This is a genomic window from Streptomyces sp. SD31 (genome assembly GCF_052068475.1).
Lineage (GTDB): Bacteria > Actinomycetota > Actinomycetes > Streptomycetales > Streptomycetaceae > Streptomyces.
Window position 1 is genome coordinate 283,209 of sequence record NZ_JBQHCX010000002.1, and the last position, 229,184, is coordinate 512,392.

195 protein-coding genes and 5 pseudogenes (2 of these 200 cut by a window edge) are annotated in these 229,184 nt (G+C 70.4%); 114 read left to right on the forward strand and 86 right to left on the reverse strand.

The window, feature by feature from the left end:
• From orn to ACTMVF_RS05275, 3 genes are all read right to left on the reverse strand, one after another.
• A protein-coding gene (gene orn / locus ACTMVF_RS05265) for an oligoribonuclease (protein WP_441269760.1) crosses the window boundary here: on the reverse strand, window positions 1-13 show its 5' end (the start). 590 nt of this gene lie to the left of the window's left edge; the window shows 13 of its 603 coding nt (coding positions 1-13); its start codon is at window positions 11-13; the stop codon falls past the left edge of the window.
• 152 nt (window positions 14-165) lie between these two features.
• A complete protein-coding gene (locus tag ACTMVF_RS05270) occupies window positions 166-1,392 on the reverse strand; it encodes a GlxA family transcriptional regulator (protein ID WP_441269761.1) in 1,227 nt (408 codons plus the stop codon).
• A gap of 395 nt (window positions 1,393-1,787) precedes the next feature.
• Window positions 1,788-2,087 (reverse strand): hypothetical protein, encoded by a 300-nt coding sequence (locus ACTMVF_RS05275; protein ID WP_302000522.1) that lies wholly within the window; start codon window positions 2,085-2,087, stop codon window positions 1,788-1,790.
• 347 nt (window positions 2,088-2,434) lie between these two features.
• On the opposite strand from ACTMVF_RS05275, the gene ACTMVF_RS05280 reads away from it, so the two are divergent.
• The gene (locus ACTMVF_RS05280; protein ID WP_302000523.1) at window positions 2,435-2,962 is read left to right on the forward strand and encodes a universal stress protein; all 528 of its coding nucleotides are present in this window, start codon (window positions 2,435-2,437) and stop codon (window positions 2,960-2,962) included.
• Between the two features lie 151 nt (window positions 2,963-3,113).
• Window positions 3,114-3,680, forward strand: a complete 567-nt coding sequence (locus tag ACTMVF_RS05285) for a GPR1/FUN34/YaaH family transporter (RefSeq protein ID WP_441269762.1) — start codon at window positions 3,114-3,116, stop codon at window positions 3,678-3,680.
• Between the two features lie 147 nt (window positions 3,681-3,827).
• Here ACTMVF_RS05285 and glmS read toward each other — a convergent pair whose 3' ends face one another.
• Window positions 3,828-5,645 (reverse strand): glutamine--fructose-6-phosphate transaminase (isomerizing), encoded by a 1,818-nt coding sequence (glmS, locus tag ACTMVF_RS05290; RefSeq protein ID WP_441269763.1) that lies wholly within the window; start codon window positions 5,643-5,645, stop codon window positions 3,828-3,830.
• Between the two features lie 12 nt (window positions 5,646-5,657).
• Window positions 5,658-5,915 (reverse strand): hypothetical protein, encoded by a 258-nt coding sequence (locus ACTMVF_RS05295; RefSeq protein WP_062703128.1) that lies wholly within the window; start codon window positions 5,913-5,915, stop codon window positions 5,658-5,660.
• A 196-nt stretch (window positions 5,916-6,111) separates the two neighbouring features.
• Here ACTMVF_RS05295 and ACTMVF_RS05300 point away from each other — a divergent pair, with 196 nt between their 5' ends.
• On the forward strand, window positions 6,112-7,677 hold the full coding sequence (locus tag ACTMVF_RS05300; RefSeq protein ID WP_441269764.1) for a fibronectin type III domain-containing protein: 1,566 nt from the start codon (window positions 6,112-6,114) through the stop codon (window positions 7,675-7,677).
• A gap of 11 nt (window positions 7,678-7,688) precedes the next feature.
• Here the strand turns inward: ACTMVF_RS05300 and ACTMVF_RS05305 are convergent, their stop codons facing one another.
• Window positions 7,689-8,573 carry a DUF4429 domain-containing protein gene (locus ACTMVF_RS05305; protein WP_441269765.1) on the reverse strand — a complete coding sequence of 295 codons (885 nt, stop codon included), beginning with the start codon at window positions 8,571-8,573 and terminating at the stop codon, window positions 7,689-7,691.
• Window positions 8,574-8,665: 92 nt separating this feature from the next.
• Here ACTMVF_RS05305 and ACTMVF_RS05310 point away from each other — a divergent pair, with 92 nt between their 5' ends.
• Complete coding sequence (locus ACTMVF_RS05310) at window positions 8,666-10,222, forward strand: beta-N-acetylhexosaminidase (RefSeq protein ID WP_441269766.1); 1,557 nt, start codon at window positions 8,666-8,668, stop codon at window positions 10,220-10,222.
• 137 nt (window positions 10,223-10,359) lie between these two features.
• On the opposite strand, the gene ACTMVF_RS05315 is transcribed toward ACTMVF_RS05310, so the two are convergent.
• The 10 genes from ACTMVF_RS05315 to ACTMVF_RS05360 form a co-directional block, all read right to left on the reverse strand.
• Window positions 10,360-12,132 carry an IucA/IucC family protein gene (locus ACTMVF_RS05315; protein WP_441269767.1) on the reverse strand — a complete coding sequence of 591 codons (1,773 nt, stop codon included), beginning with the start codon at window positions 12,130-12,132 and terminating at the stop codon, window positions 10,360-10,362.
• Window positions 12,129-12,677, reverse strand: coding sequence for a GNAT family N-acetyltransferase (locus ACTMVF_RS05320; protein ID WP_441269768.1), 549 nt, complete (start codon window positions 12,675-12,677; stop codon window positions 12,129-12,131). The genes ACTMVF_RS05315 and ACTMVF_RS05320 overlap by 4 nt, the downstream gene beginning before the upstream one ends.
• A complete protein-coding gene (locus ACTMVF_RS05325) occupies window positions 12,674-13,957 on the reverse strand; it encodes a lysine N(6)-hydroxylase/L-ornithine N(5)-oxygenase family protein (protein WP_441269769.1) in 1,284 nt (427 codons plus the stop codon). The genes ACTMVF_RS05320 and ACTMVF_RS05325 overlap by 4 nt, the downstream gene beginning before the upstream one ends.
• A complete protein-coding gene (gene desA / locus ACTMVF_RS05330) occupies window positions 13,941-15,383 on the reverse strand; it encodes a lysine decarboxylase DesA (RefSeq protein ID WP_441269770.1) in 1,443 nt (480 codons plus the stop codon). Before desA ends, ACTMVF_RS05325 begins: the two co-directional genes overlap by 17 nt.
• A 175-nt stretch (window positions 15,384-15,558) precedes the next feature.
• Window positions 15,559-16,392, reverse strand: a complete 834-nt coding sequence (locus ACTMVF_RS05335) for a siderophore-interacting protein (RefSeq protein WP_441269771.1) — start codon at window positions 16,390-16,392, stop codon at window positions 15,559-15,561.
• A gap of 108 nt (window positions 16,393-16,500) precedes the next feature.
• Entirely contained in the window at window positions 16,501-17,547 is a 1,047-nt protein-coding gene (locus tag ACTMVF_RS05340) for an ABC transporter substrate-binding protein (RefSeq protein WP_441269772.1), read from the reverse strand.
• 267 nt (window positions 17,548-17,814) lie between these two features.
• Complete coding sequence (locus ACTMVF_RS05345; RefSeq protein WP_441269773.1) at window positions 17,815-18,975, reverse strand: acyl-CoA dehydrogenase family protein; 1,161 nt, start codon at window positions 18,973-18,975, stop codon at window positions 17,815-17,817.
• 6 nt (window positions 18,976-18,981) lie between these two features.
• Window positions 18,982-19,923, reverse strand: a complete 942-nt coding sequence (locus ACTMVF_RS05350; protein ID WP_441269774.1) for a hydroxymethylglutaryl-CoA lyase — start codon at window positions 19,921-19,923, stop codon at window positions 18,982-18,984.
• Window positions 19,920-21,863: an acetyl-CoA carboxylase biotin carboxylase subunit gene (locus tag ACTMVF_RS05355; RefSeq protein WP_441270135.1), complete on the reverse strand. Its 1,944-nt coding sequence runs from the start codon at window positions 21,861-21,863 to the stop codon at window positions 19,920-19,922. Before ACTMVF_RS05355 ends, ACTMVF_RS05350 begins: the two co-directional genes overlap by 4 nt.
• 26 nt (window positions 21,864-21,889) lie before the next feature.
• Window positions 21,890-23,506: a carboxyl transferase domain-containing protein gene (locus ACTMVF_RS05360; protein ID WP_441269775.1), complete on the reverse strand. Its 1,617-nt coding sequence runs from the start codon at window positions 23,504-23,506 to the stop codon at window positions 21,890-21,892.
• Window positions 23,507-23,602: 96 nt separating this feature from the next.
• Between ACTMVF_RS05360 and ACTMVF_RS05365 the strand changes: the two genes are divergently transcribed.
• From ACTMVF_RS05365 to tesB, 4 genes are all read left to right on the forward strand, one after another.
• Window positions 23,603-24,199: an SACE_7040 family transcriptional regulator gene (locus ACTMVF_RS05365; protein WP_441269776.1), complete on the forward strand. Its 597-nt coding sequence runs from the start codon at window positions 23,603-23,605 to the stop codon at window positions 24,197-24,199.
• Between the two features lie 385 nt (window positions 24,200-24,584).
• Window positions 24,585-25,205 (forward strand): DedA family protein, encoded by a 621-nt coding sequence (locus ACTMVF_RS05370; RefSeq protein WP_441270136.1) that lies wholly within the window; start codon window positions 24,585-24,587, stop codon window positions 25,203-25,205.
• 112 nt (window positions 25,206-25,317) lie between these two features.
• Complete coding sequence (locus tag ACTMVF_RS05375) at window positions 25,318-26,475, forward strand: acyl-CoA dehydrogenase family protein (RefSeq protein ID WP_441269777.1); 1,158 nt, start codon at window positions 25,318-25,320, stop codon at window positions 26,473-26,475.
• Window positions 26,476-26,525: 50 nt separating this feature from the next.
• Window positions 26,526-27,401 (forward strand): acyl-CoA thioesterase II, encoded by an 876-nt coding sequence (tesB, locus tag ACTMVF_RS05380; RefSeq protein ID WP_441269778.1) that lies wholly within the window; start codon window positions 26,526-26,528, stop codon window positions 27,399-27,401.
• A gap of 69 nt (window positions 27,402-27,470) precedes the next feature.
• Here the strand turns inward: tesB and ACTMVF_RS05385 are convergent, their stop codons facing one another.
• Together ACTMVF_RS05385 and ACTMVF_RS05390 are read right to left on the reverse strand one after the other, a co-directional pair.
• Window positions 27,471-28,262 (reverse strand): phosphatase, encoded by a 792-nt coding sequence (locus ACTMVF_RS05385; RefSeq protein ID WP_441269779.1) that lies wholly within the window; start codon window positions 28,260-28,262, stop codon window positions 27,471-27,473.
• A gap of 74 nt (window positions 28,263-28,336) precedes the next feature.
• Window positions 28,337-29,806 carry a PucR family transcriptional regulator ligand-binding domain-containing protein gene (locus tag ACTMVF_RS05390; RefSeq protein ID WP_441269780.1) on the reverse strand — a complete coding sequence of 490 codons (1,470 nt, stop codon included), beginning with the start codon at window positions 29,804-29,806 and terminating at the stop codon, window positions 28,337-28,339.
• Between the two features lie 177 nt (window positions 29,807-29,983).
• On the opposite strand from ACTMVF_RS05390, the gene speB reads away from it, so the two are divergent.
• Together speB and ACTMVF_RS05400 are read left to right on the forward strand one after the other, a co-directional pair.
• On the forward strand, window positions 29,984-30,964 hold the full coding sequence (speB, locus tag ACTMVF_RS05395) for an agmatinase (RefSeq protein WP_441269781.1): 981 nt from the start codon (window positions 29,984-29,986) through the stop codon (window positions 30,962-30,964).
• Window positions 30,961-32,697, forward strand: a complete 1,737-nt coding sequence (locus ACTMVF_RS05400; protein WP_441269782.1) for a thiamine pyrophosphate-binding protein — start codon at window positions 30,961-30,963, stop codon at window positions 32,695-32,697. The genes speB and ACTMVF_RS05400 overlap by 4 nt, the downstream gene beginning before the upstream one ends.
• Window positions 32,698-32,701: 4 nt before the next feature.
• On the opposite strand, the gene ACTMVF_RS05405 is transcribed toward ACTMVF_RS05400, so the two are convergent.
• The 3 genes from ACTMVF_RS05405 to ACTMVF_RS05415 form a co-directional block, all read right to left on the reverse strand.
• Window positions 32,702-32,935, reverse strand: coding sequence for a hypothetical protein (locus ACTMVF_RS05405; RefSeq protein ID WP_441269783.1), 234 nt, complete (start codon window positions 32,933-32,935; stop codon window positions 32,702-32,704).
• Window positions 32,936-33,070: 135 nt separating this feature from the next.
• Window positions 33,071-33,871 (reverse strand): endonuclease I family protein, encoded by an 801-nt coding sequence (locus ACTMVF_RS05410; protein WP_441269784.1) that lies wholly within the window; start codon window positions 33,869-33,871, stop codon window positions 33,071-33,073.
• A gap of 411 nt (window positions 33,872-34,282) precedes the next feature.
• On the reverse strand, window positions 34,283-34,774 hold the full coding sequence (locus tag ACTMVF_RS05415) for a nucleotidyltransferase domain-containing protein (RefSeq protein ID WP_441270137.1): 492 nt from the start codon (window positions 34,772-34,774) through the stop codon (window positions 34,283-34,285).
• Between the two features lie 61 nt (window positions 34,775-34,835).
• Between ACTMVF_RS05415 and ACTMVF_RS05420 the strand changes: the two genes are divergently transcribed.
• The 4 genes from ACTMVF_RS05420 to ACTMVF_RS05435 all read left to right on the forward strand — a co-directional run bounded on the left by ACTMVF_RS05420 (window position 34,836) and on the right by ACTMVF_RS05435 (window position 41,111).
• Window positions 34,836-35,717, forward strand: a complete 882-nt coding sequence (locus ACTMVF_RS05420) for a serine hydrolase (protein ID WP_441269785.1) — start codon at window positions 34,836-34,838, stop codon at window positions 35,715-35,717.
• 53 nt (window positions 35,718-35,770) lie between these two features.
• Window positions 35,771-36,805: an esterase-like activity of phytase family protein gene (locus ACTMVF_RS05425; protein WP_441269786.1), complete on the forward strand. Its 1,035-nt coding sequence runs from the start codon at window positions 35,771-35,773 to the stop codon at window positions 36,803-36,805.
• Between the two features lie 88 nt (window positions 36,806-36,893).
• Window positions 36,894-40,619, forward strand: coding sequence for an ABC transporter ATP-binding protein (locus ACTMVF_RS05430; protein WP_441269787.1), 3,726 nt, complete (start codon window positions 36,894-36,896; stop codon window positions 40,617-40,619).
• A 102-nt stretch (window positions 40,620-40,721) separates the two neighbouring features.
• A complete protein-coding gene (locus ACTMVF_RS05435; RefSeq protein WP_441269788.1) occupies window positions 40,722-41,111 on the forward strand; it encodes a hypothetical protein in 390 nt (129 codons plus the stop codon).
• Window positions 41,112-41,118: 7 nt separating this feature from the next.
• On the opposite strand, the gene ACTMVF_RS05440 is transcribed toward ACTMVF_RS05435, so the two are convergent.
• Window positions 41,119-41,766: a hypothetical protein gene (locus ACTMVF_RS05440; RefSeq protein ID WP_441269789.1), complete on the reverse strand. Its 648-nt coding sequence runs from the start codon at window positions 41,764-41,766 to the stop codon at window positions 41,119-41,121.
• A 115-nt stretch (window positions 41,767-41,881) separates the two neighbouring features.
• Window positions 41,882-43,759: a glycoside hydrolase family 3 protein gene (locus tag ACTMVF_RS05445; RefSeq protein ID WP_441269790.1), complete on the reverse strand. Its 1,878-nt coding sequence runs from the start codon at window positions 43,757-43,759 to the stop codon at window positions 41,882-41,884.
• A gap of 612 nt (window positions 43,760-44,371) precedes the next feature.
• On the opposite strand from ACTMVF_RS05445, the gene ACTMVF_RS05450 reads away from it, so the two are divergent.
• Window positions 44,372-44,953 carry an RBBP9/YdeN family alpha/beta hydrolase gene (locus ACTMVF_RS05450; protein WP_441269791.1) on the forward strand — a complete coding sequence of 194 codons (582 nt, stop codon included), beginning with the start codon at window positions 44,372-44,374 and terminating at the stop codon, window positions 44,951-44,953.
• Here ACTMVF_RS05450 and ACTMVF_RS05455 read toward each other — a convergent pair.
• From ACTMVF_RS05455 to ACTMVF_RS05465, 3 genes are all read right to left on the reverse strand, one after another.
• Complete coding sequence (locus ACTMVF_RS05455) at window positions 44,934-46,172, reverse strand: MFS transporter (protein ID WP_441269792.1); 1,239 nt, start codon at window positions 46,170-46,172, stop codon at window positions 44,934-44,936. The genes ACTMVF_RS05450 and ACTMVF_RS05455 overlap by 20 nt on opposite strands.
• 97 nt (window positions 46,173-46,269) lie before the next feature.
• On the reverse strand, window positions 46,270-47,070 hold the full coding sequence (locus tag ACTMVF_RS05460) for a sugar phosphate isomerase/epimerase family protein (protein WP_441269793.1): 801 nt from the start codon (window positions 47,068-47,070) through the stop codon (window positions 46,270-46,272).
• A gap of 33 nt (window positions 47,071-47,103) precedes the next feature.
• Window positions 47,104-48,036 carry a bifunctional helix-turn-helix transcriptional regulator/GNAT family N-acetyltransferase gene (locus ACTMVF_RS05465; protein ID WP_441269794.1) on the reverse strand — a complete coding sequence of 311 codons (933 nt, stop codon included), beginning with the start codon at window positions 48,034-48,036 and terminating at the stop codon, window positions 47,104-47,106.
• Between the two features lie 303 nt (window positions 48,037-48,339).
• On the opposite strand from ACTMVF_RS05465, the gene ACTMVF_RS05470 reads away from it, so the two are divergent.
• A complete protein-coding gene (locus ACTMVF_RS05470) occupies window positions 48,340-49,080 on the forward strand; it encodes a class I SAM-dependent methyltransferase (RefSeq protein ID WP_441269795.1) in 741 nt (246 codons plus the stop codon).
• Between the two features lie 64 nt (window positions 49,081-49,144).
• On the opposite strand, the gene ACTMVF_RS05475 is transcribed toward ACTMVF_RS05470, so the two are convergent.
• From ACTMVF_RS05475 to ACTMVF_RS05485, 3 genes are read right to left on the reverse strand one after another with little or no spacing between them, the layout of a single operon-like run.
• Window positions 49,145-49,942 (reverse strand): sugar phosphate isomerase/epimerase family protein, encoded by a 798-nt coding sequence (locus tag ACTMVF_RS05475; protein WP_441270138.1) that lies wholly within the window; start codon window positions 49,940-49,942, stop codon window positions 49,145-49,147.
• Between the two features lie 32 nt (window positions 49,943-49,974).
• A complete protein-coding gene (locus ACTMVF_RS05480; RefSeq protein ID WP_441269796.1) occupies window positions 49,975-51,129 on the reverse strand; it encodes a dihydrodipicolinate synthase family protein in 1,155 nt (384 codons plus the stop codon).
• Window positions 51,126-52,283 (reverse strand): Gfo/Idh/MocA family protein, encoded by a 1,158-nt coding sequence (locus ACTMVF_RS05485; protein WP_441269797.1) that lies wholly within the window; start codon window positions 52,281-52,283, stop codon window positions 51,126-51,128. The genes ACTMVF_RS05480 and ACTMVF_RS05485 overlap by 4 nt, the downstream gene beginning before the upstream one ends.
• A 344-nt stretch (window positions 52,284-52,627) precedes the next feature.
• Between ACTMVF_RS05485 and ACTMVF_RS05490 the strand changes: the two genes are divergently transcribed.
• Window positions 52,628-53,674 (forward strand): LacI family DNA-binding transcriptional regulator, encoded by a 1,047-nt coding sequence (locus tag ACTMVF_RS05490; RefSeq protein WP_441270139.1) that lies wholly within the window; start codon window positions 52,628-52,630, stop codon window positions 53,672-53,674.
• 107 nt (window positions 53,675-53,781) lie between these two features.
• On the opposite strand, the gene ACTMVF_RS05495 is transcribed toward ACTMVF_RS05490, so the two are convergent.
• A complete protein-coding gene (locus tag ACTMVF_RS05495; protein WP_441269798.1) occupies window positions 53,782-54,648 on the reverse strand; it encodes a maleylpyruvate isomerase family mycothiol-dependent enzyme in 867 nt (288 codons plus the stop codon).
• Between the two features lie 142 nt (window positions 54,649-54,790).
• Between ACTMVF_RS05495 and ACTMVF_RS05500 the strand changes: the two genes are divergently transcribed.
• On the forward strand, window positions 54,791-55,117 hold the full coding sequence (locus ACTMVF_RS05500; protein ID WP_441269799.1) for a hypothetical protein: 327 nt from the start codon (window positions 54,791-54,793) through the stop codon (window positions 55,115-55,117).
• A 286-nt stretch (window positions 55,118-55,403) separates the two neighbouring features.
• Here ACTMVF_RS05500 and ACTMVF_RS05505 read toward each other — a convergent pair whose 3' ends face one another.
• Both ACTMVF_RS05505 and ACTMVF_RS05510 read right to left on the reverse strand, forming a co-directional pair.
• On the reverse strand, window positions 55,404-55,628 hold the full coding sequence (locus tag ACTMVF_RS05505) for a DUF397 domain-containing protein (protein WP_441269800.1): 225 nt from the start codon (window positions 55,626-55,628) through the stop codon (window positions 55,404-55,406).
• Window positions 55,615-56,438 (reverse strand): annotated as a pseudogene (locus ACTMVF_RS05510) (helix-turn-helix domain-containing protein). Before ACTMVF_RS05510 ends, ACTMVF_RS05505 begins: the two are co-directional and overlap by 14 nt.
• A gap of 129 nt (window positions 56,439-56,567) precedes the next feature.
• On the opposite strand from ACTMVF_RS05510, the gene ACTMVF_RS05515 reads away from it, so the two are divergent.
• Window positions 56,568-56,738: a hypothetical protein gene (locus ACTMVF_RS05515; RefSeq protein ID WP_441269801.1), complete on the forward strand. Its 171-nt coding sequence runs from the start codon at window positions 56,568-56,570 to the stop codon at window positions 56,736-56,738.
• On the forward strand, window positions 56,735-57,067 hold the full coding sequence (locus ACTMVF_RS05520; protein ID WP_441269802.1) for a hypothetical protein: 333 nt from the start codon (window positions 56,735-56,737) through the stop codon (window positions 57,065-57,067). The genes ACTMVF_RS05515 and ACTMVF_RS05520 overlap by 4 nt, the downstream gene beginning before the upstream one ends.
• A 1-nt stretch (window position 57,068) precedes the next feature.
• Here the strand turns inward: ACTMVF_RS05520 and ACTMVF_RS05525 are convergent, their stop codons facing one another.
• Window positions 57,069-57,689, reverse strand: a complete 621-nt coding sequence (locus tag ACTMVF_RS05525) for a DinB family protein (protein ID WP_441269803.1) — start codon at window positions 57,687-57,689, stop codon at window positions 57,069-57,071.
• A gap of 168 nt (window positions 57,690-57,857) precedes the next feature.
• Between ACTMVF_RS05525 and ACTMVF_RS05530 the strand changes: the two genes are divergently transcribed.
• Both ACTMVF_RS05530 and ACTMVF_RS05535 read left to right on the forward strand, forming a co-directional pair.
• Window positions 57,858-58,568: a hypothetical protein gene (locus ACTMVF_RS05530; protein ID WP_441269804.1), complete on the forward strand. Its 711-nt coding sequence runs from the start codon at window positions 57,858-57,860 to the stop codon at window positions 58,566-58,568.
• 146 nt (window positions 58,569-58,714) lie between these two features.
• On the forward strand, window positions 58,715-59,311 hold the full coding sequence (locus ACTMVF_RS05535) for a dihydrofolate reductase family protein (RefSeq protein ID WP_441269805.1): 597 nt from the start codon (window positions 58,715-58,717) through the stop codon (window positions 59,309-59,311).
• 131 nt (window positions 59,312-59,442) lie between these two features.
• Here the strand turns inward: ACTMVF_RS05535 and ACTMVF_RS05540 are convergent, their stop codons facing one another.
• The 6 genes from ACTMVF_RS05540 to ACTMVF_RS05565 form a co-directional block, all read right to left on the reverse strand.
• The gene (locus tag ACTMVF_RS05540; protein WP_441269806.1) at window positions 59,443-59,829 is read right to left on the reverse strand and encodes a DUF937 domain-containing protein; all 387 of its coding nucleotides are present in this window, start codon (window positions 59,827-59,829) and stop codon (window positions 59,443-59,445) included.
• Window positions 59,830-60,084: 255 nt separating this feature from the next.
• A complete protein-coding gene (rbsD, locus tag ACTMVF_RS05545; protein ID WP_441269807.1) occupies window positions 60,085-60,474 on the reverse strand; it encodes a D-ribose pyranase in 390 nt (129 codons plus the stop codon).
• A complete protein-coding gene (locus ACTMVF_RS05550) occupies window positions 60,471-61,469 on the reverse strand; it encodes a ribokinase (protein WP_441269808.1) in 999 nt (332 codons plus the stop codon). The genes rbsD and ACTMVF_RS05550 overlap by 4 nt, the downstream gene beginning before the upstream one ends.
• Before the next feature lie 88 nt (window positions 61,470-61,557).
• Entirely contained in the window at window positions 61,558-63,504 is a 1,947-nt protein-coding gene (locus tag ACTMVF_RS05555) for an ABC transporter permease/substrate-binding protein (protein WP_441269809.1), read from the reverse strand.
• Window positions 63,494-65,047, reverse strand: a complete 1,554-nt coding sequence (locus ACTMVF_RS05560; protein WP_441269810.1) for a sugar ABC transporter ATP-binding protein — start codon at window positions 65,045-65,047, stop codon at window positions 63,494-63,496. Before ACTMVF_RS05560 ends, ACTMVF_RS05555 begins: the two co-directional genes overlap by 11 nt.
• Complete coding sequence (locus ACTMVF_RS05565) at window positions 65,044-66,081, reverse strand: LacI family DNA-binding transcriptional regulator (protein WP_441269811.1); 1,038 nt, start codon at window positions 66,079-66,081, stop codon at window positions 65,044-65,046. The genes ACTMVF_RS05560 and ACTMVF_RS05565 overlap by 4 nt, the downstream gene beginning before the upstream one ends.
• A 238-nt stretch (window positions 66,082-66,319) precedes the next feature.
• Here ACTMVF_RS05565 and ACTMVF_RS05570 point away from each other — a divergent pair, with 238 nt between their 5' ends.
• The 3 genes from ACTMVF_RS05570 to ACTMVF_RS05580 all read left to right on the forward strand — a co-directional run bounded on the left by ACTMVF_RS05570 (window position 66,320) and on the right by ACTMVF_RS05580 (window position 70,535).
• Window positions 66,320-66,685, forward strand: a complete 366-nt coding sequence (locus ACTMVF_RS05570) for a hypothetical protein (RefSeq protein WP_441269812.1) — start codon at window positions 66,320-66,322, stop codon at window positions 66,683-66,685.
• 30 nt (window positions 66,686-66,715) lie between these two features.
• Window positions 66,716-68,980 carry an SF1B family DNA helicase RecD2 gene (gene recD2, locus ACTMVF_RS05575; RefSeq protein WP_441269813.1) on the forward strand — a complete coding sequence of 755 codons (2,265 nt, stop codon included), beginning with the start codon at window positions 66,716-66,718 and terminating at the stop codon, window positions 68,978-68,980.
• A 265-nt stretch (window positions 68,981-69,245) separates the two neighbouring features.
• Window positions 69,246-70,535 carry a citrate synthase gene (locus ACTMVF_RS05580; RefSeq protein ID WP_302000583.1) on the forward strand — a complete coding sequence of 430 codons (1,290 nt, stop codon included), beginning with the start codon at window positions 69,246-69,248 and terminating at the stop codon, window positions 70,533-70,535.
• A 682-nt stretch (window positions 70,536-71,217) separates the two neighbouring features.
• Here ACTMVF_RS05580 and ACTMVF_RS05585 read toward each other — a convergent pair.
• The 3 genes and pseudogenes from ACTMVF_RS05585 to ACTMVF_RS05595 all read right to left on the reverse strand — a co-directional run.
• On the reverse strand, window positions 71,218-73,482 hold the full coding sequence (locus ACTMVF_RS05585; protein WP_441269814.1) for a heavy metal translocating P-type ATPase: 2,265 nt from the start codon (window positions 73,480-73,482) through the stop codon (window positions 71,218-71,220).
• An 8-nt stretch (window positions 73,483-73,490) separates the two neighbouring features.
• A complete protein-coding gene (locus ACTMVF_RS05590) occupies window positions 73,491-73,733 on the reverse strand; it encodes a heavy-metal-associated domain-containing protein (protein ID WP_441269815.1) in 243 nt (80 codons plus the stop codon).
• 212 nt (window positions 73,734-73,945) lie between these two features.
• Window positions 73,946-74,125, reverse strand: a pseudogene (locus ACTMVF_RS05595) (TetR/AcrR family transcriptional regulator); the annotation flags it as partial.
• Window positions 74,126-74,207: 82 nt separating this feature from the next.
• Between ACTMVF_RS05595 and ACTMVF_RS05600 the strand changes: the two are divergent.
• On the forward strand, window positions 74,208-75,251 hold the full coding sequence (locus ACTMVF_RS05600; protein WP_441269816.1) for a zinc-dependent alcohol dehydrogenase family protein: 1,044 nt from the start codon (window positions 74,208-74,210) through the stop codon (window positions 75,249-75,251).
• A 7-nt stretch (window positions 75,252-75,258) separates the two neighbouring features.
• Here the strand turns inward: ACTMVF_RS05600 and ACTMVF_RS05605 are convergent, their stop codons facing one another.
• The gene (locus ACTMVF_RS05605; protein ID WP_441269817.1) at window positions 75,259-75,816 is read right to left on the reverse strand and encodes a GNAT family N-acetyltransferase; all 558 of its coding nucleotides are present in this window, start codon (window positions 75,814-75,816) and stop codon (window positions 75,259-75,261) included.
• 53 nt (window positions 75,817-75,869) lie between these two features.
• Window positions 75,870-76,070 carry a helix-turn-helix transcriptional regulator gene (locus tag ACTMVF_RS05610; RefSeq protein ID WP_302000589.1) on the reverse strand — a complete coding sequence of 67 codons (201 nt, stop codon included), beginning with the start codon at window positions 76,068-76,070 and terminating at the stop codon, window positions 75,870-75,872.
• A 361-nt stretch (window positions 76,071-76,431) separates the two neighbouring features.
• Between ACTMVF_RS05610 and iolC the strand changes: the two genes are divergently transcribed.
• The 15 genes and pseudogenes from iolC (at window position 76,432) to ACTMVF_RS05685 (ending at window position 95,827) form a co-directional block, all read left to right on the forward strand.
• Window positions 76,432-77,382, forward strand: a complete 951-nt coding sequence (iolC, locus tag ACTMVF_RS05615) for a 5-dehydro-2-deoxygluconokinase (protein WP_441269818.1) — start codon at window positions 76,432-76,434, stop codon at window positions 77,380-77,382.
• Complete coding sequence (locus tag ACTMVF_RS05620) at window positions 77,379-78,260, forward strand: Cgl0159 family (beta/alpha)8-fold protein (RefSeq protein WP_441269819.1); 882 nt, start codon at window positions 77,379-77,381, stop codon at window positions 78,258-78,260. The genes iolC and ACTMVF_RS05620 overlap by 4 nt, the downstream gene beginning before the upstream one ends.
• A gap of 82 nt (window positions 78,261-78,342) precedes the next feature.
• A pseudogene (locus ACTMVF_RS05625) lies at window positions 78,343-78,474 on the forward strand (5-deoxy-glucuronate isomerase); the annotation flags it as partial.
• A 62-nt stretch (window positions 78,475-78,536) separates the two neighbouring features.
• Entirely contained in the window at window positions 78,537-80,420 is a 1,884-nt protein-coding gene (iolD, locus tag ACTMVF_RS05630; RefSeq protein WP_441269820.1) for a 3D-(3,5/4)-trihydroxycyclohexane-1,2-dione acylhydrolase (decyclizing), read from the forward strand.
• 14 nt (window positions 80,421-80,434) lie between these two features.
• A complete protein-coding gene (mmsA, locus tag ACTMVF_RS05635) occupies window positions 80,435-81,937 on the forward strand; it encodes a CoA-acylating methylmalonate-semialdehyde dehydrogenase (protein WP_441269821.1) in 1,503 nt (500 codons plus the stop codon).
• Window positions 81,938-82,138: 201 nt separating this feature from the next.
• Complete coding sequence (locus ACTMVF_RS05640) at window positions 82,139-83,536, forward strand: APC family permease (RefSeq protein WP_441269822.1); 1,398 nt, start codon at window positions 82,139-82,141, stop codon at window positions 83,534-83,536.
• A 185-nt stretch (window positions 83,537-83,721) separates the two neighbouring features.
• Window positions 83,722-86,379 carry a CocE/NonD family hydrolase gene (locus tag ACTMVF_RS05645; RefSeq protein WP_441269823.1) on the forward strand — a complete coding sequence of 886 codons (2,658 nt, stop codon included), beginning with the start codon at window positions 83,722-83,724 and terminating at the stop codon, window positions 86,377-86,379.
• Window positions 86,376-87,242 carry an ABC transporter permease gene (locus ACTMVF_RS05650; RefSeq protein WP_441269824.1) on the forward strand — a complete coding sequence of 289 codons (867 nt, stop codon included), beginning with the start codon at window positions 86,376-86,378 and terminating at the stop codon, window positions 87,240-87,242. The genes ACTMVF_RS05645 and ACTMVF_RS05650 overlap by 4 nt, the downstream gene beginning before the upstream one ends.
• Window positions 87,243-87,390: 148 nt before the next feature.
• Window positions 87,391-88,968: a YfbK domain-containing protein gene (locus ACTMVF_RS05655; RefSeq protein ID WP_441269825.1), complete on the forward strand. Its 1,578-nt coding sequence runs from the start codon at window positions 87,391-87,393 to the stop codon at window positions 88,966-88,968.
• 208 nt (window positions 88,969-89,176) lie between these two features.
• Entirely contained in the window at window positions 89,177-90,352 is a 1,176-nt protein-coding gene (locus ACTMVF_RS05660) for a DUF4190 domain-containing protein (RefSeq protein ID WP_441269826.1), read from the forward strand.
• 147 nt (window positions 90,353-90,499) lie between these two features.
• A complete protein-coding gene (locus ACTMVF_RS05665) occupies window positions 90,500-91,252 on the forward strand; it encodes a GntR family transcriptional regulator (protein ID WP_441269827.1) in 753 nt (250 codons plus the stop codon).
• A 391-nt stretch (window positions 91,253-91,643) separates the two neighbouring features.
• A complete protein-coding gene (locus ACTMVF_RS05670; RefSeq protein WP_301997134.1) occupies window positions 91,644-91,835 on the forward strand; it encodes an SPOR domain-containing protein in 192 nt (63 codons plus the stop codon).
• A 29-nt stretch (window positions 91,836-91,864) separates the two neighbouring features.
• Window positions 91,865-92,272 (forward strand): (deoxy)nucleoside triphosphate pyrophosphohydrolase, encoded by a 408-nt coding sequence (locus ACTMVF_RS05675; protein WP_441269828.1) that lies wholly within the window; start codon window positions 91,865-91,867, stop codon window positions 92,270-92,272.
• Window positions 92,273-92,467: 195 nt separating this feature from the next.
• Window positions 92,468-92,869 carry an ATP-binding protein gene (locus tag ACTMVF_RS05680; RefSeq protein WP_441269829.1) on the forward strand — a complete coding sequence of 134 codons (402 nt, stop codon included), beginning with the start codon at window positions 92,468-92,470 and terminating at the stop codon, window positions 92,867-92,869.
• Between the two features lie 258 nt (window positions 92,870-93,127).
• Window positions 93,128-95,827, forward strand: a complete 2,700-nt coding sequence (locus ACTMVF_RS05685) for a SpoIIE family protein phosphatase (RefSeq protein ID WP_441269830.1) — start codon at window positions 93,128-93,130, stop codon at window positions 95,825-95,827.
• 352 nt (window positions 95,828-96,179) lie between these two features.
• Here ACTMVF_RS05685 and ACTMVF_RS05690 read toward each other — a convergent pair whose 3' ends face one another.
• From ACTMVF_RS05690 to ACTMVF_RS05710, 5 genes are all read right to left on the reverse strand, one after another.
• A complete protein-coding gene (locus ACTMVF_RS05690) occupies window positions 96,180-97,823 on the reverse strand; it encodes a hypothetical protein (RefSeq protein WP_441269831.1) in 1,644 nt (547 codons plus the stop codon).
• Between the two features lie 205 nt (window positions 97,824-98,028).
• Window positions 98,029-98,799, reverse strand: coding sequence for a succinate dehydrogenase/fumarate reductase iron-sulfur subunit (locus ACTMVF_RS05695; protein ID WP_441269832.1), 771 nt, complete (start codon window positions 98,797-98,799; stop codon window positions 98,029-98,031).
• Complete coding sequence (locus tag ACTMVF_RS05700; protein WP_441269833.1) at window positions 98,796-100,763, reverse strand: fumarate reductase/succinate dehydrogenase flavoprotein subunit; 1,968 nt, start codon at window positions 100,761-100,763, stop codon at window positions 98,796-98,798. The genes ACTMVF_RS05695 and ACTMVF_RS05700 overlap by 4 nt, the downstream gene beginning before the upstream one ends.
• 21 nt (window positions 100,764-100,784) lie before the next feature.
• Window positions 100,785-101,606, reverse strand: a complete 822-nt coding sequence (locus ACTMVF_RS05705) for a hypothetical protein (protein WP_441269834.1) — start codon at window positions 101,604-101,606, stop codon at window positions 100,785-100,787.
• A 37-nt stretch (window positions 101,607-101,643) separates the two neighbouring features.
• Window positions 101,644-101,934, reverse strand: coding sequence for a hypothetical protein (locus ACTMVF_RS05710; RefSeq protein ID WP_441269835.1), 291 nt, complete (start codon window positions 101,932-101,934; stop codon window positions 101,644-101,646).
• Window positions 101,935-102,311: 377 nt separating this feature from the next.
• Between ACTMVF_RS05710 and ACTMVF_RS05715 the strand changes: the two genes are divergently transcribed.
• The 8 genes from ACTMVF_RS05715 (at window position 102,312) to ACTMVF_RS05750 (ending at window position 113,669) form a co-directional block, all read left to right on the forward strand.
• Entirely contained in the window at window positions 102,312-104,579 is a 2,268-nt protein-coding gene (locus ACTMVF_RS05715; protein WP_441269836.1) for an ABC transporter family substrate-binding protein, read from the forward strand.
• 186 nt (window positions 104,580-104,765) lie between these two features.
• Window positions 104,766-106,673: a translational GTPase TypA gene (gene typA / locus ACTMVF_RS05720; protein ID WP_441269837.1), complete on the forward strand. Its 1,908-nt coding sequence runs from the start codon at window positions 104,766-104,768 to the stop codon at window positions 106,671-106,673.
• Window positions 106,674-106,866: 193 nt separating this feature from the next.
• Window positions 106,867-107,838, forward strand: a complete 972-nt coding sequence (locus ACTMVF_RS05725; RefSeq protein ID WP_441269838.1) for an ABC transporter permease — start codon at window positions 106,867-106,869, stop codon at window positions 107,836-107,838.
• A gap of 74 nt (window positions 107,839-107,912) precedes the next feature.
• Window positions 107,913-109,721: an ABC transporter substrate-binding protein gene (locus tag ACTMVF_RS05730; RefSeq protein ID WP_441269839.1), complete on the forward strand. Its 1,809-nt coding sequence runs from the start codon at window positions 107,913-107,915 to the stop codon at window positions 109,719-109,721.
• A gap of 79 nt (window positions 109,722-109,800) precedes the next feature.
• A complete protein-coding gene (locus ACTMVF_RS05735) occupies window positions 109,801-110,781 on the forward strand; it encodes an ABC transporter permease (RefSeq protein WP_441269840.1) in 981 nt (326 codons plus the stop codon).
• 48 nt (window positions 110,782-110,829) lie between these two features.
• A complete protein-coding gene (locus ACTMVF_RS05740; RefSeq protein WP_441269841.1) occupies window positions 110,830-111,891 on the forward strand; it encodes an ABC transporter ATP-binding protein in 1,062 nt (353 codons plus the stop codon).
• A 36-nt stretch (window positions 111,892-111,927) separates the two neighbouring features.
• Window positions 111,928-113,055, forward strand: a complete 1,128-nt coding sequence (locus ACTMVF_RS05745) for an ABC transporter ATP-binding protein (RefSeq protein WP_441269842.1) — start codon at window positions 111,928-111,930, stop codon at window positions 113,053-113,055.
• 119 nt (window positions 113,056-113,174) lie between these two features.
• Complete coding sequence (locus ACTMVF_RS05750) at window positions 113,175-113,669, forward strand: hypothetical protein (protein WP_441269843.1); 495 nt, start codon at window positions 113,175-113,177, stop codon at window positions 113,667-113,669.
• A 12-nt stretch (window positions 113,670-113,681) separates the two neighbouring features.
• Here the strand turns inward: ACTMVF_RS05750 and ACTMVF_RS05755 are convergent, their stop codons facing one another.
• Window positions 113,682-114,419, reverse strand: a complete 738-nt coding sequence (locus ACTMVF_RS05755; RefSeq protein ID WP_441269844.1) for a class I SAM-dependent methyltransferase — start codon at window positions 114,417-114,419, stop codon at window positions 113,682-113,684.
• A gap of 32 nt (window positions 114,420-114,451) precedes the next feature.
• Between ACTMVF_RS05755 and ACTMVF_RS05760 the strand changes: the two are divergent.
• Window positions 114,452-114,817: pseudogene (locus tag ACTMVF_RS05760) on the forward strand (VOC family protein); the annotation flags it as partial.
• Between the two features lie 53 nt (window positions 114,818-114,870).
• Here the strand turns inward: ACTMVF_RS05760 and ACTMVF_RS05765 are convergent.
• The 6 genes from ACTMVF_RS05765 to ACTMVF_RS05790 form a co-directional block, all read right to left on the reverse strand.
• Window positions 114,871-115,911 carry an amidohydrolase family protein gene (locus ACTMVF_RS05765; RefSeq protein WP_441269845.1) on the reverse strand — a complete coding sequence of 347 codons (1,041 nt, stop codon included), beginning with the start codon at window positions 115,909-115,911 and terminating at the stop codon, window positions 114,871-114,873.
• A gap of 320 nt (window positions 115,912-116,231) precedes the next feature.
• Window positions 116,232-117,278 carry an ABC transporter ATP-binding protein gene (locus ACTMVF_RS05770; protein WP_441269846.1) on the reverse strand — a complete coding sequence of 349 codons (1,047 nt, stop codon included), beginning with the start codon at window positions 117,276-117,278 and terminating at the stop codon, window positions 116,232-116,234.
• A 30-nt stretch (window positions 117,279-117,308) separates the two neighbouring features.
• Window positions 117,309-118,343, reverse strand: a complete 1,035-nt coding sequence (locus ACTMVF_RS05775) for an ABC transporter ATP-binding protein (RefSeq protein ID WP_441269847.1) — start codon at window positions 118,341-118,343, stop codon at window positions 117,309-117,311.
• A gap of 50 nt (window positions 118,344-118,393) precedes the next feature.
• Entirely contained in the window at window positions 118,394-119,374 is a 981-nt protein-coding gene (locus ACTMVF_RS05780; RefSeq protein ID WP_441269848.1) for an ABC transporter permease, read from the reverse strand.
• Window positions 119,375-119,480: 106 nt separating this feature from the next.
• Window positions 119,481-121,241: an ABC transporter substrate-binding protein gene (locus ACTMVF_RS05785; protein ID WP_441269849.1), complete on the reverse strand. Its 1,761-nt coding sequence runs from the start codon at window positions 121,239-121,241 to the stop codon at window positions 119,481-119,483.
• Between the two features lie 81 nt (window positions 121,242-121,322).
• Window positions 121,323-122,351: an ABC transporter permease gene (locus tag ACTMVF_RS05790; RefSeq protein WP_441269850.1), complete on the reverse strand. Its 1,029-nt coding sequence runs from the start codon at window positions 122,349-122,351 to the stop codon at window positions 121,323-121,325.
• 526 nt (window positions 122,352-122,877) lie between these two features.
• On the opposite strand from ACTMVF_RS05790, the gene ACTMVF_RS05795 reads away from it, so the two are divergent.
• The 6 genes from ACTMVF_RS05795 to ACTMVF_RS05820 all read left to right on the forward strand — a co-directional run bounded on the left by ACTMVF_RS05795 (window position 122,878) and on the right by ACTMVF_RS05820 (window position 129,908).
• Complete coding sequence (locus ACTMVF_RS05795; RefSeq protein WP_441269851.1) at window positions 122,878-124,503, forward strand: peptide ABC transporter substrate-binding protein; 1,626 nt, start codon at window positions 122,878-122,880, stop codon at window positions 124,501-124,503.
• Between the two features lie 7 nt (window positions 124,504-124,510).
• A complete protein-coding gene (locus ACTMVF_RS05800) occupies window positions 124,511-125,434 on the forward strand; it encodes an ABC transporter permease (protein WP_441269852.1) in 924 nt (307 codons plus the stop codon).
• A complete protein-coding gene (locus tag ACTMVF_RS05805) occupies window positions 125,427-126,443 on the forward strand; it encodes an ABC transporter permease (RefSeq protein ID WP_441269853.1) in 1,017 nt (338 codons plus the stop codon). The genes ACTMVF_RS05800 and ACTMVF_RS05805 overlap by 8 nt, the downstream gene beginning before the upstream one ends.
• Window positions 126,444-127,360: 917 nt before the next feature.
• Window positions 127,361-128,344 carry an ABC transporter ATP-binding protein gene (locus ACTMVF_RS05810; RefSeq protein WP_441269854.1) on the forward strand — a complete coding sequence of 328 codons (984 nt, stop codon included), beginning with the start codon at window positions 127,361-127,363 and terminating at the stop codon, window positions 128,342-128,344.
• Window positions 128,337-129,398, forward strand: a complete 1,062-nt coding sequence (locus ACTMVF_RS05815) for an ABC transporter ATP-binding protein (protein ID WP_441269855.1) — start codon at window positions 128,337-128,339, stop codon at window positions 129,396-129,398. The genes ACTMVF_RS05810 and ACTMVF_RS05815 overlap by 8 nt, the downstream gene beginning before the upstream one ends.
• 210 nt (window positions 129,399-129,608) lie before the next feature.
• A complete protein-coding gene (locus ACTMVF_RS05820; RefSeq protein ID WP_441269856.1) occupies window positions 129,609-129,908 on the forward strand; it encodes a hypothetical protein in 300 nt (99 codons plus the stop codon).
• Between the two features lie 13 nt (window positions 129,909-129,921).
• On the opposite strand, the gene ACTMVF_RS05825 is transcribed toward ACTMVF_RS05820, so the two are convergent.
• Entirely contained in the window at window positions 129,922-132,042 is a 2,121-nt protein-coding gene (locus ACTMVF_RS05825) for a prolyl oligopeptidase family serine peptidase (protein ID WP_441269857.1), read from the reverse strand.
• Window positions 132,043-132,218: 176 nt separating this feature from the next.
• Between ACTMVF_RS05825 and ACTMVF_RS05830 the strand changes: the two genes are divergently transcribed.
• The 8 genes from ACTMVF_RS05830 (at window position 132,219) to ACTMVF_RS05865 (ending at window position 140,011) form a co-directional block, all read left to right on the forward strand.
• Entirely contained in the window at window positions 132,219-132,413 is a 195-nt protein-coding gene (locus ACTMVF_RS05830) for a hypothetical protein (RefSeq protein WP_019755516.1), read from the forward strand.
• A 76-nt stretch (window positions 132,414-132,489) separates the two neighbouring features.
• Window positions 132,490-133,392 carry an N-acetyl-1-D-myo-inositol-2-amino-2-deoxy-alpha-D-glucopyranoside deacetylase gene (mshB, locus tag ACTMVF_RS05835; RefSeq protein ID WP_441269858.1) on the forward strand — a complete coding sequence of 301 codons (903 nt, stop codon included), beginning with the start codon at window positions 132,490-132,492 and terminating at the stop codon, window positions 133,390-133,392.
• On the forward strand, window positions 133,389-133,790 hold the full coding sequence (locus tag ACTMVF_RS05840; RefSeq protein ID WP_441269859.1) for a DUF6113 family protein: 402 nt from the start codon (window positions 133,389-133,391) through the stop codon (window positions 133,788-133,790). Before mshB ends, ACTMVF_RS05840 begins: the two co-directional genes overlap by 4 nt.
• Window positions 133,791-133,985: 195 nt before the next feature.
• The gene (locus tag ACTMVF_RS05845; protein ID WP_441269860.1) at window positions 133,986-136,445 is read left to right on the forward strand and encodes a hypothetical protein; all 2,460 of its coding nucleotides are present in this window, start codon (window positions 133,986-133,988) and stop codon (window positions 136,443-136,445) included.
• Window positions 136,446-136,576: 131 nt separating this feature from the next.
• Entirely contained in the window at window positions 136,577-137,485 is a 909-nt protein-coding gene (locus ACTMVF_RS05850) for an ABC transporter ATP-binding protein (RefSeq protein WP_441269861.1), read from the forward strand.
• Entirely contained in the window at window positions 137,482-138,222 is a 741-nt protein-coding gene (locus ACTMVF_RS05855) for an ABC transporter permease (RefSeq protein ID WP_441269862.1), read from the forward strand. Before ACTMVF_RS05850 ends, ACTMVF_RS05855 begins: the two co-directional genes overlap by 4 nt.
• Complete coding sequence (locus ACTMVF_RS05860; protein WP_441269863.1) at window positions 138,219-139,400, forward strand: sensor histidine kinase; 1,182 nt, start codon at window positions 138,219-138,221, stop codon at window positions 139,398-139,400. Before ACTMVF_RS05855 ends, ACTMVF_RS05860 begins: the two co-directional genes overlap by 4 nt.
• Complete coding sequence (locus ACTMVF_RS05865) at window positions 139,397-140,011, forward strand: response regulator transcription factor (RefSeq protein WP_441269864.1); 615 nt, start codon at window positions 139,397-139,399, stop codon at window positions 140,009-140,011. Before ACTMVF_RS05860 ends, ACTMVF_RS05865 begins: the two co-directional genes overlap by 4 nt.
• Before the next feature lie 108 nt (window positions 140,012-140,119).
• Here ACTMVF_RS05865 and ACTMVF_RS05870 read toward each other — a convergent pair whose 3' ends face one another.
• The gene (locus ACTMVF_RS05870; protein WP_441269865.1) at window positions 140,120-140,971 is read right to left on the reverse strand and encodes a transglutaminase family protein; all 852 of its coding nucleotides are present in this window, start codon (window positions 140,969-140,971) and stop codon (window positions 140,120-140,122) included.
• Window positions 140,972-141,009: 38 nt separating this feature from the next.
• Window positions 141,010-142,047, reverse strand: a complete 1,038-nt coding sequence (locus tag ACTMVF_RS05875; RefSeq protein ID WP_441269866.1) for a GNAT family N-acetyltransferase — start codon at window positions 142,045-142,047, stop codon at window positions 141,010-141,012.
• Window positions 142,048-142,187: 140 nt separating this feature from the next.
• Here ACTMVF_RS05875 and fdxA point away from each other — a divergent pair, with 140 nt between their 5' ends.
• Together fdxA and ACTMVF_RS05885 are read left to right on the forward strand one after the other, a co-directional pair.
• Window positions 142,188-142,508 (forward strand): ferredoxin, encoded by a 321-nt coding sequence (fdxA, locus tag ACTMVF_RS05880; protein WP_030929316.1) that lies wholly within the window; start codon window positions 142,188-142,190, stop codon window positions 142,506-142,508.
• A gap of 159 nt (window positions 142,509-142,667) precedes the next feature.
• The gene (locus ACTMVF_RS05885; RefSeq protein ID WP_441269867.1) at window positions 142,668-143,786 is read left to right on the forward strand and encodes a bifunctional succinyldiaminopimelate transaminase/glutamate-prephenate aminotransferase; all 1,119 of its coding nucleotides are present in this window, start codon (window positions 142,668-142,670) and stop codon (window positions 143,784-143,786) included.
• 334 nt (window positions 143,787-144,120) lie between these two features.
• On the opposite strand, the gene ACTMVF_RS05890 is transcribed toward ACTMVF_RS05885, so the two are convergent.
• The gene (locus ACTMVF_RS05890; RefSeq protein ID WP_403332112.1) at window positions 144,121-144,597 is read right to left on the reverse strand and encodes an ATP-binding protein; all 477 of its coding nucleotides are present in this window, start codon (window positions 144,595-144,597) and stop codon (window positions 144,121-144,123) included.
• A 412-nt stretch (window positions 144,598-145,009) separates the two neighbouring features.
• On the reverse strand, window positions 145,010-145,987 hold the full coding sequence (locus tag ACTMVF_RS05895) for a heavy metal transporter (RefSeq protein WP_441269868.1): 978 nt from the start codon (window positions 145,985-145,987) through the stop codon (window positions 145,010-145,012).
• A gap of 85 nt (window positions 145,988-146,072) precedes the next feature.
• Here ACTMVF_RS05895 and dapE point away from each other — a divergent pair, with 85 nt between their 5' ends.
• Together dapE and ACTMVF_RS05905 are read left to right on the forward strand one after the other, a co-directional pair.
• Window positions 146,073-147,152 (forward strand): succinyl-diaminopimelate desuccinylase, encoded by a 1,080-nt coding sequence (dapE, locus tag ACTMVF_RS05900; RefSeq protein ID WP_441269869.1) that lies wholly within the window; start codon window positions 146,073-146,075, stop codon window positions 147,150-147,152.
• Window positions 147,153-147,300: 148 nt separating this feature from the next.
• Complete coding sequence (locus ACTMVF_RS05905) at window positions 147,301-148,059, forward strand: TIGR00730 family Rossman fold protein (protein WP_441269870.1); 759 nt, start codon at window positions 147,301-147,303, stop codon at window positions 148,057-148,059.
• Window positions 148,060-148,173: 114 nt separating this feature from the next.
• On the opposite strand, the gene folP is transcribed toward ACTMVF_RS05905, so the two are convergent.
• Window positions 148,174-149,034, reverse strand: coding sequence for a dihydropteroate synthase (gene folP / locus ACTMVF_RS05910; RefSeq protein WP_441269871.1), 861 nt, complete (start codon window positions 149,032-149,034; stop codon window positions 148,174-148,176).
• 145 nt (window positions 149,035-149,179) lie between these two features.
• Between folP and ACTMVF_RS05915 the strand changes: the two genes are divergently transcribed.
• Both ACTMVF_RS05915 and ACTMVF_RS05920 read left to right on the forward strand, forming a co-directional pair.
• Window positions 149,180-149,527 (forward strand): DivIVA domain-containing protein, encoded by a 348-nt coding sequence (locus tag ACTMVF_RS05915; RefSeq protein WP_441269872.1) that lies wholly within the window; start codon window positions 149,180-149,182, stop codon window positions 149,525-149,527.
• Window positions 149,527-150,114 (forward strand): DNA-3-methyladenine glycosylase I, encoded by a 588-nt coding sequence (locus ACTMVF_RS05920; protein ID WP_441269873.1) that lies wholly within the window; start codon window positions 149,527-149,529, stop codon window positions 150,112-150,114. Before ACTMVF_RS05915 ends, ACTMVF_RS05920 begins: the two co-directional genes overlap by 1 nt.
• Before the next feature lie 92 nt (window positions 150,115-150,206).
• On the opposite strand, the gene ACTMVF_RS05925 is transcribed toward ACTMVF_RS05920, so the two are convergent.
• Window positions 150,207-151,010 carry an enoyl-CoA hydratase/isomerase family protein gene (locus ACTMVF_RS05925; RefSeq protein ID WP_441269874.1) on the reverse strand — a complete coding sequence of 268 codons (804 nt, stop codon included), beginning with the start codon at window positions 151,008-151,010 and terminating at the stop codon, window positions 150,207-150,209.
• Between the two features lie 64 nt (window positions 151,011-151,074).
• Between ACTMVF_RS05925 and ACTMVF_RS05930 the strand changes: the two genes are divergently transcribed.
• Both ACTMVF_RS05930 and ACTMVF_RS05935 read left to right on the forward strand, forming a co-directional pair.
• Window positions 151,075-151,239 carry a hypothetical protein gene (locus tag ACTMVF_RS05930; protein ID WP_441269875.1) on the forward strand — a complete coding sequence of 55 codons (165 nt, stop codon included), beginning with the start codon at window positions 151,075-151,077 and terminating at the stop codon, window positions 151,237-151,239.
• 145 nt (window positions 151,240-151,384) lie between these two features.
• Window positions 151,385-151,552: a DUF3117 domain-containing protein gene (locus ACTMVF_RS05935; protein WP_003966491.1), complete on the forward strand. Its 168-nt coding sequence runs from the start codon at window positions 151,385-151,387 to the stop codon at window positions 151,550-151,552.
• A 99-nt stretch (window positions 151,553-151,651) separates the two neighbouring features.
• On the opposite strand, the gene ACTMVF_RS05940 is transcribed toward ACTMVF_RS05935, so the two are convergent.
• The gene (locus ACTMVF_RS05940) at window positions 151,652-152,350 is read right to left on the reverse strand and encodes an O-methyltransferase (protein ID WP_367669690.1); all 699 of its coding nucleotides are present in this window, start codon (window positions 152,348-152,350) and stop codon (window positions 151,652-151,654) included.
• A gap of 235 nt (window positions 152,351-152,585) precedes the next feature.
• Here ACTMVF_RS05940 and sigE point away from each other — a divergent pair, with 235 nt between their 5' ends.
• From sigE to ACTMVF_RS05965, 5 genes are all read left to right on the forward strand, one after another.
• On the forward strand, window positions 152,586-153,284 hold the full coding sequence (gene sigE / locus ACTMVF_RS05945) for an RNA polymerase sigma factor SigE (protein ID WP_128434766.1): 699 nt from the start codon (window positions 152,586-152,588) through the stop codon (window positions 153,282-153,284).
• Entirely contained in the window at window positions 153,281-154,252 is a 972-nt protein-coding gene (locus ACTMVF_RS05950) for an anti-sigma factor family protein (protein WP_441269876.1), read from the forward strand. The genes sigE and ACTMVF_RS05950 overlap by 4 nt, the downstream gene beginning before the upstream one ends.
• A gap of 362 nt (window positions 154,253-154,614) precedes the next feature.
• Window positions 154,615-156,849: a trypsin-like peptidase domain-containing protein gene (locus tag ACTMVF_RS05955; RefSeq protein ID WP_441269877.1), complete on the forward strand. Its 2,235-nt coding sequence runs from the start codon at window positions 154,615-154,617 to the stop codon at window positions 156,847-156,849.
• A gap of 215 nt (window positions 156,850-157,064) precedes the next feature.
• On the forward strand, window positions 157,065-157,526 hold the full coding sequence (locus ACTMVF_RS05960) for a sec-independent translocase (protein ID WP_441269878.1): 462 nt from the start codon (window positions 157,065-157,067) through the stop codon (window positions 157,524-157,526).
• A 238-nt stretch (window positions 157,527-157,764) separates the two neighbouring features.
• Window positions 157,765-158,433 carry a hypothetical protein gene (locus tag ACTMVF_RS05965; protein WP_441269879.1) on the forward strand — a complete coding sequence of 223 codons (669 nt, stop codon included), beginning with the start codon at window positions 157,765-157,767 and terminating at the stop codon, window positions 158,431-158,433.
• Between the two features lie 79 nt (window positions 158,434-158,512).
• On the opposite strand, the gene ACTMVF_RS05970 is transcribed toward ACTMVF_RS05965, so the two are convergent.
• The 3 genes from ACTMVF_RS05970 to ACTMVF_RS05980 are packed head-to-tail and all read right to left on the reverse strand — an operon-like array spanning window position 158,513 to window position 161,571.
• Window positions 158,513-159,646, reverse strand: a complete 1,134-nt coding sequence (locus ACTMVF_RS05970) for an Mrp/NBP35 family ATP-binding protein (RefSeq protein ID WP_441269880.1) — start codon at window positions 159,644-159,646, stop codon at window positions 158,513-158,515.
• Window positions 159,647-159,689: 43 nt separating this feature from the next.
• Window positions 159,690-160,286, reverse strand: coding sequence for a DUF1003 domain-containing protein (locus ACTMVF_RS05975; protein ID WP_441269881.1), 597 nt, complete (start codon window positions 160,284-160,286; stop codon window positions 159,690-159,692).
• A complete protein-coding gene (locus tag ACTMVF_RS05980; RefSeq protein ID WP_441269882.1) occupies window positions 160,276-161,571 on the reverse strand; it encodes a magnesium transporter MgtE N-terminal domain-containing protein in 1,296 nt (431 codons plus the stop codon). Before ACTMVF_RS05980 ends, ACTMVF_RS05975 begins: the two co-directional genes overlap by 11 nt.
• A gap of 233 nt (window positions 161,572-161,804) precedes the next feature.
• Here ACTMVF_RS05980 and ACTMVF_RS05985 point away from each other — a divergent pair, with 233 nt between their 5' ends.
• On the forward strand, window positions 161,805-162,560 hold the full coding sequence (locus tag ACTMVF_RS05985) for a hypothetical protein (protein ID WP_441269883.1): 756 nt from the start codon (window positions 161,805-161,807) through the stop codon (window positions 162,558-162,560).
• A gap of 4 nt (window positions 162,561-162,564) precedes the next feature.
• On the opposite strand, the gene ACTMVF_RS05990 is transcribed toward ACTMVF_RS05985, so the two are convergent.
• Together ACTMVF_RS05990 and ACTMVF_RS05995 are read right to left on the reverse strand one after the other, a co-directional pair.
• The gene (locus ACTMVF_RS05990; protein ID WP_441269884.1) at window positions 162,565-163,077 is read right to left on the reverse strand and encodes a hypothetical protein; all 513 of its coding nucleotides are present in this window, start codon (window positions 163,075-163,077) and stop codon (window positions 162,565-162,567) included.
• A gap of 32 nt (window positions 163,078-163,109) precedes the next feature.
• Complete coding sequence (locus ACTMVF_RS05995; RefSeq protein WP_441269885.1) at window positions 163,110-164,225, reverse strand: magnesium and cobalt transport protein CorA; 1,116 nt, start codon at window positions 164,223-164,225, stop codon at window positions 163,110-163,112.
• Window positions 164,226-164,733: 508 nt separating this feature from the next.
• Here ACTMVF_RS05995 and ACTMVF_RS06000 point away from each other — a divergent pair.
• Window positions 164,734-165,318, forward strand: a complete 585-nt coding sequence (locus ACTMVF_RS06000; RefSeq protein ID WP_441269886.1) for a suppressor of fused domain protein — start codon at window positions 164,734-164,736, stop codon at window positions 165,316-165,318.
• A 41-nt stretch (window positions 165,319-165,359) separates the two neighbouring features.
• Here the strand turns inward: ACTMVF_RS06000 and ACTMVF_RS06005 are convergent, their stop codons facing one another.
• Window positions 165,360-166,568 (reverse strand): MFS transporter, encoded by a 1,209-nt coding sequence (locus ACTMVF_RS06005; protein WP_441269887.1) that lies wholly within the window; start codon window positions 166,566-166,568, stop codon window positions 165,360-165,362.
• Between the two features lie 124 nt (window positions 166,569-166,692).
• Here ACTMVF_RS06005 and ACTMVF_RS06010 point away from each other — a divergent pair, with 124 nt between their 5' ends.
• The 3 genes from ACTMVF_RS06010 to ACTMVF_RS06020 all read left to right on the forward strand — a co-directional run bounded on the left by ACTMVF_RS06010 (window position 166,693) and on the right by ACTMVF_RS06020 (window position 169,182).
• The gene (locus ACTMVF_RS06010) at window positions 166,693-167,334 is read left to right on the forward strand and encodes a DUF6758 family protein (RefSeq protein ID WP_301997073.1); all 642 of its coding nucleotides are present in this window, start codon (window positions 166,693-166,695) and stop codon (window positions 167,332-167,334) included.
• Between the two features lie 229 nt (window positions 167,335-167,563).
• The gene (locus ACTMVF_RS06015; protein ID WP_441269888.1) at window positions 167,564-168,421 is read left to right on the forward strand and encodes a PHP domain-containing protein; all 858 of its coding nucleotides are present in this window, start codon (window positions 167,564-167,566) and stop codon (window positions 168,419-168,421) included.
• Window positions 168,422-168,576: 155 nt separating this feature from the next.
• Window positions 168,577-169,182 (forward strand): MarC family protein, encoded by a 606-nt coding sequence (locus tag ACTMVF_RS06020; protein ID WP_062701281.1) that lies wholly within the window; start codon window positions 168,577-168,579, stop codon window positions 169,180-169,182.
• A gap of 83 nt (window positions 169,183-169,265) precedes the next feature.
• Here the strand turns inward: ACTMVF_RS06020 and ACTMVF_RS06025 are convergent, their stop codons facing one another.
• The gene (locus ACTMVF_RS06025; RefSeq protein ID WP_093906763.1) at window positions 169,266-169,418 is read right to left on the reverse strand and encodes a hypothetical protein; all 153 of its coding nucleotides are present in this window, start codon (window positions 169,416-169,418) and stop codon (window positions 169,266-169,268) included.
• A gap of 217 nt (window positions 169,419-169,635) precedes the next feature.
• Here ACTMVF_RS06025 and ACTMVF_RS06030 point away from each other — a divergent pair, with 217 nt between their 5' ends.
• The gene (locus ACTMVF_RS06030; protein WP_441269889.1) at window positions 169,636-170,529 is read left to right on the forward strand and encodes an NYN domain-containing protein; all 894 of its coding nucleotides are present in this window, start codon (window positions 169,636-169,638) and stop codon (window positions 170,527-170,529) included.
• Window positions 170,530-170,533: 4 nt separating this feature from the next.
• Here ACTMVF_RS06030 and ACTMVF_RS06035 read toward each other — a convergent pair whose 3' ends face one another.
• On the reverse strand, window positions 170,534-171,439 hold the full coding sequence (locus ACTMVF_RS06035; RefSeq protein WP_441269890.1) for an alpha/beta fold hydrolase: 906 nt from the start codon (window positions 171,437-171,439) through the stop codon (window positions 170,534-170,536).
• A gap of 187 nt (window positions 171,440-171,626) precedes the next feature.
• The gene (locus tag ACTMVF_RS06040; protein ID WP_441270140.1) at window positions 171,627-174,215 is read right to left on the reverse strand and encodes a DEAD/DEAH box helicase; all 2,589 of its coding nucleotides are present in this window, start codon (window positions 174,213-174,215) and stop codon (window positions 171,627-171,629) included.
• Window positions 174,216-174,698: 483 nt separating this feature from the next.
• Between ACTMVF_RS06040 and ACTMVF_RS06045 the strand changes: the two genes are divergently transcribed.
• Complete coding sequence (locus ACTMVF_RS06045) at window positions 174,699-175,454, forward strand: ferritin-like fold-containing protein (protein ID WP_301997067.1); 756 nt, start codon at window positions 174,699-174,701, stop codon at window positions 175,452-175,454.
• A gap of 367 nt (window positions 175,455-175,821) precedes the next feature.
• Here the strand turns inward: ACTMVF_RS06045 and ACTMVF_RS06050 are convergent, their stop codons facing one another.
• From ACTMVF_RS06050 to ACTMVF_RS06065, 4 genes are all read right to left on the reverse strand, one after another.
• Window positions 175,822-176,091, reverse strand: a complete 270-nt coding sequence (locus ACTMVF_RS06050; RefSeq protein ID WP_441269891.1) for a hypothetical protein — start codon at window positions 176,089-176,091, stop codon at window positions 175,822-175,824.
• Window positions 176,092-176,302: 211 nt separating this feature from the next.
• Window positions 176,303-176,530 carry a DUF3107 domain-containing protein gene (locus ACTMVF_RS06055; protein WP_003998121.1) on the reverse strand — a complete coding sequence of 76 codons (228 nt, stop codon included), beginning with the start codon at window positions 176,528-176,530 and terminating at the stop codon, window positions 176,303-176,305.
• 151 nt (window positions 176,531-176,681) lie between these two features.
• A complete protein-coding gene (locus ACTMVF_RS06060) occupies window positions 176,682-177,323 on the reverse strand; it encodes a TetR/AcrR family transcriptional regulator (RefSeq protein ID WP_441269892.1) in 642 nt (213 codons plus the stop codon).
• A 234-nt stretch (window positions 177,324-177,557) separates the two neighbouring features.
• Window positions 177,558-177,782, reverse strand: coding sequence for a hypothetical protein (locus ACTMVF_RS06065; protein WP_441269893.1), 225 nt, complete (start codon window positions 177,780-177,782; stop codon window positions 177,558-177,560).
• 315 nt (window positions 177,783-178,097) lie between these two features.
• On the opposite strand from ACTMVF_RS06065, the gene ACTMVF_RS06070 reads away from it, so the two are divergent.
• The 12 genes from ACTMVF_RS06070 to moeZ all read left to right on the forward strand — a co-directional run bounded on the left by ACTMVF_RS06070 (window position 178,098) and on the right by moeZ (window position 193,137).
• Window positions 178,098-179,237 carry an alpha/beta fold hydrolase gene (locus tag ACTMVF_RS06070; RefSeq protein WP_441269894.1) on the forward strand — a complete coding sequence of 380 codons (1,140 nt, stop codon included), beginning with the start codon at window positions 178,098-178,100 and terminating at the stop codon, window positions 179,235-179,237.
• An 8-nt stretch (window positions 179,238-179,245) separates the two neighbouring features.
• Window positions 179,246-180,916 (forward strand): DUF3152 domain-containing protein, encoded by a 1,671-nt coding sequence (locus tag ACTMVF_RS06075; protein ID WP_441269895.1) that lies wholly within the window; start codon window positions 179,246-179,248, stop codon window positions 180,914-180,916.
• 56 nt (window positions 180,917-180,972) lie between these two features.
• A complete protein-coding gene (locus tag ACTMVF_RS06080) occupies window positions 180,973-181,065 on the forward strand; it encodes an Ms4533A family Cys-rich leader peptide (RefSeq protein WP_441269896.1) in 93 nt (30 codons plus the stop codon).
• A gap of 215 nt (window positions 181,066-181,280) precedes the next feature.
• A complete protein-coding gene (locus ACTMVF_RS06085) occupies window positions 181,281-182,999 on the forward strand; it encodes an ABC transporter substrate-binding protein (protein ID WP_441269897.1) in 1,719 nt (572 codons plus the stop codon).
• Between the two features lie 4 nt (window positions 183,000-183,003).
• Window positions 183,004-184,002 (forward strand): ABC transporter permease, encoded by a 999-nt coding sequence (locus ACTMVF_RS06090; RefSeq protein WP_441269898.1) that lies wholly within the window; start codon window positions 183,004-183,006, stop codon window positions 184,000-184,002.
• Entirely contained in the window at window positions 183,999-184,997 is a 999-nt protein-coding gene (locus ACTMVF_RS06095; RefSeq protein WP_441269899.1) for an ABC transporter permease, read from the forward strand. Before ACTMVF_RS06090 ends, ACTMVF_RS06095 begins: the two co-directional genes overlap by 4 nt.
• Window positions 184,994-186,622, forward strand: coding sequence for a dipeptide ABC transporter ATP-binding protein (locus tag ACTMVF_RS06100; RefSeq protein WP_441269900.1), 1,629 nt, complete (start codon window positions 184,994-184,996; stop codon window positions 186,620-186,622). The genes ACTMVF_RS06095 and ACTMVF_RS06100 overlap by 4 nt, the downstream gene beginning before the upstream one ends.
• 219 nt (window positions 186,623-186,841) lie before the next feature.
• Window positions 186,842-188,551, forward strand: a complete 1,710-nt coding sequence (locus tag ACTMVF_RS06105) for a DUF3492 domain-containing protein (protein WP_441269901.1) — start codon at window positions 186,842-186,844, stop codon at window positions 188,549-188,551.
• Window positions 188,548-189,813 (forward strand): hypothetical protein, encoded by a 1,266-nt coding sequence (locus ACTMVF_RS06110; protein WP_441269902.1) that lies wholly within the window; start codon window positions 188,548-188,550, stop codon window positions 189,811-189,813. The genes ACTMVF_RS06105 and ACTMVF_RS06110 overlap by 4 nt, the downstream gene beginning before the upstream one ends.
• Before the next feature lie 274 nt (window positions 189,814-190,087).
• The gene (locus tag ACTMVF_RS06115; RefSeq protein ID WP_441269903.1) at window positions 190,088-191,074 is read left to right on the forward strand and encodes an NAD-dependent epimerase/dehydratase family protein; all 987 of its coding nucleotides are present in this window, start codon (window positions 190,088-190,090) and stop codon (window positions 191,072-191,074) included.
• Window positions 191,062-191,895, forward strand: a complete 834-nt coding sequence (locus ACTMVF_RS06120) for a spherulation-specific family 4 protein (RefSeq protein WP_441269904.1) — start codon at window positions 191,062-191,064, stop codon at window positions 191,893-191,895. Before ACTMVF_RS06115 ends, ACTMVF_RS06120 begins: the two co-directional genes overlap by 13 nt.
• A gap of 63 nt (window positions 191,896-191,958) precedes the next feature.
• Window positions 191,959-193,137, forward strand: coding sequence for an adenylyltransferase/sulfurtransferase MoeZ (gene moeZ / locus ACTMVF_RS06125; protein ID WP_441269905.1), 1,179 nt, complete (start codon window positions 191,959-191,961; stop codon window positions 193,135-193,137).
• An 83-nt stretch (window positions 193,138-193,220) separates the two neighbouring features.
• Here moeZ and ACTMVF_RS06130 read toward each other — a convergent pair whose 3' ends face one another.
• The 3 genes and pseudogenes from ACTMVF_RS06130 to ACTMVF_RS06140 all read right to left on the reverse strand — a co-directional run bounded on the left by ACTMVF_RS06130 (window position 193,221) and on the right by ACTMVF_RS06140 (window position 199,335).
• Window positions 193,221-194,768, reverse strand: coding sequence for an alpha/beta hydrolase (locus ACTMVF_RS06130; protein WP_441269906.1), 1,548 nt, complete (start codon window positions 194,766-194,768; stop codon window positions 193,221-193,223).
• Window positions 194,769-194,915: 147 nt separating this feature from the next.
• Entirely contained in the window at window positions 194,916-196,460 is a 1,545-nt protein-coding gene (locus ACTMVF_RS06135; protein WP_441269907.1) for an alpha/beta hydrolase, read from the reverse strand.
• A 62-nt stretch (window positions 196,461-196,522) separates the two neighbouring features.
• Window positions 196,523-199,335: pseudogene (locus tag ACTMVF_RS06140) on the reverse strand (lysylphosphatidylglycerol synthase transmembrane domain-containing protein).
• A 186-nt stretch (window positions 199,336-199,521) separates the two neighbouring features.
• On the opposite strand from ACTMVF_RS06140, the gene ACTMVF_RS06145 reads away from it, so the two are divergent.
• The 5 genes from ACTMVF_RS06145 (at window position 199,522) to nudC (ending at window position 209,735) form a co-directional block, all read left to right on the forward strand.
• Window positions 199,522-199,929 carry an MGMT family protein gene (locus ACTMVF_RS06145; protein ID WP_441269908.1) on the forward strand — a complete coding sequence of 136 codons (408 nt, stop codon included), beginning with the start codon at window positions 199,522-199,524 and terminating at the stop codon, window positions 199,927-199,929.
• A 311-nt stretch (window positions 199,930-200,240) separates the two neighbouring features.
• Window positions 200,241-203,609 carry an ATP-dependent helicase gene (locus tag ACTMVF_RS06150; protein ID WP_441269909.1) on the forward strand — a complete coding sequence of 1,123 codons (3,369 nt, stop codon included), beginning with the start codon at window positions 200,241-200,243 and terminating at the stop codon, window positions 203,607-203,609.
• A gap of 116 nt (window positions 203,610-203,725) precedes the next feature.
• Complete coding sequence (locus ACTMVF_RS06155; protein ID WP_441269910.1) at window positions 203,726-207,223, forward strand: ATP-dependent helicase; 3,498 nt, start codon at window positions 203,726-203,728, stop codon at window positions 207,221-207,223.
• A 10-nt stretch (window positions 207,224-207,233) separates the two neighbouring features.
• Window positions 207,234-208,637 (forward strand): dipeptidase, encoded by a 1,404-nt coding sequence (locus tag ACTMVF_RS06160; RefSeq protein ID WP_441269911.1) that lies wholly within the window; start codon window positions 207,234-207,236, stop codon window positions 208,635-208,637.
• Between the two features lie 156 nt (window positions 208,638-208,793).
• The gene (gene nudC / locus ACTMVF_RS06165; RefSeq protein WP_441269912.1) at window positions 208,794-209,735 is read left to right on the forward strand and encodes an NAD(+) diphosphatase; all 942 of its coding nucleotides are present in this window, start codon (window positions 208,794-208,796) and stop codon (window positions 209,733-209,735) included.
• Window positions 209,736-209,804: 69 nt separating this feature from the next.
• On the opposite strand, the gene ACTMVF_RS06170 is transcribed toward nudC, so the two are convergent.
• On the reverse strand, window positions 209,805-210,047 hold the full coding sequence (locus ACTMVF_RS06170; protein ID WP_128434519.1) for a mycoredoxin: 243 nt from the start codon (window positions 210,045-210,047) through the stop codon (window positions 209,805-209,807).
• 184 nt (window positions 210,048-210,231) lie between these two features.
• On the opposite strand from ACTMVF_RS06170, the gene ACTMVF_RS06175 reads away from it, so the two are divergent.
• The 5 genes from ACTMVF_RS06175 (at window position 210,232) to ACTMVF_RS06195 (ending at window position 214,134) form a co-directional block, all read left to right on the forward strand.
• Window positions 210,232-212,430: an ATP-dependent DNA helicase UvrD2 gene (locus tag ACTMVF_RS06175; RefSeq protein ID WP_441269913.1), complete on the forward strand. Its 2,199-nt coding sequence runs from the start codon at window positions 210,232-210,234 to the stop codon at window positions 212,428-212,430.
• A gap of 165 nt (window positions 212,431-212,595) precedes the next feature.
• Complete coding sequence (locus ACTMVF_RS06180; RefSeq protein WP_441269914.1) at window positions 212,596-212,922, forward strand: hypothetical protein; 327 nt, start codon at window positions 212,596-212,598, stop codon at window positions 212,920-212,922.
• 174 nt (window positions 212,923-213,096) lie between these two features.
• On the forward strand, window positions 213,097-213,465 hold the full coding sequence (locus tag ACTMVF_RS06185; RefSeq protein ID WP_441269915.1) for a WhiB family transcriptional regulator: 369 nt from the start codon (window positions 213,097-213,099) through the stop codon (window positions 213,463-213,465).
• A complete protein-coding gene (locus ACTMVF_RS06190) occupies window positions 213,462-213,785 on the forward strand; it encodes a hypothetical protein (RefSeq protein WP_441269916.1) in 324 nt (107 codons plus the stop codon). The genes ACTMVF_RS06185 and ACTMVF_RS06190 overlap by 4 nt, the downstream gene beginning before the upstream one ends.
• A 139-nt stretch (window positions 213,786-213,924) precedes the next feature.
• A complete protein-coding gene (locus tag ACTMVF_RS06195) occupies window positions 213,925-214,134 on the forward strand; it encodes a hypothetical protein (RefSeq protein ID WP_441269917.1) in 210 nt (69 codons plus the stop codon).
• A gap of 9 nt (window positions 214,135-214,143) precedes the next feature.
• Here ACTMVF_RS06195 and ACTMVF_RS06200 read toward each other — a convergent pair whose 3' ends face one another.
• Together ACTMVF_RS06200 and ACTMVF_RS06205 are read right to left on the reverse strand one after the other, a co-directional pair.
• Window positions 214,144-215,514: an ABC1 kinase family protein gene (locus tag ACTMVF_RS06200; protein WP_441269918.1), complete on the reverse strand. Its 1,371-nt coding sequence runs from the start codon at window positions 215,512-215,514 to the stop codon at window positions 214,144-214,146.
• On the reverse strand, window positions 215,507-216,727 hold the full coding sequence (locus ACTMVF_RS06205) for a TOMM precursor leader peptide-binding protein (protein WP_441270141.1): 1,221 nt from the start codon (window positions 216,725-216,727) through the stop codon (window positions 215,507-215,509). Before ACTMVF_RS06205 ends, ACTMVF_RS06200 begins: the two co-directional genes overlap by 8 nt.
• A 302-nt stretch (window positions 216,728-217,029) precedes the next feature.
• Between ACTMVF_RS06205 and ACTMVF_RS06210 the strand changes: the two genes are divergently transcribed.
• From ACTMVF_RS06210 to ACTMVF_RS06225, 4 genes are all read left to right on the forward strand, one after another.
• On the forward strand, window positions 217,030-217,626 hold the full coding sequence (locus tag ACTMVF_RS06210) for a M48 metallopeptidase family protein (RefSeq protein WP_128434526.1): 597 nt from the start codon (window positions 217,030-217,032) through the stop codon (window positions 217,624-217,626).
• Window positions 217,627-217,804: 178 nt separating this feature from the next.
• Complete coding sequence (locus tag ACTMVF_RS06215; RefSeq protein WP_441269919.1) at window positions 217,805-219,553, forward strand: TerD family protein; 1,749 nt, start codon at window positions 217,805-217,807, stop codon at window positions 219,551-219,553.
• 13 nt (window positions 219,554-219,566) lie between these two features.
• Complete coding sequence (locus ACTMVF_RS06220) at window positions 219,567-220,247, forward strand: AIM24 family protein (RefSeq protein ID WP_441269920.1); 681 nt, start codon at window positions 219,567-219,569, stop codon at window positions 220,245-220,247.
• A gap of 17 nt (window positions 220,248-220,264) precedes the next feature.
• Complete coding sequence (locus tag ACTMVF_RS06225; protein WP_441269921.1) at window positions 220,265-221,020, forward strand: AIM24 family protein; 756 nt, start codon at window positions 220,265-220,267, stop codon at window positions 221,018-221,020.
• 54 nt (window positions 221,021-221,074) lie between these two features.
• Here the strand turns inward: ACTMVF_RS06225 and ACTMVF_RS06230 are convergent, their stop codons facing one another.
• Both ACTMVF_RS06230 and ACTMVF_RS06235 read right to left on the reverse strand, forming a co-directional pair.
• On the reverse strand, window positions 221,075-221,596 hold the full coding sequence (locus ACTMVF_RS06230; RefSeq protein ID WP_441269922.1) for an NUDIX hydrolase: 522 nt from the start codon (window positions 221,594-221,596) through the stop codon (window positions 221,075-221,077).
• Complete coding sequence (locus ACTMVF_RS06235) at window positions 221,593-223,041, reverse strand: zinc-dependent metalloprotease (RefSeq protein WP_441269923.1); 1,449 nt, start codon at window positions 223,039-223,041, stop codon at window positions 221,593-221,595. Before ACTMVF_RS06235 ends, ACTMVF_RS06230 begins: the two co-directional genes overlap by 4 nt.
• A 193-nt stretch (window positions 223,042-223,234) precedes the next feature.
• Between ACTMVF_RS06235 and ACTMVF_RS06240 the strand changes: the two genes are divergently transcribed.
• The 3 genes from ACTMVF_RS06240 (at window position 223,235) to ACTMVF_RS06250 (ending at window position 226,481) form a co-directional block, all read left to right on the forward strand.
• The gene (locus ACTMVF_RS06240; RefSeq protein ID WP_403332285.1) at window positions 223,235-224,353 is read left to right on the forward strand and encodes an SDR family oxidoreductase; all 1,119 of its coding nucleotides are present in this window, start codon (window positions 223,235-223,237) and stop codon (window positions 224,351-224,353) included.
• A 225-nt stretch (window positions 224,354-224,578) separates the two neighbouring features.
• Window positions 224,579-225,040 carry a molybdenum cofactor biosynthesis protein MoaE gene (locus ACTMVF_RS06245; protein WP_441269924.1) on the forward strand — a complete coding sequence of 154 codons (462 nt, stop codon included), beginning with the start codon at window positions 224,579-224,581 and terminating at the stop codon, window positions 225,038-225,040.
• Between the two features lie 343 nt (window positions 225,041-225,383).
• Window positions 225,384-226,481, forward strand: coding sequence for a YlbL family protein (locus ACTMVF_RS06250; protein ID WP_441269925.1), 1,098 nt, complete (start codon window positions 225,384-225,386; stop codon window positions 226,479-226,481).
• 92 nt (window positions 226,482-226,573) lie between these two features.
• Here the strand turns inward: ACTMVF_RS06250 and ACTMVF_RS06255 are convergent, their stop codons facing one another.
• Window positions 226,574-227,116: a PPA1309 family protein gene (locus tag ACTMVF_RS06255; protein ID WP_441269926.1), complete on the reverse strand. Its 543-nt coding sequence runs from the start codon at window positions 227,114-227,116 to the stop codon at window positions 226,574-226,576.
• 164 nt (window positions 227,117-227,280) lie between these two features.
• Here ACTMVF_RS06255 and ACTMVF_RS06260 point away from each other — a divergent pair, with 164 nt between their 5' ends.
• Window positions 227,281-229,184, forward strand: partial view of a UPF0182 family membrane protein gene (locus tag ACTMVF_RS06260; RefSeq protein ID WP_441270142.1) — the 5' portion only. The gene runs 1,060 nt beyond the window's last position; only the first 1,904 of its 2,964 coding nucleotides appear in the window; it begins with the start codon at window positions 227,281-227,283; its stop codon lies off the right edge, out of view.

Consider the following 229,184-nt stretch of genomic DNA (forward strand, 5'->3'; position numbering starts at 1 on the left):
TGCGATCGTTCATGCGAACACCCTACGGCTGACGTCCGTGTATTGGTGCCCCGCGGCGCAGTGGCCGTGCACCGGGGGCTGCCGCCCCCAGACCCCCGCTTCGGCCTGGACGGCCTCGTCCTCAAACGCCGGACGGGCTGGGTGCGCCCGTCCGGCGTTACGAGGTCATGCTCCGCTGCGCTGCCCCGGCAGGCTCGCCCGGCCGCCGACGTACAGTTCGCGCCCGTTCTCCGAGGGCGCGGACGTGCCGACGGGCGCCGGGGTGCGGCGGGTCTGCAGCGGCACCGGGCCGCCCTCCGGGTACGGGGCGGGCGGTGGGCCCTGCTGGAGCGCGGGGCCCGGCGTGTGCTCCACGTCCGTCGGCCGTTCGGCCTGGGGGCGCCGCGCACGGTACGCCGCCCGGTAGGCGGCCGGCGACGAGCCGAGCTGGCGGCGGAAGTGGCCGCGCAGCGCCACCGGCGAGCGGAAGCCGCAGCGGCCCGCCACCTCGTCCACCGAGTAGTCCGACGTCTCCAGCAGACGCTGTGCCTGCAGAACCCGCTGGGTGATCAGCCACTGCAGCGGGGCGCTCCCGGTGAGGGAGCGGAAGCGGCGGTCGAAGGTGCGACGCGACATGTACGCGCGTGCCGCCAGCGTCTCCACATCGAACTGCTCGTGGAGGTGCTCCAGCGCCCAGGCGACGACCTCGGCCAGCGGGTCGGCGCCGATCTCCTCCGGTAAAGATCGATCGAGGTAGCGCTCCTGACCACCGGATCGGCGCGGCGGGACCACCAGACGGCGGGCCAGGGCCCCTGCCGCCTCGTTGCCGTGGTCCGTCCGCACGATGTGGAGACAGAGATCGATTCCGGCCGCCGTACCCGCCGACGTCAGGACGTCGCCGTCGTCGACGAACAGCTCTCTCGGATCGACGTGCACCGACGGGTAGCGCTTGGCCAGCGTCGGTGCGTACATCCAGTGCGTTGTCGCGGGGCGGCCGTCCAGCAGGCCCGCCGCGGCGAGGACGAAGGCACCGGTGCACAGCCCGACTATGCGGGCGCCTTCCTCGTGCGCCCGGCGCAGTGCGTCGAGCGCGTCCTCGGGCGGTGGAGAGGTGATCGAACGCCAGGCCGGCACGACGACCGTGCCCGCCCGTGATATCGCCTCCAGGCCATGTGGCGCGGTGAGTTCCAGGCCCCCTGTGGTCCGCAGCGGGCCTTCCTCGCCGCCGCACACCAGCAAGCGGTAGCGCGGCACGCCGGCGTCCTGGCGGTCGATCCCGAACACCGACAGCGGTATGGAACTCTCGAAGATGGGGCCGCCGCCGAACAGCAGCACCGCGACGATCTCCTTGCGGCGTCGCCCGGAAAGCTTCCGGGCCGCAGCTTCCGGCGCGGCAGTGGAGTCGTGGCTCATACTGCTAAGCCCCCCTCGGTGGTCGCGGCTCCTCGGTTGTGTCGCTCCTGCACGTTTCCCCTCGGTCCTGCACGAGTCCCCCGCCGTAGACAGTCAAGATCGAATCTACTGTGTCGCGCCGCGCCTCAGTGGCCGGTTCGACACTCGGCACATTGTCGACTTGGCAACTTGGCGTGAAGCATTCGATCACGAAGCGTTGCACTCACGGGCCGTGCAGGGAAGTGCGCCTTGTCGCAGTGGCCAATCCACGTAGGGTGCGCAGGGCCCCTGAGGCCCTTTCCGTGCAGGTGGAACGGGGGTTGGGGGGTGTTCTGGGCAGGGGATGCATGCGCGCCAGAAGTTGGCTGAAAAGCAGCGTGCCCGTGCGCGGAAACCGGTCAGCCGACCGGTGTATTTCAACCAGTGTGACGTCCGCCTCTATGGGCCCCGGTTCCGGTCCTGTGATGGCGTCCGCGACGCGAGGGCGACGGGGTGGTGCGCTCCTCGTCCTTCAGGCGTGCCGCGCCGCGTTCCGACTGGCGCAGCAGCAGACGGCAGACGGCCGTCACGGCGGCGAGACCGAAGGCCGTGCCCGCGGCGCCGGCGAGGGAGGTGCCGTACCAGAGGAGGACCACGGGGACCAGGACGCAGCTGAAGGCCGCCCAGCGGACCACGTCGGTGGCGCTGTCGTCGGAGGGCGTGCGGGGTCCGGGCATGGGTGGGTACTCCTGGGTTCCCTGGGGCGGTGGCTCAGGGGGTTCAACGCCTGTTCGAGCGGTCGGTCACTGGTGCGGGAACGTTCCGGCTATGGGCACAGGTGAACCCTGTGCAAACCGCCTGTACACCGCAGCAACCATTGCGTTACGGGCGTCCCCTCGTGCATGCTCCCTGGAACCCGTTCGACCGTGAGCGGGGATCTGGGCTAAGGAGGCGTGCCGCCGTACCCTTGGGGGTATGGGGTTGGGAAGACCATTCCCGGACACAGCTCCGCCGCACACTGCTGCATCCGTCAGCGAGTTCCGCTCGCGGCCCACCCATAAAGGATCAATACGCCGAGACAGCCATGGCCGGTCACGAATTCTTCGAACCCGCGGACCGCAAGCGCCAGGTCGCCGACCCGACTGCGGCCGATCCCCTGGCGGCGGACGAGTCACGCCAAGCCTGCGACCCCGCCTTCAAGCATGGCGTCGTCGTCGGCTTCGACGGCTCCACCTCCAGTGAGCGCGCCCTCGCGTACGCCATCGGCATGGCCCATCGCTCCGGGTCGGGCCTGATCATCGTCCACGTCGCCAACCGGCTGCCCACCACGGTGTGGGCCGGCTGCGAGCCGCCGGTCTTCGTCGACGTCCCGGACCACCGCACGGAGGTGCTCGGCCTCGAACTCGCCTGCGCCGACTATCTCGCCGAGGTGCCCTGGATCCTCGTCGAGCGCGGCGGTGACATCTGCCACGAACTCGAAGAGGTCGGGCGGGAGTACGAGGCGGACGCGATCGTCGTCGGCTCCACGCACGGCATCGTCGGCCGGATCTTCGGGTCGGTCGCGGGGCGGCTCGCCAAGCGGGCCAAGCGTCCCGTCGTTGTCATTCCGTAACTCACCGTTGGCCCAGGTGAGATGGCGCCTGGGAAACCGTCGGCCTCCTTTGTGCAGCGCGCAAATCTACTGACGCGTAGAGGTGTTTGTGCCTTTGTGAAGGGCATATAGGGGTCACCGCACAACTGCACATGCATGAAGGGAGCCCGCCGTGGACAACGACGTCTCTGCGGGAAGCGGAACCACTACCGTGGTCGGCCGACTCGCCCTCGGAATCACCCTGTTGGCCTTCGGGCTGGGGTACGCCGACGTGATCGACGGTGTGTCAGCCGCTGACGCCGTATCAATCGCCCAGTACGTGGGCGGAATTGCCCTCTTCGTCGCCGGGCTGCTGGCCCTGCGCGACCGTGACTCCGCGAACGGGACCGCGTTCGTGGCGCTCGGGGCCCTGTGGTTCACCTGGGCCGTCTCCGTCGACGCGGCGGTCTCCGAGAACGCGGCCGGGTTGTTCCTGCTGCTGTTCGCCCTTGTGGCGCTGTCCCTCACGCTGGCGGGGGGTGACCAACTCGGGCAGGGGGCCTACGGGTTGTTCTTCGTGTCCCTGGTGCTCATGGCGATCGCCCACTTCGCCGGTAATGACGGGCTCACCAAGGTGGGTGGCTGGTTCGCCGTCGCCGCGGGTGCGGTGGCCTGGTATGCGGCGACCGCGGCGATGGCTCACTGGCCGACCGCGCTTCCGCGACGCGCTGCGGGCCGGGGCGTGACGGCCACCGGTTAGCTGCGCCGGCTGGGGGGTTGGGCGGCTCCCCGGCGATTAAAACGGACCCCCCGTGAGTGGTGGCATCACGTGGGGGTCCGTTCTGTTACGTCGGCCTGTGCGGGGCGTGGGGGCTTGTCGCGCAGTCCCCGCGCCCCTGAAGGGGCGCTACTCCACCGTTACCGACTTGGCGAGGTTCCTCGGCTTGTCGATGTCGCGGCCCAGGGACAAGGCCGTGTGGTAGGCGAGGAGTTGGAGGGGGATGCCCATCAGGATCGGGTCGAGTTCGTCCTCGTTCTTGGGGACGACGATCGTCTGGTCGGCCTTCTCCTGGGGCTGGTGGGCGACCGCGAGGATCTTGCCGCTGCGGGCCTTGATCTCCTCCATGGCGGCGCGGTTCTTCTCCAGGAGGTCGTCGTCGGGGACGATGGCGACCGTCGGGAGGGCGGGCTCGATCAGGGCCAGGGGGCCGTGCTTGAGCTCGGAGGCGGGGTAGGCCTCGGCGTGGATGTAGGAGACCTCCTTGAGCTTGAGGGAGGCCTCGCGGGCGACCGGGTAGCCACGGACTCGGCCGATGAAGAGCATCGAGCGGGCCTCGGCGTACTGCTGGGCCAGCTTCTCGATCTCCGCCTCCTGCTTCATGATCTCGGAGATCTGGGCGGGCAGCTTGCGCAGGCCCTCGATGATGCGCTTGCCGTCGCGGACGGAGAGGTCGCGGGTGCGGCCCAGGTGCAGGGCGAGGAGCGCGAAGGCGACCGTCGTGTTCGTGAAGCACTTCGTCGAGACCACGCAGACCTCGGGGCCCGCGTGGACGTAGATGCCGCCGTCGGCCTCGCGGGCGATCGCGGAGCCCACGACGTTCACGATGCCCAGCACCCGCGCACCCTTGCGCTTCAGCTCCTGGACGGCCGCGAGGACGTCGTACGTCTCACCGGACTGGGAGACGGCGATGTAGAGGGTGTCGGGGTCCACGACCGCGTTGCGGTAGCGGAACTCCGACGCCGGCTCGGCGTCCGCGGGGATGCGGGCCAGCTCCTCGATCATCTGGGCGCCGATCATGCCCGCGTGGTACGAGGTGCCGCAGCCGAGGATCTTCACGCGGCGGATCTGGCGGGCCTCGCGGGCGTCCAGGTTGAGGCCGCCGAGGTGCACGGTGGAGAAGCGGTCGTCGATGCGGCCGCGCAGGACGCGGTCCACGGCGTCGGCCTGCTCGTGGATCTCCTTGTGCATGTAGGTGTCGTGGCCGCCCATGTCGTAGGAGGCGGCCTCCCACTCGACCGTGGTGGGCTCCGCCGTCGTACGGGTGCCCTCCGTCGTGTAGGTGCGGAAGTCGTCGGCCTTGAGGGTGGCCATCTCGCCGTCGTCGAGGGTCACTATCTGGCGCGTGTGGGCCACCAGCGCGGCGATGTCCGAGGCGACGAACATCTCCTTCTCGCCGATGCCGAGGACGACCGGGGAGCCGTTGCGGGCGACGACGATGCGGTCCGGGAAGTCGGCGTGCAGGACCGCGATGCCGTACGTGCCCTCGATGAGGCGCAGGGTCTCGCGGACCTTGTCCTCCAGCTTCTCCTGCTGCGAGCGGGCGATGAGGTGGACCAGGACCTCGGTGTCGGTCTCGGAGAGGAACTCGATGCCGTCCGCCTCCAGCTTGCGGCGCAGGTCGGAGGCGTTGTCGATGATCCCGTTGTGGACGACGGCGACCTTGCCCTCGGCGTCCAGGTGCGGGTGGGCGTTCACGTCGGAGGGGGCGCCGTGGGTGGCCCAGCGGGTGTGGGCGATGCCGGTCGTGCCCTTGAAGCGCGCCGGGACCTTGGCCTCCAGCTCGCGGACCCGGCCCTTGGCCTTGACCGTCTTCAGGCCCGCCGCCTTGGGGGACGTGACGGCGATGCCCGCCGAGTCGTAGCCGCGGTACTCCAGGCGCTGCAGACCCTCCAGCAGCAGGGGAGCCACGTCACGCTTCCCGATGTATCCGACGATTCCGCACATATATATGTATCCCTAGCCGTAGACGATCCGGCGCAGCTGGCGGAGGGTGAGCTCCGCCGGGGCCACTGCCCGGTATTTCAGGTCCGCCTCGATCTGTTCGAAGATCGTCGCGTTCACCAGGCCCTGGGCCTGGAGCTCGCGGTGGCGGCGACGGACGTATTCCTCGGTCGTCTCGTCGAAGTAGGCGAGCACATCCTGGATCACCCGCAGCGCCTCGCCCCGGTTGAGGGGGGTGGTGCGGGTCAGGTGATCAACAAGGTCGTCGTGCACTCGGTAGATCCTGGGTTATCGGAGGCGCGTTCGCAAGAATTCTGCCCGATTTCGGGCAAACGCCTGGCGGCCTGCTGTGGAAACCCTTGGGAGAACATTGGAGGGCTCATGGGGGCCTGTTCCGGAGCTGTCCATGCGTCGGCTCGCATCCCGTTGCCTGAGGGGACGAGTTTCGGACGCCATGGACATTCCTCGCATGGGAGTACCCCAGCAGCTCGCCGAGCGCATGAGCATGGCCGAGCAGCACGAGTACCTGCGCGCCAGATTCTCGCGGCGCACGATGATCAGGGGCGGCGCCGTCACGCTGGGCGCCGTCGCGGGTGGCGCGTTCGTGCCGGGCGCCACCGCCCAGGCCGCCGTACCGACACAGCGGACCGCCGCGGCCACTGAGACTGTCGACGGGGCACTTGTCGCCCCCTTCGGCCGTCACCTCGCCTACGGCAACGACCCGCGCACCGAGATGACCGTCTCCTGGCAGGTCCCGGTCGCCGTGCAGAAGCCGTTCATCCGCATCGGCGCTCACCCCTGGGACCTCTCCCGCAAGATCGAGGCCGAGGTGCGCACCCTCCACACCCCGGCCGGCGTCGGCGCGAGCGCCGACCACACCCAGTACTACGTCCACGCCAAGCTGACCCGCCTGCGCCCGGGCCGGACGTACTACTACGGCGTCGGCCACGCCGGCTTCGACCCCGCCGAGCCGCACCTGCTGGGCACCCTCGGCACCTTCACCACCGCCCCCGCGCACAAGGTCCCCTTCACCTTCACCGCCTTCGGCGACCAGGGCGTCAGCTACCACGGCCTGGCCAACGACAGCCTGCTCCTCGGCCAGAACCCGGCCTTCCACCTGCACGCCGGCGACATCGCGTACGCCGACCCGTCCGGCGCGGGCAAGACCGCCGACACCGGCTTCGACTCGCGGGTGTGGGACCAGTTCCTCGCCCAGACCGAGTCGGTCGCCAAGTCCGTGCCGTGGATGGTGTCGTACGGCAACCACGACATGGAGGCCTGGTACTCGCCCAACGGCTACGGCGGCGAGGAGGCCCGCTTCACGCTCCCCGACAACGGGCCGGACAAGAAGCACCTGCCGGGCGTCTACTCCTTCGTCCACGGCAACACGGCGATCATCTCGCTGGACCCCAACGACGTCTCCTTCGAGATCCCGGCCAACCTCGGCCTCTCCGGCGGCACCCAGACCAAGTGGTTCGAGGCGCAGCTGAAGAAGTACCGGGCCGCGAAGGACATCGACTTCATCGTCGTGTTCTTCCACCACTGCGCGTACTGCACCTCCACGGCGCACGCCTCGGAAGGCGGTGTGCGCCAGGAGTGGGTGCCGCTGTTCGAGAAGTACACGGTCGACCTCGTCATCAACGGGCACAACCACCAGTACGAGCGGACGGATGTGATCAAGGGGAACGAGGTCGCCAAGAAGCTGCCGATCGGCGGCACGGCGTATCCCGAGACCGAGGGCGTGGTGTACGTGACGGCGGGGGCGGCGGGCCGCAGCCTGTACGCGTTCAGCGCGCCGGACTCCTACGAGGGGCACGAGCACGAGCAGGAGTCCGTGGCCTCGTTCGTCAACGTCAAGGACGGCAAGCAGAACGAGACGGTCGCCTGGTCCCGGGTGCGCTATCTCAACTACTCGTTCCTGCGCGTCGACGTCCAGCCCGCGCCGAGGGGCCACTACGCCACGCTGAAGGTGCAGGGCATCGCCGAGACGGGTGACCGGATCGACCACTTCACGGTGGCCCGCCGGGCCAAGTAGACCGACCCGCCCTACATCCGTTTGAGGACGGCCTGCTTGGCCATCGTGAACTCCTCGTCCGTGAGCACGCCCGTGCGGTGCAGCTCGCCGAGTTCACGCAGGCGGCGCAGGAGGGCGTCGTGGTCGTCCTCGACGGACGCGACCGGAGGGGAAGGCAGTTCCGGTCGCGCGTCCCGTACGTCCGTGGCGCCGGCCCTGGACGGGTGCGGCAGACGGGCCTGGACCGCCGCCGCGACCAGGGCCATCAGCGGGTCCTTCTTGAAGCCCCACAGCTCCACGGAGTTGGCGTCGTACTTGGGCGGCGCCTTGGTGGGAGCGTTCCTGACGGTGAAGCGGAGGTAGCCGTTCTCCAGGCCCGCCGCCGGATGCCACTCCACGGCCGTGATGTCGGCCAGCGCGAGGGAGCGGGTGCCGGCGGCGGCCTTGGCGTCCTCCGTCTTCCAGTTCCACTCCAGGCGGATGTGCTCGCCGTCGAAGGTCGCGGTGCCGTCACCGGCGGAGACCGACAGGGGCAGGGAGGGGCCCGGCAGCAGGTACTCGTCGACCGGGTCGCCCGGCACCTCGTCCAGCAGCCGGGCGTTGCGTACCTCGTCCACGAAGTACTCGGCGACGCCGTACCGGTCGGACTCGACGATCAGCTGATACGGGTCGTTGGGCTCGGTGAGCCGGCCGCCCGTGGCGTGCAGCAGCGGGTCGGCACCGTCGCGCAGGCGCAGCCGCAGCCGCCCGGTTTTCTTGCCCTGCTCGAAGGAGACACCGGCCAACGCCCCCAGGGGGACGACCAGTTCACCCAGCGTCTTGCGGAAAAGGCTGACGTTCTTGTCCCGTCCGGGGGTCAGCCGCAGTGTGTCGCCGTCGAAGACCCACGTGCCGTCCTTCTGGATGATTTCCGCCATGGGGGGATTGTTTCATCGGTTCTGCGGCAGAGTGGTCTCTACCAATCCCGAAGGGAGCGCATGTGAGACGGCACCACAGAACGACTCCCCGTATGACCCGGATCCTCGGATCCCTGCTGCTCGTTGCGGCGGCCGGCGCCTTCACGGCCGGCGCGGCACCGGCGTCCGGCGAGCCGATACCCCTGGGCCGGGTGGTCCCGGCACCCGCGTCGGTGGCGCCCAGCGGATCCCCGTACCGCATCACCGACGGCACCCGCATCCTCGTCGACGACTCCCGCGAGGCCCGGCGCGTCGGCGAGTACCTCGCGGGCGTGCTGCGGCCGTCCACCGGGTACCCCCTGCCGGTCACTTCGCACGGCCGGGGCGGCGTCCGACTGCGCCTGGCGCAGGGCCCGTTCGGCGCGGAGGGATACCGCCTCGCCAGCGGCCGCAGTGGCGTCACCATCACGGCGGCGGGGCCCGCCGGCCTCTTCCACGGCGTCCAGACCCTGCGCCAACTCCTCCCGGCGGCCGTCGAGAAGGACTCCGTCCAGCCCGGCCCCTGGCTGGTCGCGGGCGGCACGATCACGGACACCCCGCGCTACGGCTGGCGCGGCGCGATGCTCGACGTCTCCCGGCACTTCTTCACCGTCGACCAGGTCAAGCGCTACATCGACCAACTCGCCCTCTACAAGATCAACAAGCTGCATCTGCACCTCAGCGACGACCAGGGCTGGCGCATCGCCCTCGACTCCTGGCCACGCCTCGCGACGTACGGTGGCTCGACGCAGGTCGGCGGCGGCCCCGGTGGCTACTACACCAAGGCCGACTACAAGGAGATCGTCCGGTACGCGTCCGCCCGCTACCTGGAGGTCGTCCCCGAGATCGACATGCCGGGCCACACGAACGCGGCGTTGGCCTCGTACGCCGAGCTCAACTGCGACGGTGTGGCACCCCCGCTCTACACCGGCACGGACGTCGGCTTCAGCTCGCTGTGCGTCGGCAAGGAGATCACGTACGACTTCGTGGACGACGTGATCCGGGAGCTCGCCGCGCTCACGCCGGGGAAGTACCTGCACATCGGCGGGGACGAGGCGCACTCCACGAGTCACGAGGACTATGTGAAGTTCATGGACCGGGTGCAGCCGATCGTCGCCGAGTACGGGAAGACCGTGGTCGGCTGGCATCAGCTGACCGGGGCGGACCCCTCGCGGGGGGCTCTGGCGCAGTACTGGGGGCTGGACGGCACCAGTGCGGAGGAGAAGGCGCAGGTCGCTGCCGCCGCGCGGAACGGGACCGGGGTCATCCTGTCTCCGGCCGACCGGATCTACCTCGACATGAAGTACACCGCCGACACTCCGCTGGGGCTGGACTGGGCCGGGCTGGTGGAGGTGAAGCGGTCGTACGACTGGGATCCGGGCAACTACCTTGCGGGGGCGCCGGCTTCGGCGATCAGGGGCGTGGAGGCTCCGCTGTGGACGGAGACGATCACGAAGTCTGCGGACGTCGAGTACATGGCATTTCCGAGGCTGGCGGGGGTGGCCGAGCTGGGGTGGTCGTCGGCTTCCACGCATGATTGGGACGGGTACAAGGTGCGTCTTGCTGCGCAGGGGCCGCGGTGGGAGGCGTTGGGGATCAATTACTACCGATCGCCACAGGTGCCTTGGTGATTCGTCTGCGGGCCGGTGGGGGTTGATCGCGCAGTTCCCCGCGCCCCTAAAGGGGCGCCACAGGCGCCGGACGTGTAGACGGGCGCCCCCGGAGGACCGTACTCCGGGGGCGCCCGCCAGTCCTTATGGGGCCGTGTCTACAGCCCTGCGATCGGGTTCTTCAGGTTGCCGACGAGCTGTAGTGCGCCCGCCGGGTCCGCCAGGTCGACCATCTGCTTGTTGTTGCGCAGCTGGAGGCGGTTGAGGCAGGACAGGGCGAACTCGGGGGCGAACATGTCGTACTGCTTGAACTTGTCGGCGAGTTCGGGCACCGAGTGCTGGTAGTCCCGGGTGACCTCGGCGACCGTGCGCCAGAAGTCGTCCTCCTCCAGGATTCCTTCGGCGGCGAGGTTCGCGGCGAGGAAGCGGAAGAAGCAGTCGAAGACGTCCGTGAAGACGGACAGGAGCTTCTTGTCCTCCGGGACCTCTACGCGCAGCCGCTCGACCGTCGGCGGCAGTACCGCGTCCGGGTCCATGACGGCGATCTCCTCGGCGATGTCCTTGTAGATCGCGCGCTCCACGACGCCGTCCTTCAGGACCAGGATGACGTTCTCGCCGTGCGGCATGAACACCAGGTCGTAGGCGTAGAAGCTGTGGAGGAGGGGCGTGAAGTAGGCCCGCAGGTAGCGGCGCAGCCACTCCGTCGGGGTCAGGCCCGACTGCTCGATCAGCGCGCCCGCGAAGGACGCGCCCTCGTGGTCGACGTGGACGAGGGAGGCCATGGTGGCGAGCGACTCGCCGTCCTTGAGGGACGACACCGGGCTCTCGCGCCAGAGCGCGGCCAGCATCTTGCGGTACGGCGAGTAGCGGTCCGTCGCCTTCTCGTACTCCAGGTGCCGGTAGCCGACGGCGGCGCGCTCGCGGATGATCGACAGGCCCGTCGACTTCAGCACCGGGTCGTTGTCGATGAGCTGGGCCAGCCAGTCGTTGATGGCGGGGGTGGCCTCCATGTAGGCGGCCGAGAGTCCGCGCATGAAGCCCATGTTGAGGACGGACAGGGCCGTCTTCACGTAGTGCTTCTCGGGGCTGGACTGGTTGAAGAAGGTCCGGATGGACTGCTGGGCCAGGTACTCGTCGTCGCCCTCGCCCAGGCAGACCAGGTGCTTCTGGGCGACCTCGGCGGCGAAGGTGACGGTGAGCTTGTTCCACCACTGCCAGGGGTGGACGGGGATGAAGAGGTAGTCGGCGGGGTCGAGGTCCTGCTCGCGCAGGACGCCGTGGAAGCGCTCGACGGTCTCCTCGCCCAGCTCGTCCCGTACGAAGGTCTCGTACTCGATGCCGACACCGGCCGTGAACGCCGCGCGCGACTTGTGCGCCGCCAGCCACACCAGTCGGACCGGGCTCGCGGTCTCGGGGGCGTACGACAGGTACTCGTGGATGCCGAAGCCGAGCCGCCCGTTGTTGGCGACGAAGCAGGGGTGGCCCTCGGTCATGCCGGTCTCGATGGCCTGGAAATCGCTTTTGACGAGCTCGGCGACCGGGGTCTGCGGCTTGGTGAGCTTGTAGCAGGTGCCGGAGAGGGTGGAGGAGATCTCCTCCAGGTAGACCGGCAGGACCTCGTCGCTCAGGCCCAGGGACTTCTGCAGATCGATGATGAAGTCCAGGGCGGCGAGCGGGAGTTCGGCGCCGTCGCGGTGGCGGGTGATCGAGTCGGCGTCGACCTGCCAGTGGTCGAGGGCGCGGAGCACGGCCGTGAAGGTGTACCGGGTCAGGCCGTCGTCGCTGCGGACGACGTATGTGCCGTCACCGGTGGCCTCCGGTGTGATGAGGCGTTCGTGGGCGAACTCGGCGAGTGCCTTGCGGATCAGGAGGCGGTTGGCCCGCGCCCAGCGGTGGGGGGACAGATGCGCTATGGCGTCGGACAGGGTCATACGGCTACTCCTCGGGCGGCCACGAACTGCTCGCGCGTGCAGAAGCTCAGCAGCGCGCGCTTCTCCGGCTTCTGGATTTCCCGTTCGGGCACGAACCCGACGGCCTCGTTCAGGGCGTGTACGGCCTTGTTGGCCACGTCCGGCTCGACGACGACGCGCTCCACCGCCGGGTCCTCGAAGAGGTGCGCCATCACGGCGGTGATGACGGACCGGGTGAAGCCGCGGACGGGCTTGTCGGTGGGCGGCGTGAGGAAGTGCATGCCGATGTCGCCCGGCTGCGGCTCGTACAGACCGACCAGTTCGCGGTGGGCGGGGTCGTAGTACTCCATCAGGAAGGCCGGTTCGCCGTTCTGGAGTCCGAGCAGCGCGTGGTGGTGCTCGTCCGCCGCGATCTCCATGTAGGCGCGCTCGACGTCCACCAGGCTCGCGTCCTGCATCATCCAGAAGGCCGCCTTGGGGTGGGTGACCCAGTGGTGCAGCAGCTCGGCGTCTTTCAGGGGGTCGAGCGGGCGGAAGGTGAAGGTGCCTGTGCCGGTGGTGCTCATACGGAGAACTCCTGGAACGCGATCGTCTTCTCGACCGGGTAGTACTCGGTGCCGAGCAGCTCGCGGATGATGTACGCGTTCCGGTACGGGCCCATCCCCAGGTCGGGGCTGGTGATGCTGTGCGTGTGGACGCCGGCGTTCTGGAGGAAGACCCCGCGGCCGGTGACGTCGATGGCGTAGTTGCGGGCGACGTCGTAGTTGCCCTGGGAGTCGTAGACCAGGCGGTCGCGCACGGGCTTCAGGAACTCCGGCTCGGCGTACTTGTAGCCGGTGGCCAGGACCAGGCCCTGCGAGTCGAGCTCGAAGTCCTTCTCCTGCTCCTCCTGGCGGAAGGAGAGGGTGTACGTGCCGTTCTCGTACCGCGCGCCGTTCAACGAGGAGTTGGTGAGCAGACGGGTGGGGACCGGGCCGCCGAGGTTCTTCTGGTAGAGCAGGTCGAAGATCTCGTTGATGAGGTCGCCGTCGATGCCCTTGAACAGGCCCTTCTGCTCGGCGGTGAGGCGGTAGCGGGTCGCCTCCGGCAGCTCGCGGAAGTAGTCGACGTACTCCGGGGACGTCATCTCCAGCGTGAGCTTGGTGTACTCCAGCGGGAAGAAGCGCGGGGAGCGGGTGACCCAGTTCAGCCGGTAGCCGTGGACGTCGATCTCGCTGAGCAGGTCGTAGTAGATCTCGGCGGCCGACTGGCCCGAGCCGACCAGCGTGATCGAGTCCTTCTTCTGCAGCTCCTGCTTGTGCTGCAGATAGCGGGAGTTGTGGATGAAGTCGCCGCCCAGGCCCTGGCAGGCCTCGGGTATGTAGGGCGGGGTGCCGGTGCCGAGGACGAGGTGACGGGCGCGGTAGGTGTCACCGGCGGCCGTCCGCACGACGTACAGCTCGGCCCCTTCGTCGTACGTCACCTCGGTGACCGTCGTGCTGAAGCGGACGCTGCTCAGCTTGTTCGCGGCCCAGCGGCAGTAGTCGTCGTACTCGACCCGCAGCGGGTAGAAGTTCTCGCGGATGTAGAACGAGTACAGCCGGCCCTTCTCCTTCAGGTAGTTCAGGAAGGAGTACGGCGAGGTGGGGTCGGCGAGGGTGACCAGGTCCGACATGAACGGGGTCTGGAGGTGGGCGCCGTCCAGGAACATGCCCGCGTGCCACTCGAAGTCCGGCTTCGACTCCAGGAAGACACCGTCGAGCTCGTCGATCGGCTCGGTCAGGCAGGCGAGGCCGAGGTTGAACGGGCCGAGCCCGATCCCCACGAAATCATGGGTTTTGGTCGGGTTTTCAGGACGCGCGGTCAAGGGACTCTCCCAGGTACTGCTCGGCGTGGCCGGCGATCAGGTCGAGGACGGCGGCGATGTCGGCCGTCGTGGTCTCGGGGTTGAGCAGGGTGAACTTCAGGTAGTGACGGCCGCCCACCTTGGTGCCCGCGACCACCGCGTCGCCGGAGGCGAACAGGGCCTTGCGGGCGTACAGGTTGGCGCGGTCGATCTCGGCGGGGTCGGTGACGGTCGCCGGGATGTAGCGGAAGACGAGGGTGGAGAGGGACGGCTCGACCACGACATCGAAGCGGGGGTCGGCGGCCAGCAGTTTCCAGCCCTCCACCGCCAGGTCGCAGACCTCGTCGAAGAGCTGCCCGATGCCGTCGGCGCCCATCACCCGCAGGGTCATCCACAGCTTGAGGGCGTCGAAACGGCGGGTGGTCTGCAGGGACTTGTCGACCTGGTTGGGGATGCGCTCCATCACCATGCGGCGCGGGTTGAGGTACTCCGCGTGGTAGGTCGCGTGGCGGAGCGTCGAGGCATCCCGGACCAGTACCGCCGACGAACTCACCGGCTGGAAGAAGGACTTGTGGTAGTCGACGGTGACCGAGTCGGCGCGCTCGATGCCGTCGATGCGGCCCCGGTACTTCACGGAGGCGAGCAGCCCGCAGCCGTAGGCGGCGTCGACGTGCATCCAGGCGCCGAACTGCTCGCACAGCTCGGCGATCTCGGGCAGCGGGTCGATGGAGCCGAAGTCGGTGGTGCCGGCGGTGGCGACGACGGCCATGGGGACCAGGCCGTCCTTCTTGCAGCGCTCCAGCTCGTGGGCGAGGGCGACGGTCTGCATGCGCTTGTCGTGGTCGACGGGGATGGAGACCACGGCGTCCTGGCCGAGGCCCAGCAGTTTCGCCGACTTCTTCACGCTGAAGTGGCTGACCTCGGAGGTGAAGATGCGCAGTTCGGCCAGGCTGTCGGACTTGGCCTCCTCGCGGGCGAGGAGCAAGGCCTGCAGGTTGGACTGGGTGCCGCCGGAGGTGAAGACACCGTCGGCGTTCTCCCCGAGGCCTATTCGCGCGGTCGTCCAGTCGATGAGCTTGCGCTCGATCAGGGTGCCGCCGGCCGACTGGTCCCAGGTGTCCAGGGAGGAGTTGACGGCGGAGAGGATCGCCTCGCCGAGCACGGCCGGGATGACGACCGGGCAGTTGAGGTGGGCGAGGTAGCGGGGGTGGTGGAAGTAGATCGCGTCCCGGAGGTAGACGTCCTCCAGCTCGTCCAGGACCGCGGCGGTGTCCAGCAGCGGCTTGTCGAGGTCGATCGCGTCGATGGCGGGGGCGAGGGCGTCGACCGTGACGCCGGTGAACGGACGGTCGGTGGCGGCGAGTTTGGCGGCCACCCGCTCGATTCCTTCGGTCACGGAGCGGCGGTACTGCTCCGCGGTCGTGTCATTGAGCAGGTGCGAGCGCATGGGGAGGTCCTCCGGTGGGGACGGGCCGTGAAGTGCGGGGGTCCGGCGTGAAACTTAGGTTAGCCTAACCTAAGTTCCTTGGATTCAGGGCAGCATCAAGGGTGACTACGATCACTTGGGTCGCAGCCGCTGCCCGATCGCCTTGCTTTCAGGGGCTGTTACCGCTGAGGGGCTGTCACTCCTGCTCGCGCAGCTGCTCCTCGCTCAGCCCCTGCCGCCAGTACCCCACGAAGGTGACCCGGCGGCGGTCGATACCGCGCTCACCGACGAAGTGCCGGCGCAGCGCCTTGACGCAGCCGGACTCGCCCGCGATCCAGACGTACGGGCGCTCGGCGGCGGGGAGTTGGGCGGTCCGGATGGCGTCGAGGGCCATGGGAGACCCCTCGGCACGCGTCCCCTCCTGAACGAGCCAGGTGATCTCGGCGTCGGCCTCGGTCACCAGGTCCTGGATGTCCCCGGCGTCGTGAACTTCCAGCCACACCCGGGCGCGGGTGCCGGCCGGCAGGGTTTCGAGGATGGCGGAGACGGCGGGTACGGCGCTGTCGTCGCCCCAGATCACCACGAGGTCGGTGTCGTCGGCCGGCCGGAACCGGATCGCCCGGTTGTCGGCGATCGCCGGCCCGAGCAGCAGGACGCGGTCACCGGCGGCGGCTCCGGATGCCCAGCGGGAGGCGGGGCCGGCCGGGGTGTGCAGGACGAAGTCGATGTCGATCTCGTCGGGGTTCCGGCGCAGCGCGCGGAGCGTGTACGACCGCATCACGGCCCGTACGTCGTCCGGCAGTTCACGCCACCCCTGCCACCAGCCGTCACCGAGCTCCAGGGGGACCTGTGGCTCGCTCTGGCCGGGGTGCGGCAGGAACAGCGACAGCGACTGGTCATGCCCGTCGGAGAAGAAGTACTGCAGATCCTCCCCGCCAAAGGTGACCCGCACCAGAGACGGACCGAGCCGCCTCGTCCGTACGACCTGGAGAGAGAAGAAGCGGAACGGGGCGGCGACGGCGGTAGTCATCGGGTAACTCCTGAATCGACGTCAGGGATGTGCCCTCAGGGGCGCGGGGAACTGCGCGACCGGCCACAACCGGCCCGCAGTCGCCCCACAACCTCAAGTGGCCCTTGTTCAGGCGACCTTCTTGGCCTTCTCGATGGCCTCGGCAAGGCTCGTGAGAAGCGGCGTGCACTTGTCGTACGACAGAATCGGCTCGGGCGAGCGCGCGATGACCTGTCCGGCCTTCACCGCAGGCAGCTTCTTCCAGGTCGCCTCGGTGATGTCGGCCGGCTGAATCGTCGAGGACCGGTCGTCCATCATGATGATGTCGGCCGGGTACTTGTCGACGTTCTCCCAGCTCAGCGACTCGAACCAGCCGCCACCCTGCTTCTTCGCACTCTCCGGCGGCTCGACGAAGTTCACGCCGAGGGCCTTGAAGTACTCAAGGTCGATGGAGAGGTTGGTGCCGGAGACGTAGAACAGGTCCTGGCTGGCGGAGCCGGCCATCACCTTGATCTCGGGACGAGCCTTCGCGGCCTTGCGCAGGCGCTCGGCGGCCGCCTCGAAGTCCTTCTTGGACTGGGCGACCTTGTCGGCCTTCATGTCCGCGCCGAGCGACTCGGCCAGCTCCCACATCCGCTCCAGCGGCTTGGTCAGCTGGCGGTCGTAGACGGAGATGGCGACGCTCGGGGCGAGCTTGGCGATCTTGTCCTTGGATGCCTCGGGGACGTACCAGAGGGTGCCGGCGCTGTCGAAGGTCGTGGAGATGAGGACCTCGGGGGCGAACGCCGCGTACTTCTCGACGTTGAACTGGTCCCAGACGTTGCCGAAGACGGTCAGCTTGCTGACGTCCATGTCGCCGGCCTGGACGTCGGCCTTGCCGTCCTGCGTCTTGGTCGGGCCGAAGACGCCCTTGATCTCGATGCCGTAGTCGTAGAGGGCCGCCGCGACACCGACGAAGGCGACGATGTTCGTGGGCACCTTGTCGAGCTTCACCGTGGTGCCGCGGTCGTCCTTGAACGTCCAGGGGCCGGACTTGGCAGCGGTCGTGGCCTCGCTGGAGCCCTCGCTTTTCGCGTCGCCGTCTCCGCAGGCTGCGAGCACGGCCCCGAGGCCGAGGGCGCCGCCCGTGGCGAGGATGCCGCGGCGGGTGAGGTGGGTGGCTCGGGCGTTGGGCATGGGTACGCTGCTTTCGAACAGGGCGGATCACCCGCCGGACAATTCGAAGGTAGGTTAGCCTAACCTGAGCTGATGTCCAGGGGCGGGGGCCTTGCTTTCCAAGCTGTGGGCACCCTGTGTGGCGCTGGGACTCTGCCGGCGAGCCCCAATTTCCTTGTAATCAAGCGAAGTTGAGTCTCGGGTGGCGTGCGGTGACCATGTGGTGAAGAAGCGGGCACAGGGGGCCGACCTTCTTCCGGTCGACCCCGAGTGCACGCTCCCGGGCCTTCAGCCCGCCAGCCCCAACTCCCTCGCGATCAGCATCCGCTGCACCTCGCTCGTGCCTTCGCCGATCTCCAGGATCTTGGAGTCCCGCCACATGCGGGCGACCGGGTACTCGTTCATGAAGCCGTAGCCGCCGTGGATCTGGGTGGCGTCGCGGGCGTTGTCCACGGCGATCGTCGACGAGTACAGCTTCGCCAGGGCCGCTTCCTTCTTGAAGGGCTCCCCGGCCACCAGACGCGATGCCGCGTCGCGCCAGGCCAGGCGGGCCGTGTGGGCCTTCATCTCCATGTCGGCGATCTTGAACTGGATGGCCTGGTTGGCGCCGATGGGGCGGCCGAAGGCGTGGCGTTCCTTGGCGTACTTCACCGACTCGTCGACGCAGCCCTGCGCCAGGCCCGTCGCCAGCGCCGCGATGGCGATGCGGCCCTCGTCCAGGATGCGCAGGAACTGGGCGTAGCCGCGGCCCTCCTCGCCCAGCAGGTTGGCCGCCGGGACGCGGACGTCCGCGAAGGACAGCTCACGGGTGTCGGAGGCGTTCCAGCCGACCTTGGAGTACGGGGCGGCGACCGTGAAGCCCGGGGTGCCGGAGGGGACGATGATCGCGGAGATCAGCGGCCTGCCGTCCGGCTTGCGACCGGTGACCGCCGTCACCGTGACCAGGCCGGTGATGTCCGTACCCGAGTTGGTGATGAAGCACTTGGAGCCGTTGATCACCCATTCGTCCGTCTCCGGGTCGAGACGGGCCGTCGTGCGGGTCGCGCCCGCGTCGCTGCCGCCGTCCGGCTCGGTGAGGCCGAACGCGCCGAGGATCTCGCCGGAGCACAGGCGTGGCAGCCACTGCCGCTTCTGTTCCTCGGTGCCGAACAGATGGATCGGCATGGCGCCGAGCGAGACGCCCGCTTCGAGGGTGATCGCGACCGAGGAGTCCACCCGGGCCAGCTCCTCCAGCGCGATGCCCAGCGCCAGATAGTCGCCGCCCATGCCGCCGTACTCCTCCGGGAACGGCAGACCGAACAGGCCCATGCGGCCCATCTCCCGCACGATCTCGTACGGGAACTCATGACGCTCGTAGAAGTCGCCGATCTTGGGCGCCACGACGTCGTGCGCGAACTCCTCCACCGTGCGGCGGAGTTCCTCCAGTTCGGGGGAGAGGCGGTGGTCCATGGCTGTTCACTGCTCCTTGTGGGAGAGGGCTCGTACGGTGCGGGACGGGCTGGGTCGGCCCAGTTGTCCGGCCATCCACGCGCTCGTGGCGACGAGGCGGTCGAGGTCGACTCCGGTGTCGATGCCGAGGCCCCGCAGCATCCACACGAGGTCTTCGGTGGCGAGGTTGCCGGTGGCGGACTTGGCGTACGGGCAGCCGCCGAGGCCGCCCGCGGAGGCGTCGACGGTGGTGACGCCGTGCTGGAGGGCGGCGTAGGTGTTGGCCAGTGCCTGGCCGTAGGTGTCGTGGAAGTGGACGCCCACGGCTGCCGTCGGGATGCCGGCCTCCTCCAGTGCGGTCAGGAGAGCTGTCACATGTCCCGGGGTCGCCACCCCGATCGTGTCGCCGAGGCTCAGCTCGTCGCAGCCCATGTCGACCAGCGCCCGGCAGACCCGGACGACCTGGGGTACCGGGACAGCGCCCTCCCAGGGGTCGCCGAAGCACATCGAGAGGTAGCCGCGGACGTGGACGTCCGCCGCCTTCGCCCTCGTCACCACCGGCTCGAACATGGCCAGCGCCTCGTCCACCGTGCGGTTGAGGTTGGCCTTCGCGAAGGACTCGGTGGCGCTGGCGAAGACGGCGACACGGGACGCGCCCAGCGCCAGGGCCCGGTCCAGCCCGCGTTCGTTCGGCACGAGGACCGGCAGGTCCACCGGCAGCTCGCCGACGAGCGGGAACAGCTGTTCGGCATCCGCCAGTTGGGGCACCCACTTGGGGTGGACGAAGCTGGTGGCCTCGATGGTCGTCAGCCCCGCCTCCGCGAGCCGGCGGATGAACTCCGCCTTGATCTCGGTCGGTACGGTCGCCGACTCGTTCTGCAGGCCGTCGCGCGCGCCGACCTCGTGGATGCGGACGCGGGCGGGCAGGCCCGTTGCCGGTACGGCCATGGGGAGACCCTCGACTGTCATTCCTCCGCCTCCTCATGAGGTGCGACGACCGCCAGGACCTGGTCCATGGCGACCGTCGTGCCCGGCGTGACGTCCAGCTCGGCGACCGTGCCGGCGTGCGGGGCGGAGATGACGTGCTCCATCTTCATCGCCTCCACGACCAGCAGGCTCTGCCCCGCGGCCACTTCGTCCCCGACGGCGACCTTCACCACCGTCACGGTCCCCGGCATGGGTGCGGTGAGCGAGTCGGCGCCCGCGTGTGCGGCCCCGGTGAGCGAGGCGGCCACCGGATCGTGGTCGCGCACATGCCAGGCGTCGCCGTCGCGGCCCAGCCAGGTGCCGTCTGGCAGGGCAGCGCGGTGGAAGGTGTGGCGGACGCCGTCGAGGGTGACCGTCACACGGTCGGCCGTGACGCTGTGGGCACCGCGCGGGACGTACGCCACGGGGTCGGTGATGCGGAGGTGGAAGCCGACGGGCTTGGGCTCGCCGCCCAGCCGCCATCCGCTCGGCACGGAGAACGGGTCCGTCCAGCCGTCGCCCTTCGGCCGCAGCGCCTCCAGCCGTACGGCCGCCGCGGCCTCGTACACCTCTTCCGGTACGTCGGTGCGGACCAGGTCGTCCACCACGCGCTCGACCAGGCCCGTGTCCAACTCGCCCACCACGACCGCCGGATGGGCGAGCAGCCGCCGCAGGAACCCGGCGTTGGTCTGCACGCCCAGCGTGATCGTCTCCGCGAGGGCCGTCCGGAGCTTGCGGAGCGCGGTGGCGCGGTCGGGGCCGTATGCGATCACCTTGGACAGCATCGGGTCGTACAGGCTGCCGACCTCCGTGCCCTCGCTGAGCCCGGAGTCGGTGCGGATGCCGTCGCCCTGGGGTTCGCGCAGCTTGAGGACCGTGCCGCCGGAGGGGAGGAACCCGCGGGAGGGGTCCTCGGCGCAGATACGGGCCTCGATCGCGTGCCCGGTGAGCGTGATGTCGCCCTGCTTGTACGGCAGTTGCTCACCCGCCGCCACCCGCAGCTGCCACTCCACCAGGTCCAGTCCGGTGATCAGCTCGGTGACCGGGTGCTCCACCTGGAGGCGGGTGTTCATCTCCATGAAGTAGTACGCGGAGGGGTCGCCGCCCGGCACGATGAACTCCACCGTGCCCGCGCCCCGGTAGCCGCACGAGCGCGCCGCCTGCACGGCCGCCTCGCCCATCGCCGCCCGGGTCTCCTCATCGAGCAGCACACTCGGCGCCTCTTCGATGATCTTCTGATGCCGGCGCTGGAGGGAGCACTCGCGCTCGCCGAGATGGACGACGTTGCCGTGGCCGTCGGCCAGCACCTGGATCTCGATGTGCCGGGGCCGGTCGATCCACCGCTCGACGAGGAGCGTGTCGTCGCCGAAGGAGGCGCGGGCCTCGCGGCGGGCGGCGGCGATCTCGTCGTCCAGCACGGCCGCGTCCCGCACCAGCCGCATGCCCTTGCCGCCACCGCCGGCCGACGGCTTCAGCAGCACCGGCATGCCGATCTCGCGGGCGGCGTCGGCGAGTTGGCCGTCCGTGAGCCCACTGCCACTGGAGCCCGGCACGACCGGAACCCCGGCCGCCTTCACCGTCTCCTTGGCCCGGATCTTGTCGCCCATCAGGGAGATGGCCTCGGCGGGCGGCCCGATGAAGACGAGCCCGGCGTCGGCGCACGCGCGCGCGAAGCCGGCGTTCTCCGCGAGGAAGCCGTATCCGGGGTGGACGGCCTGGGCGCCGCTGCGGGCCGCCGCCTCCAGGAGCCGCTCCACGGAGAGATAGCTCTCGGCGGCGGGCGCCGGACCGAGCCGGACGGCGGAGTCGGCCTCCCGCACATGCCGAGCGTCGGCGTCCGCGTCGGAGAAGACGGCCACCGAGCGCACGCCCAGCGAGCGGAGCGTGCGGATCACGCGGACGGCGATCTCGCCCCGGTTGGCCACGAGGACCGTGTCGAACATGGTCTGCGTCATCGTCACAGTCCCCCTCACATCCGGAAGACGCCGAACTGGGGCTCACCCAGGGGCGCGTTGGCACAGGCGGTCAGCGCGAGACCCAGCACCTGGCGGGTCTCCAGCGGGTCGATCACACCGTCGTCCCAGAGGCGGGCCGTCGCGTAGTAGGCGTTCCCCTGGCGCTCGTACTGCTCACGGATCGGCGCCTTGAACGCGTCCTCGTCCTCGGCCGGCCAGGACTCGCCCCGTGCCTCCAACTGGTCCCGCTTGACGGTCGCGAGGACGGAGGCGGCCTGCTCGCCGCCCATGACGGAGATCTTGGCGCCCGGCCACATCCACAGGAAGCGGGGCGAGTACGCGCGCCCGCACATGGAGTAGTTCCCGGCGCCGTACGACCCGCCGACCACCACCGTCAGCTTCGGCACGCGCGTGCAGGCCACCGCCGTGACCATCTTGGCGCCGTGCTTGGCGATGCCGCCGGCCTCGTAGTCCTTGCCGACCATGAAGCCGGAGATGTTCTGCAGGAAGACCAGCGGGATCCCGCGCTGGTCGCACAGCTCGATGAAGTGGGCGCCCTTCTGGGCGGACTCGGAGAACAGGATGCCGTTGTTGGCGACGATGCCGACCGGGTGGCCGTGGATGCGGGCGAAGCCGGTGACGAGGGTCTGGCCGAACTCCGCCTTGAACTCCGCGAAACGGGAGCCGTCGACCACGCGCGCGATGATCTCGCGTACGTCGTAGGGGGTGCGGGAGTCGACGGGGACGGCGCCGTAGAGGCCGTAGGGGTCGACCTTGGGCTCGACGGCGGGCCGGACCTCCCACGGCAGGGCCCCGCGCGCGGGGAGCGTGGCGACGATGTTCCGCACGATCCGCAGGGCGTGCGCGTCGTCCTCGGCGAGATGGTCGGTGACACCCGACACGCGCGCGTGGACGTCACCGCCGCCGAGCTCCTCCGCCGTGACGACCTCACCGGTGGCGGCCTTCACCAGCGGGGGGCCGCCGAGGAAGATCGTGCCCTGGTCGCGGACGATGACGGCCTCGTCGCTCATGGCGGGGACATAGGCGCCGCCTGCCGTGCACGATCCGAGCACGGCCGCGATCTGCGGGATCCCGGCGCCGGACATCCGGGCCTGGTTGTAGAAGATCCGCCCGAAGTGCTCCCGGTCCGGGAAGACCTCGTCCTGCATGGGCAGGAAGGCCCCGCCGGAGTCGACGAGGTAGAGGCACGGCAGGCGGTTCTCCAGGGCCACCTCCTGCGCGCGCAGGTGCTTCTTCACGGTCATCGGGTAGTACGTGCCGCCCTTGACCGTGGCGTCATTGGCGACGACCACGCACTCGCGCCCACTGACCCGCCCGATCCCGGCGATGACACCGGCCGCCGGGGCCTGGCCGTCGTACAGGCCGTCCGCGGCGAGGGGAGCGAGCTCCAGGAAGGGGGAGCCCGGGTCGAGGAGGGTGTCGACCCGGTCCCTGGGCAGCAGCTTGCCGCGCGCGGTGTGCCGGGCGCGTGCCTTCTCGCCGCCTCCCAGCCGGGCGGCGGCGAGCTTGCCGCGCAGCTCCTCCACCAGCGCCCGATGGGCCTCCTCGTTGGCCCGCCAGGCCTGAGACGCGGGATCTGCCGCGCTCGCAAGCTCCGGTGCCTCGTGCATCCTGCGGTCCCCTCACCAGTGGTCCACCAGTTAATGAGCGTTAACGCATTTCCCTCAGGTTAACGACCGCTAACCTCCCTGTCTAGAATTGCTTCCATGGCCACCAGAACCGACGCCCCCACCCGCCGCGAACAGATCCTCAAGGAGGCCGCGCGGCTCTTCGCCGAGCGCGGTTTCCACGGCGTCGGTGTCGACGAGATAGGCGCCGCCGTGGGCATCAGCGGCCCCGGTCTCTACCGGCACTTCGCCGGCAAGGACGCGATGCTCGCCGAGCTGCTGGTCGGCATCAGCGGCCAGCTGCTGACGGGCGCGAAGCGGCGCCTCGCGGAGGCTGACGGCGTGCCGCCCGAGGCGGTCCTCGACTCCCTCATCGAAGGCCACATCGACTTCGCCCTCGACGACCGCCCCCTCATCACCCTGCACGACCGCGAGCTGGACCGCCTCCGCGACAGCGACCGCAAGCTCGTACGGCAGCTCCAGCGGCAGTACGTCGAGCTGTGGGTGGAGGTGGTCCGCAAGGTCTACCCGGACCTGACGGAGCCGACGGCCCGCTCGGCGGTGCACTCGGTCTTCGGCCTGCTCAACTCGACGCCGCACCTCGGGCGGCCGGGGGCGCTGCCGGGGCGGGGGGTCACGGCGGAGTTGCTGCACCGGATGGCGCGGGGGGCGTTCGGGGCTGCCGGGGTGGAGTGAGCCGTACGGGCAGCTCTCGTGTGTGGGGCGGCACCGCGGGGGCGGACGGCGGGCGTCGGGTCGCCGGCCTCGGCATCCCGGGTATCCCGCCGAGTGCCGCACCGGCGAGTTCGGCCGGCGCTGTCAGCCCGCCCGGCAGCGGTCCGGCGGCGAGGCGGAGTCGGCGTGTGCTCGGTGAGTCCGGTCACGGCGAGTGAGGCCGTCCCAGGACGCCGGGGCGGCGCCCTGGGGAAAACCGGACGCTTCTCGTGCGGGCCTCCGTGGCCGATTGGGCGGCCCTCCTCATGCTGCCTTTAGGTCAAGACTTCGTAAAATGACGCGCATGATCATCGCTGCTGCGTCCGAAGTGCCCGTCGGTGGAGTCGCCGGCTGGGCCTCCGGCCTGATGGAGGAGCTGGGCGGCCCCGGCGCCGGGCTGGCCATCGCCCTGGAGAACCTCTTTCCGCCGTTGCCGAGCGAGGTGATCCTGCCGCTGGCGGGGTTCACGGTGAGCCAGGGCCGGATGGACGTCGTCAGTGCCGTCGCCTGGACGACGGCGGGTTCGGTGCTGGGCGCGCTGGCCCTGTATCTGCTCGGCGCGCTCCTCGGCCGGGACCGGCTGATCGCGGCGGCGGCGCGGCTGCCGCTGGTGAAGGTCGCGGACGTGGAGCGGACCGAGGCGTGGTTCGTCCGGCACGGCGCGAAGGCCGTGTTCTTCGGCCGCTTCGTGCCCGTCTTCCGCAGCCTGATCTCGATACCGGCCGGGGTCGAACGCATGCGGCTCCCCCTGTTCCTCACCCTCACCGCCGCGGGCAGCCTCATCTGGAACACCGCCTTCATCGCCGCCGGCTACGCGCTGGGCGCCCGCTGGCACGAGGTGACCGACCTGGTGGGGCTCTACTCCAAGGTGATCCTGGCGATCGTGGCCGTGGCGGGCCTGGCCTTCGTGGGTGTACGGCTGCTGCGGGCGGGGCGCGGAGAGCGGCGGCGACCGGTCCGGCGGAGCGAGGAGGAGGTACGGCTCTGAGCGTGTCGAGCGTGACGAGCGTTACGGACCTTGACCTCTGGACGCCTGTGGATACTCGCCGGTACGGTTGAGTGAGCAAGCGCTTAGACATGGACGTGTGGAGGTGGCGGCGGTGCGCCGTACGGTGTTCAACGAGGATCACGAGGCGTTCCGGGAGACCATCCGCGCCTTCATCGAGGCCGAGGTCGTCCCGGTCTATGACGAGTGGTTCGCGGCCGGCCAGGCGCCGCGCGACTTCTACTACAAGCTCGCCGAGCTCGGCGTCTTCGGCATCCGCGTCGACGAGGAGTACGGCGGCGCCGGCATCGACTCGTACAAGTTCGAGGCGGTGATGTACGAGGAGACCGCCCGCGCGGGCGTCCAGTTCGGCGGCTCCGGTGTGCACGTGCTGCTCGGTCTGCCGTACATCAAGATGCTCGCCACCGACGAGCAGAAGAAGCGCTTCCTGCCGAAGTTCGTCTCCGGTGAGGAGATGTGGGCGCTGGCGATGACCGAGCCGGGCACCGGCTCCGACCTCGCGGGCATGAAGACCACCGCCAAGCTCTCCGAGGACGGCACGCACTACGTCCTCAACGGCGCCAAGACCTTCATCACCGGTGGCGTGCACGCCGACCGCGTGATCGTCTGTGCCCGCACCGACGCGCCCAGCGCCGAGGACCGCCGCCACGGCATCTCGCTGTTCGCCGTGGACACCAAGTCCGAGGGCTACTCCGTCGGCCGCAAGCTCGACAAGCTGGGCCTGAAGACCTCCGACACCGCCGAGCTGGCGTTCGTCGACGTGAAGGTCCCGGTCGAGGACCTGCTCGGCGAGGAGAACAAGGGCTTCTACTACCTCGGCCACAACCTGGCCTCCGAGCGCTGGGGCATCGCGTTCGGCGCCTACGCGCAGGCCAAGGCCGCCGTGCGGTTCGCCCAGCAGTACGTCCAGGAGCGCACCGTCTTCGGCAAGCCGGTCGCCGCCTTCCAGAACACCAAGTTCGAGCTGGCCGCCTGCCAGGCCGAGGTCGACGCGGCCGAGGCCGTCGCCGACCGCGCACTGGAGGCCCTCGACGCCGGCGAGCTCACCCCCGCCGAGGCCGCCTCCGCCAAGCTGTTCTGCACCGAGGTCGCCCACCGCGTCATCGACCGCTGCCTCCAGCTGCACGGCGGCTACGGCTTCATGAACGAGTACCCGATCGCCCGCCTGTACGCGGACAACCGCGTCAACCGCATCTACGGCGGTACCAGCGAGATCATGAAGTCGATCATCGCGAAGGACATGGGCCTGTAGGACACGGGTCCGTAAGGCCCGCGAAATTACCAGTCAGTAGAAAAGGTGCCATGAACCAGGCACTACAGGGTCTCCTCGATCTGCTCGACCTGGAGCAGATCGAGGAGAACATCTTCCGCGGCCAGTCCCGCTCCGCCGTCGTCCCGCGCGTCTTCGGCGGTCAGGTCGCGGCCCAGGCGCTGGTCGCCGCCGGGCGCACGGTCCCCGAGGACCGCCACGCCCACTCCCTCCACGCGTACTTCCTGCGCATGGGCGACCCGGGCGCGCCCATCGTCTACAACGTGGAGCGCATGCGCGACGGCCGCTCCTTCACCACCCGCCGCGTCGTCGCCGTCCAGCACGGCAAGCCGATCTTCGCCCTGTCGGCCTCCTTCCAGGTCCACGAGGAGGGGATGGACCACCAGGCCGTCATGCCGCCCGCACCCGACCCGGAGACGCTTCCCACCTCCCAGGAACGGCTGCGCGACTACGACCATCTCGACCCGGTGGTGGTGGAGAGGTTCCTGGAGGCCCGCCAGTCGGTCGACCTGCGCTACGTCGACGAGCCGCCGTACGGCAAATTCGGCGAGCCCCGCGAACCGCACTCCCAGGTCTGGTTCCGCACCAACGGCAAGCTGGACGGCGCCGTCGACGACCCGCTCCTGCACGTCGTACTCGCCACGTACGTCTCGGACATGACCCTCCTCGACTCGGTGCTGCTGGCGCACGGACGGGGCGGCTGGGCCGTCGGGGACGTGGTCGGCGCCTCACTGGACCACGCGATGTGGTTCCACCGGCCGTTCCGGGCGGACGAATGGCTGCTGTACGACCAGGAGTCGCCGTCGGCGCACGGCGGGCGCGGCCTCGGACAGGCCCGCATCTACACGCAGGACGGGCAGTTGGCGGTGTCGGTGATCCAGGAGGGCGTGGTCCGCATACCGCGGTGACGGCTCGCTGAGCCCGGGGCCGGACCACCACTTGTTCGCCAAGATTCCAACGCGGTCAAGTGCAACCCCTTACTCGACCAGGCCCGCCTCACGCAGCAGATACGCCGTCATCGGGTCGTAGTGGCGCGGGCTCACCACATGGTCGTCCAGCGGGACCGCCACCTGTACCGTCCCCTCGGCCTCCGCGAGGAACAGCGCCGGGTCGTTGCAGTCCGCGTACCCGACGGAGTCGACCCCGTGCTGCCCGGCGTACCCCGCCCAGCCGTGGTCGGCGACCACCAGGTCCGGCAGCGGGCGTCCCTCGCGCTCGAGTCCCGTCAGGATGGCCTTCATCGGCTCGCCGGAGTGGGTGTGCCACAGGGTGGCGCCGTGTTCCAGGACCGCCACGTCGGCGAACTGCATGACGTAGCCCTCGTCCGTCTGCAGGCCCTCCGGGATGACGACGATCTCGCAGCCCGCCGCGCGCAACGCCGCCGCCGTCGCGTGGTGGACGTCCAGCAGGCCGCCCGGGTGGCCGGTCGCGAACAGCACCCGCTGCCGGCCCTCCGCCGCCTTGCGCAGACGGCCCGCCATGCGCTCCAGCGCGGCCACCGTCAGCTCGGGGTCGATGGTGTCCTGGCCGTGGCGGTGCTCCGCGTCGTCGTTCACCCCGACGCGCTCCGCCATCACCGCGAGGACGTCCTGCTCGTCCGTCCAGCGGTCGCCGAGTTCCAGGCCGAGCCAGTAGTGGCGGTTGCCGTTCGCCAGTTGGCGGTAGTGGGAGAGGTTGTTCTCGCGGGGCGTCGCGACATCGCCCGCGATACGGGTTCTGACGAGGTGGTCGACGAGCTCGGCGCGGCTGGGTGTCCCGGGTATCGGCATGGTCCCCATTGTGAGGCAGACAACTGTGGGAACGCCCGCCTCCGGTGCGCGTGCGACGCGGGTCACTGTGCGGATCACCGCTCGATGTGCCGCAGGGCGAACCAGAGTTCCATCCGTACGTCCGGGTCGTCCAGGTCCGTGCCGAGAAGCGCCGCGCAACGGGCGATCCGTTGCCGGACGGTGTTGCGGTGCACGGACAGGGCGACGGCCGTGCGGTCCCAACTGCCGTGCAGGGAGAGCCAGGTGCGCAGCGTCTCAATGTGGGGCGCGGTGAGGGGCGCGAGGAGGGCGCGGGCGTGGGCCTGCGCCTCGTCGGGCGAGAGCAGGTCGGCCAGGGCCGGGCGGTGGGTGCCGTGCCGGAACAGGGGCGTGCGGGTGGCCCTCGCCCGGGACAGGGCACGGGCCGCCTGCGTGTCGGCCGTCGGCCAGTCCTGCGGGGCCGCGGGGCCGCTGACGCCCAGGGTCCAGCCGGGCAGCGGGGACGGTTCGCGGTCCGCCGGGACGAGGACGCGTACGACGTCCCGCGCCAGGTCGACCAGTGGGGAGCCGAGCGCCGCGCCCAGCGCCGAGGCCGCCACCGGGTCGCAGGGCTGGGTGTCGGGGCGGCCGTGGACCACGAGCCACCGGTCGGCGCCCAGCAGCGGGGCCACCGTCTGCGGCTCGGCGCCCAGCAGCAGCCGTACGAGCGCCGACGAGCGGGCCGCCCCCGAGCCGCTCTGCTGCTCGCCGGTGAGCAGGGACAGGAGCACGGCGGCGACGGAGGCGATGGTGTGGTCGCCGGGGTCGCGGCGCGGGGCGGCGACGCCGAGGACGAAGCCCTGCTCGGCGCCGAGGGCGTAGGCGGCGAGGTGGGCGCCGGAGGCGGTGTCGGTGGCGGAGGCGGGCGTCGTCCCCGGACCCGCGGGACGTACGACCTCCGCGAGCTCGGCCAGCGACCCGCGTGCCGCCTCCCGCAGCTCCCGCCCCGTCGCCGCGACCACCGCCCCCTCCGGCCCGTACAGCACCGCCCAGCCCCCCACCCGCTGAGCCAGCTGCCGCAGGACCGCCCGTACCGGATCCGGGCGCGAGGCCGCCGCGGCCAGGCTCTGCTGGGCCTCCGTCACACGGCGCAGTTCGGTGTGCCGGGCCTGGGCCATGAGCTGCCAGACCGCGCGGGCCACGACCGAGAACGTCGTCCGGGGCGGCACCTCCACCAGCGGGAGGCCGTACGCGTCGCACGCCGCCACCAGGGCGCGCGGCACCGTGTCGTGCACGGGGGCGAGCCCGAAGCCGAGCGCCGCGCCGCCCGCCGCCACGATCCTGGACACGTAGTCGTCGAAGTACGTGCCGGAGCCCGCCGCCTCGGGGATGTGCACGCCCGCCGTCAGCAGCAGCTCGCCGCCCAGAAGGTAGGGGTACGGGTCGGCCATCTCCGAGGTGTGGGCCCAGTGGATCACCGGGTCCGCGTCCGTCGGCCCCGCGATCCGGCGCAGGCCAAGGTCCTCGCGGGCCAGGAGGGCCGAGAGCGGTACCGGCGGGGTCGGGGGAACGGTCGGCTCCGGCATATGTGCGTTCCCTCCATCCAGTCATCCCGGGATGGATGAAACGTACACTTCGCAGCCGCCTTCCGGGCACCTAGGTTGGCTCCCGAACCGGCATCGGAACCGGTGTCGGCTCCCCCGTACAGTCGTAGGCATAGAACTCGCATACGCGATGAAGCGTAGAAAAGAAGGCATTCCACAGTGACTGGCAACGAGACGCCCCGCGGCCCCGTCGACTCCTCCCGCATTCCGCGCTACGCCGGACCCGCGACCTTCGCCCGGCTGCCCCGCCTCGACGAGGTCGGCCGCGCCGACGTGGCCGTGGTCGGCGTGCCGTTCGATTCGGGAGTCTCGTACCGGCCGGGTGCCCGCTTCGGCGGCAACGCGATCCGTGAGGCCTCCCGGTTGCTGCGCCCGTACAACCCGGCGCAGGACGCCTCGCCCTTCGCGCTGGCGCAGGTGGCGGACGGCGGCGACATCGCGGTGAACCCGTTCAACATCAACGAGGCCGTCGAGACCGTCGAGGCCGCCGCCGACGACCTGCTCGGCACCGGCGCCCGTCTGATGACCCTGGGCGGCGACCACACCATCGCCCTCCCGCTGCTCCGCTCGGTCGCCAAGAAGCACGGCCCGGTCGCCCTGCTCCACTTCGACGCCCACCTCGACACCTGGGACACGTACTTCGGCGCCGAGTACACGCACGGCACCCCGTTCCGCCGTGCGGTGGAGGAGGGCATCCTCGACACCGAGGCGCTCTCCCACGTCGGCATCCGCGGTCCGCTGTACGGCAAGCAGGACCTGACCGACGACGAGAAGATGGGCTTCGGCATCGTCACGTCGGCGGACGTCTACCGCCGCGGCGCCGACGAGGTGGCCGACCAGCTGCGCCAGCGCATCGGCGACCGGCCCCTCTACATCTCCATCGACATCGACTGCCTCGACCCGGCGCACGCCCCCGGCACCGGCACCCCCGAGGCGGGCGGCATGACCTCGCGCGAGCTGCTGGAGATCCTGCGCGGCCTCGCGTCCTGCAACCTGGTCTCGGCGGATGTCGTCGAGGTGGCGCCCGCGTACGATCACGCCGAGATCACGTCGGTGGCCGCGTCCCACACGGCGTACGAACTGACCACGATCATGTCCCGCCAGATCGCGGCGGCCCGTAAGGAGAACGACGGCAAGTGACCCACGACCACGACCTGGTACTCCGCCCGACGCAGGCGCAGATCGCAGCCGCGCTGAATCCTCCCGCCGGCCGAAACGGCGGAGACCTGGTCGTGGAGACGCTGGCCGGACTCGGCGCGACGACGGTGTTCGGGCTGCCCGGCCAGCACGCGCTGGGCATGTTCGACGCGCTACGGCGGTCCGATCTGCGGTACATCGGGCTGCGGGTGGAGAACAACGCCGGGTTCGCGGCGGACGCGTACGGCCGGATCACGGGCGAGGCGGCCCCGCTGCTGCTGTCGACGGGCCCGGGGGCGCTGACCTCGCTGGCGGCGCTGCAGGAGGCGGCCGCGGCGTCGGCCCCCGTGCTGGCGATCAGCAGCCAGATCCCGACGGCGGGACTGGGTGGTGGGAGGCATGGGTATCTGCACGAACTCCCGGACCAGGCGGCGTCGTTCAGGGGCGTGGTGAAGTCCGTCCACACGGTCCGCACCCAGTCCCAGATCCCCTCCGCCATCGAGGCGGCCTGGAAGTCGGCGCTGACGGCGCCGCACGGCCCGGTGTGGGTGGAGATCCCGCAGGACGTACTGCTGGCCGAGACGTCGATCCCGGTGGTGACGGGCGGCGACGCCTTCCCCGAGGAGCTGCCGCCGCGCCCCGAACTGACGGCGGTGGCCGCCGACTTGCTGTCCCGAGCCGCCCGCCCGGCGATCATCGCGGGCGGGGGAGTGGTACGGGCGGACGCCTCGAAGAAGCTCCGCCGGCTGGCGGAGACGCTCCAGGCACCGGTCGTCACCACCCCCGGCGGCAAGGGGGCGTTCCCCTGGAAGCACCCCCTGTCCCTCCAGTCATGGATCGAGGACCGGCACACCACGGACTTCCTGGAGGACGCCGACGTACTCCTCGTCGTCGGCTCGGGCCTCGGTGAACTCTCCTCGAACTACCACACGTTCAAGCCGCGCGGCCGGGTCATCCAGATCGAGGCCGACCTCGGCAAGCTGGAGTCCAACCACCCCGCGCTGGGCATCCACGCGGATGCGCGGCTTGCGTTGCAGGCGTTGCTGGAGACGGTGACGGAGCGGGAGACGGTGACGGAGCGGGAGGACGGCAGGGAGGGCGGCCGGGCGTACCCGTCGGCGCCGGAGCGCGTCCGTGAGGTCCTCGCGAAGATCGCCGACCGCATCGCCGCCCAGGAACTCACCCTGGAGCAGGCGGTGTTGACGTCCGTACGCCGTGCCCTCCCCGCCGACTCCCCGTCCTTCTGGGACATGACGATCCTGGCCTACTGGGCCTGGTCGGCCTTCGATGCCAAGGGCCCCAACCACATGCACTCCGCCCAGGGCGCCGGCGGCCTCGGCTACGGCTTCCCGGCGGCCCTCGGCGCGGCGGTCGCGGATCCGACCCGCCCGGTGCTCGCGGTGTCCGGCGACGGAGGGGCCCTGTACTCGATCGCCGAGCTCGCGACGGCCCGCCAGTACGACCTGAACGTCACCTGGCTCATCGTCGACGACGGCGGCTACGGCATCCTGCGCGAGTACATGACGGACGCGTTCGGGCAGGCGACGGCGGCGGCGACGGAGCTGACGCGGCCGGACTACGTGGCGTTGGCCGAGTCGTTCGGCGTCCCCGGGGTCCGTACGACCCCGGAGACGCTGGAGGCGGATCTGGCGAAGGCGCTGTCCGAGCCCGGGCCGTCGGTGGTCGTACTCCCGGCGGTGCTGCGGATGTTCGCGCCCACGCACCTCACGAGGTGATGCCTCAGCGGCCGTCGCGCGCGTCGTAGACGTGGTCGCGGTCGTAGCAGGCGTCGTCCACCGCGGGGCCGGTCCACGGTACGGCTGCCGGGATGAACGCGAGTGCCTGCCGGCAGAGGTGGCCGGTGGAGTAGCCGGCGATGTTGATACGGCCCCGGTTGCCGTCGTCGGCGTGGGCCGGGGTGGCGAGGAGGAGGCCTGCCATGGTGAGCGCGGCGAGCGCGCTGATCTTCTTCATAGCCGGGTCAACGGCATCGGATCGGCGCAGGTCATTCCGCTGTACAGGTGGTGACCGAGCGCGCCAGGAGCTGACGAGGCCCCTGGCGCGGCTACGGCGACTCGCGGCTACGGCGACTGAACAGGGTCCGGTCGCCTACCAGATCGCCTCGACCCACTCCGGGTGGTCGATGAACGGGTTGCGGTTGCCCTGATAGCTGTCGTAGATGACCTCGTTGCGGCGCTCTTCGAAGGCGTCCGGCGGGTCCTCGTCGTTCCACTGCTTCAGGACCGAGAGCCGGCCGTGGTAGGGGACGCTGCCGTTGATGGAGTCGTTGGCCTCCAGGTCGGGCCAGCTGTCGTCGCCCTCGTAGCGGACGGCCATGTAGAGGATCATGCGGGCCACGTCGCCCTTGACGGCGTCACGGGGCTCGAAGGAGTTGGAGTCGGTCAGGCTGCCACCGGAGTTGGTGAAGCTGCTGCCGCCGTTGTCGAAGTCCTTGTTGCCACGGATGCTGTTGACCTGCACGTCCTCGGGGCGCAGATGGTGCAGGTCGGTGCCCGGGCCTGCCGAGGTGCCGAAGTCGCCGTGGGACTGGGCCCACACGTGCTCGCGGTTCCAGTTGCCGGTGCTGCCGCCGTTGAGGGACTTGCTGCGGGAGATGCCCGAGTAGAGCAGCTTCACATTGCTGCTGTTGTTCGGGTCCTGGTCGGTGACCTTCAGGGCGTTCCAGACGGCCGAGTACGAGATCGTCGTCTGGTCGCTGATGATCGTGTGCAGCGAGTCCTTCAGGGCCGTGCCGGACTTGCCGATCGCGTCGGCGTAGTACGTGTTGTCGTACTCGGTCGTCGTCGCGGCGGCCGGGGTCGCCGTCAGCGCCGGGGTGACGGCGACCAGGACGGCGGCCGTCGTCAGCGCCACTGTCTTCCAGCGGGGGCGTGTGCGTGTCGCCAGCATGTGGGGTGTCCCATCTACGCGGGTTGAATGGAGGCGGCAAACGGGAGAGTGGCATGGACATGCGGTGGTGTCGAGGGCTTGCACGTGTCTATTGGGTGACGGGAAACGGCAAATCGGGGCTTGTCTACGCGAGTTGACGTGGCTGTGGGTGAGCCGGGAGTGCGGAACGGCCCCCGACGGGAGGTCGGGGGCCGTTGGGTGCGGAGCCGGTCGGGGTCAGCTGACGTCGGACGGGTCCAGGCGGTAGATGGTCGACTGGTTGCTCTGCGACGAGGAAGACGACGACGAGGACGACGAGAAACCCGAGTCGGAGGACTGGAGATGACGGGCTCGCGGCTGCGATGTCCGTCGGATCGCGGAGAGCCGGGGCGCGCGTCTCCCCGTACCTCCCTGCGACGAGCCCGACCAGGATCAGAAGTGCGTGGCGATCCCGAATACCCGCCGCAACTGAGCCATGTCGTGCCGGTCACGGTCCGACGGCTCGTAGCCCTGGTGGAAGTGGACCTGTTGCTCGGCGGACAGGCATGGGACCGGAGCGCCGCCGATGCTGCCGGTCATGAAGGCCGACGCGGGGTAGACGAACGGCCGCGACGGCTCCAGTGACGCCTGCACCGCCGAGCCGTCCTCGGCGAAGACCAGCGGATGCAGATCGATCTCCCGGCCGTCCGGCGCCGTGACCACGAAACGGACGGGACGCCAGTCCACGGTCTCCGCGAAACCCGCGTCCGCCAGGGCCGCCACCACCGTCGCCTCCTGTTCCTGGCGGTGCATCAGGTCCAGGTCCCGGTGGTCACGGGTCTGCTCGCCGAGCAGGGCGTCGATGCCCCAGCCGCCGCCGATCCAGATGTCGGTCCTCGCCTCGCGCAGCAAGGTCAGTACGGTCAATACGTCGTCAGGAGTCATCATCCTCACAACCTGCCACGCGCGTACAACCTTTCACTCGGCCTCGAGAGTCAACAGGGGCATGACTCACGGGACATCGAACGAGAAGTCGAAAAACGTTTCCAGGCGGGCCAGAGCGCTCGTCGCGGCAGGCATCGGCACCGGCGTGCTCATAACAGGCGTCGCGGCCGCCACCCCCGCCGCCGCGGCGGCTGCACCCACCGTCAGCTGCACGTCCGCCAAGGCCGGACTGGCCGACAAGCTGAAGAGGGACATCACCGCCGCCCTGGCCAACCGCAGGGGGACCATCGCGGTCGGCCTGTACGACCGTTCCACGAACACCACCTGCGCGCTCAGGGCTTCCAGTGCCTACGACTCCGCCAGCGTCGTCAAGGTCACCGTCCTCGCCGCGCTGCTGTGGGACGCGAAGAAGCACAACCGGTATCTCACCGACCGTGAGGTGTCCCTCGCCAAGGCCATGATCACCAAGTCGGACAACGCGGCGACCAGCACGCTCTGGAAGCAGCTCGGTCTGACGAAGATCAAGGGCTTCCTCACGGCCGCCGGTATGACCCAGACCAAGCCCGGCGCGAACGGCTACTGGGGCCTGACCCAGATCACCGTCACGGACGAGCAGAAGCTGCTCAAGCTCATCACCGCCAAGAACACGGTGCTCAGCGACAACGCCCGCGCCTACATCCTGAAGCTGATGGGCCAGGTCATCTCCTCGCAGCGCTGGGGGACTCCGTACGGAGTGCCGTCCGGTGTCACCGTGGCCGTCAAGAACGGCTGGCTGTCACGGTCCACGCACGGCTGGCGGGTGCACAGTGTCGGCGCCTTCAAGGGCGGCGGCCACGACTACATGATCACGGTCCTCACGCACGGCAACAGCACCATGAACTACGGCATCGCGACCATCCAGGGCGTCGCCAAGGTCATCCACCGGGACCTGGCGGCAAGCTGACGTTTCACGTGGCAGCCTCCCGTCCGTCACCGTGTCGTCCTACGGTGACGTCCATGCGCCTGAGAACCGTCCTCGCGACCGTCACCGCGTCCCTGGCGGCGGCCACCTGCCTGTCTGCCGCCGGGCCCGCCCACGCCGGGCAGAGCAACGCCTGTTCGCCCTCCGTCTCCATCGACCGCTTCTCCGACGCGCTCGACAAGACGACCTACGAGGGCACCTTCGTCGGCAACTTCTCCGCGCTCGCCGTCGACCGCGACGGTTCGCTCGCCGCCGTCTCCGACCGCTCGGCCCTCTTCGGCCTCGACCGGGAGACGCTCGCGCCGCGGGCCGTCGTCCCGCTCGCCGACGAGAGCGGTGCCGCCCTCGACTCCGAGGGCCTCGTCGTCGACCGGGACGGGACGCGGTTGATCGCGTCCGAGACCGAGCCCTCCGTACGCCGCTACTCCCGCGACGGCAAGATCCTCGACCGCCTCCCCGTGCCGGACGAGCTGTTGGTCGCCCCGGCGGGCCGCGCCGTCTCCAACGGCACCTTCGAGGGGCTGACCCTGCTCCCCGGCGGCCGCACCCTGCTCGCGTCGATGGAGTACGCGCTGAACGGCGACAGCGCCGGCCTCGTCCGCTTCCAGACCTGGCAGCGGACCCGGACGGCGGGCGGCCACTTCGAGCTCGGCGCCCAGTACGCCTACCGCACCGACACCGGTCTCGGCGTCCCCGAGGTCCAGGCGACCCCCGACGGGCGCCTCCTCGTCCTGGAGCGCGGCTTCACCTCCGGTGTCGGCAACACGGTCCGCCTCTACCTGGCCGACCCGCGCCGCGCGACGGACACGAGCGGCGTCGAGAACCTCACGGACCCCACGGGTCAGGACGGCGTACGGCTGATCAAGAAGACCCTCCTCGCGGACATCGCCGCGTGCCCGTCCCTGGGCGCCACGGCCAAGCAGCCCCAGCCGAACCCGCTCCTCGACAACATCGAGGGGATGACGATCACGGGCCGTACGAACGCTCGTCTGAAGGTGCTCCTGGTCAGCGACGACAACCAGAACGCCGTACAGACCACACGGTTCTACTCCCTGCGTGTCCGTATCTGATCGGTCGCAGATCGTTACAGCGGGATGAAATTCGCCTCTGTCCGTGTTGGTGCCTTCCGGTAGATCAGGGCGAACGGAGGGCACCGGCGTGGCAGCGCAGCAGGGGTGGGCGAGACGACTGTGGGGCTACGCGTGGCGCTACCCCAAGGATGTGATCCTCGCCCTCGGCTCCTCGCTCGCCGGTATGGCCGTGATGGCGATCGTCCCGCTGATCACCAAGGTGATCATCGACGACGTCATCGGCGACCACAGTCGCAGCATGGCCGTCTGGGCGGGGCTGCTGATCGCGGCCGCGCTCGTCGTCTACGTCCTCACCTACATCCGCCGCTACTACGGCGGCCGCCTCGCCCTCGACGTCCAGCACGATCTGCGCACGGAGATGTTCGGGACGATCACCCGGCTCGACGGGCGGCGCCAGGACGAGCTGTCCACCGGGCAGGTCGTCGGACGGGCCACCAGTGACCTTCAGCTGATCCAAGGCCTGCTCTTCATGCTCCCGATGACCATCGGGAACTTCGCGCTCTTCCTGATATCCCTGGTCGTGATGGCCTGGCTGTCCGTCCCGCTCACCCTGGTCGCCCTCGCCGTGGCACCCGCCCTGTGGTGGATCGCGGGGCGCAGCCGCACCAAGCTGCACCCGGCCACCTGGTACGCCCAGGCCCAGGCCGCGGCCGTCGCGGGCGTGGTCGACGGGGCCGTCAGCGGCGTACGCGTGGTGAAGGGGTTCGGTCAGGAGGAGCAGGAGACCGGAAAGCTCAGGGAGGTCAGCCGGCGGCTCTTCGCGGGGCGGCTGCGCACCATCCGGTTCAACTCCAGGTACACCCCGGCGCTCCAGGCCGTGCCGGCGCTCGGCCAGGTCGCCATGCTCGCCGTCGGCGGGTGGCTGGCGGTCCGCGGGCACATCACCCTGGGCACGTTCGTCGCCTTCTCCACCTATCTCGCCCAGCTGGTCGGGCCGGTCCGGATGCTCGCCATGGTCCTCACGGTCGGGCAGCAGGCCCGCGCGGGCACCGAGCGCGTCCTCGAACTGATCGACACCGAGCCGTCGATCAAGGACGGCACCAAGACGCTGCCCGCCGACGCCCCCGCGACCGTCGAGTTCGACGACGTCTCGTTCGGATACGACGGCGCCTCCGGCAGGCCCGTCCTCGACGGGCTCTCCTTCGAGATCCAGCCCGGCGAGACCCTCGCCGTCGTCGGCTCCTCCGGCTCCGGCAAGTCCACCGTCTCCCTCCTCCTCCCGCGCTTCTACGACGTGACGCGCGGCGCCGTCCTCGTCGGCGGCCACGATGTCCGCGAGCTGACCTTCGACTCGCTGCGGGCCGCGATCGGGCTGGTGCCCGAGGACTCCTTCCTCTTCTCGGACACGGTCCGCAACAACATCGCGTACGGCCGCCCCGACGCGACCGAGGAGGAGATCCGTAAAGCCGCCCGCGCCGCCCAGGCGGACCGCTTCATCGCCGAGCTGCCCGAGGGCTACGACACCAAGGTCGGCGAGCACGGCCTCACCCTCTCCGGCGGCCAGCGCCAGCGCGTCGCGCTCGCCCGCGCGATCCTCACCGACCCCCGGCTCCTCGTCCTGGACGACGCGACCTCGGCGGTGGATGCCCGGGTCGAGCACGAGATCCACGAGGCGCTCAAGCACGTCATGGAGGGCCGGACGACGCTGCTGATCGCCCACCGGCGCTCCACCCTGAACCTCGCCGACCGCATCGCCGTCCTCGACGCCGGTCGCCTCGCCGACATCGGCACCCACGAGGAACTCCAGGAGCGGTCCGCCCTCTACCGCCGCCTCCTCACCGACCCCGACGAACTCGGCGGCGTCTCACCCGGCCACGCCCAGCCCGCCTGCCCCCGCGAGGACACCTCCGTACGGGACGAACTGGACGCCGAGTTCGATGCCGAACGCGGGGTGACGCCGAGGCTGTGGACCGGCGACCGCGAGCGCAAGGACCTGGCGCTGACGGAGTCCCCGGCCACCCCCGAGCTCCTCGCCCAGGTGGAGGCGCTGCCCCCGGCGGCCGACATCCCCGACATCGACGAGGCCCGTGCGGTGCGGCCGGAGGAGTCGTACGGCCTGAAACGGCTGCTGCGGGGCTTCGGCCTGCCGCTGCTGATCAGCCTCGGCCTCGTCGCCGTGGACGCCGGCATGGGACTGCTGCTGCCGGTCCTGATCCGGCACGGCATCGACTCGGGCGTCACGCAGGTCGCCCTCGGCGCCGTGTGGGCGGCCTCGCTGCTCGCCCTGCTCACCGTGATCGCCCAGTGGGCGGCGCAGGTCGGTGAGATCCGTATGACCGGGCGCACCGGCGAACGCGTCCTGTACTCCCTGCGTCTGAAGATCTTCGCCCAGCTCCAGCGGCTCGGACTCGACTACTACGAGCGCGAGTTGACCGGCCGGATCATGACGAGGATGACGACGGACGTCGACGCGCTGTCGACCTTCCTCCAGACGGGCCTGGTCACGGCGTTCGTCTCGGTCGTCACCTTCTTCGGCATCATGGTCGCCCTGCTGGTGATCGACCTCCAGCTCGCGCTGGTCGTCTTCGCGACCCTGCCGCCGCTGATCATCGCGACGTTCTTCTTCCGCCGGGCGAGCGTGAAGGCGTACGAACTCGCCCGTGAGCGTGTGTCGGTGGTCAACGCCGACCTCCAGGAGTCGGTGTCCGGGCTGCGGATCGTGCAGGCCTTCCGGCGCGAGCGGGACGGCGGCGCGCGGTTCGCCGAGCGCAGTGACAGCTACCGCGAGGCACGCATCCGGGGCCAGTGGCTGATCTCGATCTACTTCCCCTTCGTGCAGTTCCTGTCGTCGGTGGCCGCGGCGGCGGTGCTGATCGTGGGCGGGGCCCGGATCGAGGCCGCGACGCTGACGACCGGTGCGCTGGTGGCGTACCTGCTCTACATCGACCTGTTCTTCGCCCCGGTCCAGCAGCTCTCCCAGGTCTTCGACGGCTACCAGCAGGCCACGGTCTCGCTCGGCCGCATCCAGGAGCTGCTCCAGGAGCCGACGTCGACGAAGGCGGCCGACGAGCCGCTGGAGGTGCTGTCGCTGCGGGGCGAAGTCGCCTTCGAGGACGTGCACTTCAAGTACGGCGACGAGGAGGAGGCACTCGGCGGCATCGATCTGCGCATACCCGCCGGGCAGACGGTCGCCTTCGTCGGCGAGACCGGCGCGGGCAAGTCGACCCTCGTGAAGCTGGTCGCCCGCTTCTACGACCCGACCGGCGGCCGGGTCACCGTCGACGGCACGGACCTGCGCTCCCTGGACCTCACGTCGTACCGGCACCGGCTCGGCGTCGTCCCGCAGGAGGCCTACCTCTTCCAGGGCACCGTCCGGGACGCCATCGCGTACGGCCGCCCGGACGCGACGGACGCCGAGGTCGAGGCCGCCGCCCGGGCGGTGGGCGCCCACGAGATGATCGCGACCCTCGACGGCGGCTACCTCCACGAGGTCGCCGAGCGCGGCCGCAACCTCTCCGCCGGGCAACGCCAGCTGATCGCCCTCGCCCGCGCCGAGCTGGTCGACCCCGACATCCTGCTCCTCGACGAGGCGACGGCCGCGCTGGACCTGGCCACGGAGGCCCAGGTCAACCAGGCCACGGACCGCCTCGCGGGCCGCCGTACGACCCTCGTCGTGGCCCACCGCCTGACCACGGCCGCGCGGGCGGACCGGGTCGTGGTGATGGACCACGGGCGGGTCGCCGAGGACGGCACGCACGAGGAGTTGTTGGCGCGGGGTGGGCGGTACGCGCGGTTGTGGCGGGTGTTCGTGGGGCAGGCCGAGCCGGAGGAGCCGGTCGGGGCGCCCCGATAGGTCCCGTGAACGTGTCCGCGTGACGGTCGTGCAACCATCCGGCATACGCCGTGCGTCCGTACACCAGTACGCTCATTGCCGGTGTACGGGGAGGACAACACTGTGGACAGAGGTGCGATACGCCGACGACTGGCGGTCGGCCTGGCGTTGCTGACCGCGTCCGGACTGCTCGCGATCGCGGCCCCGGCCGAGGCGCAGGCCGCCCCCACGCGCTGCGAGGGGCGCAAGGTCAGGACGTACCCGTTTTCCACCGGCACGCTGTACGTCTACAAGAAGGGCGGCTACGTCTGCGCCCTCACCAAGCCCAAGGATCCCGGCCGCAAGCAGTGGATGATGGTCAGCGTGCAGGCCCGCCGCGCCAACGCGGTCGTCGACGAGTGGTACTACAGCCACCGGGCGGGACCGGTGACGGTGCACGCCGGGCAGCGGTGTGTGTGGGTGAAGGGGCGGGTGGGCAGGGGCTCGGTGAGCAAGGGCTGGATCCTCTGCTGATCAGCGCTCACACCGGCCGCGCGCACCCCACCGGCTTCTCGCCGCCCAGTTGGACGTACAGGGCCGTCGACAGGGGGCAGTCGGCCCGTTCGCCGACGGACTTGGTCACCTTGTACTGCGGCTTCCGCTTCCCCTCGCCGTCGCAGGACGTCTCGCGGACCTGACCGTCGCCGGAGCCGTAGACGCAGTCGCCGACGATGGTGCGGGGGCCGCCTCCGCCGCCGGGGTCGCCGGGGTGGGGCGACGTCAGGTTGCGCATGCAGGCGTAGCCCTGCGGGATCGCGCCGTCGCCGTCCTCGTCGGACGAGCGGCTCTGTTCGCTGATGTGGAGGACGAAGTCCGTGGTGGCGGGACACGGCGGCCCGTCGTCCACCTTGCCGTCGTGCCGCGCCACGACCCGCGCCGCCGCCCGCTCACTGGTGCAGGACACCTCGGTGAAGCTCGACGTCCCGAAGGAACTGCACTCGTCGACGCCGAGGAACACGGCGCCGTATCCGGCGGGCCGATGCGGCGCCACCTGCTGCTCGCTCGCGGTCCTGTCGAGCCGCCCGTCCTCTTCCGCCGCCGCCCCCGACGAACTCTGACACCCCGTCAACAGCATGATGAGCAGCCCCAGCAACGCACAGCCCACCCCCACGGTGCTTCTCCCACGCATCGCACTCCCCCCGGTCCCCCGTCCAGCGTGGCCCGCGACCACGGGCGCACGCCAGACATGTGGGGTCCTTTGAGTCGGTTAGGGGTGAGTGGGGTCGGTATATGGCGTACGGGTACTACGTCCAAAGTGCTACGGGTCGCTGGCCGCGCCCGTATGACAATCCGTGCCCGATCGGATACAGCACCCGCGTCGGATCGTCCGCCCGCTGCACCGGCACCGGCAGCCTCCCGCGCGGTGCCACCCGTCCGGCGATCACCCGCGCGGCCGCCCGCAGCTCGACGTCGGTCCAGGAGTACGAGGCCAAGTAGGCGGCGACGGCGGGCAGATGGGCGACGTCGTACGGGTTGCGGATCGCGACCGCGACCACCGGCCTCCCTGTCGCGAGGAGCTGCTCGACCAGCGTCTTCTGCGTACTGCTCGCCGTGACGTTGTACGTCCCGACCACCACCGCGTCCGCCGCCCGGGCCGCCGCGACGGCCCGGGCGATGGTGCTGGAAGAGGGCGCCGTGCCCGTGGACAGGGCGGTCGCCGTGAAGCCCAGTTCGGTGAGGGCGGCGGCGAGCACGCCGGTCGGTGGTCCCGTCGTACCGGACGGGGAGGCCGGGTCGGCGCCGACCACGAGGACCTTGGGATGGGTGCGGCGGGAGAGGGGGAGCAGCGGCCCCTCGTTGACCAGCAGGGTCGTCGTCCGCTCGGCGATGCGGTCGGCGGTCGCCAGGTGGGACGCGGTGCCGACGTTCTTCTCGACCCCGCCCTGACTGACGTACGGCTCCTCGAACAGCCGCAGCTTCGCCTTCAGCCGCAGGATCCGCAGGATCGACTCGTCGAGCCGCGCCTCGGTCAGCTCGCCGGTCTCCACGGCCCTCAGGACGGCGTTCCACGCGATGTCGAGGGAGGGCGGGTTGAGGAGCTGGTCCACGCCCGCCTTGAGCGCGAGGACGGGGACGCGGTCGTCGCCGTACTTCGTCCGTACGCCCTCCATGCCGAGGGAGTCGGTCACCACCACCCCGTCGTAGCCCAGCTCCTCGCGCAGGATCCCGGTGAGGATGGGGTGGGAGAGGGTGGCCGGGTCGCCGGAGTCGTCGAGGGCCGGGACCATGATGTGCGCGGTCATGATCGAGTCGATCCCGGCGCGGACGGCGGCCCGGAAGGGCGGTGCGTCCAACTCGTCCCACTGCTCGCGGGTGTGCGTGATGACCGGGAAGCCGTAGTGGCTGTCGACGGCGGTGTCGCCGTGGCCCGGGAAGTGCTTGGCGGTGGCGGCCACTTGCCGCGACCGCTGGTATCCGGCCACCTCGGCGGCGACCATGCCGGCCACCGAGGCCGGTTCGGCACCGAAGGAGCGGACGCCGATGACCGGGTTGGCCGGGTTGACGTTCACGTCGGCCACGGGGGAGTAGTTCTGCCGGATGCCGAGCGCTCTGAGTTCCTGACCGGCGATACGGCCGAGGGTGCGGGCGTCGGCGCGCGAGCCGCCCGCACCGATGGCCATGGCGCCCGGGAAGAGGGTGGCGGGCTCGCCGACGCGGCAGACGATGCCGTGCTCCTGGTCGGTGGAGACGAGGACGGGCAGGCCCCGGGGCTGGGTGAGGGACGCCTTCTGGATGCCGTTGGACAGGTCGGCGATCTGATGGGGGTCGCGGGTGTTGTGCGCCCAGGTGAAGTAGATGATGCCGCCCACGCGGTACTTCGCGATCAGCTCGGCGGCCGTGCGGACGCCGATCTCCTTGAGGTTGGCGTCGATGTCGGCCTGGTCGGGGCTGGTCGCGGAGTGGCCGTAGACCCGCATGACGAAGAGCTGGCCGACCTTCTCCGGCAGGGTCATCCGGGCGATGAGGGCGCGCAGTTTCCTGTCGTCCGGGGCGCCGGCGTGGGCGGTGCCGCCGACGGCCAGGGCGGTGGTGACGCCGGCGGTGGCGGCGAGGACCGTACGTCTTGAAGGGGTCGCGGTGTTTCCCGTGCTTCCTGTGCTTCCCGTGCTGGTGTCGGGCACGTGCGCTCCTTCCGGAGGTGGTGCGCTGAAGGAAACTTCCGAGAAGTCACCAATAACCGGGAAGTTTCTGCCGGTCAAGGGAACGGGCCGTAACCGAGGACGGGAAGAGGACGGGAAGCAGAGAGGAAGAGGGGCCGCCATCGGCGCAGTTGGAGGGGGGCGCGCCGATGACGGCGTGCTGCCGGCCGCGGTACGGCGGAGAGGGTGGTCAGCGATCGCAGCCAGCAGCGAGGGCCGACACCGCACCGTGGTGACTCTCCGGCAGCTCGCGGGTTGGACGGGCGGGGGTGGGGCTGGGTTCCCGGGGGTGGCCGGAATCGGCGAAGTTGGTGAGCCGGTGGCCGACGTGACCTGTGGGCAACGGGTGAGGGTCCGTGGCCTCGGGCCGGGAGCCAGTCACCTCTCGGCGCCGGTCCGGTCCTCTCAGCCCGTCTGGGGGTGCCCCCTCTGGGGGAGTTTGAGGACGAGGCCGTCAGGCCGAAGCGGGGGTCTGGGGGCGGCAGCCCCCAGCGGGGTCGAAGGGGCGGAGCCCCTTCAGGATGGGACGGGTAGGGGCGGCGGGGGCGAAAGACCACTGGACCGTTACGGCGGTGATCGGAAACCATCGAAGCCATGACCGCGTACCTCATCCTCCACGGCTGGCAGAACCACCGCCCCAAGGACCACTGGCAGCACTGGCTCGCCGACCGTCTCACCGACCTCGGCCACCAGGTCGTCTACCCCCAGCTGCCCGACGCCGACGACCCCGAACTCAAGGTCTGGCTGGAGGAGTTGACCCGGCACCTCGGCGCGCTCGATGCCGAGTCGGAGCGGGTCGTCGTCGCGCACAGTCTCTCCGCCGTGCTGTGGCTGCACGCTGCCGCGCGCGGGCTGCCGGGGCTCGACGCCGTGAACCGGGTGCTGCTCGTCGCCCCACCGTCCGGCGCCGTGCTCGCCCGCCACCCGGAGGTCGCCCGATTCGCCCCGCCACCCCTGGAGTTCGCCCTCCCCGGCCCCACCCGCCTGGTCGCCGGCGACGACGACCCGTACTGCGAGGAGGGCGCCGACACCCTCTACGGCCACCCCCTAGCCCTCCCGACCGACATCCTCCCCGGCGCCGCCCACCTCGACCTGGACGCCGGTTACGGGCCGTGGCCCGCCGTACTGGGGTGGTGCCTGGACCCGACCGCGCCGCTCATGGCCCGTCCGGAGTAGCCGTGCCGCCGCGCAGTTCCGGCGTGCTCGCACCGACGTACGCCACCGCCAGCACGCACAGCAGCCCGCCCGTGACCAGGGCGGTCGCGCCGGAGGACCAGCCGGCGACCAGGCCGGCGCGCAGATTGCCGAGGTGCGGGCCTCCCTGGCCGACGATCTGCTCGGCGGCCGTCACCCGGCCGAGCAGGGCGTCGGGGGTGCGGGTCTGGACGATCGTGGCGCGCGAGACAACCGACAGGGCGTCGGCGGCACCCGCCACCACCAGGAGCCCCAGCCCCACCCACGGGCTGGTCGTCAGGCCGAACAACGCCAGCGCCACGCCCCACGTCCCCGCCCCGCACAGCATCACCAGACCGGGGCGGCCGAGGCGGGTGACCGAGCCCGACAGAGCCGTCGCCGTGACGCCGCCCACCGCGACGGCCGACAGGAACAGGCCGAGGGTGCGCGGGTTGCCGCCGAAGCGTTCGGCGTTGATCAGGGGGAAGAGGCTGACCGGCATGGACAGGATCGTGGCGGCGAGGTCGGTGATCAGCGCGCCGCGCACCACCCGGTTGCCGGCCAGAAACCGCAGACCGTCCAGGACGCCGTGCAGCCCGGCCCGCGACGGATCGCCCTCGGGCGGCAGCGCGGGCAGGCCGAAGGCGCCGTAGAAGGCGAGGCCAAAGCTCAGAGCGTCCAGCAGATAGCAGACGCCGATGCCGAACCAGCCGAGGAACAGCCCGCCCAGCGCCGGGCCGAGCAGCATCATCGCCTGGCCGGTGACCTGGTTGAGGGCCAGCCCGGCCGCCACCTGCTCCTTGGGCAGCAGCCGCGGCACGAACACGCCCGCCGCCGGGCCGCCGACCGCGCCGAAGCAGGAGCCGGCCGCCACCAGGGCGAGGATCCCGGCCACCGGCACCCCTCCGGTGAAGCCCTGCACCGCGAGGAGCAGCACACAGACCGCCTGCCCGACGGTGGCGACCAGGAAGATCCGCCGCCGGTCGCCCCGGTCCACCCACGACCCGGCGAACAGACCCACACCCACCATGGGCAGCGCCTGCGCCAGACCGACCGCACCGCTCCAGACCGCGCTGTGCGTCATGTCCCAGACCTGGAACAGGACGGTCACCATGGTCATGAAGCTGCCGAGCACGGACACCGTCCGCCCGATCAGCAGCCGCCGGAAGACCGGGGAGGTACGCAGCGGCCGTACGTCCATCAACGTACGGGCGAGGCTCATGAGGGCATGGCGGGGCGCGGGATGGATTCGGGCACGAGGGGGGACGCTATACGGCGGTCCTCGTGCCGGGCCACCGAATTACCGGCACCGACAGGCCCTAGGCCGACTCGTTCAGCAGCCGCGAGAGGTGTTCGCGGCCGGCGGCCAGCAGTCCGTCGAGCGGCGCGGCGTTCTCGTACCACCGCTTCTCGTACTCCCAGCACAGCCAGCCGTCCCAGCCGTGCCGGGAGAGCACCTCCACGCACTCGGCGAGCGGCAGCACCCCGGCGCCGAGCGGGAGCGGGGTCGTGTCGTCGGCGGAGGCGATGTCCTTGACCTGGACGTAGCCGAGGTACGGGGCGAGGGCCGCGTAGCTCTCGGAGGGCTGCTCGCCGCCCAGCCAGGTGTGCATGACGTCCCACAGCGAGCCGACGTGGCGGTGGCCGACCAGGCCGAGGACGCGGATCGCGTCGGCGCCGGTGCGGTGCGAGTCGTGGGTCTCCAGCAGGATCCGTACGCCCAGGTCGGCGGCGTACTCCGCGGCCGTACCGAGGCGCCGCGCGGCCGTCGCGTCCGCCGCTTCCCGGCTCTGCTCGGGGTCGGCGCCGGGGAAGACGCGGACGAAGCCGGCGCCGAGGTCGTGGGCGAGGTCGAGGAGGGTACGGATCTCCTCGATCACGGGCTCGTCGTCTCCCGGCGCGGCCACGCGCGCGTACCCGGCGAGGCCGAGCAGCTCGATGCCGGCCGCCTTGAACTCGACCGCCACATTCGCCCGCTGGGCCGCATCCAGGCCGGTGTGCACCGGCTCCTCGGGGTGCGTGCGCAACTCGACGCCGTGATAGCCGTGTGTGGTCGCGAGCCCCAGCACGTCGGGGAGGGGGAGACCGGGGACGCCGAGGGTGGAGAACGCCAGTTTCATGCATCCCACCTTGCCAGAAAACGCCCCGGTGCCTCACTCCTGCGTGCCGTGCAGATCGAGCCGCCAGTCCTGGCCGTTGAGGTCCTTGCCGAAGGAGCGGTGCGGCTTCTCGGCGGCCAGGACGAAGCCATGGCGCTGGTAGATACGGCGGGCGGCGGCCAGGACGTCGTTGGTCCACAGGACGAGCTCGCGGTAGCCGACCTCGCGGGCGAAGTCGACGACGGCCGTGACGAGCCGATCTCCGATGCCGAGGCCGCGGGCGTCCGGCTCGACCAGCAGCAGCCGCAGCCGGGCCGTGGCGGGCGCCTCGTCCCGTACGCACATCACGCAGCCCACGGGTCGCCCGTCCAGCTCGGCGATCCACACCCGCTCCAGATGCGGATCGTGGTCCTCCGCGAAGTCCGCGACGATCCTCGCCACCAGCCCCTCGTAGTCGGCGTCGAAGCCGTACTCGGCGGCGTACAGCGCGGCGTTGCGCTGCACGATCCAGCCGAGATCGCCGGGGCCGGGCTCGCGCAGCAGGACGTCCTCGCGGCGGGGAGGGCGGCCGTGGGACAGGATCGTACGGACGGTCGTCATGGCCTCGGCGAGGCGCGGTCGTTCGGCGGCCGGCACGGTCGACAGCAGCGAGCCGACCGACTCGGTCGCCCGCTCCTCCAGCAGCTTGCCGGTCTCCCGGCCGCGCGCGGTGAGCGTGACGCGACGGCGCCGGGGGTCCTCCCGGGAGGTCGTGCGCTCGATCAGCCCGTCCTGCTCGAACTTGTTCAGGATCCGGCTCAAGTACCCGGCGTCCAGGGAGAGTTCGGCCCGCAGATCGGCCGCGTCGGTGCGCGGGGAGTGCGCGAGCTCGTACAGGACGCGGGACTCGGTGAGGGTGTACGGGGCGTAGAGGTGGCGGCTGTAGTCGAGGGCGCCGATGACGTTCGTGTAGAAGCGGTTGAAGGCGCGGATGTCATGGACGGTCATGATCGTCGACCCCCGATGGTTGCCTCGGATTACTGACTCAGTCAGAGATATCGTCGGATCGAGCCTAGAACGCCCGGGTCCCCGCGGCTACCCCTCGGCGGCGGGCCGGTGGACGCACCTGTACGTCCGCAGGTCGTGGGCCCGTTCGTGCAGGAGGCCGGGACGGTGCCCGCATCTTCGTGGCTTCTGCCAGTACGACCGTCTCCCGGGGTGCGACCAGACTGCCCGCCGGAGGCCGCGGTGTCTCCCGGGAACGGGCGGCCGCGGCCGAGGACATGACGAAGCACAGGGGAGGACACCACGATGAGCGTGCAGCAGTACGACGAGATCGGTGAGGCGTTCGAGGGCTTCAAGTCCCTGCCGTTGACGCGGTACGCGGAGGTGCCCGGCTTCCTGGCCATGGTCGGGGACGTGCGCGGCAAGGCGGTCCTCGACCTCGCCTGCGGCACCGGCTTCTACAGCCGGGAGTTCAAGCGGCGCGGCGCCACGGAGGTGCTCGGCGTCGACATCTCCGGCGAAATGATCGCCGCCGCGCGGAAGTCGGAGGAGAGCAGTCCGCTGGGTGTGCGCTATGAGGTGGGTGACGTGTCCCAACTGCGTCCGCTGGAGCGGCGCTTCGACGTCGCGATCGGGGTCCAGCTGCTCAACTACGCGCGGGACGTCGCCGACATGGAGCGGATGTGCCGCAACGTGCACCGGAGCCTGGCGCCCGGCGCCGAGTTCTTCGTGCTCGCCCAGTCACCCGACTACCGTGCCGACGGGTCGTCCCTGGAGAAGTACGGCTTCCGCTGCGAGCCGACCGGTGAGGAGACCGAGACCGGGCCGCGCTTCCGGGTCACGGCCCTGCTCGACCCGCCGATCAGCATCCTCGCCGCCGCCCCGCGCCGCGAGGTCTACGAAGCGTCCCTGCGGGCGGCCGGATTCGGCGAGCTGACCTGGGTCCCACTGGAGGTCTCCGACGCCGGCGTGCGCGAGTTCGGCGCGGACTTCTGGGCGGACTACCTCGCCGACCCCCCGCTGGAGATGCTGCGCTGCCGCGCCTGACCCGCACCGGCGACCGTGGCACGGGGTGGTCCGCCCACCCGGCGTGGGCGGACCACCCCTCTCGTTACGCGGCGTGCTCCACGAACCGCCGCGCCGTCTCGGCGAGCACCTTCCGCCCGTCCCGCGCCCACAGCCCGTCGTTGAACAGCTCGACCTCGATGGCGCCCGTGTACCCGGCCGCCTCCACGTACCCCTTCCACTCCCGCATGTCGATCGCGCCGTCACCGATCTGACCACGGCCGGTCAGGACGCCCTCCGGCAACGGCGTCGTCCAGTCGGCGAGTTGGAAGGTGTGGATACGGCCGGAGGCCCCCGCCCGTGCGATCTGTTCCGGCGCCGTGTCGTCCCACCAGATGTGGTACGTGTCCACCGTGACGCCGACCTGGTGGGCCGGGAAGCGTTCCGCGAGGTCGAGGGCCTGGGCCAGGGTCGACACCACGCAGCGGTCGGCGGCGTACATCGGGTGCAGCGGCTCGATGGCCAGCTTCACACCGCGCTCCTCGGCGTACGGGCCCAACTCGCCGAGCGCGTCGGCGATCCGCTCCCGCGCGCCGTGCAGATCCTTGGACCCGGCGGGCAGCCCGCCCGAGACCAGGACCAGCACGTCCGTACCCAGCGTCGCCGCCTCGTCGACGGCCCGCCGGTTGTCGTCCAGCGCCGCGGCCCGCTCCTGCGGGTCGATCGCCGTGAAGAAGCCGCCGCGGCACAGGGTGGTGACCGTCAGGCCCGCGTCGCGCACCAGCTTGGCCGTCGCCTCCAGGCCGTACGTCTGGACGGGTTCGCGCCACAGGCCGACGTTCGCCACGCCCAACTCGCCGCAGGCCTCGACCAGTTCGGGCATGCTCAGCTGCTTCACCGTCATCTGGTTGATGGAGAAGCGTTCAAGTCCGGTGCTCACTGGGCCACTCCGTACAGGGCGAGCAGGTTCTTCATCCGCTCCTCGGCCAGCTTCGGGTCCGGGAAGAGGCCCAGTCCGTCGGCGAGTTCGTAGGCGCGGGCGAAGTGCGGGAGGGAGCGGGCCGACTGCAGGCCGCCGACCATGGTGAAGTGCGACTGGTGGCCGGACAGCCAGGCGAGGAAGACCACGCCCGTCTTGTAGAAGCGGGTCGGCGTCTGGAAGAGGTGGCGGGACAGCTCGACGGTCGGGTCGAGAAGCTCGCGGAAACCGGCCGCGTTCCCCGTGTCCAGCACCCGCACCGCCTCGGCCGCCAGCGGGCCCAGCGGGTCGAAGATACCGAGCAGGGCGTGGCTGAAGCCCTTCTCGTCGCCCGCGATCAGCTCGGGGTAGTTGAAGTCGTCGCCGGTGTAGCAGCGCACGCCCTGCGGCAGGCGGCGGCGGATGTCGATCTCCCGCTGGGCCTCCAGCAGCGACACCTTGATGCCGTCCACCTTGTCGGGGTGCGCGGCGATGACCTCCAGGAAGGTGTCGGTGGCCGCGTCGAGGTCGCTCGATCCCCAGTAGCCCTCCAGCGCCGGGTCGAACATCGGGCCCAGCCAGTGCAGGATCACCGGCTCGGCGGACTGGCGCAGCAGGTGGCCGTAGACCTCCAGGTAGTCCTCGGGGCCCTTCGCCGCGGCCGCGAGCGCCCGGGAGGCCATCAGGATGGCCTGCGCGCCGGACTCCTCGACGAGGGCGAGCTGCTCCTCGTAGGCCGCCCGGACCTCGTCCAGGGACGCCGGGCCGGTGAGCTGGTCGGTGCCGACGCCGCAGGCGATCAGCCCGCCGACCGACTTGGCCTCGGCGGCGCTGCGCCGGATCAGCTCGGCCGCGCCCGCCCAGTCCAGGCCCATCCCGCGCTGCGCGGTGTCCATGGCCTCGGCGACTCCGAGCCCGTGGGACCACAGGTGACGGCGGAAGGCCAGGGTGGCGTCCCAGTCGACGGCGGCGGCCGAGTCGGGCGACACATCGGCGTACGGGTCGGCGACGACGTGCGCCGCCGAGAAGACCGTACGGGAGGTGAAGGGCGCGCCCGGCGTGAGGGCGAGCGGCTCGGTGCGGGGCTCGTACGCCCGCAGGCCGCCCTTGAAGTCAGGCAGTCGGACGGTCACAGCGCGATCTCCGGGACGTCGATACGGCGGCCCTCGGCCGAGGACTTCAGGCCCAGCTCGGCGAGCTGGACGCCGCGGGCGCCGGCCAGGAGGTCCCAGTGGTAGGGGGCGTCGGCGTAGACGTGCTTGAGGAACAGCTCCCACTGGGCCTTGAAGCCGTTGTCGAAGTCGGCGTTGTCCGGGACCTCCTGCCACTGGTCGCGGAAGGAGTAGGTGGCCGGGATGTCCGGGTTCCAGACCGGCTTGGGGGTGAGGGAGCGGTGCTGGACGCGGCAGTTGCGCAGACCCGCGACCGCCGAACCCTCCGTGCCGTCGACCTGGAACTCGACGAGCTCGTCGCGGTTGACGCGCACGGCCCAGGAGGAGTTGATCTGCGCGATGGCGCCGCCGTCGAGCTCGAAGATGCCGTACGCGGCGTCGTCGGCCGTGGCGTCGTACGGCTTGCCGTTCTCGTCCCAGCGCTGCGGGATGTGGGTGGTGGCGATGGCCTGGACGGACTTCACGCGGCCGAACAGCTCGTGCAGCACGTACTCCCAGTGCGGGAACATGTCGACAACGATGCCACCGCCGTCCTCGGCCCGGTAGTTCCACGACGGGCGCTGCGCGTCCTGCCAGTCGCCTTCGAAGACCCAGTAGCCGAACTCGCCGCGGATGGAGAGGATCTGTCCGAAGAAGCCCCCGTCGATGAGGCGCTTCAGCTTCAGCAGGCCCGGGAGGAAGAGCTTGTCCTGGACGACGCCGTGCTTGATGCCGGCGTCGGCGGCCAGCCGCGCGAGCTCCAGAGCACCCTCCAGCCCCGTGGCCGTCGGCTTCTCGGTGTAGATGTGCTTGCCCGCGGCGATCGCCTTCCGGATCGCCTCCTCGCGGGCGGAGGTGACCTGGGCGTCGAAGTAGATGTCGACACTCGGGTCGGCGAGGACCGCGTCGACGTCGGTCGAGACGTTCTCCAGGCCCAGGCCGTGCTGCTCGGCGAGCGCCTTCAGGGCGTGCTCGCGGCGGCCGACCAGGATCGGCTCCGGCCACAGCACGGTGCCGTCGCCGAGGTCGAGGCCGCCCTGCTCCCGGATGGCCAGGATGGAGCGGACCAGGTGCTGGCGGTAGCCCATGCGCCCGGTCACACCATTCATGGCGATACGCACCGTCTTGCGTGTCACGTCGTTCCCTTCGTAGGCGTCACGCGCAGCGTTCGTGCGCGTTTCGTACGCGGTTGTGCGCGCCGCGTACGCCCCTACCCTGTTGAGCGTCACAGCAAGCGCTTTCTATCTGATGAGAAGCTAGCCTCTGATCAGCGGTGTAGACAAGACCGTGACGGGGTTGAGTTGTTCGAGGGGACGAACAACCGGGGTTGTTGGCCGTAAGGTCTGCTCGACATACACGGAACCGTGGCCACTGGCGGCCTGTCTACGAGGACGCAGGCCCTGTCCTGTGGCCACGTGATGAACACGTGGTGAGCACGTACGAGGTGGTACGACGAGATGCGCGACCGGAGGACGACGAGATGACGGTGACCCTGGCGGACGTGGCGGCCCGCGCCCAGGTCTCCCCCGCGACGGTGTCGCGCGTGCTGAACGGGAACTACCCCGTGGCGGCCTCCACCCGCGAGCGGGTGCTGCGGGCGGTCGACGAGCTGGACTACGTACTGAACGGTCCCGCGAGCGCGCTGGCCGCGGCCACGTCCGACCTGGTCGGCATCCTGGTCAACGACATCGCCGACCCCTTCTTCGGGATCATGGCGAGCGCGATCCAGCTGGAGATCGGGGGCCCCGGCGGCCGGGCGGGCGGCGAGCGGCTGGCCGTCGTCTGCAACACGGGGGGTTCGCCCGAGCGCGAGCTGACGTATCTGACCCTGCTCCAGCGGCAGCGGGCGGCCGCGGTCGTCCTGACCGGCGGCGCCGTCGAGGACGCACCTCACGCGGCGGCGGTCGCGGCGAAGCTGCGGAAGCTGGCCGACGCCGGCACGCGCGTGGTGCTGTGCGGCCGGCCGCCCGCGCCGGACACCGGCGCGATCGCGCTGACCTTCGACAACCGCGGCGGCGGACGCGAACTGACCGAGCACCTGATCGGCCTGGGCCATCGGCGCCTCGGCTACATCGCGGGTCCGGAGGAGCGGACGACGACCCGGCACCGGCTGGAGGGCCACCGGGCGGCGCTGGAGGCGCACGGCATCGAGGAGGACCCGCGCTGGACGGTCTACGGCCGCTACGACCGGCAGTCGGGCTACGAGGCGACGCTGGAGCTGCTGCGCCGGGACCCGTCGCTGACGGCCGTGGTCGCGGCGAACGACTCCGTCGCGCTCGGGGCCTGTGCGGCGCTGCGGGATTCGGGGTTGCGGATTCCGGACGACGTGTCGGTGGCGGGGTTCGACGACCTTCCGTTCAGCATCGATGCGGTGCCTTCTCTTACGACCGTGAGGCTGCCGTTGTCGGACGCGGGGGCGCGGGCCGGGCGGATCGCGATGGGGCGGGAGGAGCCGCCGCCCGGGGGGATCGCGACGATTCGGGGGGAGCTGATGGTTCGGGGGTCTTCCGGGGGGCCTCGGGAGTAGGCCGGTAGGGCGCGATCCTGCGGTTCCTGCGGTTCTTGCGGTTCTTGCGGTTCCTGCGATCCTTGCGGTTCCTGCGGGGCGCGCCCCTGTGAGGCGAGGCCGGCCCGTCAGTACACGATGGACACGATCTGGCAGGCGGCTTCCGCGAGTCGGGCGTCGCCGTCGATGTGGGCACGGGCGAGCGCGTCGGCCGGTTCGATGCCGCGGACGCACAGGCGCCAGGTGATCTCCGCGTCGAGGCGGAGGAGGGCGGCGGGGCTGCCGGTGGGCGGTTCGGCCAAGGACCAGTTGCCTTCGGCGGTGGTGGCGGCGGCTGTCCAGACACCGCCGGCGGGGCCGTCCACGTGGACCTGGACCTGGGTGCCGACGGGGGCGGTGGTGCCGCGCAGGGTGTGCGGAAGGGCGCGCAGGAAGGTGTCCAGGACCACGGAGAGGGGCCTCGGGTCGGGGTCGGTGCCCTGGCCGGTGGCGTGGCGGATCTGCTGGCGGTGGGTCCAGTACTCGGTCAGCTCCCGTGCGCTGTCCAGCCACATCGGCGCCGGATCGATGCCGGCCCAGGAGACCCCGAGCGAGGGCGCCGTCGGGTCGGTGCCCTCGAAGAGGCGGGCGACCTGACCGCCGGCCAGCTCCAGGGTGTCGGTGAGCGCGGCGGGGCTCACCCTGGTGTGGGCGTCGACCCACTCCTGGTTGATGCGGTGGATGTACGCCGCCAAGTCCTCGCCGGGCGCGAAGCCGGGGCCCTCCCGGTGCCCGTCGCGGTGCCGGGCGAGGCGCCCGTAGCAGTCGCCCAGCAGGTGCGCGGCGACATCCCGCACGCTCCAGCCGGGCACCGCCTCCCGGGCCCAGTCGGCCGGGGCCAGGGCGCGCAGGGTGGCGATCAGGGAAGTGTGCTCGGGGGCGAAGAGGGGGCGGGCGTCTATGGGAGGGCCGAGCCAGGAGTCGTCGGGTGGGGCGGCAGCGGGATGCGGGGGCATGAAGTCAAGGCTGCCGTCAAGGCGTTGGGAGCGCCATCGCTTAATCAGCGTGGCCTGTTGTTCCAGGTCGGCGCCGTGAGCGCCGATCGTTCGTCGGCGGGAGCGAGGATGTGAGACCCGACAGGCATCCTGTCGACCATGGATGGGATCGAAACCCGGCCGCTGCCGCCGCGAACTGGACGCGGTGCTGCGCACCGGATTTGACCGGATCAGGGCTGTCGCTCCGGGACTGCGGTACCGGCTCGTCGGCACGGCAGCGGCCTGTCTGCAGGGCGTCGATCTGCCGGTGGGCGATGTCGACATCCTCGTCGACCGACGCGACAGCGTCGACGCCGTGGCCGAAGCGCTGGCGGACTTGCCGTGTGTGACCGCTCCGCAGTGGCATCGCATCGGCCCGGCAGTGCTTCGCCTGCTCCAGCATCGACGGCGTCGGATTCAGCGTCAGCACCTTGGAAGTACCGTGCTATGAGGACGGATGGGAGTGCCAGGGACCCGGCCCTTGGCAGCAGTACGTCTCCGTAAACTGCGACGGACACCGCATCGAATGCGTGCGGCTGGAGCTCCGGCTGACCACCGAGTTGCTCCGCGATCGCCCCGACCGGTACCAGCCGCTACTGACCCGCCTCCGCGCTCACGGCGCCGACCTGGACCTCCTACGACAGAGCATGACCGTGCGCAGGGGTCCTGAGACGCTCGCGCGCCTGGCCCGGGGACTTCAAGCAACCGGCAAACCGTACGCGGCGACGTGGGCCCCTTCAGCTGTCCATACGGCTGTCTCGTACGGCGGTCACGAACGCGGCCCAGCAGTCCACCGGGAAGACCACAGCCGGACCGGTGACGGCCTTGCTGTCACGGACGGGCACGTCGGCGTGGCCACGGGCGACTTCCAGGCATTCACCCTGGCTGCCGCCGCTGTAGCTGGACTTGTACCACCCGGTGAGCGTGGACGCGTCGGAGACGGTGTGCTCACTGCTGACCATGTGCGTGTTCCTCCGCTGCCGCCCTGACGAGGGCCAGTGACTCCTGCTGCGACAACGCGTCGCTCAGGGCAAGAGCGTAGGCGGTCTGACTGGCGGCCACCAGCGCTGGATCGTCCATCAAGTGGCCAGTAAGCAAGGCCTCGACGTAGGCCACTGGGGCAGAGTCCTCGAAGCTCATGAGCGTGAGCAGGCTCTCCAGCAGCGCGTGTGCCCCGACACCGTAGGGAAGCACATGCAGACGCAGCCGCCCCGCCTCGGCCATGTCCGCGATCTTGTGCAGCTGTTCGGCCATGACCTGAGGGCCGCCGACGCGGCGCCGCAGCACGGACTCGTCGAGCAGCGTCCAAACGACCGGCTGCGACGGCCCGTCGAGAATCCGGGCACGCTTTGTTCGAATGACAACCGCTTCGTCAAGTTCCTCCGCCGTGTGATTCGGCCGGTACGCGCGGAATAGGGCACGCGCGTAGCCGTCAGTCTGGAACACGCCGGGAACCAGCGAGAGAGCGAACTGCTGGATAAGCGTGGCCTGTTGCTCCAGCTCAGCCACGGCCGCGAAGTAGTCGTTGTACTTCGACTCCAGGTCCTCAAGCCAGCGCGCGAAGAACCCGTCGGTCCCGAGTGCCCGATCGATGCGCTGCGCGTCATCAGGCTTCGGCAGCCGCCGCCCGGCCTCGAAGTGGCTGATCACGTCGGCGAGCACACAACCTGATCACCCAGCTCCTCCTGGGTCAGCCCGGCTGCCACCCGTCGCAGCCTCAGTTCCTCTCCGTACTTCTGCCGTTGCGTCCGAGGCTTGCGAGTCTCGCTCATACGGCCAACTCCCCTTCCTGACAGAGGCGATGTCAAGTCCCCACCCCTGGCAGCGTAGCCACGACCGACCCCACTCTGTGAGTGATTCGCAACAGAGCGAAGTCGCCGCACGTGAGAAGGCAGGTCCATATGTCTGCGGTCATCGCCCGCCTCGTCAAACCGTTCCTGAGGCTCCTCCCCCTGACGCGCAGGCGTCGCCGCCGTACGACGCCGGAGGAGCGCCTGACGACCATGCCGCCCGCTGTCCTTGGAGTGGGGATCGGCTCTCTCGGCTTCCCTTACGAGGAGAGCAACAGGTGAGCGGCGTGGGACACGGGGAGCCGACCGTACGCCTGCTGCCTTGGGCGGGTACCGACGGCAAGCCCTGCTATCTGGTGGGCGATGGAACCGGCTATGTCTCCCGAGTCGCGGACGAGACCGAAAGCGTCCAGCTGGGAATGGCGGACGACCTTCTCGGCCACGCCACCGAACTCCTCGCGGAGCAGCGCGTGACCAGCCTGGAATTGCGCTACCTCGCCGGGCGGCTCAGCGAATGCTTGCGGGACGTCAAGCGCGTCGCGGAGAGCAGAGGCGCACGGCTCGTCCAGACCGAAGCGGAGACGGACGCGGATCTGCCGCAGCAGCCGTAACTCACGCCCGCCCCGCCCCCGCTCGGCCCTCTCCGCCCTGCTCGGCCGCAAGAGCCGCCCCCTCCACCCGCTCCCGGTGCTTCTCCCACCACGTCACCTCTCTCGGCGCCATGTTGGTGTCCCCGGTGCGCAACCCCGTGGCGCCGTCGGCGAGTTCGCGCACGATGTCCGCGTGGCCGGCGTGCCGATGAGTCTCGCCGATCATGTGGACGAGGACGCGGTGGAGCGTGAGGTCGATGGGCGTGTCCCCGGGGATTCGGCCGACCGCGTCCAGAGGCAGGGTCTCGATCGTCTCGTCGGCGTGGGCGCAGACCCGGCGGTAGTCGTCGACTATCTGCTCGCGCGTCTCGTCGGCGGTCGCCCACAGGTCGGCGTTCGGCTCGGGAGCGTCGCCGGTGATCCAGAGCGGGGGTGCCGGGCAGGGGCGGCCGAAGGTGTCGCCGAAGTAGAACGCCTCCGCGCCTGTCACGTGCTTGACCAGGCCCAGCAGGTTGGTGCCGGTGGGAGTCATCGGGCGGCGGATGTCGTACTCCGGGAGGCCTTCGAGCTTCCAGAGGAGGACGTCGCGAGCGTCCTGGAGGCAGCGGCGGAGGTCCGCCTTGGAGTCTGATCCGATCGTCATCGGGTCAGTCTGGCCATGGAGGTGATGCTCCGGCACCGTCTTTTCCCGGCCGGTGAGTTCCCCGGTGCCGACGGCGGCTGGTACACCATCCGGATGAGTAACGGGGGAAGACCAGAGGGCGCCGGACCCATAACCCGGCGTGCGGCCACCTGCTGTCTCGTGCTGCTGATGATTCCGACTGCCCTGGTCGCGTACTTCTGGTACACGGTCTGGCACGCCGACCAGGTGAACAGCGAGCGTCGGCAGGACGCCCTGAACTCCCTTCTCCGGCGCGCCCATGAGCAGGCGGACGACACCAGCCGTGCGCTCACCGAGAGCGGTTCCGGTGCCGATGCCGACACGCTGACCGGGGTGATCTGGCGGCACAGCGAAACGCCGCTCATCAGCTACGACCCGGCACGTCACCGTTTCACCGCCACCGCGCGCAGGGCCGACTTCTACGAGAGCGAGGGGGTGATTCTGGGGAGCGGCTCTGTTCAGGTCGCACGCTGCCTGCGTTTCACCTTCACCCGCGGCTCCGATGCGGCTTGGACGTCCGCCGTCGCCGTGCGGAACTACGACGAGTGCCTGCCGGGCACGCGGATCGGCAGCTGGGCCGACACCGCGCGGAGCCGCATCGCGCAGATGAGCACGATGGAGCTGACACCCACCGGAGTACAGCGCGCTCTCGACCCCACCGGCAAACTCGGCTATTTCGACGTCAGGAGCGCCGAGCGCAGGGGACGTACCGCCACCGTCATCGTCCTGATCGAAGACGTATACGGGGCGGAGGCGCACGCCACAGCCAAGCAGTGCTACCGGTTCGTCCGGGACCTCGGCGGCGAATACGGCGACGATGTGACCGGCGTTCCACTGAGCACCTGCCCCACGGCCACTTGAGGTGCGCACCCCCTGCCGAATCCCCCGTTCCGCGTCTGTCACTGGCCCCACCGATGATTTCCGGGCCCCGCTCCGGTCTCCATCGCCGTAATCACCCGAGCAGCTCCCGAGCAGCACCCGAGCGCAAGAACCAGGAGTGTCTTTCCATGCGCATCGTGATCACCGAGTTCATCAGCCTCGACGGCATCGTCCAGGCCCCCGGCGGCCCCGAGGAGGACACCGACGGCGGCTTCGCGCACGGTGGCTGGTCGCACCCGTACTTCGACCCGGAGGTGCTCGGCCCCGCGTTCAGCGAGGGGCTGGAGAAGGCCGAGGCGCTGCTGTACGGGCGCCGTACGTATCTGACGATGGCGGGGGCCTGGCCCGAGCGGGCCGGTGACCCCTTCGCCGACCGGCTGAACTCCCTGAAGAAGTACGTCGTGACCGACACCCTCGGCGACGACGAGCTGACCTGGAACAACACCACCCGCATAGCGGGCGGCGAGGCCGTCGCGCGGATCCGTGAGCTGCGTGAGCGCGAGGGCGGCGACCTGGCGATGATGGGCAGCCCCACCCTCGTGCGGACCCTCATCCAGGAGGGTCTGGTCGACGAGCTCCAGCTCGTCGTGATGCCGGTGCTGCTGGGCGGCGGCAAGTCGATCTTCCCCGAGGACGGCGGGAAGCGGCCGTTCGAGCTCGTGTCCACGGTCACCGGGAAGACGGGCGTACAGGTGTGCGTCTACCGGCCGGCCGCCGGGGACTAGGCGATTTCGGTCGGATCAGTGGGCGGACCGCTTCCCTACCGGGTCCGCCCGGACGCCGCCGAGCAGCTCTGGGCCCAGGAACGGTTTCCGCGCTGCTGACGCCCGTTCGCCGAAGCGGCCGTGGACGCCCACTACCTCCCGGCCGCCCGCTTCGTGAGAACCGTCAGCACCACCGGGATCACCATCTCCACCACTCGGGACACGGCACCCGGCTCCAGCCCCGTCTTACGGGCCACCGCGTTCGCGACCGGTTTGGCCTCCTCGGCCAGCAGCCCGGCCATCAGGCCGCCCGTCGCGAAGCCGCCCACCGTGGCCACGCCGGTGAGCGGGGCGTCGTGCGGGGTCGCCACGGCCTCCGCCTCGCCGGACAGCGCCGACACCGTCGTACACACCATCTGCCGGGCCCCCGGCTCGTCGGTGCCCAGCAGCCCCGCGATGTCGCCGATCCGGTCGTCACCGAGCGCGTCGAGCACGTCGTCCTGGAGGGACGTGAGGGGGTTTGCGTCTACTTCTGACATATCTGAAACGCTACGTCTGTTCGTATTTCCGGGCATTCCGAAGGTGCCGGGACGCGCCGGAAAAAAAATCCACGGAGACCGTGCAACCCTTCCCCCACCTCGCGGGTCGTACTTGGCATCAGGACTCTTGGAGGGGGATCTGGGGGGATCGCGGGGGTTCTGATGGGGAGGGGAAACCCCGAGGGGCTCGGTCGACGGACCGGGCCCCTCGAAACGTTCCTACGGTCTTTCCCAGGTCTTCCTGCGGTCGGCAGGTCAGAAGAAGACGCCGCAGCGCAGCAGCACATTCGCGTACGGCCGTGCCTCCCCGGTCCGTACGACCAGCCGCGCCCCGGCCGACAGCTCCTTGAGCCGCTCGTGCGTGACCAGCTCCAGCTCGGGAAACTCGCCCTCCAGCAGCGCGGCCGCCGCCGGATTCGCCTCGCGCACCTCCCGCGCCGCCGTCGCGCCCTCCACCGCCAGCTCGGCCAGCAGACCGTCGAGCACCTCGGCGAACGACGGCACCCCGGCCCGGAAGGCCAGGTCCACCACCCGGGGACCGTCGGGTATCGGCATGCCCGCGTCGCACACCAGCACCCCGTCGCCGTGGCCCAGCTCGGCCAGGGCGCCGGAGAGGTGACGGTTCAGGATTCCGGCCTTCTTCACAGCGCCTCACCTTGCCCCGACGCGCCGGGTGCGCCGGGTGCGTCGGCCGACCCTCTGCCGGGGGTCCGGGGGGCGTCCCCCGGATGGGCACAGCACAGCGCCTCGACCTCCGCCGCCGTCGGGAACGACTCCTGCGCGCCCTCCTTCGTGACCGCCGCGGCTCCGACCCGGGCCGCGTACGCCGCGGCCTTCGCCAGGGACGAGCCCGTCCCGAGCTTGAAGGCCAGCGCGGCCGTGAACGCGTCGCCCGCCCCCGTCGTGTCCACCGCGTCCACCTTCACGGACGCCACTCGCGTCACACCCTCCGCGGAGGCCACCAGCGCACCCCCGGCGCCCAGGGTCACGACCACCGAGCGGGGTCCCTTGGCGAGCAGGATCCGCGCCCAGTCCTCCGGCGTCTCGCCCACCGCCGAGTCGCCGAGGATCACCTTGGCCTCGTGCTCGTTCACGATCAGCGGGTCGCAGGCCGCCAGCACCTCGGCGGGCAGAGGGCGGGGCGGAGACGGGTTCAGGACGAAGCGGCTGTCGTCCGCCAGATTGCGTACGGCCTCGACGACCGTCTCCAGCGGGATCTCCAGCTGGGCCGACACCACCCGCGACGCCTGGAAGAGGCTCGCGGCGGCCCGTACGTCCTGCGGCGTGAGCCGTCCATTGGCGCCGGGCGAGACCACGATGCTGTTGTCCCCGGACGGGTCCACCGTGATCAGCGCGACCCCGGTCGGCGCGCCGCCGACCAGGACGCCCACCGTGTCGACGCCGGCCGCCCGCTGCGAGTCGAGCAGCAGCCGGCCGTGCGCGTCGTCGCCGACCCTGGCCAGCAGGGCCGTACGGGCCCCGAGCCGGGCGGCGGCGACGGCCTGGTTCGCGCCCTTGCCGCCCGGGTGGACGGCCAGATCGGAGCCGAGCACGGTCTCGCCGGCCCCCGGCCGACGCTCGACGCCGATCACCAGGTCGGCGTTGGCCGACCCTACGACCAGGAGGTCGTAGTCGTACATGAGTTGCTCCCCTGTCAGATCCCCATGGTGACGTGAGGCGGGCGGATCCCGCGGAGGACTCCGCCAAGGATCCGCCCACCCGTGGTTCTCAGCCCGTGAAGCCGGCCGCGTTCTCCTTCGTGACCACCTTCACCGGCACCATCACCGACTTCTCGACCTTGTCACCCGCGGCGGCCTTCACCGCGTTCTGTACGGCGATCCTGCCGAGCTCCGTCGGCTGCTGTGCCACCGACGCGTACAGCGTGCCCGCCTCGACGGCCTTCAGCCCGTCCGCGGTTCCGTCGAAGCCGATGACCTGGACGGACTTGCCGGCCTTGGAGCCCAGCGCCTTGATCGCGCCGAGGGCCATCTCGTCGTTCTCCGCGAAGACGCCGTCGATGTCGGGGTTGGCCTGGAGCAGGTTCGTCATGACGTCCAGGCCCTTGGTGCGGTCCCAGTCGGCGGGCTGCTTGGCGACGACCTCGATGCCCGGGTAGGCCTTCAGGCCCTCGGCGAAGCCGGAGCCGCGCTCACGGCTGGCGGAGGTGCCCGCCTGGCCCTGCAGGATCACGATCCTGCCCTTGCCGCCCAGCTTCTCGGCGAGCGACTTGGCGGCGAGCTTGCCGCCGGTGACGTTGTCGGAGGCGACGAGCGCGGCGGTGGTGGCGTTGTTGACCGACCGGTCGACGGCGACGAGCGGGATGTCCGACTTGTTGACGGCCTTCGCAGCCGGGGTCACCGCGTCGGAGTCCACCGGGTTCACGATGATCGTGCCGAGGCCCTCACTGGTGAAGTTCTGCAGCTGGTTGGCCTGCTGCGAGGCGTCGTTCTGCGCGTCGGTGACGGTCAGGTCCACGCCCAGCTTCTTCGCCTCGGCCTGCGCACCCGCCCGGATCTGCACGAAGAACGGGTTGTTGAGGGTCGACAGCGACAGCCCGATCTTCTGGCTCTTCGCCTCCGACGTGCCGCTGTGCAGGAAGGAGGTGGCGCCGACGATCGCCGCCGCGACGACGGCCGCGAGCAGATAAGTCGCCGCCTGCTTGCCCTTGTTGCCCCCGGTACCGGCCGCCACGGGAGTCGCCCCCGCCTTGCGCCGCACCGTGTCCAGCAGCACCGCCAGCGCGATCACGACACCGATGACGACCTGCTGCCAGAACGCGGACACCGAAAGGAGGTTGAGGCCGTTGCGCAGCACCGCCAGGATCAGCGCGCCGATCAGCGTCCCGGACGCCTTGCCCGTACCACCGGCCAGCGAGGCGCCGCCGATGACGACCGCCGCGATGGCGTCGAGCTCGTAGCCCTGTGCGGCCTGCGGCTGCGCGGAGGACAGGCGGGCGGCGAGCACGATGCCCGCGGCGGCGGCGAACAGACCGGAGAAGGCGTAGATCGCGAGCTTCTGCTTCTTCACCCGCAGACCGGACAGGCGGGCCGCCTCCTCGTTGCCGCCGATCGCGTACATCGAACGGCCGATGTACGTCCGCCCCAGCACGAACGCCGTGATCAGACCCATGCCGACCATCACGAGCACCGGCACCGGCAGCCAGCCGCCGAGGGTGTCGCCGAGGTGCGAGACCGAGTCGGGGAAGGCGATGGGGGAGCCCTGCGAGATCACCAGGGACAGACCGCGGGCCACCGACAGCATGGCCAGCGTCGCGATGAACGGCGGCAGCTTGCCGTACGAGACCAGGATGCCGTTGACCAGGCCGCACGCTATGCCGGTCGCGATCGCGAGGAGCACGGCGAGGAAGACCGGCACGCCTTCCGAAGTGGCGCTCCAGGCGAGGACGGTGGCCGACAGGGCCGCCACCGAGCCGACCGACAGGTCGATGCCCGCCGAGACGATCACGAAGGTCACGCCGAAGGCGAGGATGGCGGTCACGGCCGCCTGGACGCCGACGTTGAGGAGGTTGTCGGTCGTCATGAAGTCGCCGGACAGCGCCGACATCGCGATGACGAGGACGATCAGCGCGGTCAGCGCGCCGTTGTCGAGGAGGAGGCGGCGAAGCCCCGAGGCGCCACTCGCGCCCGTCGTGCTCTTGAGCGTGTCAGTGGCCACGGGAGGCCTCCGTTCCGGTCTTCTCGGAGTTCTTCTCAGAGTTCTTCTCAGTGGTGGGCTTGCTGACGGCGAGCGCCATGACCGAGTCCTGGGTCGCCTCGTCGGCGGTGAGTTCACCCGCGATCCGGCCCTGGGCCATCACCAGGACCCGGTCGCTCATGCCGAGGACCTCCGGCAGATCGCTGGAGATCATCAGGACGGCGGCGCCCTGAGCGGTGAGTTCGTTGATGAGCTGGTAGATCTCGACCTTGGCGCCGACGTCGATGCCACGCGTGGGCTCGTCGAGGATCAGCACCTTGGTGTCGGCGAGCAGCCACTTGCCGATGACGACCTTCTGCTGGTTGCCGCCGGACAGCGTGCGCACGTGCTGGCCGAGGCCCGCCATCCGCACACCGAGCTGCCCGGCGATCCGCGCCGCCGCCTCGCGCTGGCCCTTGAGGTCGACGAGCCCCGCGCGCGTGGCCGAACGCAGCGTCACCAGGCCGAGGTTCTCCTCGACGGACGCGTCCAGCACCAGGCCCTGGCCCTTGCGGTCCTCGGGGATCAGCCCGATGCCCGCGGTCATCGCCGCGTTGACGTCGTACTTGGGGAGGGAGGAACCGCCGACCTTCACGGCCCCCTTGTCGTACGGATCCGCCCCGAACACGGCCCGCACCACCTCGGTACGGCCGGCGCCGACCAGCCCAGCGATGCCGACCACCTCACCGGCGTGCACCTCGAAGCTGACGTCATGGAAGACGCCGTCCCGGGTCAGCCCTTCGACCGACAGCAACGCGGCCCCGCGATCGGCCCGTTCACGCGGGTACTGCTGTTCGATGGAGCGCCCCACCATGAGCCGTACGAGTTCGTCCTCGGCCGTGGTGGCCGGGACCTGCCCGACGCTCCTGCCGTCCCGGATGACGGTCACCCGGTCGCCCAAGGCGGCGATCTCCTCCAGGTGGTGCGTGATGAAGACGATCCCCACGCCGTCCTCGCGCAGCTTGCGCACGATGGAGAAGAGCTTGTCCACCTCTTCCGAGGTGAGCACGGCGGTCGGCTCATCCATGATCAGCACGCGCGCGTTCAGGCTGAGCGCCTTGGCGATCTCGACCATCTGCAGGCGGGCGATGCCGAGTTCACGCACACGCGCGCGTGGCGAGACGTTCACTCCCACGCGCGCGAGGAGCACCTCGGCGTCGGCCTCCATCCTCTTCCGGTCGATCATCCCGAAGCGGCGCGGCTGCCGTCCCAGGAAGATGTTCTCGGCGACCGTCAGATCGGGAACGAGGTTGAACTCCTGGTAGATGGTGGCGATCCCGAGGCGCTCGGAGTCCTGCGCACCATGGATGCGCGTCTCCTCACCGCCGACCAGGATCCGCCCGGCGTCGGGCGTATAGGCGCCGGAGAGCATCTTGATGAGGGTGCTCTTGCCGGCGCCGTTCTCACCGAGCAGCACATGCACCTCGCCCCGGCGCAGGTCGAAGTCGACGCCGTCCAGCGCGACCACGCCCGGGAAGGCCTTCCGTATGCCCTCGATGCGCAGCAACTCGTCCGCGTTGCTCACGACTGGCTCCTGTTCGTTACGGGGGACGGCTCCGAGGGAGCCGGTGGTTCGCCGCAGGAGCGGCGTACGACGAGACGGGCGGGGAGGGTGACGGACTCGCCGGGCCGTCCCTCGATGCGGTCGACCAGGGCCCGTACGGCGGCCCGGCCCAGCTCGCCCGTGGGCTGGGCGATCGCGGTGATCGGCGGATCGGTGTGCACGAACCACCGGATGTCGTCGAACGCGGCCAGGGCGAGGTCGTCCGGCACACGCAGGCCACGCGCGCGTACGGCGTCCAGCGCGCCGAGAGCCATCAGGTTGTCGGCCGCGAAGACGACCTCGGGCGGCTCGGGCAGGTCGAGGAAGCCCTCGGTGACCCGCCGCCCGCTCTCGGCCTGGAAGTCGCCCTGCCCTATGTAGGCGTCGGGGAGTTCGAGCCCGTAGGCGCCGAGCGCCTCCCGGAAGGCCTCGACGCGCTCCCGTCCGGTGGTGGTCGCCGCGGGGCCCGCGATGATGGCGAGCCTGCGATGCCCCAGCCCGTGCAGATGCGCGACGAGATCCCGTACGGCACCCCGCCCGTCCGATCGCACCACCGGCACGTCCACGCCCGGGATCCACCGGTCCACGAAGACCATCGGCGTCCCCCCGCGCGCGGCGTCCAGCATCAGCGGGGAGCCGCCGTCGGTGGGGGAGACCAGGAGGCCGTCGATACGGCGGTCCAGCAGGTTCCGCACATGATGGTCCTGGAGGTCGGGCCGCTCGTCGGCGTTGCCGATGATGACGCTGTAGCCGAGCGCGCGGGCCTCCTCCTCGACGGAGCGGGCCAGCTCGGTGAAGTAGGGGTTCATCACGTCGCTGATGACCAGGCCGAGGGTGTGGGTCTGGTCGGTGCGCAGGGAGCGGGCGACGGCGTTCGGGCGGTAGCCCAGGGTCTCGACGGCGGCCAGCACGCGCGTGCGTGCCTCGGCGCTGACCGACGGATGGTCGTTCAGGACGCGCGAGACCGTGGCGACGGAGACGCCCGCCTCGGCAGCGACGTCCTTGATGCTCGCCATCGCCGCTCCACCTCCTTGTGGATCGTTCGATCGTTCATGGAAATCGATGGTCGATGGCCTGGTGGAATCGATTACATCGACGTGTACGGAGGATTGGAATCGATTACACGGGGGTTAATCAAGCCCTCAACCACATCCCGAGACCGGATCGTGATGTCGCGGGGCTGCCCGGGGCGGTTCAGGCTGGAAGTACAGGTGTCGTTTCCTCGGGGCCCTTGCGGGCCGGAGCGGAGGAGTCATGACGGCAGCGGCTCGAAATGACGTCCCTGTCGCGATGGAAGGCGACGGCGTGGAGTTGCGCATCAAACCGATGGGCGGCGGGATGTCGGTCGGCTACATACGCCTGCCGCAGGGCACGGACATGGGCCCGGCCCTGAAGGGCATGCCCGGCGACGCGTGCCAGTGCCCGCACTGGGGCTACCTGCTCAAAGGGCGGCTGGTGATGCACACGGCCGAGGGCGAGCAGACGTACGAGGCGGGGCAGGCGTACTACTGGGCGCCGGGTCACGTCCCCGTGGCCCTGGAGGACTGCGAGTTCGTCGAGTTCTCGCCCACCGAGGACTTCCAGAAGGTCATCGACCACGTGAAGTCGCAGGCCGGCTGAGCTGTCGGTGCCGGGCGGTACCGTCGGATCATGTCCAATCAGGCGGGGGCCTCCCAGGCGGGTGAGCGGCGACTGGCCACGCTCGAAGGCGTACTCGAACGCATCACGTACGCCAACGAGGAGAACGGCTACACGGTCGCCCGCGTCGACACAGGGCGCGGCGGCGGCGACCTCCTCACGGTCGTCGGCGCGCTGCTCGGCGCCCAGGTCGGTGAGTCGCTGCGGATGGAGGGGCGTTGGGGCTCCCACCCGCAGTACGGCAAGCAGTTCACCGTCGAGAACTACACGACACTCCTTCCTGCCACCGTCCAGGGCATTCGCCGCTACCTCGGCTCCGGGCTGGTCAAGGGCATCGGCCCGGTCTTCGCCGACCGCATCACCCAGCACTTCGGCCTGGACACCCTGAAGATCATCGAGGAGGAGCCGAAGCGCCTGATCGAGGTCCCCGGCCTCGGCCCCAAGCGCACCAAGAAGATCGCCGACGCCTGGGAGGAGCAGAAGGCGATCAAGGAGGTCATGCTCTTCCTCCAGACCGTGGAGGTGTCCACCTCCATCGCCGTGCGCATCTACAAGAAGTACGGCGACGCCTCGATCTCCGTCGTGAAGAACCAGCCGTACCGGCTGGCGGCCGACGTCTGGGGCATCGGCTTCCTCACCGCCGACAAGATCGCCCAGTCCGTCGGCATCCCGCACGACAGCCCGGAGCGTGTGAAGGCGGGCCTGCAGTACGCGCTGTCGCAGGCCACCGACCAGGGCAACTGCTACCTCCCCGAGGAGCGGTTGATCGCGGACGCGGTGAAGCTGCTCCAGGTCGACACCGGGCTCGTCATCGAGTGCCTGGCGGAGCTGGCCCAGGTCCCCGAGGACGGCGGCGACCCCGGTGTCGTACGGGAGAAGGTCCCCGGTCCCGACGGCGGCTCGGGCGATCCCGTCACCGCCATCTATCTCGTCCCCTTCCATCGGGCCGAACTCTCCCTCTCCGCCCAGCTGTTGCGCCTGCTGCGCACCGACGAGGACCGGATGCCGGGCTTCCGTGACGTGGCCTGGGACAAGGCGCTGGGCTGGCTCAAGGGCCGTACGGGCACGGCCCTGGCCCCGGAGCAGGAGGCCGCCGTCAAGCTGGCGCTGACGCAGAAGGTCGCCGTGCTGACCGGCGGCCCCGGCTGCGGCAAGTCCTTCACGGTCCGCTCGATCGTGGAGCTGGCCCGTGCCAAGAAGGCCAGGGTGGTGCTGGCCGCCCCCACGGGACGGGCCGCCAAGCGGCTCGCCGAGCTCACCGGCGCCGAGGCCTCCACCGTCCACCGCCTCCTGGAGCTCAAGCCGGGCGGCGACGCGGCGTACGACAAGGACCGCCCGCTCCAGGCCGACCTGGTGGTGGTCGACGAGGCGTCCATGCTGGACCTGCTGCTCGCCAACAAGCTGGTCAAGGCCGTACCGCCCGGTGCCCATCTGCTCTTCGTCGGGGACGTGGACCAGTTGCCGAGCGTCGGTGCGGGGGAGGTGCTGAGGGACCTCCTGGCGGACGGCAGCCCGATCCCGGCCGTACGGCTGACCCGCGTCTTCCGCCAGGCCCAGCAGTCGGGAGTCGTGACGAACGCGCACCGGATCAACGCCGGGCAGCACCCGGTCACCGACGGCATGAAGGACTTCTTCCTCTTCGTCGAGGACGACACGGAAGCGGCCGGACGGCTCACGGTGGACGTGGCAGCCCGTCGCATTCCGGCCAAGTTCGGCCTCGACCCGCGCCGGGACGTCCAGGTCCTCGCCCCCATGCACCGCGGGCCCGCCGGCGCGGGCACCCTGAACGGCCTGCTCCAGCAGGCCGTCACCCCCGGGCGCCCCGATCTGCCGGAGAAGCGGTTCGGCGGGCGGGTCTTCCGCGTCGGCGACAAGGTCACCCAGATTCGCAACAATTACGAGAAGGGGAAGAACGGTGTCTTCAACGGCACCGTGGGCGTGGTCACCTCGCTCGACCCGGTCGACCAGCGCCTGACGGTGCTGACGGACGAGGACGAGGAGGTTCCGTATGAATTCGACGAACTGGACGAACTGGCGCACGCGTACGCGGTGACGATCCACCGTTCACAGGGGAGTGAATATCCCGCCGTGGTGATCCCCGTCACCACCGGAGCATGGATGATGCTCCAGCGGAACCTGCTGTATACGGCGGTGACCCGCGCCAAGCAACTGGTCGTCCTCGTGGGTTCACGCAAGGCGATCGGCCAGGCGGTGCGCACGGTGTCGGCGGGGCGGCGCTGCACGGCGCTCGACTTCCGCCTCGCGGGCTTCTCCTGAGCCCTGCTCGCGTCCTGTCGCCGGACCCGCCTCTGACCTGGCGATTCGTGAGGCATCGAAAAAAATGATCGATCAAACGAGTCGTGAAGGTCACAGAGCACTTCCGGATGGGGAAAACAGCGGGCAGGATGACAAGTTGGCGGCACTCAGTGCCGCCAATAGGCCCAATGGTCGACCCCGAGTGCACTCTCCTGAGCCGAATGGGGGAGGGTAGAGACAGTCAGGGCAACCTCGAAGATGAGGCACAACGTCGGTGAGGGAAGACGTGAGCGACAACTCTGTAGTACTGCGGTACGGCGACGGCGAGTACACCTACCCGGTGATTGACAGCACCGTCGGCGACAAGGGCTTCGACATCGGCAAGCTCCGCGCCCAGACCGGTCTGGTGACGCTGGACAGCGGCTACGGCAACACCGCCGCCTATAAATCCGCCGTCACCTACCTCGACGGCGAGGCGGGCATCCTCCGCTACCGCGGCTACCCGATCGAGCAGCTGGCCGAGCGCTCCACCTTCCTGGAGGTGGCCTACCTGCTGATCAACGGTGAGCTGCCCACCGTCGACGAGCTCTCGACCTTCAAGAACGACATCACGCAGCACACCCTGCTGCACGAGGACGTCAAGAACTTCTACAAGGGCTTCCCGCGCGACGCCCACCCGATGGCCATGCTGTCGTCGGTCGTCTCCGCGCTGTCCACGTTCTACCAGGACAGCCACAACCCGTTCGACGAGACGCAGCGCAACCTCTCGACGATCCGGCTGCTCGCCAAGCTTCCGACGATCGCGGCGTACGCGTACAAGAAGTCGATCGGCCACCCGTTCGTCTACCCGCGCAACGACCTCGGTTACGTCGAGAACTTCCTGCGCATGACCTTCTCGGTGCCGGCGCAGGAGTACGACCTCGACCCGATCGTCGTCTCGGCCCTGGACAAGCTGCTGATCCTGCACGCGGACCACGAGCAGAACTGTTCGACGTCCACGGTCCGCCTGGTCGGCTCGTCCCAGGCCAACATGTTCGCGTCGATCTCGGCCGGCATCAACGCGCTGTGGGGCCCGCTGCACGGCGGTGCCAACCAGTCCGTGCTGGAGATGCTCGAGGGCATCCGTGACGCGGGCGGCGACGTCGACTCCTTCATCCGCAAGGTGAAGAACAAGGAGGACGGCGTCCGCCTGATGGGCTTCGGCCACCGGGTCTACAAGAACTTCGACCCGCGCGCCAAGATCATCAAGGCTGCCGCGCACGACGTCCTCTCGGCCCTCGGCAAGTCCGACGAGCTGCTGGACATCGCCCTGAAGCTGGAGGAGCACGCGCTCTCCGACGACTACTTCGTCTCGCGCAGCCTCTACCCGAACGTCGACTTCTACACCGGCCTGATCTACCGGGCCATGGGCTTCCCGACCGAGATGTTCACGGTCCTGTTCGCCCTCGGCCGGCTCCCGGGCTGGATCGCCCAGTGGCACGAGATGATCAAGGAGCCGGGCTCCCGCATCGGCCGCCCGCGCCAGATCTACACGGGCGTCGTGGAGCGCGACTTCGTGCCGGTCGAGGAGCGCTGACACCTGCAGGTGGGGGCGCCGGGTCACTGGCGCCTGTGGGTGGGGTCGTCCTCGCGTTTGGGGATTCCCTGCCCTGCTTCCCGGTGCTGACAGAGCCCCGCGCACGGCTTCGGCCGGGTGTGGGGCTCTTGTGTGTGCGGCCCGCGGATATGCGCGGATAGCAGAAGGCGCCCTGGCGGCGGTCCCCCCACGGGCCGACGTCCAGGGCGCCTTCCCATGTCCCGGTGCGGATTCCCCCCACGGGATCCGGCCGGGCGTCTGAGAGACCAGCGCCTGAATCGCTGTCTTTCGGTACTGCCGTTGAGCAGAACGAGCAAAAACCGTCGTACTCATGGGTGTGCGGTCTGCCGGGACAGCGCACACTCGGGAGGGCCGCTCAAAGCTTCCCGAAGTGCGTGCCCCGGCAACGCAACTCTGAGGAAGTCCCCCAAGACATCCTCAGATGCCAGTAAGCGCCCCCCAAGACGCTGCCTGACATCGTCAACTTAGACCTTCGAACCCCTTCGATGGTTACCTTCACATCACTGTGATCTGCGTCTCTTGCATATGTCCGTTAGATGCGCAAGAGCCCCGATATGGCGATCGGGGTCCAAGCGTAAGGATGATGCGTGAGCCTTGTGAAGAGCTTATGTGAGCTGGGCGTCGGACTCCAGAGGGACCCAGGGGGGTTCTTACTACGAATTCACCGGAACGTCCGCAGTCGCAAGCTGTTCGTCACCACGAACACCGACGAGAAGGCCATCGCGGCGCCCGCGATCATCGGGTTCAGCAACCCCGCCGCGGCCAGCGGCAACGCGGCGACGTTGTACCCGAAGGCCCACACGAGGTTGCCCTTGATCGTGGCCAGCGTCCTCCGGGACAGCCGGATCGCGTCCGCCGCCACCCGCAGATCCCCGCGCACCAGCGTCAGATCGCTGGCCTCGATCGCCGCGTCAGTGCCGGTGCCCATGGCGAGACCCAGATCGGCGGTGGCGAGCGCGGCCGCGTCGTTGACGCCGTCGCCGACCATGGCGACGCACCGCCCCTCGCGCCGCAGTCGCCGTACCGCTTCGACCTTGTCCTCGGGCAGGACCTCCGCGATCACCTGATCGATACCGACCGCGTCCGCCACCGCTTCGGCGACCGCCCGGTTGTCCCCGGTCAGCAGTACCGGAGCGAGCCCCAGCGCGCGCAGCTCGCGCACCGCCTCGGCGCTGGTCTCCTTCACCGCGTCCGCTACGGCGACGACACCGCGGGCCGCTCCGTCCCACCCGACCACGACGGCCGTACGACCGTCCCTCTCGGCCTCTTCCTTGGCGCGGGCAATCCCCGTGGGCAGCGCGTCGAAAAGGCGCCCCACGGCCACGTCACGGCCCTCCACGCGTGCGCGTACGCCCCGCCCGGGCACGTTCTCGAACCCCGTGACCTCCGGCAGCGGCCCGACCCGCTCCTGCGCCCCCGCGGCCACCGCCCGGGCGACGGGATGCTCGGAGGCGTGCTCGACGGCGCCCGCGAGGCGCAGCACCTGTTCCTCGTCCTCGCCCTCGGCGGCGTACACCTTCTGGAGGGTCATGCGACCGGTGGTGACCGTGCCGGTCTTGTCCAGGACGACGGTGTCGACCCGGCGCGTGGACTCCAGCACCTCGGGGCCCTTGATCAGGATGCCGAGCTGCGCCCCGCGTCCCGTGCCGACCATGAGGGCCGTGGGAGTGGCCAGGCCCAGTGCGCACGGGCAGGCGATGATCAGGACCGCGACGGCCGCGGTGAACGCGGCGACCGTGTCGCCGGTGACGCCGAGCCACGCCCCGAAGGTGGCGACCGCGAGGACGATGACCGTCGGCACGAACACCGCGGAGATCCGGTCGGCGAGCCGCTGCACCTCGGCCTTGCCGTTCTGTGCGTCCGCCACGAGCTTCGCCATCCGCGCCAGCCGGGTGTCGGCGCCGATCCGGGTCGCCTCGACGACCAGCCGGCCTCCGGCGTTGACGGTCGCACCGGTCACCGCGTCCCCGACCGTCACATCCACCGGCACCGACTCCCCGGTCAGCATGGCGGCGTCCACCGCGGAGGTGCCCTCGACGACGGTGCCGTCGGTGGCGATCTTCTCGCCGGGCCGTACGACGAACCGGTCGCCGACGGCCAGCCGGTCCACGGGGACGCGGAGCTCGCGGCCGTCCCGCAGCACGGACACGTCCTTCGCGCCCAGTTCCATCAGCGCCCGCAGCGCGGCCCCCGCGCGGCGCTTGGCGCGTGCCTCCAGAAAGCGTCCGAGGAGGATGAACGTGACGACCCCGGAAGCCACTTCGAGGTAGATCTGCGAGGCGCCGTCCACGCGCGCGACCGTGAACTCGAAGTCGTCGCGCATGCCGCTCATGCCCGCGTCGCCGAAGAACAGCGCCCACAGCGACCAGCCGAACGCGGCCAGCGTGCCCATCGAGATCAGCGTGTCCATGGTCGCCGCGCCGTGCCGGGCGTTCGTGAACGCGGCCCGGTGGAAGGGCAGTCCGCCCCAGACGACGACCGGTGAGGCCAGGGTGAGCGCGAGCCACTGCCAGTTGTCGAACTGCAGGGCCGGGATCATCGACAGCGCGATGACGGGGACGGCGAGCAGGGCGGAGACCGTGAGGCGCCGGCGGTAGCCCGCCAGTTCGGGGTCTTCCGCCAGTTCGGGGTCTTCCGGCGCCGCCTGGCGCGCGGGTTCCGGCGGCGCCGGCTCCGTCGCCGTGTAGCCCGTCTTCACCACCGTGGCGATCAGGTCGGCGACCTGGATGCCCGCCGGGTAGCTGACCTTCGCCTTCTCCGTCGCGTAGTTCACCGTGGCGGTCACGCCGTCCATGCGGTTCAGCTTCTTCTCGACGCGGGCCGCGCAGGAGGCGCAGGTCATCCCGCCGATGAGCAGCTCCACGTGGGAGGTGCCGGTCGTGTCGGCCGTCTCGGCTATCGGCGGTTCTTCGGTGGTGCGGGTCATGACCAGGCTCAGACCTTGGCGACCAGTTCGAAGCCGGCCTCGTCGACGGCCGCGCGCACGGCTTCCTCGTCCAGCGGGGCCGCGGAGACGACGGTGACCTCACCGGTCGACGCGACGGCCTTCACCGAGCTGACACCGGGGAGCTCGGAGATCTCGCCGGAGACGGCACCCTCGCAGTGCCCGCAGCTCATGCCGCTCACCTGGTAGACGGCGGTGACGGAACCCGGGGTGGTGTCGGTCTGGGCGGTCATGTCGTTCTCCTCGTCGAGGCGTGCGGTGTGGGGTCGAGGCCTGTGGGGCCGACGGGACCCAGGGGGTCCCTCTCCTATCACGCTATACCCCTGCGGGGTATTCCTCCGAGCTCAAGATGGGGGCTGTGCCCGGCGGTGGAGGGTGGATCACGTCGGGGTTGCCTCGAACCTGGGAGCTGATTCGTGCGCCCCTTGGCGGAAGGCGATGTGCGTCAGGTCGCGGTTCGCGTCGTGTCGCCGCGTCCGAGTCGGGTGCCCACCAGTGGATCCAGGTAACGGAACAGGGCGTTCTTCAACTCCTGGACGTAGGCCTCGCGCTCGGCGCCCCCCTCGATCCGGGACAGCAGGGTCGCGTGCAGGGCGTCGTGCTTCTCGGTGATGCGGCCGGGCACGCGTGCCGTACCGCAGACCGGGTGGAGCGTCTAGCGTTCGCGATGATCTCCGTGCAAGGGGCGCGGTCGAAAGGAGACGGGGATGCGGGCTGTGGTGTTCGAGCGGTACGGGGAACAGGCCGAGGTACGTGAGGTGCCCGACCCCCACCCCGCCCCCCACGGAGTGACGGTGCGCGTCGAGGCGACGGGGCTGTGCCGCAGCGACTGGCACGGCTGGCAGGGCCACGACCCGGACATCACGCTGCCGCACGTGCCGGGCCATGAACTCGCCGGTGTCGTCGAGGCGGTGGGCGACCGGGTGACGCGCTGGGCCCCCGGCGACCGGGTCACCGTGCCCTTCGTGTGTGCCTGCGGCAGCTGCGGGGCGTGCGCGGCGGGCGACCAGCAGGTGTGTGAGCGCCAGACCCAGCCCGGCTTCACCCACTGGGGCTCCTTCGCCCAGTACGTGGCGCTGGACCACGCCGACGTCAACCTGGTCGCCGTTCCCGAGGAGATGTCCTTCGCCACCGCGGCCTCGCTCGGCTGCCGGTTCGCCACCGCGTTCCGGGCGGTCGTGCAGCAGGGCCGGGTTGCGGCGGGGGAGTGGGTCGCGGTGCACGGCTGCGGAGGGGTGGGCCTGTCGGCGGTGATGATCGCGGCGGCGTCGGGGGCGAGGGTCGTGGCGGTGGACGTCTCACCGCAGGCCCTGGAGCTGGCCCGGAAGTTCGGGGCGGCCGAGTGCCTGGACGCGTCGAGCACGCCGGACACGGCGGCGGCGATCCAGGCCCTGACCGGCGGCGGCGCCCATCTCTCCCTGGACGCCCTCGGTTCACCCGCCACCTGCGCCGCGTCGGTCAGCGCCCTGCGCCGCCGGGGCCGGCACGTCCAGGTGGGCCTGCTGCCCTCGACGTCCGGCACGACCCCCGTCCCCATGGCCCGCGCGATCGCCCTCGAACTGGAACTCCTGGGCAGCCACGGCATGGCGGCGCACACCTACCCGCCGATGCTGGAGCTGGTACGGGCGGGTGTGCTGCGGCCGGATCTGCTGGTGACGTCGACGATCCCGCTGGAGGCGGTGCCGCAGGCGCTGACGGCGATCGGGACGGCACCGGGAGCGGGGGTGACGGTGATCGAGCCGTGGAGCTGACGCTCCCTCACCGCCGGGACGGGGCCGCCCACTCGCGGTCGAGAATGGCCATGAACACCGAGTCGACCCACTCGCCGTCCCGCAACTCGGCTTCCCGCCGAACCCCCTCCACCACGAAACCGACCTTCTCGTACACCCGCAGGGCACGGTGGTTGTAGCTGTACGCCTCCAACTCGATGCGGTGCAGCCCGAGTTGCTCGAAGCCATGGCCGACTATGAGACGGGTGGCCTCGGTGCCGAGTCCCCGATCGCGCCCGTTGGGCCCGATGACCGTGCGGAACGTACAACTGCGCTCCTGGGGATCCCACTCGTACAGGACGACCTCGCCGACGAGTTCGCCGGTGGCGCGGTCGGTGACGGCGAGGTCGAGGCGGTCGGGCTGGTCGGACCGGGAGCCGTACCAGGAACGCAGCCGATCCGGGGTGAGTTGCTGGGAGGGCTCGCCGGTGAAGCGGGTGACCTCGGGGTCCTCGATGATCTCCCACATGACGTCGGCGTCGGCCTCCGTGAACGGCCGGAGGACGGTCTTGTCACCGATGAGCGTGGGTTTGACGGAGAAGTCCATCGGGCGACTGTGCCCCACGCGGCCGGCGGGGCACAGCTGGTTTTTCCGGGAGGTCAGTCCGATCTGCGCCCTCGGTTTCCCGGCCGGGACGCCACCCAGGCCCGGACCGTGTCGGCGTACCAGAAGGGCTTGCCGCCCTCCACATGGTCCGGCGGCGGCAGCAGCCCGTGCTTGCGGTACGACCGCACGGTGTCCGGCTGCACCTTGATGTGCGCCGCGATCTCCTTGTAGGACCAGAGCCTTCGGTCGGTCATCGATTGCACCTCCCTGCGCGCGCCGCGGCGGCGACCAGGAGCGGTCGTCGGGGGTACCGGGCGCTGCGCTGGCGATCACAAAGCCTGTGTCCCGTGAACGACGCGTCGTGAGGAGGAGCAAGGGCCTGTGCACCGGGTGTGACGCAAGACCCGCGTACTTGCGACATGCGTGACAGGAAAGGTGAGTTTGTGACACGGATGCCGCAAAGGCGCACACGGGCGCGAGGGCGCGGCGCGTTGACGGACGCCGCCCCGGCCCCACCACGCACCCAAAGGTCTGGTCCGAATGTCTGGACAAAACATTGACAGGGCTGTGTGCGGCGGACTACAAAGCCGGGAGAGCCGATACGAAGGGAACGCGATGGCCTACGACCTGATCACCATGGGGCGGATCGGAGTGGACCTCTACCCGCTGCAGACCGGCGTCCCGCTGCCGCAGGTCACGTCCTTCGGCAAGTTCCTCGGCGGCTCGGCGACGAACGTCGCGGTCGCCGCGGCCCGCCTGGGACGCCGTACCGCGGTGATCACCCGCACCGGCGACGACCCCTTCGGCACCTACCTCCACGAGGCCCTCCAGGGCTTCGGCGTCGACGACCGCTGGGTCACCCCGGTCCCCGGCCTGCCCACCCCGGTCACCTTCTGCGAGGTCTTCCCGCCGGACGACTTCCCGCTGTACTTCTACCGGCGGCCCAAGGCCCCGGACCTGGAGATCGACGCCCACGAGCTCGACCTGGACGCCATCCGCGACGCCCGTATCTTCTGGATCACCGGCACCGGCCTGAGCGAGGAGCCCAGCCGTACGGCGACGCTCGCGGCCCTCGCCCACCGTGCCAAGTCCGGTACGACGGTCTTCGACCTCGACTGGCGCCCCATGTTCTGGAAGGACCCGGCACAGGCCCGCCCCTTCTACGCGGAGGCCCTCAAGCACACCACCGTCGCCGTCGGCAACCTCGACGAGGTGGAGGTCGCCACCGGCGTCCGCGAGCCCCATGCCGCCGCTCGCGCGCTCCTCGACGCCGGCGTCGAGATCGCCGTCGTCAAGCAGGGCCCCAAGGGCGTCCTCGCCGTCAACAGCAAGGGCGACCAGGCCGAGGTCCCGCCCCTCCCCGTCAACGTCCTCAACGGCCTCGGCGCCGGCGATGCCTTCGGCGGCTCGCTCTGCCACGGCCTGCTGGAGGGCTGGGACCTGGAGAAGATCATGCGGCACGCCAACGCCGCCGGCGCCATCGTCGCCTCCCGCCTGGAGTGCTCCTCCGCGATGCCGACGCCGGACGAGATCGAGGCCGCGATCGCCGCGGGGGCCGTCAAGTGACCGTCGACATCGCGGAACTCGTCCGTATCCGCACCCAGCGCCCCGAGGCGATCGCGGAGGCCGCCGCCCGCCGCACCCGGCGCCCCCTCCTCGGCGACTCCGGCCGGCTGATGATCGTCGCCGCCGACCACCCGGCCCGCGGCGCCCTCGGCGTCGGCGACCGGAGGCTCGCCATGGCCAACCGCGCCGACCTGCTCCAACGCCTCTGCCTGGCGCTGTCCCGCCCCGGCGTCGACGGCGTCCTCGCCACCGCCGACATCCTCGACGACCTGCTGCTGCTCGGCGCCCTCGACGGCAAGGTCGTCATGGGCTCCATGAACCGCGGCGGCCTCCAGGGGGCGAGCTTCGAACTCGACGACCGCTTCACGGGCCACCGCCCCGAGGACATCCAGCGCCTCGGCTTCGACGCAGGCAAGCTGCTCCTGCGCATCGACTACGACGACCCGGGCTCCCTGACCACCCTGGAGTCCACCGCCCGCGCCATCGACGAGATGGCCGCACGCCGGCTCCCGGTCTTCGTCGAGCCGTTCATCAGCCGCCGCACCCTGGAGGGCAAGGTCGTCAACGACCTGTCCGCCGAGGCCGTCACCAAGTCCATCGCCATCTCCTCCGGTCTGGGCGGCACCTCCGCCTACACCTGGCTGAAGGTGCCGGTCACCGACAACCCCGACGACATGGCCGAGGTCATGGCGACCTCCACGCTGCCCGCCGTACTCCTCGGCGGAGAGGTCGGGGACGACCAGGACGGGGCATACGAGAAGTGGCGGGGCGCTCTCCAACTGCCCACCGTGCGCGGCCTGGTGGTCGGCCGCTCACTGCTCTACCCGGCGGACGGGGACGTCGCCGCCGCGGTGGACACTGCCGTGGGACTGCTGTGAGGTCCCCATGTCCACGAGCCGTACGTTCGACCAAGAACGACCCGTACATGCACGACGCGTAGTTCCCCGTCGGCTCTCCCAGCGGAGCGCCGACGCACAGATCGCCTCCGGCGCGGGTGGCCGCTTTGCTTTGGCAGGAGCGAAGTGCGAGCGAAGACTCCCCGCCCGCTACGGCCCCGCGCCGGAGGTCCGTCGAGTCGTACGGGGCGGTGGAGCCGTACGGGAGTGGTGGATCTGCTTCCAACCGGCCCACGTAGAAGGCACAGGGGGTTATCGATGACCTCAATGACGAGGCTCACGGTCGCACAGGCGCTCGTCCGCTTCCTGTCCGCCCAGTACACCGAGCGCGACGGCGTACGACAGCGCCTGATCGGCGCCACCTGGGGCATCTTCGGCCACGGCAACGTGGCCGGGATCGGCCAGGCGCTGATCGAGTACGGCGATGAGATGCCGTACCACCAGGGCCGTAACGAACAGGCCATGGTGCACGCGGCGGTCGGTTACGCCCGCCAGTCCAACCGCCTCTCCACCCACGCGGTGACGACCTCCATCGGCCCCGGCGCGACCAACCTCGTCACCGGCGCCGCGCTCGCGACCATCAACCACCTCCCGGTCCTGCTCCTCCCCGGCGACATCTTCGCCACCCGCCCCGCCGACCCGGTCCTCCAGCAGCTGGAAGTGCCGTACGCGGGCGATGTGTCGGTCAACGACTGTCTGCGCCCGGTGTCGAAGTACTTCGACCGGATCACCCGCCCGGAAGCCCTGCTCCCCTCGGCCCTGAACGCCATGCGGGTGCTGACGGACCCCGTCGATACCGGCGCCGTGACGCTGGCGCTCCCGCAGGACGTGCAGGCCGAGGCGTACGACTGGCCGGACGAGTTCTTCGCCGAGCGCACCTGGGTCGTACGACGCCCTGGCGCCGACCCGGCCGAACTCGCCGAGGCCGTCCGGGCGATCAGGTCAGCCCGCAGGCCCCTGGTCATCGCGGGCGGCGGCGTCCACCACAGCCGCGCCGAGGCAGCGCTCGCCGAGTTCGCGGAGGCCACGCGCATCCCGGTCGCCTCCACCCAGGCCGGCAAGGGCTCCCTGCGCTACGACCACCCCCAGGACGTCGGCGGTGTCGGCCACACCGGCACCGCCACCGCCGACGAACTCGCCCGCACCGCCGACCTGGTGATCGGCGTGGGGACCAGGTACACGGACTTCACCACAGCCTCCGGCACCCTCTTCGCCGGCGAGGGCGTGCGCTTCCTCAACCTCAACATCGCGCCCTTCGACGGCCACAAGCTCGCCGGGCTGCCGCTGATCGCGGACGCCCGCTCGGGCCTGGAGGAGCTGACCCAGGCCCTGGAGATCCACGATCACCGGGTCGCCGACACCTATGTCGCCGAGTACACGGAGGACAAGGACCGCTGGGAGCACCGCGTCGACGCCTGCTACGAGGCCGACGAGCCCGACGTACGGCCGACGCAGCCGCAGGTCCTGGGCGCGCTGGACGCGATCGTCGACGAGTCGGACGTGATCATCAACGCGGCCGGTTCCCTCCCCGGCGACCTGCACAAACTCTGGCGGGCGCGCTCGCGGGACCAGTACCACCTGGAGTACGGCTACTCCTGCATGGGCTACGAGATCCCGGCCGCCATCGGCGTGAAGATGGCCGCCCCGGAACGGCCCGTGTGGGCGCTGGTCGGGGACGGCACCTATCTGATGATGCCGACGGAGATCGTGACGGCCGTGCAGGAGGGCGTCGCGATCAAGGTGTTGCTCGTGCAGAACCACGGGTACGCGTCCATCGGCGGCCTGTCGGAGGAGACCGGCGCGGAGCGCTTCGGCACTGCCTACCGCCACCGCGCGGACGACGGCACGTTCACGGGCGCCCCGCTCCCCGTCGACCTGGCCGCCAACGCCGCGAGCCTCGGCATGCGAGTGCTGCGCGCGAAGACCGTACGGGACCTGCGCGAGGCGCTCGCCGAGGCCCGCGCGGCCGACACTCCCACATGTGTCTACGTCGAGACCGAAACGGCAGACACTGTGTCGGGCCCGCCGCCCGCGCAGGCCTGGTGGGATGTTCCTGTGGCCGAGACCGCGACCCGACCGTCGGCGGTCAAGGCACGTGAGCTGTACGAACGGCACGTCTCGACCCGACGCCGCCATCTGTGAAGGAGTATCTGGGCATGACGAAGATCGTCAACCACTGGATCGGCGGCAAGACCGCCGAAGGCGCGTCGGGCACGTTCGGGCCGGTCACGGACCCGGCGACCGGCGCGGTCACCACGAAGGTCGCGTTCGCCTCGGTCGACGAGGTGGACGCGGCGGTCGCGGCCGCCAAGGAGGCCTACGCGACCTGGGGCCAGTCCTCGCTGGCTCAGCGCACCTCGATCCTGTTCAAGTTCCGTGCGCTGCTGGACGCCAACCGGGACGCGATCGCCGAGCTGATCACCGCCGAGCACGGCAAGGTGCACTCCGACGCCCTCGGTGAGGTGGCGCGCGGCCTGGAGATCGTCGATCTCGCCTGTGGCATCAACGTGCAGCTGAAGGGCGAGCTGTCGACGCAGGTCGCGAGCCGCGTGGACGTCTCGTCGATCCGGCAGCCGCTGGGTGTCGTCGCAGGCATCACGCCGTTCAACTTCCCGGCGATGGTCCCGATGTGGATGTTCCCGATGGCCATCGCGTGCGGCAACACCTTCGTGCTGAAGCCGAGCGAGAAGGACCCGTCGGCCTCCATCAAGATCGCCGAGCTGCTGGCCGAGGCCGGTCTCCCGGACGGTGTCTTCAACGTCGTCCACGGCGACAAGGTGGCCGTCGACCGCCTCCTGGAGCACCCGGACGTCAAGGCCGTCTCCTTCGTCGGCTCGACCCCGATCGCCCGCTACATCCACACCACCGCCTCCGCCAACGGCAAGCGCGTCCAGGCCCTCGGTGGCGCCAAGAACCACATGCTGGTCCTCCCGGACGCCGATCTGGACGCGGCCGCCGACGCCGCCGTATCGGCCGCCTACGGCTCCGCGGGCGAGCGCTGCATGGCCATCTCCGCGGTCGTCGCGGTCGGCTCGATCGGCGACGAGCTGGTGGAGAAGATCCGCGAGCGCGCCGAGAAGATCAAGATCGGTCCCGGCAACGACCCGACCTCCGAGATGGGCCCCCTGATCACCGCCGCGCACCGTGACAAGGTGGCCTCCTACGTCACGGGCGCGGCGGCCGAGGGCTGCGAGGTGATCCTCGACGGCACCGGCTACACGGTCGACGGCTTCGAGGACGGCCACTGGATCGGCATCTCCCTCCTCGACAAGGTGCCGACCAGCGCGAAGGCGTACCAGGACGAGATCTTCGGCCCGGTGCTGTGTGTGCTGCGCGCCGAGACGTACGAGGACGGCGTGGCCCTGATCAACAGCTCGCCGTTCGGCAACGGCACCGCGATCTTCACCCGGGACGGCGGCGCCGCCCGTCGCTTCCAGCTGGAGATCGAGGCCGGCATGGTCGGCGTGAACGTCCCCATCCCGGTCCCCGTCGGCTACCACAGCTTCGGCGGTTGGAAGGACTCCCTCTTCGGCGACCACCACATCTACGGCAACGACGGCACGCACTTCTACACCCGTGGCAAGGTCGTCACCACCCGCTGGCCCGACCCGGCCGACGCACCCTCCGGCGTCGACCTGGGCTTCCCGCGCAACCACTGACGCCGAGAGCGTCCGGGGCCGTCCGCATCGCGGACGGCCCCATTTTTTTGCGGGCACGCGCTGCGGTTCCCGCACGCCCGGAAGTCGCCCTGGGGTTGGCCTTGATGCAACGTTAACGCGCGTCAAATCGATCTCTGGCAACGAATTCCGTAGGTGAACACCCATTGACGTGACGGTTTCCGTCGATGTTGCATCCCCCTCGTGACCGACACCCTCACCCCCGTCGAGGGCGCCGTCGTCGAGGCGCCGGACAGCCCTCAGAAGCTCAAGCGCTCGATCGGCGTCATCGGCGGCACCCTGCTCACGCTCTCCTGCGTGACCCCCGCCTCCACCCTCTTCGTGGTCGTCCCCGACCTGTTCGGCTCGCTCGGCACCGCCACCGCCCTGACGATCGCCATCGGCTCCCTGCTCTGTATCGCCGTGGCGTTCTGCTACTCGGAGCTGGGCACCCTCATCCCCAGCGCGGGCGGCGAGTACGCGATGGTCTCCACGCTGGCCGGACGGCTCGCGGGCTGGCTGGTCTTCGTGCTCTCCCTGCTGGTCGTCATGATCGTCCCGCCGGTGATCGCGATGGGCACGGCCGACTACCTCGCCCCGATCGTCCACCTCGACCCGTCCCTGGCCGGCGCCGGCGTCATGCTGCTCGCCACCCTTGCTGGCCTGCTCGACCTGCGCGCCAACGCCTGGATCACCGGAGTCTTCCTGGTCCTGGAGGTCATCGCGGCGGCCGTGGTCGCCGTGCTGGGCTTCGCGCACGCCGAGCGCGGACCCGGCAGCCTGGTCTCGATGGAGGTGGCCGGCGCGGACGGCCGTACCGACACCGTGACCGCCCTGCTGATCGTCTCCGGACTGGCGATCGCCCTCTTCGTCACCCAGGGCTTCTCGACCGCCGTCTACCTCTCCGAGGAAATGGAGAACCCGCGCCGCAACGTCGCCCGCACGGTCCTCGCCACCCTCGGCATCTCCGCCGTGATCATCCTGGTCCCGGTCGCCGCCATCACCCTGGGCGCGTCGAACCTCGACGAACTGACCGGCGGCGACATCAGCACCATGGTCACCGCCTGGTCCAACTCCGCCGTCGGCACCTTCGTCAGCCTCTGCGTGGCCCTCGCGATCATCAACGCGGGCATCGTCATGGTCATCCAGAACTCCCGCGTCCTGTTCGCCTCGGCCCGCGACAAGGCCTGGCCGAAGCCGGTCAACAACGTCCTCGCCAAGCTCGGCCGCTTCGGCTCCCCGTGGGTCGCCACCCTCACGGTCGGCGTCCCCGGCGCCGCCCTGTGCTTCGTGAACCTGGACACCCTGTACGGCATCACGGGCGTCTCGGTGACCGGCATGTACCTGCTGGTCGCGGTGGCGGCGCTGCTGGTCCGCCGAGGTGCCCACAAGCACGGGCAGGCGTGGCGCATGCCGCTGTGGCCGGCGATGCCGGTGCTGCTGATCGCGGTGCTGGTCTACATCCTGAGCCAGCAGGAGACGAGCCATCTGCTGTGGACGGGCGGCATAACGGCGGTGGCGACCCTGTATTGGGCCCTGTACCTGCGCCCCCGTAGGGAAACCCGCTGGCTGGTATCGATTCCGGAAGAGGAGACGCCCTGAGGGGCGCGGGGAACTGCGCGAGTACCCCCGCAAACCCGCAGTCGGCCGACAACAGAAGCGACCGAGCCCTCACCGCCCTACCACGAACGCGGTAGACAAATCCCCCGCCGTACCCCCACGGAAGGGGCCGGGATTCAGCCCTCAGTCGATAACTTGCCGACAGGTTCACCCCGTACCGTTGAAACATGGATCTTCGACTGCCCGCCCTGCGAGGGCGCGTACGGAGGCCGCGACGGTGGCTCGCCGCCGCGGCCTCCGTCGTCGTCCTCGCAGGCGCCGGTACATGGACGGCCGTCGCCGACGACGACGCGCCTCAGGTGCGCCGCGCCGACCGGGTCATGGACATGGGAGACGGGGTACGCATCGACACCTCGTACTTCACGTCGGGCCCGGCCGGACGCCGCCCGGCCGTCCTGCTGGGACACGGCTTCGGCGGCAGCAAGGACGACGTACGGCAGCAGGCGGAGGACCTGGCCCGGGACGGCTACGCCGTACTGACCTGGTCGGCCCGCGGCTTCGGCAGGTCGACCGGCAAGATCGGGCTCAACGACCCGAAGGGCGAGGTCGCCGACGTCTCGAAGCTGCTCGACTGGCTGGCGAAGCAGCCCCAGGTCGAGCTCGACAAGACCGGCGACCCGCGAGTGGGCATGGCGGGCGGCTCCTACGGCGGTGCCATCGCGCTGCTCGCCGCGGGCCACGACGACCGGGTGGACGCCATCGCCCCGGCGATCACGTACTGGAACCTCGCGGACGCCCTGTTCCCCAACGGTGTCTTCAAGAAGCTCTGGGCGGGAATCTTCGTCAACTCGGGCGGCGGCTGCGACAAGTTCGAGACGCGGATCTGCGAGATGTACGACCGGGTCGCCGAGTCCGGCACCCCGGACGCCGAGGCCCGCACCATGCTGGAGGAGCGCTCGCCGTCCGCGGTCGGCGACCGCATCGACGTGCCCACGCTGCTGATGCAGGGCCAGACCGACTCCCTCTTCCCGCTGGACCAGGCCGACGCCGCCGCGAAGGCGATCCGCGCCAACGGCGCGCCCGTGGACGTCGACTGGATCGCCGGCGGCCACGACGGCGGCGACATGGAGACGGCCCGGCTCCAGGCGCGGGTGCAGTCCTGGTTCGACCGCTACCTCAAGGACGACAAGAGCGTCGACACCGGCCCCGCCTTCCGCGTCACCCGCACCCTCGGCACCGGCACCGGAGACGGCGAGATGCGGCTGAGCGGCGTGAGCGAGGACAAGTACCCCGGCCTGGAGGGCGACCCACGCTCGATCGCCCTCACCGGGCGGGAGCAGAGCTTCGCCAACCCGGCCGGCGCCAACCCACCCGCCGTGTCGGCCCTGCCCGGACTCGGCAGCGCCGGCGGCCTCGCCCAGCTGTCCTCGCTCGGCATCGGCGTCTCCCTCGACTTCCCGGGCCAGTTCGCCGCGTTCGAGTCGGCGCCCGTCCAAGAAGACGTGCAGATAACCGGGTCGCCGAAGGTCACCGTCCATGTGAAGTCCACCAGCGACGACGCGGTGCTCTTCGCCAAGGTGTACGACGTCGGCCCGGGCGGCCAGGGCTCGCAGGTGCTGCCCTCGCAGCTCGTCGAGCCCATCCGCGTCGAGGGCGCGAAGGCCGGCAAGGACGTCACGATCACCCTCCCGGCGATCGACCACGAGGTCGACGACGGCCACCGCCTGCGCCTGGTCCTCGCCTCCACCGACCTCGGCTACGCCTCCCCGACGGCTCCGGCGACGTACACCGTCTCCCTCGAGGGCGACCTGTCGGTGCCGACGTCGCTCGGCGACACGAACGGGCCGGCGACGCTGCCCGCCTGGGTGTGGTGGCTGCCGCTCACCGGCGCCCTGATCGCGCTCGCGCTGCTGGTGACCGGACGCCGCCGGACCGCGGCACCCGCCGCCCCCGACCCGGAACTGGCCGAAGTACCGCTCCAGATCACGGACTTGAGCAAGCGCTACGCCAAGTCGGCCGACCGTTACGCCGTCAAGGACCTGTCCTTCCGGGTGGAGAAGGGCCAGGTGCTCGGCCTGCTCGGGCCGAACGGCGCGGGCAAGACGACGACCCTGCGCATGCTGATGGGCCTGATCAAGCCGGACGGCGGCGAGATCCGCGTCTTCGGCCACGCGATCGCGCCGGGCGCCCCCGTGCTCTCCCGCGTCGGCGCCTTCGTCGAGGGCGCGGGGTTCCTCCCGCACCTGTCCGGCCGGGAGAACCTGGAGCTGTACTGGCAGGCCACCGGCCGCCCGCCCGAGGACGCGCACCTGGACGAGGCCCTTCAGATCGCAGGCCTCGGCGACGCGCTCGCCCGCGCGGTGCGCACCTACTCGCAGGGCATGCGCCAGCGCCTCGCCATCGCCCAGGCCATGCTCGGCCTGCCGGACCTGCTCATCCTCGACGAACCCACCAACGGCCTCGACCCGCCCCAGATCCGGGAGATGCGCGAGGTGATGATCCGCTACGCCGCCGCCGGCCGCACGGTCATCGTCTCCAGCCACCTCCTCGCGGAGGTCGAGCAGACCTGCACGCACCTGGTCGTGATGGACCACGGACAGCTCGTCCAGGCGGGCCCCGTCGAGGACATCGTCGGATCGGGCGACACCCTCCTCGTGGGCACCGCCACGCCCGTGGAGGAACCCGTCCTGGAGAAGGTCGCCGCCCTGCCGGGCGTCGCCTCCGCCGTACGCGCCGACGAGGGCCTGCTGGTCCAGCTCGACGCCGACGGCACCCCGCAGCGCCTGGTCGCCGACCTCGTACGACTGGACGTGCCCGTGCGTTCGGTCGGCCCGCACCGCCGCCTGGAGGACGCCTTCCTCACCCTGATCGGAGCCGAAGCATGAGCAAGCTCGCCGAGCGTCCCGTCGAGGTCGCCGACGGCTACCGCGCGGGCCGCACCCTGCCCGTCCGGGTCGAGCTGGTCCGGCAGCTGAAGCGGCGCCGCACGCTCGTCATGGGCGGCATCCTGTTCGCCCTGCCGATCGTCCTGCTGGTCGCCTTCCAGGTGGGCGGCGACCCGGGCCAGGGCAACGACCGCACGAACCTCATGGACACGGCCACGGTGTCCGGGGCCAACTTCGCGGCCGTCAACCTCTTCGCCTCCGCGGGCTTCCTGCTCGTCATCCCCGTGGCGCTGTTCTGCGGGGACACGGTCGCCTCGGAGGCGAGCTGGTCGTCCCTGCGCTATCTGCTCGCGGCGCCCGTGCCCCGGGGCCGGCTGCTGTGGTCCAAGCTCGCCGTCGGACTGAGCCTCAGCCTGGCCGCGCTGGTCCTGCTCCCGGTCGTCGCCTTCGCCGTCGGCACGGCGGCCTACGGCTGGGGCCCGCTCCAACTGCCCACCGGCGGCGCACTGGACACCGGCACCGCGGCGCAGCGCCTGCTGATCGTCGTCGCGTACATCATGGTGTCCCAACTGGTCACCGCCGCCCTGGCGTTCTGGCTGTCGACCCGGACGGACGCACCGCTCGGCGCGGTCGGCGGCGCGGTGTTCCTGACCATCATCGGCAACGTCCTCGACGAGGTGACGGCCCTCGGCGACTGGCGCCACTTCCTGCCCGCGCACTGGCAGTACGCCTGGCTCGACGCCGTACGGCCCCAACTGGAGTGGTCCGACATGATCCAGGGCACGTCCCTGTCGGTAACGTACGCCCTCGTGCTGTTCGCACTGGCCTTCCGCGGTTTCGCCCGCAAGGACATCGTGTCGTAGGTCAACGGAAGATCACCCACCGGTCTCGACAGACGTCCCCCGTGCCTCATTCGAGACTCATCCGCAACGCTCCGTAGCGCACGTTCCGGCCCCCTGGCCCGTCACAGTCACAGAAAGTCGACGTCAACGGACCCAGGGGGCACGGAAGATGGAGCGGTACCGAACACGAAGGCTGCGCGCCGTCCTGCTCGCACTCACCGCGGCAGGCGGCCTGCTGCTCACCGGCTGCGGCGGCGGGGACGGCAGCAACAGCGGGGGCCACAAGGCGGAGGACGGAAGCAACGGCAACGCCTTCCCCGCCCCCGGCCACAACGACAGCAGCGGCGGAACGGGCGAGCAGAAGGACACCGACGACTCCTATGACACCGGCGAGTCGGACTCCCGCGATTTCGCGCCCGCCCCCGACTACCTCTCCACCTTCGCCCTGGACGTCGACACCGCCTCCTACGGCTACGCCCGCCGCACCCTCGCCGAGGGCCGCCTGCCCGACGCCTCCACGATCCGCCCCGAGGAGTTCGTCAACAGCTTCCGCCAGGACTACGACCGCCCCGACGGCAACGGCTTCACGGTCACCGTCGACGGTGCCCGCACCGACCGCGAGGACTGGTCCCTGGTCCGAGTGGGCCTGGCCACCCGCCCCGCCGAGGACACCGGCGAACGCCCACCCGCCGCCCTCACCTTCGTCATCGACATCTCCGGCTCCATGGCCGAACCGGGCCGCCTCGACCTCGCCAAGGACTCCCTCGGCGTGATGACGGACCGACTCCGCGACGACGACTCGGTAGCCATCGTCACCTTCAGCGACGAGGCGGAGACGGTCCTGCCGATGACCCGCCTCGACGGCAACCGCGACGACATCCACGACGCGATCGACAGCCTGGAACCCACCGACTCCACCAACCTGGGAGCGGGCATGGAGACGGGCTACGAAACGGCCGAGGAGGGTCTCCGAGAGGGCGCCACGAACCGCGTCGTACTCGTCTCCGACGCCCTGGCCAACACCGGCGACACCGACGCGGACACCATCCTCGAACGCATCGCTTCCGAGCGCCGCGAACACGGCATCACCCTCTTCGGCGTCGGGGTCGGCAGCGACTACGGCGACGCCCTCATGGAACGCCTGGCCGACAAGGGCGACGGCCACACGGTCTACGTCTCCGACGAGGACGACGCCCGGAAGGTCTTCTGCGACGACCTCCCCCGCAACATCGACCTGACCGCCCGCGACGCCAAGGCCCAGGTCGCCTTCGACGAGGCAACCGTCTCCGACTTCCGTCTCATCGGCTACGACAACCGCCAGGTCGCCGACGAGGACTTCCGGGACGACAGCGTCGACGGCGGCGAGATCGGCCCCGGCCACACGGTCACCGCCCTCTACGCCGTCCACACCAGGCCGGGCACTTCAGGCCACCTCGCCACGGCGAGCGTCCGCTGGCTCGACCCCAAGACCCGCGCCCCGCACGAGGAGTCCGGCCGACTGGAGACCGGGTCCCTGAAGGACTCCGTCCGGAGCGCGAGCCCCCGCTTCCAGGTCACGGCCACGGCCGCCTACTTCGCCGACGCCCTCCGCCTCGGCGACGACCGCTGGACCGCCCTGCCCGGTTCCTCCCGCCTCGCCGAACTGGCCGACCACGCCGATGAGTTGGCGAACACCACCGAGGACGACGACGTACGCCGACTCGCCGACGCCATCCACCGAGCGAGCGACCTCACCGACCAGGACTGAATGCTCGCCCGCGCCTACCCGTCCCATCCCCAGGGGCGCCGCCCCTTCGACCCCGCCAGGGGGCTGCCGCCCCCTGGCCCCCCATCGGCCCTGAACGGGCGTCGAGGCGCACCCCCACCGGCCGGTCCGTCCCCCGCTTACCATTCGCCCAGTCGTACGCGAGTTCCCCCCGCCCGGCACCGCCGCCTGACCCAGGAGCACGGTACCCGTGTCCATACCCCCGCCCTCCGGCCCCCAGCAGCCACAGGGCCAGTACCCGCCGCCGTACCCCTACGGCGCACCCGGCGCCCCGGGACCGTACGCGTACCCGTACCACCCCTACGGCCCCTACGGCCGCCCCGCGCCCGTCAACGGCGTCGCCATAGGCGCCCTCGTCCTGGGCATCCTCTGCTTCGTGCCGGCCGTGGGACTGGTGCTGGGCCTCGTCGCGCTGGCGCAGATCAAGAAGAAGGGCGAGCGCGGCAAGGGCATGGCGATCGCCGGTTCCGTACTGTCGTCCATCGGGCTCGCGCTGTGGGCGCTGGCGCTGGCGACCGTCTCCGCCGCCGACTTCTGGGACGGCTTCAGGGACGCCGCAAAGGGCGAGGGCACCGCCTACACGCTCGCCAAGGGCGACTGCTTCGACACCCCGACCGGCAGCCTGGAGGGCGAGGCCTACGACATCGACGAAGTGCCCTGCGCCCGCGAGCACGACGGCGAGGTGTTCGCCGTCGTCACGCTGCCGGGCGGCTCCTTCCCGGGCGACGACGAGGTCGAGCGCACCGCCGACGACAAGTGCTACGCCCTCCAGGACGGTTACGCCATGGACACCTGGGCCGTACCGGACGACACGGACGTCTACTACCTCGTCCCGTCCCGGCAGAGCTGGCGCATCGGCGACCGCGAGATCACCTGCCTGTTCGGCAGCACACGGGAGAACGGCAAGCTGACCGGCTCGCTGCGCGGCGACTCGACGACCCTGGACGCCGACCAGATGGCCTTCCTCGCCGCGACCAACGCCATTGACACGACGCTGTACGAGGAGCCCGAGGAATACCCCGAGGACGACCTGGCGGCGAACCGGGCCTGGGCGAAGGACGTCCACGCGGAACTCGGCGAACAGATCGAGGCGTTGCGCGGGCACACCTGGCCGACCGGTGCGAAGCGGCCGGTCGCCGACCTGATCAAGGAGATGGAGGATGCCCGCAAGGACTGGGCACGAGCGGCCGCGGCCACCGACGCCGACACGTTCTACACGCACTACGACAGCGGGTACGAGTACGTCGACGGCCCCACCACCGTCACCGCGCGCAAGGCTCTGGGCCTGGACACCACCGTGCCGACGTACGAGGACGACTACGACAGCGTGGACGAGGGCGGAGGTGGGACCGGCATCGAGGTGTGAGCGCGGCTATAGCGGGGAGAAAGTGCCTGCGTAAAGCCCTCCACCAGCACAAGTCATCACATCGAGTGATTCTCTGGCCTTTGCTTGCATGGGACAACCCACGGTTGCCACGCTGTTGCTGTCTGTACAAGCTGATGGGAGCGGCCAGTGACTTTCGGTGAGCAGCCGGCGTACCTGCGCGTCGCGGGTGATCTCCGCAAGAAGATCGTCGACGGTTCGCTGCCACCGCACACCCGGCTCCCCTCCCAGGCCAGGATCCGCGAGGAGTACGGCGTCTCGGACACCGTCGCACTGGAGGCGCGCAAGGTGCTGATGGCCGAGGGGCTGGTCGAGGGCCGCTCCGGCTCCGGGACGTACGTCCGTGAGCGGCCCGTGCCCCGCCGGATCTCCCGCTCCGGCTTCCGCCCGCCGACCGGTGCCACCCCCTTCCGTCAGGAGCAGGCCGACGGCGAGACGCGCGGCACCTGGGAGTCCAACAGCGAGCAGGCCGAGGCGAGCGGCGCCATCGCCGAGCGGCTCGGCATCCGGCCCGGCGACCGCGTGATGTGCACGAGGTACGTCTTCCGGGACGCGGGCGAGACCATGATGCTGTCCACGTCCTGGGAGCCCCTCGCCGTCACCGGCCGTACGCCCGTGATGCTGCCCGAGGAAGGCCCGCTCGGCGGCATGGGCGTCGTCGAGCGCATGGCGGCCATCGACGTCGTCGTGGACAACGTCACGGAAGAGGTGGGCGCACGCCCCGGCCTGGCGGAGGAACTGCTGGCGTTGGGCGGCGTCCCCGGCCATGTGGTGCTGGTCATCCAGCGCACGTACTACGCGTCCGGCCGCCCCGTGGAGACAGCGGACGTGGTGATCCCGGCGGACCGCTACCGGGTCGCGTACCACCTCCCGGTGAAGTAGCGCACACGTTGGTGAAGTAGCGCACACCTCTACGGCAGTTGTCGTCGCCTGAGCCCCAACTCACGCCTCTCTCACGGCCGTTGAAATCTGGCCGTCTTCGCAGGTCGTGACGGGCGTGTTCGATATCGCCCGTGACCGGATGCATCGACGCCCGCGCACGGCGCATTCGATGCCGTGCGCCCCCGGCGACTTGGCTGGTTGCGTACCTCTTTGTGAAAAGCCGTATTCGCTGCGTGAAGGTTAGGCGTAGGCTCGGGCATATGCGGATTGCGGTTTCCTCAGCGGGCGGGGCACGGCACAGGCCGCGAGCGAAGCGAGACGGGGGTCCCTCCGGCCGAAGGCTGGGGGAGGGACTCGGGCGGTCGTGGGCGGGAAGGAGCAGTGGGGCGCGATGAACGACAGCACGATCACTCTTCCCTGGCTCGTCGTTCGACAGGACGACAACGGCAATCGCTATCGCGTGGGCCGGTACGCGACCCGGGCCGAGGCCCAGAAGATCGCGGACAGCCTCGATAGCCGTGGACACAAGCAGCTGTACTGGGTCGAGCGGCTCGCGCAGAACGGGGACAGCGCCGACCGCTGAGATGTCACCGCTCCCGTAGGCTCCGGCGCATGACGGAACGGATCGTGGTCGGCGCCGCACTGGTGGAGGGGGGCCGCCTGCTTGCGGCCCGGCGCAGCGCGCCCGAGGAGCTGGCCGGGCGCTGGGAGCTGCCCGGCGGGAAGGTCGAGCCCGGCGAGACGCCCGAGGCGGCGCTCGTGCGGGAGTTGCGTGAGGAACTCGGCGTGGATGCCGAGGTCGTCGAGCGGGTGCCGGGGCAGTGGCCCCTGAAGCCGCCGTACGTCCTGCGGGTGTGGATGGCCCGCCTCCTCCCCGGCGGTGACCAACCCAAGCCCCTCCAGGACCATGACGCGCTGCGCTGGCTGGCGCCCGGAGAACTCTGGGACGTGGACTGGCTGGACCAGGACGTGCCGGCGGTCCGGGAGGTGGCGGGCAGGCTGGGGGAGTGGGGCGTCTGAACCCGGATGCGGAGGCCGCCCGAGTCCGGAGGTGAAGGCCGCCCGAGTCCGGATGAGGGGGCTGCCTGAGCCGGTCCGGGGTAGTCGAGTTCATCGGATCCCTCGCGCGGTACTGCCCGTCGAATATCGGGTATGTGCCCATTAACCCCATGAAACCGGACATGGGGGGATCCGCTGGCCCGGGAAGTGATCGGCGTGATCGACTCCGAAGGCGGCTGCGCCGAGTGGACCTTTCCCGCGGAGCCGGGTGCCGTGCGTGCCGCTCGTGCCGCCGTTCGCGGCCGGCTGCGCGACTGGGGTCTGGACAGCCTCGCCGACATCACGGCGCTGCTGGTCAGTGAACTGGTGACCAACTCCCTGCGACACGCGACGGGCCCCATCGGCGTACGCCTGGTACGCCCCGCCGATCTCGGCGGCGTCCTCCTGGTCGAGGTCTCCGACCCGCTCCCCGACCCACCCCTCGAACGCGTCGCCGCCCCCGAGGACGAGAGCGGCCGCGGACTCCAACTCGTGGCGCACTCCTCGCGTCGTTGGGGAACCCGACCGGGGCGGAACACGGGCAAGACGGTGTGGTTCGAGCTCGCGGTGCCGAAGTGACCTCCTGGCGGCGCTGTACGTACGCCCTCGCCCTGTCGAGCGAATGGTTCAGGCCAGTGGCAGTTGGCGTGCCGCGTGATTCGACTGCGTGCCCGCTGGTTAGAAGACTGGAAGTGTTTCCACGGCCGGGACCGAAAACCACCGGGAACGTGCTGTGATCGTGAACACCGTGTTGTGCGGAGCCGTAGTGCTGGATACTGCGGGCAGCCGCTGTCGGTGACCGGTGCCGGACGCGGTGAGCTGGAGGGGACGGTTCGCGTGAGCGAGATACCAGCGAAGGCCACGGAGTCCGAGGACCCGTCGGACGGCGCGAGGGCAAAGGCCGCGGGGGAGCGGCCTTACGACACACAGGCCTCGCAATACACACAGGTCTCCCGAGACGCACTGGCCGCGCAGGACACACGGGCATCCCGCGACACACACTTTTCCGACGAGTTCCGCCCCGGCGACGCCGTCTGGCAGAGCAGTCCGCCCGGCTCGATCTACGACTACATCAAGGTCGCGTCCTTCTCCATCGGCCCCGACGGCCTGGTCGACCAGTGGAGCCTGCGCGCCGAGCAGCTCTTCGGCATCCCGGCCGAACGCGCCGTCGGCATGGACCCCATAGAGGCGTTCATCGACCCGGACCTGCGCGAGCAGGGCCAGCGCAAGATGGCTGAGATCCTCGACGGGCGGGAGTGGACCGGTGTGGTCCCCTTCCGGATGCCGCCGTCCGCCGACGGAGGGCGTGGCAAGGACGGCCTCGCCGAGGTGTACGTCATGCCGACGCGGACCGAGCACGGCGAGAGGGCCGCCGTGTGCATCGTCGTCGACGTGCGCACCCTGCGCCGGATGGAGACCGACCTCGCCGCCTCGCAGTCGATATTCGGTCAATCTCCGTTCGGCTTCATCCTGATCGACCCCGAACTGAAGGTCCGCCGCGTCAACCACCGGTTCGCCTCCCTCTTCGGCGGCACACCCGACGACCACCGCGGCCACGACGTCCACGACTATCTGCCCCGCCCCGAGGCCGACCGGGTCGCGGCCACCCTGCGCCGCGTCCTGGAGAGCGGCAACTCCATCACGGACATGCACGTCACCGGCTTTCTGCCCGGCTCCGACGAACGCCGCCACTGGTCCGTCAACCTCTACCGTGTGCACAGCGGCAGCGGCCGGCCCATCGGCATCGCCTGGCTCGGGCTCGACATCACCGCCCGTCGCGCCGCCGCCCGCGAGGCCGCCGCCGCGCGGCGCAATCTCGCCCTGCTGAACGACGCCGGTGCCCGCATCGGCAACTCCCTCGATCTGGAGACCACGGCCCGCGAACTCCTCGACGTCGTCGTCCCCGGCTTCTGCGACCTGGCCACGGTCGACCTCTACCAGGGCCTGCTGGCCGGCGACGAGACCCCGCCCGGCCTCGCCGACGGCAGCGCGGAACTACGCCGCGTCGCCTTCGCCAGCGCCGTCTCCGACGCGCCCTTCGTCGGCGGCGGCGCCGCGGTCGCGGTCGGCGCCGTCCACCACTACCCCTTCAACTCGCCCTGCGCGGACGCCCTGCGCACTGCCCGGCCGCAGTACGTGCCGGGCGAGGAGGGCGGCCTCGTGCAGTCCACGCTCGCGGTGCCGATGGTCGCCCACGACACGGTCGTAGGACTGGCGCAGTTCGCCCGTACGAAGGGCAGCGAGCCGTTCGGCGACCGGGACCGCGAGCTGGCGGTGGAGCTGGCGGCGCGGGCTGCGGTGTGCATCGACAACGCCCGCCTGTACCGGCGCGAGCACGAGCGGGCGCTGATACTGCAACGGTCCCTGCTGCCGCCGGGGGACCCGGTGGCGTCCGGGCTGGACATCGCGTGCCGTTACCTGCCGGGCAACGCGTCCTCCGACCGGCCCAGCGAGGTGGGCGGTGACTGGTTCGACGTCATCGAACTTCCCGGCCATCGCACGGCGTTGGTCGTCGGGGACGTCATGGGCCGAGGGCTGCGCGCCGCCGTGGCGATGGGCGAACTCCGTTCGGCTGTCCGAACACTGGCGTTGCTGGACCTCGAACCGGCCGAAGTGCTCTCGGCGTTGGACGAGATCGCGCGCGGCCTCGGCGCCCCCGGCGGCGTGCAGCAGGCCACCCGCGCGGCCCGTCGGCCCCGTGAGGCGGACCTGTCCGAGGTGTACCTCGCGACCTGCGTGTACGCGGTCTACGACTCCGTCACGCGCCGCTGCACCTTCGCGAACGCCGGTCATCTGCCGCCGGTCCTCGTCGAACCCGGCGAGGCGGCGCTGATGCTGGACGTGCCGCCGGGGATGCCGCTGGGTGTGGGTGGCGAACCCTTCGAGGAGGTGGAGGTCGAGCTGCCGGAGGGTGCGCTGCTGGCGCTCTACACGGACGGCCTGGTGGAGTCCCGCGACCACCCCCTGGACGAGGGCCTGCAAGCCTTCGTCGGCGCGCTCACCGACCCCTCCAGCCCCCTGGAGGACGTCTGCGACCACGTCCTCAACACCCTCGACAGCCACCACGGCGAGGACGACATCGCCCTGCTGATGGCCCGCGTCCAGGGGCTGCCCGCCGAGTCGGTCGGTGACTGGACGCTTCCGCGTGAGCCGCGCAGCGTGGGGCGTGCTCGCGAGTACGCCCGCGGGCAGTTGCTGTCGTGGGACCTGGAGCCGCTGGTCGACACCACGGAGCTGTTGGTCAGCGAACTGGTCACGAACGCCCTGCGCTATGGCGAGGGCGAGATCAGGCTGAGGCTGCTGTTGGACCGCACGCTGGTGTGTGAGGTCTGGGATTCCGGGCTGGTCCAACCGCGGCGCCGGCGGGCCCGTGACACGGACGAGGGCGGGCGCGGGCTGCAACTGGTCGGGCTCCTCAGCGCGGCCTGGGGCTCCCGCCGGACGCCGCGCGGCAAGACCGTGTGGTTCGAACTGCCGTTGCCGGACGGGGAGAACGGGTTGGCGGATCCGGCGGAGGCGTTGCTGAGCCTGTTCTGAGCTCGCCCCCGCCGCCCCTACCCGTCCCATCCCCAGGGGCGCCGCCCCTTCGACCCCGCCAGGGGGCTGCGCCCCCTGGCCCCCCATCGGCCCTGAACGGGCCTCGTCCTCAAACTCCCCCAGAGGGGGCACCCCCAGACGGGCTGAAATGCCTGGGCCGGCGTCGAGAGGCGAGGCCCCAGCCGGGTGGGTGGGGGCTGGGGATTGTGTGGTCTCGTGCCGACAGCGCCGCGAGGCAGAGTCCCCCGGCGGGTGCGTGGGGGCTTGGGATGGTGTGGCCTCGTTCTCGAACGCTGGACGGGCTGAAATGCGGTCGGCGGGGGCGGTGTTGCTGAGCCCGTTCTCAGTGGGCTCACGTGCTGGGTGGGCCTCCCCGGCGGTCCCGTGTGCGGGGGCCGCCGAAGCTTGCCGGTGGGGCGGTGTTCGGCTCGGTGGGGAGCAGGATGCCGCCGAGGACGGCTCCGGTGAGGCCGGCGGCGTCTGCGCCGGGGGCGTCGATCGGGTGGCCGTATACGCGTATGTCCTGTTCGGCCAGCTCGCGGGCCTGCTGGGCCAGGGTGTCGGCCGTGAGGAGGCCGGACAGCTCCTGACGGGGTTCCCGGGGGCCCGGCCGGGACGCCGGACCAGCGAGCAGCCGTCGCGCCTCCGCCAGCCGGGTTCGTGCCCTGCTGCCCACCGCCGCCCGGTGCGTCGCGACGACATCGTCTGCACCGGCGACGGCACTGCGGGCGCAGAGCAGCGCGGCGGTCGTGAGCACCCCGGCCCGCCCCGCGACGACGGGCCCGACGCCCCGGACGATCCGCCGCAGCAGGTCGAGGGGGTCGTACGGCCCGGAGGTCAGGTCCTCGCGTACGACGGCCAGGACGCCGTCGGCATGGGTGACACGGGCGCGCAGTTCACCGGGAGGGACGGACGCGTACGCGGGTCCGGTCCCCGCCAATGACTCCCGCGCCCCGGCGATCTCCGCCTCCCCGCCGGTCAGCGCGGCCGGAACCATCGCCGCGGCCGTCGCTAGCTCCTCGGTGAGCCGTTCGATGCCGTCGATGAAGGCGGCGGCCTGGGCGATGGCCCCCTCGGCGGCCCGCAAGTGCCCCGCGGCCCGCTCGTTCTCGCCCAAGTCGGCGCGTTGGCGGGCCTGGTTGAGACGCGTGGTGGCGAACACCAGGCGGTCCTTGGCCTGCTCGGCATGGCCCGCGACGGAGGCGGTGGCACCGGGGGCGTAGCGCGCGCCGAGGTCGACAAGGGCCGCGCCGGCACCCCCGGCACGCCCGGCCAGCTCCCGGAACCGGGCCTCCGCGACTACCAGGGCATGGCCCAGCCCCCCGCCCAAGCCCGCCTCCAACCCCCGCACCTGGTCGAACGCGGCGGCCTGCGCATCCAGCAACCGCCCCGCCTCCTCGGCCCGCCCGACGATCCCCGCCAGCACATGCCGCCGAGCGCCGTCGTCCTCCGCGACCCCGTCCTCGTACTGCCACCGCATCCGAAACGCGACCGCCAGTTCGCCTTCCGCGTCCCGCAGAGCCCGCGCGAAGGGCTCGACGTCCCCCACCTCGGCCCGCTCCTCGACGAACCTCAGCTCCTCCCGGCTGACCCGCACCGAGTCATCGGCCGCGATCAGCAAGGCCCGTGCCCGATCGTCGAGTTCGGCGATGTCCGGCTCCGCGCCCCGCACCGGCGCCCCACCGGGAGTCGTACGCCCCCGTGCGCGCCGCCTGCGCCGGAAGAATCCGTACCCCGCGAGTCCCACCACCACGATCACGGCCAGCAGCGGAAGCACGAGATCGGCGGCGGACGTCTCCCCGACTTCCCCCTGAGCCACCGCACCGGCCATGGGCCGCTCCGCACTGCCCGCGACCGGACGATCGCCCCTGACGGTCATCCCGAGCAACACCAGCCACGCCACCCCGACCAGCCCGCCCACCAGCGCATGCACCACCCGCACGGATATGTGCGAGGTGCCACGCCGAGGTCGGCCCCGGGTCAAGGATGAGGTCACATTTCGGAGCGTATGAGCAGGAATGCGCCCGCGCGACCGGGGGCGTCGGGGGTGGGAGTGGGGTGGGGCCGGCCATGCGCCTCAACCTCGCACGGTGGTGGGGGCCGCGGTCGGCGGGGCGGTGTTCGTCTTCCCGGGGCCGCTCGCCCGGGCGTACGGCCCCCTGCCCTGGGCCGGCCGGCTCGCCCTCATGGGGGCCGGGGCGCTACGAAGACCGCCTCCTGATCTTCGACCCCAGCCACACCAACGGGTCGTACTTGCGGTCGACGGCCCGTTCCTTCAAGGGGATCAGCGCATTGTCGGTGATCTTGATGCCCTCGGGGCAGACCTCCGTGCAGCACTTGGTGATGTTGCAGTAGCCGAGCCCGTGTTCGTCCTGGGCCGTGCGCTTGCGGTCCAGGCCCGTCTCCGCGGCCGCGTCCAGCGGGTGCATGTCCAGTTCCGCGACCCGCATCAGGAAGCGCGGGCCCGCGAACGCCGACTTGTTCTCCTCGTGGTCACGGACGACATGGCAGGTGTCCTGGCACAGGAAGCACTCGATGCACTTGCGGAACTCCTGCGAGCGGTCCACGTCCTCCTGCATCATGCGGTACTCGCCGGGCGCCAGGCCCTCCGGCGGCACGAAGGCGGGAACCTCGCGCGCCTTGGCGTAGTTGAAGTTCACGTCCGTGACGAGATCCCGGACCACCGGGAACGCCCGCAGCGGCGTCACCGTGATCGTCTCCTCCCGGGTGAACACCGACATCCGCGTCATGCACAACAGCCGCGGCCGCCCATTGATCTCGGCGGAGCATGAACCGCACTTGCCCGCCTTGCAGTTCCAGCGGACGGCCAGGTCGGGCGCCTGGGTGGCCTGGAGGCGGTGGATGATGTCCAGGACCACCTCGCCGTCGTTCACCTCGACCTCGAAGTCCTCCAGGCCGCCGCCCTGCACATCGCCCCGCCACACCTTGAAGCGGGCCTCGTAGCTGCTCACTGGTAGAGCTCCTCTTCGGCGAGGTACTTGACCAGCTCCTCCTTGTCGAAGAGAGCGAGCAGGTCGGGGCGGACGGGGTCGGTGGTCTCGCGTAGCAGGGCGATCTGGCCGCGTTCCGGGTCCGTGGCCGCCAACCCGCCCGTCGGGTCGGTGAGCCGGCACAGCAGATTGATGTTGCGCCACTTGCGGTCCATCGTCGGGTGGTCCTCGCGGGTGTGCCCGCCGCGCGACTCCGTGCGCTCCAGCGCCGCCCGGGCGACGCACTCGCTGACCAGCAGCATGTTGCGCAGATCGAGCGCGAGGTGCCAGCCCGGGTTGAACTGACGGTGGCCCTCGACGCCGGCTCGGCGGGCGCGTACGCGCAGCTCCGCCAGCTTATCCAGGGCCTGCTCCATCTCGCCCTCGCGGCGGATGATGCCGACGAGGTCGTTCATGGTCTGCTGGAGTTCCTGGTGGAGGGTGTACGGGTTCTCCGGCGGACGCCCGTCGTCCGCGCCCCCGGCCGGACCCTCGGCCGAGAAGGGGCGCAGCGCCTCCGCGGCCGCCGCGTCGATCTGCAGGTCGCTGACCTCGGGGCGTTCGAAGGCCTGCGCGGCCGCGTACTCGGCGGCGTGCCAGCCCGCCCGGCGGCCGAAGACCAGCAGGTCCGAGAGCGAATTGCCGCCCAGCCGGTTCGAGCCGTGCATGCCGCCCGCGACCTCACCGGCCGCGTACAGCCCGGGCACCCCGCGCGCGGCCGCCGTGTCCGACTCGACCGCGATGCCGCCCATGACGTAGTGGCAGGTCGGCCCGACCTCCATCGCCTCCGCCGTGATGTCCACGTCCGCCAGCTCCTTGAACTGGTGGTACATGGAGGGGAGGCGGCGCTTGATGACTTCCGCCGGCATACGGGTCGACACGTCCAGGAACACACCGCCGTGCGGGGAGCCCCGGCCCGCCTTCACCTCGGCGTTGATCGCCCGGGCGACCTCGTCACGGGGGAGCAGCTCCGGGGGCCGCCGGTTGTTGTCCGGGTCCTCGTACCAGCGGTCGCCCTCCTCCTCCGACTCGGCGTACTTCTCCTTGAAGACATCGGGGATGTAGTCGAACATGAACCGCTTGCCCTCGGAGTTGCGCAGCACCCCTCCGTCGCCGCGCACCGACTCCGTGACCAGGATCCCCTTCACCGACGGCGGCCAGACCATGCCTGTCGGGTGGAACTGCACGAACTCCATGTTGAGCAGGGGCGCGCCCGCCAGCAGCGCCAGCGCGTGGCCGTCGCCCGTGTACTCCCAGGAGTTCGACGTCACCTTGAAGGACTTGCCGATGCCGCCGGTCGCGATGACGACGGCGGGGGCTTCGAGGACGAAGAAGCGGCCGGTCTCGCGCTCGTACGCGAAGACCCCGGAGACCCGACTGGCGCCCGCGGCGGAGTCGCTGTCAGGCACGGTCAGGATCCTCGTGACCGTGCACTCCTGGAAGACCTTCAGGCGCGACTCGTAGTCGCCGGTCTCCTTCTTGTCCTGCTGCTGGAGCGCGACGATCTTCTGCTGGAGCGTGCGGATCAGCTCCAGACCGGTGCGGTCGCCGACATGCGCCAGGCGCGGGTACTCATGGCCGCCGAAGTTGCGCTGGGAGATACGGCCGTCCCTCGTACGGTCGAAGAGCGCCCCCCAGGTCTCCAGCTCCCACACCCGCTCCGGCGCCTCCTGCGCGTGCAGCTCGGCCATCCGCCACTGGTTGAGGAACTTTCCGCCGCGCATGGTGTCGCGGAAGTGGACCTGCCAGTTGTCGTGCTCGTTGGCGTTGGCCATGGCCGCCGCGATGCCGCCCTCGGCCATCACGGTGTGCGCCTTGCCGAACAGCGACTTGCAGATCACGGCCGTACGGGCGCCCCGCTCGCGCGCCTCGATCGCCGCACGCAGGCCCGCGCCCCCGGCGCCGACCACGACGACGTCCCACTCCTGCCGTTCGACCACGGACATCAGTTCAGTCCCCACTCACGATTAGAAGAAGCGCGGATCGTCGAAGACCCCGGACGCGACGAGATAGACGTAGAAGTCGGCGAGCGCCACGCTCACCAGCGACGTCCAGGCGAGCAGCATGTGGCGGGCGTTGAGCTTCCCGATCCACTGCCACATCCGGTAGCGCACCGGGTGCTGGGAGAAGTGCTTGAGCTTGCCGCCGACGATGTGCCGGCAGGAGTGACAGGAGAGGGTGTACGCCCAGATCAGCACGATGTTCACGAGGAAGACGAGCGTGCCGAGACCCATGTGGCCCCACTCGTAGTGTTCGTCGCGGAAGGCGAGCACCGTGTCGTACGTCAGGATCCCCGCGACCGGGATCGCGGCGTAGAAGAAGTACCGGTGGATGTTCTGCAGGATCAGCGGGAACCGCGTCTCACCGGAGTATTTCTTGTGCGGCTCGGCGACCGCGCAGGCCGGGGGCGAGGCCCAGAAGCCTCGGTAGTAGGCCTTGCGGTAGTAGTAGCAGGTCAGGCGGAAGCCGAGCGGGAAGATCAGGATGATGATCGCGGGGGAGATGCCCCACCAGCTCCCGAACAGCTCCCAGTTCGGCCCGGCGCGCATGGGCTCGCAGTTCTCCGCCAGACAGGGCGAGTAGAACGGGGAGACGTACGGCGCCGCGTAGTAGTCCGCGTTGGCGAAGGCCCGCCAGGTCGAGTACACGATGAACGCCAGCAGACCGGCCGCGGTGGCGGCCGGGGCCAGCCACCAGCGGTCGGTCCGCAGGTGCGGGGCGGCGATCGCGGCGCGCGTACCGGTGTGTACGCCGCCGCTGTTCAGATGGGGTTCCGTACCAGTGGCCAATGCATGACTCCGGTCGGGTGTGGGTTCTCGGGGGATCTCAGGGAGCGCGGCGGTCCCGGGCGCCGAGACCCTCGTCATCCGTGTCGATCCACAGAGAGTCGTCGTACGGCGTGTCGGGGATGGTGACGAGCTCCGGCTTGCGCTGTGTGCTGGGGGTCGCGGCAGCGTCCCGCAGCAGCGCGACGCTCTCGCGCAGATGGTTGGCGTCGGTGCGGACGCGGCGCATCTCGAGCCCTGCGGTGCCGAGCTGCTTCTCCAGGCGGCCCACGGACCGGGCCAGGTCGTCGAGGCAGCGCTGGACAGTTGTCAGGTCGTCTTGCACGGACATGACGTGACCTCACTTCCGTGGGCCCTTGGGCCCTGGGTGGCAACGTTCATGCGCCTGCGAGTGTTGCGCGTCACACCTGTCGCTGTGAAGGGATGTGCAGCGATTGGCGGATTGCACACCTCCGCCGCGCGCCCGCATGCGCTCTGTGTACGCCGGGGGAGCTGCGGGAGTGCGCGGGCACGTTGCTCCACCCGCGTGGGAGCGCGTTGCTCCACACGGGTGGCCTTGCGCGCCCGGGCCGCCGTGTCGACTCCGCCTGGCGAACCCTTTCCTCTTCAGTGGGGGCCCATAGATCTGATCAACTCCAAAATACCGCCAAACGTGATCAGAGCGCACTTATTGTCACCGGCGGGAGCCGCTCCCCGGAGGTACCAGAGATGTCCTACGACGGCGTCGGACCCAGGCCTGGTCGCTGCGCGGTCATGCGCTCGGTCGCCTTCCTTTCCGCAGGCGTGCTCCTGGTGCCCGTGCTCGCCGGCTGCAGCGACCCGGACCCGGCCGGAAAACCGCTGGCCGGGCAGGACATCGCGGCGGCCGCCCGATCCCTGATCGCCGACGGCGGCACGCTGCGATGGGCCGTGGACGCCGTACCGGAGACGCTGAACACCTTCCAGTCCGACGCCGACGCGACCACGACCCGGATCGCGCAGGCCACCCTGCCGTCGATGTTCCGGCTCGACGAGGCCGGGCGCCCGGAGCGCAACCCGGACTACCTCGAATCCGCCAAGATCATCGAGACCGAGCCCAAGCAGGTCGTCCTGTACAAGCTCAACCAGCAGGCCGTCTGGAGCGACGGCCGCGAGATCGGCGCCGCCGACTTCGCCGCCCAGTGGCGGGCCCTGTCCGGAAAGGACAGCGCCTACTGGACCGCCCGCAACGCCGGTTACGACCGCATCGAGAAGATCGAGCGCGGCGACAACGACCTGGAGGTGCGGGTCACCTTCGAGCGGCCGTACGCCGACTGGCGGTCGCTGTTCTCGCCGCTGTACCCGAAGGAGGTCATGGGCACGCCGGACTCGTTCAACGACGGGGCTCGGCGCAAGCTCAAGGTCAGTGCCGGGCCGTTCGCCGTGAAGAAGATCGACCGGAAGGACGACGCGGTCCGGCTCACCCGGAACCCCCGCTGGTGGGGGGAGCCGGCCAAGCTGAACGAGATCGTGCTGCGGGCCGTGCCGCGCGACGAGCGGGCCGCCCAGCTGGCCGCCGGACAGCTCGACCTGGCCGAGATCGACCCCACCGCGGCCCGGCGCATCGCGCTCGCCTCGCCGCCCCGGGGCGCAACCGCCAGTGCCACCGGTACGGCGCTGATGGGACCGGAGCGGGAGCGGGGCAGCCAGACGACCACCAAGGAGCGCCGGACGCAGGCGGCGTTCCAGGGCTTCGAGGTGCGCAAGTCCCTGGAACCGGCGTACACCCAGCTCGCCCTCAACGGTGCCGACGGTCCGCTCGCCGACGAGCGGGTGCGGCGGGCCGTGGCGCGCGCGCTCGATCGCGAGGAACTGGCGAAGCTGGTCCTCGCCCCGCTCGGCCTGCCGACCGAACCGGTCGGCAGCCACCTCGCGCTGTCCGGCCAAGCCGCGTACGCCGACAACAGCGGCGCTATCGGCGACCAGGACACGGCGGAGGCACAGGCGCTGCTGGCGGACGCGGGGTGGGTGCAGGGTGGGCCGATCAAGGAGGAGAAGGGGGAGAAGGGGGAGAAGGCGGCTGGGGCGAAGGGGGAGAAGGCCGGGGGCGGGGAGAACGGCGAGAAGGCAGGGGACGGCGAGAAGGCGGGGAACGGCGAGAAGGGGGAGAAGGCCGGTAATAGCGAGAAGAAGAGCGAGAAGTCCGACGGGGGTGAGAAGGCCGACAAGAAGTCGGAGTCGAAGGCGAAATCGGACTCCGAGTCGGACTCGGAGGGCGGGGACGACGGGACGTACATCGTCGGCGAGGACAACAAGGCGGACGGCGGCGAGGGGAAGCACCTCGCCCAGGACGGCAAGCAGTACGGCAGCAAGCAGGTGCAGCAGGGCGGGGCGCCCGGCGCGTACGCCCCGCAGGGCACCGCCGCTCCGGCGGGCGCGGCGGTGCGGCCGCTGGCGAAGAACGGCAAGCCGCTGACCCTGCGCTTCGTGGTGCCGGCGGGGGAGGGCTCCCAGACGCTGCGGACGGTGGCGGACCGGATCGGCCTCATGCTGGAACGGGTCGGTATCCGGACCGAGATCACCAAGGTCGCCGACGAGAGTTACTTCAAGGATCACATCGCGTCCGGTCAGTACGACCTCGCCCTGTACTCGTGGCCGGCCTCCGCGTACCCCGCCACCGATGCCCGGCCCATTTACGCCAAGCCGGTTCCGGCGGCCGACGGTTCCCTGAACGTCGAGCAGAACTACACGCGGGTCGGCACCGATCAGGTCGACCAGCTCTTCGACCAGGCGATCGCGACGCTCGACGAGGGCGAGTCGCGGTCCCTGATCCGCAAGGCCGACTCCCGTATCTGGGCCGCGGCCGGCTCGATTCCGCTGTACCAGCGGCCGCAGCTGACAGCGGCCAGGAAGAACGTCGTCAACGCGGGTGCCTTCGGCTTCCGGACGCCGGTGTACGAGGACATGGGCTTCCTGAAGAAGGGCGCCCGGCCGTCGGCATCGGCCACGGCCCACTGAGGGGACGAGCAGGGGCGGCGGGGGCGCGGTAAAAGCGGGTCCCACCTGGGGCGACGTATCCCGGCGAGCCCCAGTGGGAGCGGACACGTACCATGGGGTGAGGCCGTGGCGTGTCAAGCCCGGCAGGGCCCGCGTCACACAGACAGACGCGCAGGCCATCCTCACACTCCGGGAGAACGCCGCAATATGGCCACGCGCCACGACATCCGCAACGTCGCTATCGTCGCCCACGTCGACCACGGCAAGACCACCATCGTCGACGGCATGCTGAAGCAGGCCGGTGCCTTCGCCGCCCACCAGCTCGAAGGCGTCGACGACCGCATGATGGACTCGAACGACCTGGAGCGTGAGAAGGGCATCACGATCCTGGCCAAGAACACGGCGGTGAAGTACCACCCGAAGGACGGGGGGGACGTCATCACCATCAACATCATCGACACCCCCGGCCACGCCGACTTCGGTGGCGAGGTCGAGCGCGGTCTGTCGATGGTGGACGGCGTCGTCCTGCTCGTCGACGCCTCCGAGGGCCCGCTTCCGCAGACCCGGTTCGTGCTGCGCAAGGCCCTTCAGGCCCGGCTGCCGATCATCCTCTGCATCAACAAGACCGACCGTCCGGACGCCCGTATCGACGAGGTCGTCAACGAGACCTACGACCTCTTCCTCGACCTGGACGCCGACGAGGAGCAGATCGAGTTCCCGATCGTCTACGCGTGCGGCCGTGACGGCATCGCGTCGCTGACCAAGCCGCAGGACGGGACCGTACCGAGCGACTCGACCAGCCTCGAGCCGTTCTTCTCGACGATCCTGGAGCACATCCCGGCCCCGACGTACGACGACGCCGCCCCGCTCCAGGCGCACGTCACCAACCTCGACGCCGACAACTTCCTCGGCCGTATCGCGCTGCTGCGCGTGCACCAGGGCGAGCTGAAGAAGGGGCAGACCGTCGCCTGGATGAAGCGCGACGGATCCGTCACCAACGTGCGCATCAGCGAGCTGATGATGACCGAGGCGCTGACGCGCAAGCCGGCGGAGAAGGCCGGTCCCGGTGACATCTGCGCCGTCGCCGGTATCCCCGACATCATGATCGGCGAGACCCTGGCCGACCCGGAGAACCCGGTCCCGCTGCCGCTCATCACCGTCGACGAGCCCGCGATCTCCATGGTCATCGGCACCAACACCTCCCCGCTGGTCGGCCGTGGCGGCACCGGCAAGGGCGCCGACGCCAAGGCTGCCGTCAAGGACCGCAAGGTCACCGCCCGCCAGGTCAAGGACCGCCTCGACCGCGAGCTGATCGGTAACGTCAGCCTCCGCGTCCTGGACACCGAGCGCCCCGACGCCTGGGAGGTGCAGGGCCGCGGTGAGCTGGCGCTGGCCATCCTGGTCGAGCAGATGCGCCGCGAGGGCTTCGAGCTGACCATCGGCAAGCCCCAGGTCGTCACGAAGGACGTGGACGGCAAGGTCTACGAGCCCGTCGAGCGGATGACCATCGACGTGCCCGAGGAGCACATGGGCGCCGTCACGCAGCTGATGGGCGTGCGCAAGGGCCGTATGGACAACATGTCCAACCACGGGTCCGGATGGGTGCGCATGGAGTTCGTCGTGCCGTCGCGCGGTCTCATCGGGTTCCGGACCGAGTTCCTGACCCAGACCCGCGGCACGGGCATCGGGCACTCCATCCACGAGGGCCACGAGCCCTGGTTCGGCACCCTGCAGACCCGCAACAACGGCTCGCTGGTCGCCGACCGCGCCGGTGCCGTCACCGCGTTCGCGATGACGAACCTCCAGGAGCGCGGCGTGCTGTTCGTCGAGCCCGGCACCGAGGTGTACGAGGGCATGATCGTCGGCGAGAACTCGCGCGCCGACGACATGGACGTCAACATCACCAAGGAGAAGAAGCTCACCAACATGCGGTCGTCGACGGCCGATGTGGCCGAGTCGATCGTCCCGCCGCGCAAGCTGTCGCTGGAGCAGTCCCTGGAGTTCTGCCGCGACGACGAGTGCGTCGAGGTCACGCCGGAGGCGGTCCGTATCCGCAAGGTGAACCTGGACGCCCGCGAGCGCGCCCGCGCCGCGAGCCGCGCCAAGCACGGCTGACCGTCGGGTAGTTGAGCCCGGGTTCCCCGACGAGGGGAACCCGGGCTTTTTCGTGAGCCGTTTCCGGGGAACCGGAAGGGTTACGCGTCAGCTGTGACGGAATCGAGATTCACAGACGGTGGTCGGTCGTTGGCTCATGGCAGATAGTTAGCGGCAACTCTCGGGTTGTCAGCACCAGGGGGGCGTCTGAACTGTGACCAGTCCAGCAGAGACGGAGCACTTAGTCGGCCGGTCCCCCGGCCAACTGATGTGGATCCGCTTCAAGCGCGACCGCACCGGCGTGATCTCGGCCTACGTCGTCCTGTTCTTCTTCCTGATCGGCCTGCTCGCCCCGGTGATCTCCAAGCTGTACGGCAAGGACCCGTACACGGTCTACGCCGACGAGCGCCCCGAGCTCTTCGACAGCGCGGGCGTCCCCGTGCAGCCCAACGGCGGCATCAGCGGCGAGTTCTGGTTCGGCCTCGAACCGGGCAACGGCTACGACGTCTTCACCAAACTCCTCTACGGCATCCGCACCTCGCTGATGATCTCCGTCGCCGTCACGCTCGCGACGGTCCTCACCGGGATCCTCCTCGGCGTCACGGCCGGCTACCTCGGCGGCAAGGCCGACTACTGGATCAGCCGCGTCATCGACTTCCTCCTCGCCTTCCCGGCCCAGCTGTTCTTCATCGCCAGCATGCCGGTGGTCGTCTCACTGTTCGTCAGCCCGCGCGACGAGACCCCGGTCTACGTCCGGGTCGTCGCCCTCATCCTCGTGCAGTGGTTCCTCGGCTGGATGAGCCTCGGACGGATCCTCCGGGGCACCACACTCGCCCTGAGGGAGCGGGAGTTCATCGAGGCGGCCAAGGTCAGCGGGGCCCCGCCGGGGCGGATCATCCGCAAGGAGATCCTGCCGAACGTGGTGACGCCGATCCTCGTACAGGGCACCTACATGCTCCCCAACTTCGTGACCGCCGAGGCCGGTCTGTCCTTCCTCGGCGTGGGCATCGTCGAACCGACGCCGGACTGGGGGCAGATGTTCGCCAAGGCGTCCACCGAGCTCGTGATGCAGAACGACATCACGTACATGTTCTTCCCCGGCATCTCGATGATCGTCTTCATCGTGGCGTTCAACCTGCTCGGGGACTCCGTCAGGGACGCCTTCGACCCCAAGACGGCGCGCTGACCCAAGCTGACCGGCGGACCTACAAGGTCTGGGTTCCTTCGCACTGGTGACGACAGATGGGTGGAAACCGAGTGATGAGCAGGAGCGGACGCCACGTACATGCCGTGGTCTCAGTGCTCGCGGCCGCGGCACTCGTGCTGACCGGGTGCAGTTCGGGCGGCAGCAAGAGCGGTGGCAACGACAAGGAGCAGCAGGAGAACGCCGAACGGCAGAAGGCGCTGATCAAGTTCGGTGACGCCGCGGCCTCCGAGGGCCCCGCCCCCGAGGTCCCGGGCGCCAAGCCCGGCGGCACCATCTCGGTGCCCGCCCGCGACAGTTACGCCCACCTCGACCCGGCCCAGATCTATGTGTTCAACGAGATGCAGGTCGCCCTGCTGCTGCACCGAGGGCTCACCGGCTACAAGGCGACCAGCGACGACGGCAGCAAGCACGAGGTCGTCGGCGACCTCGCCACCGACTCCGGCACCACCACGGACGGCGGCAAGACCTGGAAGTACACACTCAAGGACGGCATCAAGTTCGAGGACGGCTCCGCGATCACCTCCGCGGACATCCGGCACACCTTCGAGCGGCAGTTCGCCCCCTTCATCAACCAGGGCCCGCCGTACCTCCAGCAGTGGCTGGCCGACACCCCGGGCTCCGACTACCGCAAGCTGCTGCCGGACGGCCCCTTCAAGGGCAAGCACCTGCCGGACAGCATCCTGGAGACGCCGGACGCGAAGACCGTCGTCTTCAAGTTCAAGAAGCCGCACCCCGACCTGCCGTACGCGCTGGCGATGGCGGGCTACGCGGTCGTCTCCCAGAAGGGCGACACCAAGGAGCAGTACGACAAGGATCCGGTGGTGTCCGGGCCGTACAAGATCCAGTCCTTCAAGTCCGGCAAGTCGATGGTGCTGGTGAAGAACACCAACTGGGACCCGGCGACCGACCCGATCCGCCATCAGTACGTCGACCGGTTCAACATCACCTTCAACCAGCAGTACGAGGACTCCACCAAGGCGCTCCTCGCCGACAGCGGCACCGACCAGACCTCCGTCAGCTGGCAGAACTCGGTCGACGCGGGCAACCTGTCGAAGGTCCTGAGCGACCCGCAGATGAAGTCCCGCACGGTCGTCGGCTACCAGCCCTACGTGGGCCAGATGAACATCAACCTCAGCCACAAGGCGATGCAGGACAAGAAGGTCCGCGAGGCCATCGCCTACGCCCTGCCGGTCTCGCCGTTCCAGCGGGCCTACGGCGGCGGCGCGGCGATGGAGATCCCGGGCGGCATCATCAGCCCGACCGTCAGCGGCTACGACCCCTCCTTCGACCCCTGGGGCAAGAAGAAGAACCCCGCCGGTGACCCCGCCAAGGCCAAGAAGATCCTCCAGGAGGCCGGCAAGGTCGGCATGAAGCTGACCTTCGGCTACATCAACTCCCAGGAAGGCCAGGCGTACTCCACCGCCATGGCGGCGGGCCTGGAGAAGGCCGGGTTCGACGTCCAGCGCCAGGAGGTCCCGGCCGAGTCGTACTACGACCAGGTCAGCAAGCTCAACAACAACTTCGACATCTTCAACACCAACTGGGGCGCCGACTGGCCCTCCGCCTCGACCGTCATCCCGCCCTGCTTCGACGGCCGGGGGATCGCCGACGGCGCGCAGAACTACTCGCAGGTCAACGATCCCAAGGTCAACAGCGAGATCGACCGCATCAACACCATCACCGACCCGGCCAAGGCCGCCGCCGAGTGGGACAAGCTCGGCAAGTACCTCGTGAAGGACGTCATCAACGTCGTCCCGACCGGGTACTTCAAGCAGACCCAGATCGCCGGATCCAAGATCGGCGGCCTCGTCTACGACGACGTCATCGGCGGCGTCGACCCGCGCCGCCTGTACGTCAAGTAACCCCGCCCACACGGCATCCGGCGCGCCCGGCGACGGTGCGCGCCGGATGCCCTCCGGCCCGCTGAGAGCTGCCTCTGCCATGCTGCGCTTCCTCGTCCGCCGGTCCCTCGGCGCCGTCGTCATCCTCTTCCTGCTGAGCATCGTCGCGTTCCTGCTGTTCTTCGGGATGCCGCGCGACCCGGCGCTCCTGATGTGCGGCAAGACGTGCACCCCGGCCAACCTCGAGAACCTGCGCCATGTGCTCGGCCTCGACAAGCCGATCCCCGAGCAGTACTGGATCTTCCTGCACAACCTCGTCATGGGCAGCGACGACTTCGCCCAAGGGCCGTGCCCCGCCCCCTGTTTCGGGTACTCGTACCACTCCAACGAACAGGTCTGGGGCACCCTGATGGACCGCCTGCCCACCACCGTCTCGCTCACCCTCGGCGGGGCCGTCTGCTTCCTGGTCATCGGCCTGGGCACCGGTCTGATCGCCGCCTGGAAGCGGGGCACGATCGTCGACAAGACCTTCACGGCCGGCGCCATGGTGATCAGCTCGATGCAGATCTACTTCCTCGGCCCGCTGGCCCTGGCGATCCTCGTCTACCAGGCCCGGATTCTGGACAAACCCGCCTACAACGAGTTCACCGCCGACCCGGTGGCCTGGTTCACCGGTCTGCTCCTGCCCTGGGTGGTGCTCTCCACGATCTTCGCCTCGCAGTACACCCGTATGGCGCGCTCGTCGATGATCGAGCAGCTCCAGGAGGAGCACGTCCGCACCGCCCGCGCGAAGGGCATGTCCCGCCGGTACGTCTTCTTCCGCTACGCCTGGCGCGGCTCGCTGATCCCCATCGTCACCATTTTCGGCATCGACCTCGGATCGCTGCTCGGCGGTGCCATCATCACGGAGTACACCTTCGGACTTCCGGGGCTCGGCCGGCTGGCGGTGGAGTCGGTGTTCTTCAGTGATCTGCCGCTGCTGCTGGGCGTGATGCTGTTCTCCGCCACCATGATCCTGCTCTGCAACATCGTCGTCGACGCCGCGTACGCCTTCATCGACCCGCGCGTGCGGCTGGCCTAGCCCGCGCCGGGGAACCTTTTCCAGAGGACCTGCCCGAGGAGCACTGACGTGACCACTGTGACCAAGGAAGCCGGCGCCCCCGTCCCGGCGGGCACGGACGCGTTCCTGTCGGTGCGGGACCTGCACGTCAGCTTCAAGACCGAGGACGGCGTCGTACGGGCCGTGGAGGGGCTCTCCTTCGACCTGGAGCGCGGCAGGACGCTGGGCATCGTGGGCGAGTCGGGCTCGGGGAAGTCGGTGACGAACCTGACGATCCTCGGGCTGCACAACCCGATGTTCACCACCATCGAGGGCGAGATCCTCCTGGAGGGCCAGGAGTTGACCACCGCCCGCGAGTCCGAGCTGGAGAAGCTGCGCGGCAACAAGGCCGCCATGATCTTCCAGGACCCGCTCACCGCGCTGTCGCCGTACTACACGGTGGGCCGACAGATCGCCGAGCCGTACATGAAGCACATGCGCGCCTCGAAGAAGGCCGCCTGGGAGCGGGCGGTGGAGATGCTGGGGAAGGTCGGCATCCCCAACCCCGGGCAACGGGCGAAGGACTACCCCCACCAGTTCTCCGGCGGTATGCGCCAGCGCGCGATGATCGCCATGGCACTGGTCTGCGACCCCGACCTGCTGATCGCCGACGAGCCGACCACGGCCCTGGACGTCACGGTCCAGGCCCAGATCCTGGACCTGCTGAAGGACTTGCAGCAGGAGTTCGGCTCGGCGATCATCTTCATCACGCACGACCTCGGGGTCATCGCCGACATGGCCGACGACATCATGGTGATGTACGCGGGCGGCGCGGTGGAGCGCGGCTCGGTGCGCGAGGTGCTGAGGGCGCCGCAACACCCGTACACCTGGGGTCTGTTGAACTCGATGCCCCGCCTGGACTCGGACCCGCACGCCCCGCTGGCTCCCATCCCCGGCTCCCCGCCGTCACTGCTCCACCCGCCCTCCGGCTGCCGTTTCCACCCCCGCTGCACCTTCCGGGACCGGGTCGGCGGCGCCCGCTGTGTCACCGAGGTCCCGTTGCTCGGCCCTGACCGCTCCTCGGCCTGCCACCTGACGGCGGACCAGAAGCGGACCATCTTCGAAGAAGAGATCAAGCCCCGACTGCGCTAGCACCCCGATCGGCCCCGTCTGAGGAGGACCACGGCTATGACAGAGGACCTCGTCCTCCCCGCACCCGGCGAAGCCGCCACCGACGAACCCGGCGAACCGCTGCTGGTGGTGGAGAAGCTCGTCAAGCACTTCCCGGTCAAGGGCGGCTTCCCGATCCGGCGGACCGTCGGCCAGGTGCAGGCGGTGGACGGCATCGACCTGACCGTGCACGTCGGCGAGAGTTTCGGCCTGGTGGGGGAGTCGGGCTGCGGCAAGTCGACGACCGGCCGGCTGATCACCAAGCTCCTGGAGCCGACGGGCGGCCGCATCTCCTATCGGGGCAAGGACATCACGCATGCCACGCGCAGGCAGCTGGCGCCGGTCCGCTCCGAGATCCAGATGATCTTCCAGGACCCCTACTCCTCGCTGAACCCGCGCCAGACGGTCGGCAAGATCATCGCCGGTCCGATGGAGATCAACGGCATCAACCCGGCCGGCGGCCGCGAGAAGCGCGTCCGTGAGCTGCTGGAGATCGTCGGCCTCAACCCCGAGCACTACAACCGCTTCCCGCACGAGTTCTCCGGCGGCCAGCGCCAACGTATCGGCGTGGCACGGGCATTGGCGCTGGAACCGAAGCTGATCGTGGCGGACGAGCCGGTGTCGGCGTTGGACGTCTCCATCCAGGCGCAGGTCGTGAACCTGCTGCAGAAGGTCCAGCAGGAGCTGGGCATCGCGTTCCTGTTCATCGCCCACGACCTGGCGGTGGTCCGCCACTTCTCGCAGCGCGTGGCGGTGATGTACCTCGGCAAGGTGATCGAGGTCGGCGACCGCGACTCCATCTACACCCGCCCCCGGCACCCCTACACCCACGCCCTGCTGTCCGCCGTGCCCGAGGTGAACGTGCCCGGCGAGGACGGTGAGGAGGTGCCCCAGCGGGAGCGGATCCGCCTGGCCGGTGACGTGCCGTCGCCCATCTCCCCGCCCTCCGGCTGCCGTTTCCGCACCCGCTGCTGGAAGGCACAGGACAAGTGCGCCGCCGAGGAGCCGCCGCTGATCCAGATCTCCGGCAACCACGCGGGCCACTTGACGGCCTGCCACTTCCCGGAGGAGCCGACGATCGAGGCGCGGGAGGAGGACATCGTGCTGGATCCGGCGCTGGCGGCGCTGGAAAAGTCGGACGACTAGGGCGTGCTTCTCGGGTCGTGTGTCGCGGGTCGCGTTTCGCGGGTCGTCTTCACGGGAGGTCGTCTTCACGGGAGTGCGGCTGAACGACGATGTCAGTGGCCTCCTCTACGGTGCCCTGCATGAAGCATTGGATACGCGGCCCGCTCCCGCACCATGAGGAGACCAACGTCGTCTTCTTCCGCGGCATGTCCTTGGACGCGCTCACGCGGGGTCTCCTCGCCCAGCGACGCATGCCTCTCGCGTACGGCAAGGGCACCGAGTGGGGGCTGGTCATGCACGACATGCTCAGCTGGGACAGCGGCGACTACGATCTCGCTCACTATGGGCAGTTGTGTCGGGCCGGCGGTGAGCTCGTCGTGTTCGTGACGGAACCATGCATCGCCAAGGCGCACGGCCCCGCGTTCCAGTACTACCGTGAGGGACGCCTGATCACCGGCTTCAGCTTCGAGGATCCGTCCCACCGGGTGGGCGAGGAGCCCGACCTGCCGGCGCCCGCCCTCACGGCGGCGGGTTTGATCGGGCCGTACGTGGAGCTCGACCGAGCTGACCGCGAGGAACTGATCGTGCGGGCGATCGAGGCCTTCTTCTCCCTGCCCGAACTCGACATGCCGTGAAAGTGCTCACTGTCAGGCTCGCCGGGCCACGGTGATGATCTCGGGCGCGGTGGGGGTGAGCGGGTCCTGCCGCCAGTCCCCGTACTGTTCGACGACCGTGAGGCCGGCTTCGTGGAGGAAGGCGGACAGGGCGTCGGGGCCGTGGAAGCGGAGGGTGGAGCGGCTGACGACGGGCTCCGGCCAGGTGTCGCAGGCGTAGGTCTCGGTGAAGGTCACCCGGTCTGCCACGACGGGCTCCTCGACCTCGTGCCACACCCGTACGACACGCCCGTCCTCGTCCGTGACCTCCCGTACCCGATCCGGCGTCCACGTCTCCCAGGCCCGCGCCGCCGGATTCCGCGTCTCGAACACGAACCGTCCGCCGACGCGCAGCGCCTCGCGCACCGCCCGCAACGCCGCGCGCAACTCCTCGTCGCGCACGAGCACCTGAAACGCGTGCCCGGTCATCACGGCCAGGTCGAACCGCCCGCCCCAGTCCCGGGTGAGCAGATCCCCGAGCACCCACTCGACGCCGGTACCGTGCCGCCGGGCCTGGACGAGCATGGCGGCGGCCGGATCGAGCCCCACGAGCCGCCCGCGGTGACCTTCCGCACCGGCCCGCCGCAGCAACCGCCCCGTCCCGCAACCGACATCGAGCACCGACTCGGCGGACATCACGAGCCCGAGGTAGAAGTCGTCACCCGGCCCCCACGGGTTGAGGGTGTCGTACAACGCGGCGAGCGAGAGATCCGCGAACGACCGATCGACCATTCGGTGCAGTGTGCCACACGGGGCCACGGGATATGGCACGCTCCGGCCTTCAACAGGGCCGGAGGGGACGGAAGTTGCTGCATCGCATCGAACTGTGGGTGCCCGATCTGGGGCGTGCGGTGGTGTCGTGGGGGTGGCTGCTGGAACGGCTGGGTTATGAGCCGTACCAGGAGTGGGCGGAGGGCCGCAGCCGGCGCCCGGGGAAAGACGGGGCGGGGAGGGGCGGTACGGGGGAGACATACATCGTCGTCGAGCAGTCCCCGGTGCTGGCGGGCGACCACCACGACCGTCTGCTGCCCGGCCTCAACCACCTGGCTTTCCACCTGCCCGGGGGCCGCACGGCGCTCGACGCGTTGGTGGCGGTGGCGTCCGGGCACGGCTGGACGCTGCTCTTGGGCGGCGCACCGGAACAAGGACCGGCCGGACCGGCGGTAGGCCGGAGCCGTGACACTCAGCGCACGACCCGCCCCCGCAGCACAATGCGCCGCGGCTGCCGCAGCACCCCCGGCTCCCGGCGCGGATCCGCGTCGTACACGGTCACGTCGGCGAGCCCGCCCTCGACCAGCCCCGGCAGCCCCAGGAAGTCCCGCGCCGCCCAGCTCGCCGCGCCCACCGCCACGTCGGCGGGCAGGCCGGCGGCGATGAGGTGCTCGACCTCGGTGGCGACGTTGCCGAAGGGGACGGAGTCGGTGCCGGCGAGGACGGTGACACCGGCGTCGTGGGCCTCGCGGACCCGGCGGATCATGATGCGGTGGCCTTCGTGCCAGAGGCGGCCGCGGGGGTTGTCCTTGATGCGGGGTGCGCTGCGGGCGAAGGCGGTGAGGGTGGGGACGTAGACGGCCCCGTGGGCGGCCATCAGCTCGACGCACTCCTGCGGCATCCCCATCCCGTGCTCGATCGAGTCGATCCCGGCACGAGCGGCGTTGAGTACACCTTGCGCCGACTGACAGTGCGCGGCGACCCGCCCCCCGGCCGCGTGCACCGCGTCGGCCACGGCGCGCAGGATGTCGTACGGCACCGGATCCGCCTCGAAGTCCCAGTCGCCCATGAGCTTGCACCAGCCGTCGTGGGCCTTGGCCTCGGCGACGGCGGCTGCCACGAGGTCATCGGTGACGGTGTGGAAGTCGGCACTTCTCGACAGCCCCGCCCACGCCAGCCACCGCCCGGCCGTGATCATGCGCGGCGCGTCCGGGGCCTCGCGCAGCCCGTCCGGGATCTCGCCCAGAAGCCCGGGGAACCGCAGCGCCGTCGTCCCGGCATCCCGATGCTCGGCGATCTGCTCGGCGAACGCGTCGGGGTCGAAGACGGGTTCCCCCTCGGACGGGGACCCAGGATGCGTGTGCACGTCGACCAGTCCCGGAAGCAGGTAGCCGCCGTCGGCGACCGTTCGCGCCTCGACCGACGGGCGGTCGAAGGTGATGCGGTCGCCGAGGATCCAGAGGTTCCGGGCGATGCCCTCGGGGAGGAGCGTGCCGCGCAGGTGGAGGGCCATTTCACCCAACATAGTGGGCTCCGCGGAGGCAGCGGTCCGGGTTCACGAAACCGCGTGGGGTCACGGGTGCGTCTCCGTACCCTGCGTGGATGAGGGGAAGGAGCCCCGCCGTGCCCGATGCCGACATCCGCATCCCTGCTGATGCCCGCGACCGGCTCACTGCTCACACCCGCTGAGCGTGCTCATGCCGAGCTCAACCGGAGGCCGGCAGAGGCGGCCGGCCTACTCAACCCCAACCCTTGAGCCGACCGGCCGGAAAGGTCCGGAAAGGTAAGGGCCCGCGCCGGGGAGGCGCGGGCCCTGTTGCTCCTGAGGCCGGGTCAGACCGCCGGCTCGGGGTCCTTGGAGAGGCGCGGCTCCAGGACCGCGTCCTGCGTCTCCGGGTAGTGGCAGGCGGTCAGATGGCCGGGCTTGTTGCCCTCGACCTGGACCAGCGGCGGAGCCTCCGTCGCGCACTTCTCCGTCGCCTTCCAGCAGCGGGTGCGGAAGCGGCAGCCGGAGGGCGGGTTGATGGGCGAGGGGACGTCGCCCTGGAGGCGGATGCGCTCGCGGGCCGGGACGTCGTCCGCGGTCGCCTCGGGCACGGCGGACAGCAGCGCCCGGGTGTAGGGGTGGCGCGGGTTGCCGTACAGGTCGTCGCGGTCGGCGATCTCGACGATCTTGCCGAGGTACATGACGGCCACGCGCTGCGAGAAGTGGCGGACCACCGCCAGGTCGTGGGCGATGAAGACGAACGCGATGCCCAGCTCCTGCTGGACCTTCTGGAGCAGGTTCACGACCTGCGCCTGGATGGAGACGTCCAACGCCGACACCGGCTCGTCCGCCACGATCAGCTTCGGTTCCAGCGCCAATGCCCGTGCCACGCCGATACGTTGGCGCTGGCCGCCGGAGAACTCGTGCGGGAAGCGGTTGTAGTGCTCGGGGTTGAGGCCGACGATCTCCAGCAGCTCACGGACGCGCTTCTCGCGGCCGCCGGCCGGGTTGATGCCGTTGATCTCCATTGGACCGGCGATGATCTTGCCGACCGTCTGGCGCGGGTTCAGCGACGCATACGGGTCCTGGAAGATCATCTGGATCTCGGAGCGGACCGGCGCCAGCTGCCTGCGCCCCGCATGCGTGATGTCCTGGCCGCGGTACGAGATCTTGCCGCCGGTCGGCTCCAGGAGCCGGGTGATCAGCCGGCCGGTCGTCGACTTGCCGCAGCCCGACTCGCCCACCAGGCCGAGGGCTTCGCCTTCGGCCACCTGGAAGTCGAGACCGTCCACGGCCTGGACGGCGCCGACCGTGCGTTTGATCGGGAAGCCGCCCTTGATCGGGAAGTGCTTGGTCAGACCGCTGACGTCCAGGAGCGGTTGCGCGTTGCTCATGATGGTGAAGTCCCGTCTCGTGTACGTCAGTCAGTGCCGGGATCCGGCGAAGTCGGCGAAGAGGTCGGCGCGCTGCTCCAGCGGGATGTGGCAGGCGGAACCCCGGCCCTCCACCACGTCCAGCACCGGCCGCTCCGTGGAGCACAGCCCGCCCGCGACCTTCTCGGTGAAGGTGCACCGCGGGTGGAAACGGCAGCCGGAGGGCGGGTTGAGCAGCGAGGGCGGCGAACCCGGGATCGGTGCCAGCGGCACGTCGACCGGGCCGTCCAGGCTCGGCATGGAACTCATCAGGCCCAGCGTGTAGGGGTGCTGCGGGGTGCGCAGCACCTCCTGCTTGGTGCCCCGCTCCACGCACCGGCCGCCGTACATCACCAGCACGTCGTCCGCGATGTCGGCGATGACACCGAGGTCGTGCGTGATGAAGATGATCGCCGTGCCGAACTCCTGCTGGAGCTCCTTGAGCAGATCCAGGATCTGGGCCTGGACCGTGACGTCCAGAGCCGTGGTCGGCTCGTCCGCGATGAGCAGCTCGGGGTCGCAGACCAGCGCCATCGCGATCATCGCGCGCTGGCGCATACCGCCGGAGAACTGGTGCGGATAGTCGTCCACCCGCACGTCCGGCTGAGGGATCCCGACCCGCCGCAGCATCTCGATCGCCCGCGCCCGGGCCTCCTTCTTGGAGGCACCGGTGTGCTTGCGGTACGTCTCGCCGATCTGGGTGCCGATGGTGTGGTACGGCGACAGTGAGGCCAGCGCGTCCTGGAAGATCATGGACATCTTGTTGCCGCGCAGCCGCTCGAGTTCCTTCTCGGAGGCGGCGAGCAGCTCCTTGCCGTCCAGCAGGATCTCACCGTCGATCGACGTGCGGTGGGGGTCGTGCAGGCCCAGGATCGTCAGGTTGGTGACGGACTTGCCGGATCCCGACTCACCCACGATGCCGAGCGTCTGGCCCTTGGCGAGATCGAAGGAGAGCCCGTCGACGGCCTTGACGATGCCGTCCTCGGTGGAGAAGTGGACCTGAAGGTCCCTGACGGAGAGGAAGGGCTGCTGATCGGTGCTCGTCACGGGGACGCTCCTGGGGGGTGATGCGAGGGGTCGGGAGTGGGGGGCGGAGGTCAGGCGAGCCGGATCCGCGGGTCGATGAGGGCGTAGACGGCGTCGACGACGATGTTGAAGAAGACGATCGCGCCGGCCGCGAGGAGGGTTACACCCAGCAGCATCGGAAGGTCGCTCTGGTCCACGGACTTCACCGCGAGCCGGCCGATGCCCTGGAGGCTGAAGGTCGACTCGGTAATGATCGCGCCACCGATGAGCACACCCAGGTCGATACCGAACACCGTGACGATGGGGCCCATGGCGCCGCGCCAGGCGAACCGGAAGAACACGTTCGACCGGGACAGGCCCTTGGCCCGGGCCGTGCGGACGTAGTCCTCACTCAGCTGCTCGACCAGCTGGGAGCGCGTCATACGGGTGTAGTTGGCGGTGAAGATGATCGCGAGGACCAGCCAGGGCAGCAGGAGTCCGGAGAACCAGGCGGCCGGGTTCTCGGTGAGGGGCGTGTACTGCGGCTGGTCGAGCCACCCCAGCTGCGCGACGAAGAAGAACATCGCGATGTAGCCGACGAAGTAGATCTGGAGCGAGGAGCCGAGCAGCGAAACCGAGCTGGCGAACTTGTCCAGGAACCGGCCCTGCTTGAGAGCCGCGAGCATGCCCGCGCCGATACCGAGGATCAGGAAGACGATGGCCGCGCCGAAGGCGAGCGACAGGGTCGTCGGCAGCCGGTCCATGATCGTCTCGAAGACGGGCTCGCGGTTGGCGAAGGAGTAGCCGAGGCAGGGGGCGTTGCAGTAGTCGTAGCCGGGGTAGTTGCGCCCGGCGAAGATGCCGACGAGCCACAGCCAGTACTGGACCGGGATGGGCTTGTCGATGCCCAGGTTCTTCCGGATCTGCTCGAGGGCCTCAGGCGTGCAGTTCTTGCCGCAGGACATCATGGCGGGGTCACGCGGCACGGCGTAGAAGAGCCAGAAGGTGATGGCGCTGATGATCAACAGAATGACCAGCGCGCCGAGGACTCGGCGGACAAGGAAGCGGAACATGAGGCGTGACTTTCCGGACGGGGCGCCGTCGCCGGGAGGGAAGTAGAGGGGGGTGGGCCGCAGGGGCGGCCATGCGGGATGGCCGCCCCCGACGAGTCGTGTGCGCTTACTTCTTGGCGTAGAGCTTGCAGAGCGCGACGCAGGTGTTGGCGCCGTCCCAGATGACGTTGCCGACCTTGGAGCCGTACAGGTAGTTGCGGATCTTGTGGTAGTCCGGAACGACCGCGGCCAGCTCGTTGACCATCTTGTCGACGTTGCCCCAGGCCTTGTTGGCCTCGTCCACGTCCGCGATCTTGGAGGCCGCCTCGATCGCCTTGTTGACGCCCGGGTCGTTCAGCTGCGAGTAGTTGTTGCGGCCGTCCCCGATGTTCTTGCCGCTGAAGCAGGGGTAGAAGACCGAGTAACCGTTCGGCCAGTCCGGGCTCCAGCCGGCCGCGAACAGGTCGAAGTCGTTGTCGATCTTGCCGATCTGCGTGTAGAAGGTCGACTTGTCGACCTGCTTGTTGACGACCGTGAAGCCGGCCTCTTCGAGCGCGTTCTTGATGGCGACGGCGGTCTTCACCGCGGTGTCCGACTGCTGGTAGGCGATGACCAGCTTCTGGCCGAGCTTGCCGGCCTCCTTCAGCAGGGCCTTGGCCTTCTCGGGGTTGCCGCCGGGCTTCTTGTCGACGCCGTACAGGTCGAACTTGGTGTAGCCGGGGGTCACCGGCGCGAGGACCGTGGTGGCGATCTCGGTGGTGGCCTTGCCGCCGCTGATGGTCTGGATCTGCTGGTGCGGCCAGGCGTAGTTGATGGCCTGGCGGACCTTGAGGTCCTTGATGCGGGTCATGTTGATCGGCCAGTAGTAGGTGGCCGTGTCGACCGAGGTGAGGACGCGCTTCTTCAGCTCGGGGTTGGTGAGGACCTGAGCGACGCGCTCGGGCGCGACCTCGTTGAAGATCGGCACCGAGTACTGGTCGTTGCCCTGGTCCGCGATCCAGCGGTCCGTCGACGCCACCAGCTCGAAGCCCATCTGGAAGACGTACTTGTCCGGGTAGGCGTTACGGATCGAGTCGGTCTTCGGGTCCCAGTGCTCGTTGCGCGAGTAGGTCAGCGTCTTGCCGACGCTGCGGCTCTCGATCTTGTACGGACCGCAGGAGAACGGACGCTTGTCGTACTTCTCCTTGGTGTCGTGCTTCTTCGGCACCAGGGAGTAACCACGCATGGCGAGCGTGTAGTTGAAGTCCGCGCGGGCCTCGTTGAGGCGGAAGGTGACGGTCTTGCCGTCGATCTCGATGGAGTCGAGGCTCTTGCCGTCGAACGGGCCCTTGTACTTCTCGCCGCCCTCGAGCCAGTTCTGGACGTAGCGGGGACCCTCGGTGATGAAGGTGGCGAAGAGGCGCTCGAAGGTGTGGCGGACGTCCTCCATGGAGACGTCGGCGCCGTCCTCCCACTTCACACCGTCCTTCAGGGTGAAGGACCAGGTCTTGCCGCCGTCCTTCATGGTGCCGGCGTCGGTCGCGGCGTCGCCGACCAGGACGGCGCCGCCCTTGTCGTCCAGCTTGTAGCCGGTCAGACCGCGCATGATCGGGACGGTGATGGCGCCCTCGGTCGAGTTGTAGATCTGCGCCGGGTCCATGTGGTCCATGTCGAACTGCTGGAGCGAGTAGATCGTCCCGCCCTTGACCGCGCCCTTGACCTCGGGGGCCGGACCGGTCGAGTCGGCCTTGGTGCCGACCGGGATGTCGACCGTCTTGGAGCCGCTGACCTTGGGGGCGTCGTTCTGCCCGGAGCCGCCCTCGCTGCCGCTGCTGCACGCGCTCAGCACCGAGGTCGACGCCGCGGCGACGCCGGTGGCGATGAGGAAGTTTCTACGGGAGAAGGACATGGCTTCCTGCCTTGGAAAGAGGGAGTTGATGAGAGAGATCCGGCACCCCGGCTCCTTTGCCGTGGTCCTGAAGAGCCGGAGTCAGCGCTTGGACTTGGGGTCGAGCGCGTCGCGTACCGAGTCGCCGAGCAGATTGAACGCGAGGACGAAGATCACCATGGACAGACCCGGGAAGAGCATGAAGGTGATGTCCTCGGTGTAGAACATTGCGCCCCGCTGGATCATGACGCCCCAGTCCGGGGTCGGGTCGATCATGCCGACCCCGAGGAAGGCGAGACCCGCCTCCGCGGTGACGTACGCCGGGAGCATCAGCGTGGACTGGATGATGATCGGCGTCCACAGGTTGGGCAGCAGTTCCTTGAAGACGATACGTCGCGGTGACGCACCCGTGACCTTGGCCGCCTCGACGAACTCCCGCTCGCGCAGGCCGAGTACCTGGCCACGCAGCAGTCGGGCGATGGACGCCCAGCCGAAGGAGGAGAGGACGATGATCAGGCCGGTGGCCCGCAGCCAGGTCGGGATGTCCTCGTCGGGGGCGACGAAGAGCCCGTACACGACCGGCATGAAGGCGATGAAGAAGAGGGTGGACGGGAACGACAGAAGGATGTCGATGACCCGGCCCACGAGGTAGTCCGTCTTGCCGCCGAGATAGCCCGCGGTGACGCCGATGACCACACCGAGGAACACGGTGAGCAAAGTGGCCGCGACGGCGATGCCCAGCGACGTGCGGATGGCGTAGAGCAGGAAGGTGAAGACGTCACGGCCGAGCTGGGGCTCGATGCCGAACCAGAACTCCGAGCTGATGCCCCCGTTCGGACCCGCCGGGTAGGAGAAGGCGTTCAGCAGCTCCGGCCGCTGGCTCGCGTAGGTGGTGTACGGATCCTTGCCGTACAGCTTCGCGATGAGCGGAGCGGCGAGCGCGATCACGAAGAAGAAGATCACGATGTACGCCGATATGACGCCCGTGCGGTCCCGCTTGAAGCGGGTCCACGCCAGTCGTCCAGGCGAGCGGCTCTCGTTGCCCTTATGGGTGGAGGGCGAAGGCGACTTTTCGATGCTCTCGTCGGTCGTCTCAAGCGGGGCAGCCGCTGATGGAGTTGGGGGGGTCATGGTGCTCCTGGCCCAAGGGAGGGTCTGATGACTCCGCAGGGCACGCTCCCCTACGGGCTACGCCGGACTTTTTCAACGCAATTCATTCAAGGTCAATAAATTCTCGGGCGACTTGGTTGTCTCTTTACGTTTTTTACCCTGCCTTTACCATTCCGTAGCTACGCGGGTAGCGCAACGTAATCGAGTCGTGCCTTGACTCGGACCAACTGGACTAATCGGGCAATGAGTTCGTTATGCGGACGGTCAGGTGCCGAAATGCGTACATCGGGGGGTCGAAATCCAACGGTTCTGCATCGGAACGTGAAGATCCATTGCGCGGTACACGGAAGATCCACTGACCCGGCGGGTGTCCCGGTGGGAGAAGTCCGTTTCGTCGCTCGCGAGGATGCCGCGTGGGTGTCGCGAGGATGCCGTGCCGATGCGTGCATCCGGATGGCGTGTTGCTCCATTGGCCGGAGCCCGTGTGCGATTTGTGCCTTTTGACTCGATATTGGCCCGTAACGGATCAGGATCAGAGGAGGCACCCATGCGTGGAGCCACGAACGCCGGATGGGCCGCATGCGCGGTGGCGGTCGCGCTCGCGGCGACGGCCTGCGGAGGCGGAGGTGACAGCGGCGGTGACGGCGGCGCCGTGCTCAGCTCCTCGTGGACCGATCCGCAGAACCCGCTGGAGCCGGCCAACACCAACGAGGTGCAGGGCGGCAAGGTGCTCTCCATGATCTTCCGCGGGCTGAAGCAGTACGACCCGAAGACCGGCGAGGCCGAGGACATGCTCGCCGAGCGGATCGAGACCTCCGACTCGCGGAACTACACCGTCACCGTCAAGGACGGCTGGACCTTCAACAACGGCGAGAAGGTCACCGCCAAGTCCTTCGTGGACGCCTGGAACTACGGGGCGAGCCTGAAGAACAACCAGAAGAACGCCTACTTCTTCAGCTACATCGAGGGCTACGACAAGGTCCACCCGGCCAAGGGCGAGCAGAGCGCCGAGACGATGTCCGGGCTGAAGGTCACGGGCGAGCGGACCTTCACGGTCAGGCTCAGCCAGAAGTTCTCCAGCTTCCCCGACACCCTCGGATACAACGCCTTCGTGCCGCTGCCCCGGGCGTTCTACGAGGACCACGACGGCTGGCTGGCCAAGCCGGTCGGCAACGGCCCGTACGCCGTGGAGTCGTACACCAAGGGCTCCGAGATGCGCCTGACGAAGTGGGACGCCTACCCGGGCGAGGACGCGGCGCGCAACGGCGGCGTCACCCTCAAGGTCTACACGGACAACAACACGGCCTACACCGACCTCATGGCCGGCAACCTCGACCTCGTCGACGACGTACCGGCCCAGCAGTTGAAGAACGTCGAGAACGACCTCGGCGACCGCTACCTGAACACCCCCGCCGGCATCATCCAGACCCTGGCCTTCCCCCACTACGACAAGAACTGGAACAAGGCCGGCTCGGTCAAGGTCCGCAAGGGGCTGTCGCGGGCGATCAACCGCGAGCAGATCACCGACACCATCTTCCAGAAGACCCGCACCCCCGCCACCGACTGGACCTCACCCGTCCTCGGCGCGGACGGCGGCTACAAGGAGGGGCTGTGCGGTGAGTGGTGCGAGTACGACGCCGAAGCGGCCAAGAAGCTGATCGAGGAGGGCGGTGGGCTGCCCGGCGGCCAGGTGAAGATCACGTACAACGCGGACACCGGCTCCCACAAGCTGTGGGTGGACGCGGTCTGCAACTCCATCAACAACGCCCTGGACAACGACCGGGCCTGCGTCGGCAACCCGATCGGCACCTTCGCCGACTTCCGCAGCAAGTCCACGACGCAGAAGCTCTCCGGCCCCTTCCGGGCGGGCTGGCAGATGGACTACCCCCTCACCCAGAACTTCCTCCAGCCGCTCTACTACACCAACGCCTCGTCCAACGACGGCAAGTGGTCGAGCGAGGAGTTCGACCGGCTCGTCGACCGGGCGAACGCCGAGACCGACCCCGCGAAGGCCGTGGAGATGTTCCAGAAGGCCGAGGAGGTCGTCCGGGACAACATGGCGGCCATCCCGCTCTGGTACCAGAACGGCAGCGCCGGCTGGTCCGAGCGGCTGTCGAACGTGGCCCTCAACCCGTTCAGCGTCCCCGTCTACGACCAGATCAAGGTCGGCTGAACCCGTCATGGGGCGGTACGTCGTCCGGCGCCTGGTGCAGATGGTCCCGGTGTTCATCGGGTCGACCCTGCTGATCTTCCTCATGGTGAACGTGATGGGCGACCCCATCGCGGGCCTGTGCGGCGACCGGCAGTGCGACGCGGCGACGGCGGCCCGGCTGAAGAAGGAGTTCGGCCTCGACCAGCCCGTGTGGCAGCAGTACCTGACCTACATGGGGAACGTCTTCACCGGAGACTTCGGTACGGCGTTCAACGGCCAGGAAGTCACCGAGCTGATGTCGACGGCCTTCCCGGTCACCATCCGGCTCACGATCGTGGCGATCCTCTTCGAGGTCCTCATCGGGATCACGCTGGGCGTGGTCACCGGCCTGCGCCGCGGCCGCCCCATCGACACCGGGGTCCTCCTGCTCACCCTCGTCGTCATCTCCGTCCCCACCTTCGTCACCGGCCTGCTGCTCCAGCTGCTGCTGGGCGTGGAACGCGACTGGATCCGTCCCTCCGTCTCGACGGAAGCCCCCTTCGACGAGCTGATCGTCCCCGGCCTCGTCCTCGCCTCGGTGTCCCTCGCGTACATCACCCGCCTGACCCGCACCTCCATCGCGGAGAACCGTCGCTCCGACTACGTCCGTACGGCCATCGCCAAAGGCCTGCCCAGACACCGAGTCGTCACCCGCCACCTGCTGCGCAACTCCCTCATCCCCGTCGTCACCTTCATCGGTGCCGACATCGGGTTCCTCATGGGCGGCGCGATCGTCACCGAGCGGATCTTCAACATCCACGGCGTCGGCTATCAGCTCTACCAGGGCATCCTGCGCCAGAACACCCAGACCGTCGTCGGCTTCGTGACGGTCCTCGTCCTCGTCTTCCTCCTGTGCAACCTGGTCGTCGATCTCCTGTACGCCGTACTCGACCCGAGGATCCGCTATGCCTGACCGGCCGTTGGAGTTCGAGGGCGCGATCGCCGGCAGCGGCACGGGCGGCGCGCCGGATCTGACAGCGAGCGAGGTGGAGAGGACGGCGGCGGGGGCTCCGGGCGGCCCCGGGGGCAAGGGCCGGGAGGGACTCGTACCCGACCCTTCGGCCACCTCCGCCGGACGACCCCGCAGCCTGTGGTCCGACGCCTGGCGCGACCTGCGCCGCAACCCGGTCTTCCTCGTCTCCGCCCTGATCATCCTCTTCCTGCTCTTCATCTCCTTCTGGCCCTCCGCGATCGCCTCCGGCAGCCCCCTCAAGTGCGACCTCGCCAAGGCCCAGCAGGGTTCCGCGCCCGGCCATCCCTTCGGCTACGACGGCCAGGGCTGCGACGTCTACACGCGCACGGTCCACGGCGCCCGTACGTCCGTCACGGTCGGCGTCTGCGCCACGCTCGGGGTCGCGGTCCTCGGCTCGGTGCTGGGCGCGCTGGCCGGCTTCTTCGGCGGCCTGTGGGACTCGGTGCTCTCCCGTGTCACCGACGTCTTCTTCGCCATCCCGGTCATCCTCGGCGGGCTGGTTCTGCTGTCGGTGGTCACCAGCAACTCCGTCTGGCCGGTCATCGGCTTCATCGTGCTGCTGGGCTGGCCGCAGATCTCCCGCATCGCGCGCGGCGCGGTCATCACCGCCAAGCAGAACGACTACGTGCAGGCCGCCCGCGCCCTGGGCGCCTCCAACTCCCGCCTCCTGCTCCGCCACATCGCGCCCAACGCCATCGCACCCGTGATCGTGGTCGCCACCATCGCGCTCGGCACGTACATCGCCCTGGAGGCAACCCTGTCCTACCTCGGCGTAGGCCTGAAACCCCCGAGCGTCTCCTGGGGCATCGACATCTCCGCGGCCTCCCCCTACATCCGCAACGCCCCCCACGCCCTCCTGTGGCCCTCCGGCGCCCTGGCGATCACGGTGCTGGCCTTCATCATGCTGGGCGACGCGGTGCGCGACGCCCTTGATCCGAAGCTGAGGTGACGGGGCGATGTGGTGCGGGGTCCGCGGTGCGGACATGCGGAGGAGGCGGTGGGATCACGCCCCGCATCCCCTGCTGCGGCCGCCGGACGCGCCGACGACCACGGTTCCGCCGGCAACCACGGTTCCGGCCGGCGCCATGCCCGGCGACGCGGTGCCCGCCGGCCCACGTGCGGTCGGGCGGTACGCCCGGCCGGCCCATGCGGCTTCGCCGCGACCGGCGGCTACCGTCCGCCGGTCCTGCGCCTGGCTGTCGACGGGCGTCTGGGTGTCGGTCTTGGGTCTGGCTGTGGGGCTGGCACGGGGCCGTCGACTGGTGTCCGGTTGTCGGTCCGGTATCGGGCTGTGCGTCCTGCGTCCGTCCGCCGGTCCGGCACTTGGCCTCCGCGACCGGTGTCCGACCTCGGGCCGGTGTCCGACCTCGGGCCGGTGTCCGACCTCGGGCCGGTGTCCGGCCTCGGGCCGGTCTCGGGCCTCCGACCGGTCTCCGGCCGCCGGTCCGGCATCCGGCTGTGGATCCAGCATCGGGTCGCCGATCCGGCATTCGGCTGTCAGTCCTGCATCGGGCCGCCCGTGCCGCGTCTGGCTACCGGGTCGGCACTGGGCCTCGACCAGTATCCGGCTGTCGGTCCTGCATCTCGTTGCCGTCGCCCGGCATCCGGCCGTCGCCCGGCACCCGGCCCTCGCCCGGGACGCGGCCGTCACGCGGCACCCGGCTCTCGGTCCAACACCCGTCCGTCACCTGGCACTCGGCGTCCCCGGCCCGGTCGCGCAGGGCGGTGGGCGGGGCGGGCGCCCCGGGTTTTCGGTCGCAGGCGTCGGTCGCAGGCCATGGGGGCCGGCCCAGTCCTGGTGTACGTACCACTCGGCGGGACGCCTCCGCGCGACGCCCTCGATGCGAAGTGAGGTGAGCCGGCCGCATGTTGCTGGAAGTGCGTGACCTGCGGGTGGAGTTCAGGACCCGGGACGGGGTCGCCCAAGCCGTCAACGGCGTCAACTACGCCGTGGACGCGGGGGAGACGCTCGCCGTGCTCGGGGAGTCCGGGTCCGGGAAGTCGGTGACCGCGCAGGCGGTGATGGGGATCCTGGACATGCCGCCCGGGAGGATCACCGGGGGCGAGATCCTCTTCCAGGGGCGGGACCTGCTCAAGCTGAAGGAAGAGGAGCGGCGCAAGGTCCGCGGGGCCGAGATGGCGATGATCTTCCAGGACGCTCTGTCGTCGCTGAATCCTGTGCTGACCGTCGGGGACCAGCTCGGCGAGATGTTCGTCGTGCACCGGGGGATGTCGAGGAAGGACGCGCGGGCGAAGGCCGTCGAGCTGATGGACCGGGTAAGGATCCCGGGCGCCAGGGAGCGCGTGCGGCAGTACCCGCACCAGTTCTCCGGCGGTATGCGCCAGCGCATCATGATCGCGATGGCCCTCGCCCTCGAACCCGCGCTGATCATCGCCGACGAGCCCACCACCGCCCTCGACGTCACCGTCCAGGCCCAGGTCATGGAGTTGCTCGCCGAGTTGCAGCGCGAGTACCGCATGGGGCTCATCCTCATCACCCACGACCTCGGCGTGGTCGCCGACGTCGCCGACAAGATCGCCGTGATGTACGCGGGCCGGATCGTCGAGTCCGCGCCGGTCCACGCCCTCTACAAGGCACCCGCCCACCCGTACACCCGAGGCCTGCTGGACTCCATCCCGCGCCTGGACCAGAAGGGCCAGGAGCTCTACGCCATCAAGGGCCTGCCCCCCAATCTCATGAACATCCCCCCGGGCTGCGCCTTCCACCCCCGCTGCCCCCTGGCCCAGGACCTGTGCCGCACGGACGTCCCCCCGCTGTACGAGGTCACCGACTCGGACACGGCCCGGGGCAGCGCCTGCCACTTCTGGAGGGAGTGCCTGCATGGCTGAGCCGATTCTGGAGGTCAGCGGCCTCGTCAAGCACTACCCGCTCACCCGGGGCATCCTCTTCAAGAAGCACGTCGGCGCGGTCAAGGCCGTCGACGGCGTCGACTTCACGCTCCACGCCGGGGAAACCGTCGGCATCGTCGGCGAGTCCGGCTGCGGCAAGTCCACGGTCGCCAAGATGCTGGTCAACCTGGAGCGCCCGACGGCCGGTTCGATCAAGTACAAGGGCGAGGACATCACCCGACTGTCCGGCCGCGCCCTGAAGGCCGTACGCCGCAACATCCAGATGGTGTTCCAGGACCCGTACACCTCCCTCAACCCCCGTATGACGGTGGGCGACATCATCGGCGAGCCGTACGACATCCACCCCGAGGTGGCCCCGAAGGGCGATCGCCGCCGCAGGGTGCGGGAGCTGCTGGACGTGGTCGGCCTCAACCCCGAGTACATCAACCGCTATCCGCACCAGTTCTCCGGCGGCCAGCGCCAACGCATCGGCATCGCCCGGGGTTTGGCGCTGCGCCCGGAGGTCATCGTCGCCGACGAACCGGTCTCCGCACTGGACGTCTCGGTCCAGGCCCAGGTCATCAACCTGATGGACCGCCTGCAGAACGAGTTCGACCTCTCCTACGTCTTCATCGCCCACGACCTGTCGATCGTCCGGCACATCTCCGACCGGGTCGGGGTGATGTACCTCGGCCGGATCGTGGAGATCGGCAAGGACAGCGAGATCTACGACCACCCCACGCACCCCTACACCCAGGCGCTGCTCTCCGCGGTCCCCGTCCCCGACCCCGACGCCCGGGAACACCGCGAGCGCATCATCCTCGCGGGCGACGTCCCGTCCCCGACCAACGTCCCCTCCGGCTGCCGCTTCCGCACCCGCTGCTGGAAGGCACGGGAACGGTGCGCCTCCGAGGCACCGCCGCTCGCGGTGCCGACGCGTTTCGGGGAGGCGAGCGGGCCCGAAGCGCACGCCTCGGCCTGTCACTTCGCGGAGGCCGTATCGATCAGGAGCCCCGCGCCGGGGCAAGTCGTTCCGCCGGAGGCGGTGTCATAGCCGTACATACACACACGAACCGCGTTAACACGCAGGCAACTCAGCCGACCCGATCCCGATATACGGACGCGTCAGGCTGAACAGCGTACGGCCGTGCGGGTGCCGTAAACGAGCCGGGGTGCGCCATGTCACCCCGGCTCGTTGCTGTGTGGACACCGAATGAGTACGGGTACTCAGGACCAGGGCCCGCCACTACGCAACGCTTGGCTCATGGAACGCCGGCCACGCGAGCACGACGGTCTGCTCGCCGTCCTCGTGGGACTCTTCGACGTCCTGCTCATGATCATCCTCGGCTACGGCATGGTCGTCGCCGGCATCGGCGCCGGCTTCGACGAGTACGCCGACCAGCGGGCGGATGAGGACCAGCACCGCATCCTGGTCCTCACCGCATGGCTGGCCGGCGGCGGCTTCGCCCTCGCCGCGGTGCTGCGTTACTGGAAGACCGGTGTCGTCCACCTCCTGCTCGTCGGTCTTCCCTTCCTGGTCTTCCTGGGCCTGCTGAGCGACTGACCCGGCTGCGGGGTCAGTTCAGCCCCAGCGACCGCTGCAGGAAGTCGAGCTGGAGCAGCAGCAGGTTCTCCGCGACCTCCTCCTGCGGAGTCATGTGAGTCACGCCGGACAGCGGCAGCACCTCGTGCGGGCGGCCCGCGGCGAGCAGTGCCGAGGACAGACGCAATGAGTGGGCGACCACCACGTTGTCGTCCGCCAGCCCGTGGACGATCATCATCGGGCGGGCCGGCTCGGCCGCGTCCACCAGCCCGGCGTCGTCGATCAGCGAGTTGCGCCGGTAGACCTCCGGCTGCTCCTCGGGGTGTCCGACGTAACGCTCCTGGTAGTGGGTGTCGTACAGCCGCAGATCGGTGACCGGGGCGCCGACCACCGCCGCGTGGAAGACATCGGGGCGGCGCAGCACCGCGAGCCCCGCCAGATAGCCGCCGAAGGACCAGCCACGGATGGCCACCCGGGTCAGGTCGAGGGGGAACCGCTCGGCGAGCGCCTGGAGCGCGTCGACCTGGTCCTGCACCACGACCGCCGCGATGTCGTCCTTGATCGCCTTCTCCCACGCGGGCGAGCGCCCCGGCGTTCCGCGCCCGTCCGCGACGACCACCGCGAACCCTTGGTCGGCGAACCACTGCGAGGTCAGATACGCGTTGTGCGCGGCGACCACCCTGGAGGCGTGCGGTCCCCCGTAGGGATCCAGCAAAACCGGGAGCGGGGTGTCACCGGCGTAGTCCCGAGGCATAAGCACGGCGCACGGAATGCGACGTGCGCCCCCTTCGGTGAGGGTGATGCGCGGGGTCAAACCGGGATCTTCGGCATACGACCGGACCGTCGCCGTCGGCTTCCCCTCGTGCAGCACCTGGACCCGGGACCCGGGCTGGTTGAGGGTGTGCGACACCAGCACGGTCACGCCCCCGGCACGCACCGCCGAGTGCACGCCGGGCTCCTGCGACACGCGCTCCACACCGAGCTCGTTCACTCGGTACACGTGCACTTCACCGATCTCGGCGTCGGTCGCGGCCTCACCCGCCGACGCCGAGACGAGGACGTCGTCGTCGGAGACGTCCAGCACCGCACGGACGTGCAATTGCGGACCCGTCAGCGGGCGTTCGCCCACCGTGAGCACCCGTGCGCCGCCCTCGTCGGCGATGCGCACCAGCTGCCCGGAAGGGCTCCAGCAGGGCACGCCAGGGAAAAGATCCAGCCATTGTGGATCTTCGTCGGCGTGCACCATCCGCGTCGCCCCCGTCGCCGGGTCCACGGCCAGGAACAACTGGCTGCGCTGGTCCCGCGCCTGGACGAGCAGCAGCGGCGCACCCGCCGCTGACCAGTGCACTCGTGCCAGATAGGGGTACCGCGCCCGGTCCCACGCCACCTCCGTGCGCGCCCCGTCCAGACCGATCACGAACAGCCGTACGTCCGCGTTCTCGGTCCCCGCCGCCGGATACGCCACCTGCTGCGGCTCGCGCTCCGGACGTGCGGGATCGGAGATCCACCACCGCCGCACCGGCGTGTCGTCCACGCACGCCACGAGCAGCCGGTCCGACTCCGGACCCCACCAAAAGCCCCGGTAGCGTGCCATCTCCTCGGCGGCGATGAACTCGGCGAGCCCATAGGTGACGCCCTCCGACTCCGGCTCGGCGAGCGCACGGTCGCCCTCACCCTCGGCGCCCACCACCCGCAGCGCGCCCTGCGCGACGTACGCGATGTGCCGTCCGTCGGGGGAGGGGCGCGGGTCGATCACCGGCCCGGGGACCCGGAGTTCGCGTGCCGTGCCGGCCCGTAGCTCCGCTGTGAAAAGCCGCCCTGACAAGGCAAAAGACGCCAACTCCACGGCGGCGTCGGTGGCCTGGCCGACGATGCCGGCGCCGGCCTCACGGCTGCGCTCGCGGCGCGCCCGCTCCTGCGGCGAGAGGTCTTCCGAGGCACCGCCCAGCAGGGCGCGCGGGTCGGCCGCCACGCGCTCCTTGCCGTCCACCGTGTCGAGCACCCACAGCGAACTCGCCGGATCCGTACCGGAGGTGGAGCGCAGGAACACGATGCGGGAACCGTCGGGCGCCACCGTGAACGCGCGCGGCGCGCCGAACGTGAACCGCTGGGTGCGGGCATGCCGGCGGGGGAAGGACACAGGCTCGGTCGTCATGCCCCGACCATATTGGCCAGTGCGCCCCCTTGTGCGGCTGTGCGCCGATCGATGCGCACGTACGGATAGTTATGATCACTAGCGCATAGTGGGTATGAACCTGCTGGCTGCTGCATGGATTTATCTGCCCCCATAGTCCGACCCCCCGCCCCTGGGATTCTTGGAGGTGAGCCGCCGTGGCACTCTCGATTTCGGCGGTGGTGCTGCTGGCGATCATCGTCTTCCTGCTGATCAAGAAATCAGGGTTGAAGGCGGGCCATGCGGTTGTCTGCATGCTGCTCGGGTTCTACCTGGCGTCCTCGACCGTCGCGCCCACCATCAGTGAGCTGACGACGAACATCGCGGGCATGATCGGCAGCATCAAGTTCTGAGCCGCGCCTTCTGACAGTGCCGCGCCTTCTGACAGTGCCGCGCGGCACTGTCAGTGTCGCCTCGTAGGGTGGGCCCATGACGGAACTGCCCGACCGGCGTCTGCTCCTGGTGCACGCGCACCCGGACGACGAGTCGATCAACAACGGCGCGACCATGGCCAAGTACGCGGCCGAGGGTGCCCACGTGACCCTGGTCACCTGCACCCTCGGCGAGCACGGCGAGGTCATCCCCCCCGAGCTCCAGCACCTGACGGGGGCCGCTCTGGGCGAACACCGCCTGGGCGAGCTCACCGCCGCGATGCGTGAGCTCGGCGTCGAGGACTTCCGTCTCCTCGGCGGAAAGGGCCGCTTCGAGGACTCGGGGATGATGGGCATCGCCGACAACGACGACCCGGCCGCCCTCTGGCAGGCGGACGTCGACGACGCGGCCCGGGCTCTCGTCGAGGTGATCCTGGAGGTGCGCCCCCAGGTCCTCGTCACCTATGACCCCGACGGCGGCTACGGCCACCCGGACCACATCCAGGCCCACCGCATCGCCATGCGCGCGGCCGAGCTGGCGGCCGACGCCGGCTGGCGGATCCCCAAGATCTACTGGAACCGCGTCCCGCGCACGGTCGCCGAGGAGGCCTTCGCCCGGCTTCAGGCGGATCTGCCCGGGCTGCCGTTCAGCAAGGCCGCCACCGTGGACGACGTACCGGGCGTCGTGGACGACGAGCGGATCACCACCGTGATCGACGGCACCGCGTACGCCACCGCCAAGGCCGCCGCGATGCGCGCGCATGCCACGCAGATCGACGTGGCCGAGCTGTACTTCGCGCTCTCCAACGAGCTCGCGCAACCCCTCTTCACCACCGAGTACTACGAGTTGGTGCAGGGCGAGCGAAGCGAGATGGGGGTCTCCCCGGCCGAAGGCTGGGGGAGAGGGGCCAAGACGGAGTCCGATCTGTTCGCCGGTGTCACCGTCGGGGAGGCGTCATGAGCTCGATGCTCGCCCAGCCGCTGAAGCGGCCTTCCGGCCTGCGGGCCCTCGCCTACGTCGGGCTGTTCGTGCTCGGCGCGGTGGTCGGCGTGGCCGGGGCACTGGTGCAGCCCGCGTGGTTCCCGGGCGGCCTGCTGCTCGCGCTCGCCGGTGAGGCCGGGCTCTGTCTGGGCGGTGGCCGGGTGGCAGGCAGCCGCGCCGGAGCCGTCGCACCCGCCGGCGGCTGGATGGTCGCCGTCATTCTGCTCACCGCCAGCCGCCCGGAGGGCGACTTCGTGTTCGGCACGAGCGCCGCCTCCTATCTCTTCCTGCTCGGCGGCATGGCCGTGGCTGTGATCTGCGCCACCCTCGTGCCGGCGCGGCAACCGGGCGACGACCCCGTCCGACTTGGCAAGTGACGTACCACTTCTCCATGCCGCACTCGTGCGAGTCCCGTGTGGGTTTCCCAGGCGGTCGTGGGATACGGGCCGGAAGTGGCCAGTATGGTGGTGCGCGCCGCCGAGCCTCCCCCAGCCTCGAACCACTCGGCCGGGAGGGACCCCCACTCGCAATGGAGGTCGAACAGGCGGTGGAGCCAACCGGGAGAACCTGCCTTGAGTCGTGAAACTGACACTCCGTCCTCCGGGCCCAACGGGCGCGGCGGAGCCGCATACCCCTCGGGCACGCCGCCGTACGGGACCCCCATGGCTTCCGACAGCGGTAGGGACGCGGGCCGTTCGGCCGCGCAGCCGGAGGAACGCAAGACCGAGACCACGCTGACGACACGGATCCGGATCAACATCCCGGGGTCGCGGCCCATTCCGCCGGTCGTCGTGCGCAAGCCCGTCGCCGAAGCCGAGAGCGCCGCGGACAGCGCGGACACCGAGACGCCGGCGCCGTCCGCCGCCACGTCCATGTCCACCGGCACCGTCGAGCCCTCGGCCGACCCCGCCGCGCAGGCGGGGGAGAAGACGAGCGACTGGTTCGCCCCGCGCAAGTCCGGCGCGCCCAAGGGCGGTCAGGGCGGCCCGCCCTCCAACGGGGCCGGTCTGCCCGGCGGTTCGGGCCCCGCTCCCAGCGGGCCCGGTGGCGCGGGTGCCGGTGCGCCCGGCGGGGCGCGCCCGGGTGCCGGTTCCGGTCGGCCCGGTGGTGTCGTGGGCGCGATGAGCGTGCCCGGCGGCGCACGCCCCGGTGGTACGAACGGCGCAGGTCTCCCGGGTGCGACCGGCGGCCCGGTGGCTCCCGGGCACGGTGGAGGCACCGGTTCCTTCGACGTCACCGAGGCACTGGCGGCGGGTCCGCTGGGCAACGGCAACGGCAACGGTTCCCGCCCCGGCGGCGAGGCGCGCCGCGACGACCTGCCGTACTTCTCGGAGAACGGTGACGGGGGTCCGAACGGTCAGAACGGCTACGGCTCCCAGGGCGGCCCGAACGGCCCTCATGGTTACGGCTCCCAGGGCGGCCCGAGCGGCTTCGACGGTTCCGCCGACTTCGGTGGCCTCGACGACTTCGACGGGCCGAGCGACTTCAACGGCTCGAACGATTTCAATGGCCCGAGCGACTTCGGCGGCCCGAGTGGCCATGGCGGCCAGGGCGGCCCGCAGGGCCCCGCAGGCCCGACGACCGGTCCGGTCACCGGCGACGGTCCGGCCGTGCCCCCGGTCAGGGGCGGCGGGCAGGGCGGCCGCGGTGGGCCCGGCGGTCCGGGTGGCCCGGCTGGTCCGGGTGTGCCCGGAATCTCCAACGGTCCGGGTGGCTCCGGTGTGCCCGGCATCTCCAACGGCCCGAGCCGGCCCGGCGGACCCGCCGGCCCCGGCAGCGGCCCAGCGGGCCCCGCAGGCCCGGGCGGCGCCCCCCACACCCCGGGCCGTGGCCCCGGCGGCGGCCTGAGTGACGACACCGCGATCCTCACCCCGCAGAAGCCGGCCCCCGAACCCGGCAACCCGCACTACGGCGGTGTCGCCGACAACGTCTCCGGCCACACCGTCACCAGCGGCATCCCCGTCGTACCCTCCGGCGCCCAGAGCGGTCCCTTCGGCCCGGGCGCCGCCGACGGACCGGCGCCGCACACGCCTCCGAAGCTGCCCGAGCCGGGCTCGACGAACGCGTCGACGTCCCGCGCGCCCAAGAAGAAGGGCCGCAACAAGCTGCCCCTGCTCGTCGGCGGAGTGATCGTCCTCGCCGGTGGCGTCTACGGCGCCGGCCTGCTGATGAACCACTCCGACGTGCCCAAGGGCACCACCGTGCTCGGCGTCGACATCGGCGGCGGCACCCGCGACGACGCGGTCAAGAAGCTCAACGACGCCTTCGACGAGCGGGTCAACAAGCCGCTGAAGCTGTCGGTCGGCGGCAAGACCGTCACCCTCGAACCGGACAAGGCCGGGCTGCAGTTCGACATGCAGCAGACGGTCAGCACGGCCGCGACCAGCGACTACAACCCGGTCTCGGTCATCGGCTCCCTGTTCGGCAACCACCGGACCGTGGACCCGGTCATGCCGATCGACGAGGAGAAGCTGCACGCCGCCCTGGAGGACGTCTCCGGCGGCTCCGGCTCGGTGACCGAGGGCACGGTCTCCTTCAAGACCGGCAAGGCGGTCGCCGTGTACGGCAAGGCCGGCAAGGGCATCGACGTCGCCAAGTCGACCACGGCGGTCGAGGAGGCGTACCGCACCCAGGTGGAGACGGGCACGTCCTCCCCGGTGCAGGTCGCGACGACCACCCAGCAGCCGACGGTCACCAACGCCGAGGTCGACCGGTTCATGAAGGAGTTCGCCGAGCCGGCGATGGCCACCAAGGTCACGGTCCAGACGGACGCCGCGCACAGCATCCCGTTCGGCTCCCTGTCCCTGCCGAAGATCCTCGGAGTCAAGGCCGTCGACGGCAAGCTCGTGGACACCTACGACCTCAAGGCACTCAAGGAGGCGTACGGCGCCACCTTCGACGGCGTGCAGATCAACGGCGCGAGCGGCAAGCGCGACGTCCTGCCGCAGGATGTCGCCTCCGCCCTGCGCAAGGCCCTGCGCGGCAAGACAGCGGCGGAGCGCACCGTCACCATCGACACCAACCCGAGCTAGCGGAACCGCTCGCACCAGGGGGCACCCGGCACACGCCGGGTGCCCCCTGGTCGTCGTATGACATCTGTCATCCGGTAGTCAGGACCGCCGACACTGCCGGGCGCAGGGGCCCGCGGGCCACTCTGGGTCCCATGACGACGACAGTGGTCGCATTCGACCAGGTGAGCAAGAGCTACGGGAATGTCCGGGCCGTCGACCGGCTGACACTCGCGCTGTACCCGGGGGAGACGGTGGCCCTGCTGGGGCCCAACGGGGCCGGCAAGTCCACCACGCTCGATCTGCTGCTCGGGCTCAAGCAGCCCGACGGGGGCGCCGTCCGGCTCTGCGACACCAGCCCGCGCGAGGCGATCGTCGCCGGGCGGGTGGGCGCCATGCTGCAGAGCGGCGGGCTGATGGACGAGGTGACCGTCGCCGAACTGGTGCGGCTCGCCTGTGACCTGCACCCGAGGCCGTACAAGGTCTCTGACGTACTCTCCCGCGCGGGCGTCACGCAGATCGCCGACCGCAAGGTCGACAAGCTCTCCGGCGGTCAGGCCCAGCGCGTCCGCTTCGCCCTCGCGACCGCCGGCGACAGCGATCTGATCGTCCTGGACGAGCCGACCACCGGCATGGACGTCACCACCCGCCAGGCGTTCTGGGCCACCATGCGCGAACAGGCCGACCAGGGCCGTACGGTCCTCTTCGCCACCCACTACCTGGAGGAGGCGGACGCCGTCGCCGACCGGGTGCTGGTCCTGCACCGCGGCCGGCTGCTGGCCGACGGCACGGCGGCCGAGATCAAGGCGAAGGCGGGGGCCCGCAGGATCTCCTTCGAGCTGCCCGTCGGCCCGGTCGACGAGGCCGTGCTGCGGTCGCTGCCCTTCCTCAGGACGCTCGACATATCCGGCCGGACCGTCCGCATCCAGTCCTCCGACGCCGACGCGACGGTCCACTCCCTCTATGGCCTCGGCCTCTACCCCCGCAACCTCGAAGTCGCCGGGCTCGGACTCGAGCAGGCGTTCGTCGCCATCACCACCGCCGAGGAGGCACGTACGTCATGAAGGGCCTGATCCGGCTGGAACTCACCCGCGCCCTGCGGGGCCGCAAGTTCCTCTTCTTCTCGGTGCTCTACCCGTCCCTCCTGTTCCTGCTGATCGCGGGCAGCGCCGACAGCACGACGAAGATCGACGGCACGGGACTGACCCTGCCGACCTACATGATGGTCTCGATGGCCTCCTTCGGCGCCCTGACGGCCGTCCTGATGGGCAACAGCGAGCGCATCGCCAAGGAGCGCGAGAGCGGCTGGGTACGGCAGCTGCGGCTGACGACCCTTCCGGGCCGCGGGTACGTCCTGGCCAAGACCGCGAGTGCCGCCGTGGTCAGCCTGCCGTCCATCGTGATCGTCTTCTTCGTCGCCGCCGTCGCGAAGGACGTACGCCTGGACGCCTGGCAGTGGCTCGCCCTCACCGGCGCGATCTGGGCCGGCAGCCTCGTCTTCGCCGCACTCGGCGTGGCCCTCGGCTACCTCGCGAGCGGGGACGCGGTCCGCCCGATCACGATGATCACCTACTTCGGTCTGTCCATCCTCGGCGGCCTGTGGATGCCGACCACGTCCTTCCCGGCCTGGCTGCAGGACATCGCCGACTGGGTGCCCACGCACGCGTACGCTGCCCTGGGGCAGGCGATCGAACAGAGCCAGGCCCCTCATGCCAAGGACATCGCCGTCCTCGCCGTCTTCTTCGCCCTGTTCACCGGCGGCGCGGCCTGGCTGTACCGGAAGGACACGCTGAAGGCGTGAGCAGCGTCGGCATCGGGCAACGCCCCCAGAACCGCAGGCAGAAGGCCGTCAAGTTCCTCTGGGTCGGGATCTGGCTCGCCTACCTGAGCGCGCCGGTGGGCGACCTGCTGCACGGCGGGCACAGCGACGGCGTCGTCGTCCTCGGCTGGATCGGCCTGGTCGCCTTCGTCGCCTGGTACTTCGCCCTGATCTTCCGCACCGGGCGCGGCGAGAGCAACGGCGTGGTGCTCGGCTCGCTGGCGGTCCTGGCCACCCAGTCGACCGTCCTCGCTCTCACCCTGGGCCGCGAGTGGCTCGTCCTGTTCGTGTACGTGGCGATCTCCTCCGGCGCGGCCCTGCCGTTCCACCTGGCCCGCTGGACCATCCCGGCCGTGTCGGCCCTGTTGACCGGGATCGCCCTCGCGGTCCCCGGCGGCGCGTCGTTCCTGGCGGGCCTGCTCTTCCCGGCCCTCCTCGGCGGCTTCTCCATGACCGGCGTACGCGAGCTCATCCGCACGACCATGGAGCTGCGCGAGGCCCGCGCCACGGTCGCCCAGCTCGCCGCCAACGAGGAACGCCTGCGCCTTGCCCGGGACCTGCACGACCTGCTCGGCCACTCCCTCTCGCTGATCACGCTGAAGAGCGAACTCGCGGGCCGTATGCTCCCGGCCCACCCCGACGAGGCGGCCCAGCAGGTCGCCGACATCGAGCAGGTCAGCCGCCAGGCCCTGGTCGACGTACGGGAGGCTGTGTCGGGCTACCGCCGCCCCCGTCTGTCCGCCGAACTCGCGGGCGCGAAGGTCGCGTTGACGGCGGCCGGGATCACCGCGGAACTGCCCGACGAACCGGACCCCACCGACATCCCCGAGACCAGCGAGACGGCCATGGCCTGGGCACTGCGCGAGGCCGTCACCAACGTCGTACGCCACAGCGGTGCCCGGCGCTGCACGGTGGAACTCCTGCGCTGCCAGACCCTCGACGGCCCCGTCCTGGAACTGTCCGTAGAGGACAACGGCTCGGGCGACCAGGGCAACGGCCCCGGCAACGGCCTGGCGGGCCTGACGGAACGCCTGGCGAAGGCGGGCGGCACCCTGGAGGCGGGCGGGACCCGGCACGGCTTCCGCCTGACCGCCCGTGTCCCGGCCGCCGGGGTCCGCTCGGCCGACGCGGCCTCGGCGGACGTAGGATCCCCGTCATGATCCAGACGATCAGGGTTCTCCTGGCCGAGGACCAGTCGATGGTCCGCGAGGCCCTGGCCGCCCTGCTCGGCCTGGAGGACGACATCGAGGTCGTCGCCCAGGTGGCCCGCGGCGACGAGGTCCTGGCGGCGGCCCGGGCGCACGACGTGGACGTGGCCCTGCTCGACATAGAGATGCCCGGCGCGACCGGCATCGAGGCGGCGGCCCTCGTGCACGCGGAGCTGCCGGCCGTGAAGCTGGTCATCCTCACCACCTTCGGCCGCCCCGGCTACCTCCGCAGCGCGATGGAGTCGGGCGCCGACGCCTTCCTGGTCAAGGACGCACCGGCGGCCCAACTGGCCGAGGCGGTACGGAAGGTACTCGCGGGCGAGCGAGTCATCGACCCCACGCTCGCGGCAGCGGCCCTGGCGGAGGGCGCCAACCCCTTGACGGACCGCGAGCGAGAGGTACTGCGAGCAGCGGAGGACGGCTCCACGAACGCCGAACTGGCGGCGGCCCTGCACCTGTCACAGGGCACGGTCCGCAACTACCTGTCGACAGCGATCCAGAAACTGGCGGCGCGCAACCGCGCGGAGGCGGTGCGGATCGCGAGAGAGAAGGGGTGGCTGTAAATCGCCGACCAGGGGCAACGCCCTCAGGGACGCGGGGAACTGCGCGACCAGCCACCACGATCCGGTGGCTGCGAGACTGCGAAAGCCCTGTGGCGCCTGGGCGAACCGTCAGTTCAACATCGCCCGAGCCGCCCGAGCCTGCCCCCGCACCCGCTCCGCCGCTCCTTCATCCACCGCACTGATCAACTCCGCGTACCCCTCCAACTCCGCGGCCCCCTCGACGAAGTCCCCCCGCTGCACCAGCAACTGCGCCCGCTCGAACCGCAACCGAGCCGGATGCGACGGAAGCAACAGCGACAACTCCACCGCCCACAAGGCCACATCCGTCCGCTCGGGCCGGGTGGCCGCCCAGGCACGGATGTTGTTCAGGATCCGCAGCACCACATCCAAGGGATCGGCCGGCGTCAACATGGACGGCTCCAGCGGCGCCCCCGTGGCCCCCGCCACCAGCATCTCCGCATCGTTCCCGGTCAGCACCCGCCCCCCGTCGAACGGGTCAGCGAGCACCTGCTCATCAGCCGGCCCGAACCCCACCACGAAGTGTCCCGGCAGAGCGACCCCGTACACAGGCGCCCCCGCCCGCCGCGCAACCTCCATCCACACCACCGACAGCAGAATCGGCAGCCCTCTGCGCCGCACCAGCACCTGATGCAGCAATGACGACTCCAGCCGCTGATAGTCCGCGGCGGAGCCGCGAAACCCGTACCGCTCCCCGAGCAGCTCCCGCAGAGCGACCGCCCACGCCCGCGGCCCCCCGGGCCGGAACGGCAGCTGCCCCGCCAGCCCGTCCAGCTCCACCTGCGCCGCGTCCATGCCCGCCTCGTCCAGCGCCCCGTCCGCCTCGGCCCCCACCAGCAGACACAGCGCGGACAGGTCGGGCCGCTCGGACCGCGCCTCTTCGGCGAACCGCCGCCGCAGCTCGGCGGAACGTTCGGGCGGTGGAGGGTAGGGGGGACGCATAGCTGGCTCGTGCCCTTTCACGGCGATCGGTACTACCGTCAGCAGCCGGTGGTTCGCAGCTCATCGCCGGAGGCACCCGGCTCGCGATAGTGGTGGTACCCGTGATGCGCGGCGAAACCCATCCGGGCGTACATCTCCCGCGCACCCGCGTTCTCCGTCTCGACCTGCAACCACGCCGCCGACGCCCCCTCGTCGAGGGCCCGCCGGGCCAGCGCGGCCATCACCCGGGTCGCCAGCCCCTGCCGCCGCAGCGCCGGATCGACCTCCACAGCGGCGAACCCGGCCCACCGTCCGTCCACGACACACCGCCCGATGGCAGCAGGCGCACCGCCACCCGCACCGGGCACCGTCGCGAACCACACCGACGGCCCGCTCCGGAGCACCTCCATGGCCACCTCGCTCACCCCCTTGCGCTGATACCGCGCAAGCCAAGCCTCGTCCGCCTCCCGGGACAGCACCACCCCGGCCACCTCGGCCGGCTCGCCCCGGTCGGCGATCGGCGCCAACGCCCCGATCCACATCTCGGCGGACACCTCCCGCACCCACCCCAGCCGCTCCAGCTCCGCGCACAGCAGCTCCTGCGTGCCCTCGGCCCCGGTCGCGGTCTGGACGTACGCCGGGAGCCCACGGTCGCCGTACCAGCGCCGTACGACATCGAGCGCGGCCTCCAGCGGCATCCCGGGGTCGCCGAGCGGCAGCACCGAGTTGGCCCGCCGGGTGAACCCGGACGCGGCCCGCAGCTCCCACTCGCCGAGCCCTTCGCTCTCCACCGGCCGCCACGCGCGCGTGGCGACCTGAGCGAGCTCCTCGTAGGAGGCGGCCGGCCCGCGGCGCCGGGCGGGAGCGGCGGGCACCACCTTGCCCGCGACCAGCGACGCTTCCGGGATACGGACGGTCTCACCACTCTTCCGTGTGATCAGCAGCACACCGTCGTCCCATGATGCGAGAACACCCACCGTGTCGGTGAACTTCTCACCCGGAGGCGCAGGATCGTTCAGGCGGCGTACGGACACTCGTTTGCCCACGTCAGCAGCGGTGATACGGACCTCAAGGCGCCCCGTCGCAGAGATTTCCACAGGTCAGTTCACCCCTCCTGTTCGGATCATGCCCAAGAACGGAGATACTAGGGGCGGGCATCGACGACGCCGCGCTCCCGCGCGCCAGGCGGCGGAGCCTGAGGAGGCCCGCCAGCGCCCTATCGAGGAGGAACGACAGCGTGACCTACGTCATCGCGCAGCCTTGTGTCGACGTCAAGGACAAGGCGTGCATCGAGGAGTGCCCGGTCGACTGCATCTACGAGGGCCAGCGGTCCTTGTACATCCACCCGGACGAATGCGTCGACTGTGGTGCCTGTGAGCCGGTATGCCCGGTCGAGGCGATCTTCTACGAGGACGACACTCCGGAGGAGTGGAAGGACTACTACAAGGCGAACGTCGAGTTCTTCGACGAGCTCGGCTCCCCCGGCGGCGCCAGCAAGCTGGGCCTGATCGAGCGGGACCACCCGTTCATCGCCGCTCTGCCGCCGCAGGCCGAGTAGTCCCCACCGGCGACCCGCACAGACAGCGTGCCGCCTCGGTCCCGTACGGCCTGATCGCCTTGATCGTCGTACGGGACCGAGGCGTTGCCGTATCCGGCATGAACAGTGGCATCAGCAGTGGCAGTACCAGCGGCTGTACCAGAAAGTGAGCCAGATCCAGTGTCCGCAGTCTCCGACCGCCTTCCGGCCTTCCCCTGGGACAAGCTGGAGCCGTACAAGAAGACGGCCGCCGCGCACCCGGGCGGCATCGTCGACCTCTCCGTCGGCACGCCGGTCGACCCGGTGCCCGAGCTGATCCAGAAGGCCCTGATCGACGCGGCGGACTCCCCGGGCTATCCGACGGTCTGGGGCACCCCGGCGCTGCGTGACGCGATCACGGGCTGGGTGGAGCGCCGCCTGGGTGCCCGCGGGGTCACCCACCGCCATGTGCTCCCCATCGTCGGCTCCAAGGAACTGGTCGCCTGGCTCCCCACCCAGCTGGGCCTCGGCCCCGGCGACAAGGTGGCCTACCCGCGACTGGCCTACCCGACGTACGAGGTGGGCGCCCGCCTGGCCCGCGCGGACTACGAGGTGTACGACACGGAGACATTTGCGGCTTGCCCCGCGGGGACGGAGCTGGACCCCGAGGGTCTGAAGCTGCTCTGGCTGAACTCGCCGTCGAACCCCACGGGCCAGGTGCTGTCGAAGGCGGAGCTCACCCGGATCGTGGCGTGGGCCCGCGAGCACGGAATCCTACTCTTCTCCGACGAGTGCTACCTGGAGCTGGGCTGGGAGGCCGACCCGGTCTCGGTCCTGCACCCGGACGTGAACGGCGGCTCGTACGACGGCATTGTCGCCGTCCACAGCCTCTCCAAGCGCTCGAACCTGGCCGGCTACCGTGCCGCGTTCCTGGCGGGCGACCCCGCGGTCCTGGCCCCCCTCCTGGAGATCCGCAAGCACGGCGGCATGATGACCTCGGCGCCGACCCAGGCGGCGGTGATCGCGGCCCTGGGCGACGACGAACACGTCCGCGTCCAGCGCGACCGCTACGCGGCCCGCCGCGAGGCTCTGCGCGGGGCCCTGGAAGCACACGGCTTCCGCATCGAGCACAGCGAGGCCAGCCTCTACCTCTGGGCCACACGGGACGAGTCCTGCTGGACCACGGTCTCCCACCTGGCCGACCTCGGCATCCTGGTGGCCCCGGGCGACTTCTACGGCGAGGCGGGCGCCCGGCACGTACGCGTGGCTTTCACGGCGACGGACGAACGGGTGGGCGAAGCGGTGCGCCGCTTGTCGTAAACCGCAGAGGCCCCGCCGGGACCGCTGGGATCGCTGGGGTCGCTTGGACCGTTTGCCCCGCTGGGGCCGCCAGGACCGCTGCGCCGCCAAGACCGCTGGCACCGCGGGCCGGGATCGCCGGGACCGCTGGGACTGTGGGGACCGCTGGTGCCGCTGTGGGCAGTCGTTCCGCAGGGCGGAACGGGTGGGCACAGCCCGCAGCGCCGGGCACCGCGCAAACACGCCCGGCCCCCTGCCGACACAAGGCACACAAAAACCGATGGGGCCCAGGGAACTCCCTGGGCCCCATCGGCGGCTCAAGCCAGGCGCAGCCGAACGGCAAGCGAAGAACCCGTCAGCTGAGGGGAAGCGCCTGCACCGGCAGCGAGCCGGTCGACGGCACGCCGCTCGTCGTGGCCACACCGGCCGTGTCGCCGACAACGGTTCCGACCGTCCCGGCCACGCCACCCGCGGTCTCCTGCGCCGCGGGCGTCGCCTTCTTCGCGACCTTGCCGCCGGCCTTGGCCGCGGTCGGCACCGCCTTCTTCGCGGCCTTGCCGCCGGTCTTGGTCACCTTGTCGCCGGCCTTCGTCGCGGTCGGCAGCGCGCCGTCGACCGCAGTGTCGACGGCGCCACCCGCGAGCCCGGTGGCGTTCGTGGCCGCGCCGTCGACGACGCTGGCGCCGTCCAGGGCGGTCAGCCCGCCGACCTTCGAGGCGTCGGGCAGTTCGGGGGCCGCGCTGGCGGAGCCGGCCGCACCGACCCCGGCAGCCGCTCCGGCAGCGACGAGCAGCGCGGCACGGGCGATCCGGCGGGTCAGGGGGAGGGACATGATGCTCCTTCGACGGGTATGTCGGATCAGGACGATGAAATGTCCGACCGCGCCCGGCAGTTGACCGACTCACTACGGCTGACTGCCGGTGGACCGACTGGCTGTTGATCTCCGGGCTCGGACGCAGTGACTACCGCTCGAAGCCCGCGAAGGTTGCGGCGCCCCAATGTAAAGAGTTGGCAATGCGTCGCATTATCGCCTGCGGATAAAAACGGGCAAACGGAGCCGCGCCCGAATCCCTGCCGAATCCTTACAGCCCTTTGTTCTCAAGGCTTTTGACAGATATGAGGGTGACCGCGCGAAAACCTGCCCCCACCGCCGCCGAACGACACCTCGGGTAACCCGCACGGGTGATGCCCCGAACTTCCGGACGGGTGCTGCGCGCGTACTGCCAGGCCGGTTGCCGGGCCATCTACTGAGCGGTCACGATCCGGACCGAGCCCAGCCCGCTGTCCGCCCCCGAGGCGCCCGCCGTGGCGGTCGCGCGCCACTGACTGTCGGTGTTCCCGGCCGTCCACTCCCGCCCGGCGTACGACACCCGCTTGATGTGCAGGTCGGAGGCGTTGGCCACGGCCCAGTGGGCCAGCTGCCACCCGCGCTCGCGGACGGTGCGCCCGGCACCGGAACCGGAGTCTTTGGTCACCGGCAGCAGGACGGTCTGCCCGTCGCGTTCGATCACTGGGGGAGTGGGCGTGGGCGTGGCCTTCCGGGCGCCGACCTCGGCCGCAGCCGGCTGAAGTGTGTCCTGCCCGAAGTCCCGTACGAGCGCGGCCCGTACCGCGTCCGGGCCTGCGGTCCGTGTGGCGCCGGGGCGCCCTTTGCAGGTCAGCGTCGCGGCCGAACGCCCGGTGAGTGCGGCAGCGAGCAGTGTCGCGTCCGGCTCGTGCTTGGCGTACGCCTCCGGAAAGCCGCTGCGCTGCACACGCTGCGCGGCGACGGTGAGCGGCAACTCCGTATAGCCGCGGATCTTGACCAGGTGCTCGTAGAAGATGTCCGCCGAGTAGATCGGGTCCAGGATCTCCTTCTCGGTGCCCCAGCCCTGGGAGGGCCGCTGCTGGAACAGGCCCAGCGAGTCGCGGTCGCCGTGGCTGATGTTGCGCAGCGCCGACTCCTGCAGCGCGGTGGCGAGCGCGATCGTCACGGCCCGCTCGGGCAGTCCGCGGCCGGTGCCGACGGCGGCGATGGTCGCCGCGTTCACCGCCTGCTCGGGCGTGAACTCGTATCTCGTCCCGTCGCCCTTGCCCGAGACGACCTCGCAGCCCGGCTCGCCCGCGCCTCCGGTGACGTACTGCACCGCGAGATACCCCGCGACGGCGAGCAGGACCACGAAGGCCGCCCCGCGACGCAGGAGGCGGCCACGACGTTTGGGAGAGGGGGACGACTCTGGCACGCCCTACAAGGTAGCGGAGGTTACTGGGGGGTATGGGTCGAGTGGGGAAAGTGGGCCGACGACCCGGCGCGTTAGGGTCGGCACCATGGCCGACACCTCCCTTGACCTCACGCTGGACGCCGCGCGGCTCACCGCGCAGCTCGTCGACTTCCCCTCTGTCAGCGGCACCGAGCAGCCCCTCGCGGACGCCATCGAGGCCGCCCTGCGCGCCCTGCCGCACCTCACGGTCGACCGGTACGGCAACAACGTGGTGGCGCGCACGAACCTGGGGCGGCCCGAGCGCGTGATCCTCGCCGGCCACATCGACACGGTGCCGATCGCGGACAACGTCCCGTCGAGGCTGGACGAGGACGGCGTCCTGTGGGGCTGCGGCACCTGCGACATGAAGTCGGGCGTGGCCGTCCAGCTCCGCATCGCCGCCACCGTACCCGCCCCGAACCGTGACCTGACCTTCGTCTTCTACGACAACGAAGAGGTGACCGCGGACCTCAACGGCCTCAAGCACATCGCCGAGAACCGCCCGGAGTGGCTGGAGGGTGACTTCGCGGTCCTCCTCGAGCCGTCGGACGGCGAGGTCGAGGGCGGCTGCCAGGGCACGCTCAGGGTCCTGCTCAAGACCAAGGGCGAGCGCGCCCACTCCGCGCGCAGCTGGATGGGCTCGAACGCGATCCACGCCGCGGCGCCGATCCTCGCGCGCCTGGCCTCGTACGAACCGCGCTACCCGGTGATCGACGGCCTGGAGTACCGCGAGGGCCTGAACGCCGTCGGCATCAAGGGCGGCGTGGCCGGCAACGTCATCCCGGACGAGTGCGTGGTGACCGTCAACTTCCGCTACGCGCCGGACCGTACCGAGGAGGAGGCCATCGCGCACGTCCGCGAGGTCTTCGCCGACTGCGGGGTCGAGGAGTTCGTGGTGGACGACCACAGCGGCGGCGCGCTGCCCGGGCTGTCCCACCCGGCGGCCGCGGCGTTCATGGCGGCGGTCGGGGGCACCGCGCGCCCCAAGTACGGCTGGACCGACGTCTCCCGCTTCTCGTCCCTGGGCATCCCGGCGGTCAACTACGGTCCCGGCAACCCGCACTTGGCGCACAAGCGGGACGAACGCGTCGAAACGGCGAAGATCCTGGCGGGGGAGGAACGGCTGAGGGCGTGGCTCACGGCGTAGTGCGGCGGTGAGGGGCGTGGGCGCAGGGGGCGCGGGCAGGGCGCTTCATGGCGGACATGCTCACGTCCCCCGTCCGTAACCCGCGTGGATCTACGCTGAGGTGGAAAGACCTGCAACACCCGCAGGCCCCGCAGCGGAGGGAGCGCACATGGCTACCGGCAACCCCGAGGGGAAGAAGCAGCCACCGTCGGAGCAGCGTCTGGGCCCGGTCATCCGAAGGCGGAGCCAGGTGAAGGCGAGTACGACCGACCAGCGACTGCTGGACGCGGGCGGGCCCTCCGACTGGGTCCACACGGACCCCTGGCGAGTCCTGCGCATCCAGTCGGAGTTCATCGAGGGCTTCGGCACCCTCGCCGAACTCCCGTCGGCGATCAGCGTCTTCGGCTCGGCCCGCACACCGGTCGACTCTCCCGAGTACGACGCCGGAGTCCGCCTCGGCCGAGGCCTGGTCGAGGCGGGCTTCGCGGTGATCACGGGCGGCGGCCCCGGCGCCATGGAGGCGGCGAACAAGGGCGCGTGCGAGGCGGGCGGCATCTCGGTCGGCCTCGGCATCGAGCTGCCCTTCGAGCAGGGGCTCAACCCCTACGTCGACATCGGCCTGAACTTCCGGTACTTCTTCGTCCGCAAGATGATGTTCGTCAAGTACGCCCAGGGCTTCGTGGTCCTCCCCGGCGGCCTCGGCACCCTCGACGAACTCTTCGAGGCCCTCACCCTGGTCCAGACCCAGAAGGTCACCCGCTTCCCGATCGTCCTGTTCGGCAGCGAGTACTGGGGCGGCCTGGTCCACTGGCTGAGGAACACGCTGATCGCCCAGGGCAAGGCCTCGGAGAAGGACCTGCTCCTGTTCCACGTCACGGACGACGTGGACGAGGCGGTGGCACTGGTGTCGAAGGAGGCGGGGCGCTAGGGCCGCCGCGAGGCCGAACTCGAAAAGCCCTTGGGAACGCCGGCCGGGCATTTCAGCCCGTCCGGCGTTTTGCGGACGAGGCCCGTTCAGGGGCGGCGGGGGCGAGGAAAACCCTCAGGCCAACCCCCGCCGCGCCACCGCCGGCGCCCGTCGCCCCGCGATCGACGCCACCATGTCCAGCACCTGCCGCGTCTCCGCCACCTCATGCACCCGATACACCTGCGCCCCCAACCACGCCGACACCGCAGTCGTGGCCAGCGTCCCCACCACCCGCTCCTTCACAGGCTTGTCCAGCGTCTCCCCGACGAAGTCCTTGTTCGACAGGGACACCAACACCGGCCACCCCGTCTCCACCATCTCCCCCAACCGCCGAGTCGCCTCAAGACTGTGCCGCGTGTTCTTCCCGAAGTCGTGCCCGGGATCGATCAGGATCGACTCCCGCGGCACCCCCAGCGCCAACGCCCGCTCCGCCAACGACACCGTCACCCGAAGAATGTCGGCCATGACGTCGTCGTACGTCACCCGATGCGGCCGAGTCCGAGGCTCGGCACCGCCCGCATGCGTACACACCAGCCCCACCCCGTACCGCGCGGCGACCTCGGCCAGCCCCGGATCCACCCCACCCCAGGCGTCGTTCAGCAGATCCGCCCCCGCCTCGCACACCGCCGCCCCGACCTCGGCCCGCCAGGTGTCCACGCTGATCACGACATCCGGAAAGCGCCGCCGCACCTCGGCCACGAACCCGACCGTCCGCCGCGCCTCCTCCTCGGCGGTCACCTCTTCCCCCGGCCCGGCCTTGACCCCACCGATGTCGATGATCGCCGCCCCTTCGGCCACGGCCTGTTCCACGCGCGCGAGGGCGGGCTCGTCGCGGAACGTAGCCCCTTGGTCGTAGAAGGAGTCCGGGGTCCGGTTGACGATCGCCATGATCACCGGCTCGTGCGTGTCGAACTCACGCCTGCCCAGCCTGAGCATCCCCTGTGACCTCTCCTAGTACGTCCTGGCAAGTCGCCGGCCTTCGGCCGCCTGCGACCCTAACTGTCAGAGTCGCATGGCACGATCGGACACTGACACACTCGAACGCTCGCATTCACCGACCGTGGGGGCCACAGCGATGGTTATGTTCTTGTTCCTGGTCGTCGCGCTCGCCGTCGTGGTCGCCGCGGTGACACTCGCCGTGGTGGGCGGCGGCGAGGGCGGCGGTCCCTTGCCGGAGGCCGCGCCCGAGCGCCTGCAGGACCTGCTGCCGCTGGACCGCCCGATCAACCGTGTCGACATCGAGACCCTCCGCTTCCCGCTCGCCGCCCGCGGCTACCGCATGTCCGACGTCGACGACGCCCTCAGCCGCCTCGGCGCCGAGCTCGCCGAGCGCGACGCCCGTATCGCAGACCTGGAGTCCGCGCTGGCGGGCGCGCAGGCGTCGGCCGGCCATGTGTCGATGGAGAAGCACGCCCCGGAGGACCAGTAATGAGCGGCGGTACGGCCCTCGCCGGCCCGGACGGCGCCCTGCGCTGCCCCTGGGCGCTGTCCACCGCGGACTACGTGACGTACCACGACGAGGAGTGGGGCCGCCCGGTCCACGGCGACGACGCGCTCTACGAACGCCTCAGCCTGGAGGCCTTCCAGTCGGGCCTGTCCTGGATCACGATCCTGCGCCGCCGCGAGGGCTTCCGCGCCGCCTTCGCGGGCTTCGAGATCGCCAAGGTCGCGACCTTCACGGACGCCGACAGGGACCGCCTCCTCACCGACGAGGGCATCATCCGCAACCGAGCCAAGATCGACGCGACCCTCACCAACGCACGCGTGCTGGCCGAGTGGGCCCCGGGTGAGCTGGACGACCTGATCTGGTCCCACGCCCCCGATCCGGCTGCCCGCCCGGTCCCGAAGACCTTGGCGGACGTCCCCGCGGTCACTCCGGAGTCGACAGCCCTGTCCAAGGCCTTGAAGAAGCGGGGCCTGCGCTTCGTGGGCCCGACGACGGCATACGCCCTGATGCAGGCGTGCGGCTTGGTCGACGACCACTTGGCAGCATGCGTTGCCAGGAGCGCCCCTTAAGGGGCGCGGGGCTGTATCGCTATGCGGCTCCGCCGCGGGGCGCGACCAGCCACATCGGCCCCGCAGTCCCCGACGGCGCTGTCGTCCCGAGCTCACCGGCCCAAGTACTTGGGCTTCTCCTTATTGACGAAGGCCTGCACCGCAATGGCATGGTCCTCAGAAGACCCCGCCCGCGTCTGCAGCTCATCCTCCTTCTCCAAGGTCTCCTCCAAGGAGTGCGACAGCCCGAACGCCACCGCCTCCTTGATCGCCCCATACGCCACCGTCGGCCCCCCGGCCAACGCCCGCGCCACCTTCTCGGCCTCCTCGCGGAGCTCACCCGTGGGCACGACCCGGTTGGCGATCCCCAGCTCGTACGCCTCCTGCGCCTTGATGTTCCGAGGGAAAAGCAGCAGGTCGGCGGCGCGCCCGGCGCCGATGACGCGGGGCAGGGTCCAGGAGATCCCGGAGTCTGCGGTCAGTGCCACCCCCGCGAACGACGTGTTGAAGGCAGCAGTGTCGGCCACGACCCGATAGTCCGCGGCCAACGCGAAACCGAAGCCCGCCCCCGCCGCGACCCCGTTCACCCCGGCCACCACCGGCTTCGCCATGGACGTAAGCGCGGTCACGATCGGGTTGTAATGCTCCCGCACCGTGCTCATCGTCTGCCCCGACCCGGTCTCCCGGTCGGAGACAAGCAGCCCGATGTGCTCCTTCAGGTCCTGGCCCACGCAGAACGCCCGCTCCCCGGCCGCGGTCAGCAGCACGGCCCGTACGCCGTCGTCGTCCGCCGCAGCCCGGACCGCCTCCCGCAGGGCGACCTTGGCCTCGATGTTCAGCGCGTTCATCGCATCGGGGCGGTTCAGCGTGATCGTCGCGAGTCCGTCGCTCACCTCATAGAGCACGGTGTCGGCCATGGCGTATCCCCTCCGGTGTCGCGGCTGCGGCGTACTCGTCGGTACGCACTGTCTGAAGGACAGCATGGCGGAGATCATCGACAACGGCTCTGACCGGACGTGTGACCTGCGTCAAAGAATTCGTGTCCGGTTCTCTGCGGCCGAAGCGCGTGCGGTGGCGCAGTATCGCAGTCACATCGCCGAATTGAGTGGTTTTGCTCGCGCGCGTTGCCCAAGCGATGCCGACTGATGTTGGTCATCGGGTCCTGAGATGCGGGATAATGGCTTGGAAGCAATGTGTTCGATGCCGGTGTCGCGGGTCTCAGCCAGACGCGCGTGCCCTCCATGGGGCCGTCGGCTTTGACGATGAGCTGGTTTCAGGAAGGGGAACGAGCATGGCGGCCATGAAGCCGCGGACGGGCGATGGCCCGCTCGAGGTGACCAAGGAGGGGCGGGGCATCGTCATGCGCGTTCCGCTCGAAGGCGGCGGTCGGCTCGTCGTCGAGCTGACCCCTGACGAGGCCGACGCGCTCGGCGACGCCCTCAAGAAGGTCGTCGGCTGACGCGGCAGCGACCCTACCTTTTCGGCGACCCCGGCATCGCACATGGTGCCGGGGTCGCTGCTTCTCCGGTACGTGCGTGGCGTACAGTCGGCCGTACGGTCACCGCTTGACCGCGCACAGCAGTCCGTCCCCGACCGGCAGCAGCGACGGCACCAGCTCCTGGCTCTCCCGCACCGCGCGCAGCAGCTCCCGGATACGTATGACTTCCGTGGGCTGGGGGCCCGAGTCCACCGTGCGGCCGTTGGCGAAGACGCCCTCGAAGACGACGAGGCCGCCCGGACGCAGCAGGCGCAACGATTCAGCGAGATAGTCGAGGAACTCCAGCCGGTCGCCGTCACAGAAGACGAGGTCGTAACCGGCGTCCGCGAGGCGGGGCAGGACGTCCAGGGCGCGGCCCGGAATGAAGCGGGCGCGGTTGCTGGCGAAGCCGGAGGCGCGGAAGGCCTGGCGGGCGAACTGCTGGTGTTCGGGTTCGGGGTCCACCGTGGTCAGGACGCCGTCGGGGCGCATACCGTGCAGGAGGTGGATGCCGGAGACGCCGGTGCCGGTACCGATCTCCGCCACCGCCTTCGCGTCCACCGAAGCGGCCAGCAAGCGCAGCGCGGCACCCGTGCCGGGCGACACCGAGCGCAGCCCCGCCTCACGGGCCCGGTCCCGGGCCCAGCGCAGGACGTCGTCCTCGGCGACGTAGGCGTCGGCGAACGCCCAGCTCGTCTGCCGGTTGCCGGTAATGACCCTCTCCTGTCCCCGTGGTTGCCTGGGCGTGACTGTATCCGTTGCCGACGGGAACCCGCAGATGGGACCGGGCGTTTAGAGGGGTGGGAAGACGAGCGGGGGGACACAGTTGGATCACGATGCCGAGCAGGGCCGCGAGCAAGTGCTGACGCAGGCACACCAGCCGTGTCAGCCCAGATCAATTTCTCGTAAAACCGCTTATCCGGAGCTAACGGGCGAGGTGGCTATGGTAGGGGCTCCACTGGACACCACCAGAGCCGACAGGGGAGGTGCGGCTGCGCCTGTGGATCGGGGAGGAGTGCTGCGGCGCTTTCTCGGATCGGCAGGCAGGCCGAAATCCGTGAACGACACCGCTGACCACAGCCACGCCGGCGACTACGCCCAGACCGCGACCTTCTCCACCGACGCGGACGGGCAGGCGTGGACTCCGCCCACGTGGGAGGAGATCGTCAGCACGCACAGCGGCCGCGTCTACCGTCTGGCCTACCGCCTGACGGGCAACCAGCACGACGCCGAGGACCTCACGCAGGAGGTCTTCGTCCGCGTCTTCCGCTCCCTGTCGACATACACGCCGGGCACCTTCGAGGGCTGGCTGCACCGCATCACCACGAACCTGTTCCTGGACATGGTCCGCCGCAAGCAGCGCATCCGTTTCGACGCGCTGGGCGAGGACGCAGCCGAGCGGCTCGCCAGCAAGGAGCCCACGCCGCAGCAGGTCTTCAACGACGCGCACTTCGACGCGGACGTCCAGCAGGCCCTCGACACCCTCGCGCCCGAGTTCCGCGCCGCGGTCGTCCTGTGCGACATCGAAGGACTGTCGTACGAGGAGATCGCCGCGACCCTGGGCGTCAAGCTCGGCACCGTCCGGTCTCGTATCCACCGTGGTCGCTCCCAGCTGCGCAAGGCCCTTGCCCACCGTTCGCCGGAGGCGCGCGCCGAGCGCCGCTCCTTCGTGCCGCGGGTGGCCGCACTGGGGGGAGGGGGCGCGACCGCGTGAGTGGCTCTCGACCCAACCCCGCAGAACGGCTCCTGGCCGAGCAACACCTGGGAGACCGACTCTCCGCCCTCGTCGACGGAGAGCTCGGTCATGAGACGCGCGAGCGCGTCCTGGCCCACCTGGCGACCTGCGCCAGGTGCAAGGCCGAGGTCGACGCCCAGCGCCGGCTGAAGAACGTCTTCGCGGAGGCGGCCCCGCCGCCTCCCTCCGAGAGCTTCCTGGCCCGCCTTCAGGGCCTCCCCGGGGGAGGTGACCTGGACGGCGGTGGCTCGCCGCTGGGCGGGGGAGGATTCGGCGGACTGTCCGGGCGGCCGGGCGCCACCGGAGTGTTCGGAGTGAAGCGGGGCGACCGCTTCGAGTTCGGGTACGTCCCGTCGCGTCCGCACGGCCCGGCGCTCCCGGCCTCGGAGCGCGGTTTCCGCACCCACCCCGTGGGCCGTCCTGACGCCGATCGCTCCGGGTCCTCCCGGATGCGGTTCGCGTTCGTCGCGGCGGGTGCGGTGTCGCTGGCCGCGATCGCCCTGGGGGGTGTCACGTCGAGCGTGCCGATCGACACGGAGGCGCGTGGCGGCTCGGGCGGCAGCAATGTGACACCGGCCCGGACCCAGGGCACCGGCGCGGCGACGGCACCCGAGAACCAGCGCCGCCGTGGCGTTGGCCCGCTGCTCGCCCAAGGCCAGGGCGAGCGGATGCTCGACACTCCCGTCACCCCGACCGAGGTATCCGCTCCCCTCCTGCCCGGGATGCCGGCCCAGCCCGCCGACCAGGACCTGCACACCCTGACGGCGCCCGTGGTGGTGGGCGCGGCCGCCATGTCCCCACTGATACGCCCGCTCAGCGACAACCCGCCGCTCGCCCTGACCGCGTGGTCCACGACCCCTGAGATCACGGCGAGCCCCGACCTGCTTGCCGCACCCGTCCCCGACACGACGTCATCCCCCTCCACCACCCCCGCCCCCGGCCGCTGACCCGGCCTCTGCGCAGCGGCCCACGAACCTGGTTGAATCCAGGGTGGGCCGCGCGCCGTGCCTGTGGGCCGGGCGCGGAGTCGATGCACCGCGGCTGCCGTTGACGCCGCGTGCCGGATGGGGGAGGTAGCACGAAGTCGCCGGTTTCTGAGGGGACTTGAGCGCGACAGCGCAGAGTTGAGTAGGCATTCGGGCGCCGGGACGTCCCCGGTGGCGGCCTGCCGCGAAACCAGGTCGGCAGGCCGGCAGACCTCAGTCGTCTCCGCGGACTGCGGGATGACGGCCGACCGTTTCACTTGGCAGGCGGCAAAGAGCGAAGCGTCCTACTCGGGCAACGGTCAGCAGCGAGCAGGAAGCAGAGCATGAACGAGGGGAAGCCCGCGAAGGCGAAGTGGTGGAACCGACCCCGGCCACAGGGCCCTTCGGCCCCGGCAAAGGACACGGAGCCGACGCAGGACGAGATGAGCGGGACGCTGCCGGGAGCTCCGAACGCCACCGAGCGCACGGCACCTGCCGGCATCGGCGAGCCCGGCCTCGGCGGCGGCACGAACGCCGACGGCGACTTCGAACTGGCCCTGCCCACCGCCCGCACCTCCGACGCCGCGGCTTCGACTGAGGGCGACTTCGAGCTTCCTCGCCCGGCCTTGAACGGCGGTGGTGATGTGGCTTCGGCGGAGGGTGACTTCGAGCTTCGCCGGCCTGCTGTGAGCGGCGGTGGTGGTGACGTGGCCTCCGCTGACGGCGACTTCGAGCTGGCGCGGCCGGCTGCGGTGGCCGGGGCCCTCCCGTCCGGGGGTGACGCTGCCGCGGTCGCGGGGGACGTCGATGACTCGGCCGCCGCTGTCGAAGAACCCGTCGACGAGCGCCCGAAGCCCCTGCACGACCCCGATCCCTACAGCACCCCGCCTTACGGCGAGCCCGGCCCCTGGGCACCCGCCCCGCCGGTCCAGCACCCGGCGGCCACGCCCGCGCACGGGACGGCCGTACCGATGCCGACACCCCCGACGCACAGCCTTCCGGCACCCATGCCCGGGCTGCCGACCCCGGCGCAGGGCGAGCAGACCGCAGCGCACGGCACGCCCGCTACGTCGACAGCCGCGACCCCCAACGTGCCCGCCCAGCCGACGCCCCTCGGATCCGGCGTGCCCACACCCTCGCCCCTTGGGCCCGGCGCCCCCGCCCCGGCGGCGCCCGGCACCCCCGTGGCAGCGGCCCCGGCGCCCCGCACCCCCACGCCGATGGTCCCGACGCCCGGCACCCCCGCCCAGGCCCCCTCGGTCCCCACCCAGCCGGCGTCGCCCCCCAGCCAGGCGACCCCCGACCCCACCTACGCCGACGCCCCACCCCCCACCAACCCCTGGCAGAACTACGACCCCTGGGCCCACCCCACGCACCCTGCCCAATCCACCCACCCCACCGGTCCCACCCACCCCTCCGCCCCCCTCCAACAGACCGGCGCCGCCATCGCCACCGAGGGGCAGCGGCGGAAGCGGGCGAAGAAGGTGCTCCTCGTCGGGGCCCTGTTGATCGCGCTCGTGGCCGGTGGTGTCGGCGGTGTCGTGGGGGCGTATCTCGAGCGCAACGGTGGCGTCGGGGACGTGGAGCTGCCGCAGGCGGGGGACGAGCCGACCGGGCGGGCGCCGGACAGCGTCGCCGGGATCGCCGCGCGCGCCCTGCCCAGCGTGGTGACGCTGCATGTGAGCGGGAGTGATGAGCAGGGCACCGGGACCGGGTTCGTGCTCGACGACCGTGGTCACATCCTCACCAACAACCACGTCGTCGAACCCGCGGGCGACAGTGGCGACATATCCGTGACCTTCCACAGCGGGGACACCGCCAAGGCCACCGTCGTCGGCCGCGACAGCGGCTATGACCTCGCCGTCGTCAAGGTCACCGGCGTCAGCGGCCTGAAGCCCCTGCCGCTCGGCAACTCCGACAACGTCCAGGTCGGCGACCCCGTCGTCGCCATCGGCGCCCCGTTCGACCTGGCCGGCACCGTCACCTCCGGCATCATCAGCGCCAAGGAGCGGCCCATCACGGCCGGCGGGGAGAGCGGCGACGGGAGCGATGTGTCCTACGTCGACGCTCTGCAGACCGACGCGCCCATCAACCCCGGCAACTCCGGTGGCCCTCTCCTCGACGCCCGCGCCCGCGTCATCGGCATCAACTCCGCCATCCGCTCCGCCGACACCGGCTCCGACCTGGACAGCGGCCAGTCCGGCTCGATCGGCCTCGGCTTCGCCATACCGGTCAACCAGGCCAAGCGCGTCGCCGAGGAGCTGATCAACACCGGCAGGGCGACCCACCCGGTCATCGGCGTCACCCTCGACATGGACTACAGCGGCGACGGCGCCCGCGTCGGCACGAAGGGCGGTGACGGCGGCTCCGCGGTCTCCGAGGGCGGCCCCGGTGACAGGGCCGGCATCAAGTCGGGCGACGTCATCACCGAAGTCGACGGCCAGCGCGTCCACTCCGGCGAGGAACTCATCGTCAAGACCCGCGCCCACCGCCCCGGCGACCGGCTCGAACTGACCCTGGAGCGCAGCGGCAAGGAGATCAGGATCTCGCTGACACTCGGCTCGTCGGGCGGGGACTGAGACTCGGATAAACCTCACAGCGCGGCCCGTATGACCACCCCGAACGGGCCCTGACAAGGCAAACAACCCGGAAAACCGCACGTTCATCGCATTCGGAGGCCTCGGGACAGTACCGGTCGTAGCGGATCGCCGGGTACCTTGGATCCGGCCCGGACCACGGAAGACCGCCAAGACCGCCGAGGGCCGAGGACCGAGGACATCGCAAGGAGCTTCAGGTGTTCAATGACATAGGACCGCTCGAGCTGGTGACGCTCATCGTCCTCGCCGTGCTCGTCTTCGGTCCGGACAAGCTCCCGAAGGTCATCCAGGACATCACGCGGACGGTCCGTAAGATCCGCGAGTTCTCGGAGAGCGCCAAGCAGGACATCCGTCAGGAGCTGGGCCCGGAGTTCAAGGACTTCGAGTTCGAGGACCTCAACCCCAAGACGTTCATCCGCAAGCAGCTGGACAACGACGAACTGGGGCTGAAGGAGATCCGCAACGGCTTCGACCTGAAGAAGGAGATGGCCGAGGTCACCGACGCGGTGCACAGCCGTGACGCGGAGTCGTCCGGGTCCTCGTCGTCGGCATCGTCGTCGTCCTCCACCTCGGGTTCCTCCGGCGGCAGCATCGACATGACGAAGAAGCCCGAGAGCCCCCGCGACGAGCGCCCGCCCTACGACGCGGACGCCACCTGAGCCGTACGAAAGCCGTACGAACACAGGGGCGGAACACCACTCATACGTGACGCTTCTCATACTCTGCACGGCTCGCGCACGGCCTGAACCCGCTCCCTGCGCGCCTCGCGCGCCGGGCGCTTTCCATACTGCTCGGAGTGGTGTGGTTATGCTGCCGAGTTGTTGTGCGGACCGGACGAGTGCGCCCGAAGGGGGGCGGGCCGGGCTGGTCCGGCGAGAGCTAGGAGGCGTCCGGGCAATGGAGACGACGAGTCAGACGACGAGTCGGGCAGTCGCGCAGGCGCCGGCCGCGGAGAGCGGACAGCAGGTCCCCTCCGCCCGGCGCACGGTCGACGGCTACCTGTTGGCGCCCTTCCCGTGGTACGGCCTCGACGAGGCCTTCACGGGGCCGCGCTGGCTGATGCAGGTCGGCATGTCGGCCGACGGGGCCGTGGAACACGGATCGATCGGACACGGCGACGAGCCCTCCGTACGGAACGAGGCGACGGAGGACAAGGACAAGTTCGCGGTGGTGGTGACCGTCGCGGCCAATCCGTCCCGCAGGAGCGCCGACGGTACGGGCCTGCTGGAGGCCACGACGGTGTCCTCGGCGGCGTGGCTCGCGGGGGTGGGGCTGCTGTCGTTCACCTGGCCCGGGCAGATGGACCACTCGCTGCGCGACGACTGGCTGGAGCAGCAGACGGAGACCGCGTGGGCACTGGCCGACGACCTTGACGGGTCGGACTGGTCGACGCTCTCCCTGCCGGTGGACGGCGTGCCCACGCCCTTCCACTACCGGGAGTCCGAGTTCGGCTGGGTGCTCGCCGGCTCGACTCAGGAGGGGGTGCACGTGGGGGCGTACGGGAGAGGCCTGAGCGCGTATGGCCTCGGATTCGCGATGATCAAGGACATCTCGGCGTACGCCTAGGCATCGCCCCGCACCAAGGCAGAGTTACGACGATGGGGGCGCCGTCTCACCGGACGGCGCCCCCATCGTCGTACAGGAATCAGAACTTGTTGCGCGGCGTGAGCCCCAGGGACATGCCCGAGAGGCCCCGCTGCCGTCCGCCCAGCTTCCCCGCGATCGACCGCAGCGCGGATCCCGCCGGGGAGTCCGGGTCCGTCAGGACCACCGGCTTGCCCTCGTCGCCGCCCTCGCGCAGGCGGACGTCGATGGGGATGTTGCCGAGGACCGGGACGTTCGTGCCGGTCGTGCGGGTGAGGCCGTCGGCCACGGCCTGGCCGCCGCCCGTGCCGAAGACGTCGACCATCTCGCCGCAGTGCGGGCAGGGCAGGCCGGACATGTTCTCGACCACGCCGACGATCTTCTGGTGGGTCTGGACGGCGATGGAGCCCGCCCGCTCGGCCACTTCCGCGGCCGCCTGCTGTGGGGTAGTCACGACCAGGATCTCGGCGTTCGGGACCAGCTGGGCCACCGAGATCGCGATGTCGCCGGTGCCGGGCGGGAGGTCCAGGAGCAGCACGTCCAGGTCGCCCCAGTACACGTCCGCCAGGAACTGCTGCAGCGCCCTGTGCAGCATCGGGCCGCGCCAGACGACCGGGGCGTTGCCCGGGGTGAACATGCCGATGGAGATGACCTTCACGCCGTTCGCGGACGGCGGCATGATCATGTTCTCGACCTGGGTCGGACGACCGTCGGCGCCCAGCATGCGCGGCACGCTGTGGCCGTAGATGTCGGCGTCGACGACGCCCACCTTCAGGCCGTCGGCAGCCATCGCCGCCGCCAGGTTCACCGTCACCGACGACTTGCCGACGCCGCCCTTGCCGGAGGCGACCGCGTACACGCGGGTGAGCGAGCCCGGCTTGGCGAAGGGGACCTCGCGCTCGGCGGTGCCGCCGCGCAGGGCGTTCGCCAGCTCCTTGCGCTGCTCGTCGCTCATCACGTCGAGCGTGACGTCGACGCGGGTGACGCCCTCGACCCGGGAGACCGCGTCCGTCACCCGCTGCGTGATCGTCTCGCGCATCGGGCAGCCGGAGACCGTCAGGTACACGGTGACCGCGACCGCTCCGTCCGCGCCGAGCTCTACCGACTTGACCATCCCGAGCTCCGTGATGGGTCGGTTGATCTCCGGGTCGTTCACCGTCGCCAGTGCTTCGCGCACCGCGTCTTCCGTAGCCATAAGGACGATGGTACGGCGCGGCAGCCATGCCCCGGAAAGCCTGTCAGCGGTCGTCTACGTCACGTCCCGGCGACCGATCTGCCGGGAATACCCCGTGCTCGCGGTGACCGTTGCCCCGCACCTCCAGCTCCTTCATCAGGTCCTGGAGCTCCGAGCGCATCCAGTCGCGGGTGGCGACCTCGCCGAGGCCGATGCGCAGGGCGGCGATTTCCCTGGTCAGGTACTCGGTGTCGGCGATCGACCGCTCGTTCTGCTTGCGGTCCTGTTCGAGGTTGACCCGGTCGCGGTCGTCCTGCCGGTTCTGCGCGAGCAGGATCAGCGGGGCGGCGTAGGAGGCCTGCAGGGACAGGACCAGGGTCAGGAAGATGAACGGGTACTCGTCCCAGCGCAGGTCGCTCGGTGCGGCGATGTTCCACAGCACCCACACGACGATCACGACCGTCATCCAGACGAGGAACCGCCCGGTGCCGATGAAGCGCGCGATGCGCTCCGAGAACCGTCCGAAGGCCTCCGGGTCCCACTCGGGCAGGATGCGGCGGCGTGGCGGGCGGGGTTGGTCGAGGCGCGGGCGGGGCGCCCGGGTGGTCGCGGTGGCGCCCGATGCCACGCGCTCGCGTGTGCCCTCCCGCTCAGGAGCCATGGGCCGCCACCCCCTCGCCCGTCTCCTCGTCCAGGTGGAACTCCGTCTCCCGCCAGTCCTCGGGCAGCATGTGGTCCAGTACGTCGTCCACGGTCACCGCGCCCAGCAGCGACCCGGACTCGTCGACGACGGGCGCGGCGACCATGTCGTACGTCGCGAAGAACCCGGCGACGACCGGCAGCGCGGCGTCCGGATCCAGTGCCTCCAGCGCCTCGTCGACGAGCGAGCTGACGAGGGTGTACGGCGGGTCGCGCAGCAGGCGCTGGAAGTGGACCGTGCCGAGGTACTTGCCGGTGGGTGTCTCGTCGGGTGGGCGGCAGACGTAGACCTGGGCGGCGAGGGCGGGGGACAGGTCGGGATTGCGGACCCGGGCGAGGGCGTCGGCGACGGTGGCGTCGGGGCGCAGGATGATCGGCTCCGTCGTCATCAGACCGCCGGCCGTGTGCTCCTCGTACGCCATCAGACGGCGCATGTCGGCCGCGTCGCCGGGCTGCATCAGGCTCAGCAGCCGCTCCTGGTCGTCCTCGGGCAGCTCGCCGAGCAGGTCGGCCGCGTCGTCCGGGTCCATGGCCTCCAGGACGTCCGCGGCGCGCTCCTCCTTCAGCTTGCCGAGGATCTCGATCTGGTCGTCCTCCGGAAGCTCTTCGAGTACGTCGGCGAGGCGGTCGTCGTCGAGGGCGGCGGCGACCTCGGCACGGCGCTTGGGGGAGAGGTGGTGCAGGACGTTGGCGAGGTCGGCGGGGCGCAACTGCTCGAAGGTGGCCAGCAGGCTCTCGGCGCCCTGCCCCTTCTCCTCCGCGGAGAAGCCGGTCACGGCGGACCACTCGACGGTCAGCGACTCGCCCTTGGCGCGCCGGAAGGTGCCGCTCCGGCCGCCCTTCCGTACGAACACCTTGTCGATCTCCCACTCCCGGCGGGCCGGCAACTGGTGCACCGACAGATCGAGGACGGTGACCTCCTCGCCGGTCTCGACGAGGGTGACGCGCCGGTCGAGCAGCTCGCCGAAGACGAGGCGCTCGGTGGGACGCTGCTCGAAGCGGCGGACGTTGAGCACGCCGGTGGTGATGACCTGGCCGGACTCGATGCTGGTGACGCGGGTCATGGGCAGGAAGATGCGGCGCCGGGTGGAGAGTTCGACGACGAGGCCGAGCAGGCGCGGGGGGCGCCGGCCGACGCGCAGCATGACGACCAGATCGCGGACGCGGCCCACCTGGTCGCCGTTCGGGTCGAAGGCGGCGATGTCGGCGAGGTGCGAGACGAAGATCCGGGGGGCGCCGGCTGCCATGGCTGCGGCTCCTTTGTGTGCGGGGTGTGCCGTGTTGCTGTCGCTGTTTGTTCGCTGTTTCGCATGCTGTGCCGGTTTTCCGAATTGCCCGCTCGGGTGGGCTTCAGGCTAGCCCGTCCGGATCCGATACGCCCTGGTGAGCGGTCCGGACGGACTGGCTCCGCCGGGGACCTGACCGCCCGGTACGCTGCCGTACGCCGCTCGGGTCCCATGACAGAAAGGCAGCCCCACCTGTGACTGCGATTCCCCAGGGTCGTACTCGCCGGGCCGCGCTGGTGAGCGCCGTGTGCGCCCTGGTCGTGTCGGGAACGGCACTGACGGGATGCAGCGAGGACCCCGACGAGGGCACCAACGGGGTCGGTAAGCTCCCCGCCGCCGAGATCCAGCGCAAGACCCGAGCGGCGGCCGACGCCACCGACGCGGTACGCCTCTCCGGGAACGTGGTGACCAGCGGGCGCACTTACAAACTCGACATGCGGCTGAAGTCCGACGGCGCGACCGGGTCGGTCACCGTGCGGGGGGCGACGTTCCAGCTGCTGCGGATCGGTGAGCAGCTGTATCTGAAGGCCGACGCCGGTTTCTGGAGCGATGCGGGCGCGCAGGGCGGCGCGGACAAGACGGACACCGCGGCCGCGGACAAGCTGAACGGCAAGTTCGTCAAGGTGCCACAGGGCGACCCCTCGTACAAGAAGTTCAGCGGCTTCACCGACAAGGACGTCCTCCTCGACGGCCTGCTGACCCTCCACGGCACGCTGGCGACCGACGGCCACCACGAGCAGGCCGGCACTCGCACCATCCGCATCACCGGTGACGCGGGCTCCGGCGGCACCCTCGACGTCTCCCTGGAGGGCACCCCGTACCCCCTGCGCCTGACCCGGGCCGGCGGCGCGGGCACCCTGACCTTCTCGTCCTGGGGCGAGGACTTCACCCTGGAGAAGCCGGCGAAGGACGAGACGGTGGACTACGGCAGGCAGCTGCCGACGTCGTGACCGCCTATCGGCGCCGCTTCTTCTTCAGCAGTAGCCGAGGAAGCCCCGCGGGGATCGGCTGACGCGTCGTCGCCGGAGAAGGCAGCGGCGCCTCGGCCAGGGAGCCGTCCGGCAGCGGGGCGATGGTTCCCGTCGGCTCCAGGCGCAGCACCCGGCACTCGCGGGCCCAGCGGGACGGCATGGCCTCGCCGTCGGGAGCGTTGAGCCGCTTGCCCTTCAGCTCGCCGACCGTCGCCTCCCACTCCTCGGAGTCCGGTGCGAGCTCGACGACCTTCGCGCTCCAGGAGACCAGCCGACCGCCCTTGTCCTTGCTGCGGACCGTCACCTCGGCCGCGGCCCCGTCGGCCAGCCCCGGCAGCGGCTGCTCGCCCGGCCCGTCGCCCACGACACACGCCGCACCCTCATGCCACACGTGCCACAGCGCCCGGGCCGGGACACCGGGGCCCTTGACCCAGATGAGGCCGGACTTCTTCGTGGCCTCCTCGACGAGGGCCTGGTCGAGCAGCTCGCTTGTCATGGCCCAAGACTAACCAGCGGTCTCCGGCCCGGTCAGAGCCATCCGTTCCGCTTCAGCGTGCGGTGGATGCCCAGACAGATGGCCACCGTGATGCTCATGATCACCGGGTAGCCGTACTTCCAGTGCAGCTCGGGCATGTGCTTGAAGTTCATCCCGTACACACCGCACACCATCGTCGGTACGGCGATGATCGCGGCCCACGACGTGATCTTCCGCATGTCCTCGTTCTGCGCCACGGACGCCTGCGCGAGGTTGGCCTGGAGGATCGAGTTGAGGAGTTCGTCGAAGCCGATGACCTGCTCCTGCACCCGGGCGAGGTGGTCGGCGACGTCCCGGAAGTACTTCTGGATGTCCGGGTCGATCAGCCGCATCGGCCGCTCGCTCAGCAGCTGCATGGGCCGCAGCAGGGGCGACACCGCACGCTTGAACTCCAGCACCTCACGCTTGAGTTGGTAGATCCGCCCCGCGTCCGTACCGCGCGGCGTCCCCTTCCGGCCCGGCGAGAACACCTCCGTCTCCACCTCGTCGATGTCGTCCTGCACCGCGTCGGCGACGGCGACATATCCGTCGACGACATGGTCGGCGATCGCGTGCAGCACGGCCGACGGACCCTTGGCGAGCAGCTCGGGGTCGTCCTGCAGCCGGTGCCGCAGCGCCCGCAGCGAGCCCTGGCCGCCGTGCCGGACGGTGATGAAGAAGTCCCGCCCGGTGAAGCACATGACCTCGCCGGTCTCGACGATCTCGCTGTTGGCGGTGAGTTCGTCGTGCTCGACGTAGTGGATGGTCTTGAAGACGGTGAACAGGGAGTCGTCGTACCGCTCCAGCTTGGGGCGCTGGTGCGCCTGCACCGCGTCCTCCACGGCCAGCGGGTGCAGCCCGAACTCGCCGGCGATACCGGAGAATTCGGCCTCGGTCGGCTCGTGCAGACCGATCCACACGAAGCCGCCGTCACGCCGCACCTGACGCATCGCCTCGTGCGGGGTCAGGGGCTTCGAGCTCTCGACGCGGGCGCCGTTCCGGTAGACGGCGCAGTCGACCACGGCGGAGGGCGTCGCGGGGTCGCGGGTGGTGTCGTACGCGCCGGTGTCCTTGCGCAGCGAGACGCGGGACGGGCGGACCACGGCGCGCAGGTCGCGGATCATCGACATGGGCAGGGCTCCTTCGCAACGGGCAACGAAGCGCGGAAGGCTGCCGGACGGGTGGAACTGCCCGGAATGGGGACGTCCTGACCTCAGGATGTTTGGCACGTCCACAAAGCGGGGAGCACCGCACCGTCGCGGTGGCGGGCTTCGTTGCTGATTCAGATCAGACAGATCAGGCAAAGCGAAACGAAGTGCTCTTCCGTGTGAGGACGCGAGCGTGAAAGGGCGGCGGTCAGCCGGAGCGGAACAGCCGAATCAGCTACATCAACGGCGGGAAGAGCGAGTGGTACTGCACGGTCGACTTCGATCCATGACAGCCCCACCTCCTCCGGCCGGTCCCTCGTGAGGGACGTTCCATACCCCGTTCGGGGTTCCCCGTAGGGGAGTCAAACTTGGCGTCGGGACTCGATCGCGACGCTTCTGCGTGCTGCCCCGAACACCGGGCAAGAGTATCAGCCGACTGAAGTGTCAAGGCGCTGCTTTGCCCGGTACTGACGAGTTCTATGCTCGCGGCATGGCTGATGTTCTTCCTCTGGTCGAGGCCCGGTTGCGCACCGCGCTGGGCGAACCGGACGCGCGCGCGGCGGTCACCTTCCTCGGTACGGACCGCATCGAGGTGCTCCGTTTCCAGGAGGGCGACATCGTCCGCTACGCCACGCTCGGCATGGCCGCGCAGCCGATGAGCGACCCCACCGCGGTGCTCGCCGACCCGGTCAAGGGCCCGCGCGCCGAGCTGATCCTCTCCGTCCGTGCCGGCGTCGCCGACACCGACAAGGTGCTCCGCCCGCTCGCCGTACTCGCCGCGTCCCCGCAGGTGGAGGGCGTGATCGTGGCGCCCGGCGCCTCCCTGGACGTCGGCGAGCCGCTGTGGCCCGGCGCCCCGTTCACCTCGGTCCTGGTCGCCGAGCCGGGTGGCCTGGTGGAGGACCTGGAACTCGACGAGCCCGCCGACCCCGTGCGCTTCCTGCCGCTGCTCCCCATGACCCCGAACGAGGCCGCCTGGAAGCGCGTGCACGGCGCCCAGGCCCTCCAGGAGCGCTGGCTGACGAACGGGACGGACCTTCGCGACCCCACCCGCACATCCGTCCCGCTGGAGTGACCGTGGCGTGAGGAACCTCACCAACCGGTGGCTGAAAACCGTCAGTTGGCGAACACGGTGACGCTGTCCTCGACCGCGTGCTTCGTTTCCAGTTCCCCGGCATCGTGCGCGAGCGCCTTCCGCCGTACGACGACCACGAGCGCGCCCGCGACAGCCGTGACCGCCGCCACCACGAACGGGACGTGGATGCTGGCGGTCCACTCCTCGATCCTCGGCGCGAAGAAGGGCGCGGCCGCCGCCGCGAACCAGCGCACGAAGTTGTAGCCCGCGCTCGCCACGGGGCGGGGAGCGTCGGAGACGCCGAGCGCCAGCTCCGTATAGACGGTGTTGTTCACGCCGATGAACGCGCCGGACAGGACCGTGCAGACGACCGCGGTGGTGTGGCCGCCGTAGCCGAGGACGAGCACGTCCACGGCGAGCAGCACCAGCGAGCCGCCGAGCACCTTCAGCGAACCGAACCGCTCCTGCAGGCGCGGCGCCACGATCACCGAGAACACGGCGAGCAGCACACCCCAGGCGAAGAACACCGCACCCGACCGGTACGGGCTCATGTCCAGCACGAACGGCGTGAAGGCCAGCACGGTGAAGAACGTGTAGTTGTAGAAGAACGCCGAGACCGCCGCGGACGCGAGGCCGCCGTGACCGAGCGCCTTGAGCGGGTCCAGGAGCGAGGTCCTGCGGGCCGGTTTCGGCTGCTCCTTCAGGAACACGGCGATGCACAGGAAGCCGACGGCCATCAGGAAGGCCGTACCGAAGAACGGGTAGCGCCAGCTGGCGTCCCCGAGCAGCGCGCCCAGCAGCGGCCCGCACGCCATGCCGAGGCCGAGGGCGGACTCGTACAGCAGGATCGCCGCCGCGCTCCCCCCGGCCGCCGCGCCGACGATGACGGCGAGGGCCGTGGAGACGAAGAGCGCGTTGCCGAGCCCCCAGCCGGCCCGGAAGCCGACCAGTTCGCCGACCGATCCGGACGTGCCCGCGAGCCCGGCGAAGACGACCACGAACGCGAGGCCGAGCAGCAGGGTCTTGCGGCCGCCGATCCGGCTGGAGACGAAGCCGGTGACCAGCATCGCCACGGCGGTGATGAGGAAGTACGAGGTGAAGAGCAGGGAGACCTGTCCGGCCGTGGCGTTCAGGCCGCTCGCGATGGACGGCAGGATCGGGTCGACCAGTCCGATGCCCATGAAGGCGACGACGGACGCACCGGCGGTCGCCCACACGGCCGTCGGCTGACGCAGAGAGATAGATGGCATATACACATACTAAGTTAGGCATGCTAACGATGCAAAGCCGGACCCGCCTCCTTCGTGAACCGTTTCCGCCCGGACGGGTGATCGTCCTTGACGTGACGCACGAGGGGTAGGACCGTGGGGCTCTATGAGGGGCGAACCCAGTTGCCCGAAGTGTGGTGGCCGGGTCAGGGCTCCCGGACTCTTCGCCGACACCTGGCAATGCGATGTGCACGGCACCGTGCATCCGGTGCAGCCCGTGATCCCGCCCAGCGTCGAGGCCCTCGGAGTTGTGGTGCACCGCACGCAGGTGCCGGTGTGGATGCCGTGGCCGCTGCCGATCGGCTGGCTGTTCACGGGTGTCGCCAGTGCGGGCGACGACCGCAGTGGCGGCCGCGCGACCGCCGTGGCCTGCTCCGGACCCGGCCCGCTCGGCGGCATGGGCGAGTTGATCCTGGTCGCCGAGGAACTCGGCGTCGGCCTCGGCGCGCGCTACGCGGGCATGGACGGACCGGACCCGGGGCCGCACATGAACGTCGAGAAGCCACCCCAGGCCAAGGTGCTGGCCGCCGGCCGCCCGACCCCGCTGTGGCATGTCTCCGGCACCCCCGAGGACCGCGCCGTCTTCGCGGGGGAGGCGCTCGGGATGTGGCTGTGGGCGGTCGTGTGGCCCGAGCAGTCCGGGTTGTTGATGTACGACGAGCTGGTGCTGACGGACCTGCGGGATGCGGGGGCGGAGGTGGAGTTGGTGCCCTGCGGGGCGCTGTCGCCGCGCTTGCTCGAGCCGTAGGGCGCCTAAGGGCTCGGGTGGCTTGTCTGGGTGACTTGTGTGGTGTGCGGCTGCAGGTTGTTCGTGGGTTGCTCGCGATTGTTGTTCGTGGGTTGCTCGCGCAGTTCCTCGCGCCCCTGGGTGAGTCCATGTAAGGGGCGCTCGGCCGTACGGCTGTGACAGTAGTCGTTGAAAATGCGGTTATCCTTGAGCGTCCCCTTCCGTGCCGTCACCGACTGGAGTTCGCGTCGTGCGTATCGATCTGCACACCCACTCCACCGCCTCCGACGGCACGGACACCCCGGCCGAGCTGGTGCGTAATGCCGCTGCGGCCGGGCTGGATGTCGTGGCGCTCACCGATCACGACACCACTCGCGGGTACGCCGAGGCGATCGCCGCGCTGCCGTCGGGGCTGAGCCTCGTCACCGGTGCCGAGCTGTCCTGCCGTATCGACGGCATCAGCATGCACATGCTGGCCTACCTCTTCGATCCCGAGGAGCCGGCGCTGCTCGCCGAGCGGGAGTTGGTGCGCGACGACCGGGTGCCCCGGGCCCAGGGCATGGTCGCCAAGCTGAACGAGCTGGGCGTGCCCGTCACCTGGGAGCAGGTGCTGCGGATCGCCGGTGACGGCTCGGTCGGCCGGCCGCATGTCGCCACCGCGCTGGTCGAACTCGGGGTCGTACCGACCGTGGGGGACGCCTTCACGCAGGACTGGCTGGCCGACGGCGGGCGGGCCTTCGTGGAGAAGCACGAGACCGATCCGTTCGAGGCGATCCGGCTGATCAAGGCCGCGGGCGGCGTCGCCGTCTTCGCGCATCCGGCCGCCAGCAAGCGGGGCCGTACGGTGCCGGAGTCCGCGATCGCCGACATGGCTGAGGCCGGGCTCGACGGCATCGAGGTCGACCACATGGACCACGATCCCGATACGCGCGCGCGGTTGCGCGGGCTCGCGAAGGAGCTCGGGCTGCTGACGACCGGGTCCAGCGACTACCACGGCAGCCGCAAGACGTGTGTACTCGGCGAGTACACGACGGATCCCGAGGTGTACGGCGAGATCACACGACGGGCGACCGGGGCGTTTCCCGTCCCGGGGGCCGGCGGGGTCTAGGCCGGAGACCTTCACGTCCTTTTCGAGGCACCCGGCGCTGTCGGCCGTGCCCACCCGTTCCGCCCTGCGGAACGTTTGCCCGCAGCGGTAGCCCAGTTCAGCTCAGTCCTGCCTGCCCACCGCTCACTTCCTCCACTTCGCAAGGCCCATCACCCATGTTCGACCTCGCCGTCTTCGGCTCCCTGTTCCTGACCCTCTTCGTCATCATGGATCCCCCCGGGATCACCCCGATCTTCCTCGCGCTCACCGCCGGCCGCCCGGCCAAGGTGCAGAAGCGGATGGCCTTCCAGGCCGTCTGTGTGGCGGGCGGTGTGATCACGGTGTTCGGGCTCCTCGGCCACCAGATCCTCAACTACCTGCATGTCTCCGTCCCCGCGCTGATGATCGCGGGCGGGCTGCTGCTCCTGCTGATCGCGCTCGACCTGCTCACCGGCAAGACCGACGAGCCCAAGCAGACCAAGGACGTCAACGTCGCCCTCGTCCCGCTGGGCATGCCGCTGCTGGCCGGGCCGGGTGCGATCGTGTCGGTCATCCTCGCCGTGCAGAAGGCCGACGGCGTCGGCATGCAGGTGTCGGTGTGGACGGCGATCCTCGCCATCCACGTCGTGCTGTGGCTCGTGATGCGGTACTCGCTGCTGATCATCCGGGTCATCAAGGACGGGGGCGTGGTCCTGGTGACGCGGCTCGCGGGCATGATGCTGTCGGCGATCGCCGTGCAGCAGATCATCAACGGCGTCACGCAGGTGATCCAGGGGGCCTGAGCCCGGGCGGAGTATGCGCGAAGCCCCCGCACGGCCTGAGTGCCGTGCGGGGGCTTCGAAGCTTCCGCGGTGATCCGCGTCTGTTATGAGGCCGTGGTCTCGGCCGGTCGGATCCAGAGCCGCTGACCGATTGCCGCGGCCTGCTGAACGATCCGGTTGACGGAGGCGGCGTCCACGACGGTGCTGTCCACGGGTGTGCCGTCGACCTCGTCGAGTCGCATGATTTCGAAGCGCATGGCTTCTCCCTTCGTCTGGTCATCCTCCTGAGGAGAACTACTGGGTTCACACTTGGTTACACACGTATGCAACGGCCTGCGTGTTACAAACATTCCCTACGCTAAAGAAATTTTTCGAACGGCTAACTACTGACCAGTAAGTGGCTGGTGAGAGATCGCCGCGGGACTGACGGGGACCGGTTGTGTTCGCAGCGTGACCGCCAGGACAATGGAGGCGATGAACGACGACCTCGCGGCACTCGCCGCCCGCATCGACCACACCAACGGGCTGCTGCAACGCATGCTCGCCGAGGTGGCGAAGACGCCCTCGACCCATGCGATCTTCGTCGACGCGGGCTATCTGTACGCCGCCGCGGGACGGCTCGTCGCCGGCACGGAGGACCGCCGGGCGTTCGACCTGGACGCCGAGGGGCTGATCGAGGCGCTCATCGACCGGGCACGCACGATCTTCGCGGACAGCAGGCTGCTGCGGGTCTACTGGTACGACGGTGCTCGGCGCCGTATCCACACGGCGGAGCAGCAGTCCATCGCCGAGCTCCCCGATGTGAAGGTGCGGCTGGGCAACCTCAACGCCAACAACCAGCAGAAGGGCGTCGACTCACTGATCAGGACCGACCTGGAGTCCCTCGCCAGACACCGCGCCATCAGCGACGCGGCACTCCTCGGCGGGGACGAGGACCTGGTGTCGGCGGTCGAGGCGGCGCAGGGGTACGGGGCGCGGGTGCACCTGTGGGGCATCGAGGCGCCGGAAGGCCGCAACCAGGCCGAGCCCCTGCTCTGGGAGGTCGACAGCCAGCGCACCCTCGACCTCGACTTCTTCAAGCCCTACGTCTCCCGGCGCACGGCCGCCGCGTACGAGGCGGCGGGGGCCCGTCCGACGCGGGAGGACGTCCGGTTCGTCGGCGCGCAGATCGCCGCGAAGTGGCTCGCGGCGCGCGGGCGGGAGTCACTGGTCGAGCTGCTGCCCGGGCACCCGTACCTCCCCGGGGCGGTGGACCAGGACCTGCTGGTGGAGGCGGAGGGGCTGCTGCAGTACTCGCTGCGCGGGCAGGCGGAGCTGCGGCGGGCGCTGCGGGACGGGTTCTGGGAGCACCTGCAGGCGCAGTACTAGGGCCCTAGGCTTCTGCCGGGCGTGCGCTCTCGCCGTCGACGGTCTCCCAGAAGTCGGCCACGGCCTCGGCGGTGCGCAGGGGCTGGTCGGCGTTGGGGGAGTGCTCGGCGCCGGGGATGATCGTCCGGCGGGCGTTCAGCCGTGCGGCCATGTCGTCCAGGACCGGGACCGCCCAGGTGTCGTCGCTGGCACCCGACAGGACGTGGAACGGGAGCGGTACGGCGGCCAGTTCGTCGACGCGGTCCGGTTCCGTGCACAACTGGCGTCCCGTCGCGAGGAGTTGCGCGGGCTTCGTGCCGAGCCAACGGCGCCGCAGCAGCTCCTGGCCGCCGATGCCGCGCGCCGGCCCGCCGACCTCCTCGGGCGGACCCATGGCGAGGATCGCATCCCAGGTCTCTGCCATGGTCATCACCGCGAGCGCGTCCCGCAGCAGCTTCACGCGCTGTTGCTGGGAGTCGGAGATCTGGGCGGGGCCCGACGCCATGAGGGTGAGTGAGCGGAACGGAGAGTGGTCGAGGAGGACGGCCGCACGGGCGATCTGGCCGCCGAGGGAGTGGCCGAAGAGGTGCAGGGGGGAGTCGGGGGTGCCTCCCAGGGCTGCCGCCTGGGCGAGGACGTCCCGGGCCAACTCGTCCTGCGCGTAAGCGGATTCGTCGCGCTCCGGGCCGTCCGACTCGTGCTGTCCGCGACCGTCGACGGCGACCGTACGGTAGCCGCGCGCCGCGAGCGGCTCGTGCATCAGCGTGAAGTCCTCCTTGCTGCCGGTGAATCCGGGGAGCAGCAGGGCCACGCCTCGGGGCTCGACGCCGGGGGCGGCGGGAGAGTCGACGACGGCGAAGGTCCCGCGCGAGGTGCTGAGGGGGTAGGCGCGGGCGTTCGGGGGCGGCGTGAAGGCGGGTTGGGTGGTCACGGGGGGAGGGTAGCCGGTGCGCCGCCAGAGCCCTACCTGGCGGTTCGGGTGGGGCGGTGGGCTGGTCCTGCGCGGGGGGCCTGTGGGGCGGCTCGGGGGTGGCGGGGCCCCGGCCCCGCGTAAGGCGGCCCGGGTACGCCGACGGCCCGGCCCCGCGTGAGGCGGGACCGGGCCGTCGTACGGGAGATCAGCTCTCCGCGGGCTCCGTGGCGGCCGTGACCTTACGGGTACGGCGCACCTTGGGCTTCGCCTCGGCCGTGGCGTCGGCGGCCTCCACGGTCGCCGCGGCCTTGCGGGTACGGCGACGGGGCGCGGGCGCCTCCGTGGCCGTCGGCTCCTGCGTGGCCTGGGCCGGGATGTCCGCGGCCGAGGTGGCAGTGGCGGTGGCCTGGGTGGCGGATGCCGCGGTCTTGCGGGTGCGGCGTGCCTTGGGCTTGGCCTCCGTGGCCTCGGCCGTGTCGACGGCGGCCTCGGCTGCGGCCGTTGCCTTGCGGGTGCGCCGAGGCTTGGCCTCGGCGGCCTCCGGCTCCGCGATGCTCGCCGCGGCCTTGCGCGTACGGCGCGGCTTCGCCTCCGTGCCCTCGGCCGTGTCCACGGCGGCCTCGGCCGTGGCCGTGGCCTTGCGCGTACGGCGCGTCCTGGGCTTGGCCTCCGCGGACTCGGCGGTGTCGACGGCAGCCTCTGCGGCAGCGGCCGTTGCCTTGCGGGTGCGCTTGGGCTTCGCCTCGGCGGCCTCCGGCTCCCCGGCCGTCTGCGCCGGGATGTCGGCGGCCTCGGTGACGGACGCCGCGGTCTTGCGGGTGCGGCGCGTCTTGGGCTTGGCGTCGGTGGCCTCGGCCGTGTCGACGGCCGTCTCGGCAGCGGTCGTTGCCTTACGGGTCGTCCGGCGGCGCGGCTTGGACTCCTCCGCCACCTCCGGGGTCTCCTGTGCGGCTTCGGTGGTGGCCTCGGCCGTGTCGACCGCGGTTTCGGCGGCCGCCGTTGCCTTGCGGGTGCGGCGGCGCGGCTTGGTGGCGGGAGCCTCCTCGGGCTCCGAGACCTGCTCGGCCGCAGGAGCCGTAGCGGGCTCGGACGCCTGCACGGCCTCCGTGACCTTCGCCGGCTCCGAGACCGTCGTGGCCTCCGCCTCCGGCGTAACCGCCTCGGCCGAAGTGGCCTTCGGCTCCGCCGACTTGCGCGTCCGGCGGCGGCGCGGCTTCGCCGCGGCCTCCTCGGAGGCGTCCAGGGACGGGCCCTCCGCCGTCGCGACGGCCGACTCAGCGGTCTCCGCGGGCTCGGGCGCCGAGGAAGTGGCCGTCACGGCAGCGGTCGGCTCCGAGGACGCCCCGCCGCGGGTGCGGCGACGGCGGCGCGGGGTGCGAGGCGCGGTCACGGACTCCGCCGTGGTGGCCTCGACGGTCTCGTCCGCCGTCGCGGGACCGGCGGCCGGCGCCGGCGTCCCGTCCAGGGATGCTCCGCCGCGCGTACGGCGGCGGCGACGCGGCGTGCGTGCCGGGCGCTCGCGGTCCGACGCGGACGAGGACCCGGACGAGCGGGACTCGTCCCGGCCGCCCCGGCCACCGCGACCGCGCGCACCGCGTCCGCCGGTCTCGCCGAGGTCCTCCAGCTCCTCCGCCGCCAGCCCGGCGCGCTTACGCTCCGCGCGGGGCAGGACGCCCTTGGTGCCTGCGGGGATGTTCAGTTCCTCGAAGAGGTGCGGGGACGTGGAGTACGTCTCCGGCGGGTCGTTGAAGTCGAGCTCCAGCGCCTTGTTGATCAGCTGCCAGCGCGGGATGTCGTCCCAGTCGACGAGGGTGATCGCGATGCCCTTGGCGCCCGCGCGGCCGGTGCGGCCGATGCGGTGCAGGTACGTCTTCTCCTCTTCCGGCGACTGGTAGTTGATGACGTGCGTCACGCCCTCGACGTCGATGCCGCGGGCGGCGACGTCGGTGCAGACGAGGACGTCCACCTTGCCGTTGCGGAAGGCGCGCAGGGCCTGCTCGCGGGCGCCCTGGCCGAGGTCGCCGTGGACCGCGCCGGCGGCGAAACCGCGCTGCTGGAGCTGGTCGGCGAGGTCGGCCGCGGTGCGCTTCGTACGGCAGAAGACCATGGCCAGTCCCCGGCCGTCGGCCTGCAGTATGCGCGCGACCATCTCGGGCTTGTCCATGTTGTGCGCGCGGTAGACGAACTGCGCGGTGTTCGCGACCGTCGCGCCCTCGTCGTCCGGCGCGGTGGCGCGGATGTGGGTGGGCTGCGACATGTAGCGGCGCGCGAGGCCGATGACCGCGCCCGGCATGGTCGCCGAGAACAGCATGGTCTGGCGGCGGGCCGGCAGCATGTTGATGATCTTCTCGACGTCGGGCAGGAAGCCCAGGTCGAGCATCTCGTCGGCCTCGTCGAGGACGAGCGCCTTGATGTGCTTGAGGTCGAGCTTCTTCTGGCCCGCGAGGTCCAGCAGTCGGCCCGGGGTGCCGACGATGACGTCGACGCCCTTCTTGAGGGCCTCGACCTGGGGCTCGTAGGCCCGGCCGCCGTAGATGGCAAGGACGCGGACGTTGCGCACCTTGCCCGCGGTCAGCAGGTCGTTGGTGACCTGCGTGCACAGCTCGCGCGTGGGGACGACGACGAGCGCCTGCGGGGCGTCGGTGAGGGCCTCGGGCTTGGCGCGACCGGCCTCCACGTCGGCGGGGACGGTGACGCGCTCCAGGAGCGGGAGACCGAAGCCCAGCGTCTTGCCGGTACCGGTCTTGGCCTGGCCGATGACGTCCGTGCCGGAGAGGGCGACGGGGAGGGTCATCTCCTGGATGGGGAAGGGGTTGACGATGCCGACGGCCTCAAGGGCCTCGGCGGTCTCGGGAAGGATTCCGAGCTCTCGGAAAGTCGTAGTCAGGGTGCTGCCTCTTCTGTGTACGCGGTGCGAGGCGAGCGCGGGGGTCTTGACGGACCGTGCCGGGGACGTCGGCTGCCATACGGTCGGGCCGTAAGGCACGGGACCACTGCCGACGCTCTAGCGCTCGTACCGCTGAGGGTGTCCCCCTCCGGGCTCCGTACGCAGAGTGCCGTACGGCCGTGGAGGGCTGTCGGGTCGGAGCCGATCGGGCCACCGACCGGGCATCCTCATAACGTGCGGCCCGTCGAGATACGTCTGAGTACTCAGCGGGCGCATTACCACCATACCCCGGAAACGCGCACATGCGATGGCCGAATTGGTCACGTAGTCGGCGTCACAGTCATTGACCAGGGCCTTCCCGGACGCGGTGAGCGGGCTATTGTGCGCTTCATGACGACGCCTGACAACACCCCTGACGCCCCCGACACCGCTGACTCCACCGTCGAACACACCGGGGTCGCCGCCCAGGACTGGGCGCAGGCCTCCGCCGATCCGCAGTACCGGGCCGCTGTCGTGGACCTGCTGGGCGCGCTGGCCTACGGGGAGCTGGCGGCGTTCGAGCGGCTGGCGGAGGACGCCAAGCTGGCGCCGACGCTGGCGGACAAGGCGGAGCTGGCGAAGATGGCGTCGGCGGAGTTCCACCACTACGAGAAGCTGCGGGACCGGCTGACCGAGATCGGGGCCGAGCCGACGGAGTCCATGGAGCCGTTCGTCGCGGCGCTGGACGGGTTCCACAAGCAGACGGCGCCTTCCGACTGGCTGGAAGGGCTGGTCAAGGCGTACGTCGGTGACTCGATCGCCAGTGACTTCTACCGGGAGGTCGCGGCTCGGCTCGACTCGGACACGCGGGGGCTGGTGCTGGCCGTGCTCGATGACACCGGGCATGCGTCGTTCGCGGTGGAGAAGGTGCGGGCCGCTATCGATGCCGATCCTCGTGTGGGTGGGCGGCTTGCGTTGTGGGCTCGGCGGTTGATGGGGGAGGCGCTGTCGCAGTCGCAGCGGGTGGTGGCCGACCGGGATGCGTTGTCGACGATGCTTGTGGGTGGGGTCGCGGACGGGTTCGATCTCGCGGAGGTCGGGCGGATGTTCTCGCGGATTACTGAGGCGCACACCAAGCGGATGGCTGCGCTGGGGTTGGCCGCGTAGGTTTTCGCCCCCGCCGCCCCTACCCGTCCCCTCCTCAAGGGGCGCTGCCCCTTCGACCCCGCCCCTGGGGGCTGCCGCCCCCAGACCCCCGCTTCGGCCCTGAACGGGCCTCGTCCTCAAACGCCGGACGGGCTGGATTGCCTGGGTCGGTGCTGAGGGGTGAGGCCCCTTGCGGGTGGGTGGGGGCTAGGGATGGTGTGGCCTGTCCTCAAGGGCCGGACGGGCTGGGATTGTCTGGACCGGCGCCGAGGGATGAAGCCCTGCGTGGCGCGTCCTCGAACGCCGGATGGGCTGGGGGTGCGGGCCGGCGGGGTTGAGGGGCCGAGCTCCCTGTGGCGTCAAGGGGTCGGCGGCCGGTCCTCTGGGTCTACGCGGTCGCCGAGTGGCGGTGGAGTCTTCCCGCGGGGCGTACCAGCAGGGAGAGGGAGGCGGTGGAGACCGTTGCCGCGCCGATGAGGATCAGGAAGAGGTTGCCGAAGTCCAGCGCGGTGTGCGTGATGAAGGCGCCGAAGAGGGCGCCGGCGACACCCGTCGGCAGGACCAGGGAACGGGCCGGGAGACGGTGCGGCAGGCGGTGGGCGGCAGCCCATGCCAGGGCCAGGCCGAGGATCGCGGAGCTGAGCGCTTCCAAGAGCATGTTGGGGTCCCTCCCACATGGCCGGCCTGCTCGAAACGGTCGTAGCCCGTCATACCCCTGACCTGCGGAATGCAATCCTCCCCTGTGGTTGGTCTGTGCTCCATCCGTGGAGAAATCTCATGCATGGGGAAATCTCATGCGTGGGAAACGGAGGGGCCCGGCGACCGTAGTCGTCGGGCCCCTCCCGTCACGCCTGTCCGGCGGCGCCTTCCTACAGCGCGCCGAAGCCCACCTTGCGCGGGGCCGGCTCGCCGAGCTCCACGTACGCGAGGCGTTCGGCCGGGACCAGGACCTTGCGGCCGTGCTCGTCCACGAGGGTCAGCAGCTGTGACTTCCCGGCCAGTGCCTCGGACACGGCCCGCTCGACCTCCTCGGCACTCTGACCGCTCTCCAGAACGATCTCGCGGGGCGCGTGCTGCACGCCGATCTTGACCTCCACGGCTATGTCCCTCCGACGGTCAGTGAAGTGCGCGACCTTCCGCGCCGTACCCAGCACACATTAGCCCGGTGAGGGGACGTACACGCTCCGCCCGAGAACGCCAGGAGCGAACAGCGGACGGGAACAAACGCCCCGCACACGCGCGTGCGTGTCAGTGGTGCTCCGTACCGTGCAGCGGGAAGCCCGCGATGCCGCGCCACGCCAGGGATGTCAGCAACTGCACCGCCTGGTCGCGCGGGACGCTGCGGTCGCTGTGCAGCCAGGAGCGGGCCACGACCTGGGCGAGGCCGCCGAGACCGGAGGCGAGCAGCATCGACTCCGCGCGCGAGAGGCCGGTGTCCTCGGCGATGACGTCGCAGATCGCCTCGGCGCACTCGTTGGTGACCTTGTCGACGCGCTCGCGCACGGCCGGTTCGTTCGTCAGGTCCGACTCGAAGACCAGGCGGAATGCGCCGCCGTCGTCCTCGACGTACGCGAAGTACGCGTCCATCGTCGCCCGTACGCGCTGCTTGTTGTCGGTCGTCGACGCCAGCGCGTGGCGTACCGCCTGGATCAGGGACTCGCAGTGCTGGTCCAGCAGGGCGAGATACAGGTCGAGCTTGCCCGGGAAGTGCTGGTAGAGCACCGGCTTGCTGACGCCGGCACGCTCGGCGATGTCGTCCATCGCGGCAGCGTGGTAGCCCTGCGCGACGAAGACCTCCTGGGCGGCGCCCAGGAGCTGGTTCCGTCGGGCACGGCGCGGCAGGCGAGTGCCCCGCGGGCGTGCCGCCTCTGTCTGCTCGATGGCTGTCACGCCGCCTCCCAATGTCGTCCACATGCGGTCTGCGCCGCGCCGCCATCGTACTTTTCGGTAACCCTGCTGTGCGCGGTGCGAGCGCAGAATTTCACGGACCGGACGGTGAAGAAAGTCATGCAGAAGGTTTGAAAACGGGCTGGAACGGGCAACAAATTGCCTCATTCCTGCTCAGCAGCGCTCTCTTCCGCGCTCTTTCGCGTTCGGTTACACCTTCGCCGACCGCACTTTCGTTCACCGATAGTCGTCCTCGTCGATGGAGACCACGCGCGCCTGTTCGGCCAGATCGGCCTCGCTGGCCCGGTCCTGGTCCTCGCCGGTCACCGGGTCGTCGCGCTCGGGCCGGACGTCGGCTTGCTGCTCGGCCGCGTCGGCCGTCGGGGCCTCGACGTCGAACTCCTGGGCTTCCTCGGTGTCGTCGTTCACGAACGTGTCGGGATCGGTGGGATCGACGGTCATGGCGGGCTCCCTTCCTTGAACGTCCCCGTGGGGCACAACGTCCCTGGGTGAAACAGGGGTCCATATGCGGGTGCCCTGCGTATGAGCCTAGGAGACACAAGTTCCGGACGCTATGCGATCCGCGGGGGGCCTGCGGGCGATGCGGGTGGGTTTTGCGGGTGCGTTTCAGGCCTGGCGGGCAGGGTCTTACGGCTGCCAGGTGCGTGTGCCATGTCCGTGTGCCATGTCCGTGTGCCATGTACGTGTGCCATGTACGTGTCGACTTGTGACGGCGAACACATGAACCAGGGCGTGATCGTCTCGTAACATTGCCGCATGTCTTCGACCGAACTCCCGTCCGCGCCGGCGACTGCCAATGTGCTGCCCAAGGTGGCGACCGTCAGGGTCGCGGAGGGGGAGCGGCTTCGATCGGTCGGGCTGCCGGGCATCACGCTGACGGTGCGTTCGAGACCACCCGCGCGCAAGGGGCTGCCGCCCGCGCTGTACGTCCACGGACTCGGCGGTTCCTCGCAGAACTGGTCGGCGCTGATGGAGCAGCTCGAAGACGACGTCGACGGTGAGGCCGTCGACCTGCCGGGCTTCGGCGACTCGCCCCCGCCGGACGACGGCGACTACTCGATCACCGCGCACGCACGCGCGGTGATTCGCTATCTCGACGCCTCCGGCCGCGGCCCCGTACACCTCTTCGGCAACTCGCTCGGCGGCGCGGTCACCACGCGCGTCGCAGCGGTACGTCCCGATCTGGTCCGTACGCTCACCCTCGTGTCACCTGCACTGCCGGAAATCCGCGTCCAGCGCACGGCCGCGCCCACGGCACTGCTCGCGGTGCCCGGAGTGACCGCGCTCTTCACCCGGCTCACCCAGGGCTGGACGGCGGAGCAGCGGGTCCGCGGCGTGATGCACCTCTGTTACGGCGCCCCCGAGCGGGTGACTCCGGAAGGATTCCGCAACGCCGTCGAGGAGATGGAGCGGCGGCTGCAACTGCCGTACTTCTGGGACGCGATGACCCGTTCCGCGCGCGGGCTGGTCAACGCCTACACCCTGGGCGGCCAGCACGCGCTGTGGCGCCAGGCCGAGCGGGTGCTGGCACCGACGCTGCTCATCTACGGCGGCCGCGACCAGCTCGTGGGCTACCGCATGCGCCAGAGGGCAGCGCGCGCCTTCCGCGACTCCCGCCTGCTGAGCCTGCCGGAGGCCGGGCACGTGGCGATGATGGAGTACCCGGAGGTGGTCGCCCGGGCGGTCCGTGAACTCCTCGCGGAGACGGCGGAGACGGCGGAGACGGCGGGGTCCGTGGATACGGGGAAGACGGGTGTGTCGGTGTCGGCGACCGATGGGCGCACAGGGCGCGGTGACGGTGCGGCCGGGGCCGCCGGCCGGGGCTCGGAGGACGCCGGCGGCAGGGCCGCCGCCGCGGGCGAGGACGAGGCCGTGACCGAGAACGCGGGGAGCTGAGGCGCGACGTGGGACGCCACAGCCGCCGCGGGTCTGCCGCCAAACGCGACACCGCGGACACAACTGCACGACAGGGCTCTCGGGGAGCACAGCCGGAGACGGGCGCGGCCCAGCGGGGGCCGTCCGCGCCGGGTACGGGATCCGACAGGGTCCCCATGGCGAGGCCGGGTGCGGCTCCGGGAGCGGGGCAGGGCGGTTGGGCGCAGGCCGGTGGCCCCGGCGGTCCTGGTGGGGCTGGCGGTCCCGGTGGTCCCGGCGGTCGCAGGGTGCCCGGTCCGCCGCCCGCTCGGCAGGGGATGACGACGGGTGGGGCGCCGACGTATGGAGGGCGGGGGTTCCCGGACGGCACGCCCGCGCATGGTTTTCCGAGGGTGCCTGATGGCACGCCCGCGCATGGCTTCCCGCGGCTCCCCGACGGCACCCCTGCCCGCGGCGTTCCTCGTCTGCCGGACGGCACTCCCGCCCAGGGCATGCCCCGGTTCGCGGGCGGCACCCCGGCCCACGGCACCCCCCAGGCCCGCGGCGGTCACCCCGAGCAGCGTGAACCGGGCGGTGGCTGGGGTGAATTGAGAGGGCGCACCGGGGTTGCGTACGGGGTTTCCCCGGCGGTCGGCGCTCCTCCGGCGACCGGTGCTCCCCTTCCGCGGCCCCGTCGGGCATCGCCGTCCGAGGGGCCCCGGCAGGACTACGTCGACGCCTTCGACGGGGACGTCGACGTCTTCGCGCGCCGTACGTCCGACGCCGCGCACCCCGCCGACCCGTACGCCTCGGTCACCGACTGGGACACCGAGGCCGGCTCCCGTATCGGCGTCGCGAACGACACCGACCTCGACGACGACGCCCCGCCGACCGGCGAGCCCGTGCCGGCGAAGGGCGCCAAGGGCCGGGCCTTCACCGGCATCGCGGCCGCCGCCGTCGTCACCGTGCTGGCCGTGGTCGTCGCCGGGCAGGTCGCGAAGGGGCGGGAGGGCAGCGACGTACAGTCGCAGTCCGCCGGCGATCAGGCGCGGGACGCCCGTGACTCGGCCTCGCGTAGCGACGGGCGGCCGACGCCGTCCGGGGCGCCGAGCGTGGCGCCGCTGACGTACGAGCAGAAGATCGGCAAGCGATACGCGCTCGGCGCCACGCTCAAGGGCTCGGGGAAGTTCGACGCGGTCCCGGGCATCGACAAGGCGCCCGGCACGGGGCAGAAGTTCACCTACCGCGTGGATGTGGAGCAGGGGCTCGGGCTCGACGGTGAACTCTTCGCGCAGGCCGTGCAGAAGACGCTCAACGACGACCGCAGTTGGTCCCACAACGGTGCCCGCACCTTCGAGCGCATCTACTCCGGCAAGCCCGACTTCGTGATCACGCTGGCCAGCCCCGGTACGACGGCCGACTGGTGTGCCAAGTCCGGTCTGGACACCACCGTCGACAATGTGTCGTGCGACTCCGCCGCCACCGAGCGCGTGATGATCAATGCATACAGATGGGCGCAGGGGTCGGAGACATACGGTGATCGGATCCACGCCTACCGGCAGATGCTGATCAACCACGAGGTCGGCCACCGGCTCGGCTACAGCCACGTCACCTGCGACAAGGACGGCGACCTCGCCCCTGTCATGCAGCAGCAGACCAAGTTCCTCGACCACGACGGGATCCACTGCCGGGCCAATCCGTGGCCGTATCCCGGGAGTTGACGGGTGACTCACGAGTCACATTGACATGTGCAGCGAGTTCGTACATATTTCTGCACATGTCGACCCGTCACGCCTCCTCTCGCGCCGCCATCGAGCTGGCGCTCATCGGCGTGACCGCTCTGTGCGTGGCCGACGTCCACTGTCGCTGACGCCCGCCCCTCGCGTTCGCGTCGCGATCTTTTCTCCACTCTCCACTCCTGTGAGTCGCTGACGGGTTTCCCCGGTCCTGCGGCTCATTCATGGACTTCCGGCGATCCGGCGATCCGGCGATCCGGCGCGGGGGCAGATGTCTGCCCATTTTCGTCTCACTCCTCGTCAAACTGTCTCGCTATTCGAGATTCATCGTCCCGAGAGGTCCTCTCCGATGCGCCAACCGTCCGTCATAGCGCGCCGCGTGGCCGCGGCATCCGTCAGCCTGGTCCTGGCAGCGGGTGCCGCCGCCTGCGGGCCCGAGGGCAACGATGCCAAGAGTGCCGGCGGCGACTCCACGCCCCACAAGGGCGGCACGCTCACGGTCCTGAACTCCGATCCGCAGCAGGACTTCGACCCCGCCCGCCTGTACACCTCCGGCGGCGGCAACGTCCCCTCCCTCGTCTTCCGCACGCTCACCACCCGCAACCGCGAGAACGGCGAGGCCGGCGCCAAGGTCGTCCCCGACCTCGCCACCGACACCGGGCGGCCCAACAAGGACGCGACCGTGTGGACGTACACCCTCAAGGAGGGCCTCAAGTACGAGGACGGCACCAAGATCACCTCGGCAGACGTCAAGTACGGCATCGAGCGCTCCTTCGCGCCCGAACTGTCCGGCGGCGCCCCCTACTTGCGGGACTGGCTGGTCGGCGCCGCCGACTACCAGGGGCCCTACAAGGACAAGAAGGGCCTCGCGGCGATCGAGACGCCGGACGCGCGGACCATCGTCTTCCATCTGAACAAGCCCGAGGGCGAGTTCCCGTACCTGGCCACGCAGACGCAGTTCACGCCCGTCCCGAAGAGCAAGGACACCGGCACGAAGTACGAGGAGCACCCGGTCTCCTCCGGCCCGTACAAGGTCGTCAGCAACGAGAACGACGGTGAGCGGCTCGTCCTGGAGCGCAACACCTACTGGTCCGCTTCGACGGACGCCGAACGCAAGGCCTACCCCGACAAGATCGACGTACGGTCCGGGCTCGACTCGTCCGTGATCAACCAGCGGTTGTCCTCGTCCCAGGGTGCGGACGCGGCCGCGGTCACCACGGACACCAACCTCGGGCCGGCCGAGCTCGCCAAGGTGACCGGCGACAAGGACCTTGCTTCTCGCGTCGGGACTGGACACTTCGGCTATACCAACTACATCGCGTTCAACCCGACGATCAAGCCGTTCAACAACGTCAAGGTGCGGCAGGCGATCTCGTACGCCATCGACCGGTCGTCCGTGGTCAACGCCGCGGGCGGGTCCGCGCTGGCCGAGCCTGCCACCACCTTTCTGCCGAACCAGAAGTCCTTCGGCTACGAGCCGTACGACCTGTTCCCGGCCGGCAAGGCGGGCAACGCGGCGAGGGCCAAGGAGCTGCTGGCGCAGGCCGGTTACAAGAACGGGCTCACCATCACCCTGACCCACTCCAACGCCAAGGACTTCGAGACCAGCCCCGAGATCGCGACCGCGATCCAGGACGCGCTGAAGAAGGCCGGCATCACGGTCAAGCTGCAGGGTCTGGAGGAGAACGACTACTCCGACAAGATCCACGACGTGAAGACCGAGCCCGGCTTCTTCCTCGCGCACTGGGGTGCCGACTGGCCCTCCGGCGGTCCCTTCCTCGCCCCGATCTTCGACGGCCGGCAGATCGTCAAGGACGGCGCCAACTTCAACACGGGCCTGCTCAATGACAAGTCGGTCAATGCCGAGATTGACGCGATCAACAAGTTGACCGATCTTGACGCCGCCGCCAAGAGGTGGGGTGCACTGGACAAGAAGATCGGCGAACAGGCGCTGACCGTGCCGCTGTTCCACCCGGTCTACAAGCGGCTGTACGGCAAGGACGTCAAGAACGTCGTGATCAGTGACTGGACCGGTGTTCTGGACATCTCCCAGGTCGCGGTGAAGTAGCGCCGTGAGTGAGGCAGTTCTCGCCGTCGAGGCTCCCGGGGTGTCCGCTCCGGGGGCCTCGGGGGCTCGTCAGTTCTGGCGGCGGCTGCGCACGCAGCGCGCTGCCCTCGTCGCGGCGGTCGTCGTCGCGCTGCTCGTCCTGGTCGCGCTCGCCGCACCGCTGCTCACCGCGATCGAGGGCCAGGACCCCACTGCGTACCACCCGTCCCTGGTGGACTCCGCGCGCGGAGGCGTGCCCATCGGGTCGTTCGGGGGAGTGAGCGCCGAGCACTGGCTCGGCGTCGAACCGCAGACCGGCCGGGACCTGTTCGCGCGGCTGGTGTACGGCGCGCGCGTCTCGCTCGGGGTCGCGCTGGCGGCGACGGTCGTGCAGCTCGTGCTGGGCGTCGTCATCGGCGTGGCGGCCGGGCTCGGCAACCGCTGGGTGGACCTTCTCCTGACCCGGATCGCCGACATCTTCGTGGCCATGCCGCTGATGGTCGTCGCGCTCGCGCTGCTCGCCATCGTGCCCACCAGCTTCCCGCGCCCCGTCCTGGTGGCGCTGGTCGTCGGCCTGGTCTCCGGCTGGGGCACGCTCGCCAAGATGGTGCGCGCGCAGACGCTGACCCTCAAGGAGCTCGACTACGTCGCCGCCGCCCGGCTCAGCGGCTGGGGCACGGTCCGGATCGCCCGCCGCGAACTGCTCCCCGGACTCGCCGCACCCGTCATCACGTTCGCGGCCATCCTCGTCCCGACCAACATCACCGTCGAGGCGGCCCTGTCCTTCCTCGGCGTGGGCGTGAAGCCGCCGACGCCTTCCTGGGGGCAGATGCTGACCTCCGCGGACGTCTGGTACCAGGCGGCACCGCAGTATCTGCTGCTGCCCGCCGGCGCGTTGTTCGTGACCGTCCTGGCCCTCACCGTGCTCGGCGACGGCGTGCGCACGGCTCTCGACCCGCGCGCGGCCTCACGGCTGCGGGTCGGGACGGGCCGTGAGCAGGGGACCAGGGGGGAGGCGTCATGACCGGTTTCGGTGGTTTCGTGCTGCGCCGCGCTGTCGGCGCCCTGGTCACCCTGTTCGCCCTCTCGGTGATCATCTACGTCGTCTTCTACGTCACCCCCGGCAACGTCGCCCAGATCATCTGCGGCCCGCGCTGCTCGCCGGCCCAGGTCCAGCAGGTCACCGGGCAACTGCACCTCGACGACCCGCTGTACACGCGCTACTGGCACTTCCTGCAGGGCCTCTTCGTCGGCCAGGACTACTCCACCGGCACCTCGGTGCAGCACTGCTCGGCGCCCTGCCTCGGGCTGTCGTACCGGAGCGACCAGCAGGTCACGGCGCTGATCCTGGCGAAGCTGCCGGTCACGGCCTCGCTCGCGCTCGGCGCCATGGTGCTGTGGCTGGTCATCGGCGTCGGCACCGGCGTGCTGTCGGTGTGGCGGCGCGGCCGGCTCACCGAGCGGCTGCTGACCACGCTCACCCTCGCGGGCATGTCCACGCCCGTCTTCGTCATCGGCCTCGTCCTGATGATCGTCGTCTGCGGGCAACTGGAGCTGCTGCCCTTCCCGCAGTACGTCGCCTTCACCGACGACCCCGAACAGTGGGCCTGGAACCTGCTGCTGCCCTGGCTGTCGCTCGCGCTCATCGAGTCCGCGACGTACGCGCGGCTGACCCGCGCCTCGATGCTGGAGACCCTCGCCGAAGATCACGTCCGCACCTTCCGGGCCTACGGCGTCGGGGAGCGGGCCATCATCTGGCGGCACGCCCTGCGCGGCGCGGTCGCTCCGCTCATCGCCGTGAACGCCAACAACCTCGGCGTCCTGTTCGGCGGAGCCGTGCTCACCGAGACGCTGTTCGGGCTGCCCGGCATCGGTCAGGAGATGGTCGAGGCGGTCAAGGTCGTCGACCTGCCGGTGGTCGTCGGCATGGTTCTGGTGACCGGTTTCTTCGTGGTCCTGGCCAACGCCGTCGCGGACGTGCTGTACGCGGTGGCCGACCGACGGGTGGTGCTGACATGAGCGGGGCCGAGAAGGTGCCCTCCAGGAGTCTTGTCGAAGTGGCCGACCTGACGGTCGAGTTCGGGGACCTGCGCGCCGTCGACGGGCTCTCGTTCCGCCTGGAGCGGGGCGCCGCCCTCGCCCTCGTCGGCGAGTCCGGCTCCGGCAAGTCCACGGTCGCCGCGGCCTTGCTCGGCCTGCACCGCGGCACGGGCGCGCGGGTCGGCGGCGCGATCGACGTGGCCGGCGTCGACGTACGGGAGGCGCCGGAGGAGACGCTGCGGCGGCTGCGCGGCGGCAAGGCGGCGATGGTGTTCCAGGACCCGCTGTCGTCCCTGGACCCGTACTACGCCATCGGCGACCAGATCGCCGAGGTCTACCGGGTACACACGCGTGCCTCGCGACGAGCGGCACGCGCGCGTGCCGTGGAGGTGCTGGACCGGGTGGGAATTCCGGACGCGGTACGGCGATCGCGTTCGCGCCCGCACGAGTTCAGCGGCGGCATGCGCCAACGCGCCCTCATCGCCATGGCGCTGGCCTGCGAACCCGACCTGCTGATCGCCGACGAGCCGACGACCGCGCTCGACGTGACCGTCCAGGCCCAGATCCTCGACCTCCTGCACACGCTCCGCGAGGAGACGGGCATGGGCCTCCTGCTCGTCACGCATGACGTCGGAGTCGCCGCCGAGAGCGTCGACGAGGTACTGGTGATGAGGCACGGGCGGTCGGTGGAACACGGGCCGGTCTCCGCCGTACTGGGATCGCCCGCGCAGCCTTACACGCGCGAACTGCTCGGCGCGGTCCCGCGCGTGGACGCGCGACGCGGCAACACGGAACTTCCTGGGGAGCCGGGCGAGGCCGTCCTTGAGGCGACCGGCCTTCGGCGTGAGTTCGGGCGCGGGAAGCGGGCGTTCACGGCGGTGGACGATGTGTCGCTGACGATCCACCGCGGCGAGACCCTCGGGATCGTGGGCGAGAGCGGCAGCGGCAAGACGACCCTCGGGCGCATGCTGGTCGGCCTCCTGGAACCGACGGCGGGCGAGGTCCGTTACGACGGCCACGCGCGCGTGGGCGTGAACCCCGCAGTACAGATGGTCTTCCAGGACCCGGTCTCCTCCCTCAACCCCCGCCGCAGCGTGGGCGAGTCGATCGCCGACCCCCTACGCGCGCGTGGCGAGCGGGAGGAGGGGCGCATCCGGGAGCGCGTACGGGAACTGCTGGAGCGCGTGGGGCTCGAAGCAGCGCACTACGACCGCTACCCGCACGAGTTCAGCGGAGGCCAGCGCCAGCGCGTCGGCATCGCGCGGGCGCTCGCCGCCGACCCGCGCGTCATCGTGTGCGACGAGCCCGTCTCCGCTCTCGACGTGACCACACAGGCCCAGGTGGTCGCCCTGCTCGGCGAGTTGCAGCGCGAACTCGGACTCGCGCTCGTCTTCGTCGCGCACGACCTCGCCGTCGTACGCCAGGTCAGCGACCGGGTCGCCGTGATGCGGCGCGGGCGGATCGTCGAGGAAGGCCCCGCCGACGAGGTGTACGACAACCCGCAGGACCCGTACACCAAGCAACTCCTGGCCGCCGTACCGGCACTCGATCCGCTGATCGCGGCTCAGCGGCGGGCGGCGCGACGGGAGTTGGCCGTGCTGTGACCGCCCGGCCGCCTCGGCCGGTCGGGTGTGACGATGCGTGCGTGTTTGCTCTCTTAGCGCGACGGAACGCGACCCGCACGGGAAAGTTACGACCGTTCACCCCTTTTGGTGGCGCGATGGACAACCGTCCATCGCGCCACCGCCTTGTCCGCATACGTTCGTCCCGCTGTGAGCCGCCGGGGTGATGGCGGCTCCCCTTACGGGAGACGGGGTGTACTCGTGCGCATCGGACTGATTGCGGAGGGTGGCTATCCGTATGTGAACGGTGACGCCAGGCTCTGGTGCGACCGGCTCGTGCGCGGGCTCGGGCAGCACGAGTTCGACGTCTACGCGCTCAGCCGCAGCGAGCGTCAGGAGGACGAGGGCTGGGTCCCGCTGCCACCGCAGGTCAGGCGCGTGCGCACGGCGCCGTTGTGGACGGCCGAAGAGGACGGCGTGGTGTACGGGCGCCGTGCGCGCCGGCGGTTTGCCGAGTGCTACGGCGAGTTGGTGGCCGTGCTCTGCGCAGGGGGGACCGGGAACCCTTCCGGAGCCTCCGAGGGCACGTCGGCCACTGAGGCGGACCGTTTCGGCAACGCGCTGTACGGGCTCGCCGAACTTGCCCGCGACGAGGGCGGACTGGTGGGAGCGCTCCGCTCCGAGTCCGCCGTACGCGCCCTCGAGCGGGCTTGCCGGGCGCGGGGCGCCCTGCGCCCGGCGCGTGAGGCGCGCGTACCCGACCTGCTGGCCTTCGCCGCGCATCTGGAACGCGCCCTGCGCCCCCTCTCGCTCGACTGGTACGAGGACGACGACCTGGGCTCGGCCGACCTGTGTCACGCCGCTTCCGGCGGCTCGGCGGCCCTGCCCGGCCTGCTCGCCCAGCACTTCTGCGGAGTACCGCTGCTGCTGACCGAGTACGGGGTACGGCTCCGCAGGCACTACCTGGCCGCCACCGAGTCCTCGCCCGCCGTACGGTCCCTGCTCGCCGCCTTCCACGGCAGGCTCGCCGCCGAGACCTACGCCCGGGCCGCCCTCGTCACACCCGGCAATGCCCACGCCCGCCGCTGGCAGGAGCGCTGCGGCGCCGACCGCGCGAAGCTGCGCACGGTCTACCCCGGCATGGACGCCTCCCGCTTCGCCGAGGTCGGCGAGGCCCAGGAGTGCGCGGACCCGGACACGCTGGTCTGGGTGGGCCGTATCGAACCCGCCAAGGACCTGGTGTCGTTGCTGCACGCCTTCGCCGAGGTCCGCAAGGAGGAACCGAAGACGCGGCTGCGGATCGTCGGCGCCCCCGCGGGCCCCGAGGGGGACGCCTACCTCGGCCACTGCAGGGCGCTCGCCGCGCAGCTCTTCCCCGACGAGGCCGAGGGCCCGCACACCGTCGGCGACAATCCCGTCTCCTTCGAGGAGATCGGCGGCCCCGAGATCCCCACGCTCGCCGACGCGTACGCCGCGGGTGCCGTGGTCGTCCTGTCCAGCGTCGTCGAGGGCTTCCCCATCAGCCTGGTCGAGGCCATGTTCTGCGGCCGGGTGACGGTGTCCACGGACGTCGGCGCGGTGGTGGAGGTCATCGGCGGCACCGGTCTGGTCGTACCCCCGCGCAACCCACGGGCGCTCGCGGAAGCCTGTGTGGCGCTGTTGCGCGACCCCGAGCGCCGTGAGCGCCTGGGCGCTGCGGCACGCGCGCGGGCGCTCGAACTGTTCACCGTCGAGCAGAACGTCGCGGCATTTCACGGCATTTACCTGGAGATCGTCTCGCGTACGCCGGTCCGCCGCGTCGTCCTGGACGAGGCCGGCGCCCCTCTGCCCTTCGCCGTCCCCGCCGAGGCCCACGTCCTCGGCCGCTGGACCGAGCGATCCGCACGCCTGGTGGCCCGAGGCGGCCCCGACCGCCCGACGGGCGTCCCCGTTCGAGCCACCGCGTTGCCCGCCACGGAGGCGGCGCGATGAGCGGCTTGGGAGGCCTGGACCGTCCCGGTGCCCCGACCAGCCCCGGGGCCTGGGACGAGCGGTCGGAGGAGTGGATCGTGGCGGAGACGGACGTACGCGCGAGCGGAGCCGACGCACCACCCACCACCGGCCAGGAACCAACCGCCGCCCGCCCCACCGGCCCGCGGCCAACCCCCGCCCGCCGCACCGGCGCCGACCCCGTGAAGGCGCTGCTGCACCGTCACCGCGACCTGTGCGAACGCGCGGTGGACCCCTTGGAGATCGCCGCCGGCCTGGAAGCCCACGGGGTCACCGACCGCACCGCGGCACGCTTCCTGCACCGGGACGTCTTCTCCCTCGCGGAGGAGATGTACGCCCGAGTGGCCCGCGACGGCGAAACGCCCCCCAACTCCCCGCCCCTCACCACCCCCCGCGCACGAGCCGACTGGATTCTCCTCACCCTCCTCCCCGGAGCCCTCTGCGCGGCGGCCGTGACCGCTCTGCACCTCACCCACGGCCAGTCCCGCCTGATCGCGGCCGCCGCGGGAGCCCTCGCCGTGACCCTCGCCCTGCGCGCGGCACTGGCCCGAGGCCCCCTCGCCACCACGCACGCCACACACCCGACGGCCACCCGCACCTGCTGGCTCCTCGCCTACGCCCTCCTCGGCGACGGCCTCCTCCAGGCAGCCGCCGCCGGAGGCCCCGACGCCCTCCCCAACGGCACCGCCGACGGCCTCTGGCCCCTCACCACCGCCCCCCTCCTGGCCCTCAGCCTCTCCTGCGCCCCCGCGGCATGGTGCGCCCACCTCCTCGCCGTACGAGCCCGCCGCAAACTGTCGGCCAGCCGAGCCCTGGAGGACTTCGCCACCTCCGTGAAGCCCCTGCTCCTGGGCACCTTCGCCCTCTACCTCGGCGCCCTGACAGCCCTACTGACCCTGACCGCCACGGTCCTGGACGGGCCCGTCGCCTACCCCCAGACCCTCACCCTGGGCGCTTTCCTGTTCCTCTCCCGCCTTCTCACCACCCACGGCTTCACCCACGCCCCCGCACTGGTCCTCACCGCCACAGTCACAGCCGAGGCCACGGCCCTGGCCGCCCTCTTCGCAGCCCGCCTCCCCGGCTGCGCCTGGCTGGCAACCCCGGTCGAGTCCCTGATCGACACATGGGGACCGGCCGCCATCCCCACCATCGCCTGCGGCACGGGCGCCCTGACCCTCCTGCTCCACGCGATCCGCACTCTTACGAGGGCGTCGGCGCACGCACGGGCGGACGGCCCATGCTGACGCGACAGCCATCAGCGACGCCCCGCATCCGCGTACGGCGGGAAGCGGCCACCCCCCGGCGCGGCCCCGACCCACGACGAAAGCGCGGGAGCCACGTGAACCCCCACTCGGCCGCACGGGCTGCCGAAGGCATACACGCCCAGAAACCCGCTGAACCCCTTCTGCCTGAGAGCCCTTCTCTGAAAGCCCCTCTGCCTCAAGTCCTTGTCCGTGAAGGAGACCCCCAAATGATCACCTCCCGACCCGACCACGCCTCGGCCCCGGGAGCCGCCCGATGAGAGTCCTGCTGATCGGAGCCAACGGCTACCTCGGCCGCTTCGTAGCCGACCGCCTCCTCGCCGACCCCGCCGTCCAACTCACCGCGCTGGGCCGCGGCGACGACGCCGACGTCCGCTTCGACCTCGCGTCCGGCAGCCCCGGCGCCCTCACCCGCTTCCTCGACGCGGTCCACCCCGGCGTCGTCATCAACTGCGCCGGCGCCACCCGAGGCGGCGCCCGCGAACTCACCCGCCACAACACCGTCGCCGTCGCCACCGTCTGCGAGGCCCTGCGCCGCAGCGGCTGCGGCGCCCGCCTCGTGCAGATCGGCTGCGGCGCCGAGTACGGCCCGAGCCAGCCCGGCTCCTCCACGGCCGAGGACGCCGTCCCCCGCCCCGGCGGGCCGTACGGCGTCAGCAAACTCGCCGCCACCGAACTGGTCCTGGGCTCCGGCCTGGACGCCGTGGTTCTCCGCGTCTTCTCACCCGCGGGCCCCGGCACCCCCGCCGGCTCCCCCCTCGGCCGCCTCGCCGAGGCCATGCGCCGCGCCATGCAGTCCGGCGACGGCGAGCTCAAACTCACCGGCCTCGGCGCGCAGCGCGACTTCGTCGACGTCCGCGACGTGGCCCGCGCCGTCCACGCCGCCTCGCTGTCCGCAGCGCAGGGTGTCATCAACATCGGCTCGGGGCGCGCCGTCCGCCTCCGGGACGCCGCCGCCGTCCTCGCCCGCGTGGCCGGATACGGCGGCGCCCTCCACGAACTCGACGGCCCGCCCGGCCCATTGCGGCCGTCCATCGGCCACCCCCGCGCCGACTCGGACCACATGATCCACACGGCCCACGCGGGCCACGGCGCCCCGGTCGCGTACCCGTACCCGGACGGCTGTGGCAGCTGGCAGCAGGCGGACGTACGCACCGCACGCGACCGGCTCGGCTGGCGCCCCCGGATCAATCTCGAAGAGTCCCTGGGTGACATCTGGATGGAGGCGGCATGCCGTATCTGACCGGCACACCACCGACTGCCACGAGCACGCACCTCCGCACCGGCCTCGGCATCCCCGGCTACGCACACCCCCTTCTCGCCCCCACCGAGTGGGGCGAACTCACCCGCCCCGGCACCCCCGTGCACTGGGTGGTCCTGAACGTCGCGGACGGCCCCGGCACCCGCCCCGACCCGCACTGCCTCGAGACCGCCGCGAGACTCCGCAACGCGGGAGTCCGCATCCTGGGCCACCTCGACACCGCTCACCTGGGCACGGCCCATTCGGCCACGGCCCATCTGGACGCGGCGCACATCGAGGCGGCGCCACTTGAGGCGGCCCAAGGTGCCCGCGCCTTCGGCGAGGTGATCTCCGAGGCGCACCGTTACCTCGACTGGTACCGGGTCGACGGCTTCTTCCTGGACCGCTGCCCGACCGAACGCGCCGAGCTGCCCCAGATCCGCCGCACGATCACCACACTCCGCGCGCTGCGTGACAAGGCCCACATCGTCCTCGGCCACGGCACCCACCCCCACCCGGGCTACGCCGAGTGCGCCGACCAGTTGGTCACCTTCCGGGGCTCGTGGAGCGACTACCGCTGGTCGCAGGTGGCGGAGTGGACCGCCGACTACCCGCCCGACCGCTTCTGCCACTTCGTCCACGGAGTGCCGCGCCCCCACCTGGACGAGGCGCTGCGCATCGCCCGCTGGCAGGGCGCGGCGACCATCTACTTCACCGACCGCACGGACCGCACGGACCGTGGGGGCCGCACCGACGCCTGGGGGACCATGCCCGGCTACTGGGACGAAATCGTCTCGCGGATCGGAACAGGTGTCTCGGAATGAAAAAGCCCATGGCAGTGTTACGGAGAGAACAACCGTAGTGATCGACCGACCAACGGAGTCCCCGTGTCGCTGCCACCCCTGGTCGAGCCCGCTTCTGAGCTCACCGTAGACGAGGTTCGCAGGTACTCCCGCCACCTGATCATCCCTGATGTGGGGATGGACGGGCAGAAGCGGCTGAAGAACGCCAAGGTGCTGTGTGTGGGCGCCGGCGGCCTGGGCTCGCCGGCGCTGATGTACCTGGCCGCCGCGGGCGTCGGCACGCTCGGCATCGTGGAGTTCGACGAGGTCGACGAGTCGAACCTGCAGCGCCAGATCATCCACAGCCAGGCCGACATCGGCCGCTCCAAGGCCGAGTCCGCCCGCGACTCCGTCCTCGGCATCAACCCGTACGTGAACGTGATCCTTCACGAGGAGCGGCTCGAGGCCGACAACGTGATGGACATCTTCAGCCAGTACGACCTGATCGTCGACGGCACGGACAACTTCGCGACCCGCTACCTGGTCAACGACGCCTGCGTGCTGCTGAACAAGCCGTACGTGTGGGGCTCGATCTACCGCTTCGACGGTCAGGCCTCCGTCTTCTGGTCCGAGCACGGCCCCTGCTACCGCTGCCTCTACCCGGAGCCCCCGCCGCCCGGCATGGTCCCCTCCTGCGCCGAGGGCGGAGTGCTCGGTGTGCTGTGCGCGTCCATCGGCTCCATCCAGGTCAACGAGGCCATCAAGCTTCTCGCCGGCATCGGTGAGCCGCTGGTCGGCCGACTGATGATCTACGACGCCCTGGAGATGCAGTACCGCCAGGTCAAGGTCCGCAAGGACCCGAACTGCGCGGTCTGCGGCGAGAACCCGACCGTCACCGAGCTCATCGACTACGAGGCCTTCTGCGGCGTCGTCTCCGAGGAGGCCCAGGAGGCGGCCACCGGCTCGACGATCACTCCCAAGCAGCTCAAGGAGTGGATCGACGACGGCGAGAACATCGAGATCATCGACGTCCGCGAGATCAACGAGTACGAGATCGTCTCGATCCCCGGCGCCACGCTGATCCCGAAGAACGAGTTCCTCATGGGCACCGCTCTGGAGAGCCTCCCGCAGGACAAGAAGATCGTCTTGCACTGCAAGACGGGTGTCCGCAGTGCGGAAGTCCTCGCGGTCCTGAAGTCCGCGGGCTTCGCCGACGCCGTGCACGTCGGTGGCGGCGTGATCGGCTGGGTCAACCAGATCGAGCCGCACAAGCCGATCTACTGAGCGGACTCCCTCGCCCGCAGGGCGGGCCTCGCTCGGACGGCGGGGGCTTGGGGCACCAAGGGTGCTCGAAGCCCCCGCCGCCGTCATGAGCAGACCTTGCCGTCCTTCGGTACCGTCCCCCGCAGCAGATAAGCGTTCACCGTGGAGTCGACGCAGTCGCTCCCCTTCCCGTAGGAGGCGTGACCCTCGCCCTTCCAGGTGAGCATCACGCCGACGCCCTTGCCCAGTTCGTCCGCCATTTTCCGGGTGCCCTCGTAGGGCGTCGCCGGGTCGCCGGTGTTGCCGACCAGCAGGATCGGTGCCGCACCCGGCGCACTCACCTCCGGGGTGTCGTGCTGTCCGGCCACCGGCCAGTCGTGGCACCAGCCGGCCGTGTCCCAGCCCAGCATGGGACCGAACACGGGGGAGACCTTCTGGAACCGCGGTAGCAGCTTCCTCGTCTCCTCGACCGTCGGCCGCTGCTTGGTGTCCAGGCACGATATGACCCGTTGTGAGTGGTTCCCCGTGTCGTAGTGCCCCGAGGCGCTGCGTTCGTTGTAGTCGTCGGCGAGCGCCAGGAGTTCCGAGCCGTCTCCTCCTTCGGCCGCCTCCAGGGCGCTGGTCAGGGTCGGCCAGCTCGCCTCGCTGTACAGCGGCCTGATGATGCCGGTGAGGGCGAGTGCTTCGGTGAGTTTCCGCCCGGACGACGTCGGCAGGGGGCTCGCGTCGATCCGCTTCAGCAGGTCCACGATCTTCTGCGAGCCCTCTTCGGCGCCCTGGCCGGTGGAGTCGAGGTAGTTGTTCAGCGCGCGCTGGAAGCCCCTGGCTTGGTTCTCGGCATGTCCCTCCCCGTCGGCGCTCGGGTCGACGACCGCGTCCAGGATCAGTCGCCCCACGTTCTTGGGGAACAAGTGGGCGTAGACACCGCCGAGTTCGGTGCCGTAGGAAATGCCGAAGTAGTGCATCTGCGTGTCGCCGAGGACCTGGCGCATCAGGTCCATGTCGCGGGCGGTGTCGGTGGTCGACACATGCGCGATCAGCGCCCCCTCGGACTTCTGGCAGCCCTGGCCGAAGTCGGCGGCGTCCCGCAGGTACGCCGTTTCCTCGGCCGGGGTGTCCGGCGTGATGTCCACGGACTCCGAGGCCTGGATCTCCTTGTCGGTGCGGCACCGGACGCCTTCACTGGCGCCGACCCCGCGCGGATCCCAGCTCACTAGGTCGTACCGCTTGCCGAGCTCGGACGTGGAGGAGGCGTACCACGGCAGCGTGGACAACCCCGAGCTGCCGGGGCCGCCGAAGTTGAACAGGAGCGAGCCGATGCGGTCGTCGCCAGTGGCCTTGGCGCGGATCAGCGCGAGGTCGATCGTCCGGCCGTCCGGCTTCGCCCAGTCCAGCGGCGCCTCGAGCGTCGCGCACTGCCACTCGTCGCCGGGCGCGGGGGAGTCCCCGGTGGCCTTGCAGCCTCCCCAGTCGAGCTTCTGCGAGGTCAGCGAGGACGGCAGTGGAGTCGCCGAGCCGGCGGACGCGGTCGAGGAACTCGTCCCGCTCGTCTTCCCACCGGTCTCGCCACCGTCGGACGAGCCGCCGCCGCAGCCCGTCAGCAGCAGCGCGGCGGTGGCCGTCAGGGCCGTCCACCGTACGAATCGCGCCATGTCATTTCCCCCCTCGCAGGCCGTCCGCACCGTGCCGCGGATGGCGGTCAGGCCATAGTAGGCGGATCCCGAAAGGGCCGTAGCGGCCTGTGGATAACTCTCTGACCAGCTGATTTGTTGCTTCTCCGCTCGGCTTCAGGAGCAGCTTCAGGAGCAGACGGTGCCCGCCGTCGGCACCTTCCCGTCCAGCAGATAACCGTTCACCGCGTCCTGCACGCACTTGTTCTTGCTGTTGTACGCCCCGTGTCCCTGGCCCTTGTACGTCAGCTCGACGCCCACCCCCTTTCCCAGTGCCTGGACCATCCTCCGCGCGCCCTCGTACGGCGTGGCCGGGTCGCCCGTGTTGCCCACGACGAGGATCGGCGCCGAGCCGGGCGCGCTGACCTCGGGATGGTCGGCGGCGCCCGCCACGGCCCAGTCAGTGCAGCTGAGCATGGACCAGGCCAGGGCGTCGCCGAACAGGTTCGAGGCGGCCCGGAACTCGGGCAGCCTCCGCTCCACGTCCTCGGCTGTGTAACGGGGCTTGTCGTCGGCGCAGTTGATCGCCACGTTGGCCGGGATGATGTTGCTGTACTCGCCGTTCTCACGGCGTCCGTTGCTCGAGTCGGCCAACAGCATCAGGGCGCTGCCGTCACCGTCGTACGCCTGCACCAGGCCCTGGGTGAGGTACTCCCAGAAGTTCTTCGAGTACAGAGCCTGCATGATGCCGGAGAGCGCGGCGCTCTGGGTCAGCTCGCGGGGGAAGACGGCCTGGATCGGTTTGCTGTCGAGGTCCTTCAGCAGCTTGGCGATGCGGTCCTTGACGTCCTGGGGGCTGTCGCCGATCGGGCAGTCCGTCTTTGACGCGCAGTCCTCGGCGAAGTTGTCCAGCGCGAGCTGAAATCCCTTGGCCTGCGCGAGCGCGTTCTGCTCGGGGTTCTGCGTCGGGTCGACGACCGCGTCGAAGACGGCGCGTCCCACGTTCTTGGGGAACAGGTGGGCGTAGACGCCACCGAGTTCGGTGCCGTACGAGATGCCGAAGTAGTGCAGCTTGTTGTCGCCGAGGACCTGTCGCATCAGGTCCAGGTCACGAGCCGCGTCGGTGGTGATCACATGCGCCAGCATCCCCTTGGAGTTCTTCTCGCACGCCGCGTTGAACTCCTTGGCGCTGTCCAGCCGTTCGGTCCGCTCGGCGACGTCGTCCGGCGTGGCGTCCTGCTGGAAGTAGGCGTCGAGCTGCTGGTCGTTCTCGCACCGCACGGGCTCGCTGCGGCCGACCCCGCGCGGGTCGAAGCTCACCAGGTCGTAGCGGGTGCGCAGTTTCGCGAATCCCTCGGCGAAGGAGGGCAGGCTGGTGACGCCCGAGCCGCCGGGACCGCCGAAGTTGAAGATCAGCGAGCCGATGCGGCGGATTTCGTCGCCGCTGGCCTTCACCCGGATCAGCTCAATGCCGATCGTGTCGCCCTTGGGCTCGTCCCAGTCGCGCGGTGCTTTCATCGTGGCGCACTGCCATGCGCCGCCGTCCGGCAGAGGTGACGGGCTGCCCCTGCCGCCCTGCGCCTGGGAGGGGGCCGGGCAGTCCTTCCAGCTCAGCTCCTGGGCGGTCAGATCCTCGTCCCCGGAGTCGTCGTCGCTGCAGCCCGCCAGCAGGGCGGGCACCAGCAGGGCCGTGGCGGTCAAGGCGGCTGCGCGCATCCGGGGACGGTTCGGCATGGTCCCATCCTGCGGTCGTACGGGGTGGGACGCTCGGGGCGCGAGCCGTACGAGGGACCGCGCTACAACGCGCCCTTGCGCGTCAGATGGTTGAAGGCCAGCCAGCCCGGCAGTACCGGCAGCCACAGCGTCAGCATCCGGAACAGCAGTACCGCAGGAGCGGCGACCTCGCTCTCCAGGCCGACGGCGATCAGACCGACGGTCAGGGTCACGTCGACGGCGCCCACGCCGCCCGGGGTCGGGGCCGCTGAGCCGAGCGCGTTGCCCGCGAGGAAGACGACGGCCACGCTGGCGATGCTGAGCGAGGTCCCCTCGCTGCCGAACGCCCGGATCGACGCGTCCAGGCACATCACGAAGCAGGCGGTCAGCAGCAGCATGCCGCCGATGCCGGTGACCAGCTTCTGCGGCCGCTGGAGCACATCGAGCATGCGCGGCACGACACCCGCGAACAGCGACCTCACGCGCGTGACGACGAACTTCCGCAGGAACGGCACCGAGGTCACCACGAGCACCAGCACCGCCACCGTCAGCAGACCTGCGATGACGGTCCGGGACGGCGACAGTGAGGGCGTCTTCTCGGTGCCGGTCAGATAGCCGAAGGACAGCAGCATCAGGATGTGGCAGCCGAGCCCGAACAGCTGTGACGCGCCGACGCTCGCCACCGCGAGCCCCGGCCGCACTCCCGCGCGCTGCAGGAAGCGCGTATTGAGCGCGACGCCGCCGACCGCCGCCGGGGCGACGATCTTCACGAACGACCCGGCGACTGGGCCGCCACGGTCCGCCGGAACGGCACCCGCTCGGGCACGAAGCCCAGCAGCGCCATCGCCGCAGCGAAGTAACTGCACGCCGAGAACAGCACGGCCGCGGCCACCCAGCCCCACTGGGCGTTGGCGATGAGCGGGCCGAACTCGATGTGCGTGAGCTGCGTCAGCAGGAAGTACGCGGCGATGGCACCGGCGATGAAACTGATCAATGTGCGCGGCCGCACACGCTCCAGGCGGGCCGGCTCGACCGGCGCCTGCGGCCTGATCAGCAGCACTTCGTGGCGGATCTGCGTGAGCAGGTCCTCCTCGCGTGCCTCGTCCACGGCCTCGTCGATGGCCCGCTTCTCGGCCCGCGCCTGCGCCCGCACGGTCTTCTTGTCCGGCTTGTCCGGCTTGTCCGGCGTGTTCGGTACGGCCTCGGTGTCGTCCGTGGCTTCCTCGCTGCGGGTGTGCTTGGCGAGCCGGGACGCCTCCAGCACCGCCTCGCGTTCGCGCTGGGCTCTCTCCCGGGCCAGTTTGCGCAGCGTCGCGCGCGTGGAGCGGCTCAGCGCGATGGGCTGCAGCATCGGCAGACAGTCGGCGACGGCGTCGGGGCCGAGCACGCTCACCGCCGACGCCACCGCACGCTCGGCGCCCACCCGGAGGCCGAGCGTCACCAGCAGCTGGGAGATGTCCATGCGCAGCAGCAGACTGTTGGCCGCGATCTCGCCGATGCGCAGGTCACTGATGATCACCTTGCCGGAACGATCCACCAGAATCGCGTCACCCACCAGCCGGCGGTGCGCGATACGCCGGGACTGCAGCGCCTTGACCTGGAGCCAGGTGCCGCGCAGCAGCTCGTCGGTGATCTCCTCGTCCGGCAGCGAGTCCAGGGTGTGCCCGCCGCTGTGCTCGTAGACGAGCATCACGGCGTCCGGACCGAGCTCGGAGGTCGCGATCAGCTTGGGTGCGTTGGCACCGGCCGCGATGGCCGCGTAGGCGAGCAGCGCCTCCTGCTCCAGGGCCTGGCGCAGCGACTGGAGGCTGCTTCGGGTGGCGAAGCCGCGCAGCGTCAGATTGCGCCACGCACGATAGAAGAACCCCTGCGCCTGCTGCTCCCGGTCGACCACCGTCACATCGAGCGGCGGACCGTCCTCGAGGGTGACGAAGTAGCGCCGGCCGCGGTCGCCGGTCTCCTGTGTGTCGGAGATCTCCTCGCGGGCCGCGCTCACCGGGCGGAAGCCGACGTGCCTGAGGCCCGCCATCAGCGTCCGCCCCGTGGGACGGACGTTGGGCGAACCGACCGCGTACAGGGTGCCGTAGGCGACGGTCCAGCCGATCAGCAGCGTCAGGAGGATCGAGAACGGCGTGGTGTAGCCGGTGACCAGCATGGAGAAGGCGTACAGGACCAGGACCGCCCAGAGGACCGCGCGCCAGCGAGGTCTGCGGGACATACCCACGGCCGTCATGTACGCGATGACCGGCGCGAGATAGCCGTGCACCGGGTCGGTGAGGGAGCCGAGGTCGCCGGGCGACGGCTGGGTGAGCGCGTCCCGGATGGACTCCGGGGCGGCCCGCGCCACCCACAGGTCGGTGGCGAGCGTCACCCCGTGCGCGAGGACGGCCGCGAGGACGCCGTCGGCGATGCGCAGCCCGTCCCGCTTGATCAACCGCTCGATCGCGAAGGCGACGGGCACCAGGAGGATCGCGATGCTGGACACCAGTCCGGCCATCTTGCTGAACAGGTCGGGCGCCTGCCCGGTGCCCTTGTTGATGTCCTGCTCGAGACCCGAGGTGGTGCCGTGCGCGAACGCTGCGATCGCGAGCAGCAGGGCGATGCCCAGCACGCCCACGAGGAGTCGCATCAGGTCGGACGGACGGTGCACGCGCGCGGGGAGCAGCGGTTCGTCGCCCTCTACCTCGTCGATATGCACCTCTTCGAGGTCGTACGGCGCCTTCCCTTCGACGGCCTTGCGGCCGGCATCGCTCGGGTCGGCGCCCTTGTCGGCCTCGTCCTTCTTGCCGCCGTCGCTCTCGCCAAGGTCCTTCTTGCCGGCGTTCTCGGTGTCCGGGCGCGACGAAGCGTCAGAGGTGCTCTCCGCGTCCTCCGGGTGCGCACCCTGTTGCTTCATCGTCTCTTCTTGGTCTCGTATCACCAGTCACCGCCCGCACGATGGTGGCATGCCCCACCGACACACGGGGGCATCAGGGTGCAAATGCGGGGGCGCACAGTCTGCCCGAAGCGCCGCCGCGGGGCGAGGCACACGCACAGTGGCGAGCACGTCACATTGTCGGTGGGGTGGGGCAGGATGGGCCGGATGAGCGAGGAAAGCCTTCCGGACGACGCCTGCCTGGAGTACGACGACGCCCACCCGGAGTCCGCGGACGCGCTGCCGGAGTACGCCGAACGGGTCCTCGAGGTCGCCGAGCTGATTCCGCGGGGCCGCGTCATGACGTACGGCGACGTCGCGGAGTGGCTGGAGGAGGGCGGGCCCCGGCAGGTCGGCCGGGTGATGGCCCTCTACGGGGGAGCCGTCCCGTGGTGGCGGGTGGTCCGCGCGGACGGGGTCCTGCTGCCGGGCCACGAGCTGAGAGCGCTGGAGCACTATCGCGCCGAGGGCACACCGCTGAAGGAGGCGAGCAGGGCGGCGGAGGGCCACCTGCCGCGCCTCGACATGAGGCGGGCGCGCTGGGACGGCGGCGAACGCGCACAGGGTCACACCTGACAGCTTCCGCCATCGGACGGCCCGCTGTGTGACCTGTGATCCGAATGGGCGAAAGGGGGCACGTTCGTGGCATGACGTACGTTCGTGAGTCGAGGGACCCACGTGCCAGAAGTGAACCGAGGGATGAATCGGAAGCCCTGCTTCCGTACCGTCCCTCGGCGTAGCGTCGGCTGCGCGTGTCCCCCTCACCCCGCGGCCACCGCCCGCCACGCGTAAGGGACGGCCCACCCGCCACCCGACGACCAGCCCTCCACGACGGCGCTCCGCGCCGGCACCGACCACTTGCACACCCACCAGGACCGGCGAACCACGTGAGCTCCTCTTCCTCCACCAGGCGCCTGTCGCACCCCCAGGTGCGACAGGGGACCCGTGGCGCTTACCGGCTGGTGCGTACCCCTCCGGTCCAGGTGGCTCCCCCTCGTCTGGACGCCGCACAGCGCGCCGTGGTTGACCACGCGACCGGCCCGATGCTCGTCCTCGCAGGTCCGGGCACCGGAAAGACCACCACCCTCGTCGAGTCCGTGGCGGCGCGCATCGCCCGTGGCGGGGACCCCGAGCGCATCCTGGTGCTGACGTTCAGCCGCAAGGCCGCCGTCGAACTGCGCGACCGTATGGCGCTGCGCATAGGGGCGGCACGCGCGCCTCAGGCGACCACGTTCCACTCGTACTGCTACGCCCTCGTACGCGCCCATCAGGACAACGACCTCTTCGTGGAGCCCCTGCGGCTGCTGTCCGGCCCCGAGCAGGACGTGACCGTACGGGAACTGCTCGCGGGCCAGCCCGACCTGGAGCGGCTCGGTCTGGCCAACGTGCGCTGGCCGGACGAGCTGCGCGCCTGCCTGACCACCCGGGGCTTCGCCGACGAGGTCCGCGCGGTCCTCGCCCGCAGCCGCGAACTGGGTCTGGGCCCCGATGCCCTGGACGCCTTCGCCCGCCGTATCGGGCGACCCGACTGGCGTGCCGCGGCGTCCTTCCTCGCCGAGTACCTCGACGTGCTCGACCTGCAGGGCGTCCTCGACTACGCCGAGCTGGTCCATCGCGCGGTGCTTCTCGCCCGCCGCCCGGAGGCCGCCGAGCGGCTTGCCGCACAGTACGACGCCGTGTACGTCGACGAGTACCAGGACACCGATCCGGCGCAGGTACGGCTGCTGCACGCCCTCGCCGGCGGCGGACGCACCCTCGTCGCCTTCGGCGACCCCGACCAGTCGATCTACGCCTTCCGGGGCGCCGACGTGAACGGCATCCTGGAGTTCCCGCACGCCTTCCCGCGCGCGGACGGCCGCCCCGCACCCGTCGAGGTCCTGCGCACCTCCCGCCGCTCCGGCGCCGCCTTGCTGACCGCGACCCGGCTGCTGACCCAGCGCATGCCGCTCACCCGGCTCCCGGCGGAGAAGGTACGCGCCCACCGAGAGCTCGCCCCGGTCCGCGAGGGCGGCCGCGTCGAGGTCTTCACGTACCCGACCCCCGGCACCGAGCTGGACAACATCGCCGACATCCTGCGCAGGGCGCACTTGGAGGACGGCGTGCCCTGGAGCGAGATGGCCGTCCTGGTGCGCGCCGGGTCGCGCACGATCCCGACGGTGCGCCGGGCGCTCACTGCCGCCGGGGTGCCCTTGGACATCGACGGCGACGACCTGCCGCTGCGGCACGAGCCTGCGGTGGCGCCGCTGCTGACGGTGTTGCGGGCGGTGGCCACGGCGGAGGCGCAGCCCGCGCGGGGCGACGGTGACGTGCGCACCGAGGCAGCGGCCGGAACTGAGGACGACGCCGCGACCGACCGGCTCGACCCCGGTGCCTCCTGGCTCGACACCGAGACCGCGCTCACCCTGCTCGCCTCCCCCCTCGCCGGCATGGACGCCGCAGACCTGCGCCGCCTCGGGCGGGCCCTGCGCGACGAGGAGCGGGCCGCCGGCAACCCCCTGCCGCCCCCCTCGGACGAACTGCTCGCCCGGGCGTTGGCCGAGCCGGAGCGGCTGGCGGTGCACGACCCCACGTACGCGCGTGGCGCCCAGCGCCTGGGCGCGCTGCTCGGCAAGGCCCGTGCGCGCCTCGCGGGCGGCGGTACGGCCGAGGAGGCGCTGTGGGACCTGTGGGAGGGCACGCCGTGGCCCACGCGCCTGGAGCGGGCCGCCCGCCGCGGTGGCGCGGCCGGACGCAACGCCGACCGTGACCTCGACGCCGTGTGCGCACTGTTCGCGACCGCGGCCCGCGCGGAGGAGCGCACCGGCGGCCGGGGCACCCTGAACTTCCTCGAGGAGATCGAGGCCCAGGACATCGCCGCCGACACCCTTACGCGGCGTGCCGTACGCCCCGACGCCGTGCGCCTGATGACCGCGCACCGATCCAAGGGGCTGGAGTGGCGCCTGGTCGTCGTCGCGGGCGTCCAGGAGGGCCTGTGGCCGGACCTGCGCCGCCGCGGCTCCCTCCTGGAAGCCGACCGCATCGGCCGCGACGGGCTCGCCGAACCGCTCACCCCGGGGGCGCTGCTGGCGGAGGAGCGCCGCCTGTTCTACGTCGCCGCCACACGCGCGCGTGAACGCCTCGTCGTCACCGCGGTGAAGGCCCCCGCCGAGGACGGCGACCAGCCCTCCCGCTTCCTGACCGAACTCGGCGTCGAACCGAAGGACGTGACGGGTCGCCCGCGCCGCCCGCTGGCCGTCGCCGCACTCGTCGCCGAACTCCGGGCGACGACGGTCGACCCGCGCGCGTCGGACACCCTCAGGGAAGCCGCCGCCCGCAGACTGGCCCGGCTCGCCGCGCTCGCCGACGAGGAGGGCCGCCCACTGGTCCCGTCCGCGCACCCCTACCGCTGGTGGGGCATGTTCGAGCCGACCGAGTCCAAGGTGCCGCTGCGCAACCGCGACCAGCCCGTCGTGCTCTCCGGAAGCGCCCTCGACCAGCTCGCCAACACGTGTGCCCTGCAGTGGTTCCTGGGCCGCGAGGTGAAGGCCGACGCACCCGCGACCGCCGCCCAGGGCTTCGGCAACGTGGTGCACGTCCTCGCCGACGAGGTCGCCTCCGGGCACACCCCTGCCGACCTCGCCGTCCTCATGGAGCGCCTCGACTCCGTGTGGAACGCGTTGGCCTTCGACGCGCCGTGGAAGTCGGCGCAGGAGAAGGACAACGCGCGCGTGGCGCTCGAACGCTTCCTGAAGTGGCATGTGATGGACCGCGCGGGGCGGACGCCGGTGGCGAGTGAGCACGACTTCGACGTCACCCTCGCAGCGGGCGACGTCGAGGTCCGCATCCGCGGCCAGATGGACCGCGTCGAGACCGACGGCGAAGGACGCGCCTACGTAGTCGACTTCAAGACAGGCAAGCAGGCACCCAGCGCCGCCGAGGTGGCCCGCCACCCGCAGCTCGCCGTTTACCAGCTCGCCGTCCGCGAGGGCGCCGTAGACGAGGCCTTCGACGGAGTACGCCCGAAGCCGGGCGGCGCCGAACTCGTCCAGCTGCGCCAGGGCGCCGCCAAGCGGGACGGCGGCGAGACGCTGCCCAAGGTGCAGGCGCAGGAGTCCCTGGACGGCCCTGAGGGGGAGTGGGTCGGCGACCTGCTGGCCACGGCGGCGGGCAAGGTCCTCGACGAGCGGTTCACGCCCAGCGCGGGCCAGCACTGCACACACTGCGCGTTCCGGGCGTCGTGCAGTGCGCGGCCCGAGGGGCGGCACGTGGTCGAGTGACCGTTGGTGCAGCAGTCGGCGTGACCGATCGCACCACACGTGCTGACCTGCGCTTCTCCTGGCCCGAGGGGGCGATCCGTCCTCCACTGTCAGTGCCCGCGGCTAGCCTCTCCGATGTGTCCGCCCGTATCACCGATCCCGATCAGCTCAAGGAGCTCCTCGGCATCCCGTTCACCCCGGAGCAGACGGCGTGCATCATCGCGCCGCCCGCCCCACAGGTGATCGTCGCCGGAGCCGGATCGGGCAAGACGACGGTGATGGCGGCGCGCGTGGTGTGGCTGGTCGGCACCGGCCAGGTCGCGCCCGAGCAGGTCCTCGGCCTGACCTTCACCAACAAGGCGGCCGGTGAACTCGCCGAGCGCGTCCGCAAGGCGCTCATCAAGGCCGGCGTCACCGACCCCGACGTCATCGACCCGGACAACCCGCCGGGCGAGCCGGTGATCTCGACGTACCACGCCTTCGCCGGTCGCCTGCTGACCGACCACGGCTTGCGCATCGGCCTCGAACCGACCTCCCGCCTGCTCGCCGACGCCACCCGCTACCAGCTCGCCGCACGCGTGCTGCGCGAGTCCCCGGGGCCGTACCCGGCCCTCACCCGCTCCTTCGCCGACCTGGTCAGCGACCTTCTCACCCTGGACGCCGAGCTCGCCGAGCACCTCGTACTGCCCGAGGCCCTGCGCGCGTACGACGCCGAGCTGCTGCTCACCCTGCAGGGCGCCAAGCTCTCCAACGCCGATCTGCGCAAGGTCCCCGAGACGGCCGCCGCGCGCCGCGAACTGGCCGAGCTGGTGGTCCGCTACCGCGCCGCCAAGCGGGAGCGTGATCTGCTCGACTTCGGTGACCAGATCGCCCTGTCGGCGCAGCTCGCCCGCATCCCCGAGGTGGGCCGCAGCCTGCGCGACGAGTTCCGGGTGGTCCTCCTGGACGAGTACCAGGACACCTCCGTGGCTCAACGCGTCCTTCTGGCAGGTCTGTTCGGGGGAGGCACCGGCCATCCGGTGACCGCCGTCGGCGACCCCTGCCAGGCGATCTACGGCTGGCGCGGCGCCTCCGTCGCCAACCTGGACGACTTTCCCGAGCACTTCGCCCACGCCGACGGCCGCCCAGCCACCCGCCAGGCGCTCAGCGAGAACCGCCGCAGCGGCGGCCGCCTCCTCGAACTCGCCAACGGCCTCGCGGAACCCCTGCGCGCCATGCACGCGGGCGTGGAGGCCCTCCGCCCGGCCCCCGGAGCCGAGCGCGACGGCATCGTCCGCTGTGCGCTGCTGCCCACCCACGCTGAGGAGATGGACTGGCTCGCCGACTCCATCGCCCACCTCGTGAACACGGGGAAGGCGCCCGGCGAGATCGCCGTCCTGTGCCGCACGGCGACCGACTTCGCCGAGATCCAGGGCGCGCTCGTCGCCCGGGACGTCCCCGTCGAGGTCGTCGGCCTGTCCGGGCTGCTCCACCTGCCCGAGGTCGCCGACCTGGTCGCCGTCTGCGAGGTCCTCCAGGACCCCGGCGCCAACGCCTCCCTGGTCCGCCTCCTCACCGGCCCGCGCTGGCGCATCGGGCCGCGCGACCTCGCCCTCCTGGGGCGCCGCGCACGGCTGCTGGTGTCCCACGCGCGCGTGGACGGCGACGACGACCCGGACCGCCGGCTCGCCGAGGCCGTCGAGGGAGTCGACCCCGCCGAGGTGATCTCGCTCGCGGACGCCCTCGACACGTTCCTGGAGACACCGCTGGACGGCTACGGGGACGACGACGGTCTGCCCTTCTCGCCGGACGCGCGCGTGCGGTTCGCCCGCCTGGCCACCGAACTGCGCGACCTGCGCCGCTCCCTGTCCGACCCGTTGATGGACGTCCTGCACCGCGTCCTCGCCGTGACCGGCCTGGAGGTGGAACTCTCGGCCTCCCCACACGCGCTGGCCGCCCGACGCCGCGAGACCCTGTCCAACTTCCTCGACATCGCCGCCTCGTTCGCGGCCGGCGACAACGAGGCGACCCTGCTCGCCTTCCTCGCCTTCCTGCGCACGGCCGCCCAGTACGAGAAGGGCCTCGACAACGCCCTCCCCGGCGGCGAGAACACCGTCAAGGTGCTCACCGCGCACAAGTCCAAGGGCCTGGAGTGGGACGTGGTCGCCGTCCCCGGCCTGGTCACCGGCACCTTCCCCAGCACCAAGGGGCGTGAGAAGTGGACCGCCCAGGGCAAGGTGCTGCCGCACGAGCTGCGCGGTGACGCCGACACGCTCCCCGACGTGGCCTCCTGGGACGCCCGAGGCCTGAAGGCCTTCCAGGAGGCCATGAAGGACCACCAGCACACCGAGGAACTCCGCCTCGGCTACGTCACCTTCACCCGCCCGCGCTCCCTGCTCCTCGGCTCCGGCCACTGGTGGGGCCCCAGCCAGAAGAAGCCCCGCGGCCCCTCCGACTTCCTGCAGGCCCTGTACGACCACTGCGCGGCCGGTCACGGCGAGATCGAGGCGTGGGCCGACGAGCCTGCCGAGGACGAGGCGAACCCCGCCCTGCACCGGGAGGCCGCCGACCAGGTCTGGCCCCTGCCCCTCGACGATGCCGCCCTGGCGCGACGCCGCGCCGCCGCCGAGACGGTCCTGGCCCACCTGGAGAACCTCACCTCCCACGAGGACGGCCACCCCGCCGCCGCACACGACCCGGACACGTACGACGACCCGGACTGGCCTCCGACACCGGACGACGAAGCGCTCCACGAGGAGTACGAGGAGTACGAGGAGGAGAATCCCTTCGCCGGAGACGACCCGGCCGACTGGGATTCCTGGACCGAGGACCGCCCCTCGGTCCCGCACCAGGCGACGTCTCCGGACCCCGTCCCGCCCCCGGCTCGCCCCCACCCCAGGGAACCGGAACCCCTCACCCCGGAGGAAATCCGCACCGTCGCCTCCTGGGACCGCGATCTCGACGCCCTGGCCGGGGAGCTCCTGCGCGCCCGCGCGAGCGTCACCGACGTACCCCTGCCCGCATCGCTGACCGCCTCCCAGCTGCTGAGGCTGGCCGCCGACCCGGACGGATTCGCGCAGGAACTCGCACGCCCCATGCCCCGCCCTCCACAACCCGCCGCACGCCGAGGCACCCGATTCCACGCCTGGGTCGAGGCACGCTTCGAAGAGCTGACCCTGCCCATGCTGGCGCCGGAGGACCTGCCCGGCAGCGAGGCGGAGATCGCAGACGAGCGCGACCTGGAGGCTCTCAAGGACGCCTTCGAGCGCACCGAGTACGCGCACCGCACGCCGTACCGGGTCGAGGCCCCGTTCCAGCTCGCGATCGCCGGCCGCGTCGTTCGGGGCCGTATCGACGCCGTCTACAGGGACGGCGACGGTGAGGGGGCGACGTACGAGATCGTCGACTGGAAGACCAACCGCACCCGCACCGCCGACCCGCTCCAGCTCGCCCTGTACCGGCTCGCCTGGGCCGAGCAGCAGGGTGTGCCGCTGGAGTCGGTCAAGGCCGCGTTCCTGTACGTCCGCAGCGGTGAGGTCGTCCGCCCGGAGGACCTGCCGGACCGGGCCGCGCTGGAGCGGCTGCTGACCGAGGAGCCGGTCGCGGAGGCGGACTGTGAGGAACCGCCCACCGAGGATGTCGGTGCGGGCCGATAGGCTCGTGACCATGAGCCAGACCCCGGACAGCGCCGTCCGCACGTACATCGAGCAGCACCGCGCCGCCTTCCTCGCCGACCTCGCCGAGTGGCTGCGCATCCCCTCCGTGTCGGCCCAGCCCGACCACGCGCCCGATGTCCGCCGCAGCGCCGACTGGCTCGCCGCCAAGCTCAAGGAGACAGGCTTCCCGACCGCCGAGGTCTGGCCGACGCCGGGCGCGCCCGCCGTCTTCGCCGAGTGGCCCTCCGACGAACCCGAGGCACCCACGGTCCTCGTCTACGGCCACCACGACGTGCAGCCCGCCGCCCACGAGGACGGCTGGGACAGCGAGCCCTTCGAGCCCGTCGTCCGCGAAGGGCGCCTCTACGCGCGCGGGGCTGCCGACGACAAGGGGCAGGTGTTCTTCCACACACTCGGCGTCCGGGCCCACCTCGCCACCACCGGCCGCACCACCCCGGCCGTGAACCTGAAGCTGCTGATCGAGGGCGAGGAGGAGTCCGGCTCTCTGCACTTCCGCGCCCTCGTCGAGGAGCACGCCGAGCGGCTCGCGGCCGACGCCGTGATCGTGTCCGACACCGGCATGTGGTCCGAGGACACCCCCACCGTGTGCACCGGCATGCGCGGTCTCGCCGAGTGCGAGATCCGGCTGTACGGCCCCGACCAGGACATCCACTCCGGTTCCTTCGGCGGCGCCGTCCCCAACCCGGCGACCGCGGCCGCCCGCCTGGTCGCCGCCCTGCACGACGAGCACGCGCGCGTGGCGATCCCCGGCTTCTATGACGGCATCGTCGAACTGACCGCCCGCGAGCGCGAGCTCTTCGCCGAGCTGCCCTTCGACGAGCAGCAGTGGCTGCGCACGGCCAAGTCCTACGCCGCCCACGGCGAGGCCGGCCACACCACCCTGGAGCGCATCTGGGCCCGCCCCACCGCCGAGGTCAACGGCATCGGCGGCGGCTACCAGGGCCCCGGTAGCAAGACGATCATCCCGTCCTCCGCCATGGTGAAGCTTTCCTTCCGGCTGGTCGCGGGACAGGACCCCGACCACATCGAGAAGGCCGTCCGCGCCTGGGCCGACGCTCAGGTACCGGCCGGGATCCGCTGCGAGATCACGTTCAGCGGGGCCACGCGCCCGTGCCTGACGCCGCTCGACCACCCGGCTCTGCAGTCCGTCGTACGTGCCATGGGCCGCGCCTTCGAGGGACCCGTCCGCTTCACGCGCGAAGGCGGCTCGGGTCCCGCCGCCGACCTCCAGGACGTCCTCGGCGCACCCGTGCTCTTCCTGGGCATCTCCGTCCCCTCCGACGGCTGGCACGCACCGAACGAGAAGGTCGAGCTGGACCTGCTCCTCAAAGGCGTTGAAACCACCGCATACCTGTGGGGCGACCTCGCCGCGAACTGGCGCCATGCGCCCTGAGCGCCCCGGGCCGTCCGGAGCGGCATCGCGCGCGGGGCACACTGAGGAGGCCGCCCCGCACCGCCCAGCCCTGCCGCACCCGGTCGCCTCCCTTCGTACGTCCCGCCGATCCGCCCGCCGAAGCACACCGTTCCACTGGGGGAGTTGGAAGCACCCGTGACCACCTGGACCGACCACACCGCCGACCGACCCATCTCGCTCACCGCCCCGAGCGGCATCGACCGCGCCGCCCACCACCGGCTCGACGAGGCCTGGCTCGCGGCGGCGTGGAGCCACCCCACGACCCGCTGCTTCGTGGTCTCCGGCGGACAGGTCCTCATCGACGAGACGGCGGACGGGCGAACCGAACTCGTCATGACCCCCTCGTTCGAGGCCCCCCTCACCGAGGCGCACCGCTACTTCCTCGGCATCGACGAGGACGGCGTCAGCTACTTCGCCCTCCAGAAGGACGCGCTGCCCGGCCGTATCGACCAGTCCGCGCGCCCGGCCGGTCTGCGCGAGGCAGGCCTGCTGCTGTCGCCGCGCGACGCGGGCCTGATGGTGCACGCCGTCGGCCTGGAGAACTGGCAGCGCACCCACCGCTTCTGCTCCCGCTGCGGTGAGCGCACCGTGATCGCGGCGGCCGGCCACATCCGCCGCTGCCCCGCCTGCGGCGCCGAGCACTACCCGCGCACCGACCCCGCCGTGATCATGGCGGTCACCGATGAGGACGACCGCATCCTTCTCGGCCGCCAGGTGCACTGGCCCGAGGGCCGCTTCTCGACACTCGCCGGGTTCGTCGAGCCCGGCGAGTCCATCGAGCAGGCGGTGCGCCGCGAGGTCTTCGAGGAGGCCGGCGTCACCGTCGGCCAGGTCGAGTACGTCGCCAGCCAGCCGTGGCCCTTCCCGTCCAGCCTCATGCTGGGCTTCATGGCCCGCGCCACCACCACCGAGGTCAATGTCGACGGCGACGAGATCCACGAGGCCCGCTGGTTCTCCCGGGAGGAACTGCGCGCCGCCTTCGACTCGGGCGAGGTCATGCCGCCGTACGGCATCTCGATCGCGGCCCGCCTGATCGAGCTCTGGTACGGCAAGCCGCTGCCGACGCGCAGCGTCTGAGCGCCAAAGACGTCAAAGGAGAGGGTGGCCGCCCCGAACCGGGACGGCCACCCTCTCCTTGCGCGTCGATCACACGCCGATCTTCTGCTTCACCTGAGCCAGCGACGGGTTCGTCAGCGTCGAACCGTCCGCGAAGAGCACGGTCGGGACCGTCTGATTTCCGCCATTCGCCTTCTCGACGAACGCCGCGGACTCGGGGTCCTGCTCGATGTTGATCTCGGTGTACGCGATGCCTTCGCGCTCCAGCTGCTTCTTCAGTCGCTGGCAGTAGCCGCACCACGTGGTGCTGTACATCGTCACAGTGCCCTGCATGTCTCGCGCGCTCCTTGGGTGGCTCGGGGAACAGGTCGTCCAGAGAGGGAACGTACGCGACCGGGGCGCCATTCCCACCCGGGGTATGACCGACCACGTGACGCCTGCCGCATTAATACGACTATCAGTGCCTGCCTGTGGACAACCGGCACAGCCGTCTCGGGCGACCTGGCAGCATGGCGGTGTGACAGCAGCAACGCACTCCACCCTCTTCCCGCAGGTACCGGACTCGGCCGATGCGGTGCTCGAAGGGCTCGACCCCGAGCAACGCGAGGTGGCCACCGCCCTGCACGGTCCGGTGTGCGTGCTCGCGGGCGCCGGTACGGGCAAGACCCGGGCGATCACCCACCGCATCGCCTATGGGGTGCGTTCCGGCATCGTCCAGTCCTCCAGCGTGCTCGCCGTCACCTTCACCAACCGCGCCGCGGGAGAGATGCGCGGCCGGCTGCGCCAGCTCGGCGCCGCCGGAGTCCAGGCCCGTACGTTCCACTCGGCTGCCCTGCGGCAGCTCCAGTACTTCTGGCCGAAAGCAGTCGGCGGCTCCCTGCCCCGGCTTGTGGACCGCAAGATCCAGCTCGTCGCCGACGCGGCCGCCGCCTGTCGCATCCGCCTCGACCGGAACGAGCTGCGGGATGTCACCGCCGAGATCGAGTGGTCGAAGGTCACCCAGACCGTCCCCACCGACTATCCCCCCGCCGCCGCGAAGGCGGGCCGCGCAGCCCCCCGCGACCCGGCCGAGATCGCCCAGATCTACAACGTCTACGAGGACCTCAAACGGGACCGCGCGGTCATCGACTTCGAGGACGTCCTGCTGCTCACCGTCGGCATCCTCCAGGACCGCCACGACATCGCCGACCAGGTCCGCTCCCAGTACCAGCACTTCGTGGTCGACGAATACCAGGACGTCAGCCCGCTCCAGCAGCGCCTGCTGGAGCTGTGGCTCGGCGACCGCGACAACCTGTGCGTGGTCGGTGACGCCAGCCAGACGATCTATTCGTTCACAGGAGCAACTCCTGACCATCTGCTCGACTTCCGCACCCGCCACCCCGGTGCCACCGTCGTCAAGCTGGTCCGTGACTACCGCTCCACCCCCCAAGTGGTCCACCTCGCCAACGGCCTGCTCGCCCAGGCCCGGGGCCGCGCCGCCGACCACCGCCTGGAGCTGATCTCCCAGCGCGACCCGGGCCCCGAGCCCGTCTACACCGAGTACACGGACGAGCCCGCCGAGGCCGAGGGTGCCGCCCGCCGCATCCGGGACCTCATGGACTCCGGCATCCCGGCCGGCGAGATCGCCATCCTGTTCCGCACGAACGCCCAGTCCGAGACCTACGAGCAGGCCCTCGCCGACGCGGGCGTCCCCTACCAGCTGCGGGGTGCCGAGCGGTTCTTCGACCGTCCGGAGGTGCGCAAGGCGGGCATCGCCCTGCGTGGCGCGGCCCGCTTCGGCGGCAACGACTCGCTCCTCGACGACGCCGTCGACCTGCCCTCGCAGGTGCGGGCCGTGTTGTCGGGAGAGGGCTGGACGACCGAGCCCCCGGCCGGCTCCGGCGCCGTCAGAGAGCGCTGGGAGTCCCTGGCCGCCCTGGTGAACCTCGCCCAGGACTTCGCCGCGGCCAAACCCGGCGCCACCCTCGCCGACCTCGTCGCCGAGCTCGACGAACGGGCGAACGCCCAGCACCCCCCGACCGTCCAGGGCGTGACCCTCGCCTCCCTGCACTCGGCCAAGGGCCTGGAGTGGGACGTCGTCTTCCTGGTCGGTGTCGCAGAGGGCATGATGCCGATCACCTACGCAAAGACCGACGAGCAGATCGAGGAGGAGCGCCGCCTCCTCTACGTCGGCGTCACCCGCGCCCGGCAGCACCTTTATGTCTCCTGGGCCCTCAGCCGGGCGCCCGGGAGTCGGCCCAACCGCCGTCCCAGTCGCTTCCTCGACGGACTGCGTCCCGGCTCGACCGCCACCGCCGGACGCACGGCCGTCGGCGGTGGCTCCGGAGGCGTCGAGCGCGGCTTCACGAGCAGACCGGATGCCGCCCCGAGACGGACCCAGCGCACACCGGCCCGCTGCCGCGTCTGTGGGCGCACGCTCACCGACGCCGGTGAGATGAAGCTGATGCGCTGCGAGGACTGCCCCTCGGACATGGACGAGGGCCTCTATGAACGGCTCCGCGAGTGGCGTGCCGTCCAGGCCCGGCTCAGCGGGCAGCCGGACTTCTGTGTCTTCACGGACAGGACCCTGATGGCCATCGCTGAAGCGGAGCCGACCAGTCCGGTTGAGCTGTCGCGAATCTCCGGTGTCCTCAAGCGCAAGCTCGAGCGCTACGGAGCCGATGTTCTGGCCATCTGTGCAGGCCAGGAGCTTGGGGAAGGCTCCGGCGGGGAATGATACGAACTCGTCGAAAAAATAGTTTGCGCATGCCCCAGCAATCCCCATAGGTTCTTAGCCACGGGAACGGAGGCCTTCTCGGAGGCCCCAATTCCGTGTTCTACTTGCATACCCGTCGGACTGGTTCACCCCAGTCCCCTTAGACGCCGAGAGGAGGCGAGTCCAGTGATCAGCATCAACACCAGCTCCATCAGCACCGTCAAAATGACCGATCGCTCGGTCGTCGCCTCCCTGTGCATGCTCGGCGCCTCCAACCAGGGCACCGGTCTGTCCGGCATTCGTGCCGCGCGTCCGGCGTCCTCCGTTGCTCCCGCGGGCCTTCCCGTCCGTGAGCGCAATGAGCGACCGACCAAGGCACTGGAAGCGGCAGTAGAGGCAAAGGCGCAGGCCTATGCCTTTGCGGCGACCGGTGCCGGATTCCGGAAGCAGACGACGCAGCACCACCAGATGTGGGCCTTCCGTGGGCCAGAACCCTGGAGTGATCCAGCCTGATCGCCGATCAGGCCGGCGCCTTCAGGGCCGCGGAACCCCATCCGGGATCCGCGGCCCTTCTGTTTGTCCTCCAACGGGGATGACGGAGCGAAGGGGCCTCGGGCCAAGCAAGCCCCGGTACCAGCCGCCACCCGGTCCAACAGGGCCGGAACGACCAGACGAGGAAGACGAACCGTGCAACTCGAAGCGCACGCCCCGTCCGTACCGCCTTCAGACGTGATCCCCAAGCCCGGCCTCACGGAGGACTCCACCTTGACCCCGCTCACTGCGCTCACCGCGCTCGACGACGCCATCGAGAACCTCGGCGTGCCCGTCCCCTGCCGTTCCTACGACCCGGAGGTCTTCTTCGCCGAGTCGCCGGCGGACGTCGAGTACGCCAAGTCCCTCTGCCGCACCTGCCCGCTGATGGAGGCCTGCCTCGCCGGCGCCAAGGAGCGGCGTGAGCCCTGGGGCGTCTGGGGTGGCGAGCTGTTCGTCCAGGGTGTCGTCGTCGCCCGGAAGCGGCCGCGTGGCCGCCCGCGCAAGAACCCGGTCATGGCATGAACACCGCAGGAACGATCGACCGTCCGCTCACGCACGACCCCCAGAAGCAGGCCCCGATGAAGCCGTCCACCCACGAACTCGCAGGCTCCGCGCCGGAAGACTTCACCACGAGTGGCGCGAACGACTCGCGTCAGAACAGGAACCGAGAGATGCAACTCATCCAAGAAGCCCTGGCACGTGCGCATATGCACGAGCGACAGCAGACGGCTGAGCAGGAACGCCGGGCCGTGCGCCTGGCGACCGCTCGCCGTATGCAGCGCCGGGCCGAGCGTGCCTCGAAGCGCGCCCGCCGTGCGCTCGCCATGGCAGTCATGCAGTAACCGACCAAACCGCCAAGCGGTGATGGCCTCCCGACCCGGGAGGCAGTGGCTCCCCGCGGGGGCCGGTCCGAGCGAACGGACCGGTCCCCGCGGTGCGTTGTGCCCGCCCATCAGTCAGTGGCGGAGTTATCGTCGGCGAGTGACGAGTCTTCCCGGAGGCAGTGACAACGGCGGTTCCGCCACGGAGCCCCAGCCCCTCGTGTGCGCCCGCTGCGGCACCGAGGCCAAGGCCCCGCAGCCCACCTGGACCTGCTCCGTGGAGAACGGCATCCGCCACTACATCTGCGACACCTGTTCCCGGGAGAACCTCAGGGCGATCGAGGGGCGACTGGACTCGGCCTGGTGGTAGGGCCGCCGCTCACGCCTCCGCCGCCGACTCCTCCTCGTCGGTCAGATCCTCCGTCACGAACCCCGGCAGCCACTCCTGCAGTTCCTGGCGCAGCCGCACAGTCGCGCCCAGCTGGCACAGCACTCCGATCGTGCTCAATGTCACCCGGTGGATGAGGAGGTACGCCGGGGGAAGATTGAGCTGTTTGCCCAGTTGGTGCGCCGGGGAGCGGGGGTCGGCCACGCGGGCGGCCTGACTGCGCATCCAGCCGCGGGTGAAGGTGAACGCGTCGACCTGTGCCGGTTCGATGATCGGCAGGAGGTAGTCGAGGACGGCGTCGGGGTCCAGGTCTATCGATTCCTTGACGAAGCCCTCGGTGCGGAGAAGTTCGTAGACGGCCTCCGCCTCGCCGTCCAGGGTCATGCGCAGGGAGTCGCCGATGGGGGTGGGCAGCCCGCCGGGGAGGCGGTCGACCGTGCCGAAGTCCAGGACGCCGAGCCGCCAGTCGTCCTCGCCGTCCGGGCCGCCCGGCAGGAGGCGGAAGTTGCCGGGGTGCGGGTCGGCGTGCAGGAGGCCGGTGCGGGCCGGGCCGGAGAAGAGGAAGCGGGCCAAGAGCTGGCCGGCGCGGTCGCGCTGCTCCTGGGTGCCGTCGGAGATCACCTCCGAAAGCGGGACGCCGTCGATCCACTCCGTGATCAGGACCTGCTCGCTCTGGTGGACCACCGCCGGCACGACGACGTCCGGATCGTCGGCGAACTCCTCCGCGTGCGCCTGCTGGGCCTGTGCCTCCAGGCCGTAGTCCAGTTCCTCGGAGACGCGGTCCTTGAGTTCCGCGATCAGCGGCTTGATGTCCATGCCGGGAATCAGCGGGCCCAACAGCCGGGCGAAGCGGCTCAGTTGGTTCAGGTCGGACAGCAGTGCCTCGCCGGCTCCCGGGTACTGCACTTTGACCGCCACCTCACGGCCGTCGTGCCACACACCCCGGTGCACCTGGCCGATCGAGGCCGCCGCGGCGGGCTTGTCCTCGAACTCCAGAAACAGGTCGTGCCAGTCCTCGCCGAGCCGCTCCGCCAGCACCGTGTGCACGGTGCGGGTCGGCATCGGCGGCGCTGCTTCCTGCAGCTTCGTGAGCGCCGCGCGGTAGGGGCCGGCGATCTCCTCGGGCAGGGCCGACTCGAAGACGGACAGGGCCTGGCCGAACTTCATCGCGCCGCCCTTGAGCTCGCCGAGCACCTTGAACATCTGCTCGGCGGTGCGCTGCTGCAGCTCACGCCCGACGATCTCCGCTGACTCGCCGACGATCCGCTTACCTAGTCCCCAGGTCGCCCGCCCGGCGAAGCCGAGCGGGAGCGCGGCGAGCTTGGCGGTACGGGTGACCGCCTTGCGGGGAAGATCAGACATGCGCCCTCCAGGTCCCGGCCAGCCGCTCCGCGTCTGCCTTACGGCGTAACTCCGTCGACGGCCGTTGCTCTGCCATTGTCTCGTGTGAACCCTCGTCCTCGGAGGGGTGTTCTCCCTCACCTTTCTCCGTGGCGCCGCACGGGCATGTGGGATGTGCCCACACCGGCCGGGCGTGCCAGCTCAGACCGGGCAGGGACACCTCCCAGCGTGCACCCGCGCTCGACGGAATCCGGCCGTCCAGGAAGGCCAGGGCATGCGCGGCCGCCAGCCCGGCGACCGTGGTGGCCAGCGCCAGATCGCAGGGCCGCACCTCACGCGTCCTTCCCGAGCCCGAGCGCCACTGCGCGACCAGGCGGGGCCAGGCCGGGTCCCGGTCGGTGCGCCCCTCGTTGAGACAGCCGGCGCAGCCGGTCTCGCCGGGCAGGACGAGCGGGCCGACGATGCCGGTTCCCTCCACGACACCGACGTACAGATGGGGCGTACCGGAGGCGATGAGGGGTTCGGCGGCGGACGGGGAGGGTGCATGCACGGCGACGTCGTCCCGTGGGGCGATGATCACCAGGGAGTGGCCCACGCCGTCCTCCGCGGGAGGTGCCTTGGGGCCGCGGCGTGGTGGGCGGTCGGGTGCGCAGTGGCGTGCGGCCCGTCGCGCGGCTTCGTCCCTGCGGTCGCCGACCGCCTCCGCGGGCAGCCCGCCCGGTGTCACGTCCCACGGCTCGACACGGCCGACGTCGCGCACGTCGACGTCGCCGACCCCCGCGCCCGACAGGAGTGAGGCCACCACCGCGCCCACCCGGCCGGCCCCTCTCACCTGCACGCGCAGTGAGCGGCGGGCGGCCAGGCGGTCGATCGCCTCGCCCGGCTCGGACGTGGTCAGGGACAGGGAGGCCAGGTCGGGGCGCAGTCGGTCCAGGGCCTCCTTCTTGCGGCGCAGGGTTTGGGCAGCCGGGCCGCCTCCCTTCGTGTCGTCGAGCACTCCGGCCCGCGCCAGTCGCCGTACCAGTCCCTCGACGTGACCGTCCGGCAGATCCATTCGGCGGCCCTCTTCGCGCAGCAGTTGCAGCCCGCGGGTGCCGTTGAGCAGGTCGAGGAAGCTGCCCGTCGCTGTGTCCATCGGGCCCAGCGTCAGCGCGTGCGCCGGAGTCATCCCGAACTGCACGGTATTGAGATCCCGCCAGCCCCGCCTGAGCGCGGGCTTCACCACTGGAGCCAGCGGAAGCGTCGTATCTGCCGAATCGGCCGAACCAGCCGAGCCTGCGGAATCCGCCGAACCTGTCGAAACCGTCGCTTGCATGAACAGGCCCCCGTAGCCGTCGTGGAACATCCCCGTGTGCCGGCGGAGCTCGGTCGAAGCTCCGCCGGTGACTGCCAGCATGCCCCGAAGCCCCGCCCCGTGCCGAAAGTTGTCCACAGGCGGTGGATATTCGTAGTACAAATCAAACGCATGGTGGGGGATCGGCATCGAACCGCCCCGGAGTCGGGACTTCCCCCATGTGCAGCGGGTAACGTCAGGGCGTGTCCGCCGACCCACTGCACCGCGCCGGAACGCCACAGCGCAGTACGACGAGCCCGCCGACGAGCGGCTCAGGGGCGAGCGCGATCGAGGTCCGCAGGAGCGCCCGGCGCCGCCGGACGGTCTCGGCGTACCGCGAGGGCGATCGCACCGTCGTGCTCATCCCCGCCCGGATGTCCGAGGCCGAGGAGCAGCGCTGGGTGAACGTCATGCTCGACAAGCTGGCCGCGCAGGAGAGCAAGCAGGTCCTCGGCGACGCCGAACTGGCCGAGCGTGCCGAGCAGCTGTCGGCGCAGTACTTCGACGGCCGTGCCCGGCCCAGCTCGGTGCGCTGGGTCACCAATCAGAACACACGCTGGGGTTCGTGCACCCCGGCCGAGGGCAGTATCCGTCTTTCGCACCGTCTGCAGGGCATGCCCGAGTACGTCGTCGACTACGTCCTCCTCCACGAGCTCGCGCATCTGTTGGTGCCTGGACACGGGCCCCGCTTCTGGCGGCTGCTGGAGGGGTATCCCCGCACCGAGCGGGCGAAGGGCTACCTGGAAGGGGTGGTTGCCGCCGAGCGCCTGCCCCACGTGCCCGGCGCGCGCGGCGAGTGACCGCTACCTGAGGCAGCCCCCTGAAGCGCCCTCCCGGAGGCAGCCCGCGGAGTCAGTGCTTCCGGTACGGCTGGTCGGGCGTTGTGTACCGGGTCTGTACCGGCTTCGTCCGATGTCGGAGTTAGCCGTTAGCCTGGCGCGACGCACTCACATTCGGGATGGGGGACGGTCGTTACGCATGGCCAGGGAATTCCAACGCGGCCACAAGGCCAAGATCAGTGACCTCACCGCGGGCACGGATCTGTACGTAGGTGTACAGATCACTGCCCCAGGGCTGACCTTCGACATCAGCTGCTTCGGTCTCGACGCCGACGAACGGCTCTCGGACGACCGCTACTTCATCTTCTTCAACCAGCCGAAGTCCCCCGAGGAGTCCATCCAGCTCCTCGGCGCCCAGGCGGGCGACACGGAGTCGTTCCGGGTCACGCTCGATAACATCCCCCCGCAGATCCAGAAGCTGTCCTTCACGGCGACGATCGACGGCGCCGGACAGATGTCGCAGATCGCCCCCGGATACATCCGGATCGTCGCCGGCGGCGAGGAAGTGGCCCGCTACTCCTTCAACGGCTCGGAGTTCTCCACCGAACGCGCCGTGATGCTGGGCGACTTCTACCTCAAGGACGTCTGGCGGTTTGCGGCCGTCGGGCAGGGCTTCGACGGCGGCCTCGATGCGCTGCTGAGGAACTTCGGCGGCGAGGTCGCCGAGGAGGAGACGCCCGCCGCCCCGCAGCAACCGCAGCAGCCTCAGGCAGGTGCGGCCCCTGGCTTCGCCCCGCCCGCCCAGGCCGCCGCCCCACCCGCGTTCGGCGCCCCGACGGCCGCGATCCCGGCTCCCGCGCCCGCCCCGGTCCCCGCGCCCGCACCGGCCCCGCAGCCCGCCGCCCAGGGCTTCGCGCCCCCGCCCGGGTCCGCTCCGCCGCCTCCGGCCCCGGCGCCCGCCCCGTCGGTGCACGCCCAGCCGACCATCGTCGCGCCCATGACGCCGCCCGGCGGCAGCCCGCCGCCCCCCGCCCCGGCGCCCGCGCCCTACGGCCAGCCGGGTCAGCAGCCGCCGTACGGCCAGGCCCCCGCTCCGACCGCCCCGCCGCCCCCCGGCTACGCCCAGCCCCAGGCCCCGCAGGCACCGACCCCGCCGCCCGGTTACGGCCAGCCGACCCCGCCTCCGGGCTACGGCCAGCAGCCTCCCTACGGCCAGGCCCCGGGCCAGGCGCCCTACGGAGCCCCGCAGGGCGCACCTCAAGGTGCTCCCCAAGGCGCACCGCAGGGCCCCGGCGTGGCCGCGGCGCTCCAGAAGTTCAAGGAGACGCCCACCGGCCAGCGCTGGACGCAGCAGAACAAGAAGCTGGTCCGGGTCGACCTCGGCATCGGCGGGCATCCCGTGCTGGCCCGGCAGGGCAGCATGGTGCTCTACCAGGGCAAGGTCGACTTCAGCTACAAGGGCGCCGGGTTCGCCGGCCGGATCGTGGGCAGCGCGACCGGCCAGGAGATGCAGCTGATGCGCTGTACCGGCCAGGGCCAGGTGTTCCTCGCCGAGAACTCCACGATGCTCCACCCGATCGAGCTTCAGGGCGACGGCATCTGCGTCTCCGCGGAGAACGTCCTCGCCTTCGACGAGAGCCTCCAGTACGAGATCCGCCGTATCGAGGGACACGGCATCCCCGGCGGCGCGCTGTTCACGATGCAGTTCACGGGCACCGGCACGATCGTCGTGAAGACGCACGGCACGCCCGTGGTCCTTCCGGTCACGCCCACGACGTTCGCCGACTGCAACGCCGTCGTCGCCTGGTCGGCCACCTCCCAGGTGGTCGTTTCCAGCCAGGTGCGCATGCGCCGCAACGCCTACCCCGGCGACACCGGAGAGAGCGTCAACCTCCAGTTCCGCGGCGCGCCCGGCAACTTCATCGTCGTCCAGCCGTACGAGATCTGAGGGAGAGCCCGTCATGAACCAGCCGCTCGCGGGCTACGCCCCCGCACCCGTCACCGCCCGCATGGAGAACCACGGCAACCACATGCTGAAGGTCGCCATGCAGACCGGGAACGACCTCTTCGCGCGCGTGGGGTCGATGGTCGCCTACGAAGGCTTCGTCCAGTACGAGCCCAACCCGCCCGCCGTGCGTCAGATCGCCAAGGACTGGATGACCGGCGAGGGTGCGCCCCTGATGAAGTGCACCGGCGACGGACTGCTCTACCTCGCCGACTACGGCGCCAACGTCGTCGTCATCAACCTCAACGGCGACGGGATCTCCGTCAACGCCACCAACCTGCTCGCCTTCGACGCCCACCTGACGTGGGGGGTCGAGCGGGTGAAGGGCTTGGCGAAGTTCGCCGGGCAGGGCCTGTGGAACACCAAGATCTCCGGGCAGGGCTGGGTCGCGCTGACCTCCCGGGGCAAGCCGATCGTCGTCGACTGCGGCGGCGGCGAGGACGAGACGTATGTCGACCCGGACGCGCTCGTCGCCTGGTCGCCGAACCTCAAGGTGAAGGGCAAGCGCAGCTTCAAGGCGCAGTCGCTCATCGGCCGGGGCAGCGGCGAGGCCTACCAGATGGCCTTCTCCGGCCAGGGCATCGTCGTCGTCCAGCCCAGCGAGGACAGCACCGACCGTCTCCGGATCCGGGGCTGAGGGGGAGCCAGAAAGCCATGCAGAGTCCGCTTTTCGCCTACAACGAGCAGCAGACCCAGGAGCGCTGGAGCCTGCAGAACAAGCAGATGCTCCGCGTCGCCCTGGAGAGCCACGACGACATCCTCGCCCGCAAGGGCACGATGGTCGCCTACCAGGGCCTGGTCGAGTTCGACGCCGAATTCCAGAGCAACCAGCAGGGACGGGCGCGTGCCCGTACCGGTGAGGGTCTCGACCTCATGCGCTGCCATGGGCAGGGCACGGTCTACCTCGCCAACCTCAAGCAGCACGTCCACGTGATGGAGGTGGAGCAGGACGGTCTGACCGTCGACAGCAGCTATGTGCTGGCGATGGACTCCTCGCTGCACCACGAGGTCATCGCCGTCGACAGCCTCTACGGCATCTCCGGCTCCGGGAAGTACCAGCTCAACATCACCGGGCGCGGCAAGGTCGCCCTGATGACCTCGGGCATGCCGCTGATGATGCAGGTGACGCCCGACAAGTACGTCAACTGCGACGCCGACGCGATCGTCGCCTGGTCGACGAGCCTGCGCGTCCAGATGCAGGCCCAGACGCACTCCTCCGGGGTGTGGCGGCGCCGCGGCAACACCGGTGAGGGCTGGGAGCTCAGCTTCATGGGCAGCGGTTACGCGCTCGTCCAGCCCAGTGAGCTGCTGCCGCCGCAGAACGCCCAGATCGGCTCGGGCCTCGCCGCCCAGTACGGCATGGGGCAGCAGGGGGCCCGGGGGCAGAACCAGGGCAACGTCTGGAGCTGAGCCGACGTGACGACCGGTAAGGGGTGACCGCAAGGGCGGTCACCCCTTACGCGTTCACAGCGTGGCGCGCGTCGCCTCCAGCAGGCGTACGACCGACTCGTCGGCCACCCCCGCCACCTCGTCGTAGGCGAACCAGCGCACGTCCAGCGACTCCTCGCTGATCGCATGCTCGGCGTCCTGTGGCGCCAGGACCGCGTACTGCACATCGAAGTGCCAGTGGCAGGGCGCCGGGATCGGATGCCGGTCCAGGCGCACCGGGCCGCCCGGCAGCAGCGACAGGCCGGTGACGCCGGACTCCTCTGTGGCCTCTCGCAGGGCCGCGGCCGCCAGGGAGGCATCCTGCGCCTCGCAGTGGCCGCCCATCTGCAGCCACATGCGCAGCTTCTTGTGAAGGGTCAGCAGCACACGCCCGCGCGACGGGTCGATCACCAAGGCGCTCGCCGTGATGTGCCCGGCCTCGCAGGACTTCCACATGCCGTCCGGGTGCTCAGCCAGGTGGTCCAGGTAGGCCTGGCGCAACTCCTCCTGGTCCTCGTACCCCTTCAGTACGAGGACCGCGTCGTCGTACAGGCTCACTCGGTGCCGTCGCCCTTGTCGTCGTCCTTGGACCTGTCGTCCTTCTTCAGGTCCGGCTTCCCGGTGGAGCCGCCCGCCGCCTCGCCGAGCATCTTGTCCAGCTCGGAGAAGTCGATCTGCTCACGGTGCACGAAGCCGTCCGGGTCGTCCAGGTCGGTGGCCGTCGGCAGCATGTCCGGGTGGGCCCACAGGGCATCCCGGCCGTCGACACCGCGCGCGTCCGTGAGCGAGGCCCACAGACGGGAGGCGTCACGCAGGCGCCGCGGGCGCAGCTCCAGGCCGATCAGCGTGGCGAACGTCTGCTCCGCCGGGCCTCCCGAGGCGCGGCGGCGGCGCAGCGTCTCGCGCAGCGCGTCGGCGGACGACAGGCGGGGCTTGGCGGCGGCGTGCACCACCGCGTCCACCCAGCCCTCGACGAGCGCCAGAGCCGTCTCCAGACGGGCCAAAGCCGCCTTCTGCTCCGGCGTGTCCTCGGGCTGGAACATGCCCTGCTGCAGGGCGTCCTGCAGCTGCTCGGGGTTCTGCGGGTCGAACTGGCCGACCACGTCCTCCAGCTTGGCCGTGTCGACCTTGATCCCGCGCGCGTAGCCGTCGACCGCGCCGAACAGGTGCGAGCGCAGCCACGGCACGTGCGCGAACAGGCGCTGGTGGGCCGCCTCGCGCAGGGCGAGATACAGCCGCACCTCCTCCTTCGGCACGCCCAGGTCCTTGCCGAACGTCTCGATGTTCACCGGCAGCAGCGCGGCCTTGCCGGCCGGGCCGAGCGGCAGGCCGATGTCGGTGGAGCCGACGACCTCGCCCGCGAGCACACCGACGGCCTGCCCGATCTGGGTGCCGAACATGGCGCCGCCCATCGAGCGCATCATGCCGATCAGCGGGCCGGCCATGGCCTGCATCTCCTCCGGCAGGACGTCGCCCATGGCGGTGCCTACGCGCTCGGCGACCGGGTCGACGAGCTCCTTCCAGGCGGGCAGGGTCGCCTCGACCCACTCCGCGCGGGACCACGCCACCGCGGAGCCCGCGCCGGACGGCAGGGACGTCGCGTCGTCGAGCCACAGGTCGGCCAGGCGGACGGCCTCCTCGACGGCGGTGCGCTCGGCGGGGCCGACGCTCGCGTCCTTGGTGCCGTCCGCGGTGCCCTGGGAGACCGTCTGGCGGGCGATCTGCTTGGCCATGTCCCAGTTCACCGGGCCGCCCTCATAGGAGAGCATCTGCCCCAGCTGCTGGAACGCGGCGCCCAGGTCGGAGGGGTTCAGCGAACCGAACATGGCAGCGAACGGATTGTCCGCACCGCCCCCCAAGCCCCCGGCACCGGGCAGCCCGCCAAAACCGAACGGGTTGGCCGGGCCCTGACCACCACCGCTCTGCTGGTCCTTCTTCTTGCCCTCGTCGCCGTCGTCCGGCTCCTCCGGCGGAAGGCCGAATCCGAATGGGGTGTCACTCACGGGATTCCTCGGCTGGTTAAGGCCACCGGTTTCCACCGGCGGCGCGGCTGCCCGATAACACCACCCAGCGTAGACACCACGAGCCGATCGGGCCTCGGTGCTTCGCCGACTCACGGCCTGCGGCAGGATGGATGCCACCTGGTACGTACGCGTCACTCGCGTTCGTACTGAAGACAACCGCTGGAGACGCCCGGTGAGTTCCCCTGATCCGCAGGTTCGCGCAGCGCGAAACCAGTCAACCCCTCCCGCGCGCGGTGTGCGCGGGCCCGTCGTCGCGGTGACCGGTGCCGCGTCCGGTGTCGGCGCGCTGCTCACCGAGCGGCTGGCCGCGTCGGACGAGGTCAAGCAGGTCATCGCCATCGACGAGCGGCGCGGTGAGTGCGCGGCGGCACAGTGGCACATCCTGGATGTGCGGGATCCGGCCATCGCGGACAAGCTGCGGGGCGCCGACGTGGTCGTTCACCTGGCGCTCGATCTGGATCTGGAGACGGATCCCGCCGCCCGGACGGCGTACAACGTTCGGGGGACGCAGACGGTTCTGACGGCCGCGGCGGCGGCCGGGATCCACCGGGTGGTGCTGTGCACCTCCGCGATGGTCTACGGCGCGCTGCCGGACAACGAGCTTCCGCTGTCCGAGGACGCGGAGCTGCGGGCGACGGCGGAGGCCACCGGGGTCGCGGATCTGCTGGAGATCGAGCGCCTCGCGCGCAGGGCCCCTCGGGCCCACCCCGGACTCAATGTCACCGTTGTCCGGCCCGCGGTCCTCGTGGGCGGCACCGACACCGCGCTGACCAGGTACTTCGAGTCGCCTCGGCTGCTTGTCGTCGCCGGCTCGCGACCTGCCTGGCAGTTCTGTCATGTCGAGGATCTGTGCAGCGCCCTGGAGTACGCCGTCCTGGAGAAGGTCGAGGGGGAACTCGCCGTCGGATGTGACGGCTGGCTGGAGCAGGAGGAGGTCGAGGAGCTCAGCGGGATCCGGCGGATGGAGCTGCCGTCCGCGGTCGCGCTGGGTGCGGCGGCCCGACTGCACCGGATCGGTCTGACGCCCTCTCCGGCCGGGGACCTGGCGTACACGATGTATCCCTGGGTGGTCAGCGGGAGCCGGCTCCACGACGCTGGGTGGCGGCCGCAGTGGACCAACGAGGAAGTGCTCGCGGAGCTGCTGGAGGAGGTCTCCGGCCGGCACACGGTCGCCGGGCGGCGGCTCGGGCGCAAGGACGCGACAGCGGCCGGCGCCGCCGGTGCGACGGTGGCCCTGCTGGGCGCGGCGGCAGTGGTGCGGCGGGCCCGGAAGGCCCGGCGGCGGATCTGAGCGGGCGAGGGCCCACCGACGCCCGGCAAAGTGCGGGGACGGGTGCTCTCCCCGGCGTACAAGGGCCTGCTCGACGGTGTGGACGCGGCCCCCTCCTGGAAGCCCTCTCATGTAGGCGGCCCCCTCCTGGAGGCCCCCTCATGTAGGAGGCTCCAAACCCGCACGCGCGTGTGCCGGGCGATAACGCTATTTCCCGCCCTCGTGGGAGTGGGGCACGATGGGGGCATGGCACCTACCAACGATCATCCCGGTGAGCAGGGCGCTCAGGATCCCGTCAAGCTCATCGGCATCCGCGAGACGGCCCTCTCCGTGGACGAGGTCTTCCGGGCCGTCGGGGACGACGCCGCCGGGGGGACCGCGCTGTTCGTGGGGACTGTGCGGAACCACGACGAGGGTGCCGATGTCGACGAGCTCGGGTACTCGTGCCACCCCAGCGCCGAGGCCGAGATGCGGCGGATCGCCGAGAAGGTCGTCGCCGAGTATCCGGTGCGGGCCCTCGCGGCCGTACATCGCGTCGGGGACCTCAAGGTCGGGGATCTGGCAGTCGTCGTCGCCGTCTCCTGTCCCCATCGTGGCGAGGCCTTCGAGGCCTGCCGCAAGCTGATCGACGATCTCAAGCACGAGGTGCCCATCTGGAAGCACCAGAGGTTCTCCGACGGCACCGAGGAGTGGGTCGGCGCCTGCTGAACCGGTCCGCCCACCCCGTCCGTACCACTCAGGTTGCGTAACCGCACCCCTGGCGTGAGCGTTGTCAGTGCCAGTGGTTAATCTGCTGATCAGTCAGTTGCGGTCACTCATTGGGGATGGGAGGACGGCATGGCGGCGCTCGCCTGGTTGCTGATTCCGCTTGTGGCTGCGATCGGCGCCGGTCTGTGGGGCAGTTGGGCCAACCGGAACCGGAAGGTACGGAGCGACGGGCCGGAACTCGACGGATACGCCCGGTTCCGCGCGGCCATGGAGAAGCCCTCCTCCCGTACATGATCACGGGCCCTGACGGGGCGCTGACAGGTGTGTCACGTACTGTCTTGCCATGCCACGCCGCACCGCGACGATGCTCGCCTCCACCCTGATGCTGATCGCGCTTTTGTGCGCGGGAGTCTTCATCCCCGTGCCGTATGCGGAGATGTCCCCGGGGCCGACGGTGAACACCCTCGGGGAGCACGACGGCGAGCCGGTGCTGCAGATCTCCGGGCGCAAGACCTACGCGACGACCGGGCACCTCAACATGACCACCGTCCGGGTCACCAGCGCCGACTACCGGATGAATCTCGTGGAGGCCGTCTACGGCTGGCTCGCGCACGACAACAAGGTCGTGCCGCACGACACCCTCTACCCGGACGGCAAGACCGAGGAGCAGTCCACCCAGGAGAACGCCGAGGAGTTCAGCCAGTCCCAGGAGAGCGCCAAGGTCGCCGCCCTGAAGGAGCTGGACATCCCGGTGCAGAGCTGGGTGATCGTCTCGACCGTCGTCAAGGGCACCCCGGCCGAGGGCAAGCTGCACGCCGGTGACGTGATCAAGGCCGTCGACGGTACGGCCGTGAAGGAACCGGCGGACGTCGCCAAGCTGGTGACCAAGCACAAGCCGGGTCAGGACGTCGTCTTCACCGTCGTGCCGGCCAAGGAGCAGGCCGCCGCGGAGAAGGAGCGCAGGACGCCCACGAAGTCCGAGAAGGTCACGATCAGGACCGCCGAGTCCGACGACAGCGCCGGCAAGCGCGCGATCGTCGGGATCTCCGCCGGGACCGACCACACCTTCCCGTTCACCATCGACATCAAGCTCGCCGACGTCGGCGGCCCCAGCGCGGGCCTCATGTTCGCGCTCGGGCTCTACGACAAGCTCACCCCGGGCAGCCTCACCGGCGGCAAGTTCGTCGCCGGTACCGGCACCATCGACGACCGCGGCAAGGTCGGCCCCATCGGGGGCATCGAGATGAAGACCATCGCGGCGCGCGACAAGGGCGCCCAGTACTTCCTCACGCCCGCCGACAACTGCGCGACCGCCGCCCGGGACGTCCCCGACGGGCTCACCCTCGTCAAGGTCGGCACCATCGGCAACGCCCTCGATGCCCTGAAGGACATCCGCTCCGGCGACACCGCCGACCTGCCGAAGTGCACGACCAAGGACTGAGAAACGGGCTTCGGTACGGCTGTGGGGGCGCCCCTTCACCTCAAGGGGCGCCCCCACAGCCGTTCAAGTCCTCGCCGTCGTACCGGAAGAGCTCAGTCCTCGAACGTCGCCGCCAGCGCCTCCGCCAGACCCGGGACCAGGTCCGGGCCGGTGAGGACCTCCGTCGGGGTGTCCTTCTCGCGCAGGCGCAGGGCCGACTCGCGGGCGCCGTCGCGCAGGACCGCGACCGTCATGCGGACCTCCTGACGGTCGGGGTGTTCCGCCACCCACTTGGTGAGCTTGGCCCCGCTCAGGCCCTGCGGGACCTGGGCCTCGGCGGACGGGGGGAGCATCAGGCGCTCGACGGTGAGCGCGCAGCCGACCACCGCGTCGGGCCAGGCGATGGTGCCGAGGAACTCATCGAGCGCCTTGCCCGTTTCAATCTCGTCCTGCTCGATCGGGGTCAGGCCGGAGGACTCCTGCTCGTCCCCCAGGCCGAGCTGGGCGGCGAGGCCGGGTTCCTGGGCCTGCAGCCGTGCGGTGTCTACGAGGGCGAAGAGGCGGGCGGGCTGGTCCCAGCCGAGGCCGGAGGCGTACTCGTCGATCTCGAGAACGGCCCGGGTGAGCGGGCTCGCCGCCATGGGAGTGTTGGACATGGTCACAATCCTGCCTCGTTCCCGCCCGGAATCGGGAACTGAGTAAACGGTGAGTAAGTTGCATAGGTGTGGGCCCACGATCACGGGGGGCCACGAGGGGTCCACGAAGACGCGGGCCTGACGGATCAACAGCGAACCTCGGGGTGCGAACCTTGGCTTTCCAGATGCCGGACCGCGGCGGAGGCCCGACCGGGCCACGGATCAGAGTGGGCCGCCCGTCCCGGCGTGTCCGGACGCTGCTCATGACACTGGGCGTCCTCGCCGTCCTCGGCATGGCCTTCACCATGTTCGCGGGCTTCTGGACGGACTGGCTCTGGTACCGGTCGGTGAACTATTCGTCGGTGTTCACGACCACGCTGTGGACGAAGATCGGACTCTTCTTCGTCTTCGGTCTGTTGATGGCCCTCGCGGTCGGCTTCAACATCTGGCTGGCGCATCGCCTGCGCCCGCCGCTGAGCGCCATGTCGATGGAGCAGCAGAGCCTCGACCGCTACCGCATGGGCATCGCGCCGTACAAGAAGTGGCTGCTACTGGCGATCACCGCCCTGGTCGGACTGATCGCCGGCGCCTCCGCCTCCAGTCAGTGGCGGACCTGGCTGATGTGGGTCAACGGCGTGCCCTTCGGCGAGAAGGACCCGCAGTTCCACCTCGACGTCGGCTTCTACGCCTTCGACCTGCCCTGGTACCGGTTCCTGCTCGGCTTCGGCTTCGCCGCCGCGATCCTCTCCGTGATCGCCGCAGCGCTCACCCACTACCTGTACGGCGGGCTGCGCATCACCAGCCCGGGGGCGCGCGCCACGGCCGCGGCCACCGGCCATCTGTCGGTCCTCATCGGTATCTTCGTCGCCCTGAAGGCGGTCGCGTACTGGCTCGACCGGTACGGGCTCGCGGTGAAGTCCAGTGACTTCAAGGCGACCGACAACTGGACCGGACTCAGGTACGTCGACGCCAACGCCTATCTGCCGGCCAAGACGATCCTGTTCTGCATCGCCGTCATCTGCGCGCTGCTGTTCTTCGCCACCCTGTGGCGACGCACCTGGCAGCTGCCCGTCATCGGCTTCGGCCTGATGGTGCTCTCGGCGATCCTCATCGGCGGTCTGTACCCCGCGATCGTCCAGAAGTTCCAGGTCCAGCCCAACGAGCAGGCCAAGGAAGCCCCGTACGTCGAGAAGAACCTCAAGGCGACGCGCGAGGCGTACGGCATCGACGGCACCCAGGTCACCGAGTACCCGGGCACGAGCAAGACCGAGGACAAGACCCAGCTGCGCGACGACGTGGACGCCGCGGCCAGCATCCGGATCCTGGACCCGAACATCGTCTCGCCGACGTTCCAGCAGCTCCAGCAGATCAGGAACTACTACGCGTTCCCGACCAACCTGGATGTCGACCGGTACAGCAAGGACGGCAAGGACCAGGACACGGTCATCGGTCTGCGCGAGATCAACCTCAACGGCATTCCGAAGCGGAACTGGATCAACGACCACTTCCGCTACACCCACGGCTACGGCGTGGTCGCCGCCGAGGGCACCAACGCCGACTCCCAGGGCCGGCCGGACTTCACCGAGTCCGACCTGCCGTCCAAGGGCGACCTCGGGACGTACGAGCAGCGGGTCTACTACGGCGAGAAGACCAGCATGTACTCGATCGTCGGCGGTCCCCAGAAGGAGATCGACTACTCCGACGACAGCGGTGAGAAGACCTACAGCTACAAGGCCGACAGCGGGGTCAGCCTCTCCAACCCGGTCAACCGGGCCGCGTACGCGGTGGCGTTCGGCGAGCCGCAGATCCTGTACTCCGGTGCGATCGGCGACGGTTCGCGCATCCTGTACAACCGCACGCCCAAGGAGCGCGTCGAGGCGGTGGCCCCGTGGCTGACCATCGACGGTGACGCCTACCCGGCGGTCGTGGACGGCCGTATCCAGTGGATCGTCGACGCGTACACGACCACCAACGGATACCCGTACGCCTCCCGTACGACCCTCGGCGACACGACAGCCGACTCGCTGACCGCGACCAACGACTCGCGCGCTGTGGTGGCCCAGCAGAACCAGGTCAACTACATCCGCAA

Excerpts from the sequence above, each read along its gene's own strand:
- ACTMVF_RS05850 (WP_441269861.1), top strand. The coding sequence starts at position 136,577 with ATGACGACGACAGTGGTCGCATTCGACCAGGTGAGCAAGAGCTACGGG.
- ACTMVF_RS06085 (WP_441269897.1), top strand. The coding sequence starts at position 181,281 with ATGCGCCAACCGTCCGTCATAGCGCGCCGCGTGGCCGCGGCATCCGTC.
- ACTMVF_RS05305 (WP_441269765.1), bottom strand. The coding sequence starts at position 8,573 with ATGGCGGAAATCATCCAGAAGGACGGCACGTGGGTCTTCGACGGCGAC.
- ACTMVF_RS05475 (WP_441270138.1), bottom strand. The coding sequence starts at position 49,942 with ATGACGGTGAAGCAGCTGAGCATGCCCGAACTGGTCGAGGCCTGCGGC.
- ACTMVF_RS06115 (WP_441269903.1), top strand. The coding sequence starts at position 190,088 with ATGAGAGTCCTGCTGATCGGAGCCAACGGCTACCTCGGCCGCTTCGTA.
- ACTMVF_RS05455 (WP_441269792.1), bottom strand. The coding sequence starts at position 46,172 with ATGAGCCTCGCCCGTACGTTGATGGACGTACGGCCGCTGCGTACCTCC.
- ACTMVF_RS05535 (WP_441269805.1), top strand. The coding sequence starts at position 58,715 with ATGCGCATCGTGATCACCGAGTTCATCAGCCTCGACGGCATCGTCCAG.
- typA (WP_441269837.1), top strand. The coding sequence starts at position 104,766 with ATGGCCACGCGCCACGACATCCGCAACGTCGCTATCGTCGCCCACGTC.
- ACTMVF_RS05525 (WP_441269803.1), bottom strand. The coding sequence starts at position 57,689 with ATGACGATCGGATCAGACTCCAAGGCGGACCTCCGCCGCTGCCTCCAG.
- ACTMVF_RS05600 (WP_441269816.1), top strand. The coding sequence starts at position 74,208 with ATGCGGGCTGTGGTGTTCGAGCGGTACGGGGAACAGGCCGAGGTACGT.
- ACTMVF_RS05590 (WP_441269815.1), bottom strand. The coding sequence starts at position 73,733 with ATGACCGCCCAGACCGACACCACCCCGGGTTCCGTCACCGCCGTCTAC.
- ACTMVF_RS05450 (WP_441269791.1), top strand. The coding sequence starts at position 44,372 with ATGACCGCGTACCTCATCCTCCACGGCTGGCAGAACCACCGCCCCAAG.
- ACTMVF_RS05955 (WP_441269877.1), top strand. The coding sequence starts at position 154,615 with ATGAACGAGGGGAAGCCCGCGAAGGCGAAGTGGTGGAACCGACCCCGG.
- ACTMVF_RS05815 (WP_441269855.1), top strand. The coding sequence starts at position 128,337 with ATGGCTGAGCCGATTCTGGAGGTCAGCGGCCTCGTCAAGCACTACCCG.
- ACTMVF_RS06130 (WP_441269906.1), bottom strand. The coding sequence starts at position 194,768 with ATGGCGCGATTCGTACGGTGGACGGCCCTGACGGCCACCGCCGCGCTG.
- ACTMVF_RS05715 (WP_441269836.1), top strand. The coding sequence starts at position 102,312 with ATGTCCTACGACGGCGTCGGACCCAGGCCTGGTCGCTGCGCGGTCATG.
- ACTMVF_RS05780 (WP_441269848.1), bottom strand. The coding sequence starts at position 119,374 with ATGTTCCGCTTCCTTGTCCGCCGAGTCCTCGGCGCGCTGGTCATTCTG.
- ACTMVF_RS05275 (WP_302000522.1), bottom strand. The coding sequence starts at position 2,087 with ATGCCCGGACCCCGCACGCCCTCCGACGACAGCGCCACCGACGTGGTC.
- ACTMVF_RS05655 (WP_441269825.1), top strand. The coding sequence starts at position 87,391 with ATGGAGCGGTACCGAACACGAAGGCTGCGCGCCGTCCTGCTCGCACTC.
- iolC (WP_441269818.1), top strand. The coding sequence starts at position 76,432 with ATGGCCTACGACCTGATCACCATGGGGCGGATCGGAGTGGACCTCTAC.
- ACTMVF_RS05995 (WP_441269885.1), bottom strand. The coding sequence starts at position 164,225 with ATGTCGATGATCCGCGACCTGCGCGCCGTGGTCCGCCCGTCCCGCGTC.
- ACTMVF_RS05345 (WP_441269773.1), bottom strand. The coding sequence starts at position 18,975 with ATGGACCACCGCCTCTCCCCCGAACTGGAGGAACTCCGCCGCACGGTG.
- ACTMVF_RS05540 (WP_441269806.1), bottom strand. The coding sequence starts at position 59,829 with ATGTCAGAAGTAGACGCAAACCCCCTCACGTCCCTCCAGGACGACGTG.
- ACTMVF_RS05770 (WP_441269846.1), bottom strand. The coding sequence starts at position 117,278 with ATGAGCAACGCGCAACCGCTCCTGGACGTCAGCGGTCTGACCAAGCAC.
- ACTMVF_RS05870 (WP_441269865.1), bottom strand. The coding sequence starts at position 140,971 with ATGCGTCCCCCCTACCCTCCACCGCCCGAACGTTCCGCCGAGCTGCGG.
- ACTMVF_RS06245 (WP_441269924.1), top strand. The coding sequence starts at position 224,579 with ATGGCACCTACCAACGATCATCCCGGTGAGCAGGGCGCTCAGGATCCC.
- ACTMVF_RS05735 (WP_441269840.1), top strand. The coding sequence starts at position 109,801 with ATGCTGCGCTTCCTCGTCCGCCGGTCCCTCGGCGCCGTCGTCATCCTC.
- ACTMVF_RS06220 (WP_441269920.1), top strand. The coding sequence starts at position 219,567 with ATGAACCAGCCGCTCGCGGGCTACGCCCCCGCACCCGTCACCGCCCGC.
- ACTMVF_RS05805 (WP_441269853.1), top strand. The coding sequence starts at position 125,427 with ATGCCTGACCGGCCGTTGGAGTTCGAGGGCGCGATCGCCGGCAGCGGC.
- recD2 (WP_441269813.1), top strand. The coding sequence starts at position 66,716 with ATGTCCAATCAGGCGGGGGCCTCCCAGGCGGGTGAGCGGCGACTGGCC.
- ACTMVF_RS05785 (WP_441269849.1), bottom strand. The coding sequence starts at position 121,241 with ATGTCCTTCTCCCGTAGAAACTTCCTCATCGCCACCGGCGTCGCCGCG.
- ACTMVF_RS05280 (WP_302000523.1), top strand. The coding sequence starts at position 2,435 with ATGGCCGGTCACGAATTCTTCGAACCCGCGGACCGCAAGCGCCAGGTC.
- ACTMVF_RS05355 (WP_441270135.1), bottom strand. The coding sequence starts at position 21,863 with ATGTTCGACACGGTCCTCGTGGCCAACCGGGGCGAGATCGCCGTCCGC.
- ACTMVF_RS06170 (WP_128434519.1), bottom strand. The coding sequence starts at position 210,047 with ATGCAGGGCACTGTGACGATGTACAGCACCACGTGGTGCGGCTACTGC.
- ACTMVF_RS05990 (WP_441269884.1), bottom strand. The coding sequence starts at position 163,077 with ATGACAAGCGAGCTGCTCGACCAGGCCCTCGTCGAGGAGGCCACGAAG.
- ACTMVF_RS06100 (WP_441269900.1), top strand. The coding sequence starts at position 184,994 with ATGAGCGGGGCCGAGAAGGTGCCCTCCAGGAGTCTTGTCGAAGTGGCC.
- ACTMVF_RS06065 (WP_441269893.1), bottom strand. The coding sequence starts at position 177,782 with ATGACCGTCGATCCCACCGATCCCGACACGTTCGTGAACGACGACACC.
- ACTMVF_RS05865 (WP_441269864.1), top strand. The coding sequence starts at position 139,397 with ATGATCCAGACGATCAGGGTTCTCCTGGCCGAGGACCAGTCGATGGTC.
- ACTMVF_RS06160 (WP_441269911.1), top strand. The coding sequence starts at position 207,234 with ATGAGCCAGACCCCGGACAGCGCCGTCCGCACGTACATCGAGCAGCAC.
- ACTMVF_RS05915 (WP_441269872.1), top strand. The coding sequence starts at position 149,180 with ATGTTCTTGTTCCTGGTCGTCGCGCTCGCCGTCGTGGTCGCCGCGGTG.
- ACTMVF_RS06025 (WP_093906763.1), bottom strand. The coding sequence starts at position 169,418 with ATGCGCTTCGAAATCATGCGACTCGACGAGGTCGACGGCACACCCGTG.
- ACTMVF_RS05670 (WP_301997134.1), top strand. The coding sequence starts at position 91,644 with ATGAACGACAGCACGATCACTCTTCCCTGGCTCGTCGTTCGACAGGAC.
- ACTMVF_RS05750 (WP_441269843.1), top strand. The coding sequence starts at position 113,175 with ATGAAGCATTGGATACGCGGCCCGCTCCCGCACCATGAGGAGACCAAC.
- ACTMVF_RS05410 (WP_441269784.1), bottom strand. The coding sequence starts at position 33,871 with ATGCTGGCGACACGCACACGCCCCCGCTGGAAGACAGTGGCGCTGACG.
- ACTMVF_RS05935 (WP_003966491.1), top strand. The coding sequence starts at position 151,385 with ATGGCGGCCATGAAGCCGCGGACGGGCGATGGCCCGCTCGAGGTGACC.
- ACTMVF_RS06000 (WP_441269886.1), top strand. The coding sequence starts at position 164,734 with ATGGCTGATGTTCTTCCTCTGGTCGAGGCCCGGTTGCGCACCGCGCTG.
- ACTMVF_RS05460 (WP_441269793.1), bottom strand. The coding sequence starts at position 47,070 with ATGAAACTGGCGTTCTCCACCCTCGGCGTCCCCGGTCTCCCCCTCCCC.
- ACTMVF_RS05840 (WP_441269859.1), top strand. The coding sequence starts at position 133,389 with ATGAGCTCGATGCTCGCCCAGCCGCTGAAGCGGCCTTCCGGCCTGCGG.
- ACTMVF_RS05425 (WP_441269786.1), top strand. The coding sequence starts at position 35,771 with ATGCGCCTGAGAACCGTCCTCGCGACCGTCACCGCGTCCCTGGCGGCG.
- ACTMVF_RS05300 (WP_441269764.1), top strand. The coding sequence starts at position 6,112 with ATGGGAGTACCCCAGCAGCTCGCCGAGCGCATGAGCATGGCCGAGCAG.
- ACTMVF_RS05515 (WP_441269801.1), top strand. The coding sequence starts at position 56,568 with ATGTCTGCGGTCATCGCCCGCCTCGTCAAACCGTTCCTGAGGCTCCTC.
- ACTMVF_RS05890 (WP_403332112.1), bottom strand. The coding sequence starts at position 144,597 with ATGTCCCTCCCCCTGACCCGCCGGATCGCCCGTGCCGCGCTGCTCGTC.
- ACTMVF_RS05745 (WP_441269842.1), top strand. The coding sequence starts at position 111,928 with ATGACAGAGGACCTCGTCCTCCCCGCACCCGGCGAAGCCGCCACCGAC.
- ACTMVF_RS05820 (WP_441269856.1), top strand. The coding sequence starts at position 129,609 with ATGGAACGCCGGCCACGCGAGCACGACGGTCTGCTCGCCGTCCTCGTG.
- mmsA (WP_441269821.1), top strand. The coding sequence starts at position 80,435 with ATGACGAAGATCGTCAACCACTGGATCGGCGGCAAGACCGCCGAAGGC.
- ACTMVF_RS05360 (WP_441269775.1), bottom strand. The coding sequence starts at position 23,506 with ATGCACGAGGCACCGGAGCTTGCGAGCGCGGCAGATCCCGCGTCTCAG.
- ACTMVF_RS05675 (WP_441269828.1), top strand. The coding sequence starts at position 91,865 with ATGACGGAACGGATCGTGGTCGGCGCCGCACTGGTGGAGGGGGGCCGC.
- ACTMVF_RS06225 (WP_441269921.1), top strand. The coding sequence starts at position 220,265 with ATGCAGAGTCCGCTTTTCGCCTACAACGAGCAGCAGACCCAGGAGCGC.
- ACTMVF_RS05755 (WP_441269844.1), bottom strand. The coding sequence starts at position 114,419 with ATGGTCGATCGGTCGTTCGCGGATCTCTCGCTCGCCGCGTTGTACGAC.
- ACTMVF_RS05790 (WP_441269850.1), bottom strand. The coding sequence starts at position 122,351 with ATGACCCCCCCAACTCCATCAGCGGCTGCCCCGCTTGAGACGACCGAC.
- ACTMVF_RS05965 (WP_441269879.1), top strand. The coding sequence starts at position 157,765 with ATGGAGACGACGAGTCAGACGACGAGTCGGGCAGTCGCGCAGGCGCCG.
- ACTMVF_RS05505 (WP_441269800.1), bottom strand. The coding sequence starts at position 55,628 with ATGGTCAGCAGTGAGCACACCGTCTCCGACGCGTCCACGCTCACCGGG.
- ACTMVF_RS06050 (WP_441269891.1), bottom strand. The coding sequence starts at position 176,091 with ATGCTCTTGGAAGCGCTCAGCTCCGCGATCCTCGGCCTGGCCCTGGCA.
- ACTMVF_RS05970 (WP_441269880.1), bottom strand. The coding sequence starts at position 159,646 with ATGGCTACGGAAGACGCGGTGCGCGAAGCACTGGCGACGGTGAACGAC.
- ACTMVF_RS05800 (WP_441269852.1), top strand. The coding sequence starts at position 124,511 with ATGGGGCGGTACGTCGTCCGGCGCCTGGTGCAGATGGTCCCGGTGTTC.
- ACTMVF_RS06190 (WP_441269916.1), top strand. The coding sequence starts at position 213,462 with ATGAACACCGCAGGAACGATCGACCGTCCGCTCACGCACGACCCCCAG.
- dapE (WP_441269869.1), top strand. The coding sequence starts at position 146,073 with ATGGCCGACACCTCCCTTGACCTCACGCTGGACGCCGCGCGGCTCACC.
- ACTMVF_RS05905 (WP_441269870.1), top strand. The coding sequence starts at position 147,301 with ATGGCTACCGGCAACCCCGAGGGGAAGAAGCAGCCACCGTCGGAGCAG.
- ACTMVF_RS05350 (WP_441269774.1), bottom strand. The coding sequence starts at position 19,923 with ATGACAGTCGAGGGTCTCCCCATGGCCGTACCGGCAACGGGCCTGCCC.
- ACTMVF_RS06110 (WP_441269902.1), top strand. The coding sequence starts at position 188,548 with ATGAGCGGCTTGGGAGGCCTGGACCGTCCCGGTGCCCCGACCAGCCCC.
- glmS (WP_441269763.1), bottom strand. The coding sequence starts at position 5,645 with ATGTGCGGAATCGTCGGATACATCGGGAAGCGTGACGTGGCTCCCCTG.
- ACTMVF_RS05530 (WP_441269804.1), top strand. The coding sequence starts at position 57,858 with ATGATTCCGACTGCCCTGGTCGCGTACTTCTGGTACACGGTCTGGCAC.
- ACTMVF_RS05370 (WP_441270136.1), top strand. The coding sequence starts at position 24,585 with ATGGAGGAGCTGGGCGGCCCCGGCGCCGGGCTGGCCATCGCCCTGGAG.
- ACTMVF_RS06020 (WP_062701281.1), top strand. The coding sequence starts at position 168,577 with ATGTTCGACCTCGCCGTCTTCGGCTCCCTGTTCCTGACCCTCTTCGTC.
- ACTMVF_RS05570 (WP_441269812.1), top strand. The coding sequence starts at position 66,320 with ATGACGGCAGCGGCTCGAAATGACGTCCCTGTCGCGATGGAAGGCGAC.
- ACTMVF_RS05610 (WP_302000589.1), bottom strand. The coding sequence starts at position 76,070 with ATGACCGACCGAAGGCTCTGGTCCTACAAGGAGATCGCGGCGCACATC.
- ACTMVF_RS06080 (WP_441269896.1), top strand. The coding sequence starts at position 180,973 with ATGTCGACCCGTCACGCCTCCTCTCGCGCCGCCATCGAGCTGGCGCTC.
- ACTMVF_RS05920 (WP_441269873.1), top strand. The coding sequence starts at position 149,527 with ATGAGCGGCGGTACGGCCCTCGCCGGCCCGGACGGCGCCCTGCGCTGC.
- ACTMVF_RS05440 (WP_441269789.1), bottom strand. The coding sequence starts at position 41,766 with ATGCGTGGGAGAAGCACCGTGGGGGTGGGCTGTGCGTTGCTGGGGCTG.
- ACTMVF_RS05550 (WP_441269808.1), bottom strand. The coding sequence starts at position 61,469 with ATGTACGACTACGACCTCCTGGTCGTAGGGTCGGCCAACGCCGACCTG.
- ACTMVF_RS05270 (WP_441269761.1), bottom strand. The coding sequence starts at position 1,392 with ATGAGCCACGACTCCACTGCCGCGCCGGAAGCTGCGGCCCGGAAGCTT.
- ACTMVF_RS06040 (WP_441270140.1), bottom strand. The coding sequence starts at position 174,215 with ATGACCCTCCCCGTCGCCCTCTCCGGCACGGACGTCATCGGCCAGGCC.
- ACTMVF_RS06145 (WP_441269908.1), top strand. The coding sequence starts at position 199,522 with ATGAGCGAGGAAAGCCTTCCGGACGACGCCTGCCTGGAGTACGACGAC.
- ACTMVF_RS05365 (WP_441269776.1), top strand. The coding sequence starts at position 23,603 with ATGGCCACCAGAACCGACGCCCCCACCCGCCGCGAACAGATCCTCAAG.
- ACTMVF_RS05730 (WP_441269839.1), top strand. The coding sequence starts at position 107,913 with ATGAGCAGGAGCGGACGCCACGTACATGCCGTGGTCTCAGTGCTCGCG.
- ACTMVF_RS05385 (WP_441269779.1), bottom strand. The coding sequence starts at position 28,262 with ATGCCGATACCCGGGACACCCAGCCGCGCCGAGCTCGTCGACCACCTC.
- ACTMVF_RS05645 (WP_441269823.1), top strand. The coding sequence starts at position 83,722 with ATGGATCTTCGACTGCCCGCCCTGCGAGGGCGCGTACGGAGGCCGCGA.
- ACTMVF_RS05585 (WP_441269814.1), bottom strand. The coding sequence starts at position 73,482 with ATGACCCGCACCACCGAAGAACCGCCGATAGCCGAGACGGCCGACACG.
- ACTMVF_RS05795 (WP_441269851.1), top strand. The coding sequence starts at position 122,878 with ATGCGTGGAGCCACGAACGCCGGATGGGCCGCATGCGCGGTGGCGGTC.
- ACTMVF_RS06215 (WP_441269919.1), top strand. The coding sequence starts at position 217,805 with ATGGCCAGGGAATTCCAACGCGGCCACAAGGCCAAGATCAGTGACCTC.
- ACTMVF_RS06005 (WP_441269887.1), bottom strand. The coding sequence starts at position 166,568 with ATGCCATCTATCTCTCTGCGTCAGCCGACGGCCGTGTGGGCGACCGCC.
- ACTMVF_RS05420 (WP_441269785.1), top strand. The coding sequence starts at position 34,836 with ATGACTCACGGGACATCGAACGAGAAGTCGAAAAACGTTTCCAGGCGG.
- ACTMVF_RS06250 (WP_441269925.1), top strand. The coding sequence starts at position 225,384 with ATGCCACGCCGCACCGCGACGATGCTCGCCTCCACCCTGATGCTGATC.
- ACTMVF_RS05415 (WP_441270137.1), bottom strand. The coding sequence starts at position 34,774 with ATGACTCCTGACGACGTATTGACCGTACTGACCTTGCTGCGCGAGGCG.
- ACTMVF_RS05310 (WP_441269766.1), top strand. The coding sequence starts at position 8,666 with ATGACCCGGATCCTCGGATCCCTGCTGCTCGTTGCGGCGGCCGGCGCC.
- ACTMVF_RS05810 (WP_441269854.1), top strand. The coding sequence starts at position 127,361 with ATGTTGCTGGAAGTGCGTGACCTGCGGGTGGAGTTCAGGACCCGGGAC.
- ACTMVF_RS05565 (WP_441269811.1), bottom strand. The coding sequence starts at position 66,081 with ATGGCGAGCATCAAGGACGTCGCTGCCGAGGCGGGCGTCTCCGTCGCC.
- ACTMVF_RS05975 (WP_441269881.1), bottom strand. The coding sequence starts at position 160,286 with ATGGCTCCTGAGCGGGAGGGCACACGCGAGCGCGTGGCATCGGGCGCC.
- ACTMVF_RS05465 (WP_441269794.1), bottom strand. The coding sequence starts at position 48,036 with ATGACCGTCCATGACATCCGCGCCTTCAACCGCTTCTACACGAACGTC.
- ACTMVF_RS05925 (WP_441269874.1), bottom strand. The coding sequence starts at position 151,010 with ATGGCCGACACCGTGCTCTATGAGGTGAGCGACGGACTCGCGACGATC.
- ACTMVF_RS05930 (WP_441269875.1), top strand. The coding sequence starts at position 151,075 with ATGGCGGAGATCATCGACAACGGCTCTGACCGGACGTGTGACCTGCGT.
- ACTMVF_RS05490 (WP_441270139.1), top strand. The coding sequence starts at position 52,628 with ATGACGGTGACCCTGGCGGACGTGGCGGCCCGCGCCCAGGTCTCCCCC.
- ACTMVF_RS05980 (WP_441269882.1), bottom strand. The coding sequence starts at position 161,571 with ATGGCAGCCGGCGCCCCCCGGATCTTCGTCTCGCACCTCGCCGACATC.
- ACTMVF_RS05605 (WP_441269817.1), bottom strand. The coding sequence starts at position 75,816 with ATGGACTTCTCCGTCAAACCCACGCTCATCGGTGACAAGACCGTCCTC.
- ACTMVF_RS06200 (WP_441269918.1), bottom strand. The coding sequence starts at position 215,514 with ATGTCTGATCTTCCCCGCAAGGCGGTCACCCGTACCGCCAAGCTCGCC.
- ACTMVF_RS05500 (WP_441269799.1), top strand. The coding sequence starts at position 54,791 with ATGGGATCGAAACCCGGCCGCTGCCGCCGCGAACTGGACGCGGTGCTG.
- mshB (WP_441269858.1), top strand. The coding sequence starts at position 132,490 with ATGACGGAACTGCCCGACCGGCGTCTGCTCCTGGTGCACGCGCACCCG.
- ACTMVF_RS05700 (WP_441269833.1), bottom strand. The coding sequence starts at position 100,763 with ATGTCCGTGGTCGAACGGCAGGAGTGGGACGTCGTCGTGGTCGGCGCC.
- ACTMVF_RS06255 (WP_441269926.1), bottom strand. The coding sequence starts at position 227,116 with ATGTCCAACACTCCCATGGCGGCGAGCCCGCTCACCCGGGCCGTTCTC.
- ACTMVF_RS05335 (WP_441269771.1), bottom strand. The coding sequence starts at position 16,392 with ATGACTACCGCCGTCGCCGCCCCGTTCCGCTTCTTCTCTCTCCAGGTC.
- ACTMVF_RS05340 (WP_441269772.1), bottom strand. The coding sequence starts at position 17,547 with ATGCCCAACGCCCGAGCCACCCACCTCACCCGCCGCGGCATCCTCGCC.
- ACTMVF_RS05405 (WP_441269783.1), bottom strand. The coding sequence starts at position 32,935 with ATGAAGAAGATCAGCGCGCTCGCCGCGCTCACCATGGCAGGCCTCCTC.
- ACTMVF_RS05470 (WP_441269795.1), top strand. The coding sequence starts at position 48,340 with ATGAGCGTGCAGCAGTACGACGAGATCGGTGAGGCGTTCGAGGGCTTC.
- ACTMVF_RS06095 (WP_441269899.1), top strand. The coding sequence starts at position 183,999 with ATGACCGGTTTCGGTGGTTTCGTGCTGCGCCGCGCTGTCGGCGCCCTG.
- ACTMVF_RS06030 (WP_441269889.1), top strand. The coding sequence starts at position 169,636 with ATGAACGACGACCTCGCGGCACTCGCCGCCCGCATCGACCACACCAAC.
- ACTMVF_RS05320 (WP_441269768.1), bottom strand. The coding sequence starts at position 12,677 with ATGAGCACCACCGGCACAGGCACCTTCACCTTCCGCCCGCTCGACCCC.
- tesB (WP_441269778.1), top strand. The coding sequence starts at position 26,526 with ATGAACCAGGCACTACAGGGTCTCCTCGATCTGCTCGACCTGGAGCAG.
- ACTMVF_RS05390 (WP_441269780.1), bottom strand. The coding sequence starts at position 29,806 with ATGCCGGAGCCGACCGTTCCCCCGACCCCGCCGGTACCGCTCTCGGCC.
- ACTMVF_RS06070 (WP_441269894.1), top strand. The coding sequence starts at position 178,098 with ATGTCTTCGACCGAACTCCCGTCCGCGCCGGCGACTGCCAATGTGCTG.
- ACTMVF_RS05710 (WP_441269835.1), bottom strand. The coding sequence starts at position 101,934 with ATGTCCGTGCAAGACGACCTGACAACTGTCCAGCGCTGCCTCGACGAC.
- folP (WP_441269871.1), bottom strand. The coding sequence starts at position 149,034 with ATGCTCAGGCTGGGCAGGCGTGAGTTCGACACGCACGAGCCGGTGATC.
- ACTMVF_RS05825 (WP_441269857.1), bottom strand. The coding sequence starts at position 132,042 with ATGACGACCGAGCCTGTGTCCTTCCCCCGCCGGCATGCCCGCACCCAG.
- ACTMVF_RS05855 (WP_441269862.1), top strand. The coding sequence starts at position 137,482 with ATGAAGGGCCTGATCCGGCTGGAACTCACCCGCGCCCTGCGGGGCCGC.
- ACTMVF_RS05315 (WP_441269767.1), bottom strand. The coding sequence starts at position 12,132 with ATGACCCTGTCCGACGCCATAGCGCATCTGTCCCCCCACCGCTGGGCG.
- iolD (WP_441269820.1), top strand. The coding sequence starts at position 78,537 with ATGACCTCAATGACGAGGCTCACGGTCGCACAGGCGCTCGTCCGCTTC.
- ACTMVF_RS05495 (WP_441269798.1), bottom strand. The coding sequence starts at position 54,648 with ATGCCCCCGCATCCCGCTGCCGCCCCACCCGACGACTCCTGGCTCGGC.
- desA (WP_441269770.1), bottom strand. The coding sequence starts at position 15,383 with ATGCGCTCGCACCTGCTCAATGACACGACCGCGGAGCAGTACCGCCGC.
- ACTMVF_RS05765 (WP_441269845.1), bottom strand. The coding sequence starts at position 115,911 with ATGGCCCTCCACCTGCGCGGCACGCTCCTCCCCGAGGGCATCGCCCGG.
- ACTMVF_RS06010 (WP_301997073.1), top strand. The coding sequence starts at position 166,693 with ATGAGGGGCGAACCCAGTTGCCCGAAGTGTGGTGGCCGGGTCAGGGCT.
- ACTMVF_RS06045 (WP_301997067.1), top strand. The coding sequence starts at position 174,699 with ATGACGACGCCTGACAACACCCCTGACGCCCCCGACACCGCTGACTCC.
- ACTMVF_RS05650 (WP_441269824.1), top strand. The coding sequence starts at position 86,376 with ATGAGCAAGCTCGCCGAGCGTCCCGTCGAGGTCGCCGACGGCTACCGC.
- ACTMVF_RS06135 (WP_441269907.1), bottom strand. The coding sequence starts at position 196,460 with ATGCCGAACCGTCCCCGGATGCGCGCAGCCGCCTTGACCGCCACGGCC.
- ACTMVF_RS06120 (WP_441269904.1), top strand. The coding sequence starts at position 191,062 with ATGCCGTATCTGACCGGCACACCACCGACTGCCACGAGCACGCACCTC.